The sequence below is a fragment of the Nonomuraea endophytica genome (assembly GCF_014203235.1).
Taxonomy (GTDB): domain Bacteria; phylum Actinomycetota; class Actinomycetes; order Streptosporangiales; family Streptosporangiaceae; genus Nonomuraea; species Nonomuraea endophytica.
In genome coordinates this window covers 342712-570800 of sequence record NZ_JACHIN010000001.1, presented here as the reverse complement: position 1 = coordinate 570800, position 228089 = coordinate 342712, and the positions used below count along the sequence as shown (strand labels likewise).

At 70.4% G+C, this 228089-nt stretch carries 197 protein-coding genes and 2 pseudogenes (1 of these 199 running past the window's edge); 109 read left to right on the top strand and 90 right to left on the bottom strand.

Features of this window, described 5'->3' with window-relative positions:
* Positions 1 to 286 precede the first annotated feature (286 nt).
* The 4 genes from HNR40_RS02515 to HNR40_RS02500 all read right to left on the bottom strand — a co-directional run bounded on the left by HNR40_RS02515 (position 287) and on the right by HNR40_RS02500 (position 4358).
* Positions 287 to 1843, bottom strand: a complete 1557-nt coding sequence (locus HNR40_RS02515; protein WP_184958025.1) for a coiled-coil domain-containing protein — start codon at positions 1841 to 1843, stop codon at positions 287 to 289.
* Positions 1844 to 2016: 173 nt separating this feature from the next.
* Positions 2017 to 3189, bottom strand: a complete 1173-nt coding sequence (locus HNR40_RS02510; RefSeq protein WP_184958024.1) for a class I SAM-dependent methyltransferase — start codon at positions 3187 to 3189, stop codon at positions 2017 to 2019.
* A 24-nt stretch (positions 3190 to 3213) separates the two neighbouring features.
* Positions 3214 to 3828 carry a Uma2 family endonuclease gene (locus tag HNR40_RS02505; protein WP_184958023.1) on the bottom strand — a complete coding sequence of 205 codons (615 nt, stop codon included), beginning with the start codon at positions 3826 to 3828 and terminating at the stop codon, positions 3214 to 3216.
* A gap of 32 nt (positions 3829 to 3860) precedes the next feature.
* Positions 3861 to 4358: a MarR family winged helix-turn-helix transcriptional regulator gene (locus HNR40_RS02500; protein ID WP_184958022.1), complete on the bottom strand. Its 498-nt coding sequence runs from the start codon at positions 4356 to 4358 to the stop codon at positions 3861 to 3863.
* Between the two features lie 105 nt (positions 4359 to 4463).
* On the opposite strand from HNR40_RS02500, the gene HNR40_RS02495 reads away from it, so the two are divergent.
* The 4 genes from HNR40_RS02495 to HNR40_RS02480 all read left to right on the top strand — a co-directional run bounded on the left by HNR40_RS02495 (position 4464) and on the right by HNR40_RS02480 (position 8924).
* Positions 4464 to 5324, top strand: coding sequence for an NAD-dependent epimerase/dehydratase family protein (locus HNR40_RS02495; protein WP_184958021.1), 861 nt, complete (start codon positions 4464 to 4466; stop codon positions 5322 to 5324).
* Positions 5325 to 5485: 161 nt separating this feature from the next.
* Entirely contained in the window at positions 5486 to 5797 is a 312-nt protein-coding gene (groES, locus tag HNR40_RS02490; protein WP_184958020.1) for a co-chaperone GroES, read from the top strand.
* Positions 5798 to 5878: 81 nt separating this feature from the next.
* Positions 5879 to 7498: a chaperonin GroEL gene (gene groL / locus HNR40_RS02485; RefSeq protein ID WP_184958019.1), complete on the top strand. Its 1620-nt coding sequence runs from the start codon at positions 5879 to 5881 to the stop codon at positions 7496 to 7498.
* 790 nt (positions 7499 to 8288) lie between these two features.
* Positions 8289 to 8924, top strand: a complete 636-nt coding sequence (locus HNR40_RS02480; RefSeq protein WP_184958018.1) for a sigma-70 family RNA polymerase sigma factor — start codon at positions 8289 to 8291, stop codon at positions 8922 to 8924.
* Positions 8925 to 9615: 691 nt separating this feature from the next.
* Here HNR40_RS02480 and HNR40_RS02475 read toward each other — a convergent pair.
* Both HNR40_RS02475 and HNR40_RS02470 read right to left on the bottom strand, forming a co-directional pair.
* The gene (locus HNR40_RS02475; RefSeq protein WP_184958017.1) at positions 9616 to 9993 is read right to left on the bottom strand and encodes a DUF5319 domain-containing protein; all 378 of its coding nucleotides are present in this window, start codon (positions 9991 to 9993) and stop codon (positions 9616 to 9618) included.
* Between the two features lie 754 nt (positions 9994 to 10747).
* A complete protein-coding gene (locus tag HNR40_RS02470) occupies positions 10748 to 11758 on the bottom strand; it encodes a helix-turn-helix transcriptional regulator (RefSeq protein WP_184958016.1) in 1011 nt (336 codons plus the stop codon).
* A gap of 465 nt (positions 11759 to 12223) precedes the next feature.
* On the opposite strand from HNR40_RS02470, the gene guaB reads away from it, so the two are divergent.
* Entirely contained in the window at positions 12224 to 13705 is a 1482-nt protein-coding gene (gene guaB, locus HNR40_RS02465) for an IMP dehydrogenase (RefSeq protein ID WP_184958015.1), read from the top strand.
* Between the two features lie 3 nt (positions 13706 to 13708).
* Positions 13709 to 14827 (top strand): GuaB3 family IMP dehydrogenase-related protein, encoded by a 1119-nt coding sequence (locus HNR40_RS02460; protein WP_184958014.1) that lies wholly within the window; start codon positions 13709 to 13711, stop codon positions 14825 to 14827.
* A 56-nt stretch (positions 14828 to 14883) separates the two neighbouring features.
* On the opposite strand, the gene HNR40_RS02455 is transcribed toward HNR40_RS02460, so the two are convergent.
* Entirely contained in the window at positions 14884 to 15459 is a 576-nt protein-coding gene (locus tag HNR40_RS02455) for a dihydrofolate reductase family protein (protein WP_184958013.1), read from the bottom strand.
* 69 nt (positions 15460 to 15528) lie between these two features.
* Between HNR40_RS02455 and HNR40_RS02450 the strand changes: the two genes are divergently transcribed.
* Positions 15529 to 16101, top strand: a complete 573-nt coding sequence (locus HNR40_RS02450) for a TetR/AcrR family transcriptional regulator (protein WP_312896157.1) — start codon at positions 15529 to 15531, stop codon at positions 16099 to 16101.
* Positions 16102 to 16151: 50 nt separating this feature from the next.
* Positions 16152 to 16535 (top strand): DUF3291 domain-containing protein, encoded by a 384-nt coding sequence (locus HNR40_RS02445; RefSeq protein WP_184958011.1) that lies wholly within the window; start codon positions 16152 to 16154, stop codon positions 16533 to 16535.
* Here HNR40_RS02445 and HNR40_RS02440 read toward each other — a convergent pair.
* The 3 genes from HNR40_RS02440 to HNR40_RS02430 form a co-directional block, all read right to left on the bottom strand.
* Positions 16513 to 17604, bottom strand: a complete 1092-nt coding sequence (locus HNR40_RS02440; protein ID WP_184958010.1) for a sensor histidine kinase — start codon at positions 17602 to 17604, stop codon at positions 16513 to 16515. The two genes, HNR40_RS02445 and HNR40_RS02440, sit on opposite strands and share 23 nt — an antisense overlap.
* A complete protein-coding gene (locus HNR40_RS02435; RefSeq protein WP_184958009.1) occupies positions 17601 to 18254 on the bottom strand; it encodes a response regulator transcription factor in 654 nt (217 codons plus the stop codon). Before HNR40_RS02435 ends, HNR40_RS02440 begins: the two co-directional genes overlap by 4 nt.
* A 289-nt stretch (positions 18255 to 18543) precedes the next feature.
* On the bottom strand, positions 18544 to 19314 hold the full coding sequence (locus tag HNR40_RS02430) for a DeoR/GlpR family DNA-binding transcription regulator (protein WP_184958008.1): 771 nt from the start codon (positions 19312 to 19314) through the stop codon (positions 18544 to 18546).
* A gap of 127 nt (positions 19315 to 19441) precedes the next feature.
* Between HNR40_RS02430 and HNR40_RS02425 the strand changes: the two genes are divergently transcribed.
* The 4 genes from HNR40_RS02425 to HNR40_RS02410 all read left to right on the top strand — a co-directional run bounded on the left by HNR40_RS02425 (position 19442) and on the right by HNR40_RS02410 (position 23665).
* Complete coding sequence (locus tag HNR40_RS02425) at positions 19442 to 20317, top strand: SIS domain-containing protein (RefSeq protein ID WP_184958007.1); 876 nt, start codon at positions 19442 to 19444, stop codon at positions 20315 to 20317.
* The gene (gene nagA / locus HNR40_RS02420) at positions 20314 to 21459 is read left to right on the top strand and encodes an N-acetylglucosamine-6-phosphate deacetylase (RefSeq protein WP_184958006.1); all 1146 of its coding nucleotides are present in this window, start codon (positions 20314 to 20316) and stop codon (positions 21457 to 21459) included. Before HNR40_RS02425 ends, nagA begins: the two co-directional genes overlap by 4 nt.
* Positions 21459 to 22490, top strand: a complete 1032-nt coding sequence (locus HNR40_RS02415) for a 1-phosphofructokinase family hexose kinase (protein WP_184958005.1) — start codon at positions 21459 to 21461, stop codon at positions 22488 to 22490. Before nagA ends, HNR40_RS02415 begins: the two co-directional genes overlap by 1 nt.
* Before the next feature lie 344 nt (positions 22491 to 22834).
* Entirely contained in the window at positions 22835 to 23665 is an 831-nt protein-coding gene (locus HNR40_RS02410) for a class II fructose-bisphosphate aldolase (RefSeq protein WP_184958004.1), read from the top strand.
* On the opposite strand, the gene HNR40_RS02405 is transcribed toward HNR40_RS02410, so the two are convergent.
* The gene (locus HNR40_RS02405) at positions 23649 to 24488 is read right to left on the bottom strand and encodes an alpha/beta fold hydrolase (RefSeq protein ID WP_184958003.1); all 840 of its coding nucleotides are present in this window, start codon (positions 24486 to 24488) and stop codon (positions 23649 to 23651) included. The genes HNR40_RS02410 and HNR40_RS02405 overlap by 17 nt on opposite strands.
* Before the next feature lie 117 nt (positions 24489 to 24605).
* Here HNR40_RS02405 and HNR40_RS02400 point away from each other — a divergent pair, with 117 nt between their 5' ends.
* Together HNR40_RS02400 and HNR40_RS02395 are read left to right on the top strand one after the other, a co-directional pair.
* Positions 24606 to 26327, top strand: a complete 1722-nt coding sequence (locus HNR40_RS02400; protein WP_184958002.1) for a glycerol-3-phosphate dehydrogenase/oxidase — start codon at positions 24606 to 24608, stop codon at positions 26325 to 26327.
* A 108-nt stretch (positions 26328 to 26435) separates the two neighbouring features.
* A complete protein-coding gene (locus HNR40_RS02395; RefSeq protein WP_184958001.1) occupies positions 26436 to 29300 on the top strand; it encodes a M36 family metallopeptidase in 2865 nt (954 codons plus the stop codon).
* 42 nt (positions 29301 to 29342) lie between these two features.
* On the opposite strand, the gene HNR40_RS02390 is transcribed toward HNR40_RS02395, so the two are convergent.
* The 3 genes from HNR40_RS02390 to HNR40_RS02380 form a co-directional block, all read right to left on the bottom strand.
* Positions 29343 to 30518, bottom strand: coding sequence for a helix-turn-helix transcriptional regulator (locus HNR40_RS02390; protein ID WP_184958000.1), 1176 nt, complete (start codon positions 30516 to 30518; stop codon positions 29343 to 29345).
* A gap of 74 nt (positions 30519 to 30592) precedes the next feature.
* Positions 30593 to 32677, bottom strand: coding sequence for a beta-propeller domain-containing protein (locus tag HNR40_RS02385; protein WP_184957999.1), 2085 nt, complete (start codon positions 32675 to 32677; stop codon positions 30593 to 30595).
* 32 nt (positions 32678 to 32709) lie between these two features.
* Positions 32710 to 34860, bottom strand: a complete 2151-nt coding sequence (locus HNR40_RS02380) for a protein kinase domain-containing protein (protein ID WP_184957998.1) — start codon at positions 34858 to 34860, stop codon at positions 32710 to 32712.
* Positions 34861 to 34935: 75 nt separating this feature from the next.
* Between HNR40_RS02380 and HNR40_RS02375 the strand changes: the two genes are divergently transcribed.
* The 3 genes from HNR40_RS02375 to HNR40_RS02365 are packed head-to-tail and all read left to right on the top strand — an operon-like array spanning position 34936 to position 38849.
* On the top strand, positions 34936 to 36426 hold the full coding sequence (locus HNR40_RS02375) for a succinic semialdehyde dehydrogenase (protein ID WP_184957997.1): 1491 nt from the start codon (positions 34936 to 34938) through the stop codon (positions 36424 to 36426).
* Entirely contained in the window at positions 36423 to 38105 is a 1683-nt protein-coding gene (locus HNR40_RS02370) for an FAD-dependent oxidoreductase (RefSeq protein WP_184957996.1), read from the top strand. The genes HNR40_RS02375 and HNR40_RS02370 overlap by 4 nt, the downstream gene beginning before the upstream one ends.
* A 6-nt stretch (positions 38106 to 38111) precedes the next feature.
* Positions 38112 to 38849, top strand: coding sequence for an MBL fold metallo-hydrolase (locus tag HNR40_RS02365; RefSeq protein ID WP_184957995.1), 738 nt, complete (start codon positions 38112 to 38114; stop codon positions 38847 to 38849).
* Here HNR40_RS02365 and HNR40_RS02360 read toward each other — a convergent pair.
* The 3 genes from HNR40_RS02360 to HNR40_RS02350 all read right to left on the bottom strand — a co-directional run bounded on the left by HNR40_RS02360 (position 38833) and on the right by HNR40_RS02350 (position 42688).
* A complete protein-coding gene (locus tag HNR40_RS02360; protein WP_184957994.1) occupies positions 38833 to 40323 on the bottom strand; it encodes a DUF885 family protein in 1491 nt (496 codons plus the stop codon). The genes HNR40_RS02365 and HNR40_RS02360 overlap by 17 nt on opposite strands.
* A 10-nt stretch (positions 40324 to 40333) precedes the next feature.
* The gene (locus HNR40_RS02355; RefSeq protein WP_376773427.1) at positions 40334 to 41587 is read right to left on the bottom strand and encodes an MFS transporter; all 1254 of its coding nucleotides are present in this window, start codon (positions 41585 to 41587) and stop codon (positions 40334 to 40336) included.
* A gap of 111 nt (positions 41588 to 41698) precedes the next feature.
* Entirely contained in the window at positions 41699 to 42688 is a 990-nt protein-coding gene (locus HNR40_RS02350) for a LacI family DNA-binding transcriptional regulator (protein ID WP_184957992.1), read from the bottom strand.
* 69 nt (positions 42689 to 42757) lie between these two features.
* On the opposite strand from HNR40_RS02350, the gene HNR40_RS02345 reads away from it, so the two are divergent.
* Positions 42758 to 43456 (top strand): alpha/beta fold hydrolase, encoded by a 699-nt coding sequence (locus tag HNR40_RS02345; RefSeq protein WP_184957991.1) that lies wholly within the window; start codon positions 42758 to 42760, stop codon positions 43454 to 43456.
* A 368-nt stretch (positions 43457 to 43824) separates the two neighbouring features.
* Here HNR40_RS02345 and HNR40_RS02340 read toward each other — a convergent pair whose 3' ends face one another.
* Positions 43825 to 45195: a pyridoxal phosphate-dependent decarboxylase family protein gene (locus HNR40_RS02340; protein WP_184957990.1), complete on the bottom strand. Its 1371-nt coding sequence runs from the start codon at positions 45193 to 45195 to the stop codon at positions 43825 to 43827.
* Positions 45196 to 45244: 49 nt separating this feature from the next.
* On the opposite strand from HNR40_RS02340, the gene HNR40_RS02335 reads away from it, so the two are divergent.
* The 8 genes from HNR40_RS02335 to HNR40_RS02300 all read left to right on the top strand — a co-directional run bounded on the left by HNR40_RS02335 (position 45245) and on the right by HNR40_RS02300 (position 54858).
* Positions 45245 to 45733, top strand: coding sequence for an Lrp/AsnC family transcriptional regulator (locus HNR40_RS02335; RefSeq protein ID WP_184957989.1), 489 nt, complete (start codon positions 45245 to 45247; stop codon positions 45731 to 45733).
* Between the two features lie 11 nt (positions 45734 to 45744).
* Positions 45745 to 46485: an N-acetyltransferase gene (locus HNR40_RS02330; RefSeq protein ID WP_184957988.1), complete on the top strand. Its 741-nt coding sequence runs from the start codon at positions 45745 to 45747 to the stop codon at positions 46483 to 46485.
* Between the two features lie 39 nt (positions 46486 to 46524).
* The gene (locus HNR40_RS02325) at positions 46525 to 47355 is read left to right on the top strand and encodes an SDR family NAD(P)-dependent oxidoreductase (RefSeq protein ID WP_184957987.1); all 831 of its coding nucleotides are present in this window, start codon (positions 46525 to 46527) and stop codon (positions 47353 to 47355) included.
* 81 nt (positions 47356 to 47436) lie between these two features.
* On the top strand, positions 47437 to 48984 hold the full coding sequence (gene guaA / locus HNR40_RS02320) for a glutamine-hydrolyzing GMP synthase (RefSeq protein ID WP_184957986.1): 1548 nt from the start codon (positions 47437 to 47439) through the stop codon (positions 48982 to 48984).
* 531 nt (positions 48985 to 49515) lie between these two features.
* Positions 49516 to 50736: a helix-turn-helix domain-containing protein gene (locus HNR40_RS02315; RefSeq protein ID WP_184957985.1), complete on the top strand. Its 1221-nt coding sequence runs from the start codon at positions 49516 to 49518 to the stop codon at positions 50734 to 50736.
* Positions 50737 to 51667: 931 nt separating this feature from the next.
* On the top strand, positions 51668 to 52585 hold the full coding sequence (locus HNR40_RS02310) for a radical SAM/SPASM domain-containing protein (protein ID WP_184957984.1): 918 nt from the start codon (positions 51668 to 51670) through the stop codon (positions 52583 to 52585).
* Positions 52534 to 53745, top strand: a complete 1212-nt coding sequence (locus HNR40_RS02305; protein ID WP_184957983.1) for a methyltransferase domain-containing protein — start codon at positions 52534 to 52536, stop codon at positions 53743 to 53745. The genes HNR40_RS02310 and HNR40_RS02305 overlap by 52 nt, the downstream gene beginning before the upstream one ends.
* A 171-nt stretch (positions 53746 to 53916) precedes the next feature.
* Positions 53917 to 54858, top strand: coding sequence for an inositol monophosphatase family protein (locus HNR40_RS02300; RefSeq protein ID WP_246508503.1), 942 nt, complete (start codon positions 53917 to 53919; stop codon positions 54856 to 54858).
* Here HNR40_RS02300 and HNR40_RS02295 read toward each other — a convergent pair whose 3' ends face one another.
* The gene (locus HNR40_RS02295) at positions 54859 to 55041 is read right to left on the bottom strand and encodes a hypothetical protein (RefSeq protein WP_184957981.1); all 183 of its coding nucleotides are present in this window, start codon (positions 55039 to 55041) and stop codon (positions 54859 to 54861) included.
* A gap of 295 nt (positions 55042 to 55336) precedes the next feature.
* Between HNR40_RS02295 and HNR40_RS02290 the strand changes: the two genes are divergently transcribed.
* Entirely contained in the window at positions 55337 to 56302 is a 966-nt protein-coding gene (locus tag HNR40_RS02290; protein WP_184957980.1) for a fibronectin type III domain-containing protein, read from the top strand.
* Positions 56303 to 56895: 593 nt separating this feature from the next.
* On the opposite strand, the gene HNR40_RS02285 is transcribed toward HNR40_RS02290, so the two are convergent.
* Positions 56896 to 57333 carry a DUF6640 family protein gene (locus tag HNR40_RS02285; protein WP_184957979.1) on the bottom strand — a complete coding sequence of 146 codons (438 nt, stop codon included), beginning with the start codon at positions 57331 to 57333 and terminating at the stop codon, positions 56896 to 56898.
* Positions 57333 to 58436 (bottom strand): FAD-dependent monooxygenase, encoded by a 1104-nt coding sequence (locus tag HNR40_RS02280; protein WP_184957978.1) that lies wholly within the window; start codon positions 58434 to 58436, stop codon positions 57333 to 57335. Before HNR40_RS02280 ends, HNR40_RS02285 begins: the two co-directional genes overlap by 1 nt.
* A gap of 232 nt (positions 58437 to 58668) precedes the next feature.
* Here HNR40_RS02280 and HNR40_RS02275 point away from each other — a divergent pair, with 232 nt between their 5' ends.
* The gene (locus HNR40_RS02275; protein ID WP_246508306.1) at positions 58669 to 59919 is read left to right on the top strand and encodes an SGNH/GDSL hydrolase family protein; all 1251 of its coding nucleotides are present in this window, start codon (positions 58669 to 58671) and stop codon (positions 59917 to 59919) included.
* A gap of 81 nt (positions 59920 to 60000) precedes the next feature.
* Here the strand turns inward: HNR40_RS02275 and HNR40_RS02270 are convergent, their stop codons facing one another.
* Positions 60001 to 60891 (bottom strand): haloalkane dehalogenase, encoded by an 891-nt coding sequence (locus HNR40_RS02270; protein WP_246508304.1) that lies wholly within the window; start codon positions 60889 to 60891, stop codon positions 60001 to 60003.
* A gap of 47 nt (positions 60892 to 60938) precedes the next feature.
* Between HNR40_RS02270 and HNR40_RS02265 the strand changes: the two genes are divergently transcribed.
* A complete protein-coding gene (locus HNR40_RS02265) occupies positions 60939 to 61370 on the top strand; it encodes a MarR family winged helix-turn-helix transcriptional regulator (protein WP_184957976.1) in 432 nt (143 codons plus the stop codon).
* Between the two features lie 5 nt (positions 61371 to 61375).
* Here HNR40_RS02265 and HNR40_RS02260 read toward each other — a convergent pair whose 3' ends face one another.
* Positions 61376 to 62758, bottom strand: coding sequence for an MFS transporter (locus HNR40_RS02260; RefSeq protein ID WP_184957975.1), 1383 nt, complete (start codon positions 62756 to 62758; stop codon positions 61376 to 61378).
* A gap of 77 nt (positions 62759 to 62835) precedes the next feature.
* On the opposite strand from HNR40_RS02260, the gene HNR40_RS02255 reads away from it, so the two are divergent.
* Positions 62836 to 63306, top strand: coding sequence for a winged helix-turn-helix transcriptional regulator (locus tag HNR40_RS02255; RefSeq protein ID WP_184957974.1), 471 nt, complete (start codon positions 62836 to 62838; stop codon positions 63304 to 63306).
* Here HNR40_RS02255 and HNR40_RS02250 read toward each other — a convergent pair.
* Both HNR40_RS02250 and HNR40_RS02245 read right to left on the bottom strand, forming a co-directional pair.
* The gene (locus HNR40_RS02250; protein WP_184957973.1) at positions 63231 to 64598 is read right to left on the bottom strand and encodes a hypothetical protein; all 1368 of its coding nucleotides are present in this window, start codon (positions 64596 to 64598) and stop codon (positions 63231 to 63233) included. The two genes, HNR40_RS02255 and HNR40_RS02250, sit on opposite strands and share 76 nt — an antisense overlap.
* 50 nt (positions 64599 to 64648) lie before the next feature.
* Entirely contained in the window at positions 64649 to 65335 is a 687-nt protein-coding gene (locus HNR40_RS02245) for a polysaccharide deacetylase family protein (RefSeq protein ID WP_184957972.1), read from the bottom strand.
* 189 nt (positions 65336 to 65524) lie between these two features.
* Between HNR40_RS02245 and HNR40_RS02240 the strand changes: the two genes are divergently transcribed.
* The 10 genes from HNR40_RS02240 (at position 65525) to HNR40_RS02195 (ending at position 82761) form a co-directional block, all read left to right on the top strand.
* Positions 65525 to 67486, top strand: a complete 1962-nt coding sequence (locus HNR40_RS02240) for an arabinofuranosyltransferase (protein WP_184957971.1) — start codon at positions 65525 to 65527, stop codon at positions 67484 to 67486.
* Between the two features lie 16 nt (positions 67487 to 67502).
* Positions 67503 to 68240, top strand: a complete 738-nt coding sequence (locus HNR40_RS02235) for a glycosyltransferase family 2 protein (protein ID WP_246508301.1) — start codon at positions 67503 to 67505, stop codon at positions 68238 to 68240.
* Positions 68237 to 68575, top strand: coding sequence for a DUF2304 domain-containing protein (locus HNR40_RS02230; protein ID WP_184957969.1), 339 nt, complete (start codon positions 68237 to 68239; stop codon positions 68573 to 68575). The genes HNR40_RS02235 and HNR40_RS02230 overlap by 4 nt, the downstream gene beginning before the upstream one ends.
* A gap of 2 nt (positions 68576 to 68577) precedes the next feature.
* A complete protein-coding gene (locus HNR40_RS02225) occupies positions 68578 to 69003 on the top strand; it encodes a GtrA family protein (RefSeq protein ID WP_184957968.1) in 426 nt (141 codons plus the stop codon).
* Complete coding sequence (locus HNR40_RS02220) at positions 68966 to 70426, top strand: hypothetical protein (protein ID WP_184957967.1); 1461 nt, start codon at positions 68966 to 68968, stop codon at positions 70424 to 70426. The genes HNR40_RS02225 and HNR40_RS02220 overlap by 38 nt, the downstream gene beginning before the upstream one ends.
* A 99-nt stretch (positions 70427 to 70525) precedes the next feature.
* The gene (locus HNR40_RS57035; RefSeq protein WP_184957966.1) at positions 70526 to 73900 is read left to right on the top strand and encodes a bifunctional glycosyltransferase/CDP-glycerol:glycerophosphate glycerophosphotransferase; all 3375 of its coding nucleotides are present in this window, start codon (positions 70526 to 70528) and stop codon (positions 73898 to 73900) included.
* Between the two features lie 39 nt (positions 73901 to 73939).
* Positions 73940 to 77422, top strand: a complete 3483-nt coding sequence (locus tag HNR40_RS02210; protein ID WP_312896155.1) for a bifunctional glycosyltransferase/CDP-glycerol:glycerophosphate glycerophosphotransferase — start codon at positions 73940 to 73942, stop codon at positions 77420 to 77422.
* 42 nt (positions 77423 to 77464) lie between these two features.
* Positions 77465 to 80866, top strand: a complete 3402-nt coding sequence (locus HNR40_RS02205) for a bifunctional glycosyltransferase/CDP-glycerol:glycerophosphate glycerophosphotransferase (protein WP_184957964.1) — start codon at positions 77465 to 77467, stop codon at positions 80864 to 80866.
* A gap of 35 nt (positions 80867 to 80901) precedes the next feature.
* On the top strand, positions 80902 to 81696 hold the full coding sequence (locus HNR40_RS02200; protein WP_246508298.1) for a CDP-alcohol phosphatidyltransferase family protein: 795 nt from the start codon (positions 80902 to 80904) through the stop codon (positions 81694 to 81696).
* 21 nt (positions 81697 to 81717) lie between these two features.
* The gene (locus HNR40_RS02195) at positions 81718 to 82761 is read left to right on the top strand and encodes a sulfotransferase family protein (protein WP_184957962.1); all 1044 of its coding nucleotides are present in this window, start codon (positions 81718 to 81720) and stop codon (positions 82759 to 82761) included.
* Positions 82762 to 82808: 47 nt separating this feature from the next.
* On the opposite strand, the gene HNR40_RS02190 is transcribed toward HNR40_RS02195, so the two are convergent.
* From HNR40_RS02190 to HNR40_RS02155, 8 genes are all read right to left on the bottom strand, one after another.
* The gene (locus tag HNR40_RS02190) at positions 82809 to 83870 is read right to left on the bottom strand and encodes a glycosyltransferase (RefSeq protein ID WP_312896154.1); all 1062 of its coding nucleotides are present in this window, start codon (positions 83868 to 83870) and stop codon (positions 82809 to 82811) included.
* On the bottom strand, positions 83867 to 86536 hold the full coding sequence (locus HNR40_RS02185) for a bifunctional glycosyltransferase/CDP-glycerol:glycerophosphate glycerophosphotransferase (RefSeq protein ID WP_184957961.1): 2670 nt from the start codon (positions 86534 to 86536) through the stop codon (positions 83867 to 83869). The genes HNR40_RS02190 and HNR40_RS02185 overlap by 4 nt, the downstream gene beginning before the upstream one ends.
* 102 nt (positions 86537 to 86638) lie before the next feature.
* On the bottom strand, positions 86639 to 87343 hold the full coding sequence (locus HNR40_RS02180) for an SRPBCC family protein (RefSeq protein ID WP_184957960.1): 705 nt from the start codon (positions 87341 to 87343) through the stop codon (positions 86639 to 86641).
* 66 nt (positions 87344 to 87409) lie between these two features.
* A complete protein-coding gene (locus HNR40_RS02175; protein WP_184957959.1) occupies positions 87410 to 88264 on the bottom strand; it encodes an FAD binding domain-containing protein in 855 nt (284 codons plus the stop codon).
* Positions 88261 to 90576, bottom strand: a complete 2316-nt coding sequence (locus tag HNR40_RS02170) for a xanthine dehydrogenase family protein molybdopterin-binding subunit (protein WP_184957958.1) — start codon at positions 90574 to 90576, stop codon at positions 88261 to 88263. Before HNR40_RS02170 ends, HNR40_RS02175 begins: the two co-directional genes overlap by 4 nt.
* On the bottom strand, positions 90573 to 91049 hold the full coding sequence (locus tag HNR40_RS02165) for a (2Fe-2S)-binding protein (RefSeq protein ID WP_184957957.1): 477 nt from the start codon (positions 91047 to 91049) through the stop codon (positions 90573 to 90575). The genes HNR40_RS02170 and HNR40_RS02165 overlap by 4 nt, the downstream gene beginning before the upstream one ends.
* Before the next feature lie 69 nt (positions 91050 to 91118).
* A complete protein-coding gene (locus HNR40_RS02160) occupies positions 91119 to 91322 on the bottom strand; it encodes a hypothetical protein (protein ID WP_246508747.1) in 204 nt (67 codons plus the stop codon).
* Positions 91312 to 93042 (bottom strand): PspC domain-containing protein, encoded by a 1731-nt coding sequence (locus HNR40_RS02155; RefSeq protein WP_184957955.1) that lies wholly within the window; start codon positions 93040 to 93042, stop codon positions 91312 to 91314. The genes HNR40_RS02160 and HNR40_RS02155 overlap by 11 nt, the downstream gene beginning before the upstream one ends.
* 114 nt (positions 93043 to 93156) lie before the next feature.
* Between HNR40_RS02155 and HNR40_RS02150 the strand changes: the two genes are divergently transcribed.
* From HNR40_RS02150 to HNR40_RS02140, 3 genes are all read left to right on the top strand, one after another.
* Entirely contained in the window at positions 93157 to 94371 is a 1215-nt protein-coding gene (locus HNR40_RS02150; RefSeq protein ID WP_184957954.1) for an ATP-binding protein, read from the top strand.
* Positions 94364 to 94996 carry a response regulator gene (locus tag HNR40_RS02145; protein ID WP_184957953.1) on the top strand — a complete coding sequence of 211 codons (633 nt, stop codon included), beginning with the start codon at positions 94364 to 94366 and terminating at the stop codon, positions 94994 to 94996. Before HNR40_RS02150 ends, HNR40_RS02145 begins: the two co-directional genes overlap by 8 nt.
* A 507-nt stretch (positions 94997 to 95503) precedes the next feature.
* Positions 95504 to 96874 (top strand): glutamate-cysteine ligase family protein, encoded by a 1371-nt coding sequence (locus HNR40_RS02140; protein ID WP_246508294.1) that lies wholly within the window; start codon positions 95504 to 95506, stop codon positions 96872 to 96874.
* Here the strand turns inward: HNR40_RS02140 and HNR40_RS02135 are convergent.
* A complete protein-coding gene (locus HNR40_RS02135; RefSeq protein WP_184957951.1) occupies positions 96871 to 97821 on the bottom strand; it encodes an ArsR/SmtB family transcription factor in 951 nt (316 codons plus the stop codon). The two genes, HNR40_RS02140 and HNR40_RS02135, sit on opposite strands and share 4 nt — an antisense overlap.
* Positions 97822 to 97955: 134 nt before the next feature.
* Between HNR40_RS02135 and HNR40_RS02130 the strand changes: the two genes are divergently transcribed.
* Genes HNR40_RS02130 through HNR40_RS02115 form a run of 4 tightly spaced genes read left to right on the top strand, consistent with a single transcriptional unit; the run spans position 97956 to position 101951 of the window.
* Entirely contained in the window at positions 97956 to 100265 is a 2310-nt protein-coding gene (locus HNR40_RS02130) for an AfsR/SARP family transcriptional regulator (RefSeq protein WP_184957950.1), read from the top strand.
* 5 nt (positions 100266 to 100270) lie between these two features.
* On the top strand, positions 100271 to 100909 hold the full coding sequence (locus tag HNR40_RS02125; protein WP_312896153.1) for a neutral zinc metallopeptidase: 639 nt from the start codon (positions 100271 to 100273) through the stop codon (positions 100907 to 100909).
* Between the two features lie 55 nt (positions 100910 to 100964).
* Positions 100965 to 101222 carry a WhiB family transcriptional regulator gene (locus HNR40_RS02120; RefSeq protein ID WP_184957949.1) on the top strand — a complete coding sequence of 86 codons (258 nt, stop codon included), beginning with the start codon at positions 100965 to 100967 and terminating at the stop codon, positions 101220 to 101222.
* 9 nt (positions 101223 to 101231) lie between these two features.
* Positions 101232 to 101951 carry a CPBP family intramembrane glutamic endopeptidase gene (locus HNR40_RS02115; protein WP_184957948.1) on the top strand — a complete coding sequence of 240 codons (720 nt, stop codon included), beginning with the start codon at positions 101232 to 101234 and terminating at the stop codon, positions 101949 to 101951.
* A 206-nt stretch (positions 101952 to 102157) separates the two neighbouring features.
* Here HNR40_RS02115 and HNR40_RS02110 read toward each other — a convergent pair whose 3' ends face one another.
* Positions 102158 to 102877: a PIG-L deacetylase family protein gene (locus tag HNR40_RS02110; RefSeq protein WP_184957947.1), complete on the bottom strand. Its 720-nt coding sequence runs from the start codon at positions 102875 to 102877 to the stop codon at positions 102158 to 102160.
* A gap of 125 nt (positions 102878 to 103002) precedes the next feature.
* Here HNR40_RS02110 and pcrA point away from each other — a divergent pair, with 125 nt between their 5' ends.
* Together pcrA and HNR40_RS02100 are read left to right on the top strand one after the other, a co-directional pair.
* Positions 103003 to 105219, top strand: a complete 2217-nt coding sequence (pcrA, locus tag HNR40_RS02105; RefSeq protein ID WP_184959377.1) for a DNA helicase PcrA — start codon at positions 103003 to 103005, stop codon at positions 105217 to 105219.
* Positions 105220 to 105461: 242 nt separating this feature from the next.
* The gene (locus tag HNR40_RS02100) at positions 105462 to 106328 is read left to right on the top strand and encodes a phosphotransferase family protein (protein ID WP_184957946.1); all 867 of its coding nucleotides are present in this window, start codon (positions 105462 to 105464) and stop codon (positions 106326 to 106328) included.
* A 135-nt stretch (positions 106329 to 106463) separates the two neighbouring features.
* On the opposite strand, the gene HNR40_RS02095 is transcribed toward HNR40_RS02100, so the two are convergent.
* Together HNR40_RS02095 and HNR40_RS02090 are read right to left on the bottom strand one after the other, a co-directional pair.
* Positions 106464 to 107003: an SUKH-4 family immunity protein gene (locus HNR40_RS02095; protein WP_184957945.1), complete on the bottom strand. Its 540-nt coding sequence runs from the start codon at positions 107001 to 107003 to the stop codon at positions 106464 to 106466.
* Positions 107004 to 107399: 396 nt separating this feature from the next.
* A complete protein-coding gene (locus HNR40_RS02090) occupies positions 107400 to 108308 on the bottom strand; it encodes an oxidoreductase (protein WP_184957944.1) in 909 nt (302 codons plus the stop codon).
* A gap of 51 nt (positions 108309 to 108359) precedes the next feature.
* On the opposite strand from HNR40_RS02090, the gene HNR40_RS02085 reads away from it, so the two are divergent.
* Both HNR40_RS02085 and HNR40_RS02080 read left to right on the top strand, forming a co-directional pair.
* On the top strand, positions 108360 to 108779 hold the full coding sequence (locus HNR40_RS02085) for a MerR family transcriptional regulator (RefSeq protein ID WP_184957943.1): 420 nt from the start codon (positions 108360 to 108362) through the stop codon (positions 108777 to 108779).
* Between the two features lie 23 nt (positions 108780 to 108802).
* Entirely contained in the window at positions 108803 to 109414 is a 612-nt protein-coding gene (locus tag HNR40_RS02080; RefSeq protein ID WP_312896152.1) for a Uma2 family endonuclease, read from the top strand.
* A 15-nt stretch (positions 109415 to 109429) separates the two neighbouring features.
* Here the strand turns inward: HNR40_RS02080 and HNR40_RS02075 are convergent, their stop codons facing one another.
* Positions 109430 to 110335, bottom strand: coding sequence for a L,D-transpeptidase (locus HNR40_RS02075; protein ID WP_184957942.1), 906 nt, complete (start codon positions 110333 to 110335; stop codon positions 109430 to 109432).
* 141 nt (positions 110336 to 110476) lie between these two features.
* Here HNR40_RS02075 and galE (HNR40_RS02070) point away from each other — a divergent pair, with 141 nt between their 5' ends.
* Positions 110477 to 111460: a UDP-glucose 4-epimerase GalE gene (gene galE, locus HNR40_RS02070; protein ID WP_184957941.1), complete on the top strand. Its 984-nt coding sequence runs from the start codon at positions 110477 to 110479 to the stop codon at positions 111458 to 111460.
* 349 nt (positions 111461 to 111809) lie between these two features.
* Here the strand turns inward: galE (HNR40_RS02070) and HNR40_RS02065 are convergent, their stop codons facing one another.
* Both HNR40_RS02065 and HNR40_RS02060 read right to left on the bottom strand, forming a co-directional pair.
* Positions 111810 to 112676, bottom strand: coding sequence for a hypothetical protein (locus HNR40_RS02065; RefSeq protein ID WP_184957940.1), 867 nt, complete (start codon positions 112674 to 112676; stop codon positions 111810 to 111812).
* A 105-nt stretch (positions 112677 to 112781) separates the two neighbouring features.
* Positions 112782 to 113672 (bottom strand): hypothetical protein, encoded by an 891-nt coding sequence (locus HNR40_RS02060; RefSeq protein WP_184957939.1) that lies wholly within the window; start codon positions 113670 to 113672, stop codon positions 112782 to 112784.
* Between the two features lie 192 nt (positions 113673 to 113864).
* Here HNR40_RS02060 and sucC point away from each other — a divergent pair, with 192 nt between their 5' ends.
* From sucC to HNR40_RS02045, 3 genes are all read left to right on the top strand, one after another.
* The gene (gene sucC, locus HNR40_RS02055; protein ID WP_184957938.1) at positions 113865 to 115046 is read left to right on the top strand and encodes an ADP-forming succinate--CoA ligase subunit beta; all 1182 of its coding nucleotides are present in this window, start codon (positions 113865 to 113867) and stop codon (positions 115044 to 115046) included.
* Positions 115046 to 115921 carry a succinate--CoA ligase subunit alpha gene (sucD, locus tag HNR40_RS02050; protein ID WP_184957937.1) on the top strand — a complete coding sequence of 292 codons (876 nt, stop codon included), beginning with the start codon at positions 115046 to 115048 and terminating at the stop codon, positions 115919 to 115921. The genes sucC and sucD overlap by 1 nt, the downstream gene beginning before the upstream one ends.
* Positions 115922 to 116110: 189 nt before the next feature.
* Positions 116111 to 117730 (top strand): cell division protein PerM, encoded by a 1620-nt coding sequence (locus HNR40_RS02045; RefSeq protein ID WP_184957936.1) that lies wholly within the window; start codon positions 116111 to 116113, stop codon positions 117728 to 117730.
* Positions 117731 to 118095: 365 nt separating this feature from the next.
* Here HNR40_RS02045 and HNR40_RS02040 read toward each other — a convergent pair whose 3' ends face one another.
* Complete coding sequence (locus tag HNR40_RS02040) at positions 118096 to 118515, bottom strand: hypothetical protein (RefSeq protein WP_184957935.1); 420 nt, start codon at positions 118513 to 118515, stop codon at positions 118096 to 118098.
* 75 nt (positions 118516 to 118590) lie between these two features.
* Here HNR40_RS02040 and purN point away from each other — a divergent pair, with 75 nt between their 5' ends.
* The 3 genes from purN to HNR40_RS02025 all read left to right on the top strand — a co-directional run bounded on the left by purN (position 118591) and on the right by HNR40_RS02025 (position 121090).
* Positions 118591 to 119208 carry a phosphoribosylglycinamide formyltransferase gene (gene purN, locus HNR40_RS02035; protein WP_312896151.1) on the top strand — a complete coding sequence of 206 codons (618 nt, stop codon included), beginning with the start codon at positions 118591 to 118593 and terminating at the stop codon, positions 119206 to 119208.
* Positions 119209 to 119278: 70 nt separating this feature from the next.
* Positions 119279 to 120802, top strand: a complete 1524-nt coding sequence (gene purH, locus HNR40_RS02030; RefSeq protein ID WP_184959371.1) for a bifunctional phosphoribosylaminoimidazolecarboxamide formyltransferase/IMP cyclohydrolase — start codon at positions 119279 to 119281, stop codon at positions 120800 to 120802.
* Between the two features lie 111 nt (positions 120803 to 120913).
* On the top strand, positions 120914 to 121090 hold the full coding sequence (locus tag HNR40_RS02025; protein WP_184957933.1) for a hypothetical protein: 177 nt from the start codon (positions 120914 to 120916) through the stop codon (positions 121088 to 121090).
* On the opposite strand, the gene HNR40_RS02020 is transcribed toward HNR40_RS02025, so the two are convergent.
* From HNR40_RS02020 to HNR40_RS02010, 3 genes are read right to left on the bottom strand one after another with little or no spacing between them, the layout of a single operon-like run.
* Positions 121050 to 121967 (bottom strand): ROK family protein, encoded by a 918-nt coding sequence (locus HNR40_RS02020; protein ID WP_184957932.1) that lies wholly within the window; start codon positions 121965 to 121967, stop codon positions 121050 to 121052. The two genes, HNR40_RS02025 and HNR40_RS02020, sit on opposite strands and share 41 nt — an antisense overlap.
* On the bottom strand, positions 121967 to 122800 hold the full coding sequence (locus HNR40_RS02015) for a DUF7158 domain-containing protein (protein ID WP_184957931.1): 834 nt from the start codon (positions 122798 to 122800) through the stop codon (positions 121967 to 121969). The genes HNR40_RS02020 and HNR40_RS02015 overlap by 1 nt, the downstream gene beginning before the upstream one ends.
* A complete protein-coding gene (locus tag HNR40_RS02010) occupies positions 122797 to 126885 on the bottom strand; it encodes a glycoside hydrolase family 38 N-terminal domain-containing protein (protein ID WP_312896150.1) in 4089 nt (1362 codons plus the stop codon). The genes HNR40_RS02015 and HNR40_RS02010 overlap by 4 nt, the downstream gene beginning before the upstream one ends.
* A gap of 213 nt (positions 126886 to 127098) precedes the next feature.
* Here HNR40_RS02010 and HNR40_RS02005 point away from each other — a divergent pair, with 213 nt between their 5' ends.
* Positions 127099 to 128067, top strand: coding sequence for a LacI family DNA-binding transcriptional regulator (locus HNR40_RS02005; protein ID WP_184957929.1), 969 nt, complete (start codon positions 127099 to 127101; stop codon positions 128065 to 128067).
* A 14-nt stretch (positions 128068 to 128081) separates the two neighbouring features.
* The gene (locus tag HNR40_RS02000; protein ID WP_184957928.1) at positions 128082 to 128936 is read left to right on the top strand and encodes a bifunctional methylenetetrahydrofolate dehydrogenase/methenyltetrahydrofolate cyclohydrolase; all 855 of its coding nucleotides are present in this window, start codon (positions 128082 to 128084) and stop codon (positions 128934 to 128936) included.
* Here the strand turns inward: HNR40_RS02000 and HNR40_RS01995 are convergent.
* The 3 genes from HNR40_RS01995 to HNR40_RS01985 are packed head-to-tail and all read right to left on the bottom strand — an operon-like array spanning position 128910 to position 130974.
* Positions 128910 to 129695: an ABC transporter permease gene (locus HNR40_RS01995; protein ID WP_221339888.1), complete on the bottom strand. Its 786-nt coding sequence runs from the start codon at positions 129693 to 129695 to the stop codon at positions 128910 to 128912. The genes HNR40_RS02000 and HNR40_RS01995 overlap by 27 nt on opposite strands.
* Entirely contained in the window at positions 129692 to 130606 is a 915-nt protein-coding gene (locus HNR40_RS01990) for an ATP-binding cassette domain-containing protein (protein WP_184957927.1), read from the bottom strand. Before HNR40_RS01990 ends, HNR40_RS01995 begins: the two co-directional genes overlap by 4 nt.
* Entirely contained in the window at positions 130603 to 130974 is a 372-nt protein-coding gene (locus HNR40_RS01985) for a helix-turn-helix transcriptional regulator (RefSeq protein ID WP_184957926.1), read from the bottom strand. Before HNR40_RS01985 ends, HNR40_RS01990 begins: the two co-directional genes overlap by 4 nt.
* Before the next feature lie 64 nt (positions 130975 to 131038).
* On the opposite strand from HNR40_RS01985, the gene HNR40_RS01980 reads away from it, so the two are divergent.
* The gene (locus HNR40_RS01980; protein ID WP_184957925.1) at positions 131039 to 132103 is read left to right on the top strand and encodes a winged helix DNA-binding domain-containing protein; all 1065 of its coding nucleotides are present in this window, start codon (positions 131039 to 131041) and stop codon (positions 132101 to 132103) included.
* Here HNR40_RS01980 and HNR40_RS01975 read toward each other — a convergent pair.
* Entirely contained in the window at positions 132097 to 132519 is a 423-nt protein-coding gene (locus HNR40_RS01975; protein ID WP_184957924.1) for a nucleoside deaminase, read from the bottom strand. The genes HNR40_RS01980 and HNR40_RS01975 overlap by 7 nt on opposite strands.
* The gene (locus HNR40_RS01970; RefSeq protein WP_184957923.1) at positions 132516 to 133358 is read right to left on the bottom strand and encodes an LLM class flavin-dependent oxidoreductase; all 843 of its coding nucleotides are present in this window, start codon (positions 133356 to 133358) and stop codon (positions 132516 to 132518) included. Before HNR40_RS01970 ends, HNR40_RS01975 begins: the two co-directional genes overlap by 4 nt.
* Positions 133359 to 133451: 93 nt before the next feature.
* On the opposite strand from HNR40_RS01970, the gene HNR40_RS01965 reads away from it, so the two are divergent.
* A complete protein-coding gene (locus HNR40_RS01965; protein ID WP_184957922.1) occupies positions 133452 to 133901 on the top strand; it encodes an Lrp/AsnC family transcriptional regulator in 450 nt (149 codons plus the stop codon).
* On the opposite strand, the gene HNR40_RS01960 is transcribed toward HNR40_RS01965, so the two are convergent.
* Entirely contained in the window at positions 133898 to 134755 is an 858-nt protein-coding gene (locus HNR40_RS01960) for a MurR/RpiR family transcriptional regulator (protein ID WP_312896149.1), read from the bottom strand. The genes HNR40_RS01965 and HNR40_RS01960 overlap by 4 nt on opposite strands.
* A complete protein-coding gene (locus tag HNR40_RS01955; RefSeq protein ID WP_184957920.1) occupies positions 134752 to 136167 on the bottom strand; it encodes a glycoside hydrolase family 3 protein in 1416 nt (471 codons plus the stop codon). The genes HNR40_RS01960 and HNR40_RS01955 overlap by 4 nt, the downstream gene beginning before the upstream one ends.
* Before the next feature lie 91 nt (positions 136168 to 136258).
* Between HNR40_RS01955 and HNR40_RS01950 the strand changes: the two genes are divergently transcribed.
* Entirely contained in the window at positions 136259 to 137785 is a 1527-nt protein-coding gene (locus HNR40_RS01950; RefSeq protein WP_184957919.1) for a glycoside hydrolase family 10-like protein, read from the top strand.
* 8 nt (positions 137786 to 137793) lie between these two features.
* Positions 137794 to 138924, top strand: coding sequence for an anhydro-N-acetylmuramic acid kinase (locus HNR40_RS01945; protein ID WP_184957918.1), 1131 nt, complete (start codon positions 137794 to 137796; stop codon positions 138922 to 138924).
* On the opposite strand, the gene HNR40_RS01940 is transcribed toward HNR40_RS01945, so the two are convergent.
* Positions 138919 to 139563, bottom strand: coding sequence for an FHA domain-containing protein (locus HNR40_RS01940; RefSeq protein WP_184957917.1), 645 nt, complete (start codon positions 139561 to 139563; stop codon positions 138919 to 138921). The two genes, HNR40_RS01945 and HNR40_RS01940, sit on opposite strands and share 6 nt — an antisense overlap.
* Before the next feature lie 291 nt (positions 139564 to 139854).
* Here HNR40_RS01940 and HNR40_RS01935 point away from each other — a divergent pair, with 291 nt between their 5' ends.
* Both HNR40_RS01935 and HNR40_RS01930 read left to right on the top strand, forming a co-directional pair.
* Positions 139855 to 140967: a citrate/2-methylcitrate synthase gene (locus HNR40_RS01935; protein WP_184957916.1), complete on the top strand. Its 1113-nt coding sequence runs from the start codon at positions 139855 to 139857 to the stop codon at positions 140965 to 140967.
* On the top strand, positions 140954 to 141253 hold the full coding sequence (locus HNR40_RS01930; protein WP_184957915.1) for a DUF3017 domain-containing protein: 300 nt from the start codon (positions 140954 to 140956) through the stop codon (positions 141251 to 141253). The genes HNR40_RS01935 and HNR40_RS01930 overlap by 14 nt, the downstream gene beginning before the upstream one ends.
* 42 nt (positions 141254 to 141295) lie before the next feature.
* Here HNR40_RS01930 and HNR40_RS01925 read toward each other — a convergent pair whose 3' ends face one another.
* Positions 141296 to 143497, bottom strand: coding sequence for an NADP-dependent isocitrate dehydrogenase (locus HNR40_RS01925; protein ID WP_184957914.1), 2202 nt, complete (start codon positions 143495 to 143497; stop codon positions 141296 to 141298).
* A 190-nt stretch (positions 143498 to 143687) separates the two neighbouring features.
* Between HNR40_RS01925 and HNR40_RS01920 the strand changes: the two genes are divergently transcribed.
* Complete coding sequence (locus HNR40_RS01920; RefSeq protein WP_184957913.1) at positions 143688 to 144713, top strand: polysaccharide deacetylase family protein; 1026 nt, start codon at positions 143688 to 143690, stop codon at positions 144711 to 144713.
* On the opposite strand, the gene HNR40_RS01915 is transcribed toward HNR40_RS01920, so the two are convergent.
* Both HNR40_RS01915 and HNR40_RS01910 read right to left on the bottom strand, forming a co-directional pair.
* Positions 144710 to 145639 carry a hypothetical protein gene (locus tag HNR40_RS01915; protein WP_184957912.1) on the bottom strand — a complete coding sequence of 310 codons (930 nt, stop codon included), beginning with the start codon at positions 145637 to 145639 and terminating at the stop codon, positions 144710 to 144712. The genes HNR40_RS01920 and HNR40_RS01915 overlap by 4 nt on opposite strands.
* A complete protein-coding gene (locus tag HNR40_RS01910; protein WP_184957911.1) occupies positions 145636 to 147024 on the bottom strand; it encodes a TolB-like translocation protein in 1389 nt (462 codons plus the stop codon). The genes HNR40_RS01915 and HNR40_RS01910 overlap by 4 nt, the downstream gene beginning before the upstream one ends.
* An 89-nt stretch (positions 147025 to 147113) precedes the next feature.
* Here HNR40_RS01910 and HNR40_RS01905 point away from each other — a divergent pair, with 89 nt between their 5' ends.
* Positions 147114 to 147617, top strand: coding sequence for a hypothetical protein (locus HNR40_RS01905; protein ID WP_184957910.1), 504 nt, complete (start codon positions 147114 to 147116; stop codon positions 147615 to 147617).
* Here the strand turns inward: HNR40_RS01905 and HNR40_RS01900 are convergent.
* Positions 147614 to 148729 (bottom strand): saccharopine dehydrogenase family protein, encoded by a 1116-nt coding sequence (locus HNR40_RS01900; protein WP_184957909.1) that lies wholly within the window; start codon positions 148727 to 148729, stop codon positions 147614 to 147616. The genes HNR40_RS01905 and HNR40_RS01900 overlap by 4 nt on opposite strands.
* Before the next feature lie 135 nt (positions 148730 to 148864).
* Between HNR40_RS01900 and HNR40_RS01895 the strand changes: the two genes are divergently transcribed.
* The 3 genes from HNR40_RS01895 (at position 148865) to HNR40_RS01885 (ending at position 152772) form a co-directional block, all read left to right on the top strand.
* Entirely contained in the window at positions 148865 to 150811 is a 1947-nt protein-coding gene (locus HNR40_RS01895; protein ID WP_184957908.1) for a serine/threonine-protein kinase, read from the top strand.
* Positions 150812 to 150865: 54 nt separating this feature from the next.
* On the top strand, positions 150866 to 151840 hold the full coding sequence (locus tag HNR40_RS01890; RefSeq protein ID WP_184957907.1) for a malate dehydrogenase: 975 nt from the start codon (positions 150866 to 150868) through the stop codon (positions 151838 to 151840).
* A 131-nt stretch (positions 151841 to 151971) separates the two neighbouring features.
* Positions 151972 to 152772 (top strand): DUF11 domain-containing protein, encoded by an 801-nt coding sequence (locus HNR40_RS01885; RefSeq protein WP_184957906.1) that lies wholly within the window; start codon positions 151972 to 151974, stop codon positions 152770 to 152772.
* Here the strand turns inward: HNR40_RS01885 and HNR40_RS56025 are convergent.
* A complete protein-coding gene (locus tag HNR40_RS56025; protein ID WP_281395028.1) occupies positions 152762 to 152884 on the bottom strand; it encodes a hypothetical protein in 123 nt (40 codons plus the stop codon). The genes HNR40_RS01885 and HNR40_RS56025 overlap by 11 nt on opposite strands.
* A 68-nt stretch (positions 152885 to 152952) precedes the next feature.
* The gene (gene galE / locus HNR40_RS01880; RefSeq protein ID WP_184957905.1) at positions 152953 to 153900 is read right to left on the bottom strand and encodes a UDP-glucose 4-epimerase GalE; all 948 of its coding nucleotides are present in this window, start codon (positions 153898 to 153900) and stop codon (positions 152953 to 152955) included.
* An 86-nt stretch (positions 153901 to 153986) separates the two neighbouring features.
* Here galE (HNR40_RS01880) and HNR40_RS01875 point away from each other — a divergent pair, with 86 nt between their 5' ends.
* Together HNR40_RS01875 and trpS are read left to right on the top strand one after the other, a co-directional pair.
* On the top strand, positions 153987 to 155303 hold the full coding sequence (locus HNR40_RS01875) for a hemolysin family protein (RefSeq protein ID WP_184957904.1): 1317 nt from the start codon (positions 153987 to 153989) through the stop codon (positions 155301 to 155303).
* Positions 155304 to 155317: 14 nt separating this feature from the next.
* On the top strand, positions 155318 to 156322 hold the full coding sequence (gene trpS, locus HNR40_RS01870) for a tryptophan--tRNA ligase (protein ID WP_184957903.1): 1005 nt from the start codon (positions 155318 to 155320) through the stop codon (positions 156320 to 156322).
* A 21-nt stretch (positions 156323 to 156343) separates the two neighbouring features.
* Here trpS and HNR40_RS01865 read toward each other — a convergent pair whose 3' ends face one another.
* Entirely contained in the window at positions 156344 to 157651 is a 1308-nt protein-coding gene (locus HNR40_RS01865; RefSeq protein WP_184957902.1) for a tetratricopeptide repeat protein, read from the bottom strand.
* Positions 157652 to 157826: 175 nt separating this feature from the next.
* Entirely contained in the window at positions 157827 to 158423 is a 597-nt protein-coding gene (locus HNR40_RS01860) for an MBL fold metallo-hydrolase (protein WP_184957901.1), read from the bottom strand.
* 74 nt (positions 158424 to 158497) lie between these two features.
* Here HNR40_RS01860 and HNR40_RS01855 point away from each other — a divergent pair, with 74 nt between their 5' ends.
* On the top strand, positions 158498 to 159424 hold the full coding sequence (locus tag HNR40_RS01855; protein ID WP_184957900.1) for a GlxA family transcriptional regulator: 927 nt from the start codon (positions 158498 to 158500) through the stop codon (positions 159422 to 159424).
* 81 nt (positions 159425 to 159505) lie between these two features.
* On the opposite strand, the gene HNR40_RS01850 is transcribed toward HNR40_RS01855, so the two are convergent.
* Positions 159506 to 160012, bottom strand: a complete 507-nt coding sequence (locus tag HNR40_RS01850) for a MarR family winged helix-turn-helix transcriptional regulator (RefSeq protein WP_221339887.1) — start codon at positions 160010 to 160012, stop codon at positions 159506 to 159508.
* A gap of 62 nt (positions 160013 to 160074) precedes the next feature.
* On the opposite strand from HNR40_RS01850, the gene HNR40_RS01845 reads away from it, so the two are divergent.
* Positions 160075 to 161268 carry an amidohydrolase family protein gene (locus HNR40_RS01845; protein ID WP_184957899.1) on the top strand — a complete coding sequence of 398 codons (1194 nt, stop codon included), beginning with the start codon at positions 160075 to 160077 and terminating at the stop codon, positions 161266 to 161268.
* Between the two features lie 135 nt (positions 161269 to 161403).
* Complete coding sequence (locus HNR40_RS01840) at positions 161404 to 162345, top strand: YihY/virulence factor BrkB family protein (protein ID WP_184957898.1); 942 nt, start codon at positions 161404 to 161406, stop codon at positions 162343 to 162345.
* Between the two features lie 75 nt (positions 162346 to 162420).
* On the opposite strand, the gene HNR40_RS01835 is transcribed toward HNR40_RS01840, so the two are convergent.
* Entirely contained in the window at positions 162421 to 163539 is a 1119-nt protein-coding gene (locus HNR40_RS01835; RefSeq protein ID WP_184957897.1) for a D-alanyl-D-alanine carboxypeptidase family protein, read from the bottom strand.
* Positions 163540 to 163622: 83 nt separating this feature from the next.
* On the opposite strand from HNR40_RS01835, the gene HNR40_RS01830 reads away from it, so the two are divergent.
* Complete coding sequence (locus HNR40_RS01830; protein WP_221339886.1) at positions 163623 to 163835, top strand: SCO4848 family membrane protein; 213 nt, start codon at positions 163623 to 163625, stop codon at positions 163833 to 163835.
* Here HNR40_RS01830 and HNR40_RS01825 read toward each other — a convergent pair.
* Positions 163832 to 165184 (bottom strand): peptide ligase PGM1-related protein, encoded by a 1353-nt coding sequence (locus tag HNR40_RS01825; RefSeq protein WP_246508290.1) that lies wholly within the window; start codon positions 165182 to 165184, stop codon positions 163832 to 163834. The two genes, HNR40_RS01830 and HNR40_RS01825, sit on opposite strands and share 4 nt — an antisense overlap.
* A gap of 481 nt (positions 165185 to 165665) precedes the next feature.
* On the opposite strand from HNR40_RS01825, the gene HNR40_RS01820 reads away from it, so the two are divergent.
* Positions 165666 to 166889: a M20 family metallopeptidase gene (locus tag HNR40_RS01820; RefSeq protein WP_184957894.1), complete on the top strand. Its 1224-nt coding sequence runs from the start codon at positions 165666 to 165668 to the stop codon at positions 166887 to 166889.
* Positions 166890 to 167442: 553 nt separating this feature from the next.
* On the opposite strand, the gene HNR40_RS01815 is transcribed toward HNR40_RS01820, so the two are convergent.
* The gene (locus HNR40_RS01815; protein ID WP_184957893.1) at positions 167443 to 169320 is read right to left on the bottom strand and encodes a Xaa-Pro dipeptidyl-peptidase; all 1878 of its coding nucleotides are present in this window, start codon (positions 169318 to 169320) and stop codon (positions 167443 to 167445) included.
* A 269-nt stretch (positions 169321 to 169589) separates the two neighbouring features.
* Here HNR40_RS01815 and HNR40_RS01810 point away from each other — a divergent pair, with 269 nt between their 5' ends.
* The 8 genes from HNR40_RS01810 to HNR40_RS01775 all read left to right on the top strand — a co-directional run bounded on the left by HNR40_RS01810 (position 169590) and on the right by HNR40_RS01775 (position 177322).
* Positions 169590 to 170660, top strand: a complete 1071-nt coding sequence (locus HNR40_RS01810) for a BMP family lipoprotein (RefSeq protein ID WP_184957892.1) — start codon at positions 169590 to 169592, stop codon at positions 170658 to 170660.
* A 364-nt stretch (positions 170661 to 171024) separates the two neighbouring features.
* Positions 171025 to 172635: an ABC transporter ATP-binding protein gene (locus HNR40_RS01805; RefSeq protein WP_184957891.1), complete on the top strand. Its 1611-nt coding sequence runs from the start codon at positions 171025 to 171027 to the stop codon at positions 172633 to 172635.
* On the top strand, positions 172635 to 173774 hold the full coding sequence (locus HNR40_RS01800) for an ABC transporter permease (RefSeq protein ID WP_184957890.1): 1140 nt from the start codon (positions 172635 to 172637) through the stop codon (positions 173772 to 173774). The genes HNR40_RS01805 and HNR40_RS01800 overlap by 1 nt, the downstream gene beginning before the upstream one ends.
* Entirely contained in the window at positions 173771 to 175051 is a 1281-nt protein-coding gene (locus HNR40_RS01795; RefSeq protein ID WP_184957889.1) for an ABC transporter permease, read from the top strand. Before HNR40_RS01800 ends, HNR40_RS01795 begins: the two co-directional genes overlap by 4 nt.
* On the top strand, positions 175051 to 175446 hold the full coding sequence (locus HNR40_RS01790) for a cytidine deaminase (RefSeq protein ID WP_184957888.1): 396 nt from the start codon (positions 175051 to 175053) through the stop codon (positions 175444 to 175446). Before HNR40_RS01795 ends, HNR40_RS01790 begins: the two co-directional genes overlap by 1 nt.
* Entirely contained in the window at positions 175446 to 176717 is a 1272-nt protein-coding gene (locus HNR40_RS01785; protein ID WP_184957887.1) for a thymidine phosphorylase, read from the top strand. The genes HNR40_RS01790 and HNR40_RS01785 overlap by 1 nt, the downstream gene beginning before the upstream one ends.
* A 98-nt stretch (positions 176718 to 176815) precedes the next feature.
* On the top strand, positions 176816 to 177094 hold the full coding sequence (locus HNR40_RS01780; protein WP_184957886.1) for a hypothetical protein: 279 nt from the start codon (positions 176816 to 176818) through the stop codon (positions 177092 to 177094).
* Positions 177095 to 177163: 69 nt separating this feature from the next.
* Complete coding sequence (locus HNR40_RS01775) at positions 177164 to 177322, top strand: hypothetical protein (RefSeq protein WP_184957885.1); 159 nt, start codon at positions 177164 to 177166, stop codon at positions 177320 to 177322.
* Here the strand turns inward: HNR40_RS01775 and HNR40_RS01770 are convergent.
* Positions 177309 to 178235 carry an AraC family transcriptional regulator gene (locus HNR40_RS01770; protein WP_184957884.1) on the bottom strand — a complete coding sequence of 309 codons (927 nt, stop codon included), beginning with the start codon at positions 178233 to 178235 and terminating at the stop codon, positions 177309 to 177311. The two genes, HNR40_RS01775 and HNR40_RS01770, sit on opposite strands and share 14 nt — an antisense overlap.
* Positions 178236 to 178317: 82 nt before the next feature.
* On the opposite strand from HNR40_RS01770, the gene HNR40_RS01765 reads away from it, so the two are divergent.
* The gene (locus tag HNR40_RS01765) at positions 178318 to 179139 is read left to right on the top strand and encodes an NAD(P)H-binding protein (protein ID WP_184957883.1); all 822 of its coding nucleotides are present in this window, start codon (positions 178318 to 178320) and stop codon (positions 179137 to 179139) included.
* Here HNR40_RS01765 and HNR40_RS01760 read toward each other — a convergent pair.
* Positions 179136 to 179528: a MarR family winged helix-turn-helix transcriptional regulator gene (locus HNR40_RS01760; RefSeq protein WP_184957882.1), complete on the bottom strand. Its 393-nt coding sequence runs from the start codon at positions 179526 to 179528 to the stop codon at positions 179136 to 179138. The genes HNR40_RS01765 and HNR40_RS01760 overlap by 4 nt on opposite strands.
* A gap of 87 nt (positions 179529 to 179615) precedes the next feature.
* On the opposite strand from HNR40_RS01760, the gene HNR40_RS01755 reads away from it, so the two are divergent.
* The 4 genes from HNR40_RS01755 (at position 179616) to HNR40_RS01740 (ending at position 182921) form a co-directional block, all read left to right on the top strand.
* The gene (locus HNR40_RS01755) at positions 179616 to 181022 is read left to right on the top strand and encodes an MFS transporter (protein WP_246508288.1); all 1407 of its coding nucleotides are present in this window, start codon (positions 179616 to 179618) and stop codon (positions 181020 to 181022) included.
* A gap of 58 nt (positions 181023 to 181080) precedes the next feature.
* Positions 181081 to 181683 (top strand): AMIN-like domain-containing (lipo)protein, encoded by a 603-nt coding sequence (locus tag HNR40_RS01750; RefSeq protein WP_184957880.1) that lies wholly within the window; start codon positions 181081 to 181083, stop codon positions 181681 to 181683.
* A gap of 5 nt (positions 181684 to 181688) precedes the next feature.
* Positions 181689 to 182039 carry a cupin domain-containing protein gene (locus tag HNR40_RS01745; RefSeq protein ID WP_184957879.1) on the top strand — a complete coding sequence of 117 codons (351 nt, stop codon included), beginning with the start codon at positions 181689 to 181691 and terminating at the stop codon, positions 182037 to 182039.
* Between the two features lie 63 nt (positions 182040 to 182102).
* Positions 182103 to 182921, top strand: coding sequence for an NAD(P)H-binding protein (locus HNR40_RS01740; RefSeq protein ID WP_184957878.1), 819 nt, complete (start codon positions 182103 to 182105; stop codon positions 182919 to 182921).
* Between the two features lie 111 nt (positions 182922 to 183032).
* On the opposite strand, the gene HNR40_RS01735 is transcribed toward HNR40_RS01740, so the two are convergent.
* Positions 183033 to 186002, bottom strand: a complete 2970-nt coding sequence (locus HNR40_RS01735; RefSeq protein WP_184957877.1) for an ATP-binding protein — start codon at positions 186000 to 186002, stop codon at positions 183033 to 183035.
* Positions 186003 to 186024: 22 nt separating this feature from the next.
* Between HNR40_RS01735 and HNR40_RS01730 the strand changes: the two genes are divergently transcribed.
* Both HNR40_RS01730 and HNR40_RS01725 read left to right on the top strand, forming a co-directional pair.
* Positions 186025 to 187104, top strand: coding sequence for an adenosine deaminase (locus HNR40_RS01730; protein ID WP_184957876.1), 1080 nt, complete (start codon positions 186025 to 186027; stop codon positions 187102 to 187104).
* Positions 187101 to 187715, top strand: coding sequence for a PH domain-containing protein (locus tag HNR40_RS01725; protein WP_184957875.1), 615 nt, complete (start codon positions 187101 to 187103; stop codon positions 187713 to 187715). Before HNR40_RS01730 ends, HNR40_RS01725 begins: the two co-directional genes overlap by 4 nt.
* 46 nt (positions 187716 to 187761) lie before the next feature.
* Here the strand turns inward: HNR40_RS01725 and HNR40_RS01720 are convergent, their stop codons facing one another.
* Genes HNR40_RS01720 through HNR40_RS01710 form a run of 3 tightly spaced genes read right to left on the bottom strand, consistent with a single transcriptional unit; the run spans position 187762 to position 190587 of the window.
* Positions 187762 to 188487 (bottom strand): enoyl-CoA hydratase/isomerase family protein, encoded by a 726-nt coding sequence (locus HNR40_RS01720; protein ID WP_184957874.1) that lies wholly within the window; start codon positions 188485 to 188487, stop codon positions 187762 to 187764.
* Complete coding sequence (locus tag HNR40_RS01715) at positions 188484 to 189959, bottom strand: class I adenylate-forming enzyme family protein (protein WP_184957873.1); 1476 nt, start codon at positions 189957 to 189959, stop codon at positions 188484 to 188486. The genes HNR40_RS01720 and HNR40_RS01715 overlap by 4 nt, the downstream gene beginning before the upstream one ends.
* Positions 189916 to 190587 (bottom strand): TetR/AcrR family transcriptional regulator, encoded by a 672-nt coding sequence (locus HNR40_RS01710; protein WP_184957872.1) that lies wholly within the window; start codon positions 190585 to 190587, stop codon positions 189916 to 189918. The genes HNR40_RS01715 and HNR40_RS01710 overlap by 44 nt, the downstream gene beginning before the upstream one ends.
* A gap of 120 nt (positions 190588 to 190707) precedes the next feature.
* On the opposite strand from HNR40_RS01710, the pseudogene HNR40_RS54145 reads away from it, so the two are divergent.
* Both HNR40_RS54145 and HNR40_RS54140 read left to right on the top strand, forming a co-directional pair.
* Positions 190708 to 191157, top strand: a pseudogene (locus HNR40_RS54145) (ABC transporter substrate-binding protein); the annotation flags it as partial.
* A pseudogene (locus HNR40_RS54140) lies at positions 191158 to 191424 on the top strand (iron chelate uptake ABC transporter family permease subunit); the annotation flags it as partial.
* Between the two features lie 4 nt (positions 191425 to 191428).
* Here HNR40_RS54140 and HNR40_RS01700 read toward each other — a convergent pair.
* On the bottom strand, positions 191429 to 192715 hold the full coding sequence (locus HNR40_RS01700; RefSeq protein WP_184957871.1) for an FG-GAP repeat domain-containing protein: 1287 nt from the start codon (positions 192713 to 192715) through the stop codon (positions 191429 to 191431).
* A gap of 56 nt (positions 192716 to 192771) precedes the next feature.
* Here HNR40_RS01700 and HNR40_RS01695 point away from each other — a divergent pair, with 56 nt between their 5' ends.
* From HNR40_RS01695 to HNR40_RS01685, 3 genes are read left to right on the top strand one after another with little or no spacing between them, the layout of a single operon-like run.
* Positions 192772 to 193578 (top strand): MerR family transcriptional regulator, encoded by an 807-nt coding sequence (locus tag HNR40_RS01695; RefSeq protein WP_184957870.1) that lies wholly within the window; start codon positions 192772 to 192774, stop codon positions 193576 to 193578.
* Positions 193575 to 194468: an RNA polymerase subunit sigma-70 gene (locus HNR40_RS01690; RefSeq protein ID WP_312896148.1), complete on the top strand. Its 894-nt coding sequence runs from the start codon at positions 193575 to 193577 to the stop codon at positions 194466 to 194468. The genes HNR40_RS01695 and HNR40_RS01690 overlap by 4 nt, the downstream gene beginning before the upstream one ends.
* 4 nt (positions 194469 to 194472) lie before the next feature.
* Positions 194473 to 194952 (top strand): GyrI-like domain-containing protein, encoded by a 480-nt coding sequence (locus HNR40_RS01685; protein ID WP_184957868.1) that lies wholly within the window; start codon positions 194473 to 194475, stop codon positions 194950 to 194952.
* On the opposite strand, the gene HNR40_RS01680 is transcribed toward HNR40_RS01685, so the two are convergent.
* Genes HNR40_RS01680 through HNR40_RS01665 form a run of 4 tightly spaced genes read right to left on the bottom strand, consistent with a single transcriptional unit; the run spans position 194936 to position 199677 of the window.
* On the bottom strand, positions 194936 to 196597 hold the full coding sequence (locus HNR40_RS01680) for a phospho-sugar mutase (protein WP_184957867.1): 1662 nt from the start codon (positions 196595 to 196597) through the stop codon (positions 194936 to 194938). The genes HNR40_RS01685 and HNR40_RS01680 overlap by 17 nt on opposite strands.
* Positions 196594 to 197397, bottom strand: a complete 804-nt coding sequence (locus HNR40_RS01675; RefSeq protein ID WP_184957866.1) for a purine-nucleoside phosphorylase — start codon at positions 197395 to 197397, stop codon at positions 196594 to 196596. The genes HNR40_RS01680 and HNR40_RS01675 overlap by 4 nt, the downstream gene beginning before the upstream one ends.
* A gap of 1 nt (position 197398) precedes the next feature.
* Positions 197399 to 198703 (bottom strand): M20/M25/M40 family metallo-hydrolase, encoded by a 1305-nt coding sequence (locus HNR40_RS01670; protein ID WP_184957865.1) that lies wholly within the window; start codon positions 198701 to 198703, stop codon positions 197399 to 197401.
* Positions 198700 to 199677, bottom strand: a complete 978-nt coding sequence (locus HNR40_RS01665) for an Lrp/AsnC family transcriptional regulator (RefSeq protein WP_184957864.1) — start codon at positions 199675 to 199677, stop codon at positions 198700 to 198702. Before HNR40_RS01665 ends, HNR40_RS01670 begins: the two co-directional genes overlap by 4 nt.
* Before the next feature lie 111 nt (positions 199678 to 199788).
* On the opposite strand from HNR40_RS01665, the gene HNR40_RS01660 reads away from it, so the two are divergent.
* Positions 199789 to 201093 (top strand): MFS transporter, encoded by a 1305-nt coding sequence (locus HNR40_RS01660; RefSeq protein ID WP_312896147.1) that lies wholly within the window; start codon positions 199789 to 199791, stop codon positions 201091 to 201093.
* 58 nt (positions 201094 to 201151) lie between these two features.
* Here HNR40_RS01660 and HNR40_RS01655 read toward each other — a convergent pair whose 3' ends face one another.
* Positions 201152 to 201583, bottom strand: coding sequence for a gamma-glutamylcyclotransferase family protein (locus HNR40_RS01655; protein ID WP_184957863.1), 432 nt, complete (start codon positions 201581 to 201583; stop codon positions 201152 to 201154).
* Between the two features lie 72 nt (positions 201584 to 201655).
* Between HNR40_RS01655 and HNR40_RS01650 the strand changes: the two genes are divergently transcribed.
* On the top strand, positions 201656 to 203050 hold the full coding sequence (locus HNR40_RS01650; protein ID WP_184957862.1) for an NAD(P)H-quinone dehydrogenase: 1395 nt from the start codon (positions 201656 to 201658) through the stop codon (positions 203048 to 203050).
* A gap of 268 nt (positions 203051 to 203318) precedes the next feature.
* Here HNR40_RS01650 and HNR40_RS01645 read toward each other — a convergent pair whose 3' ends face one another.
* From HNR40_RS01645 to HNR40_RS01635, 3 genes are all read right to left on the bottom strand, one after another.
* Entirely contained in the window at positions 203319 to 204674 is a 1356-nt protein-coding gene (locus tag HNR40_RS01645; RefSeq protein ID WP_184957861.1) for an LPXTG cell wall anchor domain-containing protein, read from the bottom strand.
* Between the two features lie 113 nt (positions 204675 to 204787).
* The gene (locus tag HNR40_RS01640; RefSeq protein WP_184957860.1) at positions 204788 to 206536 is read right to left on the bottom strand and encodes an acetyl/propionyl/methylcrotonyl-CoA carboxylase subunit alpha; all 1749 of its coding nucleotides are present in this window, start codon (positions 206534 to 206536) and stop codon (positions 204788 to 204790) included.
* 37 nt (positions 206537 to 206573) lie between these two features.
* Positions 206574 to 207293, bottom strand: coding sequence for an SDR family NAD(P)-dependent oxidoreductase (locus HNR40_RS01635; RefSeq protein ID WP_184957859.1), 720 nt, complete (start codon positions 207291 to 207293; stop codon positions 206574 to 206576).
* A gap of 129 nt (positions 207294 to 207422) precedes the next feature.
* On the opposite strand from HNR40_RS01635, the gene HNR40_RS01630 reads away from it, so the two are divergent.
* The 3 genes from HNR40_RS01630 to HNR40_RS01620 all read left to right on the top strand — a co-directional run bounded on the left by HNR40_RS01630 (position 207423) and on the right by HNR40_RS01620 (position 211178).
* Entirely contained in the window at positions 207423 to 207695 is a 273-nt protein-coding gene (locus HNR40_RS01630; RefSeq protein WP_184957858.1) for a WXG100 family type VII secretion target, read from the top strand.
* A gap of 187 nt (positions 207696 to 207882) precedes the next feature.
* A complete protein-coding gene (locus HNR40_RS01625; protein ID WP_184957857.1) occupies positions 207883 to 209019 on the top strand; it encodes a S8 family serine peptidase in 1137 nt (378 codons plus the stop codon).
* A gap of 116 nt (positions 209020 to 209135) precedes the next feature.
* Complete coding sequence (locus HNR40_RS01620; RefSeq protein ID WP_184957856.1) at positions 209136 to 211178, top strand: serine/threonine protein kinase; 2043 nt, start codon at positions 209136 to 209138, stop codon at positions 211176 to 211178.
* A 63-nt stretch (positions 211179 to 211241) separates the two neighbouring features.
* On the opposite strand, the gene HNR40_RS57030 is transcribed toward HNR40_RS01620, so the two are convergent.
* Genes HNR40_RS57030 through eccCa form a run of 3 tightly spaced genes read right to left on the bottom strand, consistent with a single transcriptional unit; the run spans position 211242 to position 216667 of the window.
* Positions 211242 to 212324, bottom strand: a complete 1083-nt coding sequence (locus HNR40_RS57030; protein WP_184957855.1) for a transglycosylase SLT domain-containing protein — start codon at positions 212322 to 212324, stop codon at positions 211242 to 211244.
* Entirely contained in the window at positions 212321 to 212656 is a 336-nt protein-coding gene (locus tag HNR40_RS01610) for a hypothetical protein (RefSeq protein WP_184957854.1), read from the bottom strand. The genes HNR40_RS57030 and HNR40_RS01610 overlap by 4 nt, the downstream gene beginning before the upstream one ends.
* Positions 212657 to 212659: 3 nt before the next feature.
* A complete protein-coding gene (gene eccCa / locus HNR40_RS01605; protein ID WP_184957853.1) occupies positions 212660 to 216667 on the bottom strand; it encodes a type VII secretion protein EccCa in 4008 nt (1335 codons plus the stop codon).
* Positions 216668 to 216866: 199 nt separating this feature from the next.
* Between eccCa and eccD the strand changes: the two genes are divergently transcribed.
* On the top strand, positions 216867 to 218210 hold the full coding sequence (gene eccD, locus HNR40_RS01600) for a type VII secretion integral membrane protein EccD (RefSeq protein WP_312896146.1): 1344 nt from the start codon (positions 216867 to 216869) through the stop codon (positions 218208 to 218210).
* Between the two features lie 21 nt (positions 218211 to 218231).
* Here the strand turns inward: eccD and HNR40_RS01595 are convergent, their stop codons facing one another.
* The gene (locus HNR40_RS01595; protein ID WP_184957851.1) at positions 218232 to 218654 is read right to left on the bottom strand and encodes a YbaB/EbfC family nucleoid-associated protein; all 423 of its coding nucleotides are present in this window, start codon (positions 218652 to 218654) and stop codon (positions 218232 to 218234) included.
* Between the two features lie 124 nt (positions 218655 to 218778).
* Here HNR40_RS01595 and HNR40_RS01590 point away from each other — a divergent pair, with 124 nt between their 5' ends.
* From HNR40_RS01590 to HNR40_RS01580, 3 genes are read left to right on the top strand one after another with little or no spacing between them, the layout of a single operon-like run.
* Entirely contained in the window at positions 218779 to 219120 is a 342-nt protein-coding gene (locus HNR40_RS01590; RefSeq protein ID WP_184957850.1) for a hypothetical protein, read from the top strand.
* Positions 219120 to 220070, top strand: coding sequence for a hypothetical protein (locus tag HNR40_RS01585; protein WP_184957849.1), 951 nt, complete (start codon positions 219120 to 219122; stop codon positions 220068 to 220070). The genes HNR40_RS01590 and HNR40_RS01585 overlap by 1 nt, the downstream gene beginning before the upstream one ends.
* A gap of 60 nt (positions 220071 to 220130) precedes the next feature.
* Positions 220131 to 220568, top strand: coding sequence for a YbaB/EbfC family nucleoid-associated protein (locus tag HNR40_RS01580; protein WP_184957848.1), 438 nt, complete (start codon positions 220131 to 220133; stop codon positions 220566 to 220568).
* Between the two features lie 28 nt (positions 220569 to 220596).
* Here HNR40_RS01580 and HNR40_RS01575 read toward each other — a convergent pair whose 3' ends face one another.
* Genes HNR40_RS01575 through HNR40_RS01550 form a run of 6 tightly spaced genes read right to left on the bottom strand, consistent with a single transcriptional unit; the run spans position 220597 to position 224885 of the window.
* A complete protein-coding gene (locus tag HNR40_RS01575; protein WP_184957847.1) occupies positions 220597 to 221961 on the bottom strand; it encodes a hypothetical protein in 1365 nt (454 codons plus the stop codon).
* An 8-nt stretch (positions 221962 to 221969) separates the two neighbouring features.
* Positions 221970 to 222380 carry a hypothetical protein gene (locus tag HNR40_RS01570; RefSeq protein WP_184957846.1) on the bottom strand — a complete coding sequence of 137 codons (411 nt, stop codon included), beginning with the start codon at positions 222378 to 222380 and terminating at the stop codon, positions 221970 to 221972.
* A complete protein-coding gene (locus HNR40_RS01565) occupies positions 222377 to 223804 on the bottom strand; it encodes a WXG100 family type VII secretion target (RefSeq protein ID WP_184957845.1) in 1428 nt (475 codons plus the stop codon). Before HNR40_RS01565 ends, HNR40_RS01570 begins: the two co-directional genes overlap by 4 nt.
* 19 nt (positions 223805 to 223823) lie before the next feature.
* Entirely contained in the window at positions 223824 to 224189 is a 366-nt protein-coding gene (locus tag HNR40_RS01560) for a hypothetical protein (RefSeq protein WP_184957844.1), read from the bottom strand.
* A gap of 18 nt (positions 224190 to 224207) precedes the next feature.
* Entirely contained in the window at positions 224208 to 224516 is a 309-nt protein-coding gene (locus HNR40_RS01555) for a WXG100 family type VII secretion target (RefSeq protein WP_184957843.1), read from the bottom strand.
* A 33-nt stretch (positions 224517 to 224549) separates the two neighbouring features.
* Complete coding sequence (locus HNR40_RS01550) at positions 224550 to 224885, bottom strand: WXG100 family type VII secretion target (protein WP_184957842.1); 336 nt, start codon at positions 224883 to 224885, stop codon at positions 224550 to 224552.
* 388 nt (positions 224886 to 225273) lie between these two features.
* Between HNR40_RS01550 and HNR40_RS01545 the strand changes: the two genes are divergently transcribed.
* Complete coding sequence (locus HNR40_RS01545; protein WP_184957841.1) at positions 225274 to 226299, top strand: hypothetical protein; 1026 nt, start codon at positions 225274 to 225276, stop codon at positions 226297 to 226299.
* Between the two features lie 9 nt (positions 226300 to 226308).
* The gene (locus HNR40_RS01540) at positions 226309 to 227136 is read left to right on the top strand and encodes a hypothetical protein (RefSeq protein WP_184957840.1); all 828 of its coding nucleotides are present in this window, start codon (positions 226309 to 226311) and stop codon (positions 227134 to 227136) included.
* A gap of 164 nt (positions 227137 to 227300) precedes the next feature.
* Here the strand turns inward: HNR40_RS01540 and eccB are convergent, their stop codons facing one another.
* Positions 227301 to 228089 carry the 3' portion of a type VII secretion protein EccB gene (gene eccB, locus HNR40_RS01535; RefSeq protein ID WP_184957839.1) on the bottom strand. Its footprint extends 630 nt past the window's final position, so only the last 789 of its 1419 coding nucleotides appear in the window; its start codon lies off the right edge, out of view; it ends in the stop codon at positions 227301 to 227303.

Sequence of the window (228089 nt, the reverse complement as noted above, 5' to 3'; positions counted from 1 at the left end):
CAGGGACGCCACCGAGGCTGAGAGGGCATCGGTGGCGTGGGGGTAGATCTCGGAGCGCCGTGTAGGTGCACTGGTCCCTGGGGGTTTTCGGCGCCGCGCGGTGGGGTGTTGGTCGGTGGGGTTCGGCGCCGCGCTGGACGGCGGCCAGCGCGGCGCACGGAACCCGGTCAAGAGCGGAGTTGTCACGGCGAGCACCCCGTGAGCCCTCACGACCATCGCTCGACGGACGGTCAGGGGTATGGCGGGGCGGGTAGGTGGGCTTCTGCCGTAACAGCTCCGAAAGCTCTTAGTCTTTGGAGCGCGTCGGACGGAGCAGCGCCTCGGCGAGGGCGAGCATGGTCTCCTCCAGGGCGCCGAGGCGCTTGGTGAGGTCGGTGGAGGCGTCGGTGACGGACTGGGTGAGTTCGTCGCGGTCCGGGCGGGCCTCGATCGTGGCCGAGAGTTCGGCGGAGGCGGCGGCCAGGCGTTCGTCGATGGCGTCGAAGCGCTTGACCTGCTCGGTCGTCTGCGAGTCGAGCAGTTCGCCGACCCGGTCGGCGATCGCCAGCGTCGCGGGCAGCTGGCCGACGCGCTGGTTGACCGCCTCGACCCGGTCGTCGACGCCCTCCAGCTGCTCGGTGCCGCGGGTGAGCTGGGTGTCGACGCCGTCGAAGCGGGCGACCACGTGCTCCTCGACCTCGCCGAGGCGCTCGTCGAGGGATTCGAAGGCGTTGTCGAGCTTGTTGAAGCGGCCCTCGGTGCGCGTGGCGGTGTCGGAGCGGTGCTGGTCGGCGGCGGCCAGCCACTCGTCGACGATGGTGACCCGCCCGTCGAGCGTCTCGAAGCGGGCCTCGATCCGGCCGTCGAGGTCGCCGATGCGCTTGCCCATGTGGTTGTCGAGGTCGCCGATGTGGGTGCCGAGCTCGCCTACACGCTTGTCGAGGCCGCCGAGGCGGTTGTCGACGCCGCCGACCCTGCCGTCGATGCCGTCGAGGCGGGTGTCGATGTCGGCCAGGCACTCGTCGGCGGTCTCGATGCGGCCGTCGACGCTGTTGAGCCTGCCGTCGACGGCGATGAGGCGGCCGTCGACCCGGTCGACCCGGCTGTCGAGACCGTCGAGGCGGCCGGACAGGCGCTCCTCCGCCGTCCCGACCCTCGCGTCGACCTGCTCGACGGCGCCCTTGAGCTCATCGCCGACCGCGTCGATGCGGGTGGTGAGCGTGTCGGACAGGTCGGCCATGCCGCCCTCGATCCGGTCGGTACGCGCCACCAGCTCGCCGATGGACTTGTCGAGCCTGGTGAAGCGGTTGGCCGCCGCCTCCATGCTGGAGTTGAGCTGCCCGAGCTTCCCGGCGAACTCGCCCAGCCGCTTGGCGATGCCCTCGGTGCCGTCGAGCACCGTCTGCAGCCGCTTGAGCGCCTCGTCGACGCTCTCGCCGACCGTGCCGACGTCGGCCCACAGGCTGGGCAGCTCGATGACGGGGCTGACGCGCTGGCTGACGTTCTCGACGCGGGCGTCGACGTTGCCGATCTGCTCGCCGACGGCGTCGACGTGGTCGCGCACCGCCTCCACGTGCTGGGCGAGCCCTTCGGCCCAGATGGGCGGCTTGGCGGAGATGTCGTCGAGGCGGCCGCTCACGGATTCGAGCGTGCCGCTCAGGCCGCCCAGCTCTCGCTCGCGCACCTCGCGCAGCAGCCACTCCATGCCTTCGAGCCGCTGGCGGATCTCGTCGAGCACGGCCCCTTGGGTGCGCTGCTCGTAGACGTGGTCCTGGGCGGCGCGCGCGAGTAGTTCCCGCATCCTGTCGGATATGGCGGTCTGGCCGCCGGCCTGCAAAAGGGTGGTGTGATTGGAATGATCCACCGAAAGCTCCTTCACTCGCCGACGGAGTGCCGCGCAGCGGTGGGATAGGTCCGGTTTGCAATGACTGAAGGAGAACGCGGTAATCCGCTATAGGGGGGAGAACTCCCGCGCGTCCACCTTAGCCTTTGGATCAAGGTCCGTCGGGGGGACTGGAAAAGATCCTGTTTTGTCATTTATGCAGGTGGGAGCCCCAGGCAGATGAGAACAAAAGGATGGTTCATAATCCGCGTGAGGATGATTACTCCGGACTTGTCACCGGAAAGTCTCAGGTCTCGCCGCAATCGTTCGATGTCCACGGCTGAGCCACGCTTCTTGATGGTGACATTTCCTATTTCGCGGGCCCGGAGTGCCGCCCGCAGCCGCTTCAGCGAGAACGGCAGCGCCTCGTCCACCTCATACCTGGACGCCCAGGGCGTGTCCACCGGCTCGTCCCCGGTGATGTAGGCGATCATCGGATCCGCCAGCCGCCCGCCCACCATCTCGGCCACCTCGCCCACCAGATGGGCCCGGATCGCCGCCCCGTCGGGCTCGTAGACGTACCGCCCGAGCTCGCCCACCGCCGCCCGCACCCCCGTCGGCGTGAGCGTCTGCCCGCCCGGCAGCAACGTCGCCCTGCGCCCCGCCTGCCCGGGAGTCCAGAGCGCCGCCTCCTTGACCTCCCCCTTGTACGAGACCCACTCCGCCTCGGCCGCCTCCGGTATGTACTCGTACGGAATCCCCGGCGCCACCTTCAGGCACGACATCCGCGCCCGCCCCACCAGATCCATGACCACCGGCCACGGCGGCGAGTAGGCCTGCGGATCGAAAGTCCTCCCTCTCGCGGTACGGCGGGCCGGATCGGCGAACAACGCGTCGTACTCCTCCGGGGCCACCTCCGCCGCGTCCCCCACCCGCACGCGTACCCGCTCCCCGACCCCCAGCGCCTCCGCGTTCGCCCGCGCCACGGCGGCGGTGAGCGGATCGAGCTCGACGGCGTCCACGTGATGCCCGGCCCGCGCGAGCTCCAGCGCGTCCCCGCCGATCCCGCAACAAGCGTCCGCCACCCGCGCCGCCCCACGAACCGCCGCCGTCAGCCGCCGCGCCCGATGCTTCGCCACCTCGGCCCGGGTGGACTGCTCCAGCCCGTGCGGCGTGAAGTACATCACCCGGGCGTCGTCCCCGAACTTCGCCACCGCCCGCTCCCTGAGCCCGGCCTGGGTGAGGGCGGCCGAGGTGAGCGCGCTGTCGTAGGTCTTCCTGAGCCGCGTGGCCGCCTTGACCGGATCGCTCCCACCCAGCTCGACCGCCTCGTCCAGAGCCTTCCGGCCACGCGGCGTCAGCAGATCGAGAAAGGCGTCGAGGTCCACGTCATCTGACGTTAGTGCACGTGCTCATCTCAACAGATCGGCGAAGTCGACCTCGACGGGGAACGGGGACTTGGCGGTGAGCCTGCCGTGGTGGGTGGCGTCGGCACGGTAGAAGTGCGTGACCTCGTCCAGCACGTAGCTGAGGATGACGGGCTTGCCTTCCTCTTCTTCGACCAGCCAGAAGTGCTTGATGCCGGCGTCGGCGTAGATCCGGGGCTTGACCTCACGGTCCCGATACTCGGACTCGGGGGAGACCACCTCGACGACCAGGTGGACGGCCTCCGGGGGGTAGGACGTGGCGTTGTGGCTGTCGGCAGCTGTGTCGATCACCACGATGTCGGGGCAGGTGCGCTGTCGCTTGCCGATCTTGATGTCCATCCGTGTGGCCACGGCCAAGGACTCGGGAGCCTGCTGCCTGAGCGCGTATGCGAGCTTCTGGACGACGCGTTCGTGGAAGCGGCGTTGGGGGGACCTGAGAATGAGGGTTCCGTCGATGAGCTCGACGTGCTTGAAGAGATCCAGCTCGCCGTCTGGCCCGTCCTGCGGCAGGAGGTCGAGATCGTCGGCCTTCCAGCCTCCGTCGGGCGGGTGCGGCCAGTTGGCCAGCACGTCTCTCGGACGGTCCGTCGTGGCGGTCACGTCACTCACAGTAGCGGTTGTGGTGGCAGCGATCACAGCTCCGTGTCGCCGAGGGAGACCAGGAGTTTGCGGAGGGTTTCGGCCAGGGCTTTCTGGTCGGCGGGGGTGAGGGCGGACAGGAGTTCGGCCTCGTTGGCGACGTGGAGGGCGAGGAGGTCGCCGGCCAGGCGTTCGCCTTCGTCGGTCAGGGCGACCAGGACCATGCGGCGGTTGCTCTCCAGTGGCCAGCGGCGCACCAGGCCGCGTTCCACCAGGCGGTCCATGCGGTTGGTCAGGGCGCCGGGGCTGACCAGGGCGGAGGCGGCCAGGTCCTTCATGCACATGGTGTGCTCGGGGTTGCCGCGCAGCAACGTGGCGAGCATGTCGAACTCCCACGGCTCCAGCCCGTGCTCGGCGAAGAACTCCTTGATGCCCCGCTCCAGCAGGCGCGAGGCACGGGACAGGCGGCCCACCACGCCCATCGGGCTCACGTCCACGTCGGGGCGGGCGGCGGCCCACTGCTTCGTGATCGCGTCCACTGCGTCTCGCATGGTTCGCACACTATCAAAAACTTTGAGGTTGAAATGTTCGGGGGCGCGGGCTACTGTCCTCCACGTCGAAAGTTTCGATGTCGAAGTGTTTGGGGTGGAAGAGCGATGAAGGTTCTGGTGCTGGGCGCGACCGGGTACGTCGGGGGCGCGCTCGTCGAGGAGCTCGCCGGGCGCGGCCATGAGGTCGTGGCCCTGGTACGGCCGGCCGCGGACGGGGGCAGGCGGCTGCCCGCCGTACCGGAGGAGAGGTATGGGGACCTGGCCGACGCGGCGTCGATCACCGCGGCCGTGACGCAGGACGTCGACGCGGTCGTGCACGCGGCGCAGCTCACCGGCGACGAGGCGAGGGACCTGCAGGTGATCGGGGCGCTGCTCGGCACGGGCAGGCCGGTGGTGTACGTGAGCGGCGTCTGGGTGCTCGGCGCGACCGAGGACGGGCACGAGGAGAGCGCGGCCGACCCGATCCCGATCGTGGGGTACCGGCCGAAGGTGGAGGATCTGGTGCTCGGCGCGGGTGGCGTGGTGGTGCGGCCCGGGCTGGTGCACGGGCGTGGCGGAGGGATTCCGGTGATGCTGCGCGGCTGGGCGGCCGAGCGCGGGAGCGGGGTGCACGTGGGCGAGGGCGGGGAGGGTTCGACGTTCGTTCACGTGGACGACCTGGCCGAGCTGATCGTGACGGCGGTGGAGAAGGGGCGGCCTGGCACGGTCTACCACGGGGTGGCGGAGGAGCACGTGCCGCTCGCGCTGGTGGCAGCGGCCGCGGCGGGCTCGGTGGGGGTCGGTGAGGGGGCTGACGTGGTGTCGTGGCCGGTGGCGGAGGCGGCGCAGGTCGTGGGCCTGCCGTTCGCCGAAGCGCTCGCGCTGAGCCAGCGTGTCAGCTCTGCGCGAACCCGCGCGGCGCTCGGATGGGCCCCCAGCAGGCCAGGTATCCTCTCCGAGCTGCGAGAAGGCTCTTATGCGCGCTGAGCCGGTTCATGTTGACTGTCAAGCCCCTCTTGCATATGTTTCGTGTTGGCACTCTCCCCTTGAGAGTGCCAACGTGCGACGAGGCAGGTCTACCACCCGCGACGGCAGGCCCCGCTGGTCGCCTCTTCTAGATCATTCAAATCTGAAGGGGAGGTCCGATCGTGACGACCGCCACTAAGGTTCCCGTTAAGCCGCTCGGCGACCGCATTGTGGTCCAGCCGCTTGAGGCCGAGCAGACCACCGCTTCCGGCCTGGTCATCCCAGACACCGCCAAGGAGAAGCCGCAAGAGGGCAAGGTCCTCGCGGTGGGCCCCGGCAACTGGGACGAGGACGGCGACAAGCGGATTCCGCTTGACGTCGCCGAGGGCGACATCGTCCTCTACAGCAAGTACGGCGGCACCGAGGTCAAGTACGGCGGCGAGGAGTACCTCGTGCTCTCCGCCCGCGACGTTCTCGCGATCATCGAGAAGTAAGCCGGTATGTGTCGGGCCCCGGACGCAGCTCTCAGCAGAGGCGACCGGGGCTTTCGACGCTAGGAGAGGACTTTCAACCAAATGGCGAAGATCCTGGAGTTCGACGAGGACGCGCGGCGCGCTCTTGAGCGTGGCGTCAACGCCCTCGCGGACGCCGTGAAGGTAACCCTCGGCCCGCGTGGCCGTAACGTCGTCATCGACAAGAAGTTCGGTGCTCCGACGATCACGAACGACGGCGTCACCATCGCTCGCGAGATCGAGCTGGAAGACCGCTACGAGAACCTCGGCGCCCAGCTCGCCAAGGAAGTGGCCACCAAGACCAACGACATCGCGGGTGACGGCACCACCACCGCGACCGTCCTGGCCCAGGCCATGGTCCGCGAAGGTCTGCGCAACGTCGCCGCCGGCGCCTCGCCGCTGTCGCTGAAGCGCGGGATCGACAAGGCCGCCAAGGCCATCAGCGACAAGCTGATCGCCAGCGCCCGCGAGGTCGGTGACAAGAAGGAGATCGCCAACGTCGCGACGATCTCCGCCCAGGACTCCAAGATCGGCGACCTGATCGCCGAGGCGTTCGACAAGGTGGGCAAGGACGGCGTCCTCACCGTCGAAGAGTCCAACGCCATGGGCATGGAGCTCGAGTTCACCGAGGGCATGCAGTTCGACAAGGGCTACCTGTCGCAGTACATGGTGACCGACCCCGAGCGCATGGAGGCCGTCCTGGAGGACGCCTACGTGCTGCTCACCCAGAGCAAGATCGCCTCCATCGCGGACTTCCTGCCGCTGCTGGAGCAGGTCGCCCAGACCAAGAAGCCGCTGTTCGTGGTCGCCGAGGACGTCGAGGGCGAAGCCCTGGCCGTCCTGGTCACCAACAAGATCCGCGGCACGTTCACCTCCGTGGCCGTCAAGGCCCCGGGCTTCGGTGACCGTCGCAAGGCGATGCTTCAGGACATCGCCATCCTCACCGGCGGCCAGGTCGTCGCCGAGGAGGTCGGCCTCAAGCTGGAGCACGTCGGTCTCGAGGTGCTCGGCACGGCCCGCCGCATCGTCGTCACCAAGGACGCCACCACCATCGTGGACGGCGCCGGCGACGCGCAGGCGATCGAGGACCGGGTCAAGGAGATCAAGCTCGCCATCGAGCAGTCCGACTCCGACTGGGACCGCGAGAAGCTGCAGGAGCGCCTGGCCAAGCTGGCCGGCGGTGTGTGCGTGCTGCGAGTCGGCGCCGCCACCGAGGTCGAGCTCAAGGAGAAGAAGCACCGTCTCGAGGACGCGATCTCCGCGACGCGCGCCGCGATCGAGGAGGGCATCGTCTCCGGCGGCGGCACCGCGCTGATCCACGTCGGCAAGGAGCTGGACGACCTCGGCCTGACCGGTGACGAGGCCACTGGCGTGGGCGTCGTCCGCCGCGCGCTGGTCGAGCCGACCCGCTGGATCGCCGAGAACGCCGGCCTCGAGGGCTACGTCGTCACCCACAAGGTGGCGGAACTGCCCGCGGGCCACGGCCTCAACGCCGCGACCGGCGAGTACGGCAACCTGATCGACCAGGGCGTCATCGACCCCGTCAAGGTCACCCGCTCGGCGGTGCAGAATGCGGCGTCCATCGCCGGCATGCTGCTCACGACGGAGGCCCTGGTGGTCGAGAAGCCCGAGGAGGAGGCCCCCGCCGCCGGCGGCGGACACGGTCACGGCCACGGCCACTGATCGCTTCCTGGCTCTTTCAGGTCGCCACTGATCTTCCTGAGGTCGCCACTGACCTCTTGAGGTCGCCACGGCCCGCACCGCTCGCCGGTGCGGGCCGTTTCGCTGTCTTCTTGCGTGTGTGTGCTGGTTCTTCCACGCGTGCTGTCTTCTGCGCGTGCGGTTTCTGCGCGTGCGGGTCTTCCGCGCTTCTGCGCGTGCGGTCTTCTTCCGGGGCTTGTCTTCTGGGGCTGGGGGCCGTTTCGAGGGGCTCGCCGTCGGCTGGGCTGGTCGTTCGGGGTGAACGGCGCGTTCTCGGGGTGGGCGTCTGTGCTGGGGACGCCCCTGGCGGGGCTGGGGTGCGTTCTGCGGCCCTTCCACTACGGCCGAGCCGCCCTACCCCCACCCGCCGCACAGGGCCGGGCTCCGTCCAGGGTGACGCTCCTCCGGCGATGCGGGGCCGGTCGCCGTTACGCGCGTATTGTGCCCGTCTGGGTGGTTCATGCCTATATATGAGTTTTTATAGCGATGAGGCGGATGTAGCGCATGAGGTCCGGTGGGCGATCTTATGCGTAGAGGCGGCGGCCGGTGGATGTCCAGATGTGGAAAGTTGGGTTATTGCGGTAAACCAACCTATGGAGTAAAGCGTCTCGCGCCCGTGACAATTTTCGCGCATTTCGGGGAATCGGGTGAAATATTCCGACTCCATATAAAGGCTTAGTGTGGTCGTCCGATTACGGGTAGTTATCGTCTCTTCAATGTGACCAATCCGTAGCCGTTCGCCATGACGACAGGCCGGACCAGGGCGGGCATCATGCCTAACGTGAGCGAGGGAAGCGTCGCCGACGCCAAAATTGGGGTAAGGCTCGCGTCGAGACTTCCGGCACGGACGGATGACTCCGACCTAAGAGAACTGACGAGCCTCGCCGTTGCGGGCGATCGTTCTGCGATCGAATCCCTGCTCGGCGAGTTGCGGCCGATGGTGGTGCGCTATTGCCGCGCCCGGCTGGGCCGGGTTTCTGGGCAATATCACATTGCAGATGACGTGGCCCAGGAGGTCTGCATCGCGGTGCTGTCCGCACTGCCGCGCTACCGGGACATGGGCCGGCCCTTCGCCTCCTTCGTCTTCGGCATCGCCTCGCACAAGGTGGCCGACGCCTTGCGGAGCTCGGTGCGCTCCGCCGTACCCACGCAGGATCTTCCTGACGGGCCCGACGAGGGCCCGGGACCGGAAGAGACCGTGGTCCGCTACATCGAGGTCGAGCACGCGCGGCGGCTGCTGGCGCGGCTGCCCGCCAACCAGCGCGAACTCCTGCTCCTGCGGGTGGTGTCAGGACTGTCCGCCGAAGAGACCGGTAATGTACTCGGCATGTCACCAGGAGCGGTCCGCGTCGCCCAGCATCGGGCGCTGGCCAGGTTGCGGCAGATGGCCGAGCTGGAGTCGGCTTGACGCCGGAGGAACCCGTGGAGGGCGCGGCCGCGTACGGCGACCGGCCGCCCCCGAGCTCAACCGCCCCGTCGCCCCACGCCCCGGCCGACCCGCCATCCGGCGGCTCGGCCCCTGTGGCGGCTGACGACCCGACCGGACTTTCCCCCAAGCTCTCGGACGCTCCTTCGCCCGAGGGCTTGTCGGTATGTGCCCGTTCTTCTGAGCTGAACTCTTCTGGGCTACAGGAGCCTGTCGGGCCCGTGACCACGCCCTGCGGCGCGGCATCCGGTGCGACTGCGGTCGGGGCGCGGGTTCCCGCGCGGGCCGAGGAACTGGGGCACCGGGCGCCCGTTGACGAGGTTGTCGGCGAGCGGGCATCTGGTCTGACAGCGGCAGGGGAGTCGGTGTCGCACGGGCTGGCGGGTGAGACGCGGGACTCCGCGGAGCTGGCGGCCGGGGAGCGTGTGTCCGTTGGGCCGGTGGCCGGGGAGTCGGTGTCGCACGGGCTGGTGGGTGCGGCGCGGGACTCCGCGGAGACGGCGGCCGGGGAGCGGGTGCTCGGTGGGGCTGTGGCCGGGGAGTTGGAGCTTGGGGGGTTGACGGCTGAGGAGCAGACGGATGCGTTTCTGGATGCTCTGGCGCTCGGGTATCAGCCTGATGCCACGGATCCGGCGCTACGGCTGCTGGCGGCGTTGCGGCATGACCTCGACGATCAGCGGCGCTCTTCGGTGTCCATGACGCCGTCGACGTAGCCTCTCGCGTACTCCCAGGTCACGTAGTCGGCGGGGTCGGGGTGGTAGGCGGGCTCGTGTACCTGCGGGCGGCCCTTGTCGATCATCTGGCGGAGGTTGCCGCGGAGCAGCTCCCAGTCGAAGAAGTGCTGTTCGCCGCATTCCGGGCAGTCCAGGACCAGTCCGAGTACGCCCTGGGGCTCCAGCAGCGAGCGAAAGACTTCCACGTCGGCCAGGTCGGTGATGGCCTCTTCGCGCTCGGCCGTCGTCAGCGGCTCCGGGTCGTCGAATTCGCCCATGGCCGAGGAAGGATCGTTCGGATCGTCCGCGAACGGGTCGCGGGGGACGTCTTCCAGCACCTTTCCACCATAGTGACCTAACGCAGCCTGGGCACTAATAAGCACCGCACCGACCCCTTGTGCCGCATTCACCCCGGGGCCACAGCTCCCGAAATACCGGAAACCTCCCCACCAAAGGGCTGGCCAAGCCCCGGGTCCGCCCGGCCGAACCACATTCAGGTCTGAGGGTCGGCCCTCGGGTCCGTTGGCGGCCTTCCGGGTTCGGGTTGCCCTCTCGGGTCTGACGGTCGGCTACGCCGGGCTTGGGTCGGCTTCCTCGGGTCCGTGCGTGGGCTCCTCCGGGTTCGGGCTGGTCCCCTCGATTAGTTGGTCGCCTCGGTTAGCTGGTCGCCTCGGTTAGTTGGTCGCCTCGGTTAGTTGGTCGCCTCAGCTAGTTGGTCGCCTCAGCTAGTTGGTCGGGTTGTGCTCGGGTGTGCTGGTCGGGCTGTGCTCGGGGCTGCTTGTCCCGCGGAGCTTTGGAGCTCACCCTGCGGGTGCGCGGCTCTACGGCGGGGTCCCGAGGGCGCTGCTTCTCTGGGCTGGCCCGTGTGTGCGTGCTGGCGGTGTCCGGGACGGTGGCACGGGCCGTGGCGGTGGCGCGGGCCGCACGGGAAGGTGGCCTTGAGGGTGCGGGCGTGCCGGAAGGTGGGCTTGAGGGTGCGGGCCGTACCGGAAAGTGGCCTTGAGGGTGAGGGCGCGGGCCGTACCGGAAAGTGGCCTTGAGGGTGAGGGCGCGGGCCGTACCGGAAAGTGGCCTTGAGGGTGCGGGCGGGGGTTAGCCGAGCCAGCCTCGGCGGGAGGCTTCTACGCCGGCGTGGAAGCGGGACTGTGCCCCCAGTTCGGCCATCGCGTCGGCGAAGCGGGCGCGGACGGTGCGGACCGAGACGCCGAGCTGGCGGGCGATCGAGTCGTCGCACATGCCCTGCGCCGCCAGCCGCAGCACCTGGACCATGCCGTCGCCCCGGCGTCCCCAGGGGAGGGGGACGGAGCGGCTCCACAGTTCCTCGAAGAGGGAGCGTAGGACGCCGACCACGATGGGCGCGCGGACCAGGTAGAAGTTGTAGGCGTGGTCGGGTAGGCCGCCGCCCCAGAGCGCGGGGAGACCGGCTGCTTCGGGGCCCGCGGTCATGAACCAGCTGGGCACGCGGTCGAGGGTGCGGACCCGCCCGCCGGATTCCAGCAGGCGGGTGAGCTGGTCGCGGACGCCTGGCAGGGCAAGCGTGGTCACGGGGATCACCGCGCGCATGCTGAGCAGGCGACGTCTCTGGGCATCGATCCACGGGTCGGCAAATTTGCGGACAAAGTCGGTCATGGTGCGTTCGTCGGGGATGGCGATCAGCAACTCCAGCGGAGGAGCCTGTACGGCCATGCCGACCACGCTCTCGTAGAGCACATCGGCCCCGCTGACCAGTTCGACCGGAAAAGGGCCGCTCTGGTAATGGCGGCCGGCGTCGTAGTCCCGGATGAGGCCGCGGATGGAGCCCAGGGCGGAGTCGATGCGACGGCTCTCCTCGGCCAGCCGGTCCAGCCGCTCGGCGATCAGCCGGCCGAGTGCGGCGGCCGGGTGCCGGGCGAGGTATTCGCCGGACCGCTCGTCCACCACGCCCAGCCTGACGAGGTCCTCGAGCTGCCTGCCTACCTTGTCGGCCGGGCCGTCCATGGCCTCGGCCAGCTCGGCCAGCGTGGCGCGGTGCAGGCGTAGGACCGCGGTGTACAGCGCGGTCTGTGCCGGGTCGAGGCCCAGCGTCTCGAGTGGATCGGAAACGGTGGTGGGCTCGTTACGCATGTGGGGGGCTCCGTAGGGGGGACACGGGCGTGCGGCGAGGATAACCCGGCTCCGGACCTCTGTCCGGGTGTTGCTCTGACTCCTTCGGCGGGGGGTGCAACTTCGTGCAATTGCACGTTTTCACATTGCGGTGTGCCCATGAGTAACGCAGGCTTAACCCAGCGTCGGCATCACAGGTCGGGCGACGCGGCCATCAGGACGCGGAGGGGGGTTCGGTGGCGTAAAGCGCGTCCGACCAGATGCCGGTGGCCGGAGGAACCGGGCGGATCACCGACCGGCCGGTTCCTCCGGCACTTTTGTGCCCTCTCCGGGGGCGCCGGGGAGGCGGCGGTCCGTGGGGGTCATCGTCCCCCCGGCGCGTTCTCCCCACCATCGTGCTCCCCCATCTTGCGGACCCGCGCGGTTTCGTTTGCAGGCAGGCCCTAAACTTGTCGCATCAGCGCATTGGCAGGAGGGGGCCGCAGCATGTCCAAATTCACCCAAACGGGGTTGACCTTCGATGACGTGCTGCTCGTGCCGGGGTATTCGGATCTCCAACCCGGGGAGGCGGAGACCGTCACGCAGCTGTCGCGCAACATCCAGCTCGCCATCCCGCTGGTCTCCGCGGCCATGGACACGGTGACCGAAGCGCGCATGGCGGTGGCCATGGCCCGGCAGGGCGGCATCGGCATCCTGCACCGCAACCTGTCGATCGAGGAGCAGGCCCAGCAGGTCGACCTGGTCAAGCGGTCGGAGGCGGGGATGGTGACGAATCCGGTCACCTGCACTCCGGACGACACGCTGGCCGACGTCGAGAAGCTGTGCGCGACGTACCGGATCTCGGGCGTGCCCGTCACCGACCGCGACGGCATCCTCGTCGGCATCGTCACCAACCGTGACATGCGCTTCGAGACCGACCAGAGCCGCCCGGTGCGCGAGGTCATGACGGCGATGCCGCTGGTGACCGCGCCGGTGGGTGTGTCGCGTGACGACGCCTTCTCGCTCCTGCGCAGCAACAAGATCGAGAAGCTGCCGCTGATCGACGGTGACGGCCGGCTGCGCGGGCTGATCACGGTCAAGGACTTCACCAAGAGCGAGCAATACCCGCTGGCCACCAAGGACGCGGGCGGCCGCCTGGTCGTGGGCGCGGCGGTGGGCGTGGGCCCCGACGCCGAGCTGCGGGTCAAGGCGCTGATCGAGGCCGGTGTCGACGTGGTCGTGGTGGATGTGGCCCACGGCCACTCCAAGGGACTGGCCGACATGATCGCCACGGTCAAGGCCAACAGCAGGGTCGACGTGATCGGCGGCAACATCGCCACCAGGGCGGGCGCGCAGATGCTCGTCGACGCGGGCGCCGACGCGGTCAAGGTGGGCGTGGGCCCCGGCTCGATCTGCACCACCCGCGTCGTGGCCGGGGTGGGCGCGCCGCAGGTCACCGCCATCCATCAGGCCTCGCTGGCCTGCGGTCCCGCTGGGGTGCCGGTGATCGGCGACGGCGGCCTGCAATATTCGGGCGACATCAGCAAGGCCATCGCGGCGGGCGCCGACGCGGTCATGCTGGGCTCGCTGCTCGCCGGGTGCGAGGAGTCCCCGGGCGAGCTGATCTTCATCAACGGCAAGCAGTTCAAGTCCTACCGCGGCATGGGCTCGCTCGGCGCGGTCCGCAACCGCGAGCGCGGCGGCATGTCCTTCAGCAAGGACCGCTACGCGCAGGCGGACGTCGGCGGCGAGGACAAGTACATCCCGGAGGGCATCGAAGGACAGGTGCCCTACCGCGGCCCGGTCTCGGCGGTGGCCCACCAGCTCGTGGGCGGTTTGCGCCAGGGTATGTGGTACTCAGGATGCCGCACGATCGCGCAGATGCACTCCGACTGCGAGCTCATGCCGATCACCGCGGCGGGCCTCAAGGAGAGCCACCCGCACGACATCCAGATGACCGTTGAGGCTCCCAACTACCACAGAAGGTAAAACATGACTCAGGTGGAGATCGGCCGGGGCAAGACGGGCCGCCGGGCGTATGCGCTCGACGAGATCGGCCTCGTGCCCTCGCGGCGTACCCGTGACCCGGAAGAGGTCTCGATCGCCTGGCAGATCGACGCTTACCGGTTCGAGCTGCCTGTCGTGGTCGCGCCCATGGACAGTGTCGTCTCGCCGGCGACCGCGATCGAGATCGGCCGCCTCGGCGGCCTGGCGCCGCTCGACCTCGAAGGGCTCTGGACGCGTTACGAGGACCCGTCGCCGCTGCTGGAGGAGTGTGCCGCGCTCGACTCGGCGGCCGCCACCAAGCGGCTGCAGGAGATCTACGCGGCGCCGATCAAGGAAGAGCTGATCGGCCGGCGCATCGAGGAGATCCGCGCCTCCGGCGTCACCGCCGCCGTGCGGCTGTCGCCGCAGCGCACCGTGCAGTATCACAAGACGGTCATCGACGCGGGTGTCGACATCTTCGTCATCCGCGGCACCACCGTCTCGGCCGAGCACGTCTCGGGCAAGGCCGAGCCGCTCAACCTCAAGCAGTTCATCTATGAGCTCGACGTCCCGGTGATCGTCGGCGGCTGCGCCACGCACACGGCGGCGCTGCACCTCATGCGCACCGGCGCGGCCGGCGTGCTGGTCGGCTTCGGCGGCGGCGCCTCCCACACCACCCGCAACGTGCTGGGCGTGGCGGTGCCGATGGCCACGGCCATCTCCGACGTGGCGGCCGCCCGCCGCGACTACATGGACGAGTCCGGCGGCCGGTACGTGCACGTGATCGCCGACGGCGGCATGGGCACCTCCGGCGACATCGCCAAGGCGATCGCCTGCGGCGCCGACGCGGTCATGGTCGGTTCGCCGCTGGCCAGGGCGGCCGAGGCACCGGGCCACGGGTTCCACTGGGGCTCGGAGGCGCACCACCCCGACCTGCCGCGCGGGCGCCGGGTGGAGTTCGGCACGGTGGGCACGCTGGAGCAGATCTTCCACGGTCCGTCCAGCGTGGCCGACGGCTCGATGAACCTCATGGGCGCGCTGAAGCGCACGATGGCCTCCACCGGCTACTCCGACATCAAGGAGTTCCAGCGCGTGGAGGTCGTGGTCGCGCCGGTGCAGCGCTGACGTCCGCGACACGAAGGACCCGCCCCCTCGGGGTGCGGGTCCTTTTTCGTGTACGGCTAGCCACGGGTGAACCAGGTGACCTGGGCCCCGTTGTCGAAGCTCTCCCGCTGGGTGGGCGTGAACAGCGTCGGGTCGAAGCCGCCGGAGAAGGCGGCCACGCCGTCACCGGCCACGACCGGGTAGCTCTTGATGATCAGCTCGTCGATCTCCGGGAGCACGCTCGCGGCCAGCTTGCCGCCACCGGCCAGCCAGACGTCCTGTCCGGTGTCCTCGGCCTTGAGGCGCCTGACCAGCCCGATGGGGTCCTCGGTGACCAGTTCGACGGCCGGGTCGTCGATCTTTCCCAGGGTGGTGGAGACGATGTACTGGCGCAGGTGGCCGTACGGGCTGGTGACATTGATCTCCAGGGCGGGGTCGTAGGTGCCGCGGCCCATCACGAGGGTGTCGAAGCGCTGGTTGGGCGCGCCTTCGAGGCCGACGTGCGCGCGTACGTGCGTGGGCAGGGTCTCGGGGTAGCGGGCGTTGATCCAGGCCGACATCTGGTCGGAGACCGGGTAAAAGTCCCACTGGTTGGAGGGGCCGGCGATGTAGCCGTCGATGGAGACGCCGACGTAGTAGACAAGCTTTCGCATTTTAAACTCCGCGTGTAGTACTCTGTTTGAAGTGGTCTCAACGTAGTACTACAGATGGAGTGGTGTCAAGTGCGGAAGAATCCTGAGCGGCGGCAGGCGTTGGTCGACGCCGCGATCGAGGTGCTGGCCAAGGAGGGGGCGCGCGGGCTGACGTTCCGCGCGGTCGACGCGGCGGCCGAGGTGCCGACGGGCACCGCGTCCAACTACTTCAGCAGCCGCGACGACCTGCTGACCCAGGCCGGCGGACGCATCTACGAGCGGCTGCTGCCCGACGACGAGACCATGGCCCAGCTCGACGTGGGAGGCCAGGATCGCGCGCACTTCGCCCGGCTCATGCACGAGCTGGTCGACCGGATCATGGCCTTCAACACCGGTTTCCTGGCGCTGCTCGAACTGCGCCTGGAGTCCACGCGCCGCCCCGAACTGCGTGAGGTCGTCACCAAGCGCATCCGCGCCGACGTCGACCAGAACATCGCCAACCACGCGGCCTCCGGCCTGCCGGGTGACTCCACCACGGTCGTGACGCTGATGCTCGCGCTCAACTGGCTGATCATGGAACGGCTGACGCTGCCCGGCCTCTTCTCCGAGCAGGAGGCGCACGAGCTGGTCGACGTGCTGGTGGAGCGGCTGATCGCCCGTTGACATCTCATTAGATAGTGCTACTATCTAACTCGAACGAGATGAGGTGCGACATGATCACTCCTTGGGTGCCCGGACCCGCCGCCGGCCATGTGGGCGACGTGCAGGTGATGGCGTCCCGGTTCGAGCTGAAGAGCCTGGCCCAGGTGCCCGGGTTCCTGTTCCAGGCGATGCGGATGTTGCTGCAGGCCCGGCGGAGCGCGGGGGCGGTGGGGGCCACGTTGAAGGCGGCGCCGTTCAAGAAGACCTTCTGGACGCTGTCGGCGTGGACGGACCGCGCGGCGCTCGGCGCGTTCGCCGGGGCGCAACCGCACCGCGGCATCGTCCAGGCGTACAAGAACAGCATGGCGGCATCGACGTTCGAGTTCTGGACGGCCGCCGCCCCGGCAGGCTGGGACGAGGCGCACGAACGCCTCAAGGACGGCGTGGCAGGGTGACGCTCACGCTCAGGCCGCCGTCGGGCAGCGCGCCGAGATCGAGCGTGCCGCGGTGGGCCCGGACGATGGCGGCCACGATCGACAGGCCGAGCCCGAGGCCGTCTCCCGAGGCCCGCCGCCCCGGCTCCAGGCGCTGGAACGGCTGCAGGAGCATCGGCACCTGCTCGGGCGGGATCACCGCGCCGGAGTTCGCGACGCGGAGGGTGGCAGCGGCGTCCTCCGCGCCGGTCTCCACCGTGATCCAGCCGCCCGGCCTGTTGTACGTCACGGCGTTGTCGACCAGGTTCGCGACCAGGCGTTCCAGGAGGGCGCGGTCACCGGAGACCGGCGCGGGGGCCAGCGTCGCGCGCACGCCCGGATGGTCCAGGAACGGCTCGGCGACCGCGGCCAGGTCGAGTGGTTCCCGCCGATCGAGGCCCTGCTGGCCGCGGGCCAGTGTCAGGAGCGCCTCGATGAGCCGCTCCTGGTGCCGGCCCGCGGCCAGCAGCCTTTCCAGTACGGCCCGCAGCGCCACCACGTCGGCGTCCGGATCGGCCAGCGCCACCTCGGCCATCGCGCGCTGAAGGGTCAGCGGCGTGCGCAGCTCGTGCGAGGCGTTGGCCACGAAGCGGCGCTGCGCGGTGAAGGCCGCGTCGAGCCGGTCGAGAAGCTGGTCGAAGGTGTCGGCCAGCTCCCTGAGCTCGTCGTCGGGCCCGGTCGCCGACAGGCGGCGGTCCAGCCGGTCGGCGGTGATGCGGCGTACCGTCGCGGTCATCACGCCCAGCGGCCGCAACGCCCGCCCGGCGACCAGCCACCCCAGCCAGAGGGAGGCTATCGCCATGGCGCCCAGCGCGATCAGCGAGTTGACCAGCAGCCGCGTGGACGCGGCCGGGTCCCGGAGGCCGCCCAGCCTCGGCTCCTGGAGGGTCACAGCCCGCGCGGCTCCGCTGCCCGGCAGGACGGGGGCGGCCGGCGGGCTGGGGAAGGGGGAGTGCTCGACAAGGAAATAGGTAAGCACGACCAGCAGCGCCCCGGCCACCACGAACAGGCCGCTGTAGAGCACGGTCAGCCGAAACCGCACGGTCCTCATATGCGGTATCCGGCCTGGGGGATGGTTTCGATCAGCGGCGGGTCGCCGAGTTTGCGGCGCAGGCGGCTGATCGTCACCTTCACGGTCTGCGTGAACGGGTCGGCGAACTCGTCCCAGCCCCGCTCCAGCAACTGCTCCGCCGAGACCACCGCGCCCTGCGCGGCCAGCAGCAGCTCCAGCACCGCGAACTCCTTCGGGCTCAGCACTAGCCGGCGTCCGTCGCGGGTGGCGACCCGGGTGGACGGATCCAGCTTCAGCCCGCCCCTCGCCAGCACCGGCGGCAGCGCGGGCCGCGCCCGCCTGGCCAGCGCGCGCACCCGGGCGACCAGCTCGGCGAACGCGAACGGCTTCGGCAGGTAGTCGTCGGCGCCGATGCCCAGGCCGGTGACCCGGTCGGAGATCGTTCCCGCGGCGGTGAGCATGAGCACCCGCGCCGGGCAGCCCCCGTCGGCCAGCGTCCTGCAGACCTCGTCACCGTGTACGCCGGGCAGGTCGCGATCCAGGACGACCACGTCATAGGCGTTGGCCGCCGCGCGTTCCAGCGCCGCGTGGCCGTCGAAGACCACGTCCACCGCCATGCCCTCGCGCCGCAGCCCGGCGGCGACCGTCAGCGCCAGTTCCTCGTGGTCCTCGACCATCAGCACCCGCATGACGCCCCAGAATGCCCCGCCCCCGGTTACAACCGGGTAACCGCCGACCCTGTCGGCCCAATCGGGGAAACCGGCTGGGGTGCCCGGCATGGCAGTGGGGACACCACCGGGCAAGGCGGAGCGTGGGATTGGGGCAAGAGTTCGGGCCTTGAGGGGTGACGTGGGCCGTTGCGGTGGGGACCACGTCCGACGTGAGAAGCGACCCCCGCGATCTGCGCGCGCGCACGACGGCGGGTGGCGGTGGGGCGGCTTGCCGTAACGGATGGAAGGCCCTGAACAGAAGCGAGAATCAGGCGCGGATGACTTTGACGCCGGCCTCGGAGATTTGGTCGAAGAGCGCGTCGGAGAGTTGTTCGTCGGTGACGAGGGTGTCGATCTCGGACAGGGGGCAGATGCGGGCGAAGGCGCGTTTGCCGATCTTGGATGAGTCGGCGACCACCACCACCTGCGCCGCGCGGCTGACCAGCAGATGGTTGACGCTGGCCTCGCCCTCGTGGTGGGCGGAGGCGCCGAGTTCGGCGTCGAGCGCGTCCACGCCGAGGAACGCCGCGTCGAGCGTGACCTGGTCCAGGACGCCGTTGGCCAGCGGGCCGATGAGCTCGTAGGACTGCTGGCGGGCCACGCCGCCCGTCACCACGATCTTGACGTGCTGGCGGACGGTGAGCTCCGAGGCGATGTTCAGCGCGTTGGTGACGATGGTGAAGCCCGACTCCAGCGTCGACTGGGTGGCGAGGGTGCGGGCCAGCTCCGAGGTGGTGGTGCCGCCGTTGAGGCCGATGACGGCGCCGGGGTTGACGAGTTCGGCGGCGGCCGCGGCTATGCGGTGCTTCTCGTCGGCGTGCCGGGCGGTCTTGTAGCGCAGCGGCAGGTCGTAGCTGACGCTCTGGGCCACGGCGCCGCCCCGCGTGCGCATGAGCATCTGCTGCTGGGCGAGTTGGTCGAAGTCGCGGCGGATGGTGGCGGTGGAGACCTCGAGCGCCTGGGCAGCTTCCTCTACGGAGAGACGGCCCTCCTGGGCGAGCAACTCGAGAATCGCGTTCCATCTGTCATACCTGGACACGATTTGCCTCCTAGGTGATCCGTCAGGAGCAAGCGTGGCACAACCGAGGAGGTCAGAGCGAACAGTGCAGTTTCCTGCTTCATTCTGGTATAAAAAACGCAGAAACAATCACCCCCGGAGGTAAGTGGTGACCACCCACACCGAGGCAGAGATCGCCTCTCAGCCCGACTGCTGGCGCCGTGCCGTCGAGAACGTTCCCGTCGACGCGCTGCCGCGACCGGGAGAGCGCGTCGCCGTCGTCGGCTGCGGGACCTCCTGGTTCATCGCCATGGCGTACGCCACGCTGCGCGAGCGGGCCGGGCTGGGCGAGACGGACGCGTTCGCCGCCTCCGAGGCGCCCACCGGACGCCGCTACGACCGCGTGCTCGCCCTCACCCGCTCCGGCACCACCACCGAGGTGCTGGAACTGCTCGGCAAGCTCGGCGACACCAGGACCACGGCGATCACCGCCGACCCGAACACCCCGATCATGAGCGCCGCCGAGCAGGTGATCGTGCTCGACTACGCCGACGAGAAGTCCGTCGTGCAGACCCGCTTCGCCACCACCCAGCTCGCCATGCTCCGCGCGAGCCTCGGCGAGGACCTCACGCGGGCGATCGACGACGTCGCTGAGGCGGTGGCCGCGCCGCTGCCCGAGCAGCTGGTCGAGGCCGAGCAGTTCAGCTTCCTCGGCTCCGGCTGGTCCGTGGGCCTGGCCCAGGAGGCAGCGCTGAAGATGCGCGAGGCGTCCCGGTCGTGGACGGAGGCGTACCCGGCCATGGAGTACCGCCACGGCCCGATCAGCATCGCCGGGCCCGGCCGGGTCACCTGGATGCTCGGTTCCGCCCCGGAAGGACTGCGCGAGCAGGTCGAGGCCACCGGCGGCGGGTTCTTCGAGTCCTCGCTGGACCCGATGGCCGAACTCGTCCGCGCCCAGCGCGTGGCCGTCGCGCGCGCCTTCGCCCGCGGGCTCAACCCGGACGAGCCCCTGCACCTCACGCGATCTGTGATCCTTTCTTCATGAGCATCACTGCATCCGTCACTCTCTCCGACGCCCGCATCGTGAGCCCCGAGGGGGTTCACGACGGGTGGCTGACCATCGAGGACGGCCGGGTCACGCACGTCGGGCAGGGCCCGGCGCCGCGTGACGGTCACAGTCTGGGCGGACGCCACGTCGTGCCCGGGTTCGTGGACATCCACAACCACGGCGGTGCGGGCGGCTCCTTCCCGACCGGCGACCAGGAGACCGCGCGCGACGCGATCGCCCTGCACCGGAAGCACGGCACCACCACGATGGTGGCCAGCCTGGTCAGCGGGCCCGTGAACGGTCTCGCCGCGGCGGCCGCCTCGCTGGCCGACCTGTGTGACGACGGACTGCTGGCCGGGATCCACTTCGAGGGTCCCTACATCTCCAAGGACCGCTGCGGCGCGCACGACCCGACCGCGTTGCGCGATCCGTCGCCGGGGGAGTTCGCCGGGCTGGTGAAGGCCGGGCGCGGACATGTGCGCATGGTCACCATCGCCGCCGAACTGCCCGGTGCGCTCGACACCATCCGCGAGGCCGTCGGCTCCGGCGTGATCGCCGCCATCGGCCACAGCGACGCGACGTTCGAGCAGACGCAGGCCGGGATCGAGGCGGGTGGCAGCGTCGCCACACACCTGTACAACGCGATGCCGGCGCTGGGGCACCGCGCCCCCGGGCCGATCGCCGCGCTGCTGGAGGACGAGCGGGTGACCGTCGAGCTGATCAACGACGGGGTGCACGTGCATCCGGCGATGATCAAGCTGGCGTTCGACGTCGCGGGGCCGGGCCGTACCGTGCTCATCACCGACGCCATGATGGCCACCGGCCTGTCCGACGGCGTCTACAAGCTCGGCAGCATGGACGTCAACGTCGCCGGCGGCGTCGCCCGGCTGGTCGAGGGCGGCTCGATCGCGGGCAGCACGCTCACCATGGACGTCGCGTTCCGGCGCGCGGTGCGGGTGGCCGGGCTCACGTTGTCCGAGGCGGTGAGCGTGACCTCGGCGACCCCGGCACGCGTGCTCGGCCTGTCCGACCGGCTCGGCACGATCGCCGCCGGCAAGTTCGCCGACCTGGTGGTGCTCTCCGCCGACCTTGAGGTGGAGGGCGTGATGCGGCGCGGAATCTGGACCACGGAGCCCTGATGATCGTCACTGTCACCCTCAACGCCGCCCTGGACACCACCTACCGGGTCGGGGCCGTGGACTGGGACGGCGTCAACCGCGTCTCGGCGGTTCACCGGCGGGCGGGTGGCAAGGGCGTCAACGTGGCCCGCGTGCTGGCCGCCCTCGGTCACGACGTGCTGGCCGTGGGCCTCGCGGGCGGTCCGACCGGCCAGGCCGTACTGTCCGAACTGGACTCCGCGGGGCTCGCGCACGCCTTCACCCCTATCGCGGGCGAGTCCCGCACCACCCTGGTCATCTCCGCCCATCCCGCCGACTCGTCGGGTGCGGGGGTTTCGGCTGGTACGGCGGCGCCTGCCGCCGGCCGGACGGCGTTGTTCAATGAGCCGGGTCCCGAGGTGACGCCCGAAGAGCTACGAAATTTCGTGATGTCGTTTGAAACGCGGGTCAGGGCGGCCGATGCGGTGGTGATCTCGGGGAGTCTGCCCGGAGGCGTGCCTGCCGACTTCTACGCCACGCTGGCCCAGATCGCCGCCCGCCACGGCGTGCCCGCCATCGTCGACGCCGACGGTGAGCCGCTGCGCCACGCACCCGCCGGACGGCCCACGATCGTCAAGCCCAACCACGAGGAGCTCGCCAGGGCGGTGCCCGGCGGCACTCCGGCCGAAGGCGCCCAGGCCCTGCGCTCCCGGGGGGCCGAGTCGGTGGTGGTGTCCATGGGCAAGGACGGCCTGCTGGCCGTCACGCCGGAGGGGGACTTCCGGGCCCGCATGCCGTACACGGTGGCGGGGAACCCGACGGGCGCGGGCGACGCGTTGGTGGCCGGGCTGGCGCTGGGCCTGGTCGAGGCGGCCGCCTGGCCGGACCGCCTCCGCCGAGCCGCCGCCCTCGGCGCCGCCGCGGTCGCCGCACCGGTAGCAGGCGACTTCGACCACAACGTCTACACCGACATCCACCCAAAGATCGACATTTCCAAACCCCACCCACCCACCAGCCCCACCCACCCAACCCACCAGCCCCACCAGCCCAACCTGCCAGACCCACCCGACTAGGCCGATCCGCCCGACCTGCCCGCCAGACCTGCCAGACCTGCCAGACCTGCCAGACCTGCCAGACCTACCGCCACACCCGCCCGACTTGGCCGACTTGGCCGATCCGCCCGTCGGATCCGGCTGTCAGACCCGTCCGACCGACGGACCGCTGATCAGGCGTCCGAGCCACCCGCCCGTCCGACCTGCGCCCGAGCTGTCCGCCCAAGCGGTCCGCCCAAGCGGTCCGCCCGACCCGCCTGACGGGCGGATCCGCCGGTCAGGCGGGTCGGGCGGCTCGGGTCGGGTGACCCGCATGACCCAGCAAGCGCCCCAGCCCGGGGCACCACGATCTGAAGGAGCCCGTCATGCCCCTCGCCGGAATCGGCGACATCATCGCCAGCTCCCCCGCCGGCGTCGGCGCGTTCAATGTGATCCAGCTGGAGCACGCCACCGCCATCGTGGCCGGCGCCGAGGCCCTGGGCCTGCCGGTGGTCCTGCAGATCAGCGAGAACTGCGTCCGCTACCACGGCGCCCTCGCGCCCATCGCCCGTGCCTCGATGGCCGTGGCCGAGCTGGCCAAGGTGCCGGTGGCCGTCCACCTGGACCATGCCACGCGGCGTGACCTGGTGGAGGAGGCGGTGGAGCTGGGGATCGGGTCGGTGATGTTCGACGCCTCGGCGCTGCCCGACGAGGAGAACGTGCGGGTCACGGCCGAGGTGGCGGCGTACTGCCATGAGCGGGGTGTCTGGGTGGAGGCCGAGCTCGGCGAGGTCGGCGGGAAGGACGGCGTGCACGCGCCCGGCGCGCGCACCAAGCCGCACGAGGCGGTCGACTACGTGGCCCGCACCGGCGTGGACGCCCTGGCGGTGGCGGTCGGCAGTTCGCACGCCATGACCACGAAGGACGCCGTCCTCGACCTGGCCCTGATCGCCGAGCTGCGCGCGGCGGTGCCGGTCCCGCTGGTGCTGCACGGCTCGTCGGGGGTGCCCGACGAGACTCTGAGCGCGGCGGTACGGCAGGGCATGAAGAAGATCAACATAGCCACCCACCTCAACAAGGCGTTCACCGGCGCGGTCCGCGACTACCTGGCCCGCGACGAGAAGGTGGTCGACTCCCGCAAGTACCTCAAGGCGGGCCGCGATGCGGTGGCCCGCGAGGTGACGCACCTGCTGAAGGTGCTCACGACTCCCGCATGAACCGGAGGAACGCCTGAGGGTCGTCCAGCCAGGGAAAATGCCCGGCGCCCTGCTGGACGGCCATGACCCCGCGCGGGAACAACCCGGCCATCTCACGGACGACCTCCGGCATGGCTCCCATGTCGTACTCGCCGGCCAGCAGGCGCACCGGCCCCTCGAAATCGCCCAGGGCGGCCCGGGTGGACGGCGGGTCGAAGGCGTCCCGGCCGTAGACACGGGCGGCGTCGTCGTTGCGCAGCGCGTCCTCGGCGACGACGCGGGCACGGGCGGCCTCGTCCCAGCGGCCCCAGGAGAACGGCGCGATGGCCGGCCAGTCGTCGGGCCCGCCGCGGCCTTCGGTGATGTTCACCAGCGCGGCATGGGCGCCGGCGAACCAGGGCTCGTCCTTCCTGAGCATGGCGAACGCGCGCCGCTGTTCTCCCGACGGCATGAGGCCGACGGCGAACACGCTGGGCGTGATGAGCGTCAGCGACCGTACGCGCTCGGGGTGGCCGGCGGTGTAGAGGACCGCGAGGTTGGCGCCGGCGGAGTGGGCGAGCAGGTCGAGCCGCTCCAGGCCGAGGTGGCGGCGCAGGGCTTCCACGTCGGGGACGAGCCGGTCGCAACGGTAGGTGGAGGTGTCCTCCGGTACGGCGGAGCCGCCTGTGCCGCGCAGGTCGAGCATGACCAGGCGCCGGTCCGCTGACAGCCCGCCCAGGTCGCCGAGGTAGCTGGAGGCCGACATGGGCCCGCCCGGCAGGCAGACCAGCGGCTCGCCCTGGCCGAACTCGTGGCGGGCCAGGGCGGTTCCGTCGTCGGCGGTGAACATCGTGGTGGAGGTCATGGCCGACAAGCCTGGACGAACGAGGTCACGAAACGAAGCGGCGCCGTAAAGGAAGGAGAAGGGGGGAATAGGGTCGGGAGGGATAGCCGACGGCCAGGACGAGCGGCAGGGGGACAGATGTCGGGTAAGGGCGCACTCGGGCCGGATGACCGGACGGCGGCGCTTGCGGCCATGGGGGAGCGGGAGCTCGATCTCGTGGTGGTCGGCGGCGGGGTCGTGGGCGCCGGGGTGGCGCTCGACGCGATCACGCGCGGGCTGCGGGTCGGAGTGGTGGAGGCCAGGGACTTCGCCTCCGGCACCTCCTCGCGCTCGTCGAAGCTGATCCACGGCGGCCTGCGCTACCTGGAGCAGCTCAACTTCGAACTGGTCCGCGAGGCGCTGCAGGAGCGGGCGCTGCTGCTGCAGCGGATCGCGCCGCACCTGGTACGGCCGGTGCCGTTCCTGTTCCCGATGACGCATTTCGGGTGGGAACGGCCTTACGTGGGCGCCGGCGTGGCGCTGTATGACACGCTCGGTTTCGCCTCCGGCCAGAACAGGGGCGTGCCCGGCCACCGGCACCTGTCGCGCAGCCGCGCGCTGCGCCTGGCGCCGGCGTTGAAGAAGACCTCGTTCACCGGCGCCGTGCAGTACTGGGACGCGCAGGTCGACGACGCCCGCTACGTGATGACGCTGCTGCGCACGGCCGCCTCCTACGGCGCGCACGTGGCCCAGCGCGCCCAGGTCGTCGGCTTCCTGCGCGAGGGCGAGCGCGTCACCGGCGTCCGGGTACGCGACCTGGAGAGCGGCGCCGAGCTGGACGTGCGCGCCCAGCAGGTGGTCAACGCCACCGGCGTCTGGACCGACGACATCCAGGAGCTCGTCGGCGGCCGAGGCCAGATCCACGTACGCGCCTCCAAGGGCATCCACCTGGTCGTCCCCAGGGACCGCATCCACTCGCGGACCGGGATCATCCTGCGCACGGAGAAGTCGGTGCTTTTCGTCATCCCGTGGGGCCGCCACTGGATCATCGGCACCACCGACACCGAGTGGACGCTCGACAAGGCCCACCCGGCCGCCTCCCGCGTCGACATCGACTACCTGCTCGACCACGTCAACGCGGTGCTGTCGGTGCCGCTGACGCGCGACGACGTGGAGGGCGTCTACGCGGGGCTGCGCCCGCTGCTGTCCGGCGAGTCGGAGGAGACCTCCAAGCTGTCGCGCGAGCACGTCGTCGCCCACCCGGTGCCCGGACTGGTGATGATCGCCGGGGGCAAGTACACGACCTATCGGGTGATGGCCAAAGACGCGGTCGACGCCGTCGCGCACGGCCTCGACCAGCGGGTGCCGCGCTCGTGCACCGACCGCGTCCCGCTCGTCGGCGCCGAGGGCTACCAGGCGCTCTGGAACGGCCGCCAGCGCCTGGCCGCCGAGTCCGGCCTGCACGTGGCCAGGATCGAGCACCTGCTCCAGCGGTACGGCTCGCTCATCCACGAGGTCCTGGCCCTGATCGAGGACGACCCGTCGCTGGGCGGCCCGCTCAACGGCGCCGACGACTACCTGCGCGCCGAGATCGTCTACGCCGCCACCCACGAGGGCGCCAGGCACCTCAACGACGTGCTGACCAGGCGTACCCACATCTCGATCGAGACCTTCCACCGCGGACTGGCCGTGGCGCACGAGGCCGCCGAGCTGCTGGCCGGGCCGCTCGGCTGGGACGACGAGCAGGTCAAGCGCGAGGTGGAGTATTACACCAAGCGGGTCGAGGCCGAGCGGCTGTCGCAGGAGCAGGATTCCGACCAGGCCGCCGACGCGATCCGGCTGGGCGCGCCGGAGATCGTCCCGATCCCGGAACGGTCGTGATCGAACCGTTCCGGGCGGGTAAGTATTCGCATTACGTAGGTCCTACGTATAGGCGTCGCCCCTGATCGTGATCGATGTTGGCTGTTGATCCCGATCAGGAGGACCTTCATGCGACGACGCATCCCGGTACTCGCCTTGCTCGCCGGCGCCCTAGCCTTATCCGGCGCGGGCGTCGCCTCCGGTGAACAGGCCCAGCAGGCCCCGCCGGCGACGCCTGCCGTACACGGCGACGACCACGGCAAGCCTGACATCGACAACAGGAAGGGCGAGGTCAGCCCGCCCGCCCAGGCCAGAAGAAGCGGCACGGAGACCGTCCGCTGGAACGCTCTCGGCACCGCGGCCGTGGTCACGGCCGACAAACCGCTGGCCGAGGGCCTCTCGTCCGACCCGGAGCAGGCGGCGCGCGCCTATCTGGCGGCCAACCCGCAGCTCTTCGGCGAGGCGCTCGGCTCGTTGGAGAAGGTGGCGGTCAACCCCATCGGCTCCGGCTTCGCCGTACTGCTGAGGCAGAAGTTCGGCGACCTTCCCGCGGGTGCGGACGGCATGGTCGTGGTCGGCGTCCAGGGCGGCAAGGCCGTCTACGCCTCCTCCTCGCTGTCACGCTCCACGGCCACGCCCCCCGCGGCCGCGATCACCGAGCAGCGGGCGCTGGAGATCGCCGCCCAGGACGCCGAGATCGACCTGGCATCGGCGACGACCAAGCAGGTCACCGCGGTGGCGGTGCCCGCCGGCGAGAACGTGCACCGGGCGTTCCAGGTCGTGCTCATCGGCAAGGACGTCGGGTACACGACCCACGTCGACGCGGTGAGCGGCGCGATCCTGCTGCGCGAGAGCCTGGCCGACCAGTTCGACCCGGAGTGGTCGGTGTTCCCGGCCAACCCGCCGGCCGACTACTCCTCGACCGACAACCGCCAGCGCTGGTGCTTCACCCCCGGTCCCGGCTGCGCCCTCGTGGTCGGCGGCGACCCGGCCACCAACAAGGCCTGGGACGTGGACCACGCGACGGACACGCCCACGAACACGAGCCTCGGCAACGCGGCCCGCACGTTCGAGAACCGCGCCAGCGGCGACCCGTTCACGGTCGGCACCCGCAGCAACGTGCTGACGCCGAGCCGCAAGTACGTCTACCCGTGGACGAACGCCTGGTACAAGGCGTCGTGCAACCCGGCCGTGCTCGACCAGCCGGGGGAGGCCGACCTTGAGGCGGCGATCTCGAACCTGGGCGCGATGCACAACCGCATGCACGACTGGTCCTACCGGCTCGGCTTCACCGAGACCGCGTGGAACATGCAGGTCAGCAACGGCGACCGCGGCGGCCTCGGCGGCGACCCCGAGCAGGGCAACGCCCAGGCGGGCGCGAAGGTCCTGAGCGTGCGCGACAACGCCAACCAGATCACCGGCCCCGACGGGGTCGCGCCGATCACGAACATGTACATGTGGCAGCCGATCGCCGGCTCCTTCTACTCGCCGTGTGTCGACGGTGACTACGACATGTCGGTCATCGGGCACGAGTACACGCACGCCATCTCCAACCGCATGGTCGCCGGCCCCAACGCCGGCCTCAGCGGCGCGCAGGCGGGCGCGATGGGCGAGAGCATGTCCGACCTGTTCGCGATGGAGTACCTCTACGAGAACGGCTTCCGCCCGCGCGGCAACACCCCGTACGTCACCGGCGGTTACGCCACCGGCGACGCCGAGCGCGGCATCCGCAACTACGACATGTCCAAGTCGGACCTGAACTACAGCAACATCGCCTACGACCTGGTCGGACAGCAGGTCCACGCCGACGGCGAGATCTGGTCCTCGACCCAGTTCGACGTCCGCAAGGCCTTCCTCAAGAGGTACGGCGACGCCTCCGCCCGCGTCCAGCGCGACTGCGCCGAGGGCCGCAGGGCCATCGACAAGTGCCCGGGCAACCGCCGCTGGATCCAGCTCCACTTCGACGCGTTCCTGCTCACGGCCGTCGGCACGCTCAGCTACGTCGACATGCGCGACGCGATGCTGGCCGCCGACCGGCTGCGCTTCGACGGCAAGAACCAGGACATCATGTGGAACGCCTTCGCCGAGCACGGCCTCGGTGACGGCGCCACCAGCAACGGCACCGCCGACCCCGACCCGGTGCCCAGCTTCGTCTCCCCGCACGCCAAGAACGCCACGTTCACGCTGAAGCCGGTCGGCGAGTCGAAGGACGCGGCGGTCCGCCTGTACGTGGGCGACTACGAGGGCCGCGTGGTTCCGGTGGCCGACACCGACCCGGCCACCGCGATCGACGAGACCTTCCAGATCGTGCCCGGCAAGTACGACTTCGTGGCGGTCGCGCCGGGCTTCGGCCACACGCGCTTCTCGCTGCCGGTGCTGCCGGGTCTGAAGCTGCCGCTGCCGTTGTCGCTGAGCCGTAACCACGCCTCCGCCGCGGCGGGCGCGACGGCTTCCGGCGACGGCGTCAACCAGGCCAAGCTCATCGACGAGACGGAGGCCACGAACTGGGCCTCGCTGACCGGCCCCGTGGCCGGCAAGAACGTCATCGTCGACCTGGCCGGGACCGCGCCGGTGCGCGTGGGCCGGGTCCAGGTCAGCGCCCTGCTCCGGCCGAACATCGGCGACCCGGCCGACCCGGGCCCGCAGAACCGCTTCTCGGCGCTGCGCTCGTTCGAGATCCTGGCCTGCGACGCCTCCACCGGCGCCGACTGCGCCAACCCGGCGAGCTTCCGCAAGGTCTACACCAGCGCGTCCGACGCGTTCCAGACGGCCAGACCCCGCCCGCGCGGCGCCGACCTGCTGATCGAGTCGTTCCGGGTGCGGTCGTCGAAGGCCACCCACCTCATCCTGCGTACGGTGACCAGCCAGTGCACCGGCAACCCGGTTTATGCCGGTGAGCAGGACCAGGACCCCAACTCCGCCACCGACTGCACCACCGCCAGCCCGCTGGCCGGCCACATCAGGGCCGCCGAGCTGCAGGCGTTCACCCACTAGGAAACGTTCGACCGTAGCCCCGCCGCATGCCATGCGGCGGGGCTATTCGGTGTTTCCCGGGAGTTGCCTTCGGGAGGTCAGGCCGAGTTTGCGCAGGGCGTTGGCCACGTGCACCTCGACGGTCCTGGGCGACAGGAAGAGGCTCTCGGCGATCTCCCGGTTGGTCAGCCCCTGGGCCGCCAGGCCGATCACCTGCTCCTCGCGCGGCGACACCGCGCCCTTCGTCTCGGCCGGCGCCTCCACCCTGCGGTGCAGCCTGCGCCGGACGCCGGGGGTGATCGAGTCGTAGACCGCCTGTCTGGCCAGGGGCTGGCGCAGGCCGTACCGGCCGGGGGAGGGCTGGTGGAGCAGGCCCCGCCGTACCGCCTCGGCGAGGCCGCGCTCGCTCTGCTCGGGCGGGAGGCCGGCGACGGCGGCGAGCGACCGCTCGCTCGCCGGCTCGTCGACCACCGCGGCCGCCTGCACGATGCGCCGCGCCGCGACCGGCAGCGCCTCGATCTTCAGCAGTACGGCGTCGCGCAACGCGGGCGGTGTCCCGGGGCCCCGGCCTTCGGCCAGCATCCTGGCCAGTTCCTCGATCGCGAACGGCACCCCGAGCGTCAGCGGCCACAGATCCGGCGGGTCGGGCAGCAGGTGCTTGGCCAGCAGCGCGGTCTCCTCGACGTCCAGCGGCGCGAGGGACAGCTGGGTGTGGCGGATGTGCGGCGGCAGGTGCGAGCGGAACCCGGCGACGGGGAAGGAGGCGTCCTCCGGCCGGTAGGTCAGCAGGAGGTTGGCCCCGGCGGGCAGGCAGCGGGTGAGGAAGGCCAGCAGTTCGCGGCTGTCGGGATCGATCCAGTGCACGTCCTCGACGACCAGCGTGATCGGCTGGAGCGCGTCGATCAGCGACAACACGGCCCGGAACAAACGATGCCGCTCGACCTGCGGGTCCTGGACAGGAGGCGGGTCGAGCGGCAGGAGGTGGGAGAACTCCGGTAACAGGGGGCGTAAGGCCCCGGTGACCGGGTTGAGGCCGGGCGGGAGGTCGGCGTCGCGCAGGGCCTCCACGATCGGGCCGAACGGGAAGCGCATGGGGTGACAGCTGCCGACCAGCAGGGGGCTGGACAGTTCGTGGAGCAGGCGCGTCTTGCCCACGCCCGCCTCGCCGTCGATCAGGACGACCGCGGGTGGGCGGGCGAGGACGGCCGACACCTGGTCGAGTTCTCGCTCTCGTCCCACGAAAGGCATCCGCACCCCCAACATCACGGTGTCAGTGGATTTTTCACCATTAGTTGGGGACTGTCCAGATCCGTTTACGTCACCGGGATCCACGCCTTCTCGGCGAGCGTGGTGGCGTCGTTGACCTGGACGCCTTCGTAGGAGACCGTCCAGAGCTCGTCGCCGATCACCATCGCCCGCTGGATGCCGGGCTGGTAGGTGTATTCCTGCTGCGTCTGCTTCGGGTGCTTGACCATGCCGAGCTTGGTGACGCCGCTCTGGTCCACCTTCATCACCATGGCGCCGGTGGTGTTGTCCTTGTAGCCGGACAGCGGGATCACCGTCAGGCCGGTCTTGGGCCAGTACAGGAACGCGTGCGGGTCCCACTCGGCCTCGGAGCCGGAGTCCTTCTGGAACATCTGCGACAGCCGGCGCGGGCTGGCCGGGTCGCTGACGTCGAACAACGACAACTGAGTGCCCAGCGTGCGGCCCTTGTCGCTGGCCTCCTGGCCGACGCCGATGAGCCGGCCGTCGCCCGCCGGGTGCAGGTAGGCGGAGTAGCCGGTGATCTTCAGCTCGCCGGTGACGCGCGGGGCGGCCGGGTCGCGCAGGTCCAGGGTGTAGAGCGGGTCGACCTGGCGGAAGGTGACCACGTAGCCGACCGGGCCGATGAAGCGCACGGAGTAGATGCGCTCGCCCTTGCCCAGGCCGCCGACCTCGCCGACCTTGTCGAGGGTGTCGGCCTTGAGCACGTAGACGGCGCTGGAGCTGGTCTTCTGGTCGGACTGCGTGGTGGCCACGCGCAGGTTGCCCTCGAACTCCGACAGCGAGTACTGGTTCAGCAGGCGGCCGGGGACCTTGCCGGAGGAGACGTACTTGGGCGCGCCGGCCTGGCCGACGTCGAAGCGGTGGACCTCGGTCTCCTCGGGCGGGATCACCGGGGTGGGCCGGGCCGGCTCGGTGGGATCGACGGGCGGGGCGTCGGTCGGGGAGGCGGTGGGGGTGTCGGTCGGGGTGGAGCTGGGAGTGGCGCTCGGGGTCGCGCTGGGGGTGGGCTCGGTCGGGGAGGGCTCTTCCGCGGGCGCCTGGGCGGTGGAGGCGGTGTCCGGGGTCGCGGCCGGGGTGGGGGGCGGCTCCACCGCGGTGTCCTCCAGGATCACCGGACCGCTGGGCCACCACCAGCGCGGGTTGCTCGCCACGTACAACGACTGGCCGGTGCCGTAGACGGTGTCGCCGTCGGCGGCCAGGCTGATCGGGTCGGTCCCGGCGGCAGTCACGCCCTGGGCCAGGTCGAGGCTGTGCACGGTCAGCAGCGAGGTGCCGGTGTAGTCGGCCGGGTGGCTGACCCGCTCGCAGGCCACCGAGTCCTTCTTGACCGTGCCGTTCTCGTCGGTGATCTCGATCTTGGGCAGCCAGGCGTCGACGGGGGCCTGCCGTACGACCTCTTGGTTGATCTTCTTGAGTTGTTCCTCGCCGATGCGGTCCTTCGGCTGCGGGAACTTGATGTCCGGCTGGCTGCGGGTCACGATGCGGACCGTCGAGCCGACCATGCGGGCGTCCACGTGCTCACCCTGGGGGCGTACCGTGCTGAGCACCTTGGGCTTTCCGGACAGGTCGACCAGGATGTACGCGGTCTGCATCTGCGGGGCGAAGCGCTTTTCCATCATCGCCATGCCGCCGCGGTAGATCACCAGCACGCGGTCGCCGGAGATGAGCAGGTCGCCGCTCATGAAGCCGCCCGGCTGGTCCTGCTTGACCAGTTCGAGCTCGGCCGTCACCTTCTTGGTCGCGGTGTCGATCACGCGCAGCTTGCCGTTCGTGACCGTGAAGACGCGGTTGCCGTCGGTCTTGACCAGGTCGGGCTCGTCCACGCCGGCCTCGTGCACGTTCGTCGTGGAGTGCTCGGGCGTGGCCTTCGCCGTCATGGCGGTGTCCGACTGCATCATCTCGCGCGCGCCGAACGGCTGGATCCCGGGGCCGAACCCCCACGGGCCGACGTTCTCCGCCGCCTTCTGTCGCAGCCCGGCGAGCATGTCGTCGCAGCTCGAATAGGCGACCAGGCGCACGTCCTTGCTCAGGTCCAGCGGCGCCGGCTCCGGCGTCTGGGCGGTGGAGGTGCAGGCGGCGGCGGCCGTCGCCAGGGCGGCGACGGTCAGTGCCGTGCGGATCAGCGTCTTCATGTCCTCCATGACGGATGGCCGGGCGAAGCGGTTCAGGAGCCTCGTGTCGGATTGATGGTGAAAGTCGGGCTGAACTCCACGTCGTCGGAGACGTCCAGCAGTTTGCGGCTGAGTTTGCCGTCGAAGCCGACCACCTGGATCTCGTCGCGCGGCGCGTCGTCCTGCTCCCAGCAGAACAGGTTCGTGTTGTCGTACCAGCCGAGCACCTTGTCGCAGGCCGAGGTGAACTTGCGCACCTGGGTGCCGGTCGCCGCGTTCCACAGGCAGTGGTCGCCGTCGTCGCCGCCCGGGCAGTTGGTGACGAACTTGCTGCCGTCGGGGGAGAAGACGTCCTGCGTGCCCGAGGGCAGCTCGCCCACCTCGGCGAGGTCGCGCACGGCCTTGCCCGAGGGGCCGAAGAACCGCAGCCCGGCGTCCTTGCCGTAGACGGCGATCACGCCCTTCTCCTCGGCGTCCCATCCGTAGCCGGACTCGCGGACCTGCGGGTCGCTGACCTTGCTCAGGCGGGCCTTGCCGCTCGCCACGTCCACGACCGCGAAGCCGAGATAGATCCAGTTGCTGCCGATCTTCTTCTCGAGGTTGAGCAGGATCCGCTTGCTGTCCTTCGACCAGCTCGCGATGCTGCTGATCTCGGGGCGGCGCACGGTCTTGACCGTGGTCCTGCCGCCGCCGGCCCGGTCGGTGATCACGATGTAGTCGTAGCCGTCGGAGGTGTAGTTCTGGCCGCGGCTGGCCATCATCGTGCCGTCGGGGGACAGCAGGGTCTCCTCGTTGTCGCCGTAGCGCTGGAACCCGCCGTCGAGGCCGTCCCTGGCGTAGTCGACCCAGTTCTTGCCGCTCTTGTCGTAGACCTCGTAGGACGTCAGCGTGATCGGGTCGGTGGTGCTCTCGTGCAGGTAGATGCTGGCGCCGGGCAGCTTCGTCCGCTTGATGTCGGCGGGGGGCGTGCTCTTGGTGCTCGCCCGCTTCTTGGCGCTCGGCTCCGGTGTCGACGAGGCCGCCGTCGTCCCACCCTGACTCCACGGTACGGCCAGCGCCACGCCCCCCAGAAGCAGGAGCGCCACGCCGATCGAGATCCCGATGAGCAGGGGCGCCCGCCGCTTCCGCCCGGACTGATTGGTCGGCGCCGCCCCCCAATGCGACGCCCCACCCATGCTCTGTCCACCCATGCCCTGGACGGCTTGGCCTGGTGCCGACTGGCCAGGCGCGGGCCAGCTCTGTCCGGGATGTCCTGGTCCGGTGGCAAAGGGTCCCTGGCTGCCGGGTCCTTGGCTTCCGTGGCTCTGGTTCGGGGGGCCTGTCGGGTAGGGCGTCGGCTGGGGGTGGATGGTCGCCGCCGCCGCGCCCTGCGCCAGCATGCCCCCGGCCGACGGCACCGGATGTTGCAGCAGCCGCATCATGACCTGCTCGGCCGTGGGCCGCAGCGCGGGGTCCTTCTGCAGGCAGGCGCCCACCACCTCACGCAGCGCCCCGTCCAGCGCTCCGAGGTCGGGCGGCTGGTTGAGCACCCGGTTGATGACCGCCGGCATCGTGTCGTTGCCGAACGGCGGCCGGCCCGTGGCGGCGTACACCATCGTGGCGCCCCACGCGAACAGGTCGGCGGAGGGTCCGACGGGCTGGCCCATGAACTGCTCGGGCGGCATGTACGACGGCGTCCCCACCGCCATGCTGGTCAGGGTGGAGGTGGCGTTCAACGCACGGGCGATGCCGAAGTCGATCACCCGCGGCCCGTCGGAGCCGATGATGACGTTGGCCGGCTTGAAGTCGCGGTGGACGATCCCGGCCTGGTGGATGGCGGCCAGCGCGGTGGCGGTGCCGATGGCCAGGCGGTGCAGCGCGGATCCGGCCCGCGGCCCCTGCTCCTGGACGATCCGGTGCAGGGAGGGCCCGTCGATGAATTCGCTGACGATGTAGGGCCGCTCGTTCTCGACGCCCTTGGCCAGGACGGTGGCGGTGCAGAAGGGCGCGACCTGCTCGGCGACCTGCACCTCGCGCATGAACCGCTCGATGCTGACGGCGTCGCCGGCCAGCTCGGAGCGTAACCACTTGACGGCCACCTCGGTGCCGGCCGGGTCGGTGGCGAGGTAGACGACGCCCTGCCCGCCCTCGCCCAACCGGCCCAGCAACCGGTACGGTCCCAGCCCTTCTGGGTCCCCTGGTCTGAGCGGCGAGAAAGACGGCATGATTCGAATTCTGGCCTCATATTGCGATGGACGACAAAACTACCGGCCAGTAGCTATCCGGAATATCATTCGGTCATGCATGTGACCCGGCAGATCACCGCCCCCTTCACCGGCGAACAGATCGCCGAACTCCCCATCTCGGACGGCGACCACGTACGCGCCGCCCACGAGAAGGCGAGGCAGGCTCAGACCGCATGGGCCGCGCTGCCGGTCGCCGAGCGCGTCCGCCCGTTCCTGCGCCTGCACGACGAGATCCTCAACCGCCGCGACGAGATCCTCGACATCGTCCAGAACGAGACGGGCAAGGCCAGGAAGCACGCGTTCGAGGAGGTTCTCGACGTGGCCGGCTGCGCGCTGCACTACGCCCGCCGCGCCGCCCGGCTGCTCGCGCCCAAGGGCCGCAAGGGCATCTTCCCCGTGGCCACCCAGGTCACCGAGCTGCGCCAGCCCAAGGGCGTCGTCGCCCTGATCACCCCGTGGAACTACCCGCTCTCGCTGGGCGTGACCGACGCCATCCCCGCGCTGCTGGCCGGCAACGCGCTCGTGCACAAGCCCGACACCCAGACCGCGCTGTCCACGCTGTGGACCGTCGACCTGCTGGCCGAGCTCGGCATGCCGCGCGAGATCTGGCAGATCGTGCTCGGCGAGCCTGCCGACATCGGCGACGCGCTGCTCGACGGGGCCGACTACGTGGCGTTCACCGGCTCCACGCGCGGCGGCCGCAAGATCGCCGAGGAGGCGGCCAAGCGGCTCATCGGCTGCTCGCTGGAGCTCGGCGGCAAGAACCCCATGATCGTGCTCGACGACGCCGACCTCGACGTGGCCGCGCACGGCGCGGTCCGCGCCTGCTTCACCAACGCCGGCCAGCTCTGCCTGTCGGTCGAACGCCTCTACGTGCACGAGTCGCGCTTCGACGACTTCGCCCAGCGCTTCGCCAAGCAGGCCAAGAACCTCAAGCTCGGCGCGGGCTTCGACTGGTCGGTCCAGATGGGCTCGCTCACCTCCCGCCGCCAGCTCGACACGGTCAGCGCGCACGTGGACGACGCGATCGTCAAGGGCGCGAGCCTCCTGGCCGGCGGCAGGGCCCGCCCCGACCTGGGCCCGTTCTTCTACGAACCGACCATCCTCACCGGCGTCAGCGAGAAGATGGAACTGTGCGCCAACGAGACCTTCGGCCCCGTCGTGGCCCTCTACCCGTTCACGAGTGACGAGCACGCCGTGGCCCTGGCCAACGACACCGTCTACGGCCTCAACGCCTCCGTCTGGACCCGCGACCTGGCCAGGGGCCGATCGGTCGCCGCCCGGCTGAAGGCCGGCACGGTCAACGTCAACGAGGGCTACGCCGCCGCGTACGCCTCCTACGACGCGCCCATGGGCGGCATGAAGTCCTCCGGCCTCGGCCGCAGGCACGGCGCCGAGGGCCTGCTGCGCTACACCGAGGCGCAGACCGTGGCCTCCCAGAGCACGCTGCTGGGCTTCGAGGCGCCCTTCGGTCTCGGCGAGGAGACCTGGGCCGAGCTCAGGGCCACCGCTTTCAAAGCCATGCGGAGGCTGCGCATCAAATGAGCGACTTCGACGTCCTGGTCATCGGCTCCGGCTTCGGCGGCAGCGTCTCGGCGCTGCGGCTCACGGAGAAGGGCTACTCGGTCGGCGTGCTGGAGGCCGGCCGCCGCTTCACCGCCGCCACGCTGCCCAAGAACTCCTGGCGGGTACGCGACTTCCTGTGGGCGCCGTGGCTCGGGCTCAAGGGCATCCAGCGCATCCACGTACTCGGCGGCGACCGGGGCAACCGCGTGATGGTGCTGGCCGGGGCCGGTGTGGGCGGTGGTTCGCTGGTCTACGCCAACACCCTCTACGAGCCGCTCGACCCCTTCTTCGCCGACGCGCAGTGGGCCGGCATCACCGACTGGAAGGCCGAGCTCGCGCCCCACTACGACCAGGCCAAGCGGATGCTCGGCGTCGTCGTCAACCCGACCACGACCCGCGCGGACGAGATCATGAAGAAGGTCGCCGCCCGGATGGGCGTGGCCGACACCTTCCACCTCGCCCCCGTCGGCGTCTACTTCGGCGAGGACGGCGTCGACCCCTACTTCGGCGGCGCCGGCCCCGCGCGCAACGGCTGCCTGGAGTGCGGCGAGTGCATGACCGGCTGCCGCCACGGCGCCAAGAACACGCTCACCGAGAACTACCTCTACCTCGCCGAGAAGGCCGGCGCCCGGGTCTACCCGGAGTGCACGGTCACCTCCGTCCGTCCGCGCCCTTCCGGCGGTTACGTGGTGGAGGTCCGCAAGACGGGTTCGGTACGGCTCCGCCGTACCTTCACCGCCCGGCAGGTGATCTTCGCGGCCGGCACCTACGGCACCCAGCGGCTGCTTCACAAGCTGCGCGGCAACGGCGCGCTGCCCCGGATCTCCGCCCGGCTCGGCGTCCTGACCAGGACGAACTCCGAGGCGCTGCTCGGCTTCGAACGCCTGGCCGTGCACGGCGAGAAGCTCAACGGCGGCGTCGCCATCACCTCCTCGATCCACCCCGACGCCGAGACGCACATCGAGCCGGTGCGCTACGGCAACGGCTCCAACGCCATGGGACTGCTGCGCACGCTGCTCGTGGACGGCGGCCAGAACCGGTGGCGGGTCTTCGGCCGGGAACTGGCCGCGCAGCCGCTCAAGGCCCTGCGCCTGCTCAACCTGCGGCACTGGTCGGAGCGGTCCGTCATCGCCCTGGTCATGCAGGCCAAGGACAACTCGATCTCGGTGACCCGCACCCGCTGGGGGCTGCGCGCCGCGCCCGGACACGGCGAGCCGAACCCCACGTGGATCCCGGCGGGCCACGACGCGGTACGCCACGCGGCCGAGGAGATCGGCGGCCTGCCCGGCGGCTCCTGGCTGGACCTGTTCGACATCCCGGCCACCGCGCACTTCCTGGGCGGATGCGCGATCGGCGGCTCGGCGGAGCACGGCGTGATCGACGCCTACCACCGCCTGTACGGCCACGAGGGCCTGCACGTGATCGACGGCTCCGCGATCTCCGCCAACCCGGGCGTCAACCCGTCGCTGACCATCACCGCGCAGGCCGAGCGGGCGATCGCGCTCTGGCCGAACGCCGGTGAGCCGGATGCCCGGCCGGCTTTGGGCGCGCCGTACAAGAGGCTGGAGCCCGTCGCGCCGCGCGCTCCCGCGGTGCCCGACGCCGCCCCGGCGGCGCTGCGCCTGTACGGAATATCCAAGCGGCCCGGCATGTCGTAACGCGGTATGCGGATCCAATACGTGGGCGGCCCGACCGCCATCCTGGAGATCGGCGGGCTGCGCCTGCTGACCGACCCGACCTTCGACCCGCCCGGCGACTACCCGGTCGGCAGCGGGCTGACCAAGACCGAAGGGCCGGGCGTGGCGATCGCGGAGATCGGCCCGATCGACGCCGTCCTGCTTTCCCACGACCAGCATCCCGACAACCTCGACACCTCGGGACGCGAGCTGCTCGCGTCGGCGCCGCTGGTGCTGTCCACGCCGAGCGCCGCCACGCGCATCGCCGCCCAGGCGCTGCCCAACTGGAGCGAGGTGGAGCTGGGGCCGCTGACGATCACCGGTGTGCCCGCCCAGCACGGCCCCGACGGCACCGAGCACCTGGTCGGCGAGGTCACCGGGTTCGTGCTCAGGGGCGACGGCCTGCCGACCGTCTACGTCAGCGGCGACAACGCCTCCCTCGACGTCGTACGCGAGATCGCCGGGCGGATCGGCGAGGTGGACGTGGCGGTGCTGTTCGCCGGAGCCGCGCGCACCCCGCTCATCCCCGACGCCGACCTCACCCTCGGCAGCCGCGACGCCGCCGAAGCCGCCCGCGTCCTGGGCGCGAAGCACGTGGTGCCGCTGCACTTCGAGCACTGGGCGCACTTCTCGCAGGGGCGGGCGACACTGGCCGAGGCCTTCGCCGACGTGGACGGCGTGCAGGTGCTCGCCCCCGGAGAGTGGGCCGTCACAGAATCGTCTTGAGCAGCCCCAGCGGCGGCGAACCGAGGTCGAGCATGGCCTTGTGGAAACGCTGCAGCGTGAAGGCCGGGCCCCACTCCCTGCGCGCCTGCTCACGCAGGTCGAGGATGAGCAGCTTGCCCCACGTGTAGCGGCCGTAGGTGGGATCGAAGGAAGCGCGGCGGGCCTCCGACAACGCGGCGGGCCCGGACAGGTGGGTGTCCGCGGCGAAGCGGCGGGCGCCCTCCTCCACCGTCATCTGCCCGGTGTGCACGCCGATCGCGCAGGCCAGCCGGGTCACCCGCACGAGAGCCTCCAGCCAGACGCCGATCTCGAAGCGCGGGTCACCGGCCTCGAAACCCTCCTCGACGCAGACCTCCTCGACGTAGTGCGCCCAGCCCTCGGCGAACGCCATCGACTGCAGCAGCCTGCGCACGTCGCCCTTCGCGTGACGCAGCGCCCGGCCGTGCGAGAAGTGGCCGGGCGCGACCTCGTGCACGTTGATCGCGGGCAGCGTGGTGTGGCTGAACACCTCCAGCCACTCCTCCTGCTCCTCGACCGGCCACGAGGCGTCGGGCGGGGTGATGTAGTACCAGCTGGGACCCTCGGGCTCGCCGGGGGAGTTCCAGCACATCATCGCCATCGCCCAGCGGCGCGACTCGGGCGCGAGGCCGACCAGGCACTCGCCGTCGTGGTAGGGCACGAGGTCCTTCTCGCGGGTGAACGCGATGGCCTTCTCGGTGCCGATCCTGGCCGCCTCGATGACGCCGTCGGCGCCGGGGTGCTGCTTGACCAGCTCGCGGGCGACGTCCAGCGGCCTGCCGGTCTCGCCCAGCCTGGCGACGGCCTCGGCCAGCAAGGCGTGGAGGCGGTCGCGCTCGGCGTCGGCGCGCTCGGCCAGCCGGCCCAGGTCGACGTCGACGCCCTCGGTGCTGCCCATCAGCCGGGCCAGCGCGGGACCGCCCAGCGAGGCGTCCGGGTCGCCGACGGCGGCGGCCCGCTCGACGTGCGCGACCAGCAGCCGGTGGGCGTCGAGCGCGGCCGCGTCGGTGACGCCCGCGGCCAGGCCCTTGACCGCTCCGGCCAGCGCGGTGGCGACCGGGGCGCTGACCTGGTCGAGCGAAGCGATCGCGCCCTGGACCGCGGCCGGCCACGCCTGCAGATGAGCCGCCCTGGCGGCGGCGCGGTTCGCCTCGGGGGCGTAGTCGCGGTCGTAACAGGCCAGGTCGAGGTTGGACAGGTGCGGCAGCGGGTTGCGGCGATGCAGCTCAAGCTCGCCGAACTGCACGCGCAGCCCCGTCTCGAAGGCCGTGAGGTGTTCGGCGTCGTACGGGTCGTCGGGCAGCGTGCCCTCGCCCAGACGAGCCAGGCCGGACCGGACACCCTCGGGGGAGAGGTCCTGAATCCGGCCGTCGTACTCGTGCCTGCCGCCCATCTCGCGGGCCTCGGCCATGATCAGATCGGTGACAGCGCGGAGCCGGGGATCGAGTTCGGTCATGAACTCGACGCTAACGCACACCCTTGATCTTCAGTACGGCCAGCGAGGCGATCAGCGAGACCACGATCCCCACCGTGAAAAGGGTGGTGTAGCCGCCCATGGTCACCAGGAAGGCGGCGAGGGCCGGGGCGGCGATCTGCGGGCCGGCGTTGGCGATGTTGAGCACGCCCATGTCCTTGCCGACCTCGTCCTTGTTCGGCAGCACCTTGGTCACCAGGGCCATGTCCACGGCCATGAAGATGCCGAAGGCGACGCCGTGCAGGACGTTGTAGATGAGCATGCCCTCGAAGGTCGGCATGAGCAGCGGGATGCCCAGCGTGATCGCCGAGGCCAGACCGGCGATCAGCGCGAACATCCGGAACCGCGCCACCTTGTCCGACAGCGGGCCGATCAGCACCACCGCCAGGAACGTCGCGACCTGCCCGACGAGCATGAGCAGCCCCATCTTGGAGACGACCTCGGCCTTCGGGATCTTGATGAAGTCCTCGAGCAGGAAGAGGTTGAAGGTGAAGATCATCATGTAGCCGAGCATGAGCCCGAAGCGCCCGATGAACGCCCACAGGAAGTCCCGGTGCCGCAGCGGCCGCACGAACGCCGCGAGAAACTCGCCCATGTCGAACGGCTGGCGCGGCAGCTCCGTGGACGAGCGGTCGGGACTGGCCAGCACGATGAGCAGGGCCGCGGCGACCAGAACCCCCATGACCACGTAGTACGCGCCGCCGTCGGCGAGCTGCGGCATGCTCATGAACATCAGGGCGGCGGCGATCGTGGCCACCGGCGTGCCGAGGCCGAACAACGCCGAGAAGGTACCGTAGCGGCGGGCCGGCACCCGGTCGGGCAGGATCGCGGTGATCGCGGCCTGGTAGCCGTTCATGATGAGTTGCACGCCAGCCCAGCTGATGCCGAGCATGAGCACGCTGGCCGCGTTGGCCTGCAGCAGCAGCGCGAGGACGCCGACGGCGACGCAGCCGAGGATCCAGGGGGAGCGGCGGCCGAACCGGGAACGGGTCCGGTCGGAGATCTGGCCGAAGATGGGGTTGGCGATGGTGGCCATGAGCGGGCCGATCGAGTTGGCCAGCCCGAGCGCGGCCACGTCGTTGGTCCCGGTGATCAGCTGGACGTGGCGGGGCAGCAGGAACGCGCCCACTCCGACCCAGAGGAACATGACCGCGACGTTGGCAAGGGGGAGCGTGAGATAGAGCGGTCCGAGGTGGAATCCGCGATCCTCATCTGCCGTGGGGGCTTTGCCCTGAACATGGGTCATCGACCAGGACCTTTCCAGCTGTGGTGATACGTATCACCGACGATTGCTCTGGACTGTAGGTCGCCGGTCCGCGTGTGACAAGACGCGCGGCCAAGTTGTTACTAGCTGGACTTAGGAGCTGGACCTGACGATCAGGCGGGGGCCGTAGATGCTGATCACCGACCCCGGCTCCGCGGTGCGGTCGCCGCGGACCAGTTCGTCGATGTAGGCGGCCATTCCGGCCGGGGTCGCCGTGGTGTCGAAGTGGACGCTCGTCAGGCGGGGGCGTACCAGGGAGGCGAGCAGCAGATCGTCCGCGCCGACGATCGCCACGTCCTCGGGGACCCGGACGCCCGCGTCCTGCAGCGCGCTCATCAGCAGCAGCGCGTACTCGTCGTTGTAGGCGAAGATGCCGTCGGGCAGGTCGTGCCTGGTGGCGACCGCGCGGGCGGCCTCCTCGGTGAAGGCCAGGTCGATGCGCTCCGCGTCCGGCGCCACCTGGCGCACGCCGCGCAGGCGGCCCACGCCCATCAGGTCGACGCCCTCCTCGCGGGGGACGATCGCGGCCAGCCGCCTGCGTCCGCGTTCGGCCAGGTGGCGGGCGGCGCAGGCACCCACCGACTCGTGGTCCATGACCACCGCGGGCACCAGCGGGGACGGGGCGTCGGAGAAGCCGATCACGGTCCGGGTGCCCGAGGCGCGCAGCAGGTCCACCGAGGCCCTGGTGAGCCGGTCGGCCTCGACGATGATCGCCGTCGGGCGCAGCCCCGCCCATACCTTGGCCGCGGGCACGCCCTTGAGGTGGCGCTCGCCGTACTGGACGAGGGTGTAGCCGCGCGGCCGGAGCTCTTCGCCGAGGTCGTCGAGCAGATCGCGGACCAGCCCGCCGGTGCGGGCGGGGGACAGCGGGACCAGCACGATGCCGCTGCGGCCGGTGCGCAGGGTGCGGGCGCTGGCGTCGGGCACGTACCCGAGCCGGGCGGCGGCGTCGCGCACGCGCTGCCTGGTCTCCTCGCTCACCCGGGCGTTGGGGTTGTCGTTGAGCACGTAGGAGACGGTGGCCTGCGAGACGCCGGCGGCCCTGGCCACGTCCACGCTGGTCGGCGGTCTGTTCGAGGTCACAGTCTTGTCCAGTCCATCGGTGGGATGCTATCAAGCGCTTATACGTATAACTATCGAGGCGAGGCCACTGTGAAGCTGCACACGCGCGAATGGGGCACCGGCGACCGGGTCGCCCTGCTGATCCATGGCATCATGGCCGACTCCCGGTGCTGGTGGCGAGTCGGGCCCGCACTGGCCGAGCGCGGGTACCGGGTCATCGCCGTCGACCTGCCCGGCCACGGCGCCAGCCCCCGGGCCGAGCACTACACACCCGAGACGCTGGCCGCCTCCGTCCTGGAATCGGTCCCGCCCCGGCCCGCGCTCGCCGTCGGCCACTCGCTCGGCGGCCTCACCCTCGGCGTCGCCGTCGACCGCCTCATGCCCGGCCGGGCGATCTACTCCGACCCCGCCTTCCGGCTGCCCGTGCTGGAAGGCGGCATCCCGATGACCGACCTGATGGCACAGGCGGCCGGCGCGACGGCCGAGGAGATCGCGGCCATGCACCCCGGCTTCTCGGCCGAGGAGGTGGCGGTCGAGGTCGAGATGCTCGCGTGCTGGGACCCGCAGACGGCGCTGTCCCTGAGTGGGCTCGCGGGCACCGACCTCACGCCCGCGCCGGTGGTGCCGTCGCTGGTGCAGGTGGCTGATCCGTCGTTTTTGGTGTCACCGGAGTTCCAGGAGGAGCTGGTGGGGAAGGGATTCGAGGTGAGGATGGTCAAGGGAGCCGAACACACGATCCACCGGCACCTGTTCGACGACTTCATGACGGGGTTGGACGGCTGGCTCTGAACTCCCGGCAGCGCGGAACCCGGAGCCCGCGCTGCCGGGCCCCCACCCCACTCACCCGCCACCCCGCCTCCGCCACCCGTACCCACCCGCGTGCGCCACCCCGCCACTCCGGCTCCGCCGCCCGCGCCCCGCCTCCCACGCCACACGGCCCAGCCCCCGCCGCCTGGCCACCCCGCTCCTCCGCCTGCGCCCACAATCGGCCCTGGATCCTCGCTGCCCGTGTCGTGCCGCACCTCCCGGGTCACGCGGCCTTGTCCCGCCGCCCGGTTTCGGGGTGTGGCCTTCCCCCGGCCAGTTCTGGGGTGTGGTTGGTCTCGGTCCCTTGAGGGTCTTGCCTGGTTTGGCCTGTGGGTCGCCTTGGTCCTGTGTTATCGCCGCGTGTCGGGTGGGGTTAGGCGGGTGATTTCGTCCAGGAGGTGTTCCAGGTGGGTGTCGTCGGTTGCCGGGTTCATGACGGTGACGCGGAGGTGGCGGATGCCGTTCAGGATGGTTGAGGTCAGGTAGAAGGTGCCGTCGGCCATCATGCGCTCGCGGATCCCGGCCGGGTCCGCCGTGCCGTACCGGAAACAGACGATGTTGCTTTCCGGCTCGTACGGCAGCGCGAACCCCGGTCGGCGGCGAGCCAGCTCCCAGAAGCGGTGGGCGGCGGCATAGCGGCCGGCCACGAAGTCGCCGAGTCCCCTTTCGCCCCGCCAGGCGAGGTTCAGGAAGATCTTCAGCCCGAGCTCGGCCTTGGTGCACTCGACGGTTCTGCCGATCAGGTCGAAGCCCTGGTCGCCGTAGAAGATGTAGCTGGCGTCCTGCTGGAAGGCGGCGTCCAGGGCGCCTTCGCGGCGGACCAGGACGGCGGCGGCGAGGGAGGACGTGCGGAGCATCTTGTGGGCGTCCCAGATGAGGGAGTCGGCCAGTCCGACGCCGTCGAGCAGGTGGCGATGGGCGGGGCTGAGGAGGGCTGAGGCGCCGTGGGCGCCGTCCACGTGGAACCAGATGTCCCGGTCGCGGCACCATTGTCCGACCGCGCGGAGGTCGTCGTGCAGGCCGGTGCCGGTGGCGCAGGCGGACGCCACCAGGGCGATCGGCCTTTTTCCCGAAATTTCGGGGAATCGCTCCACCGTCAGGCGGCCCAGGTCGTCCGTCGGCAGCTCCACCACCGCCTTCTGGCCCAGGCCCATGATCGAGGCGGCCCGGGAGACCGAGTAGTGCGCCGACGGCGGCGCCAGGATCACCAGGTCGGCGGGGGTGCCGTCCGTCCAGGCGTCGGGCGCTGCGTGCGCGCGGGCGGCCAGCAGGGCGGTGAGGTTCGCCAGCGAACCCCCGTGGGTCAGCACGCCGGCGCCGCCCGGGAAACCGGCCTTCTCCAGCATCCACCGGATCACCTCGAACTCCACCGTGGCCGCCGCCGCGCCCATCTCGTAGATGGCCATCGGGTTGTTCGTGGCGCCGTGGATGAAGTCGGCCAGCGCGGCGGGAAAATCGGGAGAGGCGACCTGATGGGCGAGATAGGCGGGGTGGTGGAGCCGTGTCCCCTCGCTCAGGAAAGCGTGGAGGAAGTCCTGGTACGTCTCCGCGCTCAGCCCGCCCTCCCGGATGAGCTCGGCCAGCCGGAGCTTCTCGGCGATCTCCGCCGGCGGCCGCTGCCGCACCACGGGCACCTCGCCGCGCTGGCTCTCCTCGACGTAGGCGGCCAGTTCGCTCACGGTGACGGCCGCAGCTTTGGTGAAAGCCTCAACATCCCACATAACCCGAAATATCCGCTCTCAGCAGGACGTATGGCTAGATTTAACGAATATGAGGGACCAGTCGGGGCGCACGGCCGAACTCGATTCGATTGACCTGGCCATTCTGGCCGAGTTGCAGAACGACGCTCGGCTGCCCAACAAGGACCTGGCCGAAAAGCTCGGCGTGGCGCCCTCCACCGCCCTGGAGCGGGTACGCGCGCTGCGCCGCCGGGGCGTGATCACCGCCTTCCGTGCCGACGTCGACATCGCCCGCCTCGGCCGCCCGCTGGAAGCCTTGCTGGCACTCCGGGTACGCCCGCACACCGCCCAGCTCTCCGACCCGCTGCGCCGGTTCGTCCTGAGCCTGCCGGAGACCATCACGCTCTTCAACGTCGCCGGCCCCGAGGACTTCCTCGTGCACGTGGCGGTCGCCGACGCCGCCAGCCTGCACCGGCTCGTCCTGGAGAAGTTCCTGGTCCGGCCGGAGATCGTCCACCTGCAGACCACCTTGATCTTCAAGACCGAAAAACAGGCGGTGCAACGACCCTCCGAACTGTGAGAATGTCCGCCATGTCCCTCCGGATCACCACGCTGGCCGAGCGTCCCGAGTTCGCCGAGTCGTTGTGGGGCATGGACACGGCCTGGCCCGAGTTCATGCTCAACGACCCGATCGCGGACTTCTTCTACGCCGTCGCCACCACCCACTACGCCGACTACGTCCTGGTCGCCGACGACTCCGACGAGCCCGGCCGGATGGTGGCGCGCGGCTGCATGATCCCGTTCACCTCCCGCGACGGCGAACTGCCCGAGGACGGCTGGGACGCGGTCATCAGGCGCGGCTGGCTGACCAGGGACGGCGGCAGGACGCCCGACGCCGTCTCCGCCCTGGAGATCACGATCAGGAAGGACCTGCTCGGCAGCGGACTTTCCGGTCACATGGTCGCCGCGATGCGCGCGCGGGCCGCGGCCCTGGGCTACTCGGAACTGCTCGCGCCGGTCAGACCCAGCCAGAAGCACCTGGAACCACACACCCCCGCCACCGAGTACGCCTTCCGGACCCGTGCGGACGGCCTGCCGTACGATGCCTGGCTGCGCGTGCACGTCCGGGCCGGCGCGAAGGTGGTGAAGGTCGCTCACCGCTCGATGACGATCTCCGGCACGCTCGGCGAGTGGCGCGAGTGGACCGGCCTGCCGTTCGACGCCGACGGCCCGGTCGAGGTGCCCGGGGCACTCGTCCCGGTGCACTGCGATGTCACCCACGATCACGCGGTTTACGTCGAACCGAACATCTGGGTGCGACATTCGCTCTGATAACGTTCTTGGTGCCAAGCGAGCGCTCGGGAGGCTGGCGTGCGGGAACTCTCCGGCAAGGTCGCAGTGGTCACCGGAGCGGCGAGCGGCATCGGCCGGGCGCTCGCGGTCCGCCTGGCCGAGGAGGGCATGAGCCTGATGCTCGCCGACGTCGACCCCGGCGGGCTGGCCGAGACCGCCGCGCTGGCCGGACACGGCAGAGTGCTCACGCAGATCACCGACGTCTCCGACGACGCCGCCGTCCAGCACCTGGCCGCGCGCACGTTCGGCGAACTCGGCGCCGTCCACGTGCTGTGCAACAACGCCGGCGTCTTCCAGGGCGGCCACATCTGGAACCGCGCCACCGAAGACTTCGCCTGGCTCCTGGGCGTGAACCTCTGGGGAGTGCTCCACGGCATCCAGGCCTTCGTCCCGCGCATGATCGAACAGGACACCGAAGGCCACATCGTCAACACCGTCTCGGTGGCGGGGTTGTTCGCCGCGCCGTACACGGCGGGATATGCCGTCAGCAAGTACGCGGCGTTCGCCGCGTCGCAGACCCTCGCCCAGGACCTCGCGCTCACCGGCTCCAAGCTGAAGGTGACCGCGCTGTGCCCCGGCGCGGTGCGCACCCAGATCAACACCTCCGAGCGGGTACGGCCCGCCGACCTCCTCATCGGCCGCACCCGCGACGACTACGCGGCCCAGGGCCTCATCGACGCCATCATGGAGCGGGGCATCGACCCGGCGGACGTGGCCGGGCAGGTGGTCGAGGCGATCCGCGAGGAGCGTTTCCTCCTGCTCACGCACCCCGAGTACGCCAAGGGGCTGCGTGACCAGCTCGAAGCCCTGCTCGAAGGCGCCCTTCCGCCGCTGCCCAGCTACGAGTGACGACCGCGCCATCCGCAGCGGGGCGAGGCGCGGGGGCCGATACACTGGGTGCACCGCATTCGCTGTTGGAGGGTCTGTCTCGTGTCTGAGTTCGACACTGTGCTCGTGGTCGACTTCGGTGCGCAGTATGCGCAGCTCATCGCCCGCCGCGTGCGCGAATGCCACGTCTACTCGGAAATCGTCCCCTCGTCGATGCCGGTCGAGGAGATGCTGGCCAAGAAGCCCAAGGCGATCATCCTGTCGGGTGGACCTTCGTCGGTTTACGCCGACGGGGCGCCGGCCGTACCGGATGGGCTGTTTGAGACGGGTGTGCCGACGTTTGGCATTTGCTACGGCTTCCAGGCGATGGCACGTTCCCTAGGCGGCGAGGTCGCCCGCACCGGCGTGGCCGAATACGGCGGCACCGCGCTCGACGTGCTCAGCGAGGGCGTGCTCTTCGCGGGCCTGCCCGACAAGCAGAAGGTGTGGATGTCCCACGGCGACAGCGTGGCCGCCGCGCCCGCCGGCTTCGTGGTGACCGCCTCGACGTCCGAAACCCCCGTCGCCGCGTTCGAGGACACCCTCCGCGGCCTGTACGGCGTGCAGTTCCACCCCGAGGTCCTCCACTCCGAGCACGGGCAGGCGGTGCTCAAGCACTTCCTCGACGCGGCCGGATGCCGTCCGAGCTGGACCATGCTCAACATCGTCGAAGACGCCGTCGAGGCGGTGCGCCAGCAGGTCGGCGAGGGCCGCGCCATCTGCGCGCTGTCCGGCGGCGTCGACTCAGCCGTGGCCGCCGCCATCGTCCAGCGGGCCATCGGCGACCGGCTGACCTGCGTATTCGTTGACCACGGCCTGCTGCGCAAGGGCGAGGCCGAGCAGGTGGAGCGCGACTTCGTCGCCGTCACCGGGGTGAAGCTACGCGTGGTGGACGCCGCGGACCGCTTCCTGAAGGCCCTGGACGGCGTGACCGACCCGGAGGAGAAGCGCAAGATCATCGGCCGCGAGTTCATCCGCGTTTTCGAGGACGAGCAGCGGGCCATCATGGCCGACGGTCCGGTTGATTTTCTGGTGCAGGGGACGTTGTACCCCGATGTGGTGGAGTCGGGCGGCGGCACCGGCACCGCCAACATCAAGTCCCACCACAACGTGGGCGGGCTCCCCGACGACCTGCAGTTCCAGCTCGTGGAGCCGCTGCGGACCCTGTTCAAGGACGAGGTACGACGGGCCGGCGAAGAGCTCGGACTGCCGTCGGCGATGGTGTGGCGGCAGCCGTTCCCGGGGCCTGGGTTGGGGATCCGGATCATCGGGGCGGTGACCAAGGAGCGGCTGGATCTCCTGCGCGAGGCTGACGCGATCGCCCGGGAGGAACTGTCTCGGGCCGGGCTGGACCGGGAGATCTGGCAGTGCCCGGTGGTGCTGCTCGCCGACGTACGGTCGGTGGGGGTGCAGGGGGACGGGCGCACCTACGGCCACCCGGTGGTGCTGCGGCCGGTCACCTCTGAGGACGCGATGACGGCAGACTGGGCCAAGGTGCCTTATGACGTGCTGTCGCGCATTTCGACCCGGATCACCAACGAGGTGCGAGAGGTCAACCGGGTGGTGGTCGACGTGACCAGCAAGCCTCCGGGCACCATTGAGTGGGAGTAAAGGCTAGGTGCTCGCGTTGCTCGCGCGTCTGGCCTAAGGGCAAGGTGCTCGCTGCGCTCGCGCGTCTTTCTAGGGCCCACCCGTTGCCCAGCTAAGTGGTTGGCCGGTTGGATCCCGCCCCGGCTCAAAGGTGCTCGCTGCGCTCGCGCGTCTTTCTAGGGCCCACCCGTTGCCCAGCCAAGTGGTCGGGCAGTTGGATCCCACCCGACAAGTGGCGCTCGCGCGTTCAGCCTCGCTCAATGCACGGATGGGTGGTGCAATCCTGCCCAGGAGCAGTGGATGCCAGTGGCCCGGCTAAGGTCCCTCGTCCCTCGGTGGATTGCCGCTCGTCAGCCCGTCGAGGGGATTTCGAGCCCCTCCTCCTGGCTGTCCGGGGTTGTCAGGACATCAGCGGGGACACCTGAAACTGCCCCTCACCCGGCGATGCTGGACACATCAAGGGAGCGGTACACCCGGGTTACCCGACCCCATCCCATAGATCGGCCCTGCGCCGTAGCCTGAGACGCCAGGCACGTCAGAAAGGTGCAAGCCTTGATCGACGACGGCAGCGGCCCTCAGAAGCGCCACCACCCACAGACCATCGGGCAGCGGCTACGCCGCCTACGCAAGAAGCGCGGACTGACTCAGCCGGAGCTGGCACGCAAGGCCGGCGTCAGCCTGGACCTCGTCTCCAAGCTCGAACGCGATGTCCGCGAGTCCATGTCCTGGACCTCCATGATCAAGCTTGCGCGTGCGCTTGACGTCGACCCGGGCTACATCGCCGGCAAAGGCGGTCATCTCGAACCCGTCCCCGGAGCCGCCGTCCTCACCGTCCGCGACTCGGTCATCAGCCCTGGCCTGCTCCCCGGCCTTCACCCGGACCACGACGGCGAACCCCCAACCCTCGACGACCTCTGGCAGCTCATCGAGCGAGGATACGGAGCCTACTTCGCGGGAGAGTTCGGTGTCCTGGCCGCCGGCATCCCCCAGCTCATCGCCGAGAGCCGACTCCTCCAATCGGCCGACCCAGCCGCAGCTGCGGGCCCCCTGTCCCACGCCTGGCAGCTCGCCGCGTCGGTGCTCGTGCACACCGGCCGAGACGACGCCGCGGCCATCGCGGCAGAGCGTGCCGTGGGTGCCGCCAAGGACGGCGACGACCCGTGGCGGCTCGCCACCCACTACGGCATGTACTGCTGGGTGATGCTCCACCAGGGCCGACTGGACGAGTCCGAACGACTCGCCGTCTCGGCCGCCGCCGACATCGAACCATCCATGAGTCGCGCATCAGGCGAGCAGGCCGCCGCCTGGGGCGGCCTCATGCTGCACGCCGCGGTCGCCGCAGGCACCCGCGGTGACGCCGAGGACGCTGACGAGTACCTCCGGATCGCCGGTGCGGGTGCCTCGCGCATCGGCACCGACCGTCGCGACTACTGGACGTCGTTCGGGCCCACGCACGTCGCGATTCAGCGCACCCACATCATGACCGCGCTCCAGCGACCCGAAATCGCCCTGCGCGCGGCCCGTCAGGTCGATCGCACGGGCCTGTTCAAGGTCCAGTACGGCAGGCATCTGCTCAACGTCTCCCGCGCGCTCCTGGACCGGAACCGCAGCGACGAGGCAGAGGAGGTCGCGTCCCGCGCGCAGGGCCTGTCGACGGAATGGTTCCGGCATCAGAGCTTCGCCAAGACGCTCACGTTCGACCTCGTTGAGCGGAAAACGCGCCTCAGCCGGCCACTCCGCGACTTGGTGACCGCATTCGAGGACCCCGCCTGAACGAACCCGTACGCCCTGTCCGGGTTGACGTATCCGTCAGACCCGAATCCGACAGCCTGTCACTGTGACCTGCGTCATGCCGGGCCTAACGTGCTGCTCATGGGATATCGGGACACGAACGAACTGCCCGGATGGCCGGACGGGGACGAACTCGACCGGCTCCGCAGGGAGTTCCCCGCCTGGCGGTTCTGGCGCGGAATGGACGAACACCAGGCCCCCACGACCTGGTACGCCACTCGCACCAACGACGTGCCTGTCGAGGCGACCGGCGGCCGCCCTGGCCTGGAGCGGACTGTGGGGGCCGGCTCCCCCCCTCGAACTGCGTCTTGTAGTCCGGCGACAGGACACGCTGCGAGGGGAACTGGACCTCGACGGCCAGCCGTCAGGGAGCGTCCGATGACCCAGCGCGGCGAACTGCCCTTCCAGATGTCCGCCGCTGGCTCGCCGTCCTCACCCGAGCGGCAGCTGGACTCCTGCGGCAGGACTGGGAAATTCACGGTCGACCACGCCAGGGGACTGCCCGACTGCGCAGGCTCCTTACCCCGGACCTCGCACGGGCCGGGATCAGCGCGACGATGACCGCTCCGTCCGCCGCCGAGCTTGTAGCCCGCCTGGGGCATGAGGTGATGCGGTTCCAGGCCATTCGCCAGGCGGACCCCGATGATCGCCCGGCCGTAGCGGACCCCCAAAAGCTGTCATAGCCGGGCGGGTGGTGGAACTGTCCCGCTCTAGAGGGGTGACGAGGCAGGACCACCACCCACACAAGCGTCCGGCTACTGCCATCGCAGGACCGGCCCCGCGGGACCACCAGCCCGCAGGCCCTCACCCGCCCGGGATCTACTCCCATGGTTCCCGGCTGACGTTGGCCCCGTCCGGCCCGCAGTGTCGAGACTGACCCGGGCGAGGCCGTTCCGTCTCATCTGGAGGACCCATGAGCGCGGCACCACCCGCATTGGACTTCGTCTGGGCAGAGATCACCGGCAAATGCCAGCTGGCCTGCACCCACTGCTACGCCGACTCTGGTCCAACCGGCACTCACGGCGTCATGACCATCCACGACTGGCTCACCGCGATCAACCAGGTCGTACGGCTCGGCGCGCGCATGATTCAGCTCATCGGCGGCGAACCCACCCTGCACCCCGGCCTGCCCGAACTGGTCGGCCACGCACTCGGTCAAGGGCTGGAGGTTGAGGTGTACACCAACCTCGTGCACGTCACGCCCTCGATGTGGGACATGTTCGCGCAGTCCGGGGTACGGCTCGCCACCAGCTACTACACCGGCGACGCCGACCAGCACCAGCAGATCACCGGCCGAAAGACCCTGCACCGCACCCGCACCAACATCGCCCAGGCCATCGCCCTGGGCATCCCGCTCCGCGCCGGCGTCATCGACGTCCAAGACGGCCAGGACGTTGACGCGGCCCGCGCCCAGCTCGCGCAGCTCGGCGTGACCGACGTTGGCGTCGACCGGATGCGACTCCTCGGCCGGCCCGCGCGCGGCGCCTGCGACGCCTCGGAGCTGTGCGGCCGTTGCGGTGACAGGAAAGTGGCCATCCTGTCCAACGGCACCGTGGCACCCTGCCCTCTCGGACGTTGGCTTTCCGCTGGCGACATCCGCACCGACTCGCTAGCGTCCCTTGCGGGACAGGTCCAGCAGCTCGCCCGGCAGGCGATCAGCCCTGGCCGCCCGGATGCCTGCCGGCCACCATGCGAACCCCAATGCCATCCAGGCCAAAACCAATGCGCACCGGACAAGGACGGATGCGTCCCTCAGTCGAGGTGCAACCCATCCGAGCCGTGCAAGCCGAAGAACCCGTGCAAGCCCGACGTCACACCACCAAAGAAGTGATCATGGTAGATGCTTCGCGCTACGCGGAGAGCGTCGAGGAGTTGATCGCCTACCTCGTGAGCGAGCACGTCCTCACCCCTGGCGCATCCGGCGTCGAGCGCCTCATCCAGGCGCTACGGGCCGTTCCCCGTCACCTCTTCGTGCCGCCGCGCGCATGGGCCTCGCCGCAGGGCTGGCGTGGTGAGGAACGCGTCATCGACGCGACCGCCGACTACGGCGACTGGTGGGATGCCGCCTACACCAACACGGCCATCGTCACCCAGCGAGACGACGGCGCTGCCGAACCCACCGACAACGAGCGCCTGCCCACGAGCTCGCTGTCATGCCCGTACATCGCCATGACGTGGCTGCGGGAGCTTGAGGTGGACCGCCGCCACTGCGTCCTCGACATTGGCACCGGCACCGGCTGGACCGCCGCCGTGCTCGCCCACCTCACAGACGACAATGTGGTCAGCATCGACATCGATCCGGCCATCACGCAGCAGGCCGAGAAGAATCTTGCCCTCACCGGACTCTCTCCCACGATCATCACAGGAGATGGCGCAGCAGGGCACGCGGTCGGCGCACCGTACGACCGAGTCCACGTCGCGTGTGGGGTCAGCGACATCCCCTACCCGTGGATCGAGCAAACCCGGCCCGGCGGCGTGATCGTGCTGCCGTACATGCCGCATCCGCACGCGTGGGGCGCCCTGCTACAGCTACGGGTCCGTGACGACGGGTCAGCGATCGGCACATTCCGGGACTCCGGCGGCTACATGATGATGCGTTCCCAGCGCCCTGGCAGATGGCCGGCGTACTCCGGAGACAGCTTCGAGAGCACAACCCAGGTCGATCCGCGCGAGATCTGGTCGGCCCTCGACGCCGGATTCGGACTCTCCCTGGCGTCCGCCGCACCACACATCATCATCACCGGCAGCGGATGGGAACAGTCCGACGACTGGTCAGGCTGGGTCATGCGTCTGCGGGATCTACGCGGCGATGGCTGGGCCGTCGCATCGGCCCGCCCTGGTGAGGACACAGACGTGGTGCAGACCTGCGCCCGCCAGTTGTGGACGCAGTTGGAGACGGCGTTCATGGAATGGCTGTGCGCAGGACGGCCAGACAGGTCCGCGTACCGGATGCTCGTCACCCCGTCCGGGCAGGAGGTGCGGCTGACCTAGATCGGGTCACGGCCTGATCCGGCGGGCCCGCGAACCCGCACGCACCTGCCGTTCCCCGGATGTCTACAGCGGCGCGTCGTAGCGATCATCTGGACGTCGAAGCACCAACGCGTTCTCGCCCTCAACACCGCGATCCAGAACTCCGTTGATGGAAGGACTCACAGGGCCATGATGGAATCTGTGCCCGTTCTCATCGAGACGCTCAAGCGAATCGTCACCGGTGTGATCGATGAGGTGCGGCCTGGGCTGATCAAGGCAGCGCTGTCTGGAGAGCATGCGGACCGAACCAACTCCAGGCATAAGGACAACTTCCTGTCCGAGTTCGACCTGCGACTTCACGACCGCTACCGAGAACTCCTGTCGGACGCGCTGCCATCCTTCGTCTACGCCTCGGAGGAGGCCGACCCGCAGGTGATCGGCCCGCATGCGGACCCTGACCTGTGTGTCCTGGTCGACCCGCTGGACACGAGCGAGATGGCGGTCCGGTCGCTCTATGGCTACACACACGTCATGGTCTACTCACGCAGCCTGCGCCGGCCCATCGCCGCTGCGGTGGGTGACATCTTCCATGAGCTTCAGGTGTACATCGCGGCGCGAGATGAGTCCGGGGTGGATCATGCGTGGTTGATCGAGCGTGATGGCACAAGCCATCCCCTTCGTCTGAGCCGTTCCGTGCCCCTGCGGGAGGCGCTGGTGACCAACTTCCTCATGAAGCCCGACCGCTTCGGCGCGCTCGCCGAGCAGGGCCGACTGTTCGAGGAGCTTGGGAGTTCAGGCCGTGGCCGTATCGGAGTTGATTTCGGTTCGATCAGCCTGTGTCATGTGGCCGCGGGTTTCACCGACTCGGTGATCGAGTTCCACAAGGGCTTCGCCGTATGGGATCTTGCGCCGGGCCACTACATTCTCAGTGCCGCGGGCGGGGTTGTGGTGGATCTTCGCGGACGTGCGATTCCGCTGGACTATGGGTTCGCGACCGTGGCCGAGATCGTGAAGGCCATGGACGACAGGTACAAGTTCGTGGCCGCGTCCGCCATGCCTTTGGCCCAAGAGGTCGTGGCAGCCCTGTCGGAGAATCGGTCGGACAGGGCGCGTACTCACTTTCCGCAGCCCTAGCTAGCAGCGTCCCATCGGGGCCACTATTCCGGACGTGTTGACCAGTAGGCCGGACATCGCCGCGGAGACCTTCATCGCTCGTGAGGGTGCGAAGGCCTGAGCCGACCGGTTGCTCACGTAGTTCCTGAAGGACTTCTTGGTCGACGTGCCGACGGGAAAGCCCGCCGCCGTCAGCACGGCCAAGCCAGCATCGTGACCATGGCTGCGGCCGCCTGCGTCAGGTTGGAAGGCAAGTGTCGCGGTCTCCTCTACGAGGCCCTCAGCACCATGAGGCCGTGCCCGGCAAGGTGCTCGCCGCGCTCGCGCGTCTTCCCGGGCCTACCCGGCTATGGGGTTAGGCAGTTGGAGTCCCTGCGCCCGTGCGAAGGAACGGGCGCAGGTCGCCAAAGGTGCCGTGTTTCCCGCCCGGCGACGGTGAATCCATGACCCCTAGCGCGGACGTATTACGGGCAGGTGCCGCCCATGAAGGGAACCGGAGATGACCAAGTTCCTCCACAGGATCGCCGCAATCCTCGCTGTGGTGGCAGTTAGCGCGGTGATGTTGTCCCCGCCGGGCGCGGCGGCCGTCGCACTGTCCGCGCCGGAGCCGTTGCGTGTCGACAGTGTCACCGCGACGCAGATCGCCTTCCACTGGTCCCAGAACACCTCGGGCAGCGTGGGTATCCTTCGTGCCCGGGTTTACCAGAACGGGGCTCTGGTCACGACCACGCGGTTGCAGCGCTACACCGCTTCCGGGCTTGTTCCGGGGGCGACCTACTCCTTCCATGTCATCGCTGCCGATGACGGTGGGAACACCTCGCCGCCGAGCCGTACCATCACGATCACCACGCGCGGACCGGGAGTGGTTCCGCCCGGACCGGCGAACCTGCGTGCCACCGAGGTGGCGGCTGCCCGGGTCGGGCTCGCTTTCGAGCAGCCTGACGACAGCTGGGACATCGGGCACTACGAGATCCTCGATGGGGCGACGGTCGTCGCCACTATCGGAGCCGGAGCCTTCAGCGGGATTCCGACGATAAATCTGGCCTTGCGGGGTCTTGCTCCGCAGTCTTCTCATTCCTATGTGGCGCGGGCCGTTCGTGGGGCCATAGGGGTTTCGCCTTCGTCCAACACCTTGACGCTCAGCACGCTTCCGCGAACGGACCTGGCCGCGCCGTCGGCTCCTACCGGGCTGGTGGCGAAGGTGGACAGGTACGCGTGCTTCTCTGTCGTGCTTACCTGGACTCAGTCGAGTGACAACGCCGATCCTCAGTCGGCTGTCGACTACGAGATTCTGGTCAATGGCACGCACGAGGGGTGGGTGCGCGGTGTCGGGACACACCTCATCGGCATCGTGCCTGTGGGGAACAACACGATCGCGGTCCGGGCTGTGGACAGCTCGGGCAACACCTCGGCCTCGGCCATCACCACGTTCCTGCGTCCGCCTGATTGCGGCGACGACGCCTGACATTTCACCAGTCCAGCCCACGGCGCCTGTCTTGGGCTGGACTGTGCTGTCTCCGTCGAGGTGCTCACCATCCAGCACCTGGAGGAGGCCGACGCCCTGGCCGCCGAGATCTGGGTGATCGATCACGGCACCGGGGGCGGGAGCTTCACCTCATGACCCGAGGCCGCAGCCACCTGGTGTCCCGGCCCTTCCGGGCCGATCCATGTGTTCAGAGCGGCCCGGGGTGCCAGTGGGCCCCTGGCCCCGGTCAGCCGGGCAGCACGCAGATTTCCTCGAGTTCGCCCATGGGGTCACCCCTGACGGTACGGGGACATGGCGCGATGACGGCTGGCAGGAAGACGACTCGTCCCTCAAAATCGCTTGGATGCCGCCTGGGCCGTCGAGCGCTCTGTGGACTGCAGGTCAGTCGCGACGGTGTTGGCCAGAGGTGCATCTCCCCCAGCGAAGCGCCCGTGCTGCCCCGGCCAGGAGGCGCTCGCCGCGCTCGGGCAATGCTGTGGTGGTGCCCAGGGTCGGGCGGTGGCGATGCCATACAACCGGATGGCGGCGCTCATGGCTGGGTGGCGGTGCTCACATCCGAGTGGTGGCGCTCATCAGCGGGTGGTGGTGGTCCGGGGGGTGCGGAGGGTTGCTGCTGTTGCGATGAGTAGGGCTGTGAGCAGGACGATTGCCATGAAGACCTGTCCGTGCAGGCCGAGCACGAAGACGGTGTGGTCGGCGAACTCGGGGTCGTAGGTGGCGGTGCCGGGGAACAGGAGTGCTCCGATCATGCCGAGCCATGGAACAGACAGGACGGCGGCGGCGGGGAGCAGGGTGTTGCGGGCTCGCCGGAGCGCCAGGATCAGGCCGGTCAGGCCGAGGAGGACGGTCATCACCATGTACTGGGCATCGTGGAACTTGGCGTGGGGTGGCCAGGCCGGGTTGAACGCGTGTTGTGCCGCGAGCTCAGGGATGACCAGGTCGGCGAGTACGGCTCCGGCGGTCGTGATCGCCGCGACGGTGACGATCAGGATGCGGGGGAGGAGAGACATCAGATCGTCCAGGTGTAGGTGGGGGTGAGTGAGCGGTTGAAGAACATCTTGGGCAGAAGGGGCAGGGCCGCGTCCCGCAGAGTGGTCATGGGGGTGGACGTCCAGTGTGCGGGGGCGCCGACCTGGCGGGAGCGGCGGACGATCATCTGGGTGCGGGGCCGGCGGGCGCGGTCGTAGGCGGCCAGGCCCGCGCGCGGGCCGAGGGTGTCGAGGGTGTGGGCGAGCGTGACGGCGTCTTCGAGCGCCTGGCAGGCGCCCTGGCCCAGGTTGGGGGTCATGGCGTGGGCCGCGTCGCCGAGTAGGGCGACGTTTCCTGAGACGTATGTGGGGAGCTTCGGCAGTTCGTGGGTGTCGCGTTGGAGCACTGCCTCCTCGGCCACGGACTCGAGGAGTGCGGGGATGGGCCGGTGCCAGCGGGCGAAGCGTTCGCGGAGTTCGTTCAGGCCGATGTCGGAGCCGGCGGGGGCGTTGGCCATCACGTAGCAGTAGATGCGGCCGTCGGGCATCGGCAGGTAGCCGAAGCGTTCGCCTCTGCCCCATGTCTCCACGCTCTCCTCGACGGGCTGGGGTGGGGCGATGAAGCGCCAGGTGGTGTAGCCGACGTAGCGGGGACTGGACAGGCTGGGCCAGAGGGAGCCGCGGGTCACGCTGTGCACGCCGTCGGCGCCGACCACGACGTCCGCGGTGGAGACGCCGCCGCTGTGGCGGACCGTGCCGTCGGGTCGCACCTCCTGTACGGCGGTGCCGGGCCGCAGAGCCTCCGCCGGCACGGCCGCTCTCAGCAGGCCGATCAGGGCGGCCCGGTGGACGGTCACCCACGGGCCGAAGCGGCGCTTGAGGTCGTCGACGTCGTTGCGGATCAGCCAGTCTCCCCGGCTGTTGCGGATGCCCGCGGGCGGACCGGCCAGCACACCGGCGCGCAGATGCTCGCCCAGCCCGAGGGCGTCCAGGGCGCGCAGGCCGTTGGGCTGGATGCTGAGTCCGGCGCCCACCTCGGTGAACTCGGCGGCGCGTTCGAGGACTTCCACCTGTATTCCGCGCTGGTGCAGGGCGACGGCCGTGGCGAGCCCGCCGATGCCCCCACCCACAATGATCACTTTCATGCGCACGTCCCCTTAGAGGCTCTAAGTTCTTTAGAGTCATTAAGTAAACATAGAAGCCCTAAGAAGTCAATCGAGCCTGCTCCTCCCGTCGTAGTGCCAGGCCCGGATCTGCCCTGGACGTGGTAGCCGGACGAGCGACCGGAGGGCGATGATCGCCTGTGGCTCCGCGGCGATGATTTCCCCATGTGAAGCGCCCGTGCCCCCAGGTGCGGCTTTCGTGAGGAGACATCCGTTGCCTGTCCCACCCCGACGACTCGCCATCACCTTCGCCCTCGTCCTCGCCGCCGCGACCGCGGGATCAGGGATCGCCTCCGCTGAGAGCGGCACCGGTGGCTGGGACGCCACCTGGACCGCCTCGCCGCAGCGGCCGGGCGTCAACTACACGCCGAACTGGTCAAAGGAGGGTTTCGCCCAGCAGACGGTTCGCCAGGTGGTCCGGGTCAGCGTGGGCGGTGTGGCGGCTCGGGTGCGGCTGTCCAACGTCTACGGCACCACCCCGCTGAAGGTCGCGGGGGCCACGGTCGCGCGTGCCGGGGACGGCGCAGCCGTCCGGCGGGGGTCGGTCCGGCATCTCACCGTCAAGGGGGCGAGGTCCTTCACCGTCCCGGCCGGGGCCGAGCTCGCGAGTGATCTGGTGCCGCTGCCGGTGGACGCCTTGAGCTCGGTCACGGTCACGCTCTACTTCGCCGCGCCGACCGGGCCTTCGACCTACCACGCCCAGGCCATGGCGCCCAGCTACCGCGCGAGCGGCGACCACCGGGCCGACGTGGGCGGCGCGGCGTTCACCGAGACCACGGTGTCCTGGTACTACCTGAGCGGGGTTGACGTCATCGGTGGTACGCATCGCCGGGGCGTGGTCGCCTTCGGAGATTCGCTGACCGACGGCTACGGGTCCAGACCGGGCGCCGACAACCGCTATCCCGACGAACTGGCAGAGCGACTGGCCGCCGCCGGTCGGCCGCGTGCCGTACTCAATCAGGGGATCGGCGGGAACCGGGTGACGGTCGACTCGATGCAGCTCGGTGACAAGGGCACCTCGCGGTTCGGGCGCGATGTGCTGGGCCAGCCGGGCGTGGGCACGGTCATCGTCCTGGAGGGCATCAACGACATCGGGATGAGCCGGGCGCCCTCTCCTGGCGGCGCTCCGCCCACCGATGTCTCCGCGCGGCAGCTCATCGCCGGGCACCGTGAGCTGATCCGGCAGGCGCGGGCCAAGGGGGTGCGGGTCATCGGCGCGACCCTGCCGCCGATGAAGGGTTCGCAGTACTACGACGCGGTCAGCGAGGCCAAGCGGGATGAGGTGAACGCCTGGATCCGTACGGCGGGTGAGTATGACGCGGTGGTCGATCTCGACCGGGTCCTCGCCTCGTCGTCGGACGGGGACCAGCTTGATCCTGCCTATGACTCCGGTGACCACCTGCACCTCAACGATGCCGGGTATCGCGCGGTGGCGTACGCCGTCGATCCTGCGGACCTGCGCTGACGTGACCCCCTGACCCGGGGTCCGCAGCGGGGGGACTCCGGTGATCCCTTCCCTTCGCGGGGGCAAGGGATCACCGGTGCTCTAGCGGAGGTCGTGGCGATCGGCCCAGGCGGCGATGGCTGCCGCGATCCTCTCCGGCTGGTCTTCGGTGGCGTGGTGGCCGGCGGCGCCGGCGTATTCGATCTCCAGGGCCGCGACCGAGGACTTGCTCCACTCGGCCACCTCGGGGGTGATGAGCAGGACGAGCGAGCCGTCGAAGGTGAGCAGGAGCTTGGGCGTGTCGTGGCTGGCCGTGAGCCACTTTCCGTAGTGGGTGACGCGGTCGGCCACGTCCGCGGGATCGCCGTCCAGCGGGATGGACCGGGCCCAGGCCAGGATCGGGCGGCGGCTCTCGGGGGTGGGGAACGGCGCCAGGTAGGCCGCCTTCTCCTCCTCGCTGACGGGGGTGAGGACGCCGCCGGTGTAGGCGGTCTGAATGAAGTAGTCGCTCCCGAGGACGAGTTCTTCGCCCTGGGGGGAGCGGATGGCTTCGGAGCGGGCGCGTGGGCCGTCGCCCAGTTCGGCCCAGGACAGGGGGCGCAGGAAGGTTTCGAAGACGGCCACGCCGCGGACGTTCTCGGGGTGGCGGGCGGCTCGGTCCAAGGCGAGTGCGCCGCCCCAGTCGTGGCCGACGAGCACCACGTCCTCCAGGCCGAGCGCGTCGAACCAGGCGTCCAGGTAGCGCGCGTGGTCGGCGAAGGTGTAGTCGATGTCGGGCTTGCCCGAGCGGCCCATGCCGATCAGGTCGGGCGCCAGCAACCGGCCCTCGCCGACCAGCGGGAGCACCTTGCGCCACATGTGGGAGGAGGCGGGGTTGCCGTGGAGGAAGACGATCGGGGTGCCGGAGCCGGTGTCTTCGTAGTGGATGGTCGAGCCGAGAACCTCGATGGCGGGCATCATGTACTCCGTTAGTCGGATAAACGTTAGTGACATGAACGAAATTACATCGTTAGTGCCACTAACGCAATAGCCTGTGGTTCATGGAGAAGACCCCGGCCCGCCTCAGAAGGGTGCCGAGCAGACTGCTGGGCCTCGCCGCCGCCCAAGCCGACCGGGTGGTGAACTCCGGGTTCGCCGAGCTGGACGCGCGCAAGTGGCACTACAGCGCCCTGGTCGCCCTGCACGACTCCGGACCTGCCAGCCAGGCCGAGCTGAGCGACCGGACCGGCATCTACCGCAGCGATCTGGTCGCCGTCATCAACGAGCTGGCCGAGCGTGGGCTGGTCGAGCGTACGCCGGACCCGGACGACCGGCGCCGCAACGTCATCTCCCTGACGGAGGCGGGGCGGGAGCAGTTCGTCCGGCTGGAGGCCGCGCTCGTCGCCATGCACGAGGAACTCCTCGCCCCGCTGACCGAGGCCGAACGAGAGCAGCTGATCGACCTACTGGTCAAGCTCGTGTTCCCGCAGTAGGCCGTTCAAACGGCGGAGTGGGCTTCTTCCTTCAAGGACTTCGGAGCGTGCTTGCGCGGCAGCATCACGATCGCCGCGATCAGGCCCACTACTGCGATCCCCGCCGATGCCATGATCGCCGCCTGGTATCCAGCCGTCAGCGCCTCCGGTGAAGAGGCAGGGCCGGTGACGGTGGTGGCCAGGGAGACGAGGGCGGCGACGCCGATGGAGATGCCCACCTGCGGCGTCACGTTGAACAGGCCGGACGCCAGCCCAGCCTCCTCCGGTGTCGCCTCGGCGGTGGCGGCGATGGTGACGGCGACCACCAGGAGGCCGAAGCCGATGCCGGTCAGGAGTTCGGGGGCCAGGAGGGTGCCGAGGAAGGTGCTGGCGGGGGTGATGCGGAGGTAGGCGACGGCTCCGGCGGTGATCAGGGTCATGCCGGTGACGGCGGTGGCGCGCAGGCCGAACCGGCTGACGAACCGGCCGCCGAGTGTGGAGGCGGTCAGGGCGATCGCTATGGAGATGGCCACGACCGACAGGCCGGCTTCGGTGGCGGAGTAGCCGAGGACGTACTGCGTGTAGAGGGTGAGGATGACGAACAGCGGCTGGGCGGCGGCGGCGACCAGGAACATGATCGTGTTGCCCGCGCGCAGCAACGGCTTGCGGAAGATCGAGAGCGGCATCAGCGGGTTCTTGGAGCGAGACTCGACGACCAGGAACAATGCCAGGACAGCCAGGGCCAGGCCGCCCAGCGGCAGGGAGGACTCCACCACGGCGTACATGAGCAGGCCGAGGCCCGCGGTCGAGGTGACCGCGCCCAGGACGTCGAAGCCGCGGGCGCCGGAGGGCGGGACGTGGGGGAGCAGGCTCAGGGCGAGGACGGCGACGACGACGCCGACCGGGACGTTGACGTAGAAGACGGAGCGCCAGCCGAGCCAGTCGGTCAGCACGCCGCCGAGCACGACGCCGGTCGAGGCGCCCACGCCGCCGACCGCGCCCCACAGGCCCATGGCCCGGTCGCGGTCGGGGTCACCGTTGAAGATGGTCATCACCAGCGACAGCGCGGCGGGCGCGACGAGCGCCGCGGCCACCCCCTGTACGGCCCGCATCGCCACGACCAGCACCCCGCCGGAGGCGAGCCCGCCGAGCAACGAGGCGAGCGCGAACAACAACATCCCGGCGACGAACACCCGCCGCCGGCCGAAGAAGTCGGAAAGACGCCCGCCGAGCAGCAGCAGGCCGCCGAACACGAGCGAGTAGGCGGTGTGCACCCACGACAGCTGTTCCTGGTCCATGCGCAGGTCCTGGCCGAGGAGCGGCAGTGCGATGCCGACGATGGTGGAGTCAAGGATGAGGACGAACTGGGTGGTGGTGAGGAGGGCGAGGGCTGTCCACTTGTTCTTCACGATGCTTCCTTAGGGAACGACTTGTAACAGTGGACATCGTGTGTGACCATCAAGGTCCTACGGAAGAAGGCACTTTCATGTCCCAGGGGAACACCGATGTACCAGGCCAGCTCAAGACGCTGGCGGACGCCCAGGCGCTCATCGAGTCGGGCCAGTGCCCGATCCCGCCGCGCGAGATCCTTGACCGGATCGCCGGCAAGTGGGCGATCCAGATCATCGTGGTCGCGTCCCGGGGACCGGTCCGGTTCACGGAGCTGGAGCGCACGGTCGAGGGCGTCAGCCGGCGCATGCTGACGCTGACCCTGCGCAACCTGGAGCGCGACGGCATGCTGGAGCGCACGGTGTATCCGACGGTGCCGCCGAAGGTGGAGTATCAGACCACGCCGATGGCGCTGGAGCTGTATGAGGCGCTGCTGATGGTGACCAACTGGTCGCGCAAGCACAGCGCCTGCGTCGCGCTGGCGCGCGAGAACTACGACCGGCGCTTGAACGAAGAGGCCAGCAGCGGCAGCAGCATGACGCCGACGAAGATCGGCGTGGCCATGTAGCGGAAGTCCTGGGCGGAGATGTTGGCCAGGATCGCCAGTTGCTGGCCCAGGACGATGGCGGCGACGCCGAGCACGTACCGGTTGCGCAGCGACCAGGCGGCCAGCGCGACCGCGAGGTAGGACAGGTACGCCCAGAGCGCGCCCCGCCACAACATCCAGTCGACGGCCTTGTTGAGCGTAACGTCCAGCCAGGTGCCGGCCAGCGAGTTCAGGCCCTGGTTGAGCGGGCGCAGGGTGAAGATCTCGCGGCCCCGGTAGTCGGGCACCTGGTCCTCGCCGATGTAGGAGTCGGCGTTCGGGCGGCGGGAGAAGCGGTAGGTGTCGCCGCCGGTGTCCTCGTCGTCGGCCCAGAGCTGCCAGGCGATCGCGCCTCTGCACAGCCGGGTGTCCACGACCAGGCCGGGCTCCTTGACCAGCAGCCGCTTCCACAGGTCGAGCAGCTCGGTGGCGTGGGCGTCGGCCTGCGGCCAGCTGAAGTCACCGCGCCAGATCAGCGGGTTGATCGTGTGGCAGGTGCCGCCCCTGTCCCAGCGTCTGAGCGGCGCGATGGTGGCGAGCATGGCCCGGTCGCTGTTGTCGAACAGGTCGGGCCGCTCGTGGAAGGCGACCGCGATGTCGCCGAAGGCGGTGTGGTAGACGTACGTCTTGCTCGGCGCCGAGATCCCGACCAGCGGGAAGATCAGGTTGCTGAGCAGCAGGGGGATGGCGGCGGCCGCGGTGCCGAGCAGCGCCAGCCGTACCCGCAGAAGGGGCACGACGAGCAGGAGTGCGGCCACGGCGATCGCGACGACCAGGAAGCCGTTGGCGCGGAAGAGGCCCAGCAGCGTGAACAGGGCGGCCAGCGCGGCCAGGCGGCTGTTGGTGAGGTCGCGGTCGGCGGCCACCCGCGCGCAGACGCCGGCGATCGCGACCGCGCAGATCGTGAACGGCACGTCCTTCCACAGCGCGACCGAGAACGCGCCGAGCGGCGGCAGGAACGCCAGCACGATCGCCATGGCGTTGGTCCAGCGCGGCGGCGCGCCGAGCGCGATCAGCGCCCGCGCGAAGAACGTGAGCGTCAGGGCCGTCGCGGTCGTCTGCAGCAGCGTCACCGCGCCGAGATCGCCGGTGAGCCACATGCTGAGCCACAGCACGGAGTCGTAGAGGACCGAGTGGTCGCTGATCCACGGTCCGGCCAGGGTGTGGCTCAGGTAGAGGACCGAGTCACGGCTGAACAGGCCGGGGTAGAAAGCGGCCCACCAGCAGAGCAGCACGAGCTGGATGGGCAGGAACGTGGAACGGAGAACGCGCATGATTCCTGAGGCCGGGGAGAGTGCACCTGAGCGCAAACCCTACCCGCCCATTACGGATATACCATTCCCGGTTCCAGTTTCTTGCCGCCGGCCAGCTGGGGCACGGTGACAAGTGTGTAGCCGCGCTTCTTGAGCTCCTTGATGATCTCCGGCATCGCCCGCACGGTCTGCGGGACGGTCTCGTGCATGAGGATGACCCCGTTGCGCTTGGCCAGCCTCAGCACCGCCGCCTTGATCTTCTTGACGTCGCGCGACTGCCAGTCGAGCGTGGTGCCGGTCCACATGACCTGCGACATGCCCTCCTGCGCCGCCAGCTCCACGATGCGCTCGTCGGTGTGCCCGTACGGCGGGCGGAACATCTTCGGCGTGATCCCCGCCACCCGCTCGACGATCTCCTGCGTGGACCGCAGCTCGGTCGTGACCTGCTCGTCCATGAGCGAGGGCAGCGACGGGTGCCCGTAGGTGTGGTTGCCGATCGCGTGCCCGTCCGCGACGGTCCGCTTCAGCACGGACGGCCGCCGCTCCACCTGCTTGCCCATGACGAAGAACGTCGCCTTGACCTTCGCCTTCTTGAGCACCTTGAGCAGCTCGGGCGTCGTCTTGCCCGGCCCGTCGTCGAACGTCAGGGCCAGGCACTTGGCCTTCGCGCAGTTGACCTTCGCCGCCTGCGCGGGGATCGCGGGAAGGACCGTTCCCGCCACGAGCACCGCCAGCACCGCCACTCCACGCCCGACCACCGGGCACCACCTCCCCTTCACGAACCCCCGGCAAGTGTGGCATATCCCCGATATTCATCTTTCGCATCGTGCGACGGGAATCGAGGGAATCGACGGAATCACAGCCGGGGGAATTGATTGCCCCAGCATTGGTATGTCGGGAGGTCAATCCGCCGCGCACCCCCGCCGATCGGCGAGAGGGTCGAGGGCGTGCGCCTGCTCACTCCTCGCCTCTCGCCGGTCGCGACCGCCGCGGAGCCCGCGGTCCGGGCAGGGAGGGCGGCGCTGGTCGCCTTCGGCGTGTACACGGTGCTCCTGCCGCCGGCGCTCCTGGTGCCCGCCCTGGCCGGCGCCGACCCGTTCACGCTGCGCGGCACCCTGTTCCCGCTGGCCGTGGGCTTCATGCTGGCCGTGCCGCTGCTCGCGGTGGCGCTGATGTGGCGGCGCCCGGCCGTCTACGACGTCGCCGCCGCCGCGTTCGCCGCGTGGACGGCGCTGGCCATGCGCGTGGCCCTGCACGGCACGCCGTTCGGCTTCGACGGGCTGTCCGGCGACATGGCCAGGATGGCCTCGATGGCCACCAGGTTCAGCGTGGTCGCGGCCAGCAGCGACGGCATCGTGGAGGGCGTCGCCGCCGAGTACCCGCCGCTCTACCCCTGGCTGATCGGCCGCACCGCCGCGCTCACCGGCATCCCCGCCTGGCAACTGCTGGCCGAAGCGGAGATCGTCTGGACCTCCGCCGCCGTCGTCGCCGCCTACGCCCTGTGGCGCCGCACCACCACCGCCCCCGTCGCGCTGGCGCTCGCCGTCTTCAGCCTGGTCGCGTTCTCCTACCCGTGGAAGGCCTACGAGGTCTTCGCGCTCGCCGTCTTCATCCCCTGGGCGCTCGGCACGCTGGCCGCCCGCCCCGGCGGGCGGATGCACTGGCTCGCCTCCGGGCTGCTGCTCGGCCTCATCGTCCAGCTCTACCTGGGCTTCTTCCTGTACGGCATAGCCGGCCTGCTGGCCCTGGTCGTCTCCGCCTTCTGGCAGAGCGCCGACCGGTGGGGCCTGCTGTGGTACTTCACCAGGGTCGTGGCCATCGGACTGGCCGTCTCGGCCTGGTACGTGGCGCCGTACCTGGTCACCGTGGCCACGACCGGCGGCCAGAACGTCGCGGACCTGTACGCGACGCCGGCCGTCGCCGCCTCCTCCTTCCCGTTCATGCAGCCGTCCTTCCTGGGCGCGGTCGAGGCCGCCGGCCTGGTCGGCGCGGTCGTGCTGCGCAACCGGACCTGGTGGGGCCTGCCGATGGCGCTCCTCATCGCCGGCACCTACGCCTACCAGGGCGCCTACGCCGTCGGCTTCGTGTTCACCGGGCACACCGGGATGGCACACCACTCCATGCACCTGCTGCACGGCCTGCTGCTCGCCTCCGGCGTGCTGTCGCTGACCTGGCTCGTGCCGAAGTTGCCGGTGAAGCCGTGGGCGCAGGTGGCGCTGGCCGTCTGCGTGGTCTGGTCGGGCAGCTACCTGTGGCGGGCCTGGTCGCCGGTGCCGGTGGGCTCGGCCGCCGCCTCCCACGCCGAGGGCGTGCACGCCGCGCGGGCGCACGCCGAGCCGCTGCCCGACGGCAGGATGCCCGTCACCGGCGAGGCCGGCCGTGAGGAATTGCGCCAGTTGGGCGTGGCGCAGCCCTCGGCCTTCCCCGTCGCCGAGATCCGCCGCGCCGTACGCGAGCACTACGGCCCGCACGTGCGCCCGCGCACGCTGGCCGTCGACGAACGCCTCTACTCCTACCTGCCCTGGCCCGGCTACCTGCCCGTGGTCAGGACCGCCGCCCTCAGCGTCGTGCGCTGGGACGACAGGTACGCCGAGCTCCAGCGGCTGGCCGCCATCACCGACCCGGAGCGGTTCGCCGCGGCCACGCGGGTGAGCAGGTTCGGCGGGATCGACGTCTTCGTGCTGTGGGCGCGCAAGGGCGCCTGGACGTGGCGGCCCGTGCTGGCCGACGGCAGCACGGCGCAGTTCTCCCCGGTCCAGTTCTCGCCCCGGCACTTCGCGATCGTGCGCGATCTGCCCGGCGGGATCGTCGTCGCGATCAGGCTGCCCGATCGTCAAGTCTCGGCAAGGAGTGAACCAGGACCATGCCGAGGCGCAGCGTGTGCGGCCCTGGAAGCCCATGCTTCCTGACAGGGAGGGGGAAGCGATGCGGGTACTGATCATCATTCCTGCGTTCAACGAGGAACAGTCGATCCGGCTGGTCATCGGCGAACTGGAAAGGGCCTGCGGCTACGCCGACATCCTGGTCGTGGACGACGGGTCCGCGGACTCCACCGCGGCGCTGGCGGAAGCGGCCGGCGTGGCCGTGCTCCGCCTTCCCTACAACCTCGGCGTCGGCGGCGCCATGCGCGCCGGCTACCGCTACGCGCTGGAGCGCGGCTACGACGTGGCCCTGCAGGTCGACGCCGACGGCCAGCACGACACGCGCTACATCGGCAAGCTGGTCGCCGCCGTGGAGTCGGCGGACATCGTGATCGGATCGCGCTTCGCGGGGGCGGGCACGTACACGAGCGCGAAGTTCGCCAGGCGCCTGGCGATGCGGCTGCTGGCCATGGTCGTCTCCGGCCTGGCCAGGACCAAGCTGACCGACGTGACCAGCGGCTTCAGGGCCGCCAACCGGAAGGCGATGGCGATCTTCGCCGTCCACTACCCGGTGGAGTACCTGGGCGACACCGTGGAGTCGCTGGTCATCGCGGTCCGCAGCGGCTGCGTGATCAGGCAGATCCCGGTCAAGATGCGGCCCCGCGAGTACGGCACCGCCAGCCAGTCGAGCCTTCGCGCGCTCGTCTACCTGGTCAGGGCCGGTGTGGCGCTGGGCCTGGCGCTGATCAGGCGCTGGGAGCCGGTCTCCGCGGCCGAGGTTCCGGAGAGGGCCGGAGTATGAGCGTCTACATGCTGGGCCTGGTCGGCGCCGTCGTCACGGTCTCGATCGTCTTCGAGATGCTGCGCCGCCGGAAGCTGCGTGAGAAGTACGCCACGTTCTGGGTGCTGCTCGCCGGGGTGATCGTGGTGATCGCGTTGTTCCCCGACGTGCTGGCCGGGGCCGCCGCGATGCTCGGCGTTCAGGTGCCGGCGAACCTGCTGTTCTTCCTCGGCAGCCTCGTGCTGCTGGGCGTGAACGTGCAGCTCAGCTCGGAGCTCGGCCGGCTGGAGGAGCGTACGCGGACGCTGGCCGAGGAGGTCGCCCTGCTGCGCCTTTCCAGCCGCGAGCACCGCTGAGCATGACCACGTTCAGGAGCCTGCTGCGCTTCCTGCTGGTCGGCGGGCTGAGCTACACCGTCGACCTCGGCGCCCTCTACCTGCTGCACAGCGTCCTGGCCGTCGGCCTGGCCCCGGCCACGCTCCTGGCGTTCCTGCTGGCGCTCGTCGTCAACTTCGCACTCAACAGGTCGGTGTCCTTCGCCGCCGCGCCCGGCCGGATGCGCCGCCAGTTCCTGCGCTACTGCACGCTGTGCGCCGTCAATTACGGTCTCACCCTGGTCGGCGTGCTCGGGCTGGTCGAGCTCGGCACGCACTACCTGGTCGCGAAGACCGCCATGGTCGGCGTGGGCGTGGCCGTCAATTTTGTCCTCTGCCGCTACTGGGTCTTCCCCGCGGTGAGCCATCGGAGTGAGCGACCTGACTACCATCCAAGCGTCCCCGTCTGAGCGGACCGCGATCGCGGCGAAGCCGTCCAGGATCGACCGGCTGCCCGCCCTCGTCTTCACCGGCTGCCTGGTGGTCTACCTGCTGTGGTGGGCGGCCTTCTATCCCGGCCTGATGAGCTGGGACTCCATCACCTACGTGTGGCAGGTGACGACCGGCAACTGGCGCGCCGACCACTCGGTCCTCTACGACGCGCTGGTGTGGCTGTCGCTGGCCGCGACCGGCGACCTGGCCGCGCTCACCCTCGTCCAGGCCGCCGCCGCCGCGCTCACGCTGGCCGTGCTCGCGTGCGTGGTGCGCGACTTCGGCGTCCCGTGGGCGTGGTGCCTGGCCGCCGCACTCGCGGTGGCCGCGCTGCCCGCCACCGGCACGTTCGTGGTCACGGTGTGGAAGGACGTGCCGTTCGCGCTGGTCCTGGTGCTCATGACGGCGACGCTGGGCCGCCTGGCGCTGCGCCGCCGCTCGTGGCCGCTGATCGTCGCGCTGGGCGTGGAAGTGCTGGTCCTGTGCCTGCTGCGCAACAACGGCTTCCTGTTCGCCGCCATCGCGCTCGCCCTCGCCGTCGTCCTGCTTCCCGGGGCGCGGGTACGGCTGGCCGGCGCCGCCGCCGTCCCCCTGGCGACCGTCTACCTGGTCACCGCCTACGCCTACCCGGCCATGAGCGTGGACCCGGTCCGCCCCTGGCTGAGCTACGCCACCGCCTACTCCGACATCGCGGTCACCTACGCGCGCCGCCCGGCCGCCTTCAAGGAACGCGACCTGGCGCTGATGGCGCAGATCGCGCCCCTGGAGCACTGGAAGTCCAACGCCAACTGCCTCAACGCCGACACCACGCTGCGCCCCGGCTTCGACGTCGCCCGCGCCGACCGGCTCTACAAGAAGCTCGTCGGTCTGTGGGTGCGGCTGATCAAGCGCGCCCCGGACGCGGTCACCGCCGCCCGGCTCTGCCGCGGCTCGGTGGCCTGGGTGGCCTTCCCCGCCCAGCCGGGCGAGCGCGTGCTCGTCGGCCTGCCCAACGTCCCCGCCGACCTGTACGGCTGGCGCGCCTCCGGCCAGACGATGGCGGCCAGCCCGTACCGGCCGATCCTGGCCACGCGCCCGCTCTCGCAGCCGCTGCACGACGCCGCGGTCTTCGTCAGGGGCCTGTCGCTGACCGAGCAGTTCGAGTGGCTGCTGTGGCGCGGCGCGACCTGGTGCTACCTGGTCTACGCCGCGGCGGCCGCGCTGGCCTGGGCCGGCAGGAGGCAGGCGGCGCTCGTGCTGGCGGCGGTCGTGGCCGGGCACCAGCTCGCGGTGACGGCGGCCATCCCGGCGCAGCTGTTCAGGTACATGGCGGCGCCCATCATGATCGGGATCATGCTGCTGCCGATCCTGGTGGCGGTGATCGCCAAGCGGCTGGGGAGACCGGCCGGCGAAGGTCAATAGATCGTCTGCTTTTCCTCTCCTCCCCGCCAAGCGACCCGGTGATCGGGTCGCTTCTGGCCATGCTGACATGCGGTTGCACGTCAATCGGGAGGAAGCTTCGTGACGCCTGCGCTCAGCGTCGTCGTACCGTTCCACAACGTCGAGCCCTACCTGGAGCACTGCCTGTCTTCGCTGGCGGCCCAGGAGTTCCCGGACCTTGAGGTGATCTGCGTCGACGACGGGTCAAGCGACCTCAGTCCGGTGATCGCCAAGGACTTCGCGGGCCGCGACCGCCGCTTCACGCTGCTCCAGCAGCAGCACAGCGGCCCGGGACCGGCCCGCAACGCCGGCATCGCGCTGGCCACCGGCCGCCTGCTGGCCTTCGCCGACGGCGACGACTACGTGCCGCCGGAGGCCTATTCCACGCTGATCGAGAGCCTGGAACGCACCGGCTCCGACCTGGCCTGCGGGAACGTGTGCTGCTTCGACTCGGTGAGCACGTGGCGCTCGCCGCTGCACGCCGACATGTTCGCCGCGACCGTCGAGCGCACCCACGTCAGCCGCATGCCGGTGCTCATGACCGACAGGACCGTGTGGAACAAGGTCTACCGGCGCGCGTTCTGGGACGCCGCCGAGCTGGCCTTCCCCGCCGGCTACTACGAGGACACGCCGGTCGCGGTCCCCGCGCACGTGCTGGCCGACACCGTCGACGTGCTGAACACCGTCGTCTACCACTGGCGTCAGCGCGACTCCGGAACTCGCTCGATCACGCAGAGCCGGCGCGAGCGCGGCCATCTGGAGGACCGCGTCTCCACGATCGAGACCATGCGCGCCTTCCTGGGCCGCGACCACGAGGCGCTGCTGCCGCTCTACGACCAGCACGTGCTGCAGAGCGACCTGGTGCCGTTCCTGAAGGCGTTCGAGTTCGCCGACGCCCGCTGCGACGACTACCGCGAGCGCCTCTTCGACCGGCTCGAACCGCTGCTGGCCGCGATCCCGCGCGGCGTCTCCATGTCCCTGCCGTGGCTGGAGCGGCTCGCCTACCACCTGGTGCGCACACGCGACGCCGACGAGCTGACGCGGCTGCTGACCCACCGGCGCACGGGCCGGGCGTTCGCCGTCCGGCGCCGCTGGCCCAACTTCTACGTCGACCACCCGCTGCGCCGCAAGGGCGGGGTGCCGGCGCGCCTGTTCCGCGTACGGCCGGCCGAGCTGACGCTGCTCGCGCAGGCCGACCGGGTCAGCGAGGCGGGCGCGGGCTTCCGGGTCGCCGGGCACGCGTACTTCGAGGGGCTCGACACCGCCGGCTCCAAGATCCGGCTGTGGCTGCAGCCCGGTGACGGACGCCGTGTGGAGGTGCCGGTCCGCCGGGTGAGCAGGCCGGACGTCAGCGAGGCCCACGGCTGCGAGCCCGGCGTCTACGACGACTCGGGCTTCGAGGCCGACCTCGACGTGACCGGACTGTGGACGCCGGCGAGCTCGGCCACCACCTGGGAGGTCCAGGTGGAGGTGCGCAACGGCCGCGCGCACGCCGAACTGCCGCTGGCCCTGCCGGCCCGCGTGCTGCCCGCCCAGTCGCTCAATCGCTGGCTGTCGCGCTCGGCCAAGGTCGAGACCATCAGGAGCAAGGGCCACCTGGTGGTGCGGGCCAGGGCGGTGCGGGTCGTGGCCGAGTCCTGCGCCGACCTGCCCGGCGGGCTCGAACTGCGGGGCCGCGTCTTCACCGCGGTCCGTACGGGGGAGCTGACCGCGGCCGACACCACGACGCGGCTGCCGGTGGAGTTCGAGCGCGGCAAGGACGGGACCGGCTTCCGCGTCCTCATCCCGCACGACGCCGGATTCTCCGGCGCGGTGTGGCTGGAGAGCGGCAAGGAGCGCTTCAAGATCTTCGCAGCCGAGCACTGGGCCGACGGCTCCGGCGCCACCCCCGGCGGCGAGCGCTGGCTGAGCGCCACCAGGACCGGCGCGCTGACCGCGACGAGCAGGGAGCGGCGGCCCGCCGTACTGTCCGCCGAATGGAGTGACGCGCGCTCGCTCACGCTGCGCGGCCACTACCGGGGTACGGCCAGGCCAGAAGGCTTCCGGCTGGAACGCACCGGTGGCGGCGGCGTCCACGAGCTGCCGGTGACGTGGGAGGGCCAGAACTTCACCGTGGAGCTCGACCCGGACGCCATGCCGGTCTTCGGGCAGAGCCTCCCGCTGGCCCCGGGAACCTGGCAGCTCACGGCGGCGACCGACGCCGGCCGGGCCGCGGTCGGCCTCACCAACAGCGCGCTGCGCGAGGCGGGGGCCGAGGTCACCGTGGGCGCGCACGACCTGCGCCTGCAGTCGGACGCGGAGGACACGGCCGAGCTGCGGGTCCGCGCCGTCGCGGCCACGGGCAAGGCGGCGCTGCAGCGGGCCCTGGAGAAGGACTATCCGCGCCTGCGCGCCCTGCCCGTCCTCGACCTCGCGGTCTTCGAGTCCTGGGAGGGCCGCCAATACTCCGACAACCCCCGCGCGATCTACGAGGAGCTGCGCCGCAGGGGCGACGCGCGGGAGTGCGTCTGGGTCACCGCGGACGGCCGGTTCGAGCCGCCCCCCGGCGCGCGCACCGTGCTCAGCGGCAGCGCCGCGCACGTCGAGGCGCTGGCCAGGGCGGCGCTCATCGTCTCCAACGACTGCGCGCCCGAGTGGTTCGTCGCCCGCGAGGGCCAGAAGTACGTCCAGACCTGGCACGGGACCCCGCTGAAGACGATCGGGTTCGACGCCAGGCGGCACACGTTCCCGGCCGCCGTCGACTACGCCAGGCGCCTGGCCGACGACGTCGCCAGGTGGGACCTGCTGCTGTCGCCCAGCCCGTACTGCAGCGAGGTCTTCCGCCGCGCCTTCGGCTACCGGGGCGAGATCGCCGAGGTCGGCCAGCCCCGCAACGACCAGCTGCGCCGCCCGCCCGCCGAGGGCCTGAGGGAGCGGCTCGGCGTCCCGCCGGGCAAGAAGACCATCCTGTACGCGCCCACGTGGCGTGACGACGAGATCGGCCGGGGCGACCTCTACCGGATGAACCTCATGCCGGACCTGGCCGAGATGCGCGAAGGGCTGGGCGATGACCACGTGCTCCTGGTCCGCGCCCACTCCAAAGCCGCGGACGCCATGCAGCCGCTCGGCGAGCCCGGCTTCGCGATCGACGTCAGCGCCTACCCGGAGATGGCCCACCTGCTGGGCCTGGCCGACGTGTTCGTCACCGACTACTCGGCCGCGCTGTTCGACTTCGCGGTGACCGGCCGGCCCATGGTGTTCTTCGCGCCCGACCTGGCCAACTACCGCGACCACGTACGCGGCCTCTACCTCGACTACGCCGACGGCACGCCGGGCCCGGTGGCCGCCACCACGGGGGAACTGGTCGCGGCGGTCAGGGCGGCCGAGATCGGCTACGACGCGGCCTTCCTGGAGAAGTACTGCCCCCTGGACGACGGACAGGCCGCCGCCAGGGCGGTGGACCGGATTCTCGGCTGAGACGCCAAATCTCGGCAACGGGAGCCCCGGCTGATCGCGATGCCGGCGCCACGCCCGGTACGTCCTCAGGATGCTGGACCCATGGGTTGCCCGAAGATCAGTATTGTCGTCCCCTTCTACAACGTGGAGCGATACCTCCGGCCCTGCCTGGAGTCGCTCGCCCGGCAGACGCTGACCGGCATCGAGGTCGTCATGGTCGACGACGGCTCGCCCGACGGCAGCGCCGTCATCGCCAAGGAGTACGCCGCCCGCGACCCCCGTTTCCGCCTGATCCAGCAGGAGAACCAGGGGCTCGGGCCGGCGCGCAACACCGGGGCGCGCCAGGCCGCCGGTCAGTACCTCGCCTTCGCCGACAGCGACGACCTCCTGCCGCCCCAGGCCTACGACCTGCTCGTCAGCTCGCTGGAGAGCACCGGCTCCGACCTGGCCTCCGGCGACGTGCGCACGTTCGGCGCGAACGGCGTGCACCGCTCGTGGCTGCCGCGCGGGCTGTTCCACGCCGACCGCCTGCGCACCCACGTGCGCAGGGACAACCGCCTGCTGTGGGACCGCTCGGCGTGGAACAAGGTGTTCCGCCGGACCTTCTGGGACGCGCACGGTTTCGCCTTCCCGCCGGGCCTGTACGAGGACGTGCCGGTCACCATGCGCGCCCACGTCGCGGCCGGGACCGCCGACGTGGTCAGGGACGTCGTCTACTACTACCGCCGGCGCGACGGGGCCGGCGCGCCGTCCATCACCCAGCGCGACGGCGACCTGACCAACCTCCGCAGCCGGGTCGGCGGCCTGCACGAGGTGGCCGGCTTCTTCGCCGCCGAGGCGCCCGAGCTGAAGAACGCCTTCGACCGGACCGTCCTCATCGGCGACGTCCGGCGGGTGATCGAGGCGCTGCCCGCCGCCTCTCCCGAGGACCGAGTCACCTTGCTCGACCTCGCCGCCGGATACCTGAACACGGTGGACGCGGCCGTCATCGCCGAGCTCAGCCCCGCCCACCGCGCGAAGTACTCGCTGGCCGCCGACGGTGACCTGGACGCGCTGCTCAGGGCGCTGCAGGCCGAGCGCCGCGCCAAGGAGCCCGCCGGCATCGTGCGCCGGGGCCTGCTGCGCCGCCGCCTGCTGCACGACCTGCCCGAGGCCGGCGGACGGGTGCCCGAGCCGCTCCTGCGCGCCGAGCGCGACCTGTCGCTGCGGGCCAAGGTCGACGCGGCCGCCTGGCACGGCGAGACCCTGCGCATCCGCGGCCACGCCTACATCGAACGGCTGGAGATGGCCGAGCGTGACGGGCTGCGCGCGTGGCTGCAGGACACCCGCTCCGGCACCCGGGTCACGCTCAAGCTCGCGCGCGAGCGGCGGCCCGACGTCACCGCCGCCTCCGGGCAGTCGCACGTCTGCCTCGACTGGTCGGGCTTCACGGCCGAGGTGCCCGCGTCCGTGCTGAAGACAGGAGACCGCTGGGCTCCCGGCACCTGGGAGCTTCGCGTAGCCGTCACCGCCGGGGGACAGGCCAGGGAAGGCCTCGCCGGCCTGTCGCCCGACGTCGCCGAGCGCCGCCCGGCCGCCCGCGCCGTGGGCGAGCGCTGCTGGGTCCGCCCGCTCTTCACCGAGTCGGGACGTTTCCAGATCCGGGTCCGCAAGCCGAAGGCGGTCGTCACCACCTGCCGTCCGACCGTGGACGGGCTGCTCGTCGAAGGCTGGATCAGGCGCCTGGCCAGCGCGGAACCGCCCGCCCTCGTGCTCACCAGGCGGCGCGACGGGGCCGAGCTACGCCGCCTGGCCACCTTCACCCCCGAGGACGAGCGCCACCAGACCTTCACCGTGACGATCCCCGCCGCCGAGCTCGCCGACCCGCCGAGGAGCCCGCTCGCCGACCCCATGCTGTGGGAGGGCGAGGACAGCCGCTGGAGCCTGTCCTTCGAGGCGAGCGAGGAACAACTCCCGCTCGCCGCCGACGACCTGCCGCCCGTCCGCGTGCGCGTCGGCGAGCAGGAGGCGGTCCTCACCCAGACCGGGTACGGCTCCGCCGACCTCGTCCTGCGCCCCCACCGCCCCGTCCTGGCCGAAGCCCACTGGACGGCCGCCGGCGAACTGGTCGTCACCGGGCACCACTTCGGCGGCCCGGCCGGGCTGCGGGCCGGTCGGCGGATCGAGGGCGACGCCCACCCGTTCGAGGTCACGTGGGACGGCGACTGTTTCCGCGCCGTGCTGAACCCGGCCGGCATGCTGCCCGGCGCCTGGGAACTCCTCGACGACCACGGCGGCCCGGTCGTCACCGACGGCGCCGCACCGCTGCCCGCCGCCCGCGTGCACGACGACCTGGAGTACGCGCCGCGCTCGGCCGACTCCGGCGCGCTCCTGCTCAACATCAGGCAGGCGCTGGCCGACGACGAACGCGGCCGGTACGCCCGCCGCGTGCTGGAGCAGGAGGTGTATCCGGCGCTGCGCCGGGAGCCGGTGCGCGAGTGCGTCGTGTTCGACAGCTGGGAGGGCAAGCAGTGCTCCGACAGCCCGCGGGCCATCTTCGAAGCCCTGGCCGGGAGCGGTCTCGACCTCGTCTGGGTGCGCAGGGAGGGGCGCTTCGCCGTACCGGTGGGGGCGCGGTCGGTGGTGCGTGACAGCAGGGAGCACGTCGAGGCGCTGGCCACGGCCCGCTACATCGTGGCCAACAGCACGCTGCCCGCCTGGTTCAGCAAGCGGCCGGGGCAGGTCTACACGCAGACCTGGCACGGCACGCCGCTGAAGCGCATCGGGTTCGACATGGACGCCGTGCTCAGCGCGGAGGGCGCCGCCTACCTGGAGCGCTTCGCCGCCGACGTGCGCCAGTGGGACCTTCTGATCTCGCCCAACGCCTTCAGCACGCCCATCATGCGCAGGGCCTTCCGCTTCGAGGGCGAGGTCGTCGAGTGCGGCTACCCGCGCAACGACGCGCTGCTCGCGCCCGGCGCCGACGAGCGCGGCAGGGCGGTGCGCAGGGCGCTGGGCGTGCCCGACGGCAAGCGGGCCGTGCTCTACGCGCCGACCTGGCGCGACGACGAGCACGCGCACGGCCGCTACCGCTTCGACCTGCGCGTCGACCTGGACCGGGCCAGGGCAGAGCTGGGCGATGACACGGTGCTGCTGGTGCGCGGGCACAGCAACGTCACCGCCGGGATCCCGGCCAGCGACGGGTTCGTGGTGGACGTGACCCGCCACCCCGACGTCGCCGAGCTCTACCTGGCCGCCGACGCGCTGGTCACCGACTACTCCTCGGTGATGTTCGACTTCGCGGTCACCGGCAAGCCCATGGTCTTCTTCACCTACGACCTGGAGCGCTACCGCGACGAGCTGCGCGGGTTCTACTTCGACCTGGAGGCGGGGGCGCCGGGGCCGCTGGTGCGCGACTCCGAGGCGCTGATCGGGGCGCTGGCCGACCTCGACGGCGTCACGGCCGACTACGCGGCGGCTCACCGGGGCTTCCGTGAGCGGTTCTGCGAGCTCGACGACGGCGGCGCGGCGGCGCGGGTGGTGAACCGAGTCTTCGGCCGCTAGCGCCGAAGTCCGCATCTGACCTGGAGGTCCATCTTGGCCCGAGTGAGCATCGTCGTCCCGTTCCACGATGCCGAGCCGTACCTGGCCGCCTGTCTGGAGTCGCTGCAGGCCCAGACCTGGCGGGACTTCGACGTCGTCATGGTGGACGACGGTTCGTCCGACGACGGCGCCGCCGTGGCCGCCCGCTTCGCCGCGGAGGACCGCCGCTTCCGGCTGTTCAGGCGCGGGCACGGCGGCCTCGGGGCGGCCCGCAACACCGGGGTGGAGGAGGCCGGCGGCGAGTTCCTGGTCTTCCTGGACGGCGCGGACCTGCTTCCGCGCCACGCGCTGGAGACCATGACCGCCATCCTGGACACGACCGGCTCCGACCTGGTGTCGGGGAACGTGCGGCGCTTCACCTCCCGCTCGGTCCACCCCTCGGGCCCGCACCGCGAGATCTTCCGCGACCCGCGCCTGCGCACCCACGTCACCCGGCACGAGATCCTGCTCATGGACCGGCAGGTGACGAACAAGATGTGGCGGCGCGCGTTCTGGGACCACTACGGCCTGACCATGCCGGAGGGCGTCCCGTGTGATGACACCTTCGTGGCCCTGCGCGGCCACTTCGGCGCGGGCTCCGTGGACATGACCTCGGTGCCCGTCTACCTGTGGCGCGAGCGGGAGGAGGGCGCCGGGGAACGGGCCAGCGTGAAGACGGTCGAGGACAGGGTCGGCTTCGTCCGCTGCGTGCGCGCCTTCCTCGGGGGCAACGGCTGGGGTGACCGGATCGACGCCTGGGACCACATGGTGCTGCGGAGCGACCTGCCCGCCCTTCTCGGCTCGCTGCCGCACGGCGATCACGACTACCGCGCCCGCTTCCTCGACCTCACGGGCGACTACCTCGCCACGGTACGGCCCCGCGTCCTGGCCGCCCTGCCCGCCGACCGCCGGGCGAAGTGGGAGCTGGTGCGCGCCCGCCGGATCGACGACCTGCTGGAGTTCCTGGAATGGGAGGCGGCCACCAAGGCGGCCGCCCGGGTCCGCGGCCGCCTGCACGCCTATCACCTCGACCCCCCGGTCGCGCTGCCGTACTCGGCCACCCGGCTGCACCACAGCGACCTGGAGGCCACCCACAAGATCGACTCCCTGCGCGCCGAGGACGGCCGGCTGGTTATCGAGGGCCGCGCCACCCTGCGCCACCTCAGCCCGCTCAAGCGCATCCACCAGCAGGTCCGCGCCCACCTGGTCGACGACGGCACCGGCGCGCGGATCACGCTGCCGGTCACGACGTTCCTCACCCGCTCGATCACCACCCCGGGCAAGGACTGGAGCGGCTTCCGCACGGTCATCGACCCGGCGGCGCTGCCCGCCGGGGCCGCCGACTGGCACGTCGAGCTCACGGTGACCAACCGGGGGCGGCGCAGGAGCGCCAGGCTGGCCGAGTCGCCCGGCGCCCAGCCGACGCGCGGCGGGATCTTCGAGACCGCCCACGGCCAGGTCTGGTTCTCGTGGTCGGAGACCGGATGCTTCCGCGTCCACTCGGGAAAACAGGCGGCGGCGGTCACCGCGCACCGGCTCGACGGCCACGGGCTGATCTTCCGTGGGGAACTGTCCGGACCCGCACCCGAGGTCGTGCTCATCAGGACTCCGGGAGAGGTCGTCCGGCGCTGTCCCGCCGTCGTGCGCGGGAGCACGATCGAGTTCGCCGTGGACGTACGCGACCTGCTGCCCGCCCGGGGCCTGGCCGACCCGAGACTCGACACCACCGCGAGCTGGCGGGCCGAGGTGCCGGGCGTGGGCCCGATCAGCCTGGCCGCCGAGGGCGCCCGGCACGCCGTCGGGGGCCGCGACCTCATCGTCGAACGCGCGCCCACCGGCCACCTCACCCTGCGCGAACAGCCGGAGACGCTCCACCTGGAGTCGGCCGCCTGGGACCATGACGGCGCGCTGGCCCTGAGCGGCTCGCTCATCCGCGGCGGCGACGGCCGGGTCGAGCTGACGGCCAGGCACGCCAGCCACGGCGCCGACGTGCGCTTCCCGGTGACGATCGCGGGCGGGCGGCTGGAGGCGCGGGTGCCGGTGCTGCGCGTGCCCAGGTTCGACGGGGCGGTGCCGCTGCCCGCGGGGGCGTACACCCTGAGTCTGCGCATGGACGACGGGCGGCCGCTCAAGCTGGAGGTGCGCACGCCCGCGTGCGGGATGCGGGCCGGGGGACGCGAGCTGGAGCTGACGGCCGGGGGCGGCGGCGAGGTCGGGCTGAAGGTCGGCTCCGACCTGACCAAAGAGGAGCGGGGCGAGCGCAGGCAGCGCAGGCTGCGCGAGGTGCGCTACCCGCGGGTGCGGAAGGAGGAACTGCGCGAGGCGGTCTTCTTCGACTCCTATACCGGCAAGCAGTTCTCCGACAGTCCCAGGGCGATCTGCGAGGAGCTCGCGCGCCGCGGCGCCGGGTTCGACCTGCTGTGGAACGTGCGCGACGGGCAGGTGGAGCTGCCGGCCGGGCTGGTTCCTGTGCGGACCAACAGCGCCGCCTATTACGAGGCGCTGGCGCGCAGCCGCTACGTGATCACCAACGCGCACCTGCCCAGGTGGTTCCGCCGCCGGGAGGGCCAGGTGGTGCTGCAGACCTGGCACGGGACCGCGCTGAAGCGCATCGGCTTCGACATCGAGACCGTCAGGTTCGCCCGCGCCGACTACAAGGAACGGCTGCGCGCCGAGGTGGGCCAGTGGACGCACCTGCTGTCGCCCAGCCCCTGGTCCACGCCCGTGCTGCGGGGGGCGTTCCGGTTCGAGGGGGAGGTGGTCGAGGCGGGCTACCCGCGCAACGACGTGCTCCACCGGCCGGAGGAGGCCGAGGCGGTGCGGCGGCGGCTCGGCCTGCCGTACGGGAAGAAGGTGGTGCTGTATGCCCCGACCTGGCGCGACGACGACTTCTCCGCACGCGGGAGATACCGCTGCGACCTGCGGCTCGACCTCGCCAGGATGGCCGCCGAGCTCGGCGATGAGCACGTCTTCCTGCTGCGGGCGCACCCGAACGTCACCGACCGGCCCGGCGTGTCCGGCGCGCGGGTGATCGACGTGTCGGCCTACCCGGACATCCAGGAGTTGTTCCTGGTGGCCGACATTCTGATCACCGACTACTCCTCGGCCATGTTCGACTTCGCCGTCACCGGCAAGCCCATGCTCTTCTACACCTACGACCTGGAGCACTACCGCGACACGCTGCGCGGCTTCTACTTCGACTTCGAGGCCGAGGCGCCGGGACCGCTGCTGCGCGAGACCGGCGAGGTCATCGCGGCAGTGGCGGGCATCGAGGAGGTCAAGGAGAAGTACGCCGGGCTGTACGCCGCCTTCGCCAGGACGTTCTGCCCCCTGGACGACGGCCTGGCGGCGGCCCGTGTGGTCGACCGAGTCTTCCGGGATGGTCAAGAAGCGGCATGGAAATCTTCCAGTAGTTCCAGAGAGTAATCGGTTCCCGACCGTGAGTGGCCATGCTGGAATCCATGAGGACCTATTCGCTCGATGACGTCTACGCGACACGCAAGCGGAGAGACTCCTGGTGGACCGTGTACTTCGTGGACCCGGTCGCCTGCCGGGTCGCGTTGATCGTCGCCAACCGCACGAGCGTCACACCCAACGCGCTCACGGTCTTCTCGCTGGTCCTCGGCCTCGTGTCGGCGGCCTGCTTCGCGGTTGACGAACTGGCCGCGGGGGCGGTCGTGTTCTACCTCAGCTTCATGATCGACTGCGTCGACGGGAAGATCGCCCGGCTGAAGGGCACGGGGACGCCGTTCGGCCTGTGGCTCGACTACGTGGGGGACCGGGTCCGGGTGGTGTTCTGCGCCACCGGGCTGGCCGTCGGGCAGTACATGCTCACGCACAACGTCGAGTTCATCGTGCTGGGGGCGGCGGTAGCCGTACTGGATCTGTTCAGGTACGTGAACGCGCCGCAGATGAAGCGGGTCCGTGAGGCGATCAGGGAGGGCATGCCGCCCAAGCCCACGGTGTCCGAGGAGGTTGTCGTCCGGCCCGCGCGCCACCCGTCGTTCATGCGCAGGCTCAACAAGTACCTGGCGCGCCGGCGGGTGCGCTCCCATCTCATCAGCGGAATCGAGTTCCACGCCGCCGTGTTCGTGGTCGCGCCCCTCATCGGAGCGGCGGCGCTCATCCCGGTCTCGGCAGCCGCCAGCGTGCTGCTGCTGGCCAACGAGATCTTCCTGGTGTATCGCATGTGGCTCTTCGCGCGACGCTTCGCCGTCGTGTCCTCCCAGGAGAGCCGAGAGCACGTTCTCGTCTAAGTTTTCGGGGGTATCGAAGCTATGTCGGATCGGCCGATATTCGTCATCGGGTGTCCACGTTCAGGGACCACGATGCTGCAGCTCATGCTGCATTCGCACCCGCGGATCGCGGTGCCGCCGGAGACCCGCTTCCTGGTCCCGGCCTACTACCGGCGCCGCATTTTCGGGGACCTGCGGGTCGCCTCGGCGCGGCAGGCGCTGGCGCAGTGGATCGCGACCGACAAGAACACCAAGTTCCGCGAGCTCAAGATCGACAAGGACGAGTACGTCCAGGAGTCCGCCGACGGGCCCGGCTCGCTCGGCTCGGTCATCGGCACCGCCTTCAGGATGTACGCCGACCGGTTCGGCAAGGCCCGCTGGGGCGACAAGCGGCCCAGCTACGTCAAGCAGGTCGACCTGCTCCTGCGTCTGTTCCCCGACGCCCAGTTCGTCCACCTCATCAGGGACGGCCGCGACTGCGTGTCGTCGCTGAAGGAGATGCCCTGGTACACGCTGGACTCCTTCCACGCCGTCTCCACCTGGGCCGAGGCGATGGACGCCGGGGCGAAGCTGCGTAAGTCGATGCCCGAGGACAGCTACTACGAGCTGCGCTACGAGGACCTCACCGAAGACCCGACCACCGAGATGAAGAAGCTCTGCCACTTCCTCGAGGAGGACTTCGACCAGGCGATGCTCTCGCCGCGCGAGGCCGCCCAGGTGGCGGTGCCCGTCCACAAGGTGTGGCACAGCAACACGCACGGCGAGGTCACCAAGTCCCGCGTCGGCAGCTGGTCCACCCGCCTGGAGGACTGGGAGATCGCGCTGTGCGAGCAGGTGCTCGGCGAGCGCCTGGAGGCCATGGGCTACGAGCTCAGCGGCACCGAGAAGGCGGCCAAGGAGCACGTGCTGGCCTTCCAGAAGACCATGCAGAAGCGCCGGGCCTCGCGCATGCGCAAGGGCATGCGCGACCGCATCAACCGCCTGCGCGAGCCCAGCCCGGTCGCCGCCCTGCTCACCACCGGCCAGCGCGCCCTGGCTGGCATCCCGCAGCAGCGCGCGGAAACCCCGCTGACCGAACGCGTCTGACCCATCTCTTCGACCACGGCGGGGCCCGCGGGCCCCGCCGTCCGCGTTCACCGGGTCATGTGGGCGAAGAGGGTTTCCCAGCGGTCGAGGACCTGGTCGAGGCGGAAGGCGGCGGCGCGGGCGCGGGCGGCGGCGCCCAGGCGGCGGCGTTCGTCCGGGGAGGACATGAGGTCGGACAGGGCGGAGGCGAACTTCCGCACGTCTCCCGCCGGAACGAGTTCCGGGCCTGTCGAGCGGACGCCGCCGGAGACGTCGAAGGCGACCGCGGGCACGCCGTGCGCCGCCGCCTCCAGCAGGACGACGGGCAGGCCCTCGTGCTCGCTGGTCAGGGCCAGGACGGCGGCGTTCATGTACTCGGCGGGCATCTGCGCGGCCGGCACCCGGCCGCGGAAGACGACGCGGTCGGCGACGCCCTCACGTTCGGCGTGGGCGCGCAGGCGTGACTCCTCGGCGCCGTCGCCCAGCAGGTGGAGTTCCCACCCGGGGTTGCCGGTCCGGGCGAACGCGCTGATCAGGCGGTCGAAGCGCTTGACGCCCTCCAGCCTGCCCACGCCCAGAACCCTCGGGTTGCTCAGCGGGGAGGTCTTCGCCGGCCAGGCGGCCAGCGGGTTGGGCACGGACCAGGTGTTCGGCAGCAGCGCGTGCTCGGAGAACAGCCAGGCGTCGTCATCGCTCAGGAAGACGGCCTGGTCGAGCTCGGGGTAGTGCCTGCGGATGGAGCCCAGGTGCCAGGAGCCGCGGGCGTGCTCGTACGACCCGTGGTACTGGCCGATCGGGCGCAGACGGCGCGGCAGCATCGGGACCAGGCGGGTGACCACGCCGGGCGAGGTCAGCACGGCGAAGCCGGGCGTCACCGACTCGAAGACGGCGCGCAGCCGGCGGTCGGCGGCCCGGCGGGCCAGCCGGCCCTCGGGTCCCATGGGGCCGCGGCCGACCACGTGCTTGCGGTAGCGCGGCTCGGCCACGTAGCGGAACGGCGTGGCCGCCCGGTGCAGGCCGATGACGTGCACGTCGTGGCCGCGCACCGCCAGGCCCTGCGCCAGCGTGTGGGTGACCTGCTGGATGCCGCCGAGCGTGTCGGCGTCCATGCACGCGAAGACGATGCTCACCGCGTCCCCCAGACCACGGAGCGGTCGGTGACGGGCTGTTCCAGCGGCACCGCGAAGAAGTCCTGCACGACCCGGGCCGAGGCGTTGCCCCGCTCGTCGGCGCACCACAGCTCGCGGAAGGCCGCGTACTTCTCCGCGAACGACGTGTGTACGGCCGGCAGCGCCCGAAGGCAGGTGATGACGTCCTCGGTGCTGGTCAGGCAGGGCCCGGGGGCGATCGACGGCAGGTCGTGGTAGACGCCGCGCTCGGCCAGGCGGTACTCGTCCCAGTCGTCGATGTAGAACAGCATCGGCCGGCCGGTCACCGCGTAGTCGCACATCACGGAGGAGTAGTCGGTCAGCAGCGCGTCGGAGGCCAGCATCAGGTCGTTGATCTCCGGGTAGGCGCCGGCCGGGCGGACGAAGTGGCGTACGTGCTGGGGGACGTGGTAGCGCTCCACCGGGTGGGTGCGCAGGATCATCACCCAGTCGTCGGCCAGCTCTTCGGCCATCGTCTCCAGGTCGACGCGGACGGATCTGCCGCTGTTCTTGGCGGTGTCGCGGTAGGTCGGGGCGTAGAGGAGGATCTTCTTTTCCGGGGGTAGTTCGAGCTCCTCCCACACTCTGGGCACCGGTTCGCCGCGGACCAGGGCGTCGCAGCGGGGCGTGCCGTACCGGTAGAGCGGGCCGGTGTAGCCGTTGGACGGGACGAAGACCCGCGTGAACTCCTCGCTCGGCGCGATCAGCGCGTCCCAGCGGGCGACGGCGGCCCGCCACTGCTCGCGCGGGCCGGCGAAGTCGGCGCGCAGGTCGGGCGCGTCGAAGCCGATCGACTTGATGCCCTGGCCGTGCCAGGTCTGCAGGTAGCGGGTGCCGCGCGGCTTGGGGTAGTCGAGGGGGAAGCCGTGGCTGTCGACCCAGATGCCCGCGCGGGCCATGGTCCAGATGTGCCGCCAGCTCATCCGGCGGACCAGGCCGGCGTCCTCGGGGAAGTTCTTCCTGCCGCGGGCCACCGACCAGATCACCCCGATCGGCAGCTCCCGGCGGCGCAGCTCCTCGTAGATGGCGCGCGGGGAGCCGGTGTAGCCCTTGCCGCAGTCGGACTCGAAGAGCGCCAGGTCCTTGCGCCGCGGCACGACCTTGATCAGCGCCTTGTAGACGCGCAGCTTCATGGCCGGGGTGCTCACCCGGGCCAGGACCTCGCGTTTGATCTTGCCGGCCAGCCTGCGCCGGATCGACGGGGCGGTGATGCGCAGAAAGGCGGACGAGCCCGCGGCCTGGACGGTGAAGCCGTTGAGCGGGATCGGCTCCAGGTTCGGGTCGACCAGCAGCCGGTCGGCGGTGGTGTGGCCGTCGCGCTCGCGGGTGAAGCCGATGCGCGGGTCGCCCTTGCCCTCGGGGGTGAAGATGATCTCGCTGACGTAGCCGTCGCCGCTGGGGTGCGGGTGGATGGGGAAGCGGTGCCCGCCGTAGGTCAGGAACGCGCTCCATTCGGTGGGCAGCGCGCCGAAAGGGTCGTAGGTGTGGACGGTCATCGCGACCCGGCCGGCGTCCGCGGCGATCTCGGTGACCTCGTGGCGTAGCCGCGCGGCGCTGAAGGGCAGTTCGGCCAGGCGCAGGCGGGTGATGTCCATGCCCGGGGTGAGCGTGGTGCCCCAGTAGGTGCGGCCCTCGTGCCGGATCGCGGCGCGCGGCGGGGCGGCGGCGCCGGTGAGGGAGCGGACCGCGACCCGCAGGTCGTCGATGCGGTCGTCGAGGATCAGGTGGCAGCAGACCCGGGCCATCGGCTCCATCCGGTCGATGACCTCGTGCGGGATCGTCGCCAGGTAGGGGCGGACGACCGCGGCGAACTCCTTGACCCACACCAGGTCGCGGGCGGGCAGCGGGTTGAGGTAGACGCGCAGGTCCTGGCGGAGGAAGCGGTGCTGGCGCTCGGGGAGCAGGTCCTCGCGCCCGTGGTCGCGCAGGATCTTGTCGCTGCGCTGGGCGGCGATCATGCGGTGCCGTACGTTGTCCATCTCCTTGATGCTCAGGGAGATCGACGTGGGTTCGGCCGCGCGGTGCCAGTGGTAGATCACCCAGGGGACGACCGCGAAGCGCCGCGAGGTCGCGTAGAGCTCGGTGGCGAAGACGTGGTCCTCGTAGTGGATGTCCTCGGGGAAGCGCAGCGCGTTGCGGCGCAGGAACGTGACGTCGTAGAGCTTGTTGGTGCTGAAGGAGTCGAGGAACAGCTCGGGGTCCTCGGCGATGCCGTTCACGATCCGGCGGCGGGCGAACAGGCGCGGGTAGTAGCGTTCCAGCCGCCCGCTGGGCTCGTAGTAGCGGGAGATCTGGCCGGAGACGAAGTCGGCCCCGGTGCGTTCGATCTCGGTCAGCAGGCTTTTGCAGGCGTGCCTGGGCAGCTCGTCGTCGCTGTCCAGGAACATGATGTACGGGGCGGAGGCGGCGTCGATGCCGTCGTTGCGCGGGGCCCCGCAGCCGCCGCTGTTGATCTCGCGCCGCAGGTAGCGGACCCGGGGGTCGGCGCGCTCGAAGGCGCCCATGGCGCGGGCGGTCCCGTCGGTGCTGGCGTCGTCGACGACGATCACTTCGATGTCGCGCAGGGTCTGCCTGAGTACGGAGCGCACGGCCCTGGGCACCCGCTCGGCATCGTTGAAGGTGATGATGACAACGGTGCAGTCCGGCATGCCCATCTCCCCCGAGAAGTCGAACACTCGGGTTCAGGCATTCCCCCTCTTCGGGTGATGTGTCCGGACTTGATGGTGTTTTTACCGCTGATCTCGCCTTAACTACCGCAAAAAACGCCTGATCAGCCAGATGATCAGCGCCACCAGCGCCACCCCGCCCACCAGCGGCGCGACCCGCTTCAGCAGCGGCGCGCCGGCGACCTCCAGAAGGTCCAGCGCCTCCTCGTCGGCCGTGCGCGAGGTGCGCAGCGTCCCGGTCGGGTGCGTGTCGGCGACCGCCGGGTCGGGGACCGCGCTCAGGTGCCGCTCCTCGTCGTCGTGCGAGCCACTCCCCGGTACGGCTGCCGCCTCCGTCCCCGACTCGGCCAGCAGCTCCGCCAGATTGGCCGCGAACCGGTCGATCAGCTTCGCCCCGACCTCGGCCATCACGCCCTTGCCGAACTGCGCCGGCCGCCCCGTCACGTTGAACGTCGTCTCCACGCTCACCGCGCTCGACGGGCCCGCCGGGGTCAGCTTGGCGACGACCGTGGCTGAGGCGGTGCCCGAGCCCCTCGCCTCCTTGCCCGACGCCTTGATCGTGAGCGTGTGGGCGTCCTTGTCGACGTCCTCGAAGCGGGCCGCGCCCCGGTAGGTCACGGTGATCGGGCCGACCTTCACCTTCATCCTGCCGGTGAACTCGTCGCCCTCGACGATGTCGAGCGCCGCGCCGGGCAGGCAGGGCGCGACCCGTTCGACGTCGAGAAGCACCGCCCAAGCCTGCTCCACCGGGACCGGAACCGTGAACTCGTGCTCGAACCGCATCGCCATCGACGCCTCCTGTTTGCGACATTACGCCGGAAAGGGGGCACCCCGGAAGGGGCGCCCCCGACGGGCCTACGGAGTTCCCGCCGCCGTCCTGACCGCGCGATGGGTCAGGACCCTGGCCAGGTGCCGTCGGTAGTCCGGCTGCGCGTGCAGGTCGGCCGGCGGCGCGGTGTCGGCCGACGCCTCCTCGCAGGCCTGCCGTACGGCCTCGCCGAGCTCCACGCCCTGCAGAGCGCTCTCCGCGGCGCGGGCGCGCAACGGGGTCGTGCCCATGTTGCTCAGGCCGATCCTGGCCTCCTGGATCGAGCCGTTGGAGCGCCGCACGGCCACGGCCACGCCGACGATCGCCCACGCCTGCACGGTGCGGCGGAACTTCTCGTAGTGGAAGCCCCACTCGCCGGCCAGCTTGGGGATCTTGACGCCGACCAGGATCTCGCCGGCCTCCAGAGTGGTCTCCAGGTAGTCGGCGAAGAAGTCGGCCGCGGCTATCTCCCGCTCGCCCTCCGCCGACCTGGCCACCAGGACGCCGTCCAGCGCCAGGACCACGGCGGGCAGGTCACCCGCCGGGTCGGCGTGGGCCAGGGAGCCGCCGAAGGTGCCGCGGTGCCGTACCGCGGGATCGGCGACCGTGGCGGCGGCCAGCGCCACCAGCGGGCAGCCCGCGCGGACCACGGGCGAGCGCAGGACCTCGTCGTGCGTCGCGAGCGCGCCGATGAAGACGTGATCGCCGCGGTCGTGCACGCCCGTGAGGCCGGGCAGGCGGCCGATGTCCACGAGCGTGGTCGGGTAGGCCAGGCGAAGGCGCAGCAGCGGCAGCAGCGACTGCCCGCCGGCCAGCACCTTCGCCTCGTCGTCCGCGGCCAGCGCCTGGCAGGCCTCCTCCAGCGTCGCCGGGCGCAGGTAGTCGAACTGCGCGGGGATCATGACAGTGCCCTCCAGATTCGCTCGGGCGTGCAGGGCATCTGGACGTCGTGGACGCCGCGCGGGCGCAGCGCGTCCACGATGGCGTTGACGACGGCCGGCGTGGAGGCGATCGTGCCGGCCTCGCCGACACCCTTCACCCCGAGCGGGTTGGACGTGGCCGGCGTCTCCGTGCGGTCGGTGACGAACGCCGGCAGGTCCGCCGCCGACGGCACCAGGTAGTCGGCCATCGTCGAGGTCAGCAGGTTGCCCTCGGCGTCGTAGACGGCCTCCTCGTAGAGCGCCTGCCCCACGCCCTGCGCGATGCCGCCGTGCACCTGGCCCTCGACGATCAGCGGGTTGACCACCTTGCCGACGTCGTCCACGGCCACGTAGGAGCGGATCTTCGTCATGCCGGTCTCGGTGTCCACCTCGACCGCGCACAGGTGGGTGCCGTGCGGGAAGGAGAAGTTGTCCGGGTCCACGGTGGCGTCCGCGTCCAGCCTCGCCTCCACGCCGTCGGGCAGGTCGTGGGCGGCGAACGTGGCCAGCGACAGCTCCTGGATGGTCTTGCCGCTGTCCGTGCCGCGCACCCTGAACGTGCCCTCGCTGAACTCGACGTCGTCCGGCGCGCACTCCAGCACGTGCGCCGCGATCTTCCTGGCCTTCTCCTTGACCTTCTCGCACGCCGCCAGCACGGCCACGCCGCCGACGACCAGCGAGCGCGAGCCGTAGGTGTCCATGCCCTTGTGCGAGATCGCGGTGTCGCCGTGAATGACCGAGACGTCGTCGAACGGCACGCCGAGCGCGTCGGCCACGATCTGGCTCCACGCGGTCTCATGCCCCTGGCCGTGCGGCGACGAGCCGGTGACCACCTCGACCTTGCCCGTGGGCAGCATGCGCACCGAACCGTGCTCCCAGCCTCCGGCCCCGTACGACAGGCTGCCGAGCACCCGGCTGGGCGCCAGACCGCACATCTCCGTGTACGTCGAGACACCGATCCCCAACTGCACCGGATCGCCCCGGTCGCGCCGATCGCCCTGTTCCGCCCGCAACTTGTCGTATCCGAACAGGGACAACGCCTTGTCCGTGGCCGCCTCGTAGTTGCCCGAGTCGTAGGTCAGCCCCGCCACCGTGGTGTACGGGAACTCCTCGTGCCTGATCCAGTTGCGCCGGCGCACCTCGATCGGATCCAGGTTGAGCTCGGCGGCCAGCTCGTCCATGACCCGCTCGATGGCGTACGTGGCCTCCGGCCGCCCCGCGCCCCGGTAGGCGTCGGTCGGCATCTTCGTGGTGAAGACGCCGGTGCAGTTGAAGTCGTAGGCGTCCATCTTGTAGATGCCGTTGAACATGAACGCGCCCAGGATCGGCACGCCCGGCGTCACCAGCATCAGGTAGGCGCCCATGTCGGCCAGCAGCTCCACCCGCAGCCCGCGGATGCGCCCGTCGGCCTCGGCCGCCAGCGTGACGTGCTGGATCTGGTCGCGGCCGTGGTGCACGGTCAGGTTGCCCTCCGAGCGCGACTCCGTCCACTTGACCGGCCTGCCGGTCTTCCTCGTCAGCAGCAGGCAGAGCACCTCTTCTGCGGTGACCTGGAGCTTCGAGCCGAACCCGCCGCCCACGTCGGGGGCGATCACACGCAGCTTGTGCTCGGGGATGCCGGTCGTCAGCGCCAGCATCAGCCGCAGGACGTGCGGGATCTGGGTCGCGCTCCACAACGTGAAGCTCTCGCCGTCCGAGGTGGCCATGACCGCCCGCGGCTCCATCGCGGTCGGTATCAGCCGCTGCTGGATGTAGGTGCGGTCGATCAGGACCGGCGCGTCCCGCAGCGCCGCGTCCACGTCGCCCTGGGTAAGCCGCCAGGTGAACGCCTGGTTGCCCGCCTCGTGCACCTTCGGGCTGCCCTCGGTCAGCGCGTCGTTCATGTCGAGCACCGGCGGCAGCGGCTCGTAGTCGACCTCGATCGCGTCCAGCGCGTCGGCCGCCTTGTACCTGTCGGTCGCCACCACGCAGGCGACCGCCTCACCCACGTAGCGCACCTCGGACACCGCCATCGGCGGATGGTCGGGGATGACGATGTCCTCGCTGACCGGCCACGCGCACGGCAGGCTGCCCTGCTCCTCCGCGAAGTCCGCGCCTGCGTAGGCGGCGATCACGCCCGGCAGGCCGCGGGCCGCGGACACGTCGACCCTGGTGATCCGCGCGTGCGCCATCGGGCTGCGCAGGAACGCCACGTAGGCCATCCCGGGCAGCTGCATGTTGTCGGTCCACTGTGTACGGCCGGTGAGCAGGCGCGCGTCCTCCTTGCGCCGCCTGGCCGTGCCCACCTCGGTCATGGCGTCTTCACCGCCATGTCCTGCGCGCCCCGCCGTACCGCTCTGACGATGTTGCAGTAGCCGGTGCACCGGCAGAGGTTGCCCTCCAGGCCGTGCCTGATGGACTCCTCCGACGGCTCCGGGTCGTCGCGCAGCATGTCGATGGCGGCCATGACCATGCCGGGCGTGCAGTAACCGCACTGCAGGGCGTGTTCCTCGTGGAAGGCGCGCTGCATGGGGTGCAGCGTGCCGTTGGCGGCCAGGCCCTCGATGGTGGTGATCGCGGACCCGTCGGCCTGGACCGCGAGCACGGAGCAGCTCTTGACGGACTTGCCGTCCAGCAGCACCGTGCAGGCGCCGCAGTTGCTGGTGTCGCAGCCGATCGGGGTCCCGGTCTTGCCTAGCCGGTCTCTCAGCAGATGGACGAGAAGGAGCCGCGGCTCGACTTCCTCCTCGTACGCGATTCCGTCGACGGTGATGGCGATTCGGGGCATACGTCCTCCCTCTCAGGGGGGCAAGGCGGACACTCCCGAACGTACGCCGGTGTTTGTACCGGTCAAGGGTCACTTACGGCGAGTGATCCTCGCGACGACCGCCACCAGCCCCGCAAAACCTAGCCCGACCACCATCAGCGCCACCAGCACCGCCGCGTCCGTGATCGAATCGGTCGCCAGCAGAATGCCCAGCACCACGAACAGCAGGCCGCTCAGCAACGCCATCCAGTCGGTCCTGTGCAACTGGCGGGGCTTGTCCACATCACGCGGCACGCCGGACCTCCACATCGCCCATCCCGCCGCGCAGGTTCAGCACGATCGTCGAGACCGCGCCCTTCGGCGGCGTCTCCGGAGCCAGCACCTTGTCGAACTCCACGTCCACGCCGCCGCGCAGCGACTGGTCGATCGTGATGTCGCCGACCTTCGCCGTCGCGTGCACCTCCACCCGCGCCGACGGCGGCACGATCACCATCAGCTCGCCGACCGAGACCGAGGCGTTGAACTCCGCCGTCGCGCCCGGCTCCAGCTTCAGCTCGGACAGGTCCAGCCGGCCTTCGCCCACGCCCACGTCGTAGTTCCTGCTGGCCTCCGCCATCGTCAGCGGGGTCCAGTCGTAGTCGCCGACCTTGTTGGGCAGGCCGCCGACGATCAGGCCGCTGGCGATCACGATCGCTACCAGCGTGCCCAGGGCCACCAGGCCCGCACCGCGTCCCCACCAGGCCGCGACCAGCAGTCCGGCGCCGATCGTGATGAGCACCGCCGCGCCGACGGTGGTCGGGTTCACGCCTTGGGCCGACCCTGATTGGACAGCCACGAGGATCCCTCCAATGATGAGTGCCAGGAGCACGGTGATCACGCCGATGAAGGAGCGTGGCCGCTTCTTCTTCGTCGGCGGCGGGACCGGCTTGCCGTACAGGGCAGGGTCGTAGGGAGAGTGCCCGGGCCGCTTGGCCGGGTCCAGTGGCTGGTAGGGGCCGTGCGGGGCGAACGGCTCGTGGTGCGGGATGCGCGGCACGCCCTCAGCGGGGCGCGGGCTCCCGCCCGCCTGACGGGCCGCGCGCTTCTCGCGCATGATCGCCTCGACCCGCATCATGGCCTCCTCGCGGGTCGGCGGCCTGTCCCGCGCCGCGTGGACGCGCGGGGGCCGGTGCTCGCGGGGCTCCTCGGGGAGCGGCTCGCCGTAGCGGACGGGCTCCTCGCGGGTGGGCGGGTCATCGCGGGTGACGGTCTCGTGTTGCGCGCCAGAGTCTTCGCGGGTGACGGGCTCGTCCAGTGCGACAGGCTCGCTTTGTGTGACGGACTCTTGCCTGGTCACGGGCTCGTGCCGGGTTGTGGCGTCCTCGTGGGGCACGGGCTGCTCGCGGGTCGGCGCGCTCTCTGCGGGTTCCGCGTTGTGCGGGGTGTAGGGCCGCTGCGGGGTGTAAGGCCTCTGCTGCGTGTACGGCGGAGCCGCCGCCTCGGCCGCGAACGCCACGTCGACCATCGACCGGCCCGGCTCCGGGCGGCCGTAGGGCGGCGGCACCGGGGGAGTGGGCCGGGGCGAGGCGGTCTGCCTGCGGCTCAGCCGTTCCGGCATCGAACGCGCCAGCGCGAGCAGGTCCACCCCGTTGGCATGCGCGGTCAGCAGCGAGATGACCAGCACCAGACCGACCACCAGCGTGCCCGTGGCCAGCCAGACCGTGGTCAGGTTGATGCCGAGCCCGAACGCCAGCACCGCGGTCATCATCGCCAGCACGGCCTCGGCGTCGAAGTCACGCCGGGTCCAGTGCTCGATCATGCCGGGCATGCCGCGCGTGTCCTTCATCAGCATGAAAGCCGCGATGTAGAGGAAGAACCCCACACCGGAGCCGAACAGCAGGATCCCGAAACCGACCCGGAACACCACCGGATCGATCCCCGTGTGCCTGCCCAGCCCGGCGCACACCCCGGTCAGGATGCGCCCTTCACTGCTGCGGCGCAGGACCCGGGCCTCGTACGATGGAGCTTCCGTCATGTACTCCATCGTGACGGCACCCGCGCGCGCTCGCATCCGGGACACCCCTGAGCCGACCCTGGGGGTTGTTCCCTGATGCCCGCACCCCCGCCGACATGTGACTATGTCGGTGTTATGGCTGACCAGAAGACTCTCGCAGAGCCCGGCACCGCCGAGGCGCCCTATCGCCGCATGCGCCGGCGCATGGACGGCCGCCTCGTGGGCGGCGTCGCGCACGCGCTGGCCGACCAGCTGAAGCTGGACCCCATCGTCATCCGGCTGGCGTTCGTGCTGCTGTCCGCCGTGGACGGCGTGGGTGCGGTGGCCTATGCGGTCCTGTGGATGGTGACGCCGCGGGAGGAGCACGAGGGGCCGCCGCCCTCGCGCGACTGGAGCCAGCTCGCGGCGTTCGTCGCGATCGGGGTGGCGCTGTTCGCCTTCGGCTGGATCAGCGGCGCCTCGCAGGGCGGCATCGGCATGATCCCGTTCGCGATCGGCGGCATCGGCGCGCTGATCCTTTGGCAACAGGCCGACCCCGACCGCCGCAGGGAATGGATCGCGGGCGGCACCAAGAGCATCCGCAAGAACCGGGCCCGCACGCTGATCGGCATCGTCCTCGTGGTCGCGGGCGGCGTCGGCTTCCTCATCGCCCAGGACGAGCTGCAGGACGCCACGCCCGGCCTGCTGTTCACCGTCGTGGTGGTCGTCGGGCTCGTGGTGATCGTCGCGCCCTGGCTGGCCGGCCTCTGGAAAGAGCTTCAGCTCGAACGGCGGGAGCGCATCCGGCAGGAGGAGCGGGCCGAGATGGCGGCGATGGTCCACGACTCGGTGCTCCACACGCTCACGCTCATCCAGCGCGTCGCCCACGACCCGCGCGAGGTCGCCAGGCTCGCCCGTTCGCAGGAACGCGAGCTGCGCAACTGGCTCTACCAGCCCAAACAGGACGCCGACGCCACGCTGGCCGCCGCCGTACGCAGGATCGCGGCCGAGGAGGAGGACGCGCACGGCGTCCAGATCGAGGTGGTCTGCGTCGGCGACATCGACATCGACGCCGAGGGCAAGCTCGCCGCCCTCCTGAAGGCCTCCCGGCAGGCGATGGTCAACGCCGCCAAATACTCTGAGAGCCAGTCCATTTCCGTTTACGCGGAAGTGGAGGGTGAAGAAGTCACCGTTTTCGTGAAGGATCGGGGTAAGGGCTTCGATCTGGACGAGGTGCCGCTCGACCGGATGGGCATCAGGGAGTCCATCATCGGCAGAATGGAACGGCACGGTGGCAGCGCCAGAGTACGCACCGAACCGGGCGAGGGCACAGAGGTGATGTTGACGATGAAGGTGGCGAAGCGTGATTAAGGTCCTGATCGTCGACGACCACAGGCTGTTCCGCTCCGGGGTACGCGCCGAGCTGGGCGACTCCATCCAGGTCATCGGCGAGGCCGAGGACGTCGACTCGGCGGTCAGGGCGATCGCCGAGATGGAGCCCGACGTCGTGCTGCTCGACGTCCACATGCCGGGCGGCGGCGGCCAGGAGGTCCTGCGCCGCGTGCTCGGCTCCGGCGGTCAGGTGCGGTTCCTCGCCCTGTCCGTCTCCGACGCCGCCGAGGACGTCATCGGCGTCATCAGAGGCGGCGCCCGCGGCTACGTCACCAAGAACATCAGCGGCAAGGAGCTGACCGACGCCATCCGCCGCGTCTCCGAGGGCGACGCCGTCTTCTCGCCGCGGCTGGCCGGGTTCGTCCTGGACGCCTTCGCCTCCTCCGAGGCGCCGCCCATCGACCCCGAGCTGGACTCGCTGACCCAGAGGGAGCGGGAGGTGCTCCGGCTGATCGCGCGTGGGTACGCGTACAAGGAGATCGCCAAGGAGCTGTTCATCTCGGTGAAGACCGTGGAGACGCACGTGTCCTCGGTGCTGCGCAAGCTGCAGCTGTCCAACCGCCACGAACTCTCCCGCTGGGCCACCGCCCGCCGCCTGGTCTGACCCCAAGGACTTCACGAGCCGATAACCCACAGGGCGGGACACCGCGGGGTGTGACGCCACGCCGGGTGGAGGGCGGTGTGGTGCGGTGATGCCGTGGGCTGGGTTCCGCGGGGGTGGTTTTCCCATGGGTGGCGGGGTTCCGGGGCGGTCCGGGTAGTTGGGGTGGGACGCCGCCGGGCGGCGAGCTGCTGGGTGGGACGACGCCGGGCCGCGAGCTGCCGGGCGGGAGCGCGTGGGGGCGGAGCGTGCCGGGTGGAAGGCCGTGGGGCGCGGTGTCGCCGGGCGCGGGTCCGAGACGCGGTGATGCCGTGGGCTGGGGGTCCGTGGGGTGGTTTCCCAGGGGTGGCGGGTTTCCGGGTGGTTGGGGTGGGGGTGGGCTGGTGTTTGGGGCTAGATCGTGCGACATTTCGAGGTATGGGCAGGGACGTGCCAGTCGTCGTGTTCAGCCGAGAAGACCGCAGGACATATCGGGAAAAAGTACGACGATGTCTGGACGTTTTTGCCCAGATGCTGCGGGAATCCCGCTTCGAGCTTGAACGCCCACTCGCCGGGCTGGAGATCGAGCTCAACATCGTCGACGAACACGGCGAAGCCGCGATGCGCAACGCGCAGGTCCTGGCCGCCATCGCCCAGCCCGACTGGGCCACGGAGCTGGGCCAGTTCAACATCGAGATCAACATCGAACCTCAGGGGCTGGACGGCGAGGGCGCCCTCGCCCTGGAGAACGACGTGCGCTCCCGCCTCAACCACGCCGAGTCCAGGGCAAGGTCGGAGAACGGGCACCTGGTCCTGATCGGCATCCTGCCGACCCTGCGCGAGCAGGACATCGGCGAGGGCACGCTGTCGGCCAACCCGCGCTTCCGCCTGCTCAACGAGCAGATCTTCGCGGCCAGGGGCGAGGACCTGCACCTGCTCATCGAGGGCGTCGAACGGCTCGACACCCATGCCGACAGCGTGGCCCCCGAGGCCGCCTGCACCAGCGTTCAGCTTCACCTCCAGGTCAGCCCCGAGGCCTTCGCCGCCCACTGGAACGCCGCCCAGGCCATCGCCGGAGCACAGGTGGCCGTGGCGGCGAACTCGCCGTACCTCTTCGGGAAGGAGCTGCACCGCGAGACCAGGATCAGCCTCTTCGAGCAGGCCACGGACACGCGCCCGGCCGAGCTGAAGGAGCAGGGCGTGCGCCCGAGGGTGTGGTTCGGCGAGCGGTGGATCACCAGCGTGTTCGACCTGTTCGAGGAGAACGTCCGCTACTTCCCCGCCCTGCTGCCGCTGGTCGAGCACGAGGACCCGCGCGAACTGCTGGAACGCGGCCTGATCCCGCACCTGCCCGAGCTGACCCTGCACAACGGCACCATCTACCGCTGGAACCGCCCCGTCTACGCCGTGGTCGACGGCGCCCCGCACCTGCGCGTCGAGAACAGGGTGCTGCCCGCGGGCCCGACGGTCCTCGACGTGGCCGCCAACGCCGCGTTCTACTACGGCCTGATGGCCGTCCTGCCTTATGCGGAGCGGCCGATCTGGAGCCAGATGTCGTTCGCCGCGGCCGAGGACAACCTCAACACCGCCGCCCGGCACGGCATCGACGCCCGCCTCTACTGGCCGGGCGCGGGCGAGGTGCCTGCGGTCGAGCTGATCCTGCGCCGCCTGCTGCCGATGGCGTACGAGGGGCTCGAACGCTGGGGTGTGGACAAGTCGGTCGCCGAGCGCCTGCTGGGGGTCATCGAGGGGCGCTGCCTGACCGGGCGTACGGGCGCCACGTGGCAGGTGGAGAAGGTCGAGGCGATCGGCGGCGACCGGCACGAGGCGCTGCGCCTGATGACGCTGGAGTACATCGAGCGCATGCACACCAACGAGCCGGTCCACACCTGGCCCGTCTAGGTGAGCAGGCTCTCGCCCAGTTCGGTGATCGTGTGCATGACGGAGTTCTCCTCGCGGCTGCTGGTGATCAGGCCGGCCGCGCGCAGGATCGAGGCGTGCTGGCTGGCGGAGGAGGGGGAGATGTGCAGCAGCCGGGCGAGCTGGGTGGTGGAGCGGGCGCTCCTGGTGGCGCGCAGCACCGCCGCGCGGGTGGGGCCGAGCAGCCCGGAGACCGCGTCGTCCGCCGCCTCGCCCGAGGGCAGCAGCCACGCGCCCCGGTGTTCGACGGGGTAGACGAGCACGGGCGGCAGGCCGGGGTCGGCGAGGCTGACCGGCGTGCCCCAGCAGAACCACGACGGGATCAGCAGCAGCCCCCGCCCGCCCAGGTGCAGGTCCCTGTCGACCGGGTACTCCACGTGCAGCACCGGCGGCAGCCACCGCATGATCGGCCGGAGGCTGTGCAGGACCGCCTCGACGCCGCCGGAGTGGAAGGCGCGCAGCCGCCGCGCGTGGTCGGCGGCGACCTGGTTGCGCACCTGGCCCCAGTAGGGGGCGACGGTGATCCGGTGCAGGGAGCGCAGCGCGCCGGCGACCTCGTCCATCGTCTGCGCGTCGGCGCGCGCGAGGTCCCTGGCCCAGCCGGTACGGCCCGGCAGCCGGGAAACCTCGTCCCTGACCCTGGTGCCCGGTGTGGACAGCAGGCTGTCGAGCCCGTCGTCGAGTGTGCCCCCGTTGCCGGGCGTGAGGAAGTCGGGGAAGTAGGGCCGGGGCGGGGCCAGCGAACGCAGCCCGCCCAGTGGTTCCGCGGACAGCCGCGGGGCCACCTGCGTGAGCCAGTCGGCGAAGAAGGTACGGCCGCGCCGGCCGTACAGCCGATGGAGACTGAAGACCGTCTCCCAGAGCGGATCGGCGGAGGACGCCAGGCGGGTGCGAGCGAGGTCGTCTCCGGTGAAGTGAATGCGTAACATGCGACCGGCCTCTTCGGTGGATCGTGTCGCCATTATGACCAGAATTTTCGTCATATCGGTGTCATAAGCAGGGTCTTTCGGTTGTGGTCGAAAGAGGGTGACCGGGGCGGGGGCGATGGGTGAGGCTGAGCGCCATGTTCCGCGTTCTCGGCCCGCTCGAGATCACGGTGGGTGAACGGCTGGCGCAGCCCCCCGGGCCGCGCCAGCGAGAGCTCCTCGCTCTGCTGCTGCTGCGCGCCAACCAGGTGGTCTCGATCGGCACCATCGTCAGGCTGGCCTGGGGCGAGCGGCCGCCACCCACCGCACGACGGCAGGCCCAGAACTGCGTGGGACGTCTGCGCAGGCTCATGACCGACGTCGGGCTGTCCCCGAAAACGATCGTGACGACCCCGGGAGGCTACCTCCTCAAGGTCGCCGACGATCAGCTGGACATGCTCGCGTTCCTGGCGCGGGCCGACGAAGGACGTGCCCTCGCGGGGGCAGGGCACGTCTGGAAGGCGAGCAGACGCTACCGGTCGGCGCTGGCGCTGTGGCGCGGGCCCGCCTTCGACGGGGTCGAGCTCGGGCCGCTGACCGGAGAGGTCGAACGGCTCGACGAGCGTCGCCTCGCCGTACTCGAAGACTGCCTGGACCTGGAGCTGAAGCTCGGCAAGCACGCGGCCGTCGCGGACGAACTGGCCGTGCTCGTCTCGCGGCACCCGCTGCGCGAGCGCATGTGGGGACAGATGGTGCTCGCCCTCTACCGCTGCGGCCGCGAGCACGAGGCACTGATCGCTTTGGAACGCGCCCGCGCCCGCGCCCGCTTCGAGCCGGGCGAGCGGCTGCTGGAGATCGAGGCGGCGATCCTGCGCGGCGACGCGGGTGTCCCCGAACGGCCCGGCAGGCTGCCCGCCGACCTGCCCGACTTCACCGGGCGCGAGGAGGAGACCGGCGCGCTGGCCGCTCTGCTGAGCCGCGAGGCCGGAGCCGTCGTGTCGGGGGAGCCGGGCATCGGCAAGACCGCGCTCGCCGTGCACGTCGCCCACCGCGTCAACGGCAGCTACCCCGACGGCCAGCTCTTCGCGAGCCTGCGCGGCAGCGGTCCGGCCGAGGTGCTGGCCGGGTTCCTGCGGCGGCTGGGCGTGCCCGGGCACGCGGTGCCCGACGGGATCGAGGAACGCGCCGAGCTCTACCGCAACAAGCTCGCCGGGCGGCGCGCGCTGATCGTGCTCGACGACGTGGCCGACGCCGCGCAGGCCCGCCCGCTCCTGCCCGAGGCCCCGCGCTGCGCGGTGCTCATCACCAGCCGCTCCGGCCTCGACGAGCTGACCGGCGGCTCCCGGCTGCCGGGATTGGGCGGGATGTCGGCGGGCTCCGTTCTGCCCGGGCTCGGAGGTCTGGCGGATGAGGCGTTTCGCTCGGAACCGGGAGGAATGGCGGAGGGGGCCTTCCGCTCCGGTCTGGGCGACGCGACCGCCGGACCGCCCGGGTCCGGGCCCCTCCCGGCCCGGCCGGCGTGGCCGGCCTGGGCGGGGATGTCCGGCTTCGGGGCACGCCAGAGCCGCCCGAGCGCGCCCCGCGCCGGCCTCTCGCTCGTCGAGCTCGCGCCGCTGGAGAACGGCCCCGCGATGACGCTGCTCGCCAAGATCGCGGGTGCGGGCCGCGTGGCTGCCGAGGTCGCCGCGGCGCGCGATCTGGTACGGCACTGCGGCGGCTCGCCTCTGGCCATCCGCGTGGCGGCGGCCCGCCTGACCGCCGAGCCCCGGCTGCCGGTGAGCTGGATGGCCGACCGGTTGTCCGGCCACGCGATCCCCCGAACCCCGCGCTCCGACGGCCAGGACCCCGAGGCTTTGGGCTGGCCCGCCGCCGAGGTGCTCGGTCTCGGGTATGCCGGGCTGCCCGAGCCCGCCCAGCGCTTGTTGCGCCTGACCGGCCTGGTCGAGGCCCCGGACTTCGCGCCCTGGGTGTGCGCCGCGCTCCTGGACGCCGACCTCGCCGAAGCGGAGGAAATGGCAGAACGCCTGGTGGAGGCCCAACTGCTGGAGCGCACCGGACCGGCGCGCTACCGGCTGCAGGACGTCGTCCGCCGGTTCGCCGCCCGGCGTACCGGCGGCGACGAGCGGGCCGAGGCGCTGGGACGGCTGCTCGACGGCTGGCTCGTCCTCGCCGACCAGGCCAACGGGCTGCGGTTCGGCGGCGGCAGCGGACCGCCGGAAGGACGCTGGACCCCGAAGGGCGTCGCCGTGGGCGATCCGGCCGACTGGTTCGAGAGCGAGCGTCCCGGCCTCGTCTCCGCCGTACGGCAGGCCGCTGCGGAGGGCCGCGCCGAGCACTGCTGCCGCCTGGCCGTCGCCCTCGCCCGCTTCCTGGAAGGCGCCGGCCACCTCGACGATCTGGCCGAATGCCTGAGATTGGCACTGGCCGCGAATCCGCAGAGTGAACCAGGGCACACTTGGGCATTGTGAACCACGTGAAGCGTCCCCTCGCGCTCGTCGTGCTCATGGCGCTGTTGTCCGCCTGCGGCCTGGTCCCCGCCCCGTCCATGGACGCCACCGGCAAGGACACCTTCGAAGACGACGTGAACTCGGCGAGGGTGCTGAGCGAGGAGTACTGGAAGCAGCAGTTCGCCGCGCTGGGCCGGACGTACCGGCCGGTCACGGAGTTCGTGGCCTATGAGGGCGAGGGCGGGCCGAGGTGCGGCGGGCAGCCGTCCGTGCCGAACAACGCCTTCTACTGCCCGGCCGGGCACTTCATCGCCTACGACGCCCGGTGGATGCGCGGCCTGTGGGAGGAGATGGGTGACGGCTCCGTTTATCTGATCATCCCGCATGAGTTCGGGCATGCCGTACAGGCGCAGCTCGAAACGTCGTTCCAGCTCAACGTGCAGCAGGAGCTCCAGGCGGACTGCTACGCGGGCGGCACCCTGGCGGCCCTGGTGAAGTCCGGCGCGCTCCGCGCCGAACCCGGTGACGAGCAAGAGCTCCTGCTCAACCTCGCCGCCGCCGGCGACCCCGACGAGGACTGGTTCAACCCCCAGGCACACGGTACGGCCGAGCAGCGCCAGGCCTCCTTCGCCGTCGGCTACCGCGATGGAGTAGGCGGCTGCTGAGAAGTACGACCACGGGATGATGCGCGCCGCCGCCGACCCGGTCTAGCGTGGTGCCATGCCGTTGGGAGAGATCAGCTGGCTGCGCAGGGGCGCCTGCCGTACCAGCGATCCTGAGCTGTTCTTCCCGCTCGCGCCGAGCCCCGGGCAGGAGGCGCGGGCCAAGGCCGTTTGCGCCGGGTGCCAGGTGCTCGACCAGTGCCGCGACTACGCGCTGAGCGCCGGCGAGTCCGAGGGCATCTGGGGCGGGATGACGCCGGTCGAGCGCCGTCGCGCCCGCTTTCCCACCGGCTGGCACAGTCCGGCCGCCAGTTAGCCTGCAGTGGTGCTGCTACGTTCCCTCGCCGTGCTCACCGCGGCCAACATCCTCAACAACCGGATCGCCCCCCGCCTCGGCCCGCTGACCTCCGCCGCCGCCACCGCGGCGCTGGTCGCGATGGCCCGCAGGTCCGGGCTGACCTGGGAGGATCTCGGCTTCCAGCACGGCCGCAGGGGCGCCGTGGCCGGTGGCGCCCTGTTCGCTGCGGTGGCCGTCGTCTACACCGCGGGCATCTCCCACCCGAAGACCCGCCCCCTGTTCCACGACGACCGCGCCCTGTCCCTGACCCGCGCCAGAGTCCTGGAGGAGGCGCTGGTGCAGGTCCCGTTCGGCACCGTGCTGCTGGAGGAGGTCGGCTTCCGCGGCGTCCTGTACGCCGCCCTGCGTCGCCGCCACGGCACGGTCGCGGCGACGGCCGGATCCTCAGCCGTGTTCGGCCTGTGGCACATCCTGCCGTCGATCGACATGGCCAAGGCCAACCCGGCCCTGGGCGCCCTGACCGCCGCCGAGTCCCCCACCCACCTCGACACGGCGCGGGTGGTGGCGGGCAGCGTGGTGTCCACGGGGGTGGCCGGCGTGGCCTTCTGCGAACTCCGCCGCCACGCGGGCCTGGCCGCCCCAGTGCTCCTCCACCTGGCCACCAACTCCCTGGGCTACCTGTTCGCCCGCCTGTCCACCCGCCTGCCGGCCCGCCTTTCAACACCCTCCGAACCCCCGACCGCCTGACAACCCGCCCACGCCCCGGCCTCACGGGCTGCCTGCGCCCCCTTGCCCTGGCGCGGGTAGTTGGGGGGTGTTCCCGGTCGGGTGGGTAAGGGGGCGTCGTGACGGCGCCCGGCCCCGTGCGGGGTCAGAAGCGTCCCCCTGGAGGCCCTCAGCCATGTGCGGTGGGTGGGGGTGGGGGTGGCTGCGCCGTAAAGGATGGAAGGCTTTTAGGCGGTAGAGACGATCTGGAACGGCTCGGCGGCGCGGCCGGTGGGGAGGCCGGCGGTGGCGCCGTTTTGGAGGAAGCGGTCGCGGACAAAAGCCTCGAACCCCTCCCGATGCGACACCTGGCTCACATGGGACAGCAGCGCGGCCACCTTGCGGTCGAGGGCGTCGGTGATGTCGACCCAGTGGTTCGGGGTGGAGCCGCCGTTGAGCCACACCTCGCGCACCGTCCACTCCGTCAGGCCCTCGTCGCGCAGCAGCTCCGGGAAGGCGTAGGGGTTGCGCGCGTCGGGGTAGACGGCGTCCAGCGCGGCCCCGCCGACCGCGCGGTGGTCCGGGTGGCTCGGCGCGATGAACTGGTAGTTGCGGTCAGGATGGTGGGTGATGACCAGGTCCGGGCGTACCTGCCGGATCACCCGGGCGATGTCGCGCCGCAGCTCCAGGGACGGCACGACGCTGCCGTCGGAGTAACCGAGGAAGCGCACGTCGGTCACGCCCACCGCCTTGGCGGCGGCCGTCTGCTCGGAGCGGCGCAGTTCGGCCATGCCGGCGTTGTCCTGGGTGCGCTCGTTGCCGCCCGCGTCGCCGTCGGTGACGAGCAGGTAGGTGACCTCGACGCCCCGATCGACCATGAGCGCCACAGTTCCGGCCGCGCCGAAATCCGCGTCGTCCGGGTGTGCGGTGACCACCAGCACCCTGTTGACCTCGTTCTCCGCCAGCATGGCATCCCCTTTCCGATCTCTCCTTGGGCACAACCAGAGGGCCCCAGTCGGCATTCCGAGTCACGATTGTCGGTGGGGCGTCCTAACCTAGGGGCGTGCCGACCCAAGTCTCTCTAGACCACCCACTGCTCGACGGCCTCAACCCGCAGCAGCGCGAGGCCGTGATCCATCACGGCAGCCCGCTGCTCATCGTCGCGGGCGCGGGATCGGGGAAGACGAGGGTGCTGACGCACCGCATCGCCTACCTGCTGGCCGAGCGCAAGGTCCACCCGGGCGAGATCCTCGCGATCACCTTCACCAACAAGGCCGCCCGAGAGATGAAGGAGCGCATCGACAAGCTCATCGGCCCCCGCTCCAAGGTCATGTGGGTGATGACCTTCCACAGCGCCTGCATGCGCATCCTGCGCAAGGAGGCCAAGCGGCTGGGCTTCCCGTCGAGCTTCTCGATCTACGACCAGGCCGACTCGCAGCGGCTGATGGCGATGGTCTGCCGGGAGATGGACCTCGACCCGAAGCGCTACCCGCCGCGCGGCTTCTCGGCCCAGGTGAGCAACTACAAAAACGAGCTCATCGACTACGAAACCGCGATCGACCGGGCGAGCAACCACCTGGAGAAGACGCTCGCCCAGGCGTACAAGGCCTACCAGCTCAAGCTGACCGAGGCCGGCGCCATGGACTTCGACGACATCATCATGAACACGGTGACGCTCTTCCAGCTCTTCCCCGAGGTGGCCGAGCACTACCGGATGCGCTTCCGGCACGTCATGGTCGACGAGTACCAGGACACCAACCACGCCCAGTACATCCTGATCAGGGAGCTGGTCGGCCACCCCGAGCTGAAGACGGCCGACGGCGAGCTGGTCCGCACCGGGTCCGACATGTCGGAGCTGTGCGTGGTCGGTGACGCCGACCAGTCGATCTACGCCTTCCGTGGCGCGACGATCCGCAACATCCTGGAGTTCGAGCGCGACTATCCCGACGCCCGCACGATCCTGCTGGAGCAGAACTACCGCTCCACCCAGAACATCCTGGCCGCCGCCAACGCGGTCATCTCCCGCAACGAGGGCCGCAAGCCGAAGAACCTCTGGTCCGACCAGGGTGACGGTCCCAAGATCGTGGGGTACGTCGCCGACAACGAGCACGACGAGGCCATGTTCGTCGCCCAGGAGGTCGACCGGCTCTCCGACGAGGAAGACGTCAAGCCCGGCGACGTGGCCGTCTTCTACCGGACCAACGCCGCGTCCCGGGTGTTCGAGGAGATCTTCATCAGGACCGGCCTGCCGTACAAGGTGGTCGGGGGGGTGCGCTTCTACGAGCGCAAAGAGGTCAAGGACCTGCTCGCGTACCTGCGCGTGCTGGCCAACCCGGCCGACGTGGTGTCGATGCGGCGCATCCTCAACGTCCCCAAACGCGGCATCGGCGACCGCGCCGAGGCGATGGTCGAGGCGCTCTCCTCGCGGGAGAACATCACGTTCTGGGACGCGCTGCGCCGCGCCGAGGAGGCCTACGGCATGGCCACCCGCTCCCTGAACGCGGTGCGCGAGTTCGTGGCCATGCTGGAAGAGCTGATCGCCAAGGCCGAGGGCGTGCCGCCGTCCGCGCTGGCCGAGGAGATCCTGGTCGCCACCGGCTACCGCGCGGAGCTGGAGGCGTCCGAGGACCCGCAGGACGAGTCCCGGCTGGAAAACCTCAACGAGCTCATCTCGGTGGCCCAGGAGTTCGAGGAGGCCAACCCGGAGGGCACGCTGGTGGAGTTCCTGGAGCAGGTGTCGCTGGTCGCCGACGCCGACCAGATCCCCGAGGCCGACGGCGGCCAGGGCGTGGTCACGCTGATGACCCTGCACACCGCCAAGGGCCTGGAGTTCCCGGTGGTCTTCCTGACGGCCATGGAGGACGGCGTCTTCCCGCACATCAGGTCCCTGGGCGAGCCCAAGGAACTGGAGGAGGAACGCCGCCTGGCGTACGTGGGCATCACGCGGGCGCAGCAGCGCCTGTACATCACGCGCGCGGCCGTACGCAGCTCATGGGGCGCCCCGTCCTTCAACCCCGCCTCCCGCTTCGTCAACGAGGTACCGGCGGCGCTGCTCGACTGGCGTACCGACCCGGAGAAGTCCGCCAGGACCGCCGCCGTCCGCCGCGACCCGACCCCGGCACCGGCCAAGAAGACCTCCCGCGCGGTCCCTAACCTGACGCCGGGGGACCGGGTGACGCACGACGCGTTCGGCCTGGGCACCGTGGTGTCGGTGGACGGGGTGGCCGAGCGCACCAAGGTCAAGATCGACTTCGGGAGTGGAGGGGAGAAGACGCTGCTGCTGGCGTACGCACCCCTCGAAAAGCTCTAAGGGCATCGTCCTCGCCATGGGAGCGCTGCGCGCCTGAGGGGCTTGGGCTGGTTTGTGTGGGGAGCCTAGCTCCCCCACGCCCCCTTGCCGGGGGCCCCGGACCCCCGGGTGTGGGCCGGGCGCGGCGCGCTAGGTGTCCGGCCTGTAGGGCTATGGTCGGGTGTTCGCTGACATTAGCCGCGTCGATTGACGAACTCGCCACCCACGGCACGGCAATCGAAGCGGAATTGAGGAGAGCGCCGATGGAGATGTCCGACATCACGCGTGCGATCGCGGCTGCCACTTCGATAGCTGAATCGCTCGGCCTAGCAACCGACGACGCGACCATTCTCCACAACTCGAACAAGCTCACACTGCGGTTGACGCCGTGCGACGTTCTTGCCCGGGTCGCGCCTGTGGGACAAGAGGTCGCACAGTTTGAAGTCGAACTCGCCCAACGGCTCGCCGAGCTCGGATCCCCGGTGGGCCTCCTGGAGCCCCGGGTGGAACCGAGGGTGCACACGCGCGACGGCTTCGTAGTGACGCTGTGGACCTTCTACGAGCCCGCGACACCTCACGTCTCACCAGCCGACTACGCCGAGGCGCTGGAGCGGCTGCACGCCGGCATGCGCAAGGTCGACGTGCCGAGCCCGAGCTTCATGGACCGGGTCACGGAGGCGGAAGACGTCGTCGCCAACCCGGATCGCTCGCCGGAGCTCGCCGACGCGGACCGTGTGTTCCTCAGCGGCAGGTTGGCAAGCCTGCGCCGGGCGATCGAGGACCGCGGCGCCGTTGAGCAGTTGCTGCACGGCGAGCCGCATCCAGGCAATGTGCTCAGCACCAAGAACGGCCCGTTGTTCATCGACCTGGAGACGTGCTGCCGGGGCCCCGTCGAGTTCGACCTCGCGCACGCTCCCGAAGAGGTCTGCGAGCACTACCCGAACGTCGACCAAGAGCTGCTGGACGACTGCCGGCAGCTCGTCCTCGCGATGGTCGCAGCGTGGCGCTGGGAGCTCGGCGACCAGTTCCCGGATGGGAGGCGATTCGGGGAAGAATTCCTCCGCTTGCTGCACGATGGTGCACCCGGGCCGACCCTCGACGCGGTAACCAGGCAACTGGGCAGCAGGTAGAAGTCACCGAAGGTTCGGGGTGTCGCGGGTCCATCCGGGCGGCGAAATAGTCGCGGGCGGTGATTGCGATCAGCCAGGGTTTGAAGCGTTCAGGTTGGCGTCTCGGATTCCTTGAGCGCGGCGCAGCTGGTGTGGTTACCAGAGCCAGCGATCGAGGAATTCTGCCCAGATGAATCCTTGGTAGCTGTCGAAGGCGGGTGGGTCGATCGCCTTGAGTTCGTCGGCGAGGCGCTGGAGTTCGGTCAGGGCCTCGTCTTCGTGTTCGTCGGGGTCGTTGAGGATGGGCGATTGACTGACGTGCCGGCCGTAATGGTGCAGGGTGCGCAGCCAGAGATCGATGGTGGAGTTGGCGAACCAGGCATCGCCGCCCGGCAGAACGTAATAGACGATGCCGGTGTTTGGCTGGGTTCCGAAGGACCAGGTCAGACCCGGTTTGATGTCGCCGTGGTGGTTGCGGGTGAGCCTGTAGAGCGGTTCGGAAGTCGTCGTCAGCGTGGGATGGGGCTCGGGCTGGAAGTCGACGTGCTCAATGAGCTGATCGACGATGGGGATGCCGGTGCTGATGAGTGTCAGCTTCTGGCTCTCGGGGATCTGCCAGTCGGCAATCGCCGTGCGATTGGCGCGGATGACTCGCTGGGCTCCAACCCAGGAAGCCAGGTCGTGGAAGGTCGGCATTCAGGCTCCGGGGGCTTATCCGGGGCTGCGGCGCCTCGGAGATCTAGGAGGGGAAGTGCCTCGCGGAATTGATCGACAATGCCTTCGACGCCTTCGACGAGATCATGATTTTAGAGGTGGCGGCGCGACGATGTGCGCCCCGAGCTCAAATGCCTTCCATTGGCGAACTGCTCAACCGTGCTTTGATACGGCATCGCTTCCAAGCTGCCACATTTCATAATTGGAGAAGAAGGCCGGGACCACGCGGTCCGTGAAGAACACCAACGGCAAGCGAGATCCCTGGACAAGACCGGGCTGAAGCGTGCCCAGAACGGAACTCGGCCTCGCGATCCTCGACCTCGTGCGGCCCCGGCGCACCACGACCATCACGATCAACGGCGCTCAACAGACTTTCCCTCAGCGAAAGGCGTCCATGCCGGTCAGCTTGGCGGAGAGCTCCCAGAGCCGCGCCGCGCTCACCGGGTCAACAGCCCACGGCTTGACCCCGCCGACGAGCATGTCGTCCGTGGTCGCGGGCGCGGCGACCGAGCAGTCCTGGCAGTAGGCACCGCCGAGCCCGTCGAGCGCGGGCGAGGTGGCCGCCCACGTGGCGGTCGCCGCCCCCTGGGCGGGCGTCTTGAACCCCTCAGCCGGCCGCCCGTCGGCCGTGATCCACCCCTGCGCCACCTGCTCCTCGTGCGGGATACGCCGCTGGAGTGGCGTGAGAATACTCCCCGGATGTACGGCATGCGCCTGGATCCCCAGCCGGTCCAGGTGCACGGCGAACAGGGCGTTGGCCGTCTTCGACTGCGCATAGGCCAGCCAGTGGTCATACCCGTAGTGGAAGTGCGGATCGTCCCACCGCATGTCGGAGAGGAAATGCCCGGACGAGGTCACCGAAACCACCCGCGTAACCCCCGGCACCAACGCCGACCGCAGATGGTTGACCAGCGCGAAGTGCCCGAGGTGGTTGATCGCGAAGTGCGCCTCCCACCCATCCCCGACCCGGGTCTCCGGCCAGGCCATGATGCCCGCGTTGGCGATCACGATGTCGAGCGTCGCCACCGGCAGGGAGAACCCCCGTACACTCCCCAGATCCGCCAGATCAAGCGGAAGAACATCCACCCGATCGATCCCGAGCAGCGCCCGCCCGGCCACCTCGGTCCGCCGGGCGGGCACGATCACCCGCGCCCCCGCCCGGCTCAACGCCCGGGTGATCTCCAGCCCCAGCCCCGAGTACCCGCCGGTCACCAGCGCGTTGGAACCCCGCAGGTCCACCCCGTTGAGCACCTCGTCGGCCGTGCTCCATGCCCCGAATGTCGTCATGCCGAGGAGGCTAGAATCTAGAGTGCGCTCTAGGTCAAGGAAGGGTTCCTGATGTCCCTGTCGATCGGTGACGTGTCACAGGCCACCGGCCTGAGCGTGCACGCGCTGCGCTTCTTCGAGCGCGAGGGCCTCTTCCTGCGCGACATCCCACGCACACAAGGAGGCCAGCGCGCCTACGAGCGGCCCGACGTCGACTGGCTCCTGCTGTGCAACCGGCTGCGCGAGTCCGGCATGCCGATCGCCACCGTCAAACGCTTCGCCGACCTGGTCAAGGAAGGCCCCGGCAACGAGCCCGACCGCCTGGCGCTCCTGCGTGAGCACGAACGCCAGGTCGAGGCCAAGATCGACGAGCTGCGCGCCTGCCTGGCGGTGATCCACGACAAGGTCGTCGTCTACGAGCGTCACGTCGAGGCCGGCACCGCCACCGGCCTCTGGTCCCCGCCACTCGATGCGGAACCGCGACGACCCTAGTAGGATCTGCCTACGATGGAGTGGTGTCGGAGACAATGATGAACGGCCTGCCCGAGTGGGCGTCGGATCCCCAGACGCTCACCCTGACAGAAGACCGGTACGACACACTCCCCGATCAGGTGCGCAAGCTCATCGAAGTGATCGACGGGAACGTGATCTTCTGCCAGAGCGGCACACCGGAGCACAGCGACGTGTGTCGGCGGCTGGCCAATGCGCTGGAGGCCGCGAAACCCGAGGAGCCCTGTCAATGGGTTTCCACTGACATCGACATGTACTTCGTCAAACGCCGCCGGTTGGACGGAAAGCTGTCTTTCCGTCGCCCCGACGTCCTTGTATACGGGTGCATCGAACGAGGTGGCAAGGTCGCGACCACGGACGCCGAGCTGGTTGTCGAGGTCGTTTCCCCGGGATCCGGATACACCGACACCGTCGACAAACTCGCCGAGTACGCTCACGAAGGCATCCCGATCTACCTCGTGGTGTATCTGGATGACGAGTTCTACGTGCGTTCCATCCGGGAGTACCGCCTGGACTGGCCAAGCCGTACGTACCGCTTGGCCGAGACCCATGAAGGCGTTCTGGAACTCGAGCGGCCCTTTCCCGTCAGCGTGCCGTTCAAGGAGCTCGACGGCTGAGGTCGCCCCAGCATCTCAACGGGGGAGGGCGCTGCCCTTTTTCCACTCGGTCCAGTTGAGCTGCCAGTAGCTCCAGCCGTTGTTCCAGTCGAGCTTGCGCTTCGTGCCGGTGATCTTGATGACGTCGCCGCGCTGGGCGATGCCGTAGAACCACTTGGCGCCCGCGGGGGTGGCGCGTACGCAGCCGTGGCTCTGGTTGCTGCGGCCGAGGAAGTGGTAGTAGCCGGCGCTCTGGTGGACGTACTCGCCGCTGTCGGAGATCCGCACCGCCCAGGGGATCTCCTCCTTGTAGTAGCGGGGGTCCTTGGGGTCGGTGACGCCGAGCCACGAGGAGGTCATGGTCTCGACGGGCTTCTTGTTCATGGCGAGGTGGATGCCGCTGGTGGTCAGGTAGACGTCGACGCCGTTCTTGACCAGGCCGCCCTTGCCCGCGCTGATCGGGATCTTCTTGGCGAGCTTGCCGTCGCGGGTGACGCGCATGACGTGCTTGCGGGTGTCGACGACGGAGATGTTGGCGGGGCCCACGGCGAAGCGCTGGGTGACGTCCTTGACGGACTCGTTGCCGGGCAGCTTGCTGAGCTGGGCGGTGAACGTGACCTTCTGGTGCGGCTTCCAGTAGAACTTGGTGCGGTAGATGACCTTGCGCGCCGACACCCAGCGCCAGGCGCCGTCCACGGGCCGCTCCGACTGGACCTGCAGCAGCGCCTCGACCGCCGCCTTGTCCTGCACGTCGCGGTCGAACGTCACGATGATGGGGAAGCCGACGCCGACCTTCTCCTTGTCCTGCCCCATCGGGGTGATGTCGGCGATATCCAGCTTTTTCGCAGCGGCGGGGGTGACGGCCGCGGCGGGCTTCGCGTGCGCGACAGAGGGTACGGCCAGCAGGCCGCATGCCAGCGCGACGGCGACGAACAATCTCACTTGGGTACTCCGGGGACAAAGAGGGTGGTGCGTTCCAGAAGTAAGACAAGTGACGGGTGTGGTTGGTGCGTCCGATCCGGGTAACGATCTTGCAACGGCTTTTGGCGTGGGGCTTGGGCCGCGGTGGGTAGGGTGCGGGCTGTGCGAGTACTCATCAGCGGTGGAGCAGGCTACATCGGCAGCACGATCGCCTCGGCGTGCCAGGACGCGGGCATCGCCCCGGTCATCCTGGACAACCTGGTGACCGGTCGCAGGGAGTTCGCCGAGGGGCGGGACTTCTACGAGGGCGACATCGCCGACGGTGCCCTGATCGACCGGATCTTCACCGACCATCCGGACATCGAGGCGGTCGTCCACTGCGCCGCGCTGATCGTGGTGCCCGACTCGGTGGCCGACCCGGTCGGCTACTACCGCGCCAACGTCGCCAAGAGCCTCGACTTCGTCGACCACCTGCTCAGGAACGGCTGCCGCCGCCTGATCTTCAGCTCGTCCGCCTCGATCTACCAGGCCGGCGACGACTTCACCGTGGACGAGCAGTCCGGCCTCGACCCGCAGAGCCCCTATGCCCGCACCAAGGCGCACTGCGAGGCGATGTTCGCCGACATCGCGGCCACACAGCCGATCGACGTGCTGTCGCTGCGCTACTTCAACCCGATCGGCGCCGACCCCAAAATGCGCACCGGCCTCCAGCTACGCCGCCCGAGCCACGCACTGGGCAAGATGATCGAGGCGTACGAGCTGGGGGAGCCGTTCCAGATCACCGGCACCGGCTGGCCGACGCGCGACGGCTCCGGCATCCGCGACTACATCCACGTCTGGGACCTGGCCACCGCACACGTGGCCGCGCTCAGGCGCTTCGACACGGTCATCTCGCGGGCCCACGTGATCAACCTGGGGACGGGGGACGGCACGACCGTGCGGGAACTGGTCGACGCCTTCAACGCGGTCGTGGACCGGCCGGTCGAGGTGGTCGAGACCACCGCCAGGCCCGGGGACGTGGCCGGCGCCTACACCCGCAGCACGCTGGCCGGGGAACTCCTGGGCTGGACGGCCGAACACTCGGTCGCCGAGGGGATCAGGCACTCGCTGGAATGGGCCCGGATCCGGGACACCCGCCTGGCGTGAACGCCGTCGGCCGGCCAAGGGGGCGGCGTCACGGCGAGAACCACGTGAGACTGCCGGGCGGCGCTGGAGGCCGGACGTGGGTACGGCGGGGCGTGGTGGGCGCGGCACCGCCGTAACAGCTGAAACCGCCGTAAGAGCTGAAACCGCTGTAACGGCAAGAAACCGCCGTAGCGGCGAGAAACCGCCGTGACGGCGAGAAACCGCCGTAGCGGCGAGAAGTTGCCGTGACGGCGAGAAATTGCCGTGACGGCGAGAAGCTGCTGTGACGACAAAAGCTACGGCGGGCGCGCTGGATGCGGCCCGCCGTAACTAGGAAAACTGCCGTAACTAAGAGAAAACTGCGGAGCGGTTACTTGGCGACGACGTCGCCGTTGGGGAGGGTGAGGCCGTCGGGGATCTCGCTGGTGCCGTCCTTGAACTCGGTGGTGACGTCGTCGGCGGGCGGCGCCGTGATCGTGACCTTGGAGCCCCAGCCGGTGTAACGGGTGTCGACGCTCAGCGTCTCCTTGCCGTCGGCGTCCATGCCGATCGCGACCGGCGAGTACGTGGTGACCAGGCGCTGCGGCAGGCCCTTGCCGTCAAGCTGCAGCTTCCAACTGATGACGGCCTTCTGCTGCTTCTTGGTGGGCTTGTCGAAGAGCGAGGCCCGGTACCAGGCGGAGACCTTGTTGAGCTGCCCGACCGTGATGGCGCCCGCGTAGCCACCCTTGATCGCCTTGCCGCTCTTGAGCAGGGTCTTCAGCGTGTTCGGCTCGGTGATGTTGACGATCTGGCCGTAGAGGCCGGTGAGGCCGCCGGTCGGGCCCTTGGGGAACTTGATCCACGTCTTGTCCTCGGGAAGCAGGGTCCCGAACATGCCGCCGGAGATGTACGACGTGGTGCCGATGCGGATGGTCCGCTCCGCCGCGAAGAGGCCCTTGAGCAGGTCGGGGGCGTCCTCGGGCAGGTCGGACTGCTTGAAGTTGAACTTGCCCGTGATGTCCGAGGCGGCGAGGCCGGCCTTGGAGAAGGCGAAGGTGCCGGTGCGGCGCATGAAGATCTGGCGCTGGCCCCGGTCGGCGAGGATGGTGCGGTCGACGAACTTCACACCGGTTCCCGCGACGAACTGCTTCTTAAGCGCCACAACGGGGTCCTTGGGCGCTGCCGCCTGAGCGGGGGCGGCGGTGAGGGCTGCGGCGGCCACGGTGAGGGCGACGCCGGCGAAGATGCGCTTCATGGGGCCGAAGCCTGGCAATCGGAGATCACGGCACGGTCTCCTTAAACCCATCTGTTATGGGAGTTTCTATGCAGAATCCATGCAGAACTCCGGCCCCATGAGCCCCTACTGCACCGTGCCGTCGTCGCTCGGCGGCACCGCGACGTAGTTCTTGTCGATCGGCGTCGGCGGCTTCAGGATCTCCTTGACCAGGTCATCGATGCTGATGACCGACTCGGCGGTCGGCGTCTTGACGGAGATGTCGGCGCCCCAGTCGGAGTACCTGGTCTCGGTCGTGCCCCTGATGGTCGTCTTCTTGGTCAGCGGCATCGTCCAGTCGATCGCCAGCCGCTGGGGGAGCTGTCCCTCGCCGAGCGTCAGCCGCCACGAGATGCGCGACTTGCCGATCTCGCCGTACGAGATTCCGGGCATCAGCGTGCGGAAGGACGGCGAGACCTTGTGCAACTGGGCGAAGGTGAGCGAGCCTCGGTAGCGCGGGCCGGTGTGCTTGCCGGTGGCCAGCAGGTGCTTGAGCGTGGCCGGCTCGAGAACGTTGATCAACTGGTCGCCCATGACCGCGAAGGACGGGTCGCCGTCGCCGCGTACCCAGAACTTGTCGTCGGGCAGCAGCCGGGAGAAGAGTCCGCCGTGGATGTAGTAGTGCCTGCCCGTGCTGACCATGTACGTGCGCTCGGTCACCAGGTCGACCGCGTCGGCCATCTCCGGGTACTTCTTCTTCTGGGCCGCGAGTTCCTTCTTGAGCGCCGCCGTCAGCACCGGGGTGCGGTCGCCCTCGGCGCCCGTGACGCCCTTCGGCCCGAACGCCACGACGGCCTCGCGCACGGCGCCGACGTAGGCCTCCTTGTCGATCCAGGTACGCGTGGTCTCCTTCACCCTTACGCCCTGACCGGCGACGAACTGCTTCTTGAGCGCGTCCACCGGTTTGACCTGGGCGAAGGCCGGAGAAGCCACGACCATCGCGGCGGCCGCCGCGGCAACGGCGATCAATCGCCTCATTTATGCCCCCTTATTGACATATGCCAGGGCATCATCGCGGGGTGAGATCACCGTCACATCACGGGATTCGCGTGACCCGATGACCTGGGCAGGTCAAGCTTGGGGCTAGGCTTCGTTGGCGGAAAACGCCCGGCACGCACGGGGTGGCCCGGGCCGTCGAACACTCAGTCGGAATAGCAAGGACGGACCCTCGTGGACCTGTTCGAACATCAGGCGAAGGAGCTCTTCGCGGACTACGGCATCCCGGTGCCGCGCGGCATCGTCGCCCACACCGTGGAGGAGGCACGCGCGGCGGCTGAACAGCTGACCGGCCGTGTCGTGGTCAAGGCCCAGGTTAAGACCGGTGGGCGCGGCAAGGCCGGCGGTGTCAAGGTGGCCGACGACGCCGCCGACGCCGTGGAGAAGGCCACCGCCATCCTGGGCATGGACATCAAGGGCCACACGGTCCACAAGGTGCTTGTGGAGGAGGCCAGCGCGATCGCGGAGGAGTATTACTTCTCCTTCCTGCTCGACCGTGCCAACCGGACGTTCCTTGCCATCTGCTCGGCCGCGGGCGGCATGGACATCGAAGAGGTCGCCCACAGCACCCCCGAGAAGGTCGCCAAGGTGCCCGTCTCGGCCATCAAGGGCATCGACCGCGCCACGGCGCGCGAGATCGCCGTCGCCGGCGGCCTGCCGGAGAAGTCGCTGGACGGCGCCGCCGAGCTCATCGAGAAGCTCTGGTGCTGCTTCGTCGACGAGGACGCCACGCTGGTCGAGGTCAACCCGATGATCCTGTCGGCTGACGGCCAGGTGAAGGCGCTCGACGGCAAGGTCACGCTCGACGACAACGCCGAGTTCCGCCAGAAGGACCACGAGAAGTTCGCCGACAAGGCGGCCGAGGACCCTCTTGAGGCGAAGGCCAAGGAGAAGGACCTCAACTACGTCAAGCTCGACGGCAACGTCGGCATCATCGGCAACGGCGCCGGCCTGGTCATGTCCACGCTCGACGTGGTCGCCTACGCCGGCGAGGCCTTCGCCGGCAAGCCGTCGCCCGCCAACTTCCTCGACATCGGCGGCGGCGCCTCCGCCGAGGTCATGGCCTCCGGCCTGGAGATCATCCTCTCCGACCCGGCGGTGAAGTCGATCTTCGTGAACGTCTTCGGCGGCATCACCGCCTGCGACGCCGTGGCCAACGGCATCGTCGCGGCGTTCAAGCTCCTGGAGGAGCGCGGCGAGGCCGTGACCCACCCGCTGGTGGTCCGCCTCGACGGCAACAACGCCGCCCTCGGACGGCAGATTCTGCACGACGCCAAGCTCAAGGGCGTCGAGCTGGTTGACACCATGGACGACGCGGCCAAGCGCGCCGCCCAGCTCGCTGCGGTAGGTGCGTAATGGCAATCTGGCTGACCGAGAACAGCAAGATCATCGTCCAGGGCATGACCGGCGGTGAGGGCACCAAGCACGCCAAGCGCATGCTCGCCTCCGGCGCCCGCGTCGTGGGCGGCGTCAACGCCCGCAAGGCCGGCACCACCCACCTCGACCTGCCCGTCTTCGGCACGGTCAAGGAGGCCATGGAGGCCACCCGCGCCGACGTGTCGGTCGTCTTCGTGCCCCCGGCGTTCACCAAGGACGCGGTCAAGGAGGCCATCGACGCCGAGATCCCGCTCTGCGTGGTCATCACCGAGGGCGTCCCGGTTCACGACTCCACCGAGTTCTGGGCCTACGCCGTCGAAAAGGGCAACAAGACCCGCATCATCGGTCCGAACTGCCCCGGCATCGCCTCGCCCGGCGCCTCCAACGCCGGCATCATCCCCGCCGACATCACGCCCCAGGGCCGCATCGGCCTGGTGTCGAAGTCCGGCACGCTCACCTACCAGCTCATGTACGAGCTGCGCGACTTCGGTTTCTCCACCGCGGTCGGCATCGGCGGCGACCCGGTCATCGGCACCACGCACATCGACGCGCTCCAGGCGTTCCAGGACGACCCGGGCACCGACGCGGTCGTGATGATCGGTGAGATCGGCGGCGACGCCGAGGAGCGGGCCGCCGCCTACATCGAGCAGCACGTCACCAAGCCCGTCGTCGCCTACGTGGCCGGCTTCACCGCGCCGGAGGGCAAGACCATGGGCCACGCCGGCGCCATCGTCTCCGGTTCGGCCGGAACGGCGCAGGCCAAGAAGGAAGCCCTGGAGAAGGTCGGCGTCCGGGTCGGCAAGACGCCGTCCGAGACCGCCCGGCTGATGCGGGAGATCATGCAGGCCCGCTGAGCTCCACCGTTTTTCGCCGAGCCCCCGTGTCGCCCTTCCCGGCGCGCGGGGGTTCCGGCTTTCTCAGGTGTACGGCCCCGCCCACCCCGTCCAGATCTTGCTGGTTGGAAGGCGTAAAGGGGACTAATACCAGTCGGGACGGCGCGGCGATGGGGGTGTAGGCGTCAAAGTTGAGGAAAATAGGTTCCCGTGACGGCGCTACTCGACCAGCTACGGACGGCTCCCCGCGCCGTCCTCGGCAAGATCCCCGGGGTCACTGGCGACGACGATGAGTCCAGGCGGCCGCTGCCGGTGTCGGGCATGCTGGCCGCCGCCTGCACGTTGGGCGTCGGGCTGGCGGTCCTCACCACCCTCACGCTCATCGGCTGGATGGCGGCGCCCCGCGGGGCGTTGGGGCAGGGGTTGCCGGGGGTGTTCCGCACGGCGGCGCAGCTCTGGCTGGCCGCGCACCACGCCGGGTTCGCGATTCCCGGTGGGCGGGTCGGGCTGCTGCCGCTGGGGTTGCTCGTGCTGCCCGCCTTCCTGTTGTACAAGGCCGGGCGGTGGATGGCCAGGGACGCCGACCTGCGGTTGCGGCTGCCTGCCCGGCTGCCCAAGAACTCGCCCAAGGAGAAGGCCAACGCCCGTCGCCGGGCCCAGCTGATCCTGGTGGCGCAGGCGGGGGTCTCGCTGGCGGCGCCGTACGCGCTGCTGGCGGGGTTGATCGCGCTGGTCGCGCGCAACGACATCACCCAGCCCTACATCGGCGAGGCGCTGCTGTCGCACTTCCTGCTGGCCTTCGTCGTGGGGGCGCTGGCCACCGCGCGGACGATCGGGCCGTGGCGGTCGATGTTGCGGCTGCTGCCCGAGCGGGTGCGCGCTGTCACCGTGGGTACGGCCGTCGCCACCGCGATCATGCTGGCCGGTGGGCTGGTGCTCGTGGTCGTGGCCGTCGCCCTGAACTTCGGCGATGTCAGGGCGCTGTCCGGGCAACTGTCGACCGGGTTCGTGGGCGGGGCGCTGCTGCTGCTCGTTCAGGGGCTTTATCTGCCCAACGCCGTGGTGTGGGCGATGTCGTACATCGCCGGGCCGGGGTTCGCTTTCGGCACGGGTACCCTCGTCGCGCCCACCGGGGTGCAACTCGGGATGGTGCCCAGTTTGCCGCTGCTCGGGGCGTTGCCCGACAGCGGGCCCGTGCCGGCGCCGATGATGGCGGTGATCGCGCTGCCGTTCGCGGCCGGGGCGGTGGCCGGGGTTCTGGTGGCGCGGATCGCGCCGTCGCCGTCGTATGAGGTGGCTCCGCTGTGGGGGTTCTTCTCCGGGGTGAGCACCGGGCTGGTGGCGGGGTTGCTGGCGGCGTTGTCCGGCGGGCCGCTGCGGGGTGGGCGGCTGGCCGCCGTCGGGCCGTCGCCTTGGGAGGTCGCGCTCTCGGTCTGCCTGGAGGTCGGGGTCGCCGCCGGCATCTCCGCCGGGGTGGCCAACTGGCTGCTGCTGAACCGAAAGGCACGCAAGCCGCTGGACAGGGCGGCCACGCCGGTGCGCAAGGCCGGTGCCGTACTCGCCAAGGCCGCCAGCAAGGTCGGCCTGGCGGAAGCCGACGCGCGCCCGCTGCCTGGGCACTGGATGGACGCCACCGAGGCGGACACGCAGGCCATCCCGGTGATCCGCGACGACTGGCAGGACGAGCACGCGTCGGCGGCCGGGGCCGACACCGCCCCCCACCTCCGCCGCGAACCCGACCGCCCGCCGCGCCGCGACATCATCGACGAGTCCGACGACCGGGGCGGCCACGTCATCTACATCGACCCTTACGCCTGGGACCGCGACTAAGGGTCCCTGAACACCAGGCCCAACTACCCGGCCAACCCCTTGGGGTCACACCCCGAGGGGACAAGCCCGCCAGGGTGCTTGCGCCTCTGGGCACGCGCAAGATGGCCCGGAGCACCCACACGCAACGCCCTGGGGCCAGAGGCTCGGAGGCGGCCGGTGCTCGTGGGATGCGCCGCAGAGCGGACACCCTCGGCGCTTGCCTGCCGGGGCTTGGAGCACCCGATGGCCGTCGTGCAGGAGCCCCGGAGGCCGCTGAGGAGCCCGGGTGGTTGGGGTGTCGGAGGCTGGAGTCCGGGTGGCCGCGGGTGCTGGGGCCCTCGCGGGCTTGGGGCAGCGCCGGAGGGCCGGAATCCGGGTGGAGGGGGTCAGGGTTGGACGGTGTTGAGGATGCGGAGGACCTCGGGTGGGAGCTTCTTCTCCGTGGCGGACCGGAACTGGGTGTAGCACTCGCCCTGCGACGCCACCGTCCCAGCCCCCTTCATGCACTCCTGGTAGGCCGAGTACTCGTCCATCAGGTACAGCTGCAACGCGGTCGCGATGGCCGACAGCACGAGGGCCACGGTGGAGACGGCGATGCCGCCGGTCGCGGTCCCGGTGGGCTTCTTGGAGGCGCGTAGCAGCGGCAGCGCCCGTATCCCCGTCATCATGGCGAAGACGGCCATCACCAGCCCGGCGAGGGGCAGCATGAACGTCATGGCCAGCGCTGCGATGGACAACCAGATCGCGCGGCGTCCCGCGGATTCCGCGGGCTGCTGGCCTGCCGGCGCCTGAACAGGTGTCGACACCTGACCTCCTCTGCGTCGCCGGGCGAGTGAGCAGATACGCTGTCAGCCCATCCCGGCTTCCAATTTGGAGTGCGCGTGTCTAAGGCTGGGCGGCTCGTCGTCCTCGTTTCCGGCTCTGGAACCAACCTACAGGCCTTGCTGGACGCTTCCGCCGACCCGGCGTACGGAGCGTGTGTGGTGGCGGTGGGTGCGGACCGGGACGGCATCGAGGGTCTCGCCAGGGCGGAACGCGCACAGGTCCCGACGTTCGTGGAGAAGCTGCGCGATCATCCCACGCGGGCCGTATGGGATGAGGCGCTCGCGGCGCGCATCGCGGAGTACAAACCGGACCTGGTGGTCTCGGCCGGCTTCATGAAGATCCTCGGCGCCCCCACGCTGGAGGCGTACCCCGTGCTCAACACCCACCCCGCGCTGCTGCCGTCGTTCCCCGGCGCGCACGGGGTGCGTGACGCGCTCGCCCACGGCGTCAGGGTCACCGGCTGCACGGTGATGCTGGCCGACGCGGGCGTCGACACCGGCCCGATCGTCGCGCAGGAGACCGTGAAGGTCCTCGACAGCGATGACGAGGCGACGTTGCACGAGCGCATCAAGACCGTCGAGCGTGAGCTGCTCGTCGACATCGTGGGCCGCATGGCCCGAGAAGGCTGGACCGTCCACGGGCGGACAGTGATCATTGGAGGGGCGCGTGACTGAGCGCAGCGAGGGAACAGATCAACACAGCACACGGTCGTTCAAGGCCGACGAAGGAGGCCTTGGGCGACGCATCGCAATCAGGCGGGCGCTGATCGCGGTATACGACAAGTCGGGGCTTGAGGAGCTCGCGCGGGCTCTCGACGCCGCCGGCGTCGAGATCGTCTCCACCGGGGGTACTGCTGCCGCCATAGCCGCGGCCGGCATCCCGGTCACCAAGGTGGAGCAGCTGACCGGCTTCCCCGAGTGCCTCGACGGCCGGGTCAAGACCCTGCACCCGCGCGTCCACGCGGGCCTGCTGGCCGACCTCACCAAGCCGCACCACGTGGCCCAGCTCGATGAGCTGGAGATCGACCCGTTCCAGTTGGTCGTGGTCAACCTGTATCCGTTCCGGCAGACGGTGGCCTCGGGCGCCTCTCCGGAGGAGTGCGTGGAGCAGATCGACATCGGCGGCCCCGCGATGATCCGCGGCGCCGCGAAGAACCACGCCACCTGCGCGGTCGTCGTCGACCCGACCGGGTACTCGGGGATCCACGCGGCCTTGGAGGAAGGCGGGTTCACGCTGGAGCAGCGCAGGAGCCTGGCCGGCGCCGCGTACGCGCACACCGCCGCGTACGACGTGGCGGTGGCGACCTGGTTCGCCGAGGTCTACGCCGGTGACGGCGGGTTCCTGGGCGCGACGTGGGAGCGCAAGGCGGTGCTGCGCTACGGCGAGAACCCGCACCAGCAGGCCAAGCTCTACACCGAGGGCGAGGGCGGCCTGGCCGACGCCGAGCAGCTCCACGGCAAGGAGATGTCCTACAACAACTACCTGGACGCCGACGCCGCCTGGCGCGCCGCCTGGGACTTCACCGAGCCCTGCGTGGCGATCATCAAGCACCAGAACCCGTGCGGCATCGCCACCGGCGCCGACGTGGCCGAGGCGCACCGCAAGGCGCACGCCTGCGACCCGGTCTCCGCCTATGGCGGCGTGATCGCGGTCAACGGCGAGGTCACGGCTGAGCTGGCCGGGCAGATCGCCGAGGTGTTCACCGAGGTCGTGGTGGCTCCGGCGTTCGCCGATGACGCGCTGGCCGTACTGACGAAGAAGAAGAACCTGCGGCTGCTGGTCTGCCCGCGGGGCCCGGCGAACCCGACGGAGTTCCGGCGCATCGACGGCGGGCTGCTGGTGCAGCAGGTCGACCGGGTCGACGCGCCCGGCGACGCGGCGGTGCGGTGGGAGCTCAAGGCGGGTGCTGCGGCTTCGCCGGAGGTGCTGGCCGACCTGGAGTTCGCGTGGCGGGCGAGCCGTTCGGTCAAGTCGAACGCGATCCTGCTGGCCAGTGACCGCGCCACGGTCGGCGTGGGCATGGGCCAGGTCAACCGGGTCGACTCCTGCCGTCTCGCGGTGACGCGGGCGGGCGAGCGGGCCGCCGGTTCGGTGGCGGCATCCGACGCGTTCTTCCCGTTCGCCGACGGGCTGCAGGTGCTGATCGAGGCCGGGGTGAAGGCGGTCGTGGAGCCGGGCGGGTCGGTCCGCGACGAGGAGGTCATCGCCGCCGCCGAGAAGGCCGGCATCACCCTCTACTTCACCGGGACCAGGCACTTCTTCCACTGATCACGCTGAATCCACACCTGGGCTTCCGGGTGTGGATTTTGTGGTTAAAGGGCGGCAAAACTCCGGTTACCCTGATGGCTTCGTGCCGGTTCCTTCCCCCGGAGTGCCTCGATGCTCGATGTGATCCTGCGCGCCTACGTGGCGACGATGGACTTCGCGACCAGCCCGTTCGTCCTGGTGGCGCTCGCCTTCCTCGGCGCGTACCTGGGCGTGAAGGCCGTGGAGCGCATCCCGTTCACGCGCCGCATCATCGAGCGGCGCGAGGCTCAGGCGGCGGAGCGAGAGTAGTCCAGGCGAGCCGGGCGGCACCGGCGAGGGCCGCCCGGACGCCGAGCGTGGTGGGGCGGACCTCGACCGCCTTCACGAACGCCAGTCCGGCCACCTCCCCGATGGCGCGGTCCAGCGGGTCGAACAGAACCTTTCCCGCCCCGGCCACGCCGCCGCCGATGACGACGGTGCTCACCTCGACCGCGGCGGCCATGGAGACGATCATCGCGGCGAGCGCGCGGGCGCCGCGCTCGAAGGCGGCGACGGCCGTCGCGTCGCCGTTCTCGGCGTCGGCGGCGAGTTCTTTGGCGTCGGCGCCGGTCCAGCCGTGTTCGCGGGCCCAGCGGGCGAGGTTGGGTCCGCTGGCGTAGCGTTCGACGCAGCCCCGGCCGCCGCACTCGCATTCCTCGCCGTACGGGTCCACGGTCATGTGACCGACATGTCCGGCGTTTCCGGTGGGGCCGAGCAGCGGGACGCCGTCGATCACCAGTCCGCCACCGATGCCGGTGGACACCACCATGCCGAGCAGCGACGCGCTGCCCCGGCCCGCGCCCAGCCAGTGCTCGCCGACCGCGAAGCACTGCGCGTCCCCGGCCAGCACCGTGGGCAGCCCGGTGAGCTCGCGCACTCGGTCGCGCAGCGGGAAGCCGCGCCAGCTCGGCATGTTCACCGGGCTGACCGTGCCGGCGACCGCGTCGAGCGGCCCGGCGCTGCCGATGCCGACCGCCAGCGGCCGCGGTCCGCCTTCGGTGACCTCGCGGACAAGGCGGGCGAGCGCGCCCATCACGTCGTCGCGCGGGGTGGGGACGGTGCCGTCGCGCAGCACAGCCCCCCGGTCGTCGACCATCGCGGCGGCCAGCTTGGTGCCGCCGATGTCGATCGCGAGGACGCCGCCCATCAGTGCTTGTGGTGGTTGTCGGGCTGGCGCGGGTCGCCCGGGTGTTCAAGCCCCGGCACGAGCTCCACCCGCTCGGCCCGCAGCCCGTCCAGCCACCGCGCGAACGCGCGCCGCCGTGCGGCCTCCTCCAGTCCCTCATCAGGTACGCCCGCCTGACCGGAGGCGGGAAGGGCGACGGCCACATGCCAGCCCAGGGCGTCCTTGACCCGGGCCAGGGTCCCATAGGGCTGCCCGGCCAGGGCCTCGGCCACGGCGGCCGGCAGGCTGGCGAGCGCGATCTCTCCCAGGGATTCCAGCTCCTCCGCGGACCAGGCGGCGGGCGGTTCGGCGTAGAGGCGGTGGCGCACCTCGGCGACCTCCCCGGCGGGCCTGGCCGGCCGAACCCGCCAGGCCGCCGGAACCTCCGCCCGCACGTGCTCGAACAGCGCCTTCACCCACGGGCTGCCGTTGTAGGCGGAGGCGTTGATGGAGCCCAGCTCGACCGCGGCCAGCCGGTCCAGGGCCGGACCCTCGACCGGGGGCAGCCCCAGCCGCAGCGCCTCGTCCTCGCACAAGACCTCGGTCAGGATCACCTGGGTCAGCCAGCGGGCGAGCTGCCGGTCCTCCGAGCTGCCCGGCACCGGCAGCGCGGCGCTGAGCGGCCCGTCGCGCAGTTCGGCGACGCGCCGGTCGAGGGGTTCGCGGGGGATCGGCCGGCCGTTGACCCAGCCGATCACCGGGCCCACGCCGGGCGCGGTCGGCGCGCCGGTCGCGGGCGGGCGGGTACGGACAGGCGCCGGCTCGACGCCGTGCCCATGCCCATGCCCATGCCCGTGCCCATGTCCGTGGCTCATCGGGATACCTCCAGCCGGACGACCGGCGCGTACTGGCACCGGCCGAACCACATCACCTTCGCGAGAGCCCAAGCATGACCGGACGCCGCGTCCTGTGGCACCTCCACGGGGAAGTCCACCTCGACGCTCTGCCCGGCGGGCACGGTGAAGCCCTGGATGACCTGGGGAAGCATCTCCCACGTTCCCCAGGGCGCGGCCAGCTGGGCCTCGCCGCGGATCTCGCCGGCGGTGGTGTTGGCCAGCCGTACCGTGACCGTGTCGCGCGCGCCGGGACGGAGGGAGAGCGACTCCGCGGCCATCGTGATCGTCAGGCCGGTGGCGCGGCCCTCGGTGGCCTTGGTGCCCTGGGCGGCGGCCCAGTCGTCCTCGGGGGGCGTGCCGGCCACCGGGAGTTCGGGGGCCTCGCCGAGTGCCACGGTGGCGACGTCCTCGATGAGCTGGCCGTGGGCGTGGGTGCGGGCGGAGACGTAGTGGAGGCCCTGGCCGGGGGCGGGGGTGACGGTGGCGGTGAAGCGCACGTGGCCGTCGGGCTCCAAGCGGAAGGGGCGGCGCTCGGGCGTCACGGCCCAGCCGTCGGGGACCTGGACGTCCACGACGCCCTCGTGCGCGTGGCGGCCGGCGACGACCACCTCGACCTCGAACGGGCCGGTGGGCGTGACCAGGCCGGGGGTGACGGCGACCGACAGCGGCAGGTAGCCGAGCGGCGCCGGGCCCTTGTTGTGCAGCCAGTAGCGGCTGTAGACGGGCTGGACGATCTCCGCGACCGCGCCGGACTCCGCCTCGCCCAGCGGGACGGGCGCGATGAACGTCGCCACCTCCGAGCCCGCCAGCTCCAGCGAGGCGCCCGGCGTGCGGGAGGATTCCAGCAGGTCGGAGCGGACGAGCCCGTCCAGGGGAAGCACGGGTGAGTCCAGGGCGGCCGTGGAGCCCAGCCCGGTCGACTCCACCAGCCGGATCGTGACGCCGTCCGGCCGGTCGAGGGCGCCGTGGGCATGCGGGTTCCCGGTGGCCTTGACGGTGCCGAACAGCACGTCGCGGGCGGGCGAGACGCTCAGCAGCGCGTGGGTGGGCGGCAGCGTGCCCGGCTGGGCGTCGACCACCCGGGGCAGCATCGGCGTGACGAACTCCTGCCCGGCCGCCGGCAGGTTCAGCGCCCGCCAGTCGCCCTGCCCGGCCACCAGCGAGTAGTGGAACTCGTGCGTCCAGTGCTGCAGCTGGAACCCCGACCCGTCGGGCGTGGTACGGCGGGGCGGATCCAGCCAGATCCCCGAAGGCCACCCGGTGCACGAGCGCATCAGTGACAGATGCAGCGCCCCCGAAGGATCCACCGCGAACCCGGGCAGCCCGTAGGTGAGCAGGGCCACCGTCCGGTCCTCCAGCTCCTCGGCGCCCGCCGGGCAGACGGCCGAGATCCGCGCGTCGGCCAGGTCGGCCACCAGCTCGCTCACCGGCCCGGCCACGACCAGGGCGGGCAGGGAGCGTACGTCGCGCAGGTCCGCGCTGGGCTGCCACACCTCGGCCAGCGGCTTCTCGGCCGGCACCCAGACCAGCGGGGCGCCGGACTTCAGCGCGTCCAGGTAGGCGGGGTCGCTGCGGGAGAGCAGCTCGTCAGCGAGGGGGTTGTCCTGCGGGCCGCCGATGATGACGCGGAAGTCGGGCAGGTTCGAGTCGACGTCGAGCCAGCCGTACCTGCTGCCCGATGCGGTGGAGGTGGTGGCGGTCACGCCCGCGCGGGCGAGCGCCACGACCAGCTCGCGCGCCTTCGGCGCGTCCTCCAGGGACGGGACGACCACCTCGGCGACGCCGAGCGCCCGCGAGCCCGCGTCGCCGAGGTCGACCCGGGCGGTCGCGGACAGGCCGAACCAGGTGTTGGCCGGGTTGTCGAGCGTCCAGGGGTGCACGGCGGTGTCCACGTCGGGCAGCGCGAAGCCGCGGCCGACGACGGCGCCGGCGACGTCGGAGACCGGCAGCGCGCCGGGCACGCCCGCGGGGAAGCTCACCCGCAGGAGCCGGTCGGCGCCGGTGTAGTCGAGCACGCGGGTGCCGAAGTCGATCCGGTCCGAGCCGGTCAGCAGGGTGATCGTCTGCTCGTAGCCGAGCTCGCCGATCCGGCCGGTGACGATCAGCCGCTGACCCAGCGGGCTGGTCTCGGCGCGTACGGTCGCGGCGGTCGTGCCGGATCCGGTGGACTGCCCGTTGGGCATGAGGTGCCAGGGGCCCTCGCCCATGTCGGGGTGGGCCGGGTACTCCTCGTAGAGGCGCAGCTCGTTGCCGAGTCCGGTGAGGATCTCCCGGCCGGCCGCCTTGTCGCGCACGGAGGTGAGCGTGCCGCCCTGGGCGGGGTCGGCCTGGATCCGCCAGCGCTCGTTCTCGATCGTGGTACGGCTGTCGCCCACCCACGCCCCGCTGTTTCCTGAAATAACCGGATAAGTGCGCCAGCCCAGCGACGGCACGTCCTCGGCCAGGAAGGTCGTGGTGCCGTCCTCGGTGACCGAGGGCACGCCCTCGACGGTGAGGCCGGGCGCGAGCCGTACCGACACCAGGCCGGCGCGCGCGAACGACAGCGTGTTCGTCACCACGACACCCCGGCCGTCGGCGGAGATCTGCCCGGTCAGCGCGTCGAGCGCCTGGTCACGGGCCTCGGCGGCCAGGTCGTACGCCTCGCGCCAGCCGGTGAGCAGGTCGATGTAGACCTGGTCGGACTCCGAGCCGGTGATCGCGTCGTGGTGGGCGCCATAGGCGAGCTGCCGCCAGACCTTGTCCAGCGCGGTGTGCGGGTAGCCGCCGTGGCCGAGCAGGCTGGCGAACACCGACAGCCGCTCGGCGTCCAGCGCGGCCACCTCGGCGGCGCGCTGGGCCTGCTTGGTGTCGATGTAGGAGACGTCCTTGCCGGTGTAGATGGGGTTCATGTCCCGGGTCTGCGGGCTGAAGGAGGTGACCTCGGCGCGCACGGCGTCCAGGAAGTCGCGCGGCGTGCCGCAGACGAACTTCGGCCACACGTAGTGCCCGGCCCAGGTGCGGTGGATGTCGGTGACCCATTTGTTCGGCGGCGTGTAGTCGGTGCCGACGGGCAGCAGGATGTTCTTCGAGGCCGCGACGGGCTTCAGCGCGCGGTAGAGCTCGAAGACGGCCTGCGTGGCCTCCTCCAGCGACGGCGAGGAGTCCATCCACCAGCCGGCGGAGTAGTGCGCCGGCATGTAGTGCGTCAGCACGCCCAGCCCCGACGGCGAGATCCACTCGAACTCGCTGGGGAACTGCATCAAGGTGGCGTCGTTCTTGGCCTCCTTGAAGTTCTTGCTGATCGGGCCCCACTGGTGGAACGGGCCGCGGGCCCAGGCGCTGCCGGTCAGCCCGGCGGCGGCCAGGTAGCCGGGGAACTGCGGGTCGTGCCCGAACGCGTCGAGCTGCCAGGCGGTGCGCGGGTCGCCGCCGAGGATGTCGCGCTGGTAGCCGACGCCGTAGACGATGTTGCGGATCGTGGTCTCGGCGCCGGTCAGGTTGGTGTTGGGCTCGTTGTAGGTGCCGCCGAGCAGCTCGACCCGCCCGGCGGCCATGAGCTCGCGCAGGTCCTTCCTGCGCTCGGGGTGGGTGTCGAAGAACGGCTTGAGGTAGTCGACCTCGGCCAGCACGAACTTGTAGTCGGGGTCGCGCAGCGCCAGCTCGATGTGCGCCTCCACCAGCGCGAACGCGTTGCGCTCCCAGAGCGGCCGGGTCGTGGAGTCCCCGGACAGGAACTCCCACGGGCTGGTGTAGGCGGCCTGCGTGTTCCACCAGACCGGGTCGTAGTGGAAGTGCGAGACCAGGAACATCGTCCACCCCGGCTCCTCGGCGGTGAACTCGGCCTCCAGCACCTCCCCGCCCAGCGTGACAACGATGGACACGACCGTCCCCGGAGCCGCCGAGACGTCGAGCGGCACCTCCACGACCACCTCGCCGTCGCCGCCGGACACACTCGCCGGCCGCGCCTGGACGACCCCCTCGCCGCGCACCTCCAGCGCCTGCTCCTGCTCGCCCTGAGCGGCTCTGACCTTCAAGATCTGGTACGGCGCGGCCTCCGACCCCACGAACAGATCGGTAGATTCCACGGACAACAGTCGAGCGGGCAAGGCGATCTCCTCGCTGGGGGCGACGCTGACGCCGTCACGATAAGCGCTCGCCGAACCGATGGCAACGTTGTCATCCGATCTTGAATGACAACGATGTCATTCTGGCTGGCCAGGCACATCCCCTACCCTTACCCGAAACCGCTGTCCGATCCGAGGTCCCCGTTGTCAGCACCGCTCCACCGCCGTCCGACCATGAAGGACGTGGCCCAGGCCGCGGGCGTCGCACTGAAGACCGTCTCGCGCGTCGTCAACGGCGAGTCCACGGTCGCCCCCGACACCCTCGACCGGGTCCAGCAGGCCATCACCGAACTCGGCTACCGCCGCAACGAAGGAGCCCGTCAGCTGCGCCAAGGCCGCTCCCAGGCGATCGCCATGGTCGTGCGCGACATCGCCGACCCGTTCTTCGCCGCCATCGGCCGCGCCGTCGAGACCCGCGCGGAAACCGGCGAACTCGTCGTCATGATCGGCTCCAGCCACGACGAACCCGCCCGCGAACGCGAGGTCGCCCTCGGCTTCTGCGCCCGCCGGCCCAACGCGCTCATCATCGCGCCCATCGCCAAACGGCAGGACTACCTCCTGCCCGAGATGGCCGACGGGCTGCCGGTCTGCGCCGTGGACCGCCCGGCCCAGGGGATCGCCTGCGACGCCGTACTGTCGGACAACACCGGCGGCATCCGCGCGGCCGTCGACCACCTCGCCGCCCACGGCCACCGGCGCATCGGCTACCTCGGCGACGACCCAGCCGTCTTCACCTCCCGCGAGCGGGTGGCCGGCTTCCGCGCCGCCATGGCCGCCCGCGGCTTGCAGGTCAACGAGGACGAGGTACGGCTCGGCGCCCCCGCCCCCACCTCGGTCGGCGCCGCGCTCCGGACCCTGCTCGACCCGTCCGACCCGGTAACCGCGCTGATCACCGCCAACAACCGCCTCACGGTCGAGGCCCTGCGGCAACTCGACCACGTCGAGGACCGGCCCGCCCTGGTCGCCTTCGACGACCTCGAACTCGGCGAACTGCTCCGCCCCGGGCTGACCGTCGTGGCCCAGGACCCGGAGGCCATCGGCAACGCCGTCATGGACCTGCTGGCGTCGCCGCACCCGGAACCCCGCGAGGTCCGCATCCCCGTGACGCTCATCCCCAGAGGCTCGGCGGAGTTCCCGCCGTGACAGGATGGCGTGCCATGACGGCAGTGAAACTCGACGGCAAGGCCACCGCCGCGAAGATCAAGGCGGATCTGGCGGCCAAGGTGGCCGCCCTGAAGGACCGGGGCATCACCCCCGGACTCGGCACCGTCCTGGTGGGCGAGGACCCCGGCAGCCAGATCTACGTCGCGGGCAAGCACCGCGACTCCGAGGAGATCGGCATCACCTCGATCCGCGTCGACCTGCCGGCCACGGCCACGCAGGCCGAGGTGGCGTCGGCCATCGACGAGCTCAACGCCGCGCCCGAGTGCACCGGTTACATCGTCCAGCTCCCGCTGCCGAAGCACCTGGACACCATGGCGCTGCTGGAGCGCATGGACCCCGCCAAGGACGCCGACGGCCTGCACCCCGTCAATCTGGGCCGCCTGGTCCACATGGTCGACGCGCCGCTGCCCTGCACCCCGCACGGCATCGTGCTGCTCCTGCAGGAGTACGGCGTCCCGCTGAAGGGCGCCGACGTCTGCGTGGTGGGCCGAGGCATCACCGTGGGCCGCTCGCTCGGCCTGCTCCTGACCCGCAGGAGCGAGAACGCCACCGTCACCCTCTGCCACACCGGCACCCAGGACCTGGCCGGGCACGTCAGAAGGGCCGACATCGTGGTGGCCGCGGCTGGCGTACCCGGGCTGATCACCGCCGACATGGTGAAGCCGGGCGCTGCCGTCCTCGACGTGGGCGTCTCCCGCGTCGACGGCAAGATCGCCGGAGACGTCGCCCCCGACGTCGCCGAGGTGGCCGGTTTCCTGACCCCCAACCCGGGCGGCGTGGGCCCGATGACGCGTGCCCTCCTGCTGTCCAACGTCGTGGAATCAGCTGGACGTACGGCGCAGCCGTAGCACGGCCAGGGTCATGAAGACCGCGGTCAGGGCGAGCGTCCAGACCGCGGTGACCAGGGCGGCGTCGCCCGCGTCCCGGCCGGAGAACCAGGCGCGGAGCGTGTCGATCATCGCGGTGACCGGGCTGTGGTCGGCGAAGGCGCGCACCGGGCCCGGCATCGTGGCGGTCGGCACGAACGCCGAGCTGACGAAGGTGAACGGCAGCACCCAGACCAGCCCCAAGCCCTGGGCCGCCTCCCCGCTCCTGGCCATCAGCCCGATCCACGCAGCCACCCAGGAGAAGGCGAAGCCGAACGCCAGCAGCAGCCCGAACCCCGCCGCGATCAGGCCGGGCGAGCCGTGGAAGCGGAAGCCGACCAGCAGCCCGCAGCCGAGCATGACGGCCAGCGTGATGGCGCTGCGCAGCACCTCGGATGCGATGCGGCCGAGCAGCACCGACGAGCGGGTCATGGGCAGCGAGCGGAAGCGGTCCATGACGCCTCGGCTCATGTCCTCGGCCAGGCCGACGGCGACCGCGCCGATCGAGCTGAACAGGATCATCTGCACGAAGACGGCCGGGATGAGCGCCTGCACGTAGTCGCCGCCGGGCACCTTGATCGCGCCGCCGAAGACGTAGGCGAACAGCAGGATGAAGACGACGGGCTGGATCAGCGCGTACATGAGCAGCAGGCCGGGGGCGCGCACGATGCGCCTGGAGTTGCGGCCGGCCATCAGCCAGGCGTCGCGCAGCCACCATCGCGGGCCGGTCAGCCGGTTCACGAGTCGCCTCCGGTGAGGGCGAGGAAGGCGTCGTCGAGGGTGGGGCGGCGCAGGGCCAGGCCGGTGATGGGCACTCCGGCGGTGTCGAGGTCGCGTAGCAGGTCGGGCAGCGCGCTCTCGGCGACGGGGACGGTGACGGTCTCGCCTTCCAGGGTGGGGCGGGCGCCGTACCTGCTCATGACCTCGGTCGCGGTGGGGGCCTGGCGGGGGTCGGCGAGGACGACCTCGGCACGCGCGCCCCCGGCGCGGGCCTTGAGCTGCTCGGGGGTGCCGGTGGCGATGGCCCTGCCCCGGTCGATGACGGTGACGGCGGAGGCCAGGCGGTCGGCCTCCTCCAGGTACTGGGTGGTGAGCAGGATCGTGGTGCCCTGCTCGGGCAGCCGCCGGATGGCCGACCACAGGGTGCGGCGCGAGCGCGGGTCGAGCCCGGTGGTGGGCTCGTCGAGGAAGAGCGCGCGCGGCCGGGTCATCAGACCGGCGGCCAGGTCGAGTCGGCGGCGCATCCCACCGGAGTACGTGCCCGCCCGGCGTCCGGCGACCCCGCCCAGCTCGAACGCGCCCAGCAGCTCGTCGGCCAGCCGGTGGGCCTCCTTACCGGACAGCCGGTAGAGACGGCCGACGAGCACGAGGTTCTCGTGCCCGGTGAGCAGGTCGTCCACCGCGGTGAACTGCCCGGTCAGCCCGATGAGCGCGCGCACCTGGTACGGCTGCGCCGTCACCGACCTGCCGCCCACCTCGGCCCGCCCGGAGTCCGGCCGCAGGAGCGTGGCCAGGATTCTGATCAAGGTGGATTTGCCGGCGCCGTTGGGCCCGAGCAGCGCGGCGATCGAGCCCTCAGCCACGTCCAGGTCGAGCCCGTCCAGGGCGACGACGCCCCGGTAGGCCTTGCGGAGGTTCTCGACCCGGATCATGGGGCGCCGTCCCGGCACAGGGCGTCGATGAGCTTGGCCAGAGCCCGCTGCGCACTGGCCGAGGAACGCGGACCGACCGCGGCCAGCGAGGCGACCAGCGCGGACGCCTCGCCGGGCGTGAAGGTCAGCGGCGGCAGCACGGAGCGGGCGTCGATGGCGTAGCCGCCTCCGGGCCCGCGCTGGGAGACGACGGGCACCCCGGCCTCCATCAGGTCGGCGAGGTCGCGCTCGATCGTGCGCGCGCTGACGCCCAGCCGGCGGGCCAGCGACCCGGCGGTGAGCGCCCGGGGCGCGGTGGCCCTGAGCTCCTCGATCAACCGGTGCTGGCGTTCTACGCGGGGGACCAGCGCGTGGATGCTGATGAGCATGACTCCACGCTAAGGACCGGTACCCGACAATCCCATGTCGGTCTTCGCTGCTACTAATGGCGATATGACGCCGCTCTCCCTCCGCCAGCTCAACCGGACTCTGCTCGAACGCCACTTCCTGGCCGAGCGCACCGGCAGATCCGTGATCGACGTCATCCGGCACGTCGTGGTGTTGCAGGGCCAGGAGCCCAACTGGCCGTACGTCGGGTTGTGGTCGCGGGTGGCGGGTTTCCGCCGCGCCGATCTGGAGTCCTTGGTCGCCGACCGCACGGTGGTGCGCTCGACGATGGTGCGCAGGACCATGCACCTGGCCGACGCCGCCGACTTCGCGTGGCTGCGGCCGAGCGTGCGGCCCATCGTGGAGGTGGCGCTCACCCACCCCTACTACGCCGACGAGATCGCCGGGGTCGACCTGCCCGCGCTGGCCGAGGCGGGCCGGGCGGCGCTGACCGGGCGCAGCCTGACCCGGGGCGCGCTGGCCGAGGTGCTCGCCGAGCGTTTCCCCGTGCCGGTGCCCAGGCGGCTGGCCGACGCGGTGGAGCTGCTGCTGCCGCTGGTCCACACGCCGCCGGCCGCGGCCTGGGGGCGGTGGGGGAGCCCGTCCGGCATCGAGATGGCGCTGGCCGAGGAGTGGACGGGCCGGCCCATGGAGCCGGGACCGGCGCTGGAGACGCTGGTGCTGCGCTACCTCGCCGCGTACGGCCCGGCCACCGTGATGGACATCCAGGCCTGGGCCGGCGTGACCCGGCTGCGCGAGATCGTGGACCGGCTGCGGCCGAGGCTGGCGGTGTACAAGGGGCCGGACGGCAAGGACCTGTTCGACCTGCCCGGCGCGCCGATCGCCGACCCCGACCGGCCCGTGCCGGTGCGATTCCTCCCGGCCTTCGACACCGCGCTGCTCGGCCACCGCGACCGCACCCGGGTGATCAGCGAGGAGCACCGCAGGCAGTTCGCCAAGGGCGCGTCAGGCGGCGTGCCCATGTTCCTGGTGGACGGCTTCGTCCGCGGCACCTGGTCGGTCGCCCAGCAGGACGTGGTCGTGAAGCCGCTGACCCCGCTGTCGGAGGAGGAGGAAGCCGCCGTGGCCGAGGAGGCACGGCGGCTGCGCGAGTTCGTCCGGGCTCAGTAATAGCCCTCCACCGGGACGCGGGCCTCGTCGAACAGCGCCGGGCCCTCCAGGCGCACCTCCACCGGGGTGACGACCGACTTGAGGCCGTCGAGCTGGGCGCCGGACAGCGCGTAGACGACCCGGCCGAGGCCGGAGCGCTCGATCGCGCCGGTGCACATGCCGCAGGGCTGGCAGCTCGTGTACATCGTGGTGGCCGCCGCGGCGGCCGGGTCGAGCTCGCGCGCCGCCCAGCGGGCGAGCTTGAGCTCGGGGTGCGCGGTGATGTCGCCGTCGGTGATCGTGGTGTTGTGGTCCTCGACCAGGATGGTGCCGTCGGCCGCGGCCAGCAGCGAGCCGAAGGGCGGGTTGCCCGAGGCCCGGCCCTTGGCCGCCAGCGAGATCGCGCGGCGCAGCAGAAGTTCTTCGTCGGGTGTCACAGGTGCTCCCATCGTGCGGAGACGGTGGCCAGGGCCTGCCAGGCCACCTCTGGGTGAAGGGTCTCGTCCGGGTCGCCGTTGAACGGGTCGAGCAGGACGCTCTGGGCGCCGAGCGAGCGTAGCTCCTCCAGGTCGCCGAGGATCTGGCCGATCGTGCCGACGCCCGCCGGGCGGTCCTGGCCGGTCTCGGGGGAGTCGGTCAGCCGCAGGACGATGCGCGGGGCCAGCGCGGGCGCCGGCCGTTCCAGCTCGTCGGCGAGCTCGCGCAGCCGCGTCAGGCGCTCGCGCAGCACGGCCGGGGTGAGCCGCAGCGGGTGCCAGGCCTCGCCGAGCAGGACCGCCCGGCGCAGCGCCGCGTCGGCGCTGCCGCCCACCCAGATCGGGATGTCCCCCTCGCCGTAGTCGCCGGTGTCGGCCCACGCAGCGCGGATGGTCCGCAGGTGCTCGTCGGTCAGCTTTCCTCGCGCCTGGTACGGCACGCCGAGCGCCTCGAACTCCTGCCGGGCCCACCCGGAGCCCACACCCAGCACGAACCGCCCGCCGCTGAGCCGGTCGAGGTTGGCCGCCATCCGGGCGACCAGCAGCGGATGGCGGTAGGGCACGATGAGCACAGTGGTGCCGAGCCTGACCCGCTCGGTCACCCCGGCCAGCCAGGACAGCGTGGTGAAGGGCTCGTAGAAGGGCGCGGGATACTGCGCGGCCACGTCGGGGGTAATGGCCACGTGGTCGGAGACCATGAGCAGCCCGTAACCGAGCCCCTCGACGGTCTGCGCCCACCGCCGCAGAGTGGCCGGATCGGTGCCGGGCCCGAAATTGGGGACGTTAACGCCAAGTTCCACCTGATCAGGCTATCCACGGGCGACCTGGGGCCGGAAGGCCGAGCCAACGGGATACCCGGCCGATCGCCGGGAATCCGCCGGTATTTTGGTCCCATGGCCGTGAATCTCGACGCCACCGACTGGGCGATCCTGTCCGAGCTCCAGCGTGACGGGCGCATCCCGCTGTCCGAGCTGGGCCGGCGGGTCAGCCTGAGCGCCTCGGCCACCACCGAGCGGGTCAGGCGCCTGGAGTCGACCGGCGTGATCACCGGCTACTCCGCCGCGGTCGACCTCGCGGCGGTCGGCTACGCGGTCCTCGCCATCGTGCGCCTGAAGTACCCGGGCAGCCATCACGAGCCCCTGCACCGGCTGCTCGGCCGGCGCCCGGAGATCCTGGAGTGCCTGCGCACCACGGGCGACGACTGCTACGTGATGAAGGTCGCCGCCTCCTCGATGGCGCACCTTGAAGAGATCGTCAACGACCTGGCCGAGTTCGGCAGCGCCAACACCAACCTCGTCTACAGCCAGACCCTGCCCTACCGGGGCCCGAACCCCCGGCGTTAGCGGCCCTGGTAGCGGTCGGTGGCCTCCCGCGTGGCGCGGATGGCGGCGTCGGCGGTCTCGTAGGTGCGCTGGGCCAGGCCGACGAAGATGCAGTCCACGATGAGCAGCTGGCTGATCCGGCTGGCCAGCGCGCCCGGCCGGAACGCGGTCTCGCGACCGGCCGAGACCAGCGTGTGCTCGGCCAGGTGGGCCAGGGACGAGCGCGGGTTGTTGGTGATGGCCACGAGCGTGGCGCCGGCGTCCTTCGCGGTCTTCGCCGGGACCAGCACGTCCGGGGTCTCGCCGCTGCAGCTGATCGCCACCACCACGTCGTTCTCGCGCAGCAGGGCCGCGCTGGTCAGCGCCAGGTGGGCGTCGCAGAACGGGTGGGTGGACAGGCCTATGCGCAGGAGCTTCTGCGACATGTCGGTGGCGACCAGGCCGGAGGCGGCCACGCCGTACACGTCCACGCGGCGGGCCCTGACGATGGCCGCCACGACCTCGTCGAGCTGGTCGGGGTCGAGCTGGGCCGCGGTGTCGGCCAGCGCCTCGTACTCGGCCCTGGCCACCTTGGCGATCACGTCGGTCAGCGGGTCGTCGGGGCCCAGGTCGCCGGGCACCAGCCGCTCGGGCTCCTTGGCCACCGCGGCGGCCAGCGCGAAGCGCATCTGCGAGTAACCGGCGAAGCCCAGCGCGCGGGCGGTGCGCACGATCGTCGCCTCGCTGGTGCCGGAGACCGCGCTGAACTCCGTGATCGTGCTCCTGACCACCAGGCCCGGATCGTCGAGGATGATCCGGGCGATGGCCTGCGCGGCGGGGGTCAGCGACGGCAGTACGGCCCGCACCGCCGCCACCGGGTTGGCCGGCTCGCTCACGTGGTGAGCCATTCCGCCGCGGCCTCGGCCGAGACGCGTGAGAGCCCGTTGGTCGCGACGAACGCGGCGCCCGCCGGCTCGCCGGGAATGCCGGTGTCCACGACGACCGCGTCCGGGCGCACCCGCACGGCCTGCGCGATCCGCTCCCTGACCCAGGCGTGCCGCGCCGAGTCGTGCACCACGAGCACCACGGGCCGTTCGTCGAAGGCGGGCAACTCGCCCTCGGCGGCCATCACGACCCGCTCGGTGCCGGGCAGCCTGGCCGCCAGCGCCGCGGTCAGCCCGGTCGGCGTCGAGGGGTCGACGGCCTGGTTGAGCCGCGTGTTGACCTCGACGACGAGCGGCGCACCGGCCAGCGTGGCGGCGCCGGTGACGGTCAGCGCCGCCCTGGCCGCCTCCAGGCCGACGCCGGGGTCCTCGGCGGCCGAACGGTCCTGCTTGCCGTACCACTCGGCGATCGCGCGCACCCGCGCGGCCGCTTCCGCCAGGCGCGACTCGGCCAGCTCGCCCGAGAGCACGGCGGCCGTGATCGCGTCGCGCAGTTCGCGCAGACCCTGCTCGGTGGTGATGCCGACGCAGATGGCGTCCACGCCCGCGGCGAGCGCGCGCACGGCGATCTCGCCGGGCGTGTAGCGGGCCGCGACGGCCTTCATCTCGATCGCGTCGGTGACGAGCATGCCGTCGAAGCCGAGCTCCTCGCGCAGCAACCCCGTCAGCACGGTACGGCTCAGCGTCGCCGGCAGCGACGGGTCCAGGGCGGGCACCAGCAGGTGGCCGCACATGACCGAGCGCACCCCGGCGTCGATCGCCGCGCGGAACGGCGGCAGGTCGCGCTCCCACAGCTCCTCCACGGTGGCGTGCACGGTGGGCAGCGCCAGGTGGGAGTCGGTGATGGTGTCGCCGTGGCCGGGGAAGTGCTTGGCGCAGGCGGCCACCCCTGCGCTCTGGAGGCCGCGGATGTAGGCGACGGCGTGCCGGGACACCAGGCCGGAGGTGGGGCCGAAGGAGCGGACGCCGATGACCGGGTTGGCGGGGTTGGCGTTGACGTCGACGGAGGGCGCGTAGTCGAGGGTGACGTCGGCCTCGGCCAGCATGCGGCCGATCTGCCTGCCGACCCGCTCGGTGAGGGCCTCGTCGTCGGCCACGCCGAGCGCGCGGTTGCCGGGGAAGGAGCTGCCCGACCTGGCCTCGAAGCGGGTGACGACGCCGCCTTCCTCGTCGACGGCGATCACGGTGTCGGGGTTCTCGGCGCGGATCTGGGGGATGAGGTGTTCGCTCGGGAGGTTGCGGGCGAACAGTACGGCGCCCCCCAATCCCTCGCCGAGCGCCCTGCGCAGCCAGTCGGGGGCGGTGGTCCCCTCGAAGCCAGGCTGGAGCACGGCCATGGCGAGTCGGTGGAGGTCAGGCGACATACGGCATTTTCCTTCACAATCGTTGATCTGAAGGTAATTTTCTGTCATCGTCGCCCCAGACACAACCACTTCCCGAGAGGCCACCCCCCAAATGCCCAGCAGACGGACCGTTTTCAAGGGTCTCGCCCTCGCCGCCGCAGCCTCCGTCGTCCCCCTGCCCGCCTTCGCCGCGGCCGACTACGTGCCGCCGTTGCGTCAGATGCGCGGCATGTGGATCGCCTCCGTGGTCAACATCAACTGGCCCTCGAAGAAGGGGCTGTCGGTCGAGGAGCAGAAGGCCGAATACCTGGCCTGGCTCGATCTGGCCGTCGAGCGCAAGCTCAACTCGGTGTTCGTGCAGATCCGGCCCACGGCGGACGCGTTCTGGCCGTCGCCGTTCGAGCCGTGGTCGGAGTGGCTCACCGGGGTCCAGGGGCAGGACCCGGGCTACGACCCGCTCGGCTTCGCGGTCGAGGAGACCCACAAGCGCGGCCTGGCCTTCCACGCGTGGTTCAACCCCTACCGGGTCTCGATGCAGCCCGACCCGGCCAAGCTCCACCCCGACCACCCCGGCCGCAAGAACCCCGACTGGATCCTGCCGTTCGGCGGCAAGCTCTACTACAACCCGGGCATGCCCGAGGTCCGCAAGTTCTGCCAGGACGCGATGCTCGACGCGATCACCCGCTACGACATCGACGGCCTGCACTTCGACGACTACTTCTACCCGACCAACACCACGGCCTTCGACGACAGCGCCGCCTTCGCCAAGTACGGCGCCGGCTACCCCGACCTGGCCTCCTGGCGGCGCGACAACGTCGACCTCATGGTCTCGGAGATGCAGCAGCGCGTACGGCAGGCCAAGCCCGAGGTCTCCTGGGGCATCAGCCCGTCGGGCATCTGGCGCAACAAGGCCAGCGACCCGCTCGGCTCCGACACCGCCGGCGGCCAGTCCTACGACGGCCTGCACGCCGACACGCGTGGCTGGGTGAAGAAGGGCTGGCTCGACTACATCGCGCCGCAGCTCTACTGGTACATCGGCCAGCCGCCGGCCGACTACGCCAAGCTGGTGCCGTGGTGGTCGGACGTGGCCAAGGGCACCGGCACCATGCTGTGGATCGGTCAGGCGGCGTACAAGGCGGGCGACCCGGCCCAGGCGCCGCAGTGGCAGGAGACAGGCGAACTGTCCAAGCACCTCACGCTCAACCGCAACCACCCGGAGATCACCGGCGACATCTGGTTCAGCGCCGGGGACGTCCGGGCGGACCGCCTCAAGTCCGTCACCACCGCGGTCAACGACCACCACCAGCGGCCCGCGCTGGCGCCGCTGCTGCCGCGCCTGGCTGGCGGGCGCGCGCCCAGCCGCCCGGTGCTCGCGCTGGCCCGCAAGGTCAGGGACGGGGTCGAGGTCAAGATGGTGGCGACCGGGCGCGACGAGCCGTTCCAGTTCGCGGTCTTCCGCTCAGCCACCCGGCTGACCTCCTTCGACGACGCGCGCAACCTGGTGGCCGTGGTGCCGGGCGACCGGATCGTGCGCTGGACCGACCCGGACGGCAAGCGGGGCGACTACTACTACGTGGTGGCGGTGGACCGGGTGAGCAGGACGTCCCGGCCCAGCAATCCTTTCCGAGTGGTGTTTTAGGGAGATTTATGCGGGTTCTTGGGTTGATGTCGGGCACTTCCCACGACGGGATCGACAGCGCCATCGTCGACTGGTCGATGGCGGACGGCCTGCTCACCGGGACGATCCTCGCCACCGGCGAGCGGCCCTACCCCGGCGGCCTGAGAGCCCGCATCGTCGCCGCCCTCCCGCCCGGCGACGTGAGCTTGGGCGATGTGAGCATGGGAGAGGTCTGCGCGCTGGACACGCTGATCGGCCAGGAGTTCGCCGAGGCCGCCCGGAGCGCCGGTCCCGCCGACCTGATCTGCTCGCACGGGCAGACGTTCTTCCACTGGGTCTCCGGCGGGCAGGTCCTGGGCACGCTCCAGCTCGGCCAGCCCGCCTGGATCGCCGAGCGCACCGGGCTGCCGGTCGTCTCCGACGTACGCGTGCGGGACGTGACCGCCGGTGGGCAGGGCGCGCCGCTGGTGTCCTACCTCGACCTGCTCATGCTCAGCGGGATCGAGGGCCGCTCGGGGGCGCTCAATCTCGGCGGCATCGCCAACCTGACCGTGGCCGGGGCGGCCATCGCCTACGACACCGGGCCGGCGGGCGCGCTGATCGACGCGGCGGCGCCGCCGTACGACAAGGACGGGGTGCTTGGCGCGGCGGGGACGGTGGACGAGGGGCTGCTGGAGGTGCTGCTCGCCGAGCCGTACTACGGCAAGGCGGCGCCCAAGACGACGGGCAAGGAGCTGTTCACGCCCGGGTACGTGCGGCGGGCGCTGGCCGGGCGCGCCGAGATCGCGCGGCCCGACCTCGTGGCCACGCTGACCGCGCTCACGGCCGAGACCGTGGCCGCCGAGATCCGGCGGCACGAACTCGACACCGTCGTCGTCTCCGGCGGCGGCGTGCGCAACCCCACGCTCATGGGCATGCTGCGCGCGCGCACGACGGCGCGTCTCGTGCCCAGCGACGAGCTGGGCGTGCCCTCGGACGCGAAGGAGGCCATCGCCTTCTCGCTGTTCGGCTGGCTGACCGCGCACGGTCTGCCGGCCACCGTGCCCAGCTGCACGGGTGCAGCCGGGCCACGCGTCCTGGGCACGATAACGCCGGGTTCCGGGCCACTTGTGCTGCCGGAACCCCTCGCCGAAGCCCCGGTAGCGATCCGATTCCTATGAAGCCCTGCGCCCCGCCGCCGATGGTTGCTCGGTGGGGGAGCCTGACCGCTGTGGCGGCACCACGGGGGTGGGGCGGACCAGACCCAGCGCGACGACCTCGTTGGCCAGCCGCGTGCGCCGGTTGGTGCCCTCAGGGATCCTGAACTTCTGGTACAGCCGCAGCAGGTGCTGCTTGACCGCGGCTTCGGTCACCACCAGGTCGTCGGCGATCTCCCTTGCGGTCGCCGGTGCGACGAACGCCTCGTCCGACAGCGCGGGCCGGCACAGTGAGGTCAGCACGTCGACCTCTCTGCGGGTCAGCTCCGGTGCCGCCGCCCTTCTCAGCTCCACCTCGGGGGTGAAGTCCTCGCGCGGAACCCCGCCGATGCGGCCACGCGCGGCGCCGAAGGAGACGACGTCGCCGTCGTCGAGAACCCTCCGGGCGATCGGCCTGCCGTTCACCCGCGTGCCGTTGCGGGACAGGCCCAGGTCAACGACGTACAGGTAGGGTCCTCTCCGGACGAATTCGGCATGGAGCCGAGACACGCTGGGATCGGTGAGTCGGATGTCGACACCGCGACCTCTGCCGACCGTCGTGATCTCGGGGCGCAACGGGACGACCTCGCCAGTGTCCTCGATGCGTATGAACGGCCCCTCCACGGCAGTTCCCTTCCGTTAGCGGACGCAGCGTGAGACGGCGGCAGTTCCTCCTCGGGTAGCCCGCCGTAACTATTACTACAGCTCCGGCTTACCCAAACGAGGGGATGCGGAATCGCCTTTGCCATAAGGAGAATCCAGCGTGAAATTGGTCTGGACCTTTGCGGACGGTTTTGCCAGCTCACGGGTAGACTTCCAGCGACGATAAGCGGAGGAAACACTCGTGGCGGGACATCCGCCGCGAAGAGCGGATAACTCCGCCACAACCGCGAGCGGAGCGAGCCAAGGAGCACGATGGACAAGCCCACCAAAGGCCTGGCCGACGTCGTAGCCGCGTCCACAGCGCTCAGCGACATCGACGGGAAGGCCGGCCGCCTGTTCTATCGGGGATACGACATCCACGATCTGGCCGGCCGAGCGACGTTCGAAGAGACCGCCCATCTGCTCCAGCGCGGTACGCTCCCGAACCGCGCCGAGCTCCAGGCCTACGGTGACGAGCTCGTCGCCGGGCGCGAACTGGGCCCGCTGGTCTCCGCCAACGTCGCGGAGATCGCCGAAAAGCAGAAGCCCATGGAGGCGTTGCGCTCGCTGGTCTCGCTGGCCAGCGCCGACGACCCCGACCGCGACTCGATCGAGCCGGAAGCCGACCTGCGCAAGGCCGCCCGGCTGACCGCCCAGCAGCCGCTGCTGGTCGCCCGCTACCACGCCGCCCGCTCGGGCAAGGGTGTCCCGGAGAGCGACCCGGCCCTGAGCATCGCCGGCAACTTCCTGCACCAGGTGACCGGCCGTACCCCTTCCCCGCGCGAGGCGGAGATCTTCGACGCCTGCCTGGTGCTGCACGCCGACCACACGATGAACGCCTCGACGTTCGCCGCCCGCGTCTGCGCCGCGACGCTGTCGGACATGCACTCGGCCATCGTGGCCGCGATCGGCACGCTGAAGGGCCCGCTGCACGGCGGCGCCAACGAGCAGGTCATGAAGACGCTGGAGTCGATCTCGCCCGACGGCGTGGCCCAGACCGTACGCGACAAGCTGGCCGCCGGCGAGAAGATCATGGGCTTCGGCCACCGCGTCTACAAGACCGAGGACCCGCGCGCCACGCACCTGCGCAGGATGTCGGAGGAACTGTCCGGCGACGAGCCGAAGTTCTACCGGATGTCCAAGGAGATGGAAGAGGTCGTCTTCGAGACCAAGGGCCTCTACCCCAACGTCGACTTCTACGCCGCCTCGGTCTACCACTACCTGGGCATCCCGACCGATCTGTTCACGCCGGTCTTCTCCATCAGCCGCATGTCCGGCTGGACCGCTCACGTGATCGAGCAACACGCGGACAACCGGCTCATCCGGCCCGATAGTGAGTACATCGGGGAACGCGACCAGAAGTGGAAGCCTATTGACGAACGATGATCTGAAGTGGGGGCCGTTTCCGCTGGTGCTGGCGGGAGCGGCTCTCGCCATGCTCGCGATCTTCTTCGTGGACGGCGAGTGGGGCGCGTTCGCGCTCGGCGCCGTGCTGATGGTCGCCGCCGCCCTGCGCTTCGCCGGGTACGGCGGGCTCATGGCGATCCGGACGAGGAAGACGGACATGGTGGTCTACGGGGGAATCGGCGTGGGCCTGGTGGCCGTCGCGATGTTCCTGGAATACGGCAGCGTGCTCAAGCCCGCCGTGCTCCAGCTCCTCGGGGGAGGATGACAAAGGGCGGCGAGCCGGAGCCCACCGCCCTTCCGATGTCGCCTAGAGGCTCTCGATCGCCTGGTTGAAGGTCTTCGACGGCCGCATCACGGCCGCGGCCTTGGCCGGGTCCGGCTGGTAGTAGCCGCCGAGGTCGACCGGCGAGCCCTGTACGGCCAGCAGCTCGGCCGCGATCGCCTGCTCCTGCTCGGCAAGGGTCTTGGCCAGACCGGCGAACGCCGCCGCCACCTCGGCGTCGTCGGTCTGAGTGGCCAGTTCCTGGGCCCAGTACAGGGACAGGTAGAAGTGGCTGCCGCGGTTGTCGATCGAGCCCAGCTTGCGGGCCGGCGACTTGTTCTCGTTGAGGAACGTCGCGGTCGCCCGGTCGAGCGTGTCGGCCAGGATCTGCGCCCGCGCGTTGCCGGTCGTGCGCGCCAGGTGCTCGAAGCTGGCCGCCAGCGCCAGGAACTCGCCCAGGCTGTCCCAGCGCAGGTAGTTCTCCTTGACCAGCTGCTGCACGTGCTTGGGCGCCGAGCCGCCCGCGCCGGTCTCGAATAGGCCGCCGCCGCTGAGCAGCGGGACGATCGAGAGCATCTTGGCGCTGGTGCCCAGCTCCAGGATCGGGAACAGGTCGGTCAGGTAGTCGCGCAGCACGTTGCCGGTGACCGAGATCGTGTTCTCGCCCTTGCGGATGCGCTCCAGCGAGAAGCCGATCGCCTCGACCGGGGCCATGATCTCGATCTGCAGGCCGCTGGTGTCGTGCTCGGCCAGGTAGCCGTTGACCTTCTCGATGAGGCTGGCGTCGTGGGCGCGGGTCGCGTCGAGCCAGAACACCGCCGGGTCGCCGGTGGCGCGGGCGCGGGAGACGGCGAGCTTCACCCAGTCCTGGACGGGGATGTCCTTGGTCTGGCACATGCGCCAGATGTCGCCCTGGCTGACCGCGTGCTCGAGGACGGTCTCGCCGGCGGAGTTCACCACGCGTACGGTGCCGGTGGCCGGGATCTCGAAGGTCTTGTCGTGGCTGCCGTACTCCTCGGCCTTCTGCGCCATGAGGCCGACGTTCGGGACCGAGCCCATGGTCGCCGGGTCGAGGGCGCCGTGGGCGCGGCAGTCGTCGATGACGACCTGGTAGATGCCGGCGTAGCTGCTGTCGGGGATGACGGCGAGGGTGTCGGCCTCGTTGCCGTCGGGGCCCCACATGTGGCCGGACTGGCGGATCATCGCCGGCATCGAGGCGTCGACGATGATGTCGCTCGGCACGTGCAGGTTGGTGATGCCGCGGTCGGAGTCGACCATGGCCAGCGCCGGGCCTTCGGCGAGCTCGGCCTCGAACGACGCCTTGATCTCGTCGCTCGCGCCGCTGAGGATGCCGCCCAGGCCGTCGTTGGGGCTGAGACCGGCCTGCGCGAGGGCCTCGCCGTACTGGGCGAAGGTCTTCGGGAAGAAGGCGCGCACCACGTGGCCGAAGATGATCGGGTCGGAGACCTTCATCATCGTGGCCTTGAGGTGGACGGAGAAGAGCACGTCCTCGGCCTTGGCGCGGGCGATCTGCGCGGTGAGGAACTCGCGCAGGGCGGCCACCCGCATGACCGAGGAGTCGACGATCTCCCCGGCCAGCACGGGTACGGACTCACGCAGGACGGTCGTGGCGCCGTCGTCGCCCACCAGCTCGATGCGCAGCTCGGTGGCCTCGGGCAGGATCGCGGACTTCTCCGAGGAGCGGAAGTCGTCGGCGGTCATGTGCGCCACGTCGGTCTTGGAGTCGGGCGACCACGCGCCCATTCTGTGCGGGTGCTGCTTGGCGTAGGCCTTCACCGAGGCGGGGGCGCGGCGGTCGGAGTTGCCCTCGCGCAGCACCGGGTTGACGGCGCTGCCCTTGACCTTGTCGTAGCGGGCGCGGATGTCGCGCTCCTCGTCGGTCTTCGGGTCCTCGGGGTAGTCGGGCAGGTCGTAGCCCTGCTGGCGCAGCTCGGCGATGGCCGCCTTCAGCTGCGGGATCGAGGCCGAGATGTTGGGCAGCTTGATGATGTTCGCCGCGGGGGTCTTCGCCAGCTCGCCGAGCTCGGCCAGGGCGTCGCCGATGCGCTGGCCCTCCGTGAGCCGCTCGGGGAAGCCGGCGATGATCCGCCCGGCCAGCGAGATGTCCCGGCTTTCCACCCGCACTCCGGCCTTGGCGGCGTACGCCTGGATGACCGGCAGGAACGAGTACGTGGCCAGCGCTGGGGCCTCGTCTGTGTGCGTGTAAATGATGGTCGAATCAGTCACCGGATGTCCGCTCCACGTCTGAGATTGCTTGACATCAAGATATCCGGTGGCCGCCCCGCCCGCGACCTGGCCGTGGCCGCCTCGGGTCCCCGGCTTGGTGATCTCTTTTGGAGTGTTCCGGAGTGGTTCCGGGGAGCGATGGGGAGGTCACAGGGCGTAATTGACGATCGCGTCATGAGGGAGGTTCCCGATGCGTCTGGGTGTTCTCGGGTTGGTCGCGGTGGGCGCGATCGTCGGCGGATGCGGCTCGCAGCCGGCCGTGCAGACGGTCAGCAAAGCCGACGCCGCCATGAAGGTGCAGCAGGCCAAGCAGGCCAAGGCCGCCGCCGCGGCCAAGGTCAAGGCCAACGAACTGGGACAGGTCCCGGTGCTCATGTACCACCGGATCGTGAAGAATCCCGGCTCCGACGACGACAGGACGCCGGAGAAGTTCCGCGCCGACCTGGAACGGCTGGTGCGCGACGGCTACGTGCCGATCACCGCGGCCGAGTACGTGACCGGGAAGATCGGCATCCCCGCCGGCAAGCACCCCGTGGTGCTCACCTTCGACGACTCCTCGCCCTCCCAGCTCGCCCTGGACGACCTCGGCGTCCCCAGGGCCGACACGGCGGTCGCCATCCTGCAGGACGTGGCCGCGAAGAACCCCGGCTTCCGCCCCGTCGCGACCTTCTACGTCACCCGCGACATGTTCGGCAAGTCGCTGAAGGAGGAGCAGGCGCAGACGCTGCTCTGGCTCAAGGACAACGGCTTCGACATCGGCAACCACACGCGCGACCACGTCAACCTCGGCACCCGCTCGCAGAAGGAGGTGGCCGAGCAGATCGCCGCCATCCGGCAGCAGGTCCACTCCCTCGCCTCGCAGGACCCGGTGACGCTGGCCCTGCCGTACGGGAGCCAGCCGCGCAAGAAGGAGTGGGCGCTGCGCGGCAAGGGCAGCGAAGGGGCCTACAACCACAGCGGCGTCTTCCTGGCCGGGTACACGCCCGCGCCGGCGCCCTACACCAGGACGTTCGACCCGCTCGGGATCCCGCGGATCAAGGCGATGGACAAGAAGGGCGACTGCTCCCAGTTCTGCTCGACGGCCTGGCTGGACTGGCTCAAGAACAACCCGGACATGCGCTTCACCTCCGACGGTGACGCCGAGACCGTGGCCTTCCCCAAGTTCAAGGCGCCGTTCCTGCGCAAGAACTTCACCGCGCGGGCGCTGCCGTACTAGTCCAGGCGGCCGATGACCGTTGACAGCCCCCGCTCCTCGACGCCTCCGGGGAGCGGGCGGCCGGTGGTCAGGTCGACGACGGTGTAGGCGACGCGGTTCACGGGGCCGCGCAGCCGTACGAGGAGGGTGTCCTCGCCGGTCCAGCGCAGGATCGTGGTGATCGTCCAGCCCGCGGGCAGGCGCGGGGTGACGGCGCGCTCCCTGCTGATCAGGATGCTCGTGGTGGTCACGGACGTGGGCGTCACCTCCCTGGTCAACGTGGCGAACTGGCGGCCCGAGGGTGACAGGACGCCGTCGGAGGACAGGTCGCCGGGGGCGGTGAACCTGCTCAGCCTCTTGCCCTCGGGCGAGCTGACGGTGAAGAACGTGACGTTGACCTGGCCCGGTGTGTGGTCGTCGGGTTTCAGCGTGGAGGTGATCACGCCTCTGGAGGTCCAGGCTCGTGCCACGCCGTTCAGCCGGTGTACGCGCCCCGTGGCCAGATCGGCGACCTCGCGCCCGGCGGCCAGGTGGCGGCCGTCGAGGGAGAAGATCGGCTCCTCGCCCTTGACGGACAGCGGCGTGACCTCGCCGGTCATCAAGTCGTGCAGGACCAGCCCCTTGCCACGCGGGTAGGTGGCGCGGGTGCCGTCGTCGCTGAGCACGAACGTGTCCTGCGCGCTCGCGCCGGGCAGCCACCACTGCTCGCCGCGCGTGGAGACCAGATGCCATTGCAGGCAGGGGCCGCTCTGGTCGGGGCATTCCGGCTGGTACGCGTAGCGGATGGGCGCCGGGGCCGGGCCCCTGAGTTCGGTGGCCGGAGGCAGTGAAGCGGTGCTGCCGGGCATGCCCTTCGCCAGGGGAAGGCCGGCTTCCTGCTGCCACAGGGGCAGCGTGACCCACGCCGCGATCACGAGCACACCGGCGGCCAGACCTCTGCGGATCACGTGACCCTCCCCACGACCACGGGCCGGCCGGGATCCGGCCAGTCCACCAGGCGCCGCGCCGTGCCGGTCCCCGGGTCGATCAGGTAGTGGCCGGACGCGTCGGTCTTCTCCAGGTCGGCGCGCAGCAGCAGTAGCCGGCCGTCCGCGGACCAGCCCAGCAGGTCGCGCTCGTAGCTGGGGCCGGGGAGTTGCAGCGGCTCGCGGGTCAGCACCTTCGCGGTGGCCGGGTCCATGGTCAGCACGTCGGCGGAGGTGACGACGGCGAGCGTCTTGCCGTCGGGCGAGAGCCGTACGTCGAGGGAGGGGTCGAAGGGCGCGCGGGACACGACCTTGCCCTGCGGGTCGAAGGTGACGAGCTCGGTCGCAGGCGCGCCCGGCAGGGTGCGGGGGCCGGTGGTGGCGACGATCCGGCCGCCGCCGATGCCGATCACGCGGGCAACGCCGGGCAGGGGCGTGGCCGATCCGGTGGGCGTGTGGACGAGCGTGGCGCCGACCGTGGCGTAGGCGCCGTCGTGGGAGAGCAGGATCTCGCCGGTGCCCGGGACCTCACGGACGTCACTCTTGCGCAGGTCGCGGTGGACGAGCCTGCCCGTGCCGAGCTGCCGGTAGATCACGTGGAGGCCGTCACCGCTGAGGGCGAGGGGTCCGCGCGTGTCGGCCTCGGCGAACGTCGTTTCCCGGTCGGGAGGCACTGGATAGAGCGCCCATCTGACGGGGTCGCTCACGGTTTTGGCGAACTGCACAGGCCCCGCGACCAGGGTGAGCGGCACCGGCCGCACGGGCGTCGGCAGCTCGGCGGAGATGAAGCCGAAAGCCGGCCAGAGCGCCGCCGCGATCCCGAACGCCATCAGCGTCCTGGCCGAGCTGATCCGGGCGGCGAACTCGGCGCCGACCAGGTCGCTGGTCCCCGCGGGCACCGCACGCCGGTGCAGGTCCCTCAGCACCAGATGGACGGCCAGCAGCACGAGAGCCGGAATCGCCACCCAGAGCCGTTCTGGCACCGCCGTCTCCCGGGTGAACGAGCGGACCACGAGCACCGCGATGACGCCCCAGCACAGGAGCGCCGACAGCCGCCAGCCGACCGTGAGCGCCCGCGGCGTGAGGCGGAGCCGTTCACCGAAGAATCGAGGCCGGGTGGCGGCGAGCTGGATCTCGGAGACGAGCACGCCGGCGAGCCAGCCGTACAGCAAAAAGGGGAAATTCAGATTTCCCAGGAAGAAAAGCGAGAGGGCGCCGCCCGCGGCCAGTCCCGCGCCTCGCCACGAGCGGACCGCGCGTAGGTAGGCGATCGTGTTGTCGCCGTTGTAGGGCGTGATCGTCAGCCGGTGCCGTTGGGCGAAGCGTTCCAGGTTGGCGCGGGGAAGGGAGCGCGCGCTCAGTGCCAACCCGGAAATGACGGCTAATACACCAATGGCCGTGAGTATCAGCAAAGGTGGTCTTTCGTCATAGCCCGGGAAACTAGCAGAATGCCGACGTGATTCCGAGTGAAGTATTGGACCGCCTCAACCCGTCGGCGGCGGCCGTGAGCGCCCGATGGCCGGTCGTGATCGGCATCGCCCTGACGCTGCTGCTCGCCTTCGGCTGGGGACTGATCCCGCGGATCACCCACCACGAACCCGACACGGCCAGCGCCAGGCTCGTCACCGACGAACTGGGCAGAGTCCACGGGCGCGTCGACGCCATGACCCACACCTTCACCAACGAGGCCCTCTACCCGATCACCCTGACCGGGGCGGGGGTGCGGGCTGAGCACTTCAGCGTCGTCGGCGCCGCGCTGCCGAAGGTCGTGCCCGCGGGCGGCAGCGTCGAGGTCGAACTTCTGGTGGAGTACACCTCCTGCCTGGAGGCGGCGGAGGAGACGGCTCCGGTGATCCTCGACGTGTCGGCGTGGTGGGGCAGCGCGCGGGTGGCCGCGAGCGTGGAAGAGGACGCCGCGCCCGTCCGGTGGCACGAGATGTTCAGGGAGTCGGGCTGCTAGGACTTCACCGAGAACGACAGCGCCCCCGAACGGCCCAGCCGTTCGATGAGCGGCGCGCCCATCGCCGCGGCCGTCGTCACCTGCCCCGCCACCTGGGGCGTGTCGTCGAAGGCCAGGCACAACGCCGCCTCGGAGACCATCGTGGCGGCCCCGCCGTACCCGGGATCGCGCCCGGAGACCTCCGTGACCACCCGTGCGCCGCCCCCTTCGCCGAGGAACGTCAGCTTGAACCAGCTCTTGGCCCGCTCCTCCGGAGTGGGACCATCGCCCGGCTTGAGGCGGTTCAGGAGCCATTCGCGCGTGGGCCTGAGCTGGGCGAGCATCCCGAGGGCCGTCGCGCCCCCGGCCAGCGCCAGCGCGCCCGGCAGGCGGCGCACGCTCATGTACTGGCGGTAGGTGAAGTCCGGGCCGTAGCGGTCGAGCGCCCAGGCGGAGCGGCCCACGATCTGCGGGTCGATGGTGGGCATCGGCAGGGCGTACCCGCCCACGAACCTCGGCAGGCCGGGCAGCACGTCCACGGAACGCCCGCGCGGCCGGGTCTCGGCGGCGCGGCGGCGCAGGCCCGTCTCGGCCATCTGCCGCGCCCGCGACATCGAGGTCACCGCCGAGTGGAACGTCCCGCCCGAGGGCCGCCCGCCGCCCCGCAGGAACGCGCTGACCTTGAGCGGCACGCCTTCCGGCAGTTCGCCGACCGTGTAGAGGACGCCGAGGTCGTAGGGGATGGAGTCGAAACCGCAGGCGTGCACGATCTTCGCTCCCGAGGCGGCGGCGCGCTCGTGGTGGAGCAGGTACATGCGGTCCACGAACTCCGGCTCGCCGGTCAGGTCGACGTAGTGGGTCCCGGCTTCCGCGCAGGCCGCGACGAGCGGCTCGCCGTAGCGGACGTAAGGGCCGACGGTGGTGATGACCACGCGCGCCTGACGGGCCAGCGCGGCCATCGAGGCGGCGTCGTCCACGTCGGCGACCAGCACGGGCACGCCGTGGCCGAGCGCCTCCAGCCGGCCCCGGTCGCGGCCCGCGACCGCCCAGCCGAGCCCCTCGATCCCGGCCAGATAACGGGCGATGAGCTTTCCGGTGTAACCGGTGGCGCCGAAGAGGACGATGTCATGCATGGCGACAGAATGTCATTCCAGTCAGCCGCCGAGAAGCCCGTCCGCGACGTCACGAACGGTTAACGGTTCCCTGAGAGCTTCATGAGCGTCGTAAAGTTTGCCTCGTTGGGATTTGTATACACGTGGGGATGGTCAATGCCGCAGATCGCGCCGCTCGTCGCCGGCGATCCCGAGCAGCTGGGCTCGTTCCAGCTGACCGGACGCGTGGGCGAGGGCGGGCAGGGCATCGTCTACCTGGGCGTCAACGAGCAGGGTGAGCGGGCGGCGATCAAGCTCCTGCACATCAAGTTCAGCGGTGACACCATCGCCAGATCCCGGTTCGCGCGGGAGCTCAAGGCGGCCGAAAGGGTCGCCTCCTTTTGTACGGCCCGCGTCCTGGAAGCCGACCTCGACGGCAACACGCCCTACATCGCCAGCGAGTACATCGACGGCCTCCCGCTGCGCGAGGTCGTCGACAACGATGGCCCGATGCGCGGCACCGCCCTCGACCGGCTGGCCATCGGCACCGCCACCGCGCTGACCGCGATCCACCACGCCTCGATCGTGCACCGCGACTTCAAGCCGGACAACGTGCTGATCGCCGCCGACGGCCCGAGGGTGGTCGACTTCGGCATCGCCCGCATCATCGACTCCACCGGCACGATCACCAGCCGCGCCATCGGCACCCCCGCCTACATGGCGCCGGAGCAGATCGCCGGCGACGACGTCGGCCCCTTCACCGACGTGTTCTCCTGGGGCGCGACGATCGCCTTCGCCGCGACCGGGGTCACGGTCTTCGAGGGCAGTTCGATCGCGGTGGTGCTCAACCGGATCCTCAACCACGAGGTCGACGTCAGCGCGATGCCCGAGCCGCTGCGCGGGGTGGTCGCCTCGGCGCTGGCCAAGGATCCGCAGGCGCGGCCCACGGCCGACCAGCTGCTGCTGCGGCTGCTGGGCCAGCCGGAGACCGCGGGCGCCTCCACGGCGGTGCTGTCCAGGGGCGCCGAGGTGGCCAGCGACGACACCACCCCGTTCACCCGGGTACGCACCACGCTGGCCGACGCCCGCAAGCCCGCCGAGCCGGGCGAGTCCGGGATGCCTGCTCCCCCCAGCCACACCGGTCACCCGACGCAGCCGCCGCCGGCCGTACCGGAGCAGGCGCCCACGAGCCTGTCGGAGCGCCCCCCGATGCGGCCGGCGCCGCAAGGGAGACGGGGCGGCCCGGGACGCTGGATCGCGGTGGTCGTGGCGCTGGTGGTGCTGGCCGCCGCCGCGGTGCTGGCGGTGCTCAACGACTGGCCGGTGGCCTTCGGCGCGCAGCCGCCGTCGGAGTCGGTGAACGGCGGGAACACGCCGCCCCAGCCGGGCCCGTTCACCTCCGTGATGGACAAGATCGCCAAGACCGGGAAGCTCACCGTCGGCGTCAAGGGCGACCTGCCGGGCATCAGCCTGAGCCAGGGCGGATCGTTCCAGGGTTTCGACGTGGACCTGGCCGGCCTGATCGCCAAGGCGCTGGGCGCCAAGGACGTGAAGTACGTGCAGGTCGGCCGCTTCGATCGGGCGACCGCCCTGAGCACCGGCAAGGTGGACCTCGTGGTCGCCACCTACTCGATCGACCGCGACGAGGAAGTGCTGTTCGCCGGGCCGTACTACGTCGCCCACCACGACGTGCTGGTCCGGGCGGGCACCGCCAAGAAGCTGGCCGACCTCAAGGGCATGAACCTCTGCGCGCCCCCGAGCCCGTCCACGCGCAGCGTGCAGGACCGGGTCGAGGTGACGCCCATACCCGCCGCCCACTACGCCGAATGCATGGACATGCTGAAGAGCGGCAAGGTCGACGCGGTCCCCGGCGAGGATCTGCTGCTGGCGGGGTTCGCCGACCGTGAGGTGAGCATGCGTTTCGCCGTGCTCGGCGCCCGGCTCAGCAGCCAGCGCTACGCCGTCGGCATGGAGCGCGGCGACGCCAGGACGTGCAAGGCCGTCTCGGGGGTCATCGCCGGACTGCAGCGCGACGGCACCATCAAGAAGCTCGTGAGCAGGCATTTCGGAAACGTGGATTTCAAACCGCAGCTGAACCCGACCGAGATGGAACCCTGCGGATGACGACCGGGTAACATCCGAAAGTCAATGATTCATCCTGCGAGTTAGGGGAAGGCCATGGCCACGCCCGTCAAGGTAACCGTCACCGGTGCCGCCGGTCAGATCGGCTACGCGCTGTTGTTCCGCATCGCGTCGGGGCACCTGCTCGGCGCCGACGTTCCGGTGAAGCTGAGCCTGCTGGAGATCCCGCAGGCGGTGAAGGCGGCCGAGGGCACCGCGATGGAGCTCGACGACTGCGCGTTCCCGCTGCTGTCGGGCATCGAGATCACCGACGACCCCAACGTCGCCTTCGACGGCGCCAACGTCGCCCTGCTGGTCGGCGCCATGCCGCGTAAGGCGGGCATGGAGCGCGGCGACCTGCTCGGCGCCAACGGCGGCATCTTCGGCCCCCAGGGCAAGGCGATCAACGACCACGCCGCCGACGACATCAAGGTCCTGGTCGTGGGCAACCCGGCCAACACCAACGCGCTCATCGCCCAGCAGAACGCCCCGGACGTCCCGGCCGAGCGCTTCACCGCGATGACCCGCCTCGACCACAACCGCGCGCTGTCGCAGCTGGCCGCCAAGCTCCAGATCCCGGTCACCGAGATCAAGAAGATGACCATCTGGGGCAACCACTCGGCCACGCAGTACCCCGACCTCTTCCACGCCGAGGTCGGCGGCAAGGTCGCGGCCGAGCAGGTCGACCACGAGTGGCTGAAGGACACCTTCATCCCGACCGTCGCCAAGCGCGGCGCCGCGATCATCGAGGCCCGTGGCGCCTCCAGCGCGGCGAGCGCGGCCAACGCCGCGATCGACCACGTCTACGACTGGGTCAACGGCACCGACTGGACCTCCGCCGCCGTCGTCTCCGACGGTTCCTACGACGTGCCCGAGGGCCTCATCTCCTCCTTCCCGGTCCGCGCCGCGGGCGGCAAGTGGGAGATCATCCAGGGCCTGGAGATCGACGCCTTCTCCCGCGAGCGCATCGACGCCTCCGTGCGCGAGCTCGCCGAGGAGCGCGACGCCGTCAAGGGCCTCGGCCTCATCTGAGCGTCCCCGCCGAAAGGCGCGCGTCCGTTCCGGGCGCGCGCCTTTCGCTTTCGGTACGGCTACCGCGTGTCGCGAGGATGATCACCCGCGTCAGCACGTTCAATTGAGGCGTACTGCACGGGGGGTCGTTCATGCGGCGCAAGATGCTCGCCGGGTTCATGGGAGTCATGCTGGCGGGCGTTCCGGGGCTCGCCCACGCGGGGCCGGGATGGGGCGCAGCCGACCTCTCCGTACGGCTGACCGCCCGCCCGGGTGTCGCCCAGCCCGGACAACCCATCATCTACCGGGCAGAGGTCGGCAACGCCGGACCCGGTGACGCCGTGCTGCCCGTGCTCAGGGTGACGCTGCCCACCGGCGTCGAGGTCGTCGGCGTCGACGTGGCCACCTGCGCGAGGGGTGTGAGCGCGTCCGAGGTGGTGTGCACCTCGCCCATGGACATCCGGGCGGGCGGCACCGGCGGAGTCACGATCACCGGCATCGTCCGGCCGGACGCGCGGGGCCCGCTGAAGGCGGCGGCCACGCTCACCTCCGAGGTGCGCGACGACGACGAGAGCGACAACGCCGCCACCGTGTCGACCGCCGTGGACGAGGGCGCCGACCTGAGCCTGAGCCTGTCGGGCCGGGCGCGCGGCGGCACGTTCGCGATGACCGCGCTGGTGCGCAACCGCGGCCCGCACATGGTCAGGGACGCCCGCGTTTACCTCAGGACGGGCCGCGCCAGGCTGGTGTCGGCGTTCGGCGCGCGCTGCGCGGCCCAGCCGGGCTATGTGGCGTGCAGGCTGCGGGCCGTCGGCCCTGCCGAGCGCCTGCGGGTACGGCTCACGCTCAGGGCGCCCAGGCGGCCGGTCAACGCCAGCGCCGGCGTGTACTCCAGCCGCCTCGGCGACCGGCGACCGGCCGACAACCGGGCCCGGCTGCGCGTCACGGCGTGAGTTGTTCGTGCAGGTGGCAGTGGGGAGGCGGGCTGGGGGCCGGAGCCGGTGGCGACGTCGCGAACACCACCCCGGCCGCGGCCAGCGTGCAGCCACCTGCGACGAGTGCCACGAAGAGCACTCTAGGTGAAAGCATCCTCACATTTCGGTATCACAGCACATATCCCGCGGGGCTATGGCTCATATGCGGGAAAGCGCACTCCAGGCGTCGGAGACGATGGTCGGCAGGTCGGTCCGCTCCGCCTTCCAGCCCAGCTCGGCGCGGATCTTCTCCGATGAGGCCACGAGCACCGCGGGGTCGCCGGGACGGCGCGCGCCGAGCTTCTCCGGGATCGCGTGGCCGGTCACCTCGCGGCAGACGTCGATGACCTCCTTGACCGAGAAGCCGGTGCCGCTGCCCAGGTTGTAGATCTTGTGCTCGCCCTCGGTGACCGCCTCCAGCGCCAGCAGGTGCGCCCTGGCCAGGTCGGAGACGTGGATGTAGTCGCGCACGCAGGTGCCGTCGGGGGTGGCGTAGTCGGTGCCGAACACCTGGATCTCCGCGCGCTCGCCGGTGGCGACCTTGAGCACGTTGGGGATCAGGTGGGTCTCGATGGCGTGGCGTTCGCGGAACATGCCGTAGGCGCCGGCCACGTTGAAGTAGCGCAGGCTCACCGCGCCCAGGCCGCGCAGGGCGGCGAAGGCGGTCAGCGTCATGTCGACGGCCAGCTTGGTCTCGCCATAAGGGTTGGTCGGGCGGGGCGGGTCGGTCTCCATGATCTGGTCGTGGATCGGCTCGCCGTAAACAGCGGCGGTGGAGGAGAACACGATGCGGCGCACGTCCTGGGCGTGCATGGCCTCCAGCAGGGCGAGCGTGCCGCCGAGGTTGCGCCGCCAGTAGAGCTCGGGCTTCTCCACCGACTCGCCGACCAGGGACTTGGCCGCGAAGTGCAGCACCGCCTCCTGGTTTTCCAGCGCTTCGTGGGAGTCGGCGATGTCTCCCTGGATGAACCGGGCGCTGCCGGGAACCGCGTCCCTGTGTCCGGTGGAGAGATCGTCGAGCACGGTCACCTCATGGCCCGCCTCGACCAGCTGCGCCGCCACGACGCTGCCGACATATCCGGCACCTCCGGTGACCAACAGTCTCATGTGCACTCCTGGTGAAATATGTTGGATTTTGTACGGCTTGCCGTTCAGCATACGCGGGAAACTCGTTGAGTACGCTGCCAACCACCATGTTTGACACCGTCGCGGCCAACGTCGCCCTGGTCCTGCTCTTCATTCTCGTGGGCGGCTTCTTCGCCGCCGCCGAGATGGCGATGGTCTCCCTGCGGGAGAGCCAGGTCCGCAAACTCGCCAAGAAGGGACGGCGCGGCGAGCGGGTGGCCAAGCTCGCCCGCGACCCCAACCGCTTCCTGTCCGCCGTCCAGATCGGCGTCACCGTGGCCACGATGTTGTCGGCGGCGTTCGGCGCCGACCGGCTCGGCGCGGCCCTGGGGCCGAAGCTGCGCGAGTGGGGCGTGCCCGAGGCCGTGGCGCCCGCGCTGGCCCTCGTGCTGGTGACGCTGGCGATCTCCTACGTCTCGCTCGTGCTCGGCGAACTGGCGCCCAAGCGGCTGGCCAGGCAGCGGGCCGAGGGGCTCTCGCTCGTGGTCGCGCCGTTCCTGGACTGGATCGCCACCCTGTCGCGGCCGATCATCTGGATGCTGTCCAAGTCGACCGACGGCGTGATGAAGCTGCTCGGCGGCAACCCCGACGCCGACCGCGAGCAGATGACCACCGAGGAACTCCGGGACATGGTCGTCGGCCACAGCGAGCTGACCCTCGACGAGCGCAACCTGATCGCCGAGGTGTTCGCCGCGGGCAAGCGGCAGTTGCGGGAGGTGATGCTGCCGCGGACCGAGGTGGAGTTCATGGAGGCCGACACGCCGCTGGCCGAGGCGGCCGTGCTGGTGGCGGCGCTGCCACACTCCCGTTTCCCGGTCTTCCGCGAGTCCTACGATGAGATCCTGGGCTTCGTCCACGTACGCGACCTGCTCGACCCCGTCCTCACCGGCCGGATCGAACCCATCAGCGAGCTGGTGCCCATCCGCCCGATCAAGCTGGTGCCCGCCTCGAAGCGGGTGCTGAGCACGTTGTCGGAGATGCGCGACGAAGGACACCACCTGGCCATCGTCGTGGACGAGTACGGCGGCACCGCCGGGATCGTCACCCTGGAAGACCTGGTCGAAGAGCTGATCGGCGACATCAGGGACGAGTACGACATCGAAGACGACACGGTCATCCTGCCCGCCGGGGAGATCGAGATCGACGGCCTCACCAACCTCAACGACTTCGGCGCCCAGACCGGCATCCGGCTGCCGGACGGCCCGTACGAGACGCTCGGCGGCTTCGTCATGGCCATGCTCGGCCACGTTCCGGCGGTGGGGGAGAAGGTGGAGATCCCCGGTTTCGAGTTCACCGTCACCGGACTGGACGGCCGGAGAATCTCCCGGGTCAGGGTGAAACGCCGACCGGGCCTGATCGAGTCGCAGGCGAGTGCGGATTCCTGACACAATTGCCAGCTATGGCCAGACCTCGTGTTCTCTCCGGCATCCAGCCCACGGCGGACTCCTTCCACCTGGGTAACTACCTGGGCGCCCTCCGCCAGTGGGTGACGTTGCAGGAGACCCACGACGCCTTCTACTGCGTGGTGGACCTCCATGCCATCACCGTGCCGACCGAGGCCGCCGCGCTGCGCCGCCGTACGCGGGTGGCCGCGGCCCAGTTGTTCGCCGCGGGCCTCGATCCTGAGCGCAGCACCGTCTTCGTGCAGTCGCACGTACGCGAGCACACGGAGCTGGCCTGGGTGCTCAACTGCCTGACCGGGATGGGCGAGGCGGCCCGGATGACCCAGTTCAAGGACAAGTCGGCGAAGTTCGGGGAGAGCGCGGCCAGCGTCGGCCTGTTCACCTACCCGATCCTGCAGGCCGCGGACATCCTTCTCTACCAGGCCAACAGCGTGCCGGTCGGCGCCGACCAGAAGCAGCACCTGGAGTTGACGCGCGACCTGGCCCAGCGTTTCAACCACCGCTACGGCGACACGTTCACGCTCCCCGCCCCGCACATCCTCAAGGAGGTCGAGAAGATCACCGACCTCCAGGAGCCGACGGCGAAGATGTCGAAGTCGTCCTCCAGCCCGGCGGGCATCCTGGACGTGCTGGAGCAGCCCGGCCCCCTTCGCAAGAAGGTGATGCGAGCGGTGACGGACACGGGCAGCGAGGTCGTCTTCGACGAGGCGAACAAGCCCGGCATTTCCAACCTTTTGCGGATCCACTCGGCTTTGACCGGGACGTCGATCGCCGAGCTGGTCGCCCGGTTCGACGGGCAGGGATACGGGACGTTCAAGAAGGAAGTGGCCGAAGCGGTGGTGGAGACCTTCACCCCGATCCGGGAACGCACCGAGAAGCTGCTGTCCGACGAGACCGAGCTCGACAGGCTGCTGGCCATCGGAGCGGGCAGGGCGCGCGACGTGGCCCAGCGGACCATGGTCCAGGTCCGCGACCGGGTCGGCTTCCTGCCCACCTCCTGACGCGGGTGCCGCCCGCGGTGATCAGGTGACCGCGCCGCGGGCGATGTAGAGGTTCATGCCGGTGAAGTCGACGGTGACGTTGTACGGCTTCCAGAAGCAGTGGGAGAACCAGCCCATCGTGTCGAACCCCGTCCCGTAGGGCCGGGGCACGTTGACCGGCTGGTTGGGGTTCGTGTAGCAGTAGACGTCCCTGGCGACGGCGCCGCCGACCCGGATCTCCTCCGGGTAGCAGGGATAGACCACGGCCGGGTGGCTCTGGGCGAACGTCCCGATCTGGCGGTCGTGGTCGGTGCGTACCCCCAGTTGCTTGGCCGTCTCCCCGCGCAGGCCCGCGGCGATCTCGCTGCCGCCGCCGAGGTTCACGCCCACCACCCCCGTGCGGGAGCCGGCCGCGCCCGCGAAGCTGCCCGTGGTGTGCAGATACTGCTCACGGGCCAGCCACAGCGGCAGAGGCTCGGCGCCGGCGCGTGCCTTCCTGGCCGCTTCAGGGGTACGGCGGCGCAGGATCAGCTGCCGGCCCGCATAGTCGAAGGTGGTCAGCAGGTGGTAGAAGACCCACGTGCCGATCAGCCCGTCGCTGTCGGCGCCGACGTCCTCGCCCGACTCCGTCGCCGACCAGCCCACCGGGACGTTGCGCAGCTCGATGCCGCCCAGCTTGAACGACTCCAGAATCCCGTAGTACGCCCAGATGGCGCCGCCCTCGAAGTCGACCTTCTGACTGGCGACCGGGCTCAGCCCCGCCTCCTTGGCCACCGAAGCGGTCAGGCCCAGATTCGGCGCGCCGGTGTAGAACGAGAAGCGCTTCGCCGGCCCGCCGTTGACCGAGGCCTCGACCAGCGGCAGCGGGTCCACCTGCTTCCACGGCACCCGCGCGATGTCGCCGTGGACCTGATACGCCTCGCCGCGGACCGCCGCGAACCACTTGGCGTAGCCGTCCTCGCCGGCCGCCTTCCAGTGCGGTGCCGACTGGGTGAGCTTGTCCTGCCGGATGTAGCAGTCGGCCAGGTAGTAGTGGGCGTCCTTGTCGCCGGGCGCCAGCCGGATGGCCAGCTTGAGGTACTTCTCCGCGTCGCCGAACTTGTTGCCCAGCAGCCCCACATAGCCGCGCTGGCGTGCCGCGTGCACGTTCCCGGGGTCCCTTTTCAAGATCTCCTCGTACGCGCGGCCGGCCTGCTCGAACTTCCCCGCCTTGAACAGCGCGTCCGCGTCGCCACCGCTGGCCAGCGCCGTGCCAGCCCCGCCCAGCAGCGGCGCGGTCGCGGCGGCGCCGGCCAGCAGGGTGGCGCCCCGCAACAGCGACCGCCGGTCCCATTTCCCGTCGTTAACCACGCCTTCTCCTTCATCGTCGTGCCCAGTCACAGTCAGCTCCGGCCGGTTCGTCCACTGTCGGCCGGTCGTGACCCCGCTTCGTTCGCGGCGTGTCTTGGTTGTGTGACAGTCGCGGAGGCGTGAGCGACGGGTGTGGGGTGCTGCAGGACGGTGCGGGTACCGGCCGGCGCGGGCCTCAGCGCACCGCGGACGGTGAGGACGGGAACGGCGCGCCGTGCCCGGGCACGATCGTGTCCGCCGCCGCCAGCACGCGCTCCCGGCTGGCCCGCAGCTGCTCGCGATCCGGCGCCACCGGGTCCTCGGCAGGTCCGTCGGGACGCCACCACAGGTCGCCGGCGAAGGCCACGACGCCGCCCGCCGTACCGGCGAGAAGGGTGATGTCCTCGGCGCTGTGGCCGGGGGTGGCCAGGAGCTTCAGGGACGGGGTCAGTTCGTGGCCGTCGGGGTCGCGGTCGTGCCAGGCGTGGCCCTGGTAGACGGCCTTGTGGTCGTGGACGCGGGCTTGGGGGAACAGGCCGGCGTTCATGATGTTGTCGGGGTGGTGGTGGCTGAGGATGACGTCGGTGATGTCGGCGAGGGAGAGGCCGAGGTCGGCGAGCGGCTTGGTGATGGCGGCCGGGTCGGCCACCATGCCCGGGTCGAACACGATGTGCAGGTCGCCGTCGGTGATGTAGGAGACGGTGGCGGCGACGCCGGGGCCGGTCGAGCTCGTGTAGCCGACGTGCAGGATGTGGTGGACGGCGGTGCGTTCGCGGGGCGCTTCGGTGCTCATGGGGCAAGCATGTCGGGATGACCGATGGCGAAAAAGTGGCCAATATGCCGTCGAAGGCGGTATTCATGCCATCCATGGGATTCACTACGGTCGCGGCCTATGCGCCTGACGGGGTGACGGCGCTCGGGCTGGGCGTCGTGGGCGAGCTGTTCGGCGGGTTCGACTTCGCGGTGTGCGGCGCGCGGCCGGGGCCGGTGCGGACCGACCTCGGGCTGCGGCTGCCGGTCGAGCATGGGCTGGAACGGCTGGCCTCGGCCGATCTGGTGCTGTCGTTGCCCGGCGACGCCTTCCGGACGACGCCGCCGGAGGCGGTGCTGGATGCCTTCAGGGCCGCCCATGAGCGTGGGGCGATCTTGGCGGCGCACTGTGTCGGCGTCTTCGGGCTGGCCGCCGCCGGGCTGCTGGAGGGGCGGCGGGCCACCACGCACTGGCGGTTCGCGGGGGAATTGGCCGCGCGGCATCCGGGGGTCAGGATCACGGCGGCCGAGCTTTACGTGGACGAGGGGCGGGTTCTCACGGGGGCGGGCGCCGCGGCCGGCATCGACCTGGGACTCCACCTGATCAGGCGCGAGCACGGCCCGGCCAGGGCCAACACGATCGCCAGGGAGATGGTCACGCCTCCGCACCGCGAGGGCGGGCAGGCGCAGTACGTGGCCGCCCCGGTCCCCGCCGACGGCGACGACGAACGGCTGGCCGGAGTGCTCGGCTGGGCTCGCGGGCACCTGGACCGGCGGGTGTCGATCGACGAGCTGGCTGCCAGGGCGTTGATGAGCAGGCGGACGTTCGCGCGCCGGTTCAAGGCGGCCACGGGCGGTTCGCCGCACGCCTGGTTGCAGGCCCAGCGCCTCGACTTGGCCGAGGAACTGCTGGTCACGACCACCCTGTCGATCGAGGAGATCGCCAGAAGGACCGGTTACGGCTCCGCCGCCCTGCTCAGGGAGCGGTTCGTGGACCGCCGCAAGGTCTCACCCCGCGAATACCGCAGAACCTGGTCCGCCTAGCGCACCCCGCGCTCCGGCTGGCGCCCGCCTCCCGACGATCAGCGTCGGCCAGCGCACCCGCCTGCAGGTGATCAGCGTCGGCTAGCGCACGCGTCGCCTGCCGACGATCAGCAGGATCTCGCGCAGTGCGTCGGCCGCCTGCCGTACCACGGGCTCGGGCACCCCCGCCAGCACGTCCGTGTTGGCGCGCACGGCCGTGTCCAGCGCCGAGGTGGCGACCTTCAGCCCCTCGGGGGTGAGCTGCACCCACCGGCTGCGCCCGTCGCCGTCGTCGGCCGAGCGCTCGACGTACCCGGCCGTGGTCAGCCGCTGGAGCACGTTGCTGGTCCCGCCCGAGGTGAGCATCAGCGATCGGGCCAGCTCACTGGGCTTCATCCGGTACGGCGGTGCCGTACGCGCAAGAGCGGCCAGCACGTCGAACTCCGCGTAGGTGAGCCCGAGCGCGGCCAGTTCCCCCTTGAGCGCCTGCTCGAACAGCATGTTGATCCGCGACATCCGCTTGCTGAGCTCGAGCCCCGCGATGAGGGACGGCGCCATGCCCGCCGCCTCCCAGCGGGCGGCCAGCGCGTCGACCTCGTCATGTTCCACGCGACCGAGAATACCGCTCACCATATTGCTTTTCTAAAAGCTTTCTCTATAGGCTTCGAGTCATGAGAATCCTGATCAAGAACGGGACCGTCATCGACACCCACCCCACCGCGGCCGTCCTCGGCGAGCTGGACGTGCTCGTCGACGGCGAGACCATCGCGGCGGTGGGCGAGAACCTGACCGCCGAGGACGTCGAGGTCATCGACGCCACCGGCCGCCTGGTGCTGCCCGGTTTCGTGGACAGCCACCGCCACACCTGGCAGGCCGCCTACCGCGCGGTGGTGGCCGACGGCGACATCCAGGACTACTTCCGCACCGTCCTGGGCGAACTGGCCCCCGCGCTCACCCCCGAGGACGTGCACGCGGGCAATCTGGCCGGGGCCCGCGAATGCCTCGACGCCGGAGTGACCACCCTGCTCGACTGGACACAGGTGACGCACACCCCGGAGCATTCCGACGCGCTCGTCGCCGGGCTCCGGGAATCGGGCATCAGAGCCGTCCTCGGTTACAACCCCCAGGATCCGGGCGACGAGGCCCGCCGCGTACGCGACACCCACTTCCGCACGCCGGGACGGCTGACCATGGCGATCGCCGCCCTGGGCCCGGAGATCGCCGGCGAGGAACGCGCCCTGTGGGAGTGGCGGCTCGCCCGCGACCTGGACCTCCCGGTGACCGTCCACGCCGGCAGCCAGGGCGCCGACAGCGCCGGGCGGGCGCTGGCGTTCCTGCACGGCAACGGCCTGCTGGAGCGGCCCACCACCTACATCCACGGCGTCGACTACGCCGACGACGACCTGAAGCTCATCGCCGACACCGGCGGCAGCGTCTCGATCTCGCCGGTCGACGAGCTGACGCTCGGCATCGGCTACCCGATCACCGGCCGGGCGGCCGCGGCCGGAGCGCCGGTCTCGCTCAGCGCCGACACGGTGAGCTGCGGGCCCGGCGACATGTTCAGCCTGATGCGCGCGGCCTTCGCGATGGAACGCGGCCTGGGAAACCTCGCCTTCACCACCCGGGACGTGCTGCGGATGGCGACCATGGGCGGTGCGCAGACGGTCGGTCTCGCCGACGTCGTCGGCTCGCTGACCCCGGGCAAGCAGGCCGACATCGTGCTCCTGCGCACCGACACCCCCGGCATGACCGGCACCCGCGACCCCATCGGCGCGATCGTCCTCAACGCCGACACCAGCGCCGTCGAGACCGTCCTGGTCGCCGGCCGGGTGGTGAAGCGCGCCGGAGCGCTGATCCCCGCCTGAGCCCCGGCGTGGCCTGCTCCCCGGGCGGCTCGGGGCAGTGCCACACTTGATCGCCGGGTCCGCGGCCGGTACAACGACCGTCATCAGGGCAGTCGCCTTGGAGGACCACCGGAACGCGCTGGAGTTTCCCGAGCGATGGCGAACCTGATCGAGAAGGCCGCGACGTGGCGCGAGCGTGCGATGCGGACCGTGGACCACTGGAGGGTACGCCGGCCGGGCGTCGACCACCTGATCAGGACGGTCCAGCGCTACCAGTTGCAGTTCGGCGACCGGCTGGCCGGAGCGGTCACCTACTTCGCGTTCCTGTCGTTCTTCCCGCTGATGGCGCTGGCCTACGCGGTGTTCGGCTACGTCCTGTCGGTGAGCCCCGAGCTTGAGCTGGCGCTCAAGCAGGTGATCGCCGAACAGCTGCCGGGACTGGCCCCCGCGCTGAACCTGGAGGACATCGCCCAGTCCAAGGCCACCGCCGGGATCATCGGTCTGCTGGGCCTGCTGTACGCCGGGCTCGGCGCGATCGACGCGCTGCGCGGGGCGCTGCGGGAGATGTCGATGACCACGGCCGCGCCGCTGAACTTCTTCCTCGGCAAGCTGCGCGACCTGAGCTCGCTGCTGCTGATCGGCGTGACCATGCTGGTGTCGGCCGGAGTGGCCGTGCTCACCTCCTCGGCGACCAGCAAGGTCACCGCGTGGCTGGGCTTCCAGCACGACGATCCGGCCGCGACGGGCTCGGTGTGGCTGGTCGGGCTGCTGGCCAGCGTGGCCGCCGACTGGCTGCTGTTTGTGATCTTCCTGGGCTGGGTGGCGCGGCCGACCCGGCCGTTCAAGGCGATCGCCCAGGGCGCGCTGCTGGGCGCGATCGGCTTCGGGTTGCTCAAGCAGCTGGCCACGCTGCTGCTGAGCCACACGCTGAGCAACCCGGTCTACGGCACGTTCGCGGTGCTGGTCGGGCTGTTGATCTGGATCAACTTCTCCGCCCGGCTGGTCCTGTACGTCGCGGCCTGGACCGCCACCACCGGCTTCGCCCCACCGCCCTCACCCACCCCGATACCCTCGAACGGCAACGGCGAGCAGACGTGAGAAGCCGGCGCCAGGACCTGCCCCTTGTCCCGCCGGCGGACGATCAGGACCTGGCCGTTCTGCGTCCGCGGGCGCTCAGGACCTGGCCCTGCTCCTTCTGCGGAAGATGCCGAAGCCCAGCCACACCAGCCCGAAGAACAGCCCGCCGCCGATCACGGCCATGCCGACCGTCCGGCTCGTGTCGGTCTGCTTGGCCGCGGCCGAGTCGAGCAGCGGGGCGCTCACGGGCGGCTGGGAGGCCGTGGCCTGCTGCTGGACGGGCTCGGCCTGGACGGGCAGCGGGTCCACCAGCTGGCCGACGGGCGTGACCTTGCCGCGGGCGGCGAAGCCCCAGTCGAGCAGCTTCTCCACTTCCTCCCAGAAGTAGCCCTCGTGCCGCATGATCGTCACGATGATCGTGCGGCCGTCGCGGCTGGCGGCGCCGACGAAGCTGCCGAGGGCCTTGGACGTCCAGCCGTTCTTGACGCCGACCATGCCCTTGTAGCGCCAGAGCAGCTTGTTGTGGTTGCTGATCTCGTAGAACTTCTTCGGCGCGGGGAATTTGGCGGTCTTAGTGCTGATATATCGCCTGAAATCGGGGTTGGCGAGGCCGGCTCGGGCGATCAGCGCCAGGTCGTACGCGGAACTGCTCTGGCCCGGCTTGTCCAGGCCGCTCGGCGTCTTGGCCACCGTGTCGTTGGCCTGCAGGCGCTTGGCCTCGGCGTTCATGTCCCGCATGGTCTTGGCCAGGCCGCCGTTGGCCTCGGCCAGCGCCATCGCGGCATCGTTCCCGGAGGACATCATCAGCGCGCGGAACAGGTCGTGCACCTTGTAGATCGGCTTGGTGGACAGACCGACCGCGGAACCCTCCTGGTTGACGGCGTTCGAGCTTGGCTTGATCGTCTTGCCCGCCTCAAGCTTGGGGATGAGCGTGAGCGCGGTCAGCGTCTTGAGCGTGCTGGCAGGAAGGAAACGGCCGTGCGGGTTCTTGGCCGCCAGCACCTGCCCGGTCTCCGCCTCCGCGATCAGGAAGGACGTGGCCTTGGTCTTGGGCGGCGCCTTGACGCCGTCCGGCACGACGAGCCCGCGGCCGCCGAGCCGGTCGCCGCCGATCGGGCCGCCGGAAGTCGCGGCCGCACCGGCAGGCGCGCCCGCATATGCGGTCAGGGAGACCGTCGCGAGGAGTGCCGTGGCCGGCACCAGTTTCGTCCACATGGCGGTCTCAGCGTAGCTTCGAGTCGTAGCCCATGTGCGGTCACATCCCCCGATGATCCGCCCCTGATACTAGAGAAGTGGTTATGTCGCGAAAGATCGCCGGATTCCTGGTCGCGCTCGGCGCGTTCATGATCTTCGAGTGGATCAACCTTGGGTTTAACCTGGCAGACGGGCACAAAACCAGCTTCTACGTGGTCCACGGCATCCTGATCGCCGTCAACCTCGTGCTGGCCGTGATCGTGGGAATCATCGGATGGAAGGGCCTCAGAAGCAGCCGCCGCCCGAAGTCCGGCTAACCGCCGCAGAGGGCCAGCCGCGTGGCCCGGTGGAGTTCGTCGGCCTCGTCGCGCGAGTTGCCGATCGAGGTGAAGCCCAGCTTGCCGTGCTCGGGGATGGCCCCGAGCAGATGCAGCACGTTCCCGGTACGGCGGGCCGCGTCGAACCCGAGCCCACGCTCCTCCACCATGCGCACCACCTCGCCCGGCGTGCGCCCGCGCAGGCACGCCGCCGAGCAGTTGTCCGTGGCCGTGTAGTACTTGGGTTGCGTGCCGTCCATCAGCAGCCCGGTGGCCGGATCGTAGGTGGCGCCGGTGGTCAGCAGCGCCGCGCCGAACGGGTGCGTGGTCCCGCCTATCCGCAGGTTGATCTCGCACAGCAGGGCCGCGTACCCGGAATCGGCCTTGAGCGCGAAGAAGTCCATCCCGAACAGTCCCACCACGCCGCGCTCGGCGAGGATCGCGGCGATCCTGGCGGCCGACTCGCCCACCTCGTGCCGGTACTCGGAGCGGGCCGGGAACGTGCAGCCCTGGTAGACGTCGGCGTTGGGGCCGCCGAGCACCTGGTCGTGGGTGGCCACGACGGCGTGGTGCCCGCCGGGCGTGATCCTGGCCAGCGCGCTGGGGAAGAACAGCGGCCGGTGCTCGATGAACTCCTCCACCACCGCCCCGCGCTCGGTGATCTTGGCGGAGAAGGTCTCCCACGTCTCGCCGTCGGCGGAGAAGCGTGTCCGTGACCAGTCGCTCTTGGTGACGATCGCGTTCCCGAGCCCGGAGTAGCCGTCGTTCAGCTTGACTATGACGCGCTCGCCGGGCAGCGAGAAGACCGCGTCCTCGATCTCGCCCTGGTGGTGCAGGTCGCCGAAGCCGCGCGCCATGGGCACCGCGGCCTCCGTGCCGACCTCGCGGGCGCCGCTCTTGGAGCCGTAGTAGGCCAGCGACATGGCCGGGCCGTAGATGGGCACGTTGAGCGACGACGCCAGCCGTTCCTCCAGGTCGCTCATCACGAACGGGACCATCCACGCGTCGCCGTCGATCGCCTTGCGTATCCGGCGCAGTACCTCGGGCCGGGCGAGCAGCGTTCTGGTGAGCGGCTGGGAGCGGGTGTCGTCCAGGCTGATCATCGTCAGCCGCCTGGCGGCGTCATCCGGGTCGGGTAAGAAGCCGAAGTAGTAGGAGACGATGTCCGGATCCACGGGGGCGGAGGAGACGTAGACCACCTTGACCCCGGGCCTGCGGAGCGTCAGCAGGAGGAACAGGAGCCGCTCCTCGTAGCACCTCGCGCCGGTGATCCGGCGCAGCTCATCCTGTGGAAGGGAGAGCGAGGGCACGACCACCAGGGTCCCCTCACTCGGCTCGAAGATGCTCAACTGTGCATGCTTCTCCCCGAACGGGATATTAGTGATCATATTGCGAGTGAAACACCGATTTATCGCAAAAGCAGCCATCGTGGCCGTGTCATGACCAAGCCGGAAGGTGACAGGATTCGAAACCGCGCACAAGTTTGGGAGTAGCGACAACGGGTCACCATCTAATGATCCCTTGTGACTATTTCCGGGGTGGGACCGCCGGTCACTCAGCGTGGTGACCTGCGGTTACGGGCATGCCGTCGGCCAACTTTTGGTGTAGTTGTCCACGAGAGGGCCACCCGGAGCGATAAAGTCAAAGCATCGCCATCGGGTGCACGGCTACCGCTGACCCCCAGACCGCGGATGATCGTCCCGATCGGGTGTTGATCACCAAGCGACGCGGCTGCAACCGCAGTGCAAGAAATGACGAAGAACAGCGCAATCGGCTGTGCGAAGCTGGGTAGAGGCGCTCGCACGCCGCTTTTCGACGGGACGGTGAACGATGCGGGGACGTGAGCTGCGGGGGGAACTCGACGCGTTCCTGGCGGAGACGGAAAAGGACCTCGTGGCGTTCCGCCGCGACCTGCACATGCATCCTGAACTCGCCTTCGCCGAATACCGCACGACCCAGCGGATCGCCGAGCGGCTCAGCGCCGTCGGCCTGGTTCCGTCGGTCCTGCCGCGTGGCACCGGTCTGATCTGCGACGTAGGCAGCGGCGACGGTCCGACCATCGCCCTGCGCGCCGACATCGACGCCCTACCGCTGCAGGACGAGAAGGACACGTCCTACCGCTCCACCGTGCCCGGCGCCTGCCACGCGTGCGGCCACGACGTGCACACCACGATCCTGCTCGGCACCTCGCTCTTCCTGGCCCAGCAGGCCGCGGCCGGTCTGCTGCCCGGCCGGGTCCGGCTGATCTTCCAGCCCGCGGAGGAGCTTCCCGGCGGCGCCCTGGAGGTCATGGCCCACGGCGGCATCAGCGGCGTCGACCGCATCTTCGGCCTCCACTGCGACCCACGCGTCGACGTCGGCCAGATCGGCCTCAAGTCCGGCCCGATCACCAGCGCCTGCGACCGGCTGCTCATCCGCGTCTCCGGCCCCGGCGGCCACACCGCGCGCCCGCACCTGACCGCCGACCTGGTGTTCGCGCTGGCCAAGATCCTCACCGAACTGCCCGCCGCGCTCTCCCGCCGCGTCGACCCGCGCTCCTCGCTGAGCCTGGTCTGGGGCCGGGTCGAGGCCGGCTCGGCGGCCAACGCCATCCCCGACGATGGCGTGGCCGAAGGCACCGTGCGCTGCCTCGACGAGAACGCCTGGCACGCCGCCCCCGACCTGATCAAGGCACTCCTGGAGTCGGTCGCCGGCGCCTACGGCGTAGAGGCCACGATGGAATACACGCGCGGCGTCCCGCCCGTGGTCAACGACGAGGTCAGCGTCGAAATGCTCGCCGAGGCCGCGGAACGCGCCCTGGGCAGCGCCAGCGTCGTCCCGACCCAGCAGTCGCTCGGCGGCGAGGACTTCGCCTGGTACCTGGAGTCGATCCCCGGCGCCTTCGCCCGCCTCGGCACCCGCTCGCCCGAGAACGGCGTCACCTACGACATCCACCAGGGCACCTTCGACGTGGACGAAAGCGCCATCCCCACCGGCGTCCGCTTCATGGCCACGACTGCCCTCACTGCCCTCTTTGAGGGCGCCCCTGTTCTTCCTCTGTCCTCTCTCGCTTGAGTGCTCTGGCCTTTTACGGCTTCGCCCAGGTAACCGCCGCCCGCCGACATCGCCGGGCGGCTGTCTTTTCCACGCTCATCGGGCGCTCGGGCCGACCACCGCGACGGCCGCCCTCTTGACCCCACCGGCCCAACCCCTCGACCAGTACCCAAGCCCAACTCCCTGGCCAGCACCAAAGGCCAAGCCCTTGGCCAGTACCCAAGCCCAACCCCTGGCCAACGCCAAAGGCCGAGCCCTCGGCCAGCACCAAAGGCCGAGCCCTCGGCCAGCACCCAAGCCCAACCCCTGGCCAGCACCAAAGGCCGAGCCCTCGGCCAACGCCAAGGGCCAAGCCCTCGGCCAACGCCATGGATCTGGTCTTGGCCAGCGCCGGGCAGGCTTTCCCTGCACCAGCGCTGGCCCACCCGGTTGCCGGGGCGGAGTGTCCCTTCCTTGGCCGGGTCCGCACACCGACCCCGGCCCTTGTCCTTGACGGTCAGGGGTTGGGTGTTCGCAGGTCAGGTAGGGGGTCGTTGGGTGGTTGGGGGGTTCTGGGTCCGAACCCAGGGGGTTGCTAGTTCAGGGAGCCGAAGACGATCGGGAGGCGGAGGGAGGACAGGCCCGGGGTTACCCGGATGTTGGTGCCCGCCGGGTATCGCAGCGTGTAGTCGTGGTCGGTCGACAGGATGACCACGCCCAGTTTGTGGCCCTTCTTGAACAGGTAGTCCTGCGGCTGGAAGTCCCACGTGAACGTGTACTCCTTGCCCGGCCGCAGCGGCTCGGTGCGGTCCATGCGGTTGCGGTTGCGCGCGTCCAGCCAGCCCCGGGAGACGATCTTGTAGGGCGTCTCGGCCACCGCGTGCGTACGGATCGCGGTGCAGCCGGTGTCACCCGGCACGCCCTGCCCGTAGCACCACGTCTCGCCGGTCGGCACGAGGGCGCCGGTCGGTCGGGAGTCGGTGCCGAAGTCCACCAGCAACGCGGTCAGGTACGGCGACGCGCCCTTGGTGAACGAGGCCCGCAGCGAGATCTTGGGTGTGCCCGAGACGCGGACGTCGGTCTTGAGTTCCTTGGTCACGTAGGCCAGGCGGTTGGGGTCGGCCGCGGGGACCGTCTCGACGAGCTGCTCGGCCGTACGCGCCTTCTGGTCGACGAACGACTCGCGCGCCGACAGCGGCCGGGGCAGCAGCCCGAGCTTGCCGCCCGAACCCAGCCACAGCGGGATGTTCGCGCTGCCCGGAATCGGCCACGAGGCGTGCTGACCCCACTGGCCGGGCGCGATCTCGACGTCGGCCTGCGGCTCACGCATGATGCCGCTGTCGATGTTGTAGAGCCACTGGTCGAACCAGCCGTGCAGCTGGCGCAGCCACTCCTTGGCGCGCAGGCTGAACGGGTCGCGGTGGGTGCCCTGGTGCAGCCAGATCTTGCGGGGGATGTTGCGCTTGCCGAGCGCGTCCCACCACTGGACGGCCTGCTTCGTCTTGACGTTCCAGTCGTTGAGCCCGTGGGCGACGAAGACGCTGGCCTTCACCTTGCGCACGTCGTTGAGGTAGTTGCGGGCGTCCCAGAAGGGGCTGTAGTCGCCGGTGATCCGGTCCTGCTCTGCCTCGATGCGGTCCATCAGGGCGCCGCAGACCGCTTGGCCGTTCTGCCTGGTCAGGACGTAACGGGCGAGCACGTCGGCGTCTTCACCCTGGTAGCCGCCGGGCGCGAGGACGCCGCCGTTGGCGCGGTAGTAGTCGTACCAGGAGGAGATCGCGGCGATCGGCACGATCGTCTTGAGTCCCTGGACGCCGGTGGTGGCCACGGCGTTGGGCAGGGTGCCGTTGTAGGAGGTGCCGATCATGCCGACGTTGCCGGTGGACCAGGTGGCCGCGACGGGGTTGCCGGCGGCGTCGAAGCCGCGGGCGCGGCCGTTCAGCCAGTCGATGGCGGCCTTCGGGCCTGCGGTCTCGGCGGGGTCGCCGGTGGTCGGGCAGCCGGTGGCGCGCCCGCTGCCGATGTTCTCGACGAGCGCGATGGCGTACCCGCGGGGCACGAAGAAGTTGTCGTAGTAGCCGTCGAACGGCCCGGCGTCCTTCACCGTCAGCAGCGAGCGCAGCGTGCTGGGCAGCGGGTTGCCGTTCTCGTCGACGTCGACGGGGTGGTTGGCGACGTCGTTGCCGCCGGCGTAGTAGGGGCTGGCCTCCATGATCACGGGCACTTTGAGGCCCTGGTCGGTCTCCTTGGGCCGCAGGATGTCGACGGCGACCCGGTCGGGCTGTCCGTCGGCGTCGCTGTCGGTGCCGGCGACCTCGACGAAGACAGTCTGGGTGATCGCGTCGGCGCGCGAGAAGACTGGCTGTGTCGCGTTGTTCTCGATCTTGATCGTGGGAGTGTCCGCGGCTGCCGGTGTCGCGGTCAGCGACGCGATGAGCAGCAGCGATACGGCTAACGCCGTCCTGCGAAGCATGAGTGGCTCCAGGGAAGTGTGACGACCTACGACCGTAATCTCTGCCACTTGACGAGTCACGGCAAGATCTTGACAACCTCAAAAGTTGGGCAAAGGTTCATGTCCTGGATCCAGGTCACAGACGCGACTGATGTCGATAACGGAGCGGTTGCGGAGCGCTGTACGGTTTGGTATGCGCTGGTCAAGCAACTATCTTCCGAGCAGGGTTGCCGTGCATTTCTTCGCGCCTGCGATGAAGTTTGACGGCGGGGAAATGGAAGGGAGTCGCCTTGCTCAGCAAGCGATTCGGCAAGACGGCGATCGGCACGCTGGCCGGCGCCATGCTTATGGCGGCAGCGGCGTGCGGCGGCAGCGGCGGGGGGACCACCGCGAGCACCGCTCCGAGCAGCGGTGCGGCCAGTGAAGCACCCCAGGAGGGCGCGCTCAAGGTCGGCCTCGCCTTCGACGTCGGCGGTCGCGGCGACAAGTCCTTCAACGACGCCGCTTACGCCGGCCTCGAGAAGGCGAAGACCGATCTCAAGGCCGAGATCAAGGAGCTGAGCCCCGCGGGCGACGGCTCCAACCGCGGTGACCTGCTCCGTCAGCTCGCCGACGCCGGCTACAACCCGATCATCGGGGTCGGCTTCGCCTACGGCGAGGACATCAAGAAGGCGGCGACCGAGTACCCCGAGATCCAGTTCGCGGTCGTGGACTCCGCCTCCAACGCGCCGAACGTGACCGGCCTGCTGTTCGCCGAGGAGCAGGGCTCCTACCTGGCGGGCGTCGCCGCGGCGACCAAGGCCAAGAGCGGCCACGTCGGCTTCGTCGGCGGCGTCGAGAACGACCTGATCAAGAAGTTCGAGGCGGGCTTCGTCGCCGGCGTGAAGTCGGTCAAGAAGGACGCCAAGATCGACATCAAGTACCTCACCCCCGACGGTGACTTCTCCGGCTTCAAGGCCCCCGACAAGGGCAAGGTCGCGGCCGAGAAGATGTTCCAGGACGGCGCGGAGATCGTCTACCACGCCTCCGGCGACTCCGGTCTCGGCGTCTTCCAGGCGGCCGCCGCCGCCAAGAAGAAGGCCATCGGCGTCGACTCCGACCAGCGCCTGACGGTCAAGGAGGCCGACCTGCAGTCGGTCATCATGACCTCGATGATCAAGCGCGTCGACGTCGGCGTGTTCGAGTTCATCAAGGCCTTCCAGGGCGGCGCAAAGGGTGGCAGCAACGTCACCTACGACCTGAAGGTCGACGGCGTGGGCCTGGCCACCACCGGTGGCGAGGTCGACGACATCAAGACCGAGATCGACGCCGCCAGGGAGAAGATTGTCTCCGGCGAAATCCAGGTTCCGTCCAAGCCGTAACCTGGGTAGGTCAGTCTTGATCGAGGGCCCGGGGAGCGGACCCACCGTCCACTCCCCGGGCCTTTGCTCTATCCACCTTGGCTCGTTGGAGACCCACATGAGCTCGGAGCGAATCCGACGCAGTGAGCGGAGTGGACGGCTGAGGGACGATGCCGGCCGCGCAGCGAATGAGGAGCGGTGAGCGACCAATGAGTCCGCGAATCCGACGCAGTGAGCGGAGTGGACGGCTGAGGGACGATGCCGGCCGCGCAGCGAATGAGGAGCGGTGAGCGACCAATGAGTCCGCGAATCCGACGCAGTGAGCGGAGTGGACGGCTGAGGGACGATGCCGGCCGCGCAGCGAATGAGGAGCGGTGAGCGACCAATGAGTTCCGACACGCTCGCCCCGGCGCGACCCGCCGTCGAGCTGGAGGGCATCACCAAGCGGTTCCCGGGCGTCGTCGCCAACCACGACATCCGGCTCGCCATCCAGCCCGGCACCGTCCACGCCATCTGCGGTGAGAACGGCGCGGGCAAGTCTACCCTGATGAAGATCCTTTACGGCATGCAGAAGCCGGACGAGGGCCAGATCAGGGTGAACGGCACAGACGTCACCTTCCGCTCGCCCAGCGACGCGATCAACGTCGGCATCGGCATGGTCCACCAGCACTTCATGCTGGCCGACAACCTCACCGTGCTGGAGAACATCGTCCTCGGCGCCGAGCCCAAGCGGGCCGGCCGCCTCGACGTCGCGCGCGCCCGCAAGCGGATCAAGGAACTGGCCGAGGCCCACGGCCTGCGCGTCGACCCCGACCGCCTGGTCGAGGACCTCGGCGTCGGCGACCGGCAGCGTGTGGAGATCCTCAAGGTCCTCTACCGCGGCGCCCGCATCCTCATCCTCGACGAGCCGACGGCCGTGCTGGTGCCGCAGGAGGTCGAGGAGCTCTTCGACAACCTGCGCGAGCTCAAGGCCGAAGGGCTCACCGTCATCTTCATCTCCCACAAGCTCGACGAGGTGCTCGGCATCGCCGACGCGATCACGGTGATCAGGCGCGGCACCACCGTCGCCAGCCTGCCGCGCAGCGAGATCAGCAGCGCCCGTCAGCTCGCCGAGCTCATGGTCGGCAGCGAGCTGCCCACCCCCGAGACCCGCGAGTCGACCGTCACGGAGACCGTGGCGCTGAAGGTCGACGGCCTGTCGATGGAGTCCGACGGCTTCCGTCCCGTCCCCAAGGGCACCTCCATCCGCCTCTACGCCGACAAGCTCAAGGCCGAGGGCAAGCGCCTCCTGCTGGACGACGTCTCCTTCGAGATCCACAAGGGCGAGATCCTCGGCATCGCGGGCGTGGAGGGCAACGGCCAGTCCGAGCTGATCGAAGCCATCATGGGCATTCGCCAGGCGCACGGCGGGATCAGCCTGGCCGGCCAGGACATCAGCGCCTGGTCCACCCTCAAGCGCCGCGAATCCGGCATCGGCTACATCCCCGAGGACCGCCACCGCCAGGGCCTGCTGCTCGAAGCCTCCCTCTGGGAGAACCGGGTGCTCGGCCACCAGACGCAGAAGCCCGCCAGGAGCGGCATCTGGATCAACCGCCGCGCGGCCAGGGCCGACACCCAGCGCATCATCAGGGAGTACGACGTCCGCACCCCGGGCGCCGACACCCTCGCGCTCGCGCTGTCCGGCGGCAACCAGCAGAAGCTCATCGTCGGGCGCGAGATGAGCGGCGAGCCCGCCTTCCTCATCGCCGCGCACCCCACCAGGGGCGTCGACGTGGGCGCCCAGGCGGCCATCTGGGACCACCTTCGCGACGCCCGTGCCGCCGGCCTCGCCGTACTGCTGATCTCCGCGGACCTCGACGAGCTCATCGGCCTGTCCGACACGCTGCACGTGATCTACCGAGGACGGCTCGTCGCCCGCCTCGACCCGTCCGACGTCACGCCCGAGCGGCTGGGCGGCTACATGACCGGCGCCATCACCGCCACCGAGGAGATGTGATGCCCGCAGGGCTCTATCGCGCGCTGCTGACCTTGGCGGGTGCGGTCGTCGCCATCGTGCTCGCCATCGCGATCTCCAGCGTGGCGATCCTCGCGGCCGGCGCGAATCCCGGCGACGCGTTCGCCGCCTTCTTCAACTTCGGCGAGACGACGCGCGCCGTGGTCAACTCGATCACGACCATGCTCAACCGGGCGGTGCCGTTGTTCATCGCGGGCCTCGCGGTCGCGGTCGGCTTCCGGATGAACCTCTTCAACATCGGCGTCGAGGGCCAGTACCGGCTCGCGGCGGTGGTGGCCGCCTTCGTCGGCTCCACGTTCGTGGCGCCCGCCTGGGTCCAGATCCCGGTGATCATCGTGGTGGCGGCGGCCGTCGGCGGCCTCTACGCCCTGATCCCGGCGGTGATGAAGGTCGGCCGCGGGGTGAACGAGGTCATCTCCACGATCATGCTCAACTACATCGCCATCAACCTCGCCGCGTTCCTCGTCCGCGGGCCGTTCGTCGGCCCCCGGCCGGCAGGGCAGCTGACCATTTCGACGCCGCAGCTGCCGGAGTCGGCGTGGTTCCCCAACCTGAACTTCATCTTCGAGATGTTCGGTCTGCCCGCCCCCCGCGGCGGCGGCCTGTGGGGCTTTCTCGTCGTGGCGATTCTGCTGGGCATCGGCCTGTGGATCGTGTTGGAGCGCACCCGGTTCGGCTTCGACATCAAGGCCAGCGGGCTGAACGCCTCCGCGGCCCTGGCCTCCGGGGTCAACCCGAAGAAGATGGTCATCTCGGCCATGGTGCTGTCGGGGGCGATCGCCGGGCTCATCGGCCTGCCCGAGATCCTCGGCTCCACGCATGCCTACAACACGAACTTCACCCCCGGCCTGGGCTTCCTGGGCATCGCGGTGGCGCTGCTCGGGCGCAACAAACCGGCCGGCATCGCGATCGCGGCGCTGCTGTTCGCCTTCCTCGACCGGGCACAGGGGCCGTTGCAGTTCGCCAACGTGCCGCCCAGCGTCATCGTCATCATGCAGGGCGTCATCGTCCTCCTGGTGGTCATCTTCAACGAGATCACCAGCCGGATGGCACTGCGCTCGGAGGAACGGCGAGCCGCCCGCCGGCTCGGCACCGACAAGCCTGTTGAGGTGGCAGCATGACGCGGGTCCGCAAGTACCACCTGGCGCTGATCGGCGTCTCGATGCTGATCCTCATCGTGTCGGTGGTCCGGGTGATCTCCGGACAGAACGACATCACCTCGTCCGGCACCTTCACGGCGGCGCTGATGCTGTCCGTGCCGATCGGCCTGGCCGGTCTTGGTGGTCTGTGGGCCGAGCGCGCGGGCGTGGTCAACATCGGCCTCGAAGGCATGATGGTGCTCGGGACGTGGTTCGCCGGCTGGGCCGGATACCAGTGGGGCCCGTTCGCGGCGGTGGTGGCGGGTCTCCTCGCCGGCGCGCTGGGTGGTCTCATCCACGCCATCGCGACCGTCGGTTTCGGCGTCGACCACATCATCAGCGGTGTGGCCATCAACCTGGTCGGCCCGGGTATCACACGCTTCCTGTCGGAGGTCCTCTACAAGGAGGGGACCCCGGCGGCCGAGGCCGGAGCGGGCATCACCACCTCACCGGCGATGTCCGGCGAAGCCTGGCACTTGAGCCTGCCGTGGCTCTCCTCCGGGCCCGATCTGTTCGGCACGCTGGAGCGCACCCACTGGTTCCTCATCTCCGACCTGGCGGGCATCCTCGGCGGGCTCACGCGCAACGTGGACGTGCTGGTCGTCCTGGCGATCATTCTGATCCCGCTGACCTTCTTCGTGCTCTGGCACACCGCCTTCGGCCTGCGCCTGCGCTCGGTGGGCGAGAACCCGTGGGCGGCCGAGTCGCTCGGCGTCAACGTCTACGGGTACAAGTACATCGCCGTCGTCATCTCGGGAGCCATGGCCGGTCTCGGCGGTGTCTTCCTCGTCTTCGGCGTCACCAAATACGTCGAGGGCCAGACCGCGGGCAAGGGCTTCATCGGCCTGGCCGCCATGATCTTCGGAAACTGGCGCCCCGGCGGCCTGGCGCTGGGCGCCTCGCTGTTCGGATACGCCGACGCACTCAAGATCCGCACCTCCGGAGCGGTCACCTCGATCTTCCTGTTCGGCGCGATCCTGTTGCTCTTCTACCTGGGCAACAAGATCCGTCTCCTGGTCCGTCCGAACCAGCCGGTGGAGCTGGGCGGCAGGACCGCCAAGGATTACACGATCATGGCCGGCGCGGCAGCCGCCGCCGTCATCCTCATCTGGATGTGGATGGTCATCGACCAGTTGCCCAATGAGCTCGTCTTCATCACCCCGCACGTCCTCACCCTGCTCGTGCTCCTGGTCGCCTCGCAGCGCCTGCGCATGCCCAAGGCCGACGGCGTGCGGTACCGCCGGGGGGAACAGCACTGATGAACATCGACTGGGACGGTCTGCGCGATGAGGCGCGGACCGCGATGCGCAACGCCTACGCGCCCTACTCCAAGTTCCCGGTCGGGGCGGCGGCCGTCGTGGACGACGGCCGCGTCGTGACCGGCTGCAACGTCGAGAACGCCTCCTACGGCCTCAGCCTGTGCGCGGAGTGCGGCCTGGTCTCCGCGCTGCACGCCTCGGGTGGCGGCCGGCTCGTAGGCTTCACCTGCGTGGACGGCCACGGCGAGCTGCTCATGCCGTGCGGCCGCTGCCGTCAGCTCCTGTACGAGTTCGGCGGCGACGACCTCCTGGTCGAGACCCCCGACGGCCCCAAGCGCATGGCCGAGATCCTGCCGTACGCCTTCGGACCCGACGACCTGACCAAGGGAGCCTGATGGACGCCATCGAGGTCATCGTCGCCAAGCGCGACGGCCGCGAGCTGACCACCGCGCAGATCGACTGGGTGATCGACGCCTACACCCGGGGCGAGGTGGCGCACGAGCAGATGTCCGCGCTGGCCATGGCGATCCTGCTCAACGGCATGGACCGCCGCGAGATCGCCGAGTGGACGCAGGCGATGATCCGCTCCGGCGAGCGTATGGACTGGTCGATGCTCGACCGTCCCACCGCCGACAAGCACTCCACAGGCGGCGTCGGGGACAAGATCACGCTGCCGCTGGCGCCTCTGGTGGCCGCCTGCGGCGCGTACGTCCCGCAGCTGTCAGGACGGGGGCTCGGCCACACCGGCGGGACGCTCGACAAGCTGGAGTCGATTCCCGGCTGGCGGGCTTCGCTGTCCAACGAGGAGATGCTGGGCGTCCTGCGCGGCGCGGGCGCGGTCATCTGCGCCGCCGGAACCGGCCTCGCGCCCGCCGACAAGAAGTTGTACGCCCTGCGCGACGTCACCGGCACGGTCGAGTCGATCCCGCTGATCGCCTCGTCCATCATGTCCAAGAAGATCGCCGAGGGGACGGGCTCGCTGGTCCTGGACGTGAAGGTGGGCTCCGGCGCGTTCATGAAGACGGTGGAGCGTGCCAGGGAGCTCGCCGAGACCATGGTGGCGCTGGGCTCCGACGCGGGGGTCCGTACCGTGGCGCTGCTGACCGCCATGGACCGTCCGCTGGGCCTGGCCGTGGGCAACGCCCTGGAGGTCGAGGAGTCGGTCGAGGTCCTGGCGGGCGGCGGCCCGTCCGACGTGGTCGAGCTGACGGTACGGCTGGCCCGCGAGATGCTGGAGGCCGCCGGGATCACCGGCAAGGACCCCGGGCAGGCGCTGAAGGACGGCTCCGCCATGGACGCCTGGCGCCGCATGATCTCCGCCCAGGGCGGCGACCCGGACGCGGTCCTGCCGAGGGCGGCCGAGACGATGACGGTGGACGTGCCGGAGTCCGGTGTGCTGACGCGGCTGGACGCGTACGCGGTGGGCCTGGCGGCGTGGCGGCTGGGCGCGGGCCGGGCCCGCCAGGAGGACCCGGTCTCCTTCGGCGCCGGGATCACCCTGCACGCCAAGCCGGGCGACCTGGTGCGGGCCGGGCAGCCCCTGATGACGCTGCACGCCGACGAGACGGCCCGCTTCGCCCGCGCCCTGGAGGCGCTGGAGGGCGGTTACGCGGTGGGCGCGGCCGGCGAGGAGCAGCTGCCGCTGATCATCGACCGGATCGTGTGACGAATGCACACTGATGGGTGACGGATGCCTATGGGCCCGTCACCCATCGCTCGTTACCGTGGCTCTGACCCTCTCGGCGCACGATGGGACGGAGCACCATGAGAGCATCCAGCCTGGCCGTGGCCCTGAGCGCGGCGGCGCTCGTCGTCTCGGCGTCCGCCGTGCCGGCGCGGGCGGCCGTCAGCGACGCCGTGTGCTTCAACGGGCAGCGGACCGCGACCGGCGGCGGCTACTACAAGGTGACGGCGGGCGGCTGCGACGGGCACAGCGGCACGACGGTCACCATCCGCTTCGGCCCCGCGGCGGGTGACTACTCGTGCGGGTGGACGTTCGTGTGGAACAGCCAGCTCGGCGCCGAGAACTGCACGCTGGTCTGAGAAATAAGCGGGCGGCCCCGGGTGTTCACGCTTTCTAGTTAAACTTTCAACTAGAAAGGGCGTCCAGCCATGGCCGTCGAGCATCTGTTCATGCTGATCATGGGTGTCGTCATCGCCGCCGCAGTCGCGCTCACTCCGCTGGCCCTGGCCCTGCGGGGCATCAGGAGCGGTGAGTGGCCGGTCCTGCACCGCAGGCTGGTCATCTGGCGCGGGTTCATCGTGCGTTGACGCGGTGCTGGCTCGGGCGGATGCCCAGGGTGCGCTTGAAGGCCACGCTGAGCGCGTAGGCGTTGGAATAGCCGACCTGGCGGGCGATCACGTCCACGGTGTCGTCGGTGCTCGCGAGCAGGTCGGCGGCCTGGCAGATGCGCCACTCGGTGAGGTAGGCCATGGGCGGCTGGCCGACGAGTTCGGTGAAGCGCTGGGCGAAGGTGGCGCGGGAGGCTCCGGACTCGCGGGCCAGGCCCTCGACGGTCCACGGCCGGGCCGGATCCTCGTGGATGGCCCGCAGGGCCCGGCCGATCAGCTGGTCGGAGTGCGCGGCGTACCAGGACGGGGCCTGTGAGTCGGGGCGGTCGAACCACTCGCGCAGGCTGGAGACGAGCAGCAGGTCCAGCAGGCGGTCGAGGATGGCCTGCTGGCCCGGCTTGTCGCGGCTGATCTCGGTGACGATCATGTCCATGGTCGCGCACCGGCCGTCGCCGGCCGGGATGAGGGCCACGCGGGGCAGGGCGTCGAGCACCCGCTGCGACACGCTGCCCTTCACCTGGAAGGTGCCGGTGAGCAGGACGGTCGAGCCGAGGTCGCCCGCGTAGCCGCACATAGCCAGGCCCCCGGCGTCGCCGCCCTCGGGTGTGGTGCACACCTCGGCGTTGTGGATGACGGCCATGGGCGCGGTCTCGGGGCAGTCGGCCACCGTGTACGGCCCGGGCCCGCGCACGACCGCCACGTCCTGGGTGCCCAGCCGGACCGGCGAACCGCCCTCGGGTGTCACCCAGGCCTCGCCGCTGAGCATCGTCAGCAGCGTGAGCGGCGTCCAGTCCATGAACCGCAGCGCCCACGGGGCCCGCACGTACGACTGGTCGAACAGCGCCCCCGCGGGCCGGACATCGTGCAGCAGGCTCGACAGCGCGTCTTCCATGGAACCGAGTCTAGACGCTCGAACATCTTTCCTGGACTCCCAGCCATTCAGAGTCCGACAGCCGTCGGGTTGACTGGAACGTATGACAGAGATCCTGGTACTGGGCGGCACCGGCAAGACCGGCCGCAGGGTGGTCGCGCGGCTGCGTGAGCAGGGCTTCAGCCCGAGGGCGGCCTCCCGCTCGGGAACGCAGCGCTTCGACTGGCAGGACGAGACGACCTGGGAGGCGGCCGTCGCGGGCGTACGCGCGGCCTACCTGGTCGACGCGCAGACCAGCGACGCGGCCGAACGGCTGCGCGCCTTCGGCGAACTGGCCGTGGCCCAGGGCGTCGAGCGGCTGGTGCTGCTGTCGGCGCGGGTGTGGGGCGAGTTCGGCGAAGGCGGCGGGCTGGCCGGCGAGAAGGCGGTCCAGGAGTCCGGGGCGGAGTGGACGATCCTGCGCCCGACCTGGTTCGCCCAGAACTTCAGCGAGGATCCGCTGCTCAGCGAGCCGGTGGCCGCGGGCGAGGTGAGCCTGTCCACCGGGGACGGGCGGGAGCCGTTCGTGGACCTGGACGACGTCGCCGACGTGGCCGCCGTGGCGTTGACGGAGCCCGGCCACGCGGGGGAGATCTACGACCTGTCCGGGCCCGAGGCGATCACCTGGGGGGAGGCGGTGGCGGAGATCGCGCGGGCGGCCGGCCGTACCATCGTCTTCAGGTCCGTGGACGGCGAGGAGGTACGGCGGCAACTCGTCGCGCGCGGATACCCCGAGGCGTTCGCGACCGGGGTGGAGAGCCTGTTCGAGCACATCAGGCTCGGCCGGGGCGCGGTGCTGTCCGACGGTGTGCGGCGGGTGCTCGGCCGTGAGCCGGGCACCTTCCGCGCCTACGCCGAGCGGACCGCGTGGGGGACCGGCGCCTAGGAGACCGGGACCGGGACCGGGGCGTCGGAGAAGATCTCCAGGAGCACCGCGCGATGGGTGGGCAGGGCCTCGGCGTACCGCCGGCGGCCCTCATCCGTGATCATCACGAAGACGCCCCGCCGGTCGACGTCGCAGACGAGCCTGGTGACCAGATCGGCCTTCTCCAGGCGGGCGATCACGCGGGAGAGCGCGCTCTGGCTGAGGTGGACCTCGCCGCAGAGCGCCTGGACGCGCAGCTTGTCGTCGTGGCGGATCATCCGGTCGAGCACCTCGAACTCACTGGCGCCCAGATCGTGCTTCTCGCCCAGCTCGCGCTCCAGCGAGCACATGGCCTTCGCGTGCTTGGCCAGGACGTAGTGCCAGGTCCCGACCACGAACTCCTCGTCCATGACGCGGAGGTTACCATCCCGATAAATCTCATGCAATGGAATTAAATGCTGTTGCATTTGATGCAGTTGCATGTAATGTTCCATCCCATGTCCACTTCCTCTTCCCGTTGGGGCGCGCTCGTCGTGCTCTGCGCAGTGATCTTCCTCGACGCCCTCGACGTGTCGATGGTCGGCGTGGCGCTGCCCGCCATCCAGCACGACCTGGGGCTCTCTACTTCTTCTCTGCAATGGGTTGTCAGCGGATACGTGCTCGGATATGGCGGTCTTCTGCTCCTTGGCGGCAGGACGGCTGACCTGCTTGGGCGACGCAGGGTGTTCCTGGTCGCTCTGGGCGTCTTCGCGGTGGCCTCCCTTCTGGGTGGCATCGTCGACGACGGCGCCCTGCTGATCGCCGCCCGATTTGTGAAGGGCGTGAGCGCGGCGTTCACCGCGCCCGCCGCTTTGTCGATCATCACCACGACGTTCCCCGAGGGGCCGAAGCGCAACAAGGCGCTGAGCGTGTTCACCGCCTCGGGCGCCAGCGGTTTCTCTCTTGGCCTCGTCTTGTCCGGTGTGCTGACCCAGCTGGGCTGGCGCTGGACGTTCCTGATGCCGGTGCCGGTCGCGATCATCGCGCTGATCGCCGCGCTGAAGGTGCTGCCCAAGGTCAAGGAGGAGCGGGCGGAAGGCGGCCACGACCTGATCGGCGCCGTGCTGATCACCGCCTCCATGCTGCTGCTCGTCTTCACCGTCGTGCAGGCCCCCGAGGCCGGATGGACCTCGCTGCGCACCCTCGGCTCACTCGCCGTCGCCGTCCTGCTGCTCGGTCTGTTCGTCTTCGCCGAACTGCGGATGAAGCACCCGCTGGTACGGCTCGGCATCCTGCGCTCCGGCCCCATCGTCAGGGCCAACCTCGGACTGGTGATCCTGTTCGGCTCCTACGTCGGCTTCCAGTTCGTCGCCATGCAGTACTTCCAGAACCTGCTCAAGTGGTCGGCCATGGAGACCGCGCTGGCCTTCCTGCCCGCCGGAATCCTGGTCGCGCTGACCTCCACCAAGATGGGCGACTTCGCCGACCGCTTCGGCACCGCCCGCCTGATCACGATCGGCTCGGCCGCGCTGGCCGCCGGATACGCCTTCTTCTTCGTCGGCATCTCCACCGCGCCCAGCGTGCTCGGGATGGTGCTGCCCGGCATGGTCCTGCTCGGCATCGCGTTCGCGCTGTCGTTCCCGTCGCTCAACATCCAGGCGACGAACGGCGTCCACGACGACGAGCAAGGGCTCGCCTCCGGCCTGCTCAACACCTCGGGCCAGGTCGGTGGCGCGGTCGTGCTCGCCGTGGTCACCGCCGTGCTCACCTCGGGCGGCACCCTGTCGATCGAGGCCCTGCGCGGAGGGATCGTGGTCTCGCTCATCCTGGGCGTGGTCGGGCTCGGCATCGCGCTGACCGGCCTCCGCTTCCGCTCGGCGCCGGCTGTCAAGGCCGACGAGACCAAGGTGTACGAGACGGTCTGACCCAGTTCGTGAAGGGCCCCGCCGGGTGCGGGGCCCTTTCGCTGGGCATACACCGGGTATGCGGCCCACACGCAGCTTCGCGGCCCTGCTGTGCCTCGCCGTACTGTGTGGATGCGGTACGGCCCGCACCGGCGGCACCACGGCCACGGCCAGTCCTCCGACCGGCGCGCCCACCACCGGCGCGCCCACTTCCACCACCAGCTCGCCGCCCGCCTCCCCGCAGGAGCCCGCCCCCACCGGCACCGCGGAGATCGAGGTCGACCGCTCCGGCGGCGTGGCCGCCGTCGTGACCGGCGTCCGCTACGCCACCCACCCGAACTTCGACCGCGTGGTCGTCGACCTCAAGGGGAAGATGCCCGGTTATACGGTCACCTGGGTGGACGAACTCGTCGAGGACGGCTCCGGCAAGCCGATCGACGTCGAGGGCGGCGCGTACCTGCAGGTGATCATCACCCCGGCCGACGCGCACACCGCCAAGGGCAAGCCCACCTGGACCGGCGGCCCGATCTTCCAGGCCGACCTCGGCAACGTCAGCAGCGTGGTCAAGACCGGCGACTTCGAGGGGCGCGTGGGGGTGGGCATCGCGCTCGACCGGCGCGCCGGGTACGAGGTCACCGAGCAGCACCGGCCCAACCGGCTGGTCATCGACGTGGCACACTGACTTCCGTGGTCAGAAAGATCGAAGGGGCGACCCGGATTCCGGTGCCCGGCGGCAAGGTCATCGACGAGCATGTCGGCCGCGTGAACAGCGGCGACGAGGCGATCTCGATCGCCCACATGGTGGCGCCGCCCGGCTGGGACGAGCCCGCCCAGACGCCCGAGTTCACCGAATACACCGTGGTCCTGCGCGGCACCGTCCTCGTCGAGCACGCGGAAGGCACCACCGAGGTGCGCGCGGGCCAGTCGATCGTGACGGAGGCCGGGGAGAAGGTCCGCTACAGCTGCGGGCCCGAGGGCGCCGAATACGTCGCCGTCTGCCTGCCCGCCTTCTCGCCCGACGCGGCGCACCGCGACTAGCGCCCGCTACATCCGATGTAGCGCCCCCTGAGTGAGAACGGAACTGCTCACCAGGAGGACACCATGACCATTCTCGTGACCGGCGCCACCGGCAGCGTGGGCCGCCACATCGTCGCCCAGCTGGTCGAGCGGGGCGAGCGCGTACGCGCGCTGACCCGCGACCCGTCCCGCGCCACCTTCCCCGCGGGCGTCGAGGTGGCCGCCGGAGACCTCCAGGTCATCGAGTCGCTGGCGCCCGCGTTCGACGGCGTCACCGCCCTGCACCTCATCACCGTGGGCGGCGAGGGCCTGCCGCTGCTGCCCAACGGCAAGGAGATCGTCGAACTCGCCGCCAAGGCCGGGGTCGAACGCGTCTCCGTGCTGAGCAGCTGGGACGAGGGCAGCGTCGAGGCGGCCCTGCGCGAGAGCTCGCTGCCCTGGACCCAGTTGCAGGGCGTGGAGTTCATGGCGAACGCCTTCGACTGGCAGGACGAGGCGCGTGCCGACGGCGTGATCCGGGTCTTCGGCGACCACCCCGGCGCCCTGGTGCACGAGGCCGACATCGCCGCCGTGGCGGTCGCCGCCCTGACCTCCCCCGGGCACGAGGGCCGCACGTACCTGCTCACCGGTCCCGAGCTCACCACCCCCTCCGAGCGGGTACGGCTGCTCGCCGAGGCCACCGGGCGCGATCTGCGCTTCGAACCGCTGACCGAGGCGCAGCTCCGGGAGCGCATGGCCGCCTGGGGGATGGACGAGGAGACCATCGAGTTCGCGGTCATGCTCGGCACCAACCCCCCGGCCGCGGGCTCCACGATCCTGCCCACGGTCCAAGAAGTCACCGGCCGTCCCGCCCGCACCTTCGCCCAGTGGGCCCAGGAAAACGCCGCCGCCTTCCGCCCCTGACCCCACCACCCAGAACTCCCACAGCTGACCCGGCCGCTGACGGGTCCGAGGCGAGGTGTTCCGGGGATCCGGGCGTCGGGCATCTCGGGTTCTCGGGGATGGGGTGTTGGGTTACCAGGTCCAGGTGATGGGGTCGGGGGGTTGGTAGCGGCAGGTGGCGCCGGTGGAGATGCTGGCGCGTAGGTGGGCGGCCAGGTCGGGGTGGCGGTCGTCGAGCTGGCGCAGGGTGTTGCGGATGCGGTTGGTGACGGCCTTGCGGGCCCGCTCCGCCTCGTCGCCCAGCCGGCGCGAGCGGCCGCCCAGCCCCACGGCCTTGCGGAGTTCGGACAGCAGCGCCTGCCGTTCGGCGTCCAGGGCGGCGACCTGCTGGTCGTTCCCGCGCACGGAGGCCCGGTCGATCTCGTCGTCCAGGAGCTCCAGGCGCCGCCGGTACTGGGCCTTGGCCTCGTCGTCGAGGACCGCGTCGCCGCCCATGCGCCGGGCGGCCACCGCCTCGGCCCCGCCCGCCGGGTTCAGCAGCTCGACGGCGGGGATGTCGGTGCCAGGACTGCCCATCAGGGTCCTCAGGTCACGCAGGCCCTTGGCGTCGGGGAGATGGGCGGTGCGGCCGGCGAAGGTCAGCGTCCACACGTCGCCGTCCAGCCGGAAGACGCTGGCCGCGCGCTGCGGCAGCCGTACCCGCATCCCCAGCTCTTCGGCCTCGCGGGCGACGTCGGCGAGCAGCGCGCCCGGGTCCTCGCCGGCGGCGAGGAGGGCCTCGGCCAGGTGCGCGCGGGACAGGACCGACCACGGGCGGGAGCCGAGGCGGTCGGCGGCGCGGTAGGCGGCGGTGAAGCCGTCGGCTGCGGCGCGCCAGCGGCCCTGGGCGGCGTCGAGCACCGCGGCCCAGTGCTCGAACGGGCCGTCCACGACGATGGTCGAGGTCACCGCCCACTGCCCGAGGTGGGGGGCGATGGCCTCGCGGGCGTTCTGGCAGAGTTCGGGGTCTTTGGAGAGCGCCGCGGCCTGTGCCTGGAAACGGAGCCAGAGCGGCGCCATCCAGGTCAGCAGGTCCTCGCCGCCGGCCATGAGCCGGGTCAGGTGGTTGAGCGCGCCGCGGGCGTCGCCGCGTTCGGCGGCCGTGACGCCGGCGAAGAGGGGCAGGTTGGGGCTGCGGGCGGCGCGCATCTCGGCCAGCAGCGCGTCGGCCTCGTCGAAGCGGCCCTGGAGCAGGGCGGCCGAGAGCATCTGGGTCCAGCGTAGTTCGGCGCCGCTGACGTAGGGCTGCTCGCCGAGTTCGCGGGTGGTCTCCGACAGCGCCCTGGCCTCGTCGAAGCGGCCTTGGAGCAGCGCGTGCCTGGTCCTGATCACCATGGCCTCGTGCTCGAACAGCGGCAGTCCCGAGCGCTCGGCCTGCCGGAGGAAGTCCTGGTCGGCGGCGGTGTGGGCGGGATCGCCGAGTTCGAGCAGCGCGCTGGCCCGCCAGGACAGGGCGTGGAGCAGGTGCTGGGTGTCGTTGGCCCTGGTGGCGACCTCGGCCAGTTCGTCCGCCAGCGCGACCCGCTCCTCGGCCGTGCCCGGCCGCCAGATCGCCGACAACCGGGCCAGCAACGTGAACCCCAGCGCCTGATCGTCACCCGCGTGCCTGGCCCGGTCGGCGGCCAGGCCGCTCAGCTGCTCGCCCACGTCGTCAGCGGACGTGGAGGCGGCCTCGCCGCGCACCAGCCGCCGGTGCGCCTCGCGCACGAAGTCGGGGAAGCCGAGGTGGTAGAGCTTGAGCGCGGCGTGGGCGAGCAGGCCGGGGTCGTCGAGCTCGCGGGCCGCCGCGATGGCCGCCTCGATCGCGCGTCCGCCCTCCTCGTGCTCGCCGATCCGCTGCAGCGTCAGCCCGAGGTCGAGCTCGATCCCTGTACGGCGGGCCCGCTCCGCCCCGGGCACCAGCTCCAAAGCCCGCCGGTAGTGCCCCACGGCCTCCTCGTCGGCCAGCCGCGCCTCGGCGTCCAGGGCGGCGGCCAGCAGAAGGGCGGGCGCCTCAGGCACCTCGGCCAGATAAGCGTGATGGGCCAGCGAAGCCGGGTAGGCGGCCGTGGAGCCGAGCGCGGCCAGCGCCGCCGCGTGCCCGGCCCGCCTGCCCGCCTCGTCCAGCTCCGCGTAAAGCGTCTCGCGCACCAGATCGTGCACGAACGCGTGCCGCCCCTCTCCCAAGGGCGCGACCAGCTTGGCCGCCACCGCCTGCCCGAGCGGCACGGCCACCCCCCGCCCAACACCCGCCGCCACGCCCGGCGCCGAACTCCCCGCGCCCCGCCCCACGCTCGCGGCCAGCACCTCGTCCGCGAACTCCCGCCCCAGCACCGCAGCGGCCCGCAGCGTCTCCCGCACCTCGCCCGACAACCGCGACAGGCGGCGTTCCACCGCCGCGCGCACCTCGGCCGGGATCGTGTCCAGCGGGCTGCCGCCCTGCCACAACCGGGCCGCCTGCTCGACGAAGAACGGGTTGCCGCCGGTGCGCCGGTGGATCTCGGTCACCAACTCGTCGTCCGGCCGCAGCCCGGTGGTCCTGGCGACCAGCTCGCCGACCTCCTCGCGGCCGAGGCCGGACAGGGCCAGCGTGGTCGCCTTCAGCTCCGGTGGCAGCTCCGCCTCGCCCTCCCGGTACGTGCCGATCACCAGGATGCGTTCGAACCAGGCGTGCCGTACCACGAACTCCAGGAGTTTGAGCGAGGCGGCGTCGGCCCAGTGGAGGTCCTCCAGCACGATCACCACGGGCCGCTCGCGGGAGAGGGCGACGAGCTGGGCGGTCACCGCGTCGTAGAGCTCGAAGGGGGTGCGCGCGGACTCGAAGACGTCGGCGGCGGGGTTCAGCCTGCGCACGACCTGCACCCACGGCCAGTAGCCGGGGGCGCCCTCGCCCTCCCAGCAGGCGGCGCTCAGCACCTGGGCGCCGGCGGCCACCGCGTGCCCGGCCGCCTCGGCGACCAGCGTGCTCTTGCCGACGCCCGCCTCGCCGGTCACCAGCACCAGTGAGCCGTGGCTGGTGAGCGCGCGTCCGACCTCGCCGCGCAGAATCGCGGCGGGGTGTTCTCGTCCGATGAGGATGGCCATCAAGGCACATTATGATGGCGAGATGAGCCAGCAGCCGACCCCAGACGAGATCAGGCGCGCGCCGAAAGTCCTGCTCCATGACCATCTCGACGGCGGTCTGCGGGCCGAGACGATCGTCGATCTGGCCCGCGAGTCCGGCTATGACCGGCTGCCCACCAACGACCCGGCCAACCTGCGCGAATGGTTCCAGGAAGCGTCCGACTCCGGCTCGCTCGTGCGCTACCTGGAGACCTTCGACCACACGGTCGGCGTCATGCAGTCGCGCGAGTCGCTGGTCCGGGTGGCCGCCGAGTGCGCCGAAGACCTGGCCGCCGACGGCGTCGTCTACGCCGAGGTGCGCTACGCGCCCGAGCAGCACACCACCACCGGGCTCAGCCTCGACCAGGTCGTCGAGGCGGTGCTTGAGGGCTTCCGGCAGGGCTCGGAGGGCCGCGGCATCAAGGTCGGCACGCTGCTGACGGCCATGCGCCACCAGGCGCGTTCGATGGAGATCGCCGAGCTGGCCGTGCGCTACCGCGACGTCGGCGTGGTCGGCTTCGACATCGCCGGGGCCGAGGCCGGATACCCGCCCACCCGTCACCTGGACGCGTTCGAGTATCTGCAGCGGGAGAACGCGCACTTCACCATCCACGCGGGCGAGGCGTTCGGGCTGCCGTCGATCTGGCAGGCGATCCAGTGGTGCGGCGCCGACCGGCTCGGCCACGGCGTCCGCATCATCGACGACATCACCGTGGCCGACGACGGTTCGGCCAAGCTCGGCCGGCTCGCCGCGTACGTGCGTGACAAGCGCATCCCGCTGGAGATGTGCCCGACCTCCAACCTGCAGACCGGCGCCGCCGCCTCCATCGCCGACCACCCGATCGGGCTGCTGCGCCGCCTCCACTTCCGGGTCACGGTCAACACCGACAACCGGCTCATGAGCCGCACCAGCGTCTCGGAGGAGTTCGTCAAGCTGGTCGAGGCGTTCGGCTACGGCTGGGATGACCTGCAGTGGTTCACGGTGAACGCGATGAAGTCGGCGTTCATCCCCTTCGACGAGCGGCTCGCGCTCATCAACGGTGTGATCAAACCGGGGTTCGCGCAGCTCAAGTGGCAGTCATGAAACAGGCCTTCCGCTCCAAGTTCGCCTATGTGCTCGGGTGGGTGTGGGTGGTGTTCGTCGCGGCCAACGCCGTCGACCTGACCATGCGCTACTCCGGCAAGTCCTCGATGGTCGCCGGTGCGGTGCTGGGCGTGCTGACCGCGCTCATCTACCTCATCGCGCTGCGCCCGGTCACGCTGCTGCAGGAGCGGGCGCTGACCGTCCGCAACCCGTTCCGCACGACCGTGATGCCGTGGGCGTCGGTCGGCGACGTGACGGTCTCGCACGCCATCACCGTCGGCCAGGCCGGCGGCGAGGAGTCCGTGCGGCTCTGGACGCCGACCGCCACCGCCCGCGAACGCGCCAAGGCCCAGGGCCGGGGCTTGGCTCCGGCCAGGCGCGGCCGGCTCAGGACCGAGCCGACCGTGACCAAGGCCGAGCAGGCGGCGCAGGAGGCGTTCGCCGGGAAGACCCACGCCGACTGGGTGGGCGACCAGATCACCGAGCGCGCCGAGGCGGCCCGCCACCGCAAGCAGGAGGCGGGCCCGGTGACCACCACGTGGGCCGTCGACTCCCTGGTGGTCGTCGGCGTCGCGCTGGCCCTGGTGGTGGCCGCCGTCATCGTCCCCTGACCGCTGCAGGCGTCCCGCGACCGCTCAGCAGGCGTCCCCTGACCGCTCAGCGGGCGCGTGCGGCGAAGCGCCGCATGCCGTCCTTGGCGATGCCCGACTCCTCCACCTCCCGCGCCGCCTCCGTCTCCCGCGCGAAGGCGCGCTCGACGTCCTCAAGCGCGGGCCGCAGCAACCTCAGGTGTACGGCTGTCGCCGTCCCCGGCTCCGTCCAGCGCTCGACCAGGCCGACGGCCGACTCCACCAGCGACTCCGGCGCCACGATCTCGTCCAGCAGCCCCGCCGCCAGAGCTTCGCCGGCGTCCAGCCGGGCCGAGTCGAGCACCATCCGCAGCGCCCGGCCGCCCACGACGCGGTGCAGGAGCAGGCTGGAGGCGTTGGAGATCGACAGGCCGATGCCGTTCTCCGGGAGGAAGTAGCCGGCCGAGGGGGAGCCGACGCGGGAGTCGAAGCACAGCGTCCACTCGGCGGCGCCGCCCACGGCCAGTCCGTTGACCGCGGCCACGACCGGCACCGTCGTCTCCAGCACCGCCCTGGTCAGGTCGTGGAACGTCTCGACCTCCTCCAGCAGCGACTTGCCCGCCGCCTCGTGCAGGTCTTCGCCGGCGCAGAAGGCCCGGCCCTCGCCGGTCACCACGATGCCGCGACCGCCGTGGCCGTGCTCGCGGACCGCCGCCGCCAGCCGTAGCCGCATGTCGGAGGTGAGGGCGTTGAGCTTCTCCGGCCGGCGCAGCGTGATCACCGTCACCTCGCCGCGCGTGCTGACGTCGATCATGTGGTCTCCCTCGGGGTCTCGATGGCGATGGACCCGGCGCGCTGGTCGCGTTCGGGGTGGAGCAGGTGGCGTTTCTCGATGCGCTGGGACGGCGTGTAGGAGAAGCCGGTCACGAACTCGACGAACGCCGGGATCTTGAACCTGGCCAGCCGTTCGCGGGCGTGCGCGATGACCTCGGCGGCCGTGGTGCGGTCCGCGTCGTGGCCGGGGTTGAGCTGGATGAACGCCTTGGGCAGCTCGCCCCACAGGTCGTCGGGGACCGGGACCAGCGCTGCCGCCCGGACCGCCGGGTGCTGGGCCAGGACGGTCTCGACCTCGGCGCAGGAGATGTTCTCGCCGCCCCGCCGTACCATGTCCTTCAGTCGTCCGGCGTGGTGGATGTAGCCGTGCTCGTCGCGGAAGCCCAGGTCGCCGGTGTGGAACCAGCCGTCGCGGAAGGCGTGGGCGGTGGCGTCGGGGTGGTTCCAGTAGCCGCGCATCATCGGCGTGCCGCGCACCACGATCTCGCCCGGCTGCCCGTCCTCGGCCAGGACCTTGACCTCCTTGCCCGGCGGCGCGCAGCCCATGGCGCCGGTGCCGACCGTACGCTCGTCGTCCGGGCGGACGAGCAGGTCGGAGCCGCTCTCGGTGGAACCGTACAGCTCCCGCCAGGGCGCGTCCCAGCGCTCCTCCAGCGCGGCGTGCAGCTTGGCCGGGATGCCGGAGCACATCACCAGCCGCATCCTGTTGTCCCGGTCGAGCTCGTGCGGCGGCTGCTTGAACAGCAGCGTCGGCATCGTGCCCAGCACGTACGTGACCGTGGCCCCGTGGCGGCGGGCGGCCGGCCAGAACCCGGAGGCGGAAAAACGCGGCAGCACCACGAGCGGCACCCCGGCCACCAGGCACATGAGCGCCATCCACTGCGGATCCATGTAGGAGAACGGCTGCGCCACCATGACCACGTCGTCCTCACGGAAGCCCACGTGCTCGGCCATGATCTCCGCGGTACGCGTCCAGTAGTCGTGGGGCAGCATGCACGCCTTCGGGAAGCCGGTGGTGCCCGAGGTGTAGGAGAAGGTGGCGATGTCCCAAGGATCGATCGACACCTCCGGCGCCTTGCCCGCGCGCTCCTCCAGCACCGGCACGCCGACTTCGCGGATGAACGGGGCGTAGTCCGGCGAGGTCAGCGCCACCACCGCGCCGGAGTCGCGCAGCACGTGGGCCAGATCGGCCGAGCGGTAGCGGGCGTTGACCGGGACCGTGATCGCTCCGGCCTTCAGCGCGGCCAGCCAGCCGATGGGCCAGCCGGGGACGTTGTCGAGCATGATGGCCACGCGGTCGCCGGGCCGTACGCCATGGTCGGCCAGGGCGCCCGCGAGCTGGTCGGTGCGCTCGTCGACCTCGGCGAACCCGAGCGTGCGGTCGGGAAAGATCAGGAACGGGCGGTCCTTATGGAGTCGTGCGGCCTGCCGGAGCAACGCGGGGATCGTCATGGGGCTCCCATGGGTATTCGGGCAGCAGGGTGAGATCAAGCCGCATGGTCACCTGGGCGGGCGAACGGACCGCGGCCAGCCCGATCGCCACGAACTCGGCGCACACCTGCTCCAGCGTGGACTCGCCGTCGGGGCGGTACCACTCGCTGGTGCCGGTGCACATGGACATCAGGGCGAGCCTGGTCAGCTTCTGGTCGGCGACGTGGAAGGCGCCTTGCTGGACTCCGTCGGCCAGGGCGCTCTTCCAGCGCTGCTCGTAGAGGTCGCGCAGGGCGATGATCTCGTCGCGGGGGCTGGAGCCGGTGGTGAGCGAGCGCAGTTCGCCGTCCATGACGCGGGTGGTCATCGGGTTGAGCGCGTGGATGGCGGTGAGCGAGGTGATGAGCGCGGCCAGGCGCTCGGCGGGGTCGCGCAGGTTCGCGAGCTGGCGGTCGGTGGCGTCGATGAGGCCGAGCTGGCTCAGCCGCATGAGGTCGGCGAGCAGGGCCTCCTTGCTGGCCACGTGGTGGTAGATGCCGGCGTTGGTCATGTCGACGGCCCGCGCGAGGTCTCTGATGCTCGTCGCCGCGTAGCCCTGGCCGGCGAAGAGCCGCATCGCGGCGGTTCTGATGCGTAGTCCTGTATCCATGTCTCCTACCGAACGTTTGGTAGGAGCCTAGCCGACCGAACGATCGGTAACCAGTGCCATTCTTGACCTCCTCGAGCCATCTGATTAGGTAAGGCTTACCTAACCATAGAGTGGAAAATCGTGAAGCGCGGACTTGTGGCACTACTCGGAGTGGCGGTGATCGCGCTCGCGGGCTGCGGAAACGCGCAAGGCTCCGCGGCCGCCCCCGCCACCTCGGCCGCCACGCCGTCCGCGCGCATCGTCCCGCTCACCGGCGACGTCGCCGAGATCGTCTTCAAGCTCGGCCTGGCCGACAAGGTCGTCGGCGTGGACCTGTCCGCGATGGGACTGCCGGAGGCCAAGGGCAAGGCGCGGATCGGCTACCAGCGGGCGCTGGCGGCCGAGGGCATCCTGTCGCTCAAGCCCAGTGTGCTCGTCGGCACCGAGGACGCCGGGCCGCCCCCGGTGATCGAGCAGTTGAAGGGGGCCGGGATGCGGATCGTCCTGGTGCCCACCGGCGCCGCCTCGGTCGACGAGGTGCCCGGCAAGATCGAGCAGGTGGCCGAGGCCGTGCGCGAGCCCGGCAAGGGCGCCGCGCTGGCGGCGGCCGGAGCCATCTCGTTCGTCGGCCTGGTGGTGCCCCACCTGATCAGGCTGGTCGCCGGTCCCGGTCACCGGGTCCTGCTGCCCGCCTCCGCGCTGGCCGGAGGGTGCGTGCTGGTCCTGGCCGACCTGGTCGCCAGGACCGTCGGTCCGCCGGCGGAGCTGCCGATCGGGGTGCTGACGGCGTTGATGGGCGGGCCGTTCTTTCTGGTACTGCTCCGCCGTACGCGCAGGAGGCAGGGCGGCCGGGCCTGAGTGCTCAGGTGGCGTCGAAGGAGGCCACGATCCGCTTGCCGTCGGTCACCTGGATCCTGCCCTCGTGCATGAGGACCGCCTCGCCGTCGCCGTCCCCGTCATAGTCGCCGCTGGTCAGCGGGGTGCCTGTTGCGCCGGGGAGCGGTTGCCCGGGGCCCAGGCCGTCGGGACCGCCCCAGTGCACCCGTGGGAGAGAGCCGCCGTCGGCCCGGCCGAAGATCAGGTCGTCGTGGCCGTCGCCGTTCAGGTCGGCCGCGATCGCCTGGCCGTTGGCGCCCTTGAACCGGCGCTCCCGCCCGTCGCCGTAGTAGACGGTCAGCGTGCGGTCCACCTCGGGCGGCTCGGTCTCGTCGCCCGGCTCGTTGTTACGCGAGCCGTCGTCACCGGCGGCCAGATCCCTGACCCCGTCACCGTCGAAGTCGCCGAAGGCCGCCGCCATGCCGGGCGTGAGCTTGCGTGCCTGCGCGGCGGGCCCACCGCGGCGACCGGCGAGCAGCCAGCCGGACCGCTGCTCGCCGTCGTCACCCTCGAAGGCCACCAGCCCGCTCGGCCACCCGCCGATCCGGTCGGCCGTCATGTGCCAGAACTCCTCCCCGGTGGGAGACGCCCGGACCGTCCGCCGAGCCGGCGTCCCCGCCCGATCGAACGGCCCGAACAACAACCCCAGCCCCGGACCGGAAGAGCTGGGGTTCGGGCCAAGGTCGGAGGGGGTTTCGCCTGGCAAGGCCATGGCGATGTCGGCGGCGCCGTCGCCGTCGAAGTCGCCGGTGATCGCGCGGTGTGTTCCGGCGTCGCCGGCGACCGGGGGCCGGATCGGGGTGGGCAGCGCGTCCGCCGGGATCCCGGCCGGGCCGCCCCAGAACACGCTGGGCAGCATCGGCCGGTCCTGGCCCTCCGGCGCGCCGAAGGCGAGCACGTCACCGTAGCCGTCGCGGTCGAGGTCGGCGTGGAGGCCGCCGTCGATGAGCCACGGGACGAACCTGCCCAGCACGGTACGCCGCCCCGGGCCGAGGCCGCGGCGGGAGCCGTACACGATGACCAGGCGTGCGGGGTCGGCCGTGTCGAGCTGGAAGGCCAGGTCGGAGAAGCCGTCACCGTCGACGTCATCGGGCCGCGCGCCCGTCGCCCGCGCGGGCCCGGACGGGGAGGCCGACGGCCCGGACGGGGAGGCCGAGGGCACGGATGGAGAGGCCGAGCGCGGGGGTGACGAGGACGGGGGTGACGACGACGGTGGCGCGGCCCCGCACCCCGTGAGCAGCAGGATCACGACGAACAGGGAGGTTCGGGGCATGCGGGCATCGTAGTGTTGACCCTGACACCGTGTGAGGGGCTACATCTGGGGGCGTCATGTTCAGCATCGGAGACTTCGCCAGGCTGGGGCTGGTGTCGGTGCGCATGTTGCGCCACTACGACGCGATCGGGCTGCTCAGGCCCGCGCACGTGGACCCGGCCACCGGCTACCGCTCCTACCAGGCAGCCCAGCTGTCCAGGCTCAACCGGATCGTCGCGATCAAGGACCTCGGTTTCACGCTGGAGCAGGTGGGCGCGATCCTCGACGACAAGGTGAGCACGGAAGAGCTGCACGGCATGGTACGCCTGCGCCGCGCCCAGATAGAGGAGCAGATCAGCGCCGATCTGGCCAGGTTGCGCGGGGTGGAGGCGAGGCTCCGCACGATAGAGAGGGAAGGGCACATGCGCACCGACGAGGTCGTGCTCAAGAAGGTCGCCCCTTTGCGGGTCGCCGAGCTCAGCGGCCGGGCGGCCAGTTACGACGGCGAGGACATCGGTCCGGTCATCCAGCCGCTCTACGCCGAGCTGATGAAGCGCCTCCACGAGGCGGGCATCAAGATCACCGGGCCGGGCTGCGCCTACTACCTCCAGCAGGACGACGGCACCGTGATGGTCCACGCCGCCGTCGAGGTGGGGGTCTCCGAGGGCGCCGACGTCGACTTCCTGAACCTGCCCGGCATCGAGACCGCCGCCACGATCATCCACACCGGCTCGATGGAGAACGTCGGCCCGACCATGCAGGCTCTGGCCCACTGGATCGAGGACAACGGCTACCGCGCCCTGAGCCTGTCGCGCGAGGTCTCACTCCACTGCCCGGACAACCGCGACGAATGGGTCACCGAGCTGCAGATCGAGGTGACGTGATCGAGCTGGAGCGCCACCGCAAGGAGCTGGCCGGGTACTGCTACCGCATGCTCGGCTCAGGCTTCGAGGCAGAGGACGCCGTCCAGGAGACCCTGACCAGGGCCTGGAAGACGTTCGACCCCGAGCGCGGCGCGCTGCGCCCCTGGCTGTACGGCATCGCCACCAACGTCTGCGTCGACATGCTGCGCAGCGCCCGGCGCCGGGCCCGCGCCATGGACCTGGGCCCGGCCGCCGAGCCCGGCGCCGACCTGGGCGTGCCGATCCCGTACGAGCGCTGGGTCTACCCGATGCCCGACCAGCTCATGGACCCGGCCGAGCTGGCCATCTCCCGCGAGTCGGTACGGCTGGCCTTCGTGGCCGCGCTCCAGCACCTCCCGCCCAGGCAACGGGCGGTCCTGATCCTGCGCGACGTGCTGGCCTGGTCGGCCGCCGAGGTGGCTGACCTGCTGGAGACCAGCGTGGCCGCGGTCAACAGCGCGCTCCAGCGGGCCAGGGCGACCCTGCCCGCCACGGCCGAGCCGCGCCTGGAGGTGGACGAGGATCTGCTGGCCCGTTACGTGGACGCGTTCGAACGTTTCGACGTGGACACGCTGGTCGCCCTCACCCACGAGGACGCCGTCGAGTCGATGCCGCCGTTCGCCTGGTGGCTGGCGGGCCGCGAGGCCATGCGCGCGGTGCTGGTCGCCTCGGGCGGGGAAGGCTGCCGGGGCAGCAAGCTGGTGCGGGCGGGCGCGAACACGTTCGGCCAGTATCTGAACGGCGAGGCGTTCGCGATCGTGATCCTGGAGACGTCAGGCGGCCTGATCAGGGGTACGACCACGTATCTCGACCCGAATCTGTTCCCGTTGTACGACCTGCCGATGAGTTTCGGGGGTCCCGACCGTAAGTAAGAGCATGGACATCATCGAATTCCCCGAGCGGCACTACGTGGCCGTCCGCAAGACCATCACCCTGACCACGTTCGGCGTGGTCGCCGACCGCATCCCGGAGATCTACGGCTGGCTGGTCGCGAAGGGCGTGGCCATGGAGGGCGCGCCGTTCTTCCGCTTCCACGTCATCGACATGGAGGGCGACCTGGACGTCGAGGCGGGCGTGCCGGTGGCCGGGCCGGTCGAGGGGGAGGGCGACATCGTCGCCGCCACCCTCCCCGCCGGCCGCTACGCCAGCGTCCGCCAGGTCGGCCACCCCGACCAGCTCTTCCCGGTCATCGAGAAGCTGCGCAACACGCCTGGCCTCGTCTTCGACATGACCGAGGAGGCCGACGGCGAGCACTGGGGTTCGCGCCTGGAGATCTACCACACCAACCCGGCAGAGCAGCCCGACATGAACAAGTGGGAGATCGAGCTGCAGTTCAGGCTCAAAGACCCAGCGTGACCTTGAGGTCGGCGGCCAGGGCGGCCAGCCCAGCGGCTGCCTTGGTCCTGGCCGCCGCCACCTCGTCCTCGACCGGCACCACCACTTCGAGGTAGCACTTGAGCTTGGGCTCGGTGCCGGAGGGGCGCACCACCACCCGCGCCCCGTCAGCCAGCCGATAGCGCAGCCCGTCGGTCGGCGGCAGCCCGCCCTCGCCCTTGGCCAGGTCGTCGATGCCTTCGACCACGCGCCCGCCGAGCTCCTTCGCGGGCTCGGCGCGCAGCCGCGCCATCGCGCCGGAGATCAGCGACAGGTCGTCCACGCGCACCGACAGCTGTGAGGTGGCGTGCAGGCCGTAGCGCCTGGCCTGGTCGTCCAGCAGGTCCAGGAGAGTGCGCCCGGCCCGCTTGGCCTCCGCCGCGATCGCGGCCACGGTCAGCGCCGCCCCGATCCCGTCCTTGTCGTGAACAGGCAGTCCGGCATCGGAGCCGACGCTATAACCCAGCGCCTCCTCATAGCCATAGACCAGGCCCTCTCCGGCCCGCATGATCCACTTGAAGCCGGTCAGCGTCTCGGTGTACCGCACCCCGTGCGCCGCGGCGATCTTGCCGAGCAGCGTGGAGGACACGATCGTGGTCGCCACCAGCCGGTCGCCGGTGGTGTTGGCGATCACGTACTCGCCGAGCAGCGCGCCCACCTCGTCACCGGTCAGCATCCGCCACGAGCCGTCGCCCACCGGCAGGCCCGCCGCGCACCGGTCGGCGTCGGGGTCGTTGGCCAGCACGAGGTCCGCGCCGACCTTGGCGGCCAGCGCCAGCGCCAGGTCCATCGCCCCCGGCTCCTCCGGGTTGGGGAAGGCGACGGTCGGGAAGGCCGGGTCGGGGTTGCGCTGCTCCTCGACCGCCATCGGGCTGGCGAACCCCGCCGCCAGGAACGCCCCGGTCAGCGTGCCGGCGCCCACGCCGTGCAGCGGCGTGTACGCCACCTTCAGCGCCCGCGCCGTGCCCAGCGGCAGCGCGGTCACCGCCTCGATGTAGTCGTCGAGCAGGTCCTCGCCCAGCTCGGTGAAGGTCCCGGGGGCTCCGTCGAGCCCCCTCTCCTCGTACGGCGCGCCCAGCGGCAGCCCGTCCACCCGGCCCACCGCGTCGATCGCGGTGGAGATCTGCCCGTCGACGGGAGGCACGATCTGGGAGCCGTCGTTCCAGTAGACCTTGTAGCCGTTGTCCCTGGGCGGGTTGTGGCTGGCCGTCACCGTGACCCCGGCGTCGGCGTCCAGGTGGCGTACGGCGAAGGCCAGCACCGGCGTCGGCAGCGGCCGGGGCAGCAGCGAGGCGTGGATGCCCGCGCCGGTCAGCACCGCGGCGGTGTCACGGGCGAACACGTCGGACTTGTAGCGGGCGTCGTAGCCGATCACCACGTGCTTGCCGGGACCCAGCACCGCGGCCAGGCCGGCGGCCGCGCGCATGACCGTGACCCGGTTCATGCGGTTGGGGCCGGCGCCCAGTTCGCCGCGCAGGCCGGCCGTACCGAACTCGAGTTTGGCGCCGAAGCGGGCCGTCAGCGTGTCGAGGTCGGCGCGCTCGATGAGGTCGGAGAGCTCGGCGCGGGTGTCGGGGTCGGGGTCCTGGGCCAGCCACGCGCGGGCCTGCTTCAGCAGGTCGCTCATACCCGGTCGACCACCTTGGCCAGCAGACCGCCCATGCGCGCGGCGGTGGCCTTGCCGACCTGGAGCACCTCTTCGTGGTTGAGCGGCTCGCCGGCCAGGCCCGCCCCGGGGTTGGTGACGAGGGAGACGCCGAGCACCTCAAGACCGGCCTCGCGGGCGGTGATCGCCTCCAGGACGGTGGACATGCCGATCAGGTCGCCGCCCAGCGTGCGCAGCATGCGGATCTCGGCGGGCGTCTCGTACGTCGGGCCGCGGAAGGCGACGTAGACGCCCTCGGCGATGGCCGGGTCGATCTCGCGGACCAGCGCGCGCAGCCGCTTGCTGTAGACCTCGGTCAGGTCGAGGAAGGTCGTGCCGGTCAGCGGGTTGGCGCCGGTCATGTTGATGTGGTCGCTGATCAGGACCGGGTCGCCGACGTTCTGCGTCTCGGGCCGCAGGCCGCCCGCGGCGTTGGTGAGCACGACCGCCCTCACCCCGGCCGCGGCCACCGTGCGGATGCCGTGGACCACCTTGTCGACCGGGCGGCCCTCGTAGAGGTGCGTGCGCCCGAGCAGGACCAGCGCGTGGCGTCCGGCGTCGGTGCGGACGACCCGGATCTTGCCGCCGTGCCCGGCCACCGCGGGTGGCGCGAAACCGGGCAGGTCGGTGAAGGCCACCTCGGTGACGGTCTGTCCGAGCGCGTCGGCGGCGGGAACCCAGCCGGAGCCCATCACGAGGGCCACGTCGAAGGTGTCGACGCCCGCCGCGCCCTTCAGCGCGGCGGCGGCGTCCTGTGCCAGGGTGTAGGCGTCGTTGCTCACCTCAGTAGTTTAGGAGCAGCCTGTCGAGCACCCTCACACCGAACTGCAGGGCCTCGACCGGCACCCGCTCGTCCACGCCGTGGAACATCGCGGCGAAGTCCATGTCCTTCGGCAGCCGCAGCGGCACGAACCCGAAGCCCCGGATGTTCAGGTCGGCGAAGAACGTCTTGTTGTCGGTCCCGCCCGACATGCAGTACGGCACCGCCCGCGCCGTCGGGTCCTCGGCCTTGAGCGCCGCGATCATCGACTCGACCAGCGCCCCGTCGAACGTGGTCTCCAGCGCGATGTCGTGGTGCACGAACTCGCGGCGTACCTTCTCGCCGATCAGCGAGTCGACGGTCTTGAAGAAGTCCTCCTCGTGGCCGGGCAGGAAGCGCCCGTCGACCACGGCGGTGGCCTGGCCGGGGATCACGTTCGACTTGTAGCCGGCGCCGAGCTGGGTCGGGTTGGAGGTGTGGCTCAGCGTCGCGCCGACGAAGCGGACCAGCGGCCCGATCTTGTCCAGCACGTTCTGCGGGTCGGCCGGGTCGAACGGGATCTGGAAGGCGTCGGCCACCTCGGTGAGGAACGTCCGCACGGTCGGCGTCAGCGTGATCGGCCACTCGTGGGCGCCGATCCTGGCGACGGCCTTGGCCACCTCGGTGACGGCGTTGTCGGAGTTGAGCATGGAGCCGTGCCCGGCGGTGCCGTCGGCGATCAGCTTCATCCAGGCCAGGCCCTTCTGGGCCGTCTCGATCAGGTAGAGCCGCAGCGACGGGTCGACCTCCAGCGAGTAGCCGCCGACCTCGCTGATCGACTCGGTGACGCCCTCGAACAGCTCGGGGTGGTGGGCGGTCAGATGCTTGGCGCCGTAGACGCCGCCGGCCTCCTCGTCGGCCACCCACGCGAAGACGATGTCCCGCTTGGGCTTCTTGCCCTCACGCTTCATCTGCCGCAGTACGGCCAGCATCATGGCGTCCATGTCCTTCATGTCCACCGCGCCACGGCCCCAGATGTAGCCGTCGCGCACCTCGCCGGCGAACGGGTCGACCGACCAGTCGGCGGCGTTGGCCGGCACGACGTCCAGGTGACCGTGGACCAGCAGCGCGGGCAGGCTGGAGTCGCTGCCCTCCACCCGGGTGACGACGTTGCCCCGGCCCGGCTCGCTCTCGATGTAGGTGGACTCGATGCCGACCTCGTCCAGCCTGGCCATGACCACTTCGGCGGCGGCCCGCTCGCCGGGACCGGTGCCGTCACCGTAGTTGCTGCTGTCGACGCGGATGAGCTCCACGCACAGGTCGGCTACTTCCTTCTCAGCGGGCGTCATGTTCTCTCCAATGTGAGCAGACCGGACTTGCGGAGGTGCCCGCGCTTGTGGGCGCGGGTGATGAGCGTGACGTTGACGTCGGTGACGTCGTCGATCGGGCCGACGACGTTCGTGAGGAAACGGTAAAGGTCGGCCTCGTGTGCCGCGACCACCTGGACGATGACCGAGTGGGTACCCGAGGTGGCGGCGCAGTAGCGCACGTCCGGATGCGCGGCCAGCGTCAGGCCGACCTGGTCGAGCCCGTGCGGGCGGACCTTCAGCCAGATCTGCGCCTCGACCTCCAGGCCGAGCAGCGCCGGCTCGATCTCGGCGCGCAGGAGCAGGAGCCTGCGGTCGAGCAGCGAGGCGACCCGGCGGCGGGCGGTCGGCAGCGAGACGTCCAGCCGCTCGGCGATCGCGGTGAACGCGGCCCGGCCGTCGGCGACCAGCAGCTCGGCGATCTCCTTCTCCAGCGGGGAGAGCCCGTCCTGGTCGGGCAGCGGCCCGGCGCTGTAGACGGGACTCAGCTCGGCGACCTCCTCGGGGGTGAGGAACGGCGCGTGCCACTCGGCCACGGTGGTGAACGTGTGCAGGACGACCTGGGTGCGCGTCTGCAGGACGCCGCTGATCTCGGTGACCTCGGAGGAGACGATGTCGTGCAGCATGTCCCTGCTCGGGGCGACCAGCTCGCAGCCGAGATCCGCCTCGCCGGTGAGGGAGTAGACCGAACGGGTGTCGCCGCGCTCACTCAGCGCCGCCGCCACCTTGGCCGACGCGCCGGGCTGCACCTGGACGTGCAGATGGACCGGACGGCCGTGGCCGGTGCGCAGGTCGTCGTAGATCGCGGTGACGCGGACCATGCCCTCGTTGATGACGCGCTGGAGCCGGCGCGCGACCGTGCGCTCGTGCTCACCGATCACCCGGCCGATCTCACCCCAGGACGCGCGCGGGCTGACCTGCAGGGCCGCGATCAGGCGCCGGTCGAGAACGTCCATTGAGAACCGTTTCTATGTCGGGTTTGTAAATAAATCTCTGGATGTTTGACTATTTCGGTCGTCCACTTGCACAGTAGGGCACCACCTCACCTGTAAGCAAAGGAGCCCCTGGTGGCAACCTCACCTGCGACTGAGTCGCCGCTCGGCATCCCCAGAAGCCGTGTCCGCCAGCTCATGGCAGCCAGCATCGGCAACGTGGTGGAGTGGTACGACTGGTACGCCTATGCCGCCTTGGCCGCATATTTCTCCGTCCAGGTCTTCCCCAAGAGCGCGGACGCCTCCCTCGTGCCCCTGCTGGCCACGTACGGGGTCTTCGCGGTCGGGTTCTTCATGCGGCCGCTCGGCGGCCTGCTGGTCGGCTCGTTCGCCGACCGTTTCGGCCGCAAGGCCGCGATGACCTTCACCATCGTGCTGATGGGCGTCGGCTCGCTCATGCTCGCGATCACTCCTACCTATGAGGCTGCGGGCGTCCTCGCCCCGATCATCCTCACGCTCGCCCGCCTCATCCAGGGCCTGTCGGTCGGCGGTGAGTTCGCCGCCGCCACCACCTTCCTCGTGGAGTCGGCGGGGCCCGGCCGCCGCGGCCTGTTCTCCAGCTTCCAGTACGTCAGCACGACCATCGGCCAGCTCCTCGCCTTGGGCCTGGCCGCCGGGCTGGGCGTCATGCTGGCCGAATCCGACATGAACGGCTGGGGCTGGCGCGTCCCCTTCGTGATCGGCGCCGTGCTCAGCCTCGTGGGCCTGTGGATCCGCAAGGGCGCCGACGAGACCTCGCAGGTCGCCCAGGAGATCCAGGAGGGCAAGGTCGCCCAGCCCAAGCTCTTCGACTTCCTGCGCAACTACCCCAAGCAGGCCGCCCTCATCGTCGGCATCACCGTCGCCGGCACCGTGGCCTACTACACGTGGACCACGTTCCTGCCCACCTACGCAAACATCACCGTCGACTTCTCCAAGACCGAAGCGCAGCTCGTCGGCACGATCTCGCTCGTCTTCTTCATGATCCTGCAGCCGCTGCTCGGCATGCTGTCGGACCGGATCGGCCGCAAGCCCCTGCTGATCACCTTCGGCGTCGGCTTCACCCTGCTGCCGGTGCCGCTCCTGGGCATGCTCGACAACACCTTCGCCAGCCTGCTACTCATCCAGTGCGTCGGCATGGTCTTCCTGGGCTGCTTCACCTCGATCTCGGCCGCGGTGAACTCCGAGCTCTTCCCCACCCGGGTGCGGGCCGCGGGCGCGGGCTTCCCGTACTCGCTCACGGTCGCCCTCTTCGGCGGTACGGCTCCGCTCATCGGGACCGCGTTCATCGACGCCGGAAACCCCGGGGCCTTCCCCTGGTACATGTCGGCGCTGGCCCTGATCTCGACGCTCGTCTACGTCTTCGCCCTGAAGGAGACCAAGGACCAGCCGCTGCGCTGACCGTCCCGGCGGCACACCCGGGCGTGTTCACGCGCGCCCGGGCGTGTCGCGGGCGGGGTCAGAGAGACGTGCAGGGACGGCCGCGCAGTTCCTTCACGTAGTCGTCCGGCGCGCCGGCCTTCTCGGCGGCGTCGGCCAGGAAGCCGAGATAGCGGGCCGGCGGAAGGCCGCCCTCATAGGCGTCGAGGACGTAGAACCAGGCGACCAGCTCGCCCTCCAGCGTCTGCACCCGCAGCCGCACCTTGTGGTAGACGCCGCGCGCCGCGCCCTCCCACTGGTCGAGCGAGTCTTCGTCGAACTCGGGCACGTCGTAGAGCACCACGAAGACGTGCTCGTCGGGATCCTCGACGATCGTGGCCAGCGCCTCGGGGCCACCGAACGTCAGGCGCCAGCCCTGCAGCCAGCCCGCGCTCCGGACTGGAGAATGCGGCGCCCGCAAGGCCATCTGCCCGGGGTCCAGGTTGCTGCCGTATGCGGCGTAGACAGGCACAGCAGCTAAGACTAGCGCCCCGGCCCCCGCCCCGTTCGCCTGCTGCTCAGGACATGCGGAAGAATGGGACACGTGACTAGGATCGTGATCATCGGTGGCGGACCAGGCGGCTACGAGGCGGCGCTGGTAGCCGCGCAACTTGGCGCGGAGGTCACGATGGTCGAGCAGGACGGTCCAGGCGGCGCCTGCGTGCTCACCGACTGCGTGCCGTCCAAGACGCTCATCGCCACCTCGGTCCGCAAGCAGGCCCTCATGGACGCGCCGTCGCTCGGCGTCTCCTTCTCCGGCGGGCTCGACGGTGACGCCGGGGTCGCGCAGGTCGATCTGCCGCTGGTCAACAAGCGGGTGAAGGAGCTGGCCCAGGCGCAGTCCATGGACATCGAGACCAGGGTGGCCGCCGAGGGCGTCGAGATCATCAAGGCGCACGGCCGCCTCGTGGACCCGCAGGTCGTCAAGGCGGGCGAGCGCACGATCAGGGCGGACGTGGTCCTCGTGGCCACCGGCGCGACCCCGCGCATCCTGCCCGGCGCCGAGCCCGACGGCGAGCGCATCCTCACCTGGCGCCAGCTTTACGACCTCGACGAGCTGCCCGAGCACCTGATCGTCATCGGCTCCGGCGTCACCGGCGCCGAGTTCGCCGGCGCCTACCGCTCCCTGGGCTGCGAGGTCACGCTCGTCTCCAGCCGCGACCGCATGATGCCCAACGAGGACGCCGACGGCGCCGAGGTGCTGGAGGAGGTCTACCGCAGGCGCGGCATGAACGTCATGGGCCGCTCCCGGGCCGCCTCGGTGACGCGCACTGCGGACGGCGTCCTGGTCACGTTGGAGGACGGCCGCGTGGCCGAGGGCTCGCACGCGCTGATGACGGTCGGCATGGTCCCCAACACCACCGGCATCGGCCTGGCCGAGGCCGGCGTCCAGCTCGACCGCAACGGCTTCATCAAGGTCGACAAGGTCTCCCGCACCTCAGCGCCGGGAGTCTACGCCGCGGGCGACTGCACCGGCGTGCTCATGCTGGCCTCGGTGGCCGCGATGCAGGGCCGGATCGCCGTCTGGCACGCGCTGGGCGAGGCCGTCCAGCCCCTCCGCCTCGCGACGGTGGCCTCCAACATCTTCACCGACCCGGAGATCGCCGCGGTCGGCGTGGCCCAGCGCTCGATCGAAGCAGGCGAGATCGAAGCCAACGTCGTCAAGCTCCCCCTGGCAACCAACGCCCGAGCCAAGATGTCGGGCTTCAACGACGGCTTCGTCAAACTCTTCTGCCGCCCCCACACCGGAATAGTCCTGGGCGGCGTAGTAGTGGCCCCCAGAGCCTCAGAACTGATCCTGGCGGTCTCGGTAGCGGTCCAGCAGCGCCTGACAGTAGACCAACTGGCCCACACCTTCGCCGTCTACCCATCCCTGTCCGGCAGCATCACCGAGGCAGCCCGCCGCCTCATGCAACCAGAAGCGGCAATAGGCATCTGACCGGCTCGCCGGGTCTTACCTCTTACCCGGTCGAGGTGGGCCGTATCGGCGGCGCGTTTGTCCGACGTGAGAAGCGACCCCCACGATCGGCGCCAGCGCGGGTCGGCGGGTGGCGTGGGGGCGGCTTGCCGTAACCGCTAAAAGGCCGTCAACACTCGCAACCGCTGGAAGGCTTTCAACACCCGCAACCGCGACAAGGCTCTCAACACAACGGGCGCGTCCTCCAAGAGGACGCGCCCGCAGTGTTTATCAGATGAGACTAGATGAGTTACCAGTCGCCGCCGCCGAAATCGCCGCCGCCGAAGTCGCCCCAGCCGCCGCCGCTGTCGCCGCCGCCGAAGTCGCTTCCGCCGCCACCGAAGTCGCCGCCCGCGCCGGCGTCGGAGTAGCCCGCGCCGTAGCCGCCCATGCCCCAGCCGCCCATCATGCTGCCCATCATCGTGCCGATGAACATGCCGGTCATGATGTCGCCGAAGCCGCCGTAGTAGCCGTAGGCGTACGGCTGGTAGGCCGGGCCCGCGTCATAGTACGGACGGCGCTGGCCGTCGACCATGACCTCGCGCATCTGCGGATCGAAGCCGCGCTCGACCGCCTCGGCGTCCTGTGCGCAGGCCGGCACTTCGCGCACCGCGCCGCCGGGCGGAGCCCAGGTGACGTCGCGGACGGACGGGCCGTGCTGCGGGTTGAAGAAACAGGGCGCGCGGCGCTCGGGCACCGGCTGGTTGCTGACCTTGGCCTTGACGACGGCCAGCGAGTAGCGGCCGTCCTCCAGCGTCTGGGTGACCTCGCGGATCTGGTCGGACCGCTCGATCGTGGCCAGCTGGGTCTTGGCCTTCTCGTAGGAGTCGAGCGCGTGCTGCCACTCGTCGATGTGCTGGCCGCCCTCACCCGCGAGGGTGACGTCGGTGTCGAGCGAGGTGATCTCCTCACCGAACTTGGTGACGTCCTCGTCGACGGTCGTCTTGACCATCGCGAGTTCCTTGGCCTGCTTCTCGGCGAGCTTCTTCTTCTTGTTCTTGGAGTAGAGGAAGTAGCCGCCGCCACCCACCAGGGCGATGGCGCCGAGACCGATCAGCGCGCCGGTGCCGCTGCCGCCACTGCTGGGCGAACCGGACGACAGCGCGGACTTGCTCTTGCCCTCGGCCAGCAGGTTGATCCGGTTGACGAACTCCGTCATGCCAGCGGCGATGTCGGAGTTGTTGCGCGTCGACAGGGTCGCGATCTGACCAGTCTGGTTACGGCCGAAGTTCGATCCGGCGAACAGGGTCTTGCCGTCGAGCACGGCGACGGTCACGCGGGCGTTGTTCTTCGCCGCGGCCGTCGCGTTGCCCAGGGTGGTCAGGTAGGTCTTCACGTCGGTGACCGAGCCATCGGGCAGCGCCGCGACGTAGATGTCGCTCTTGGAGTCCTTCAAGGCGGACCGGATCTCCGACTGCTGGTCGGATGTCAACGCGGAGCCGTTCTCCACGAAGAGCGGATCCTTCTTGTCCTTCCAATAGGACAGGACGGTCTGGGCGTCAGGCGGCGCCGCGGCGTGTGCAGCGGGGGACAGCGCGAATACAGCGAGTAGACCGGCGATCAGAGCCGCGGTCGCGGCCCCCGCTCGGCGCAGCGAGTGGGTCATGGGCAGCTAGCCTCCTTCGCCCTTCAGGACGAACGGGCGGTCGGGAAAGTTCCTCATCTCGCACGTTACCCGGCTGGAGGGCATCGGATGGGCGTTGCGCGGGCTCGGAACCCTCAGGCGTCCTTGATCTCGCAGATCGTCGCGCCCGAGGTGACCGTCTGCCCGACGGCCGCGGCCAGGCCGGTGATGACGCCCGACTTGTGCGCGGTGAGCGGCTGCTCCATCTTCATGGCCTCCAGCACGACCACCGTGTCGCCCTCCGCCACCGTGTCGCCGTCCCCGGCCACGACCTTGACGATCGTGCCCTGCATCGGGCTGACGAGCGCGTCGCCGCCGGCCGCCGCCTTCTTGGCGCCGCCCGCGCCGCGCTTGGGGGCCTTGGTGTTCGCCGAGGGCGTACTGCCGGCCGTAGCCAGACCGGCGGGCAGGACCACCTCCAGGCGCTTGCCCCCCACCTCGACGGTCACCGTCTCCCGGACGGGGGCCTCACCGGCGGCGATCTCCCCTGAATAGGGCGGGATCGTGTTGTCGAACTCGGTCTCGATCCACCGGGTGTGGACGGCGAACGGCTCGGCGGTGAAGGCCGGGTCCTCGACGACGGCCCGGTGGAAGGGCAGCACGGTCGGCATGCCGTCGATCTCGAACTCCGCCAGCGCCCGGCGCGAGCGCTCCAGCGCCTCGGTACGGCTCCGCCCCGTCACGATCAGCTTGGCCACCAGCGAGTCGAACGACTGGGGCACCGTCATCCCCGCCTCGTACCCGGAGTCGAGCCGCACACCGGGCCCCGACGGCGCCCGCAGCACGGTCAGCGTCCCCGGCGCGGGCAGGAAGTTGCGCCCCGCGTCCTCGGCGTTGATCCGGAACTCGAAGGAGTGCCCGCGCAGCGCCGGGTCGTCGTAGCCGAGCGCCTCGCCGTCGGCCACCCGGAACATCTCGCGCACCAGGTCGATGCCGGAGACCTCCTCGGTGACCGGGTGCTCGACCTGGAGCCGGGTGTTGACCTCCAGGAAGGAGATCGTGCCGTCCTGGCCGACGAGGAACTCGCAGGTGCCCGCGCCGACGTAACCGGCTTCGCGCAGGATGGCCTTGGAGCTGGTGTAGAGGGTCTCGACCTGCTCGGCCGACAGGAACGGGGCCGGCGCCTCCTCCACGAGCTTCTGGTGGCGGCGCTGGAGCGAGCAGTCGCGGGTGCTGACCACGACCACGTTGCCGTGGGTGTCGGCCAGGCACTGGGTCTCGACGTGGCGCGGGCGGTCGAGGTAGCGCTCGACGAAGCACTCGCCGCGCCCGAACGCGGCCACCGCCTCGCGCACCGCCGACTCGTAGAGGTCGGGGACCTCCTCCAGCGTGCGGGCCACCTTGATGCCGCGGCCGCCGCCGCCGTACGCGGCCTTGATGGCGATCGGCAGGCCGTGCTGTTCGGCGAACGCGACGACCTCCTCGACCCCGGAGACCGGGTCCTTGGTGCCGGCGACCAGCGGCGCGCCCACCTTGGCGGCGATGTGCCTGGCCTGCACCTTGTCGCCCAGCGCCGCGATGGCGGCGGGCGGCGGGCCGATCCAGGTCAGCCCGGCGTCGATGACGGCCTGGGCGAAGGCGGCGTTCTCGGACAGGAAGCCGTAGCCGGGATGGACGGCGTCGGCGCCCGACTCGGCGGCGATCCGCAGCAACTTGGCGATGTCGAGGTAGGTCTCGGCCGGCGACTGGCCGCCGAGCGCGTAGGCCTCGTCGGCGGTCTTGACGTGAAGGGCGTCGAGGTCCTGCTCGGCGTAGACGGCGACGCTGGCGATGCCCGCGTCCTTGCACGCGCGGGCCACCCGTACGGCGATCTCGCCCCGGTTGGCGATGAGAACCTTGTGCACCGGTGTCTTTTCCTTCCTCGACAAGCTGGAACGGAGTTTATCTACCGAGGTACGCCCCTCCGTTGACGTGGACCACCTGCCCCGTCAGATGTCTCGCACCGGGCGAGGCCAGAAAGAGTACGGTCTCGGCCACGTCGGCAGGTGTGGCGGGTCGCCCGTTGCGCGTGTTGTTGACCCTGGCCCTGATGCCGTCCTCGGTCAGGCGGCCTCGGAAGAACTCGGTGTCGACGACCAGGCCGGGGGAGACGACGTTGGCGGTGACGCCGCGTGGGCCGAGCTCGGCGGCCAGGTCGGCGGTCCACGACTCGACGGCCGCCTTCGCCGCGCCGTACGAGCCTGAGCCGGTGCCGCGGGCGGCGATGGAGCCGATCGAGATGATCCGCCCGCCCTTGCCGAAGCGCGGCAGCAGCGCGGTCGTGACCAGGACGGCGGACAGCAGGTTGGCGTTGAGGTTGGCCCACCAGGCCGCGGCCACGTCGGGGAGTTCGCCGGACGGCTCGCGGTCGAGGTTGGTGTTGCCGCCCGCGTTGTTGACGAGCACATCTACATGGCCGGGCAGGTGGGCCTCGGCGTCCTTGACCGCGGCCGGGTCGGCGGCGTCGAAGGCCACGTGCGCGGCGCCGAGCCGCTGGGCCGCCTCTTTCAGTACGTGCTCACGGCGGCCGGTGATCGTGACGCGGTCACCGAGCGCGATGAACGCGGCGGCGATCGCGTACCCGATCCCGGTGCCGCCGCCCGTTACGACAACCTCGCGCATGGGGACGAAGCTCCTCCAGGTCAGAACAATCCTCTGGAAGACCATAACCGCTCGGCATAACTGGGGGCGATGGGCCCCTCTGATGCCTATGGTGAGGGCGCTCTCTCGTCGCGACAGCAGGAGGCAACCATGAGTCAGGGTCTGCTCGGTGGCAACCCCGCGGAAATGCAGCAGATGGCGACCCAGTTCACGCAGCAGTCGGAGACGGTGCGGGCCACCATGGCGGCGCTCGACCGCGAGGCCGCCAAGGTGGGCACGGCCTGGACGGGTCCGGGCGCCGACCGCTTCAACGGTGCCTGGCAGACCTACCGGGCCTCCTTCCAGCGGATGGCCGAGGAACTCCAGGAAGCGGCCCGGGTGATCAACACCTACCGGGGCAACATCGAGTCCGCCACACGCTGACCCGCCACGGCTCCGCGGTCCCGGGCCGCGGAGCCGTACCGGAAGGCCGCCCAAACCCGAACCACAGCCCGCCGGCCCGCCCAAAGCACGCCAGTCCGCGCAAAGCACGCCAGTCCGCGCAAAGCGCGCCAGGCCGTCCAAAGCCGGGCCAGGTCTTCCAAGGCGGGACCGGATAGGGTGAACGGCCATGATGGGTCGCGCCTTTCTGGTCAGCCTGGTCGCGCTGCAGTTCCTCGCCGCGCCCGCCGCGGCCCAGGCCGCGCCTGACGACTGCGACCCGGAGAAGGGCAACTTCCAGCCCGGCGTCTCGTGGGCGCAGCAGCGCATGGACGTGCGGCGGGTGTGGCCGCTGACCCGGGGCGACGGCGTCAAGGTGGCCGTCATCGACAGCGGCGTCGATCTGACTCACCCGCAGATTCCGGTGTCCGGAAAGGCCGACCTGACCGGCAAGGGCTACCGCGACTGCGTGGGCCACGGCACCGCCGTCGCCGGCATCATCGCCGCCCGCGACATGAAGGGCGTCGCCTTCCACGGCATGGCGCCGAACGTGAGCCTGATGTCGTTCAAGCAGTCGCACGACGGCAAGGGCGAGCTCAGCCTGCTGGTGAAGGGCATCAAGGCCGCCGCCGACCTCGGCGCCGAAGTGATCAACATCTCGATCCAGGCCGAGCACCACCCCGCGCTGAAGGCCGCCGTCGACTACGCGCTGGCCAAGGACGCGGTGATCGTCGCCGCGGCGGGCAACATCAGGAAAGAGGACCGCACGGAGAGCGCCGCCTACCCCGCGGCCTACGAGGGCGTGCTCGCCGTCGGCGCGGCCAACAAGCAGGGCGTGCGCTCCGACTTCTCCAACTCCAAGACGCCGGTGGCCGTGCTCGGCCCCGGCCAGGAGATCACCGCGACCTGGCCCGGCAAGTCCTACCAGGCCGATCTCAACGGCACGAGCTTCGCGGTGCCGTACGTGACGGGGGTGGCCGCGCTGGTGCGCGCGCGTTTCCCCCACCTCAACCAGGAGCAGGTACGGCGCCGCGTCATCGCCACCGCGGAGGGCTCCACCGGCAAGGGCACCGGCGCCGGCATGGTGAACCCGATGCTGGCGGTGACGATGGTGCTGCCGTACGAGCCGGTGAACGCCCCGGTGGTGGCCCCGCCGCCGCCCGCGCCGATGGGCAGGGACGCGGTGGCCAAGGCGCCGCCGGTGGACCACGACGCGATCGCGAAGGCCGGGATCATCGCCGGCGTCGCCACGCTCCTGGTGATCCTCGTGATCACCGCCCGGGTCTTCATGCCCATGAGCCGGAGGCGGGCCCGCGGTCCGGTTTAGTGTCACTACGGCGTCTTGACAGTGAAATGTCGGATCGTAACCGAAACTACTGATACATATGGGACTTTTTTGGTTCAATGTGTCTCGATCATGACTACTCATGAAAGAGACGGCCAATGACGCCTTTGCGGCCGGAGGATCCCCCGCAGATCGGCGAGTACACCCTCATCGGCTTCTTGGGTGAGGGGCCTCGCGGGGCCATGTATGTGGGCCGGGCGGAGGACGACGCCCCCATCAGGGCGATCAAGCTGCTGCCGCCCGAGCCCGAGGTCACACCCGAGGCTCTCGCTCGATTCACCGCCGCCAAGCGGGTCTCGAGCTCCTATATCGCACGTGTGCTCGACTCCGGCTGGCACGAGGACCGGCCGTACCTGGTCCGTGAGCACGTCGAGGGCCGCAGCCTGGCCGCGACCGTGGCCGAGGACGGCCCGCTGGCCGAGGACGCGCTCGAACGGCTCGCGCTCGGCATCCTCACCGCTCTGTCGGCCGTGCACCTGGCGGGCATCGCGCACCGCAGCCTGACCCCGCACAACGTGATCATGGGCGCCGACGGCCCGAGGGTCACCGACGTCGGTCTCGGCGACCCGGTCGGCGAGGTCGGCTACCAGGCGCCGGAGCAGATCAACGGCCTGCAGTACGGGCCGTACGCCGACGTGTTCGCCTGGGGCGCCGTCGTGGCCTTCGCGGGCAGCGGCGAGCCGCCGTTCGGCCAGGACGGCCAGGCCGTGCTCAACGCCGAGCCGCACCTGCCCTTCGACGCCGAGCCGCTGCACCGTGTCGTCCGTGCCGCGCTGGCCAAGGGCGTGCACCAGCGGCCGACCACCTACACCGCGCTGCTGCAGCTCCTCGGCGACACCGGCCCGGCCAGCGGGATGATCCCGCCGCCGCCGGAGGTCCGCCCGGACGCGGAGACGATGATCCAGCAGGAGCAGCCTGTCCAGGGGGTGCCGGTGCAGCCGGGGCCGGTGGTTCCGCCGGCGCCGTTCCAGCAGCAGGGGCCCTCGTGGGGGGCGCCGCAGATCCCGAACCAGCAGCAGCCGCCGCTCAGGATGGAGCCGCTGACCGGCGCCGCCGTCGGCGCCGAGCGTCCGCGCAAGCGTTTCCCGCTCGCCCTCGTGGCCGGGCTCGGCGTCATCGCGCTGCTGTCCGGCGTCGGGCTGTGGGGCGCGGGACAGTACGCGGAGATCCAGCCCGTCGCGCAGTCGGCGGCCAGCGGCAACAACGTGGTGAAGATCCCGTCGGTCGCCGGCGACTCGGGCACCGGGACGGGCGGCGTGCCCTCCGCGGGTGTTCCCGCCGACGGCCAGGGTCAGCCCGAGCAGCCGCAGCCCACGATCACCGTCCCGTGGGCGGTCACCTCGCCGCCGCTGGACGACGACGGCGTAGGGCCGCTGGTGCTGCCGACCGAGTGGCCCTCGGCCAGTGGTACGCCGTCGGTGCCCGAGCTCACCTCGCCGCCGACGCCGACCGCCGCGCCCACGGTGCCCGCCGTACCCACCACGCAGCCCACGCAGCAGCCCACGGCTCAGCCGACGACGGAGAAGCCGCGCAAGGGCTCGGGCAAGCCGTCGCCGACGGCCACGGTGACGAAGACCGTGGAGCCGTCGGACAAGCCCACTCCGACGCCCACGCAGAAGCCGACCGAGGAGCCCAAGCCGACTCCAACGCCGACGCCGACGCCCACCACCGAGGAGCCGAAGCCGACTCCGACGCCGAAGCCCACGCAGAAGCCGACGGAGGAGCCCAAGCCCACTCCGACGCAGAAGCCCGAGCCGGAGAAGCCCAAGCCGACGCCCACGCAGAAGCCGGAACCGCCGAAGCCCGAGCCGGAGAAGCCGAACCCGCACACGCCGACCGCGGCCTGTGGCGGCGGGTTCTCCATCCAGCGCAGTCAGTCGTTCGCCGGCGGCACCACTTACCAGCTGTACAACAACAGCACGGGTGAGAACTGCGTGGTCACGATGAAGACCACCAACGTCGGCAAGGCCAGCCCGGTCAGCGCCACCCTGGAGGTTCAGGGCGGCGGGTCCAAGACCGACAGCGGCAACTTCGAGTACTACGCGGGTCCGGTGAAGCTGCCGGCCAAGGGTAAGTGCGTGCGGTTCTCGGGGAGCGCCGGCTCCGCGAGCACCAGCGCGGGCTGGGCCAACTGTGGATAACGGACACTTCGGTTAGCGAACACGAAAGCGCCCCCCGGGAGGAACCGGGGGGCGCTTCTCCTTTTAGTAGCCGCTGTATCCGGCGCCGGTCTTCATGCCGACCACGCCGGGCACGTTCGAGACCGATCCGTACCTGCTGACCGCGTAGCGGACCCCCGCGATGATGTTGTCCACCGGGTCGTAGATCTTCGTGTGGCCGGGCAGCGCGTGGGAGTTGAACGTCGGGTCGATCGTCTGCATCAGGCCCTTCGAGGGGTGCCCGGCGGCGGCGTTGGAGTCCCACAGGTTGATCGCGTGGGGGTTGCCGCCCGACTCGTGCTGGATGATCATCCAGATGTCGTTCGGGTTCATCTTCTCGACCGGCACGCCGTTGGCCTTGAGGATCTCGATGGCCTGGTCGATCCACTCCTTGACCTTGCCGGTCGGCGCCGGGCCGCCGCCCGCGGGGGGCGGCGGGCCACTGGGGCCGTAGCCGCCGACGTTCCGCCCGCCGCCGCCTCCTTGGCCGCCGGAGCCGCCGCCGTTCTTGCCGTAGTCCTCGGTGGGCTCCCAGACGATCGTGCGGCCCTTCGCGGGCGTGAACTCCTCCTTGGCGATCTCCGGGATGGCGGCGAAGGTGAGCGGCCGGCCGTCCAGGAAGCCGCGGATCGCCGTCTTGGCGGCGCTCACGTCCTTCTCCGCCTTGTCGACGTGCACCTTGGCGTCGATCTCCGCCTGGTCGATCAGCGGCTTCGTGCCCGCGTCGCAACCCGCCTCGGTGGCGTCCTTGTTGTTGGCGAAGTAGGTCGTGTGGTAGTTGGCCATGTCGGTGGTCAGCTTGGTGGCGATGCCGTCCACGCCCGACTTGGCGTCGCGCAGCGAGGACGCCGCCGTGTCGAGGGAGGACGCGGCGTTGGACAGCAGCAGGTAGAGGCCCTCGCCGGCCTTGCCGTACTTGCGCATGTACTCCACGAAGGCGTCGGCGGAGCGGCCGTGCCAGGCCTCGTCCACCACGTTGACGGCGCGGCCCAGCGAGCCCACGTAGTCGTCGGTCTCGTCCGAGATGCCCCGCCACGACTTGGCGATGGCGTCGAGGGCCGCGGGGTCGCCGGTGACCTTGCGCTGGAGCGCGGCGATCCTCTCCGGTACGGCCGGCGTCGCGCTCACGACGTCGCCTTGTGCGCGTCCTTGACGTTCTGCTCCACCGCGCTGAGCCCGATCTCGACGTCGTGGAGCTTCCTCCTGGCCTGGTCACCCTCGTTGATCAGCGTCGACCAGACCTCGTCCACGATCTTGGCCAGGGATTCGGAGTCCTTCAGGTGCCCGGCGACCTCCGCCGGGGTGGCCTTGCGCTGGATCTCGACCGTGCCCTCCTTGTTGTAGGTGGGCTCCTTGCCGCCGTTGTTCTCCAGCCTGACGTCCGCGTATTGGTTCTTGGCCTTGTAGATGGCAGTTCGGCACTCGTCGAGCGCCTTGTAGTGGATCTCGAGGTTCGCCATTTCCTACTCTTCGGTCTCCGGTGGGGTGAGGAAGGCGGTCTGGATGAGGCGCGTGCCGAACTTCCTGTCGACGAGGGTGCCGCGTCCTGGAGGCAGCGGCTGCGCCCGTACGTTGTTGAACAGGTAGCCCTCGTCCTTGCTGCCCGACATGATGAGCGCGGGGCTGGCCATGTCCTTCATCCGCTGGATGACGGGGTCGAACATGGCCCGGCCGGCGCCGCCCATCTGCCGCGAGATGATCACGTGCAGGCCGATGTCGCGGGCCTGCGGCAGCAGGTCCACCAGCCCCAGCAGCGGGTTGGACGAGGTGGCCACCAGGTCGTAGTCGTCGACGAAGATGTAGAGGTCGGAGCCCGCCCACCAACTGCGCGAGCGGAGCTGGTCTGGGGTGAGGTCGGCCGGGGGCAGGCGGCTGAGCAGCGCGCCCTTGGCGTCGTTGACGATCTCGGCGGCGGCCGCGCTGGAGGCGGCGTAGCCGATGCGGTGGTCGCCGACGGCCGCGTCGAGCAGCGCCCGGCGGTAGTCGATCATGATCATCATGGCCTGGGCCGGCGTTTGCCTGGCGACCAGGCTCTCGGCCACGAGCCGCAGCAGGTTCGACTTGCCGCTCTCGTTGTCGCCCAGCACGATGAAGTGCGGGTCGTTGTCGAAGTCCAGCAGCGCGGGCTGGAGCGTCGCCTCGTCGATGCCGATCGGGATCTGGTGCGGCGCCGCCTGGTCGGGGCCGGGCAGCGTCGAGACGGGCAGCACGGCCGGCAGCAGGCGTACCACCGGGGCCTGGGGGCCCTTCCACGCGTCGCGTACGGCCTGCACCAGCCCGCGTACCCCGTTGGCCAGGTCGTCGGGGGTCTGCACGCCGTCGATGCGCGGCAGCGCCGACAGGAAGTGGAATCCGTCCTTGGTGAGGCCGCGGCCCGGGACGCCCTCGGGCACCGCCAGGGCCTTCTTCCTGTTGACCTCGGACTCGTAGGAGTCGCCGAGCTTGAGCTCGATCCTGGTGCCGAACAGGTCGCGGATGCTGGGGCGGAACTCCGACCACTTGTTGGTCGAGGCGATGACGTGGATGCCGTAGCCGAGCCCGCGCGCCGCCAGGTCGGTGATGGTCGGCTCCAGGCCCTCGAAGTCCTGGCGCAGCGTGAGCCAGCCGTCCACGAGCAGGAAGACGTCGCCCCAGCCGTCGCCCTCGATCGTGCCCTCCGCCAGCATCCGGCGGTAGGCGGTGATCGACTCGATGCCCTGTTCGGCGAAGCCGCGCTCGCGCTGCTCCAGGATGGCGGAGATCTCGGCGACCGTGCGGCGTACGCGGTCGCCGTCCAGGCGGGTGGCGACGCCGCCCACGTGCGGCAGGCCCTCCAGGGACGCCAGCGAGCCGCCGCCGAAGTCCAGGCAGTAGAACTGCACCTCGCGGGGCGTGTGCATGAGCGCCATGCCCGCCACCAGCGTGCGCAGCGCCGTGCTCTTGCCGCTCTGGGTGCCGCCGGCCAGGCCGACGTGGCCGCCGCCGCCGGACAGGTCCAGCCAGAGCGGGTCGCGGCGCTGCTCGAAGGGCTTGTCGATGATGCCGACGACGGCGTGCAGCTTGCCCCTGCCCGGCCAGCCGGCGGGGGACAGGCCGAGCTCGGGGGTGACCGTCAGCGGCGGCAGCAGGTGCGCCAGCGTGGCCGGCTCGGCCAGCGGCGGCAGCCAGATGCGGTGCGCGACCGGGCCGTGCTCCGACAGGCGGTCCACGACGACGTCCAGGAGGCTGTTCTGGCCGCCGCCGGCGGGTTCCTCCTGCTGGTCCTCCTCGTTCGGCTCCGGCGCGGGCGGCTCGTCCTCTTCCGGGAGGGGGACGAAGGCGGTGCCGTACTCGAAGATCTGGTGGGAGGGCGCGCGGCCGTCGGAGGTGACGGCGCCGGAGGGGTCGGCGACGTAGGCGCCGGAGACGTAGGCGGCCTTGAAGCGGGTCATTCCGGTCGTGTCGAACTTCAGGTAGCCGTTGCCGGGCGCGGACGGCAGCTCGTACGCGTCGGCCACGCCCAGGACCACCCGGCTCTCCATCGCCGAGAAGGTCCGCAGGCCGATCCGGTAGGACAGGTGGGTGTCCAGGCCGCGCAGCCGTCCCTCTTCCAGGCGCTGCGAGGCCAGCAGCAGGTGCACGCCGAGCGAGCGGCCGAGGCGGCCGATCATGACGAACAGGTCGATGAACTCCGGCTTGGCCGACAGCAGCTCGCTGAACTCGTCCAGCACGACGAACAGCGTGGGCATCGGCTGGAGGTCGGCGCCCTGCTCGCGGGCGCGCTCGTAGTCGCGCAGCGAGGCGTAGTTGCCCGCCGAGCGCAGCAGCTCCTGGCGGCGCACCATCTCGCCGTGCAGCGCGTCGTGCATACGGTCGACCAGCGGCAGCTCGTCCTCAAGGTTGGTGATGACCGCGGAGACGTGCTTCAGGTTCTCCAGGCCGAGGAAGGTCGCGCCGCCCTTGAAGTCGACGAGGACGAAGTTGAGGATCTCCGACGAGTGCGTGATCGCGAGGCCGAGCACCAGCGTGCGCAGCAGCTCCGACTTGCCGGAGCCGGTCGCGCCGATGACCAGGCCGTGCGGGCCCATGCCGCCCTGCGCGGACTCCTTGATGTCCAGCTCGACCACGCGGCCGTCGGCGCCGAGCCCGATCGGCACCCGCAGCCGGTTGCGGCCCGCGCGCGGCTGCCAGGTCACGGCGGGGTGCAGCCTGCTGGGGTCGCCGACGCCGAGCAGGTCGGTCAGCGAGGTGTTGACGCCCAGCACGTCCTGGGCCTCGCCGCCGCCGGACACGGCCGAGGCGCGCAGCGGCGCCAGCTGGCGGGCCAGGCCCTCGGCCCGCATGAAGTCGAGCGCGTCAGGGTCGCCGAGCCGCGTGGTGGAGCGCTTGCCCGCGTGGTCGATCTTGACCATGTGGAACCCGTCAGCCTGCACGTCCAGGCGGAGCATGCTGCGCTCCTCGACCACGCCCGTGGACTCCGACAGGTCGATCACGGTGACGCCCTGGATGGCGTCGGTGCCGAGCTGGGAGTCGTGCGGCACGATCCCGCCGTCCACGATCACGACGTGGTACGGCAGCGCGTCCGCGGCGCCCCCGGCCCGGAACCTGGCCCGCTCCTTGAGCTCGTCGCCCACCATCTGGTCGAGTTCGCCCATGTTGTCGGTGATCAGCCGGACCTGGCCGGCCCCGTCGCGCGCCTCCGGGTGGAGGGCGTGGGGCATCCACTTCACCCATTCCCAGTGCGGCATCCACTCCTGGCCGGCGCAGACCATGACCCGCATGTCGTCGGGGGAGTGGAAGACGGCGAGCTGCGCGATGACCGCCCTGACCAGCTCGCGGACGGCCACCGGGTCGCCGCTGAGGTGGATGCGGGCGAAGGAGTTGAGCGCGACGGCGACCGGGAGCTGCGAGACCGTGGAGTGGGCGCGGACGAACCTGCGCAGCGCTCCGGCCGACAGCGCGTCGAGGTCCTCGACGGGCTTGGAGTCCGGCGGGACGAGCTGCACGGCCAGCTTCTGGACGCCGGTGCCGAGCCGTACCGTGCCGAAGTCGTCGTCGCGCGGACGGCGTTCCCACAGGCGCGGTCCCATGGCCACCCACCACAGCGAGTCGGGCGAAGGGCCGCTCCATTCGAGCGCCTCGCGCTGCTGGACGGCGGCCTTGCGGACCTTGCGGCGGATCTGGGCCAGGTAGCGGAAGTAGTCGCGGCGCAGGCCGTTGAGGCGGTTCTTGCGCTCGCCGGCGTTGCGGCCCATCTGGCCGATGGACATGCCCAGCATCGAGACGGCGAACAGGCCGCTGGCAACGTACATGAGCGGGCTGGCGTTGCCGCCGGCGGTGAACATGAGCCCCATCGCCGCGCCGCCGGCGAGCATCGGCACCCAGGTGAGCATGCCCATCAGCCCTGCGGGCTGCACCTCGGGGATCTCGGGAGGCGATTCCAGCAGAATCTCCCCTCGGGGAGGCTGCGGGCTGGGCCGGCGTTCCGGGCGCCGTACTACAACGATGCTCACTTGCGGTGAAACCTCCTGTCGCAGATCACCTTCATACCAGATGCAATGTCCCGATATGTTCGGCCTGTCCCTTGGAGGAGGAACGGTCGTGACTTCGCTTGCCCATCAGCCGATACAGCATCCGATGCAACAGCCGATGCAACCCGTCCAGCAGGGCGCGTTGCCGCAGGCCCCGGCCCCGCTGACACCCCTTTGCCATGTGACCGTCGTCGCCCCGCGCCGCAGGGCCGACCTCGCGCTCCCGGCGGACATCCCGCTGCCACACGTGATGCCCGGCCTGTTGCGCGCGCTGGGGGAGGCGGGCGGAGAGGCGGCCGCCGACCCCGGCTGGGTGCTGCAGCGCCTGGGCGGCGCGCCGCTCGACCTCGGGCAGTCGCTGGGCGCTTTGGGGGTGCTCGACGGGGAGATCCTCTATCTGCGTCCCCGGGAGGCGGCCATGCCCGCCGCCCTCTTCGACGACGTGGCCGACGTGGTGGCCACCGGCGTGAAGGACGGTTCCGGACGCTGGGAGCAGCGCCACACCAAGACCATGGGCGTCGGGGTGGCCGCCGGGCTGCTCGCGCTCGGGGCCCCCGCGCTCATGCTGGCCGGCGGCTCCGCGGTGAGCCTCGCGGTCGTGTCGGGGATGCTCGCGCTGGTGCTGCTGATCGTCGGCACGGTGTTGTCGCGGGCCGTGGGCAACTCCTCCGCGGGCGCGCTGATCGGCTACACGGCCCTGCCGTACGCCTTCCTCGGGGGTCTGTTCGCGCTGAGCTCGGGGGTGGTCGGCGCGCCGCAGCTGCTCGCCGCGCTCGCCTGCACCGCGCTGGTGGCCACGCTCGGCGCCGCGCTCACCTCCGACGGCGTCGCGGGATTCCTGGGTACGGCTGTCGCCACGGTCGTCGGCGCGATCGGCGCGGCCGTCGTCATGATCTTCGATGTCCCGGCGGCCGGCGTGGCCTCGATCGCCGTCACGCTGCTGATCGCCTTCAGCCCGATGGTTCCGGGCATGTCGTTCAAGATGGCCAGGGTGCCGCTGCCCGAGCTGCCGACCAACGCCGAGGAACTGCGCGCCGACAACCAGCGGCTCGACAGCGCGGCCGTGCTGGAGCGGACCGGTCAGGCCCGCCGCTACTCCACCGGAATGATCATCGGCCTCGCGCTGACCGCCGCCGGGGCGCTCGTGCTCCTGGTCATGGAGGACTCGTGGATGGCCGTGGCGATGGCCGCGGTGCTCTGCCTGGCGCTGCTGCTGCGCTCGCGGGTCTACCACGGGCTCGGGCAGCGCGTGTGGCTGATGGTCACCGGCGTGGCCGGGCTGGTCGCCCTGGGCGTCGGGATGAGCGCCGGCATGGGGACGGTCGCGGCTGCCGGGCTGGCGCTGGGGCTGCTCTGGGCCGCGCTGCTGGCGCTCGGGCTGGGGCTCTGGCTGCCCACCGGGCGGCCGTCACCGTTCTGGGGCCGGGCCGGTGACATCGTGGACGTCATCCTGATCGTCGCGCTCTTCCCGCTCGCTCTGGGCGTGCTGGACGTGTACTCGTGGATCCGGGGGCTGTCCGGCTGAGGGTTCTGGGCCGCGCGTGGGTCAGCGGTCGAAACGGCCGTCGTGGTCGCGGGTACGCATGCGCTGGAGGCGGTCGACGCGGGCGTCGCTCTCGCGGGCGAAACCGTCCTGGAGGTCCTCGAACTGCCGCATGATGTCGGCCGGGTCGGCGTTCTCGCCGGGTGGCAGCAGGGCGCGGGTGGCGCGGTCGAGGTCGTCCTGGGCGGCGGTGACGGCCTCGACCACCTGCTCGGCCAGCTCGGCGGAGTCGAGCCGCATCGCGCGGGCCTCGATCTTGAGCTTGCGGATCCGGCCATCGTGGCCGACGGCGGCGCTGATCATGCCGCTGCGGCTCTCGCCGGTGCCCGAGGTGTCCTTCAGCCCTTCCATGGCGTCGAGCAGTTCGCGCATGCCGCGCTCGCTGGCGCGGACCAGGTCGTCGAGGTCGTGTTCGCTGTACTCCATGAGGGGAAGGCCACCGGCGGCGGGTTAACCAATGGCGAGCGGCGCCTGACGCCCCGCTGAACCGATCATGAAAAACGGCGCTATCGGCAGGGATGGCGCTAAATGTCGGCAAGAATCCGGATTTGTGGCTACTAACTCGTCGGTCAACGGCCTCGCTGCCCTGCCCCAGCAGGAGGTCTACGTGACCTCCTCGGCCATCGCCCACCTGCGTTCCCGGGTCGACAACGAGCTCGCGGGAGCGGTCACCTTCGTCCGCGACCTGGTCGAGACCACGCGGGTGGACGGGATCGGCTTCGGGCCGCTCGGCGGACTGATCATGGGCGGCGCGTACGAGGACCTGCGCGACTGGGCCGACTCGACGCTCGGCGAGGCCCGGGGCACGGTCGACGGCTGGTCCTCCGGACTGGAGCTGGCCAGGCGCAACTGGCGTACCGCCGAGGACGCCAGCAAGGTCAGGTACCGCTGATGAGCGTCCCACCCCCGCCGAAGCCCACCGGCCCGCCGCCCGGCCAGCCGGTTCCGGCCGCGCCGCCGCCGGCCGCGCCCGCCACCCCTCCCGTCACTCCGGCGGCCACCCCTCCCGTCACTCCGGCCGGTGCCCCGGCTGCCACTCCGGCCGGTGCCCCCGCGGCCGCGCCGGCCGCCGCCGCGCCCGCCTCGTCGGCCGCGGCCGTTGAGTCGTTCGGCCAGCGGGTGCACACCTTCCTGAAGCGGGTCGGCAAGATCGGGCTCGGCCTGACGCCCGCGATCGTCATCTCCGCCGGCATGATCGCCAACGAGCCCGGCATGGCCCAGGCCGCCAGCAACTGGAAGAACGGCGTCGCCGCCCGCCTGGACGACGGCATCAAGCAGCTCCTGCCCCAGCTCATCAGCACCTCCAAGGACGGCTGGATCGCCCGCGACCGCGAGGAGTTCGAGCGGGTCCTGTGGATCTTCCATCGCGAGATCGGCGCCCTGCGCTCCACCCTCGGCGACATCGGCGGCATGATCGACGAGGTGGCGGCCAGTTACCGCGGCTTCTGGCTGCGGATGGCCAACCTGGGCGTCGCCGCCGTGGCCCTGCTGATCTTCGCCAAGCGGCTGCAGGCGCTGCCCAACACCGTGGTGGCCGGGATGCTCCTGGAGAAGTTCGTGACGCTCGGCGTGAACGCGACCACCGCGATCCTGACGATGCTGCTGTCGTCCACGCTGAAGTCCGCGGGCGAAGTGATCACGACCGTCGTGAAGAAGCGGCACCAGTTCGGCTACGTGATCCCCGGCGGCCAGGCGGCCATCGACTTCACCAGCATCACCTTCGACTCGGCCAAGTACCCCTCGTTCAAGGCGCCGCCCAAGCCGGGCGCGATGCCGGACGGGCACGAGCACTTCGACTGGATCGAGCCCAAGCAGGTGCCGGTGCCGCTGGACAAGCCGTAAACCTTTCGGGCAGGCTGCTCCGAGCGTTTGATCCTTTTTGGCTGGCTTTGGAGGGGCTTCATGGAAGAAGGGGAGTTCCGGGCCGAAGACCTGGACAAGGTCCTGCGGTCGAACGAGCGGCAGTTCGCCCGCGTGGGGGAGCTCCAGCAGACCCTGGGCGAGCTCATCGGGCGCGGGGAGGACGAGCACGGCCTCGTCTACGTCGAGTACGGCAGCGCCGGCCTGCGCGAGCTCAAGCTCCACCCCAAGGCGATGCGGCTGAGCTCCGCGGAACTCGCCGACCTGATCAAGCTCGTGATGGCCGACGCGGCCGCCGACCTCCAGCGCAAGGTCACCGAGGCCATGGACGCCGTGTTCGGCGACCAGAACCCGATGAGGTATGTCGACGACCCCGAAGGCATGCTCGCCGACATGCGCTCCGCCGAGTCCGCCTACAACCGCGTCTACGAGGACGCGATGGGCGAACTCGACAAGATCCGCGACCGCATGGAGATGTGAGCAGTCCGCCCTGGAGCCCGGCCCCGCCTCAGGCTCCGTCGATGCGGGTGGGGCTGATCTGGTGCGGAACGGCCCAGACGTCGCCCTCCGGGTCGTAGATGTCCCGCTCGCGCTCCGAGCCGCCGCTCTCCGCGCCTCCTGCCGCCGGCATGAAGGGCATGAACGGTGAACCGGTGCCGGGCGTACCGCCGCGAAGGACCGCCGGCGCCGCGCCCGGACCACCCGTCGCGCCGGTGCCGTAGCCCGTGCCGGGCGGCGGCTGCCCGTTGGTGATCACGCCCGTCGGGGTGAACGGGTTGCCCGTGGCCGTCGGGTTGTACGGCGTGGGCGTCGGGGTGTTCGTGGTGGTCGTGGGCGGGGTGCCGGGCGGGTTGCCCGTCGGGTTGTTCTGGAAGTCGGACAGCTCGGTCTGCGGGTCCGCGCCGATCACCGGGGGCACGCTTTCCTGGTCCTGACCGGGCTTCTGGTCCCCGGGCTTGTCGTCACCCGGCTTCTGGTCTCCGGGGTTCTGGTCGCCAGGGTTCTGGTCTCCGGGCTTGTCGTCCCCGGGCTTCTCGTCTCCAGGGTTGTTGTCTCCGGGCTTGTCGTCGCCCGGCGTCTTGTCCTCAGGGCCGGGCTTGTTGTCACCGGGGTTCTGGTCGCCGGGCTTCTGGACGCCGTCGTTCCCGGTGCCCCCGGTGCCCCCGGTGCCTCCAGTCCCTCCGGTGCCGCCCGTGCCGTCGTTGCCGCCCTGCCACGTCCCGTCCTTGCCGGTGGGCACGTTGGAGCTGCCGCTCGGGTCGACGTTGGGCGCCTTCTGGGTGGCCACCTCGATCGGCGCGATGGCCGGGAAGTCGAAGGCCAGTCCGTCGGCGAACTGCCCGTTGTAGGTGATGATCTCGTCGTTGAGCGCCTTGAGATGCGCCCGCGCGGCCTCGTCCGGCGTCTTCGGAGTGTTCGTCGCCGGGTCGCCCGTCGTGCCGCCGACCTCGCCAGTCTTCTCCGGCGTCGTGCTTGAGGGCATCGTGGTGCGGTACTGGCGCAGCGTGTGCGCGTAGGCGGACAAAGGCGCCGCCGTGTGCATCATGGCGTCGCCGATCGCGCCCGCGGTGGCGTGCAGCGCGCGCAGGGTGTTCTGCGCGGTCGTCGCGCCGTCGTCGCGCCACACCTTCGCCAGCTCCGTGGCCGCACGGGTCAGGGCGCCCTTGAGGCCCTCCTCCGCCGCGTTGGGGTTGCCGTCGGGCGGCCCGACCAGCTCCATCGCGGTCAGGAACGCCTGCCCCGCGGCGGCGACCTTGTCCGGGTCGGTCGCCTGGAGCAGCCGGTCGATCTCGTCCCTGGTCAGCGTCTTCTCTTCGAGCTCGCCCAGGTAGTCGTAGATCCGGATGGGCTCCCAGCCCTTGTTCTCAGCCATTGCCGATCCTAAGCACTGCTGTCCCGATGGCCTTTTTCATAGTTCTGCACAGCCTTCTCGATGCCTTCGACCAGCTTCTCGACATGGTCGATGAGCATCAGGTACTTGCCGTTGAGCACCTCGTGCGCCTGCGTGGCGTTCTGGCCGAAGTAGTTGGCGACGTCCCACTTGCCGGTCTGCTCCGGGCCGATGTAGCCCGCGGTCTTGAGGTCCGAGGGGGTGCCGCTTCCCCCCGCGCTCAGCTCGCCCGCCTTGCCCTTCAGCGCGCCCAGATCCTCCCTGAGCACCTTGAGAATCTGCTTGACGCGCGTGTGGTCGATGTGCGGGCCGTCGTGGTCGCCGTACCCGTCCAACCCCGGCCAGTTGGGGGTGAGTTCCAGCGAAGGGGGCGCCTGGCCCCAGTCGTCCGGGGGCCTCATGCCTTGCCCTTCGACTTGTCGTTGATCAGCGGGATGGTGGTCTTCTGGTCGCTGGAGAACACGTCGTCGTCCTCGAGCAGCCAGGTGCTGCGCTCCCGCTCCTCCTCGTCACCCTTGTTGCCCGCGCCGGTCATGGGCATCATCGGCGTCATCGAACCCGCGCCGCCGTACGCGCGCATGGCCCCCATCGCGCCGTTGCCGTTGCCGGGACCTCCGCCCGTGCCGCTGAAGGTGCCGTTGCCCACGTTGGCGTTGCCGTACGTCGTGGCCGGGCCGCCGGTGTTGTTGTAGGCGGACAGCTCGGGGTTGTACGAGGCCAGGGTCGTGTCGGGGCCGTTGGGGGCGCTGAGCGCGTTGGGGTCGAAGCCGGGGGTGCCCGGTAGCTTCCCGTCCGGTGCGCCGCCGTTGAGGTCGCCGCCGTCGCCGGTTCCGTTGCCGGGCCCGTTGCCGTTGAGGCCGTCTCCGTCGAGTCCGGAGCCGTTCATGCCGGGCAGGCCGGAGCCGTTGAGGTTGCCGTCGCCAGGCAGCTTGCTCGTCGGGTCGAACGGGTTGTAGCCCGGCAGTTCGCCCGGCTTGCCGGCGTTCAGGTCGCCGTTGAGGTTCGGGTCGACGCCGTTGAGCGCGTTGGGGTCGAAGCCGATGTTCGCGCCGCCGGGCAGGCCGCCGCCGTTCGGGAGCTTCCCGTTGTAGGGGGTCAGCTCGGGAACCTTGGGGTTGATCGTGAACTCCGGCGTGTCCGTCCTGAGCGAGACGGGGAACAGCTCATTGTTGATCTTGGTGATCTCGCTCAGCTTGTCGATGTGCTGCTTCGCCAGCTTGCGCTCCTTCTCCTCCTTGGACTCGCCGAAGAGGTTGGCGAAGGGGGTGTCGGAGAACAGCGAGGTGATGCCGCCCAGGATCGTGCCGGTGACCGCGCCGATCACGGCTCCGGGGACCGCGCCGACGCCGCCGGCGAAGAACCCGACTCCCGCGCCCACGGCGGTGCCGGCCGCGCCGCCTTCGAAGGCGGCCTCCAGGAAGGAGATGTCACTGCCCGGGTCCTTGGGCACGCTCTTGCCGCTCATCGCGGTCAGCACGACGGCCTGCGAGACCAGCGCGGGCGCCACCCCGTGCGGCTGACCGCCGGATTCGACGGCGATGGCCGTCGAGATGTTCTGCGCGGACTCCTTGAGCCTGCGCAACTGGGCCTTGACCGTCGTGGCGTCCTCGCCGGCCGACCAGGACTTGTCGAGCGCGACAAGGTTCCTGTCGATGACCTCGATCAGGTTGTCCAGCCGCTTCTTCGCCGAGGAGAGCTCCGCGGCCGCGTGCTTCAGCAGCTCGGGATTGTTCTTGCTCAGCGTGTCGCGGAGCATGTCGAGCGTGGCGCCGTCGAACTCGGTGTCCTCCATCGGCACCTTGATCGGCGAGTCGTTTACGGCCACGGACCCCCCTTCCTCAGGCCTAGACCTGGGCCGTCTTCCCCGTTCCGCCGGTCTCGAAGTCGTTGAAGTTCTTCAAGGCCTGCGTAAGCAGCAGGATGGCGTTGCCGACCTGCATGTTGATGTTCGCGTACTGGGTCGTAACCACCCCGATCGCCTGGGAGGTGCTCTGCTGGAACGTGAAAGCGGCGGGCCAGAAGCCCGCGAGCGCGTCGGTGTTCCCGCTGAGCTGCGCCACATACCCGTCCTTGCCCAGGACCGGCTTCATGCCAGGGGTTTTGGTGCCGTTCGGGTTGTTGGGATCGAGCAGCCCGAGAGCCTCTTCCAGGTCTTTCCGGGCATCCTCGATCGCCTTGCGGCTGACCTCTACGCCGCCAGAATCTGCCACGATCCCCCCACGCCGTGCTTAGCGACCGTCGAAGATCTGGGAGTTGACCTTCTCGACCTGCCGCATGTTCATGCTGGTGATGTTGATGTTCTTGGCCAGCAGGTCCACGAACTGCGCCAGGTCCTTGGCCTCGGTCTGCCAGGTCACCTTGACGCTCTCGTAGACGACCTTGGCCTCGCCCTGCCAGATCGCGGTCTTCTTGTCGAGCTCGGTCTGGAGGGTCTCCAGCGTGGTGACCAGGTTGCGGAAGGCGGTACCGAACTCGGTCTCGCCCTCGGACAGGCCACCGTAGTTGATCTTTGTTACGTCGTAGATGTCCTCAGACACGTGATCTCCAGTACTGGGAGGTTAGAGCGGGGTTCAGCGGGTGACCGGTGCCTGGTTGATCAGGTTGGCGATGCTGTTCAGCGCCTCGGTCCGCTCGCGGTTGAACTCGGCGTAGTTCTTGCCGCTGCCCTGGATGCTGGTCGCGAGGCGACGCAGGCTGCCCAGGATGACGTCCATGCGCTCGTGCCACTTGATGTGCACGGCGTTGAAGGCGGCATGCGACTCGCCGACCCAGTTGGACTTGAGGGAGGCGCCAGCCATGTCCAGATTCAGCTGGATCTTCCGGATGTCCTCGGCCGCCTTCTCGATGAGGTGCATGGCGGCGGTCAGATCGGCTTGGCTTACTTGAGTCTGCGGCTCGGCTCCCACGGTTCTCCTTCAGCTGGTTCGCGGTTGCGCCTTGACGCGACCTGCTGACATATCACGTCAGACAATGTCGGCGCTTTGGTCACATTAGTCACCTTACGTCGCAGCTTGCCGGGAAGATCAGGTTAACTTTTCGTAACAATTGTGCTTCGATATGGCGTTGTGCCTGCTCAGTGCGATTTAGGACCACAAAGGCGGCCAAAGGCTGCATGTCCGGAAGTTTCCTGTACGGCACGCGTGGGATGGGCGTAACGTATGTGATGGATGTGATCGGCCTTTTGGGGGAGTAGTGGCGGAAACGACGGGTTCTGGCGCGTCTGATCCCTTCGCTGGCATCACCTCGGCGACCTCAGCCGTACCGGATCCCAAGACCAAGGACTCCGGCTTCGAGATGAAGCCCGAACAGGTCAAGAACATCGGTGGTCAGATCGGTGGTAGGGGCGGGGACTTCACCATCCTCAGCAACCGGACCAAGGTGATCGACATGCCGCCGTTCACCTTCGGGGTGGTCGGCGCCGGCATCAACGTGGCTCACCGCGGCACCGTCGACAAGGCCGCCCAGGCTCTCGTCGACGGCAAAGAAGTCGTGGAGTCCTACAAGAAGGCGCTCAAGGACGTGGCCGACCACGTCGACCAGGCGCACAAGGCGAGCAAGCTGGAGAAGGAGCCACCGGCCGGCCCCGAGATCAAGCCTCCGGCCGGCCCCGGCGGCATCAAGCCCCCCGGCGGTCCGGGCTTCGACCCCAAGGGCTTGGACAAGATGGGCGGCCCAGGGCCGAACGACATCAAGGTGCCCGGACCCGATGACATCAAGGGGCCCGGCGACCTCGGGAAGAAGCCGTCCGACCTGGACGACCTGATCCCGAAGGACCCCAAGGACCCCGACAAGATCGACGTGCCGAAGCAGCCGGGCCTCGACGACCTGGGCAACCGGCCGGGCACCGACACCCCGAACCCCAACATGCCCAACCCGAACCTGCCGACGACCAACACGCCGAACCTCGACACCGGTGACCTGGACAAGAAGTTGCAGGACGCCAAGACGGACCTGGCGGGCGTGGATCCGAAGGTGCCCGGCCTGAACGACCTGGCCAATCGGAACCCCACCCTGCCGGACGGCCGCCTTCCCGGCGCGCCCACCAGCACCGGCACCGGCGGCTTCTCCGGCGCCGACAACGGGCTGGGCAGAGGCTCGGGCGGCGGCTCGGGCGGCTTGGGCGGTGCCGGCGGCATGGGCAACATCGCCAAGGCGCTCAACGGCGGCGGCATGCCCATGATGCCGATGGCCCCCATGGGCGGCGCGGGCGCCGGAGGCGACGGAAACCAGGACCGCGAACGCACCACGTACCTCTCCGAGGACGAGGGCGTCTGGGGCGGCGACGAGGACATCGCCCCGCCCGTACTCGGCAAGGAGTGACCTGACGGCATGGCCTACGAGGACGACTTCGAACGCTTCCGCAACTCCTTCGCCGTGGCGGGGACGACGCTCCTGGTCCTGCCGTACGCCGCGCCCATCGTGGCGATCATGGGCTTGGTGATCGCCGACCCCGCCATGATGGCGAAGGCGGCCGAGGAGTGGCACAAGGTAAGCAAGCCCATCGTGAGCGACCTGATGACTCTGACGGGGGCGAAGCAGCAGCCGAAGGACTTCCATCCGCCGATGCTCCCGCCGGTGTCCAGCATCAAGGACCTGCGTGACGACGTCATGGCCATGGTGAACTCCGCGGGCAAGGACCAGGTCTGGGTGGGAGAGTCCTACGAGGCGTTCCAGGCCAAGGCGCAACTGCTCAACGAAGGACTGGACAAGCTGGACCGTCAGGCGCGGGGCACGGGTGACTCGCTCAAGGTCTCGGCGGACGTCGTTCACATGGTCGCGGGTTGGATGGAAGGAATCGCGGCGATCCTGCTGGCGCTGGCGGCGTACATCACGGCCTGCGTGGTCTATCCGCCGATGCTCGCGGCGGCCCATGGGAACGCCATGCGGATCGTCAGCAATATCGGCTTCACCATCAACAAGTTCTTCGCGAATCACTCCAAGGCCATGTGGAAGATCACGGCACTGGTGGCCCTCGCGTCGACGATGATGGGGCAGTTCAGCGAGCACCTGCCGCAGATGATGGCGATCAATGCCAAGCCGCCCGCTCTCATCGAGGCCAAGGCGGTCTGGAACCCGGCGGAGCTGACGATCACCGACGACCCGATGCCCAAGGTGCAGGCGCCCGACACGAGCATCATGCCCGAGATCGGCTTCTAGCCGGTCGAGGGGCACCTTCCCTCAGCAGGGGCCCGGTTTGGGGTGTCTCTGTCGGCTTCGTAGATCTCCGGTCGGCGGGCGGCTTCTTGGTGGCGTGGGGGAGCGCGCCGCCCTCACGGGGCGGGGGTCCTTTGTCGTGCCTTCTGGTGGTTGACCCTGTCTCGCTACCTGCTTGCCACGGCCAGGGGGGACAGGGCGGCGGCGGGGTCGAGTGCCGGGCCGGTGGGGATCTGCTGCAGGAGGTTGCTGGGCACCGGGGCGACGTCTCCGGGCTCGAAGCCGAGCTTGGCGATCTGGTCGCCTGACTGCAGCGGGTAGCGGACGCCCTGGTCGCTGATCAGGAAGTAGGTGGTGATTGACCCGAGCTGTCCGTCGCCGGGGAGTTGTCCCGCCACGACCGCTGTGCCCGGAGGCAGCAGGATCTGGTCCACGCGGTCCTGGCCGCCGCTCGACGCCGGGATCGGCAGGGCCATCGAACTGCCTCCGGTGATCCTGGCGGCGAAGGAGCCCTTCAGCGTGTCGCCGTACACCGAGCACAGGGGTGCGGTGGCTGGCAGTGTCATCGCCTTGGGGAGGGTCTCGGGGAGCCCGGCGCCGGCGATCTGCTGGCGGGACGGGGAGGCGTTGGCGGAGGCGGCGTCGATCTGGATCGGCTGGGCGCTCCGGTTGCCGTACGCCTTCTTCGTGGCCGGGTCCTCCAGCAGGAGCAGGGCCTGGGTCTCGGTGATCGCGGCCAGGCCGTCGGGGAGGAGCACGTACCAGCGGGAGGGGCCGCCGGTCACCGACGGCACCTTGAACACCTGGCCGACGATCGCGGTGACCTTGCCGTCCGGGCCGCTTACCTTCTTGCCGCGTTCCGGCACCTTCGGCCCCGCGAAGTCGACGCCGACCTTGACCGCGTTGAGCCACGAGGCGGGGACCTTGCGGGGTTTGGCGTTGAGCGCACTGACACC

What these genes read in the sequence shown, in the direction of transcription:
- HNR40_RS02500 (WP_184958022.1), bottom strand. Translation starts at nt 4,358, where the DNA reads ATGCGAGACGCAGTGGACGCGATCACGAAGCAGTGGGCCGCCGCCCGC.
- HNR40_RS02495 (WP_184958021.1), top strand. Translation starts at nt 4,464, where the DNA reads ATGAAGGTTCTGGTGCTGGGCGCGACCGGGTACGTCGGGGGCGCGCTC.
- groL (WP_184958019.1), top strand. Translation starts at nt 5,879, where the DNA reads ATGGCGAAGATCCTGGAGTTCGACGAGGACGCGCGGCGCGCTCTTGAG.
- HNR40_RS02480 (WP_184958018.1), top strand. Translation starts at nt 8,289, where the DNA reads ATGCCTAACGTGAGCGAGGGAAGCGTCGCCGACGCCAAAATTGGGGTA.
- HNR40_RS02470 (WP_184958016.1), bottom strand. Translation starts at nt 11,758, where the DNA reads ATGCGTAACGAGCCCACCACCGTTTCCGATCCACTCGAGACGCTGGGC.
- guaB (WP_184958015.1), top strand. Translation starts at nt 12,224, where the DNA reads ATGTCCAAATTCACCCAAACGGGGTTGACCTTCGATGACGTGCTGCTC.
- HNR40_RS02460 (WP_184958014.1), top strand. Translation starts at nt 13,709, where the DNA reads ATGACTCAGGTGGAGATCGGCCGGGGCAAGACGGGCCGCCGGGCGTAT.
- HNR40_RS02455 (WP_184958013.1), bottom strand. Translation starts at nt 15,459, where the DNA reads ATGCGAAAGCTTGTCTACTACGTCGGCGTCTCCATCGACGGCTACATC.
- HNR40_RS02445 (WP_184958011.1), top strand. Translation starts at nt 16,152, where the DNA reads ATGATCACTCCTTGGGTGCCCGGACCCGCCGCCGGCCATGTGGGCGAC.
- HNR40_RS02440 (WP_184958010.1), bottom strand. Translation starts at nt 17,604, where the DNA reads ATGAGGACCGTGCGGTTTCGGCTGACCGTGCTCTACAGCGGCCTGTTC.
- HNR40_RS02435 (WP_184958009.1), bottom strand. Translation starts at nt 18,254, where the DNA reads ATGCGGGTGCTGATGGTCGAGGACCACGAGGAACTGGCGCTGACGGTC.
- nagA (WP_184958006.1), top strand. Translation starts at nt 20,314, where the DNA reads ATGAGCATCACTGCATCCGTCACTCTCTCCGACGCCCGCATCGTGAGC.
- HNR40_RS02415 (WP_184958005.1), top strand. Translation starts at nt 21,459, where the DNA reads ATGATCGTCACTGTCACCCTCAACGCCGCCCTGGACACCACCTACCGG.
- HNR40_RS02410 (WP_184958004.1), top strand. Translation starts at nt 22,835, where the DNA reads ATGCCCCTCGCCGGAATCGGCGACATCATCGCCAGCTCCCCCGCCGGC.
- HNR40_RS02405 (WP_184958003.1), bottom strand. Translation starts at nt 24,488, where the DNA reads ATGACCTCCACCACGATGTTCACCGCCGACGACGGAACCGCCCTGGCC.
- HNR40_RS02400 (WP_184958002.1), top strand. Translation starts at nt 24,606, where the DNA reads ATGTCGGGTAAGGGCGCACTCGGGCCGGATGACCGGACGGCGGCGCTT.
- HNR40_RS02395 (WP_184958001.1), top strand. Translation starts at nt 26,436, where the DNA reads ATGCGACGACGCATCCCGGTACTCGCCTTGCTCGCCGGCGCCCTAGCC.
- HNR40_RS02385 (WP_184957999.1), bottom strand. Translation starts at nt 32,677, where the DNA reads ATGAAGACGCTGATCCGCACGGCACTGACCGTCGCCGCCCTGGCGACG.
- HNR40_RS02380 (WP_184957998.1), bottom strand. Translation starts at nt 34,860, where the DNA reads ATGCCGTCTTTCTCGCCGCTCAGACCAGGGGACCCAGAAGGGCTGGGA.
- HNR40_RS02375 (WP_184957997.1), top strand. Translation starts at nt 34,936, where the DNA reads ATGCATGTGACCCGGCAGATCACCGCCCCCTTCACCGGCGAACAGATC.
- HNR40_RS02370 (WP_184957996.1), top strand. Translation starts at nt 36,423, where the DNA reads ATGAGCGACTTCGACGTCCTGGTCATCGGCTCCGGCTTCGGCGGCAGC.
- HNR40_RS02365 (WP_184957995.1), top strand. Translation starts at nt 38,112, where the DNA reads ATGCGGATCCAATACGTGGGCGGCCCGACCGCCATCCTGGAGATCGGC.
- HNR40_RS02360 (WP_184957994.1), bottom strand. Translation starts at nt 40,323, where the DNA reads ATGACCGAACTCGATCCCCGGCTCCGCGCTGTCACCGATCTGATCATG.
- HNR40_RS02355 (WP_376773427.1), bottom strand. Translation starts at nt 41,587, where the DNA reads ATGACCCATGTTCAGGGCAAAGCCCCCACGGCAGATGAGGATCGCGGA.
- HNR40_RS02340 (WP_184957990.1), bottom strand. Translation starts at nt 45,195, where the DNA reads ATGTGGGATGTTGAGGCTTTCACCAAAGCTGCGGCCGTCACCGTGAGC.
- HNR40_RS02335 (WP_184957989.1), top strand. Translation starts at nt 45,245, where the DNA reads ATGAGGGACCAGTCGGGGCGCACGGCCGAACTCGATTCGATTGACCTG.
- HNR40_RS02330 (WP_184957988.1), top strand. Translation starts at nt 45,745, where the DNA reads ATGTCCCTCCGGATCACCACGCTGGCCGAGCGTCCCGAGTTCGCCGAG.
- HNR40_RS02310 (WP_184957984.1), top strand. Translation starts at nt 51,668, where the DNA reads ATGAGCGCGGCACCACCCGCATTGGACTTCGTCTGGGCAGAGATCACC.
- HNR40_RS02300 (WP_246508503.1), top strand. Translation starts at nt 53,917, where the DNA reads ATGGAATCTGTGCCCGTTCTCATCGAGACGCTCAAGCGAATCGTCACC.
- HNR40_RS02290 (WP_184957980.1), top strand. Translation starts at nt 55,337, where the DNA reads ATGACCAAGTTCCTCCACAGGATCGCCGCAATCCTCGCTGTGGTGGCA.
- HNR40_RS02285 (WP_184957979.1), bottom strand. Translation starts at nt 57,333, where the DNA reads ATGTCTCTCCTCCCCCGCATCCTGATCGTCACCGTCGCGGCGATCACG.
- HNR40_RS02280 (WP_184957978.1), bottom strand. Translation starts at nt 58,436, where the DNA reads ATGAAAGTGATCATTGTGGGTGGGGGCATCGGCGGGCTCGCCACGGCC.
- HNR40_RS02270 (WP_246508304.1), bottom strand. Translation starts at nt 60,891, where the DNA reads ATGTCACTAACGTTTATCCGACTAACGGAGTACATGATGCCCGCCATC.
- HNR40_RS02265 (WP_184957976.1), top strand. Translation starts at nt 60,939, where the DNA reads ATGGAGAAGACCCCGGCCCGCCTCAGAAGGGTGCCGAGCAGACTGCTG.
- HNR40_RS02255 (WP_184957974.1), top strand. Translation starts at nt 62,836, where the DNA reads ATGTCCCAGGGGAACACCGATGTACCAGGCCAGCTCAAGACGCTGGCG.
- HNR40_RS02250 (WP_184957973.1), bottom strand. Translation starts at nt 64,598, where the DNA reads ATGCGCGTTCTCCGTTCCACGTTCCTGCCCATCCAGCTCGTGCTGCTC.
- HNR40_RS02235 (WP_246508301.1), top strand. Translation starts at nt 67,503, where the DNA reads ATGCGGGTACTGATCATCATTCCTGCGTTCAACGAGGAACAGTCGATC.
- HNR40_RS02230 (WP_184957969.1), top strand. Translation starts at nt 68,237, where the DNA reads ATGAGCGTCTACATGCTGGGCCTGGTCGGCGCCGTCGTCACGGTCTCG.
- HNR40_RS02225 (WP_184957968.1), top strand. Translation starts at nt 68,578, where the DNA reads ATGACCACGTTCAGGAGCCTGCTGCGCTTCCTGCTGGTCGGCGGGCTG.
- HNR40_RS02210 (WP_312896155.1), top strand. Translation starts at nt 73,940, where the DNA reads ATGCCGGCGCCACGCCCGGTACGTCCTCAGGATGCTGGACCCATGGGT.
- HNR40_RS02200 (WP_246508298.1), top strand. Translation starts at nt 80,902, where the DNA reads ATGAGGACCTATTCGCTCGATGACGTCTACGCGACACGCAAGCGGAGA.
- HNR40_RS02195 (WP_184957962.1), top strand. Translation starts at nt 81,718, where the DNA reads ATGTCGGATCGGCCGATATTCGTCATCGGGTGTCCACGTTCAGGGACC.
- HNR40_RS02185 (WP_184957961.1), bottom strand. Translation starts at nt 86,536, where the DNA reads ATGCCGGACTGCACCGTTGTCATCATCACCTTCAACGATGCCGAGCGG.
- HNR40_RS02180 (WP_184957960.1), bottom strand. Translation starts at nt 87,343, where the DNA reads ATGGCGATGCGGTTCGAGCACGAGTTCACGGTTCCGGTCCCGGTGGAG.
- HNR40_RS02175 (WP_184957959.1), bottom strand. Translation starts at nt 88,264, where the DNA reads ATGATCCCCGCGCAGTTCGACTACCTGCGCCCGGCGACGCTGGAGGAG.
- HNR40_RS02170 (WP_184957958.1), bottom strand. Translation starts at nt 90,576, where the DNA reads ATGACCGAGGTGGGCACGGCCAGGCGGCGCAAGGAGGACGCGCGCCTG.
- HNR40_RS02165 (WP_184957957.1), bottom strand. Translation starts at nt 91,049, where the DNA reads ATGCCCCGAATCGCCATCACCGTCGACGGAATCGCGTACGAGGAGGAA.
- HNR40_RS02155 (WP_184957955.1), bottom strand. Translation starts at nt 93,042, where the DNA reads ATGACGGAAGCTCCATCGTACGAGGCCCGGGTCCTGCGCCGCAGCAGT.
- HNR40_RS02150 (WP_184957954.1), top strand. Translation starts at nt 93,157, where the DNA reads ATGGCTGACCAGAAGACTCTCGCAGAGCCCGGCACCGCCGAGGCGCCC.
- HNR40_RS02140 (WP_246508294.1), top strand. Translation starts at nt 95,504, where the DNA reads ATGCTGCGGGAATCCCGCTTCGAGCTTGAACGCCCACTCGCCGGGCTG.
- HNR40_RS02135 (WP_184957951.1), bottom strand. Translation starts at nt 97,821, where the DNA reads ATGTTACGCATTCACTTCACCGGAGACGACCTCGCTCGCACCCGCCTG.
- HNR40_RS02130 (WP_184957950.1), top strand. Translation starts at nt 97,956, where the DNA reads ATGTTCCGCGTTCTCGGCCCGCTCGAGATCACGGTGGGTGAACGGCTG.
- HNR40_RS02120 (WP_184957949.1), top strand. Translation starts at nt 100,965, where the DNA reads ATGCCGTTGGGAGAGATCAGCTGGCTGCGCAGGGGCGCCTGCCGTACC.
- HNR40_RS02110 (WP_184957947.1), bottom strand. Translation starts at nt 102,877, where the DNA reads ATGCTGGCGGAGAACGAGGTCAACAGGGTGCTGGTGGTCACCGCACAC.
- HNR40_RS02100 (WP_184957946.1), top strand. Translation starts at nt 105,462, where the DNA reads ATGGAGATGTCCGACATCACGCGTGCGATCGCGGCTGCCACTTCGATA.
- HNR40_RS02095 (WP_184957945.1), bottom strand. Translation starts at nt 107,003, where the DNA reads ATGCCGACCTTCCACGACCTGGCTTCCTGGGTTGGAGCCCAGCGAGTC.
- HNR40_RS02090 (WP_184957944.1), bottom strand. Translation starts at nt 108,308, where the DNA reads ATGACGACATTCGGGGCATGGAGCACGGCCGACGAGGTGCTCAACGGG.
- HNR40_RS02085 (WP_184957943.1), top strand. Translation starts at nt 108,360, where the DNA reads ATGTCCCTGTCGATCGGTGACGTGTCACAGGCCACCGGCCTGAGCGTG.
- HNR40_RS02065 (WP_184957940.1), bottom strand. Translation starts at nt 112,676, where the DNA reads ATGAAGCGCATCTTCGCCGGCGTCGCCCTCACCGTGGCCGCCGCAGCC.
- HNR40_RS02060 (WP_184957939.1), bottom strand. Translation starts at nt 113,672, where the DNA reads ATGAGGCGATTGATCGCCGTTGCCGCGGCGGCCGCCGCGATGGTCGTG.
- sucD (WP_184957937.1), top strand. Translation starts at nt 115,046, where the DNA reads ATGGCAATCTGGCTGACCGAGAACAGCAAGATCATCGTCCAGGGCATG.
- HNR40_RS02025 (WP_184957933.1), top strand. Translation starts at nt 120,914, where the DNA reads ATGCTCGATGTGATCCTGCGCGCCTACGTGGCGACGATGGACTTCGCG.
- HNR40_RS02020 (WP_184957932.1), bottom strand. Translation starts at nt 121,967, where the DNA reads ATGGGCGGCGTCCTCGCGATCGACATCGGCGGCACCAAGCTGGCCGCC.
- HNR40_RS02015 (WP_184957931.1), bottom strand. Translation starts at nt 122,800, where the DNA reads ATGAGCCACGGACATGGGCACGGGCATGGGCATGGGCATGGGCACGGC.
- HNR40_RS02005 (WP_184957929.1), top strand. Translation starts at nt 127,099, where the DNA reads ATGAAGGACGTGGCCCAGGCCGCGGGCGTCGCACTGAAGACCGTCTCG.
- HNR40_RS02000 (WP_184957928.1), top strand. Translation starts at nt 128,082, where the DNA reads ATGACGGCAGTGAAACTCGACGGCAAGGCCACCGCCGCGAAGATCAAG.
- HNR40_RS01990 (WP_184957927.1), bottom strand. Translation starts at nt 130,606, where the DNA reads ATGATCCGGGTCGAGAACCTCCGCAAGGCCTACCGGGGCGTCGTCGCC.
- HNR40_RS01985 (WP_184957926.1), bottom strand. Translation starts at nt 130,974, where the DNA reads ATGCTCATCAGCATCCACGCGCTGGTCCCCCGCGTAGAACGCCAGCAC.
- HNR40_RS01980 (WP_184957925.1), top strand. Translation starts at nt 131,039, where the DNA reads ATGACGCCGCTCTCCCTCCGCCAGCTCAACCGGACTCTGCTCGAACGC.
- HNR40_RS01965 (WP_184957922.1), top strand. Translation starts at nt 133,452, where the DNA reads ATGGCCGTGAATCTCGACGCCACCGACTGGGCGATCCTGTCCGAGCTC.
- HNR40_RS01955 (WP_184957920.1), bottom strand. Translation starts at nt 136,167, where the DNA reads ATGTCGCCTGACCTCCACCGACTCGCCATGGCCGTGCTCCAGCCTGGC.
- HNR40_RS01950 (WP_184957919.1), top strand. Translation starts at nt 136,259, where the DNA reads ATGCCCAGCAGACGGACCGTTTTCAAGGGTCTCGCCCTCGCCGCCGCA.
- HNR40_RS01945 (WP_184957918.1), top strand. Translation starts at nt 137,794, where the DNA reads ATGCGGGTTCTTGGGTTGATGTCGGGCACTTCCCACGACGGGATCGAC.
- HNR40_RS01935 (WP_184957916.1), top strand. Translation starts at nt 139,855, where the DNA reads ATGGACAAGCCCACCAAAGGCCTGGCCGACGTCGTAGCCGCGTCCACA.
- HNR40_RS01920 (WP_184957913.1), top strand. Translation starts at nt 143,688, where the DNA reads ATGCGTCTGGGTGTTCTCGGGTTGGTCGCGGTGGGCGCGATCGTCGGC.
- HNR40_RS01900 (WP_184957909.1), bottom strand. Translation starts at nt 148,729, where the DNA reads ATGCATGACATCGTCCTCTTCGGCGCCACCGGTTACACCGGAAAGCTC.
- HNR40_RS01895 (WP_184957908.1), top strand. Translation starts at nt 148,865, where the DNA reads ATGCCGCAGATCGCGCCGCTCGTCGCCGGCGATCCCGAGCAGCTGGGC.
- HNR40_RS01890 (WP_184957907.1), top strand. Translation starts at nt 150,866, where the DNA reads ATGGCCACGCCCGTCAAGGTAACCGTCACCGGTGCCGCCGGTCAGATC.
- HNR40_RS01885 (WP_184957906.1), top strand. Translation starts at nt 151,972, where the DNA reads ATGCGGCGCAAGATGCTCGCCGGGTTCATGGGAGTCATGCTGGCGGGC.
- galE (WP_184957905.1), bottom strand. Translation starts at nt 153,900, where the DNA reads ATGAGACTGTTGGTCACCGGAGGTGCCGGATATGTCGGCAGCGTCGTG.
- HNR40_RS01875 (WP_184957904.1), top strand. Translation starts at nt 153,987, where the DNA reads ATGTTTGACACCGTCGCGGCCAACGTCGCCCTGGTCCTGCTCTTCATT.
- trpS (WP_184957903.1), top strand. Translation starts at nt 155,318, where the DNA reads ATGGCCAGACCTCGTGTTCTCTCCGGCATCCAGCCCACGGCGGACTCC.
- HNR40_RS01860 (WP_184957901.1), bottom strand. Translation starts at nt 158,423, where the DNA reads ATGAGCACCGAAGCGCCCCGCGAACGCACCGCCGTCCACCACATCCTG.
- HNR40_RS01855 (WP_184957900.1), top strand. Translation starts at nt 158,498, where the DNA reads ATGGGATTCACTACGGTCGCGGCCTATGCGCCTGACGGGGTGACGGCG.
- HNR40_RS01845 (WP_184957899.1), top strand. Translation starts at nt 160,075, where the DNA reads ATGAGAATCCTGATCAAGAACGGGACCGTCATCGACACCCACCCCACC.
- HNR40_RS01840 (WP_184957898.1), top strand. Translation starts at nt 161,404, where the DNA reads ATGGCGAACCTGATCGAGAAGGCCGCGACGTGGCGCGAGCGTGCGATG.
- HNR40_RS01835 (WP_184957897.1), bottom strand. Translation starts at nt 163,539, where the DNA reads ATGTGGACGAAACTGGTGCCGGCCACGGCACTCCTCGCGACGGTCTCC.
- HNR40_RS01830 (WP_221339886.1), top strand. Translation starts at nt 163,623, where the DNA reads ATGTCGCGAAAGATCGCCGGATTCCTGGTCGCGCTCGGCGCGTTCATG.
- HNR40_RS01820 (WP_184957894.1), top strand. Translation starts at nt 165,666, where the DNA reads ATGCGGGGACGTGAGCTGCGGGGGGAACTCGACGCGTTCCTGGCGGAG.
- HNR40_RS01815 (WP_184957893.1), bottom strand. Translation starts at nt 169,320, where the DNA reads ATGCTTCGCAGGACGGCGTTAGCCGTATCGCTGCTGCTCATCGCGTCG.
- HNR40_RS01805 (WP_184957891.1), top strand. Translation starts at nt 171,025, where the DNA reads ATGAGTTCCGACACGCTCGCCCCGGCGCGACCCGCCGTCGAGCTGGAG.
- HNR40_RS01800 (WP_184957890.1), top strand. Translation starts at nt 172,635, where the DNA reads ATGCCCGCAGGGCTCTATCGCGCGCTGCTGACCTTGGCGGGTGCGGTC.
- HNR40_RS01795 (WP_184957889.1), top strand. Translation starts at nt 173,771, where the DNA reads ATGACGCGGGTCCGCAAGTACCACCTGGCGCTGATCGGCGTCTCGATG.
- HNR40_RS01790 (WP_184957888.1), top strand. Translation starts at nt 175,051, where the DNA reads ATGAACATCGACTGGGACGGTCTGCGCGATGAGGCGCGGACCGCGATG.
- HNR40_RS01785 (WP_184957887.1), top strand. Translation starts at nt 175,446, where the DNA reads ATGGACGCCATCGAGGTCATCGTCGCCAAGCGCGACGGCCGCGAGCTG.
- HNR40_RS01780 (WP_184957886.1), top strand. Translation starts at nt 176,816, where the DNA reads ATGAGAGCATCCAGCCTGGCCGTGGCCCTGAGCGCGGCGGCGCTCGTC.
- HNR40_RS01775 (WP_184957885.1), top strand. Translation starts at nt 177,164, where the DNA reads ATGGCCGTCGAGCATCTGTTCATGCTGATCATGGGTGTCGTCATCGCC.
- HNR40_RS01770 (WP_184957884.1), bottom strand. Translation starts at nt 178,235, where the DNA reads ATGGAAGACGCGCTGTCGAGCCTGCTGCACGATGTCCGGCCCGCGGGG.
- HNR40_RS01765 (WP_184957883.1), top strand. Translation starts at nt 178,318, where the DNA reads ATGACAGAGATCCTGGTACTGGGCGGCACCGGCAAGACCGGCCGCAGG.
- HNR40_RS01760 (WP_184957882.1), bottom strand. Translation starts at nt 179,528, where the DNA reads ATGGACGAGGAGTTCGTGGTCGGGACCTGGCACTACGTCCTGGCCAAG.
- HNR40_RS01755 (WP_246508288.1), top strand. Translation starts at nt 179,616, where the DNA reads ATGTCCACTTCCTCTTCCCGTTGGGGCGCGCTCGTCGTGCTCTGCGCA.
- HNR40_RS01750 (WP_184957880.1), top strand. Translation starts at nt 181,081, where the DNA reads ATGCGGCCCACACGCAGCTTCGCGGCCCTGCTGTGCCTCGCCGTACTG.
- HNR40_RS01740 (WP_184957878.1), top strand. Translation starts at nt 182,103, where the DNA reads ATGACCATTCTCGTGACCGGCGCCACCGGCAGCGTGGGCCGCCACATC.
- HNR40_RS01735 (WP_184957877.1), bottom strand. Translation starts at nt 186,002, where the DNA reads ATGGCCATCCTCATCGGACGAGAACACCCCGCCGCGATTCTGCGCGGC.
- HNR40_RS01730 (WP_184957876.1), top strand. Translation starts at nt 186,025, where the DNA reads ATGAGCCAGCAGCCGACCCCAGACGAGATCAGGCGCGCGCCGAAAGTC.
- HNR40_RS01725 (WP_184957875.1), top strand. Translation starts at nt 187,101, where the DNA reads ATGAAACAGGCCTTCCGCTCCAAGTTCGCCTATGTGCTCGGGTGGGTG.
- HNR40_RS01720 (WP_184957874.1), bottom strand. Translation starts at nt 188,487, where the DNA reads ATGATCGACGTCAGCACGCGCGGCGAGGTGACGGTGATCACGCTGCGC.
- HNR40_RS01715 (WP_184957873.1), bottom strand. Translation starts at nt 189,959, where the DNA reads ATGACGATCCCCGCGTTGCTCCGGCAGGCCGCACGACTCCATAAGGAC.
- HNR40_RS01710 (WP_184957872.1), bottom strand. Translation starts at nt 190,587, where the DNA reads ATGGATACAGGACTACGCATCAGAACCGCCGCGATGCGGCTCTTCGCC.
- HNR40_RS01700 (WP_184957871.1), bottom strand. Translation starts at nt 192,715, where the DNA reads ATGCCCCGAACCTCCCTGTTCGTCGTGATCCTGCTGCTCACGGGGTGC.
- HNR40_RS01695 (WP_184957870.1), top strand. Translation starts at nt 192,772, where the DNA reads ATGTTCAGCATCGGAGACTTCGCCAGGCTGGGGCTGGTGTCGGTGCGC.
- HNR40_RS01685 (WP_184957868.1), top strand. Translation starts at nt 194,473, where the DNA reads ATGGACATCATCGAATTCCCCGAGCGGCACTACGTGGCCGTCCGCAAG.
- HNR40_RS01680 (WP_184957867.1), bottom strand. Translation starts at nt 196,597, where the DNA reads ATGAGCGACCTGCTGAAGCAGGCCCGCGCGTGGCTGGCCCAGGACCCC.
- HNR40_RS01670 (WP_184957865.1), bottom strand. Translation starts at nt 198,703, where the DNA reads ATGACGCCCGCTGAGAAGGAAGTAGCCGACCTGTGCGTGGAGCTCATC.
- HNR40_RS01665 (WP_184957864.1), bottom strand. Translation starts at nt 199,677, where the DNA reads ATGGACGTTCTCGACCGGCGCCTGATCGCGGCCCTGCAGGTCAGCCCG.
- HNR40_RS01645 (WP_184957861.1), bottom strand. Translation starts at nt 204,674, where the DNA reads ATGACCCACTCGCTGCGCCGAGCGGGGGCCGCGACCGCGGCTCTGATC.
- HNR40_RS01635 (WP_184957859.1), bottom strand. Translation starts at nt 207,293, where the DNA reads ATGCGCGAGGTTGTCGTAACGGGCGGCGGCACCGGGATCGGGTACGCG.
- HNR40_RS01630 (WP_184957858.1), top strand. Translation starts at nt 207,423, where the DNA reads ATGAGTCAGGGTCTGCTCGGTGGCAACCCCGCGGAAATGCAGCAGATG.
- HNR40_RS01625 (WP_184957857.1), top strand. Translation starts at nt 207,883, where the DNA reads ATGATGGGTCGCGCCTTTCTGGTCAGCCTGGTCGCGCTGCAGTTCCTC.
- HNR40_RS01620 (WP_184957856.1), top strand. Translation starts at nt 209,136, where the DNA reads ATGACGCCTTTGCGGCCGGAGGATCCCCCGCAGATCGGCGAGTACACC.
- HNR40_RS01610 (WP_184957854.1), bottom strand. Translation starts at nt 212,656, where the DNA reads ATGGCGAACCTCGAGATCCACTACAAGGCGCTCGACGAGTGCCGAACT.
- HNR40_RS01595 (WP_184957851.1), bottom strand. Translation starts at nt 218,654, where the DNA reads ATGGAGTACAGCGAACACGACCTCGACGACCTGGTCCGCGCCAGCGAG.
- HNR40_RS01585 (WP_184957849.1), top strand. Translation starts at nt 219,120, where the DNA reads ATGAGCGTCCCACCCCCGCCGAAGCCCACCGGCCCGCCGCCCGGCCAG.
- HNR40_RS01580 (WP_184957848.1), top strand. Translation starts at nt 220,131, where the DNA reads ATGGAAGAAGGGGAGTTCCGGGCCGAAGACCTGGACAAGGTCCTGCGG.
- HNR40_RS01575 (WP_184957847.1), bottom strand. Translation starts at nt 221,961, where the DNA reads ATGGCTGAGAACAAGGGCTGGGAGCCCATCCGGATCTACGACTACCTG.
- HNR40_RS01570 (WP_184957846.1), bottom strand. Translation starts at nt 222,380, where the DNA reads ATGAGGCCCCCGGACGACTGGGGCCAGGCGCCCCCTTCGCTGGAACTC.
- HNR40_RS01545 (WP_184957841.1), top strand. Translation starts at nt 225,274, where the DNA reads ATGAAGCCCGAACAGGTCAAGAACATCGGTGGTCAGATCGGTGGTAGG.
- HNR40_RS01540 (WP_184957840.1), top strand. Translation starts at nt 226,309, where the DNA reads ATGGCCTACGAGGACGACTTCGAACGCTTCCGCAACTCCTTCGCCGTG.